The organism is Pandoraea eparura (assembly GCF_902459725.1).
GTDB lineage: Bacteria > Pseudomonadota > Gammaproteobacteria > Burkholderiales > Burkholderiaceae > Pandoraea > Pandoraea eparura.
In genome coordinates this window covers 1-230686 of record NZ_CABPSH010000006.1, presented here as the reverse complement: position 1 = coordinate 230686, position 230686 = coordinate 1, and the positions used below count along the sequence as shown (strand labels likewise).

Sequence of the window (230686 nt, the reverse complement as noted above, 5' to 3'; positions counted from 1 at the left end):
ACAGCCCCGTATTGCCGCCACGCGGCACGACCGGCGTACCCGTGCTCTGACATAGCGCGAGAATCTTCGCGACGTCTTCCGTCGTGCGCGGACGCACGACCGCCTGGGCATTGCCGCGATACATGCCGCGCCAGTCGGCGAGCCATGGCGCGACGTCGTCGGCGGACGTGAAAACGCAATCGGCACCGACAGCGTCGACAAGGCGTTGGGCGAAAGCAGTGAGGGTCATAGGGTCGCGCGTCGGGGGTTAAGTTGCGGAAGGTGGCATCTGACGACGGGTCAGGCGCGGGTCGGCGCGATCGCGCCGGTAATGATGTCGCGCTCGGGCAACGTCAGCCCGAGGCGCGCGGAGGCGCGCAACAGATGCGAGAGCGACGCCGCGCGTGCCAGCAGCGGGTCACGCGCCTTGATGGCGTTGAACACCGCCACGTGTTCCTGATGCACCTGCGCGGCGAGTCCCTCATGGCGTAGCGTGTTCGAGCGCGCCGCTTGCACGACCTGTCGCATTTGCAGGTTCAGATATTGCAGAAGGTCGGCGTAATAACGGTTGTGCGTGGCACGCGCAATCGCCGCGTGAAACGCGGTGTCGTACTCCACGCCGTTGTCGGCGTGATACAGATTCGTCTCAAGCTTCTCCAGGATGTCGGCAAGCCGGCGAATGTCGTCGTCGGTATGACGAACGGCGGCGAGCGCGGCGGCCGTGCTCTCCAGATCGAGACGCAGCTCGTAGACGCTCGCGAGATCGGCGGCGTCCTCCCCGGCCGGCACCTGAAAGCCGCTCGACGGCGTGCGCGCCTTCACCGTCACGCCTGCGCCTTGCCGGCTGTCGATCAACCCTTGCGAACGCAGACGCTCCGTCACTTCGCGAATCACGGCCGGGCTCACGCCATACGTCTCGGCCAGTTGCTTGCCGGTCGGCAGCTTGGTGCCGATCGGATAGGCCCCCTGCCGGATCGCGTCCTGCAACTGCTGCGCAACCTGCTCGGTCAGGGTTCTGGGCTTCGTCGTCATCCTGTCTTGTCATCCGATAATTTTCTGGTTTGCATGTTATCTGAAAACTTTGAGCATTCCCCACCGAGTTAACCCTAGGTTCGACCGACCTCTCACCACCCCGTGAAAGACAAAAGCGGCGAGGGAAACACGCTCCCTCACCGCCTGTGTTGCCTGTGTTGCCTGTGTTGCCTGTGTTGCCTGTGTTGCCTGTGTTGCCTGTGTTGCCTGTGTTGCCTGTGTTGCCGTGTTGCTGCCCGCCGCCCTTAGAAGCCGATCAACACTTCCGTGACGTGGCCCACGTTCGGCGGCGCCGCGAAACAGTCGCTCACCAGCGCACGCCATTGCTGGAACGCTTCCGAGTTGCGGAAGTGGACCGTATGGTCTTCGAGGGTTTCCCACGTCACGACGAGGCTGTAATGCGTCGGCTGCTCAATGGACTTGAGCAGACGCATGCCGTGGCAGCCTTTCGAGCCCTTGAACAACGGCGCAGCCTTGGCGACACCTTGCTCGAACGCGGCTTCGGTGCCGGGCTTCACTTCGATCTGGGCAATTTCAAAGATCATCGGATTTCCTCAGTGATTTGCGCGTGATGGCGCTGATGTCGGTCTGGTTGTCGTCGCATGGTGGCGTGGCCTGCGGCCCGGCATCACCGACACCGGGCAGGCGCATGGCCGCGCGAGACCGTCAGATTCTATACCGCGCGTTCACGTGACGCACCGCCTGAAAGGTCGCGCGCCCTTTCCAAGTTTTTCGGTACCCCCAAGCTCGCATCGATGCACGGACTTCGCACATGGGTTTGCCTCTCGGCACCATGAACGTGCAACTCGGCACGGCAAACACCATATCGCCAGACAAAACATCAATAAAAATCAATGAATTGAAAACACCTGGCATCACTCTTGCGTATCATCACTCTTCTTCATGTTTGCACCAAAAGAGCACATTCATGCCCAATTCCAATACACCCGGGGACGTGCTGTTCCTTTTGCTCGGCGCGATCCTGGTGCTTGCCATGCACGCTGGCTTTGCATTTCTCGAACTCGGCACGGTTCGAAAGAAGAATCAGGTCAATGCCCTCGTCAAGATCCTGACCGACTTCGCGGTCTCGGGTCTCGCCTATTTCTTCATCGGCTATCCGCTCGCGTACGGCGTCGATTTCTGGTCGAGTGCCACGGTGCTCTCCGAGCACAACGGCTACGCGCTGGTTCGCTTTTTCTTCCTGCTGACGTTCGCGGCGGCGATTCCCGCCATCGTGTCGGGCGGCATTGCCGAGCGGGCCAAGTTTCATCCGCAGTCGGTGGCGACGTTCTTCCTCGTCGGCGTGATTTATCCGTTCTTCGAGGGCATCGCCTGGAACGGCCATCTGGGGGTTCAGGACTGGTTCACGCATGCGCTGGGCGCACCGTTCCACGATTTCGCGGGTTCGGTGGTGGTGCATGCCGTGGGCGGCTGGATCGGGCTGGCCGCGGTGCTGCACCTCGGCGCGCGCCGGGGGCGCTATAACGGCCAGGGACAAGTGGCCGCGCATCCGCCGTCGTCGATTCCGTTCCTGGCGCTTGGCGCGTGGATTCTGATCGTCGGCTGGTTCGGCTTCAACGTCATGAGTGCGCAGCGCGTGGGCGGCATTTCGGGGCTGGTCGCCGTGAATTCGCTCATGGCCATGGTGGGCGGCACGCTCGTCGCGATGTGGGTCGGCAAGGACGATCCCGGCTTCATCCACAACGGTCCGCTCGCGGGACTCGTGGCCGTGTGTGCGGGCTCGGACGTGATGCATCCGCTGGGCGCACTGGTCGTCGGCGCGGTGGCGGGCGGTTTGTTCGTGTGGCTGTTCACGGTGACGCAGAACCGTCTGCGCATCGACGACGTGCTCGGCGTGTGGCCGTTGCACGGCGTGTGCGGCGTGTGGGGCGGCGTGGCCGCCGGCATTTTCGGACAGACGGCGCTCGGGGGCGTGGGCGGTGTGAGCTTCCTCGCGCAGCTCGCCGGGACCGCGATGGGCGTGGCGATCGCTTTCGCCGGCGGCTATGTCGTGTACGGCGTGATCAAACGCTTCGTAGGCCTGCGGCTCGACGACGAACAGGAATATTACGGCGCCGATCTCTCCATCCACAAGATCACCGCGACGCCGGAGCGCGAGACGAATTGGTGAGTGATGAGTTCATGGGTTGCGTTCAACGCTGAACCGAAATGCGATGCTGCGAGGCGCGGTAGTTGGATGCGGATGATTGCTCAAGGTCCTCTCGCGCGCCGGGGGCTCACGCCGGCCCCCTACCCCGGCGCCAACCGCTCCAACAACATCGCCACAAACGTTTGCGTGATGGGAGGTAACGTTCTCCCGCGCTTTTTGATCAACGCGATGGGTCGCAGGAACGCGTCGTGATCGATCGGGCGAACCCGCAATTCCGGCTCCGCTCTGACTTCCCGAGCCGACGCCGGCAGGATGGTCACCCCGAGTCCCGCGCGGACCATGGCGACGGCCGTCATCATATACGTCGGCTCGCAGGCAATTTCCGGTGCGCACCCGCCGCTCGTGAACGCGCCGTCCACCACCGCTCTCACACTGGTGCCTTGCGCCGTCAGCACCAGGGGCACGCTGGCGAGATCCGTCAGCGATACGCGTTTGCGTCGCGCAAACGCATGTCCCGCCGGCAGCACCGCCACCAGTTGATCGGCGCCCGCGTACAGCACGTCGATCTCCGCGTCGCTCAACTCGCCGCCCGTCAGGCCGATATCGACCTCTTCGTGACGCACCAGCGTCTCGACCACGCCCGCCACCGCATCTCTCACGTGAAAACCGGCGCGCGGTACCGCTGCCTTCACCTGCTGGATCAACTCCGGCAGCACACTCGCCGCAAACGTCGGCAAACAGGCAATCCGCACCGTGCCGCTCGACCCGTCGCCGAGCGCACGGGCATCGATCAGCACGTGCTCCATGTCATGCAGCGACTTCTGCAACAACGGCAGTAGCTCGCGGCCCGTCGGCGTCAGCGCAACATTGCGGCTGTTGCGATCGAACAGCCGCACGCCGACCGTCTCCTCCAGCCGCCGGATCTGCACAGTCAATGCCGGCTGCGACAAATGCAGTCGCGACGCCGCGCGCGTGAAGCTGCCCGTCTGCGCCACCGCGATAAACGCCCGAATGTCTCGTAGATTCAAATCCATTATGTTTATTGATTGCTGCGATCAAATCATTTCAATTGATTTATCAACGCCTCGAACTTACGCTCGATCGCATCAAAAAACAACATGGGAGACAAGCACATGCTGCCATTACTGGGGCTGGCTACCATCGTCGTGCTGCTCGGCGCGATTCTTTCAAAACGCATGTCGCCACTCGTGGCGCTCATCATCGTGCCGATCGTGGCGTCGTTGATCGGCGGGTTCGGCTTTCATACCAGCAAGTTCGTCATCGACGGCCTCAAGAGCCTCGCGCCGGTCGTCGGCATGTTCGTCTTTGCGATTCTGTACTTCGGCACCATCACCGACGCGGGCACGCTCGACCCGATCATCGATCGCATCCTGAAAGCCGTCGGCACCCGGCCCACGCGCATCGTCATGGGCACGACGCTGCTCGCCCTGCTGATCCACCTCGACGGTTCCGGCGCCGTGTGCTTCCTCGTGACGATTCCGGCCATGCTCCCGCTCTACGACCGTCTGGGCATGGACCGCCGCGTGCTCGCGGCCGCGGTGTCGATGGCCGCGGGCATCAACTTCCTGCCCTGGACCGGGCCCATGATCCGGGCATCGGCGTCGCTCCACCTGCCGGTGTCGAGCCTGTTCAATCCGTTGATTCCGGTGCAGGCCATCGGGTTGGTCTTCGTGTTCGGCATGGCCTACTGGCTCGGCCGCCGGGAAGAGAAGCGGCTCGGGCTTTCCTCCGCAAGCGGTTCGATCCCGATGCCCAAGCGTGAACTCTCGCCGGAGCAGCAGGCACTGCGCCGTCCGAAGCTGTTCTGGTTCAACATCATCCTCACGCTGATCGTGCTCGGCACGATGGTCGTGATGGGCGAGAAGCTGCCGCCGGCGATCATGTTCATGGTCGGCCTGTGCGTGGCACTGATGGTCAATTACCCGGACGTCGACATGCAACGCAAGCGCATCGACGCGCACGCTCGCGCGGCGTTGATGATGGCCGGCATTCTGCTCGCCGCCGGGGTCTTCACCGGCGTGATGCAGGGCAGCGGCATGCTCAAGGCGATGGCGCAAGCCGCCGTCGGCTTCGTGCCTCCTGACATGGCCAGCCACATTCCGGTCGCGCTCGGCCTGTTGTCGATGCCGCTGAGCATGCTGTTCGATCCCGACTCGTTTTACTTCGGCGTACTGCCTGTCATCGCCGAGGTGGCCGGACAACTGGGCGTGCCGGCCGTGCACGTGGGTCAGGCGGCTCTGCTTGGCCAGATGACGACAGGCTTCCCCGTGAGCCCGCTCACGCCGGCCACGTTCCTGGTGGTCGGCCTGTGCGGCATCGATTTGGCCGACCATCAGAAATTCACGTTTCCGCTGCTGTTCGGCGCATCCGTCGTCATGACGATCGCGTGTGTCGCCCTCGGCATCTTCACGCTTTAAGCCTTACTGAACGGACCCGACCCGCATGAACGGCACGCCACCCACCCCGTCTTCGAAACGCATCCGGATCGGCGCAGGCGCCGGATACTCCGGCGACCGCATCGAGCCTGCCGTTGAACTCGCTCAGCAAGGCGCGCTCGACTATCTGGTCTTCGAATGCCTGGCCGAGCGCACCATCGCCATCGCGCAACAGGCGCGTCGCCAAGACCCGCAATCCGGCTACGACCCGCTGCTCGAAGCGCGCATGACGGCGGTACTGCCGTCAGCGCTGCGTAACGGGGTGCGGATCATCTCGAACATGGGCGCGGCCAACCCGCTCGCGGCCGCACGCAAGACGGCAGAGATCGCGCGCGCGCTGGGGCTGGGCGACGTCAAGATCGCTGCCGTCACCGGCGACGACGTGCTCGACGTCGTGCTGCAAGGCGATGCCCATTTCGAAGAAACGGGCGAGCGCGTGGCGTCGTACGGGAATCGTATCGTGTCGGCCAATGCCTATCTGGGCGCGGCTGGCATCGTCGAGGCGTTGGCGGCAGGCGCGCAGATTGTCTTGACGGGCCGCGTGGCCGACCCGTCGCTGTTCGCCGCGCCGCTGATCCACGAATTCGGATGGCGCATGGACGATTGGGAAACGCTGGGCCAGGCCACCGTCGTGGGACACCTGCTGGAGTGCGCCGGACAAATCACGGGCGGCTACTTCGCCGATCCCGGCTACAAGGACGTGCCCAATCTCGCCACGCTCGGCTTCCCAATTGGCGAGGTAGCGCCCGACGGATCGGTTGTCATCACCAAGGTCCCCACCGCCGGCGGACGCGTGACGCAAGCCACATGCAAGGAGCAGTTGTTGTATGAGATTCATGATCCCCAGCGATATCTCCAGCCCGACGTCGTCGCCGACTTCTCGCAAGTCGGCGTGGCTGAGGAAGGCCCTGACCGGATCAAGATAACAGGCGGGCGCGGCACCCCCCGCCCGGACACGCTGAAGGTTTCCGTCGGCTATGTCGACGGATTCATTGGCGAAGGACAGATCTCGTACGGTGGCCCGGGCGCCGTGGCGCGGGCAAGGCTCGCGCTCGATATCGTCCGCAAACGACTGGCACTGACGGGCGTACCGACGAGCGAATTGCGCTGCGATCTGATCGGGGTGAATTCACTACACGGCGACACGGCGGGCGCACGTCACGCCGAACCCTGCGAAGTCCGCATCCGCGTGGCGGGACGCACGGCATCGGCCGATCAGGCACTACGCATCGGCAACGAAGTCGAGACGTTGTACACCAACGGTCCGGCGGGCGGTGGCGGCGTGACCAAGTCCGTACGCGAGGTGCTCGCGGTCCAGTCGGTGCTGTTGCCACGCGAACACGTCAAGCCAACGTTTACCTTCGTGGAGATTTGAGATGAAACTGCGTGAACTCGCGCATTCTCGCACCGGCGACAAGGGCAATACGCTCAACATCTCGCTTATCTGCTACGACGCACGACACTACGAGCACCTGCGCGCCGAGGTCACGGCCGAGCGGGTGAAGGCGTTTCTGGAGGACGTCGTCCTTGGCGACGTCGTGCGATATGAACTGCCGCGTCTAGCCGCGTTCAACTTCGTTCTGGGCAAGGCGCTCGGGGGCGGTGTGACGCGCTCCCTCGCGCTGGACGCCCATGGCAAATCGATGAGTTCGGCCTTGCTGGATCTCGAGGTCGCGACGCCGGATTGACACGCAACGCGCTCGACGCGCCTACACGCCCACACCCCAGCCCGGACGGCTGCGGGACATATAACGTCGCCTCCCCTCGGGCTCCCGACGACCAACGCCCTACCATTTCGCACCGGCCGGCGACGGTCCGTCGGCATGCTGGCCGAGATAGCTGCGCAGATGGTCGACGAAGCAAGCGACCTTGGCCGACAGGTTCAGGCGCTCCGGATACACCGCGTAGATGTCGGCCGGCGGCGTCTCGTACTCGGGGAGTATGTGCGCCAGTCGACCGGTGCGCAGATATTTCGCCACATCCCACTGGGCGCGCATCAGAATGCCGCGCCCGTCCAGCGCCCAGTTCAAGGCGACCTCCCCATCGTTGGTGCTCAGCTTGCCGTGCACCTTGACCGTCTCGGTGTTCCCGCCACGGCTAAGCCGCCAATTGCCGTAAGCCGCGTCGTTCTGACGCAGCACGATGCACTCGTGCTGCGTGAGGTCATGCGGATAGGCCGGCTCACCCGCCGCGCGCAAATAGCCCGGCGAGGCCACGAGCATGCGCCGGTTCGCCGCAATCCTGCGCGCCGTGAGTCGGGAGTCCGGCATTTCCCCGAACCGGATTGCGATATCGATGCCATCGTCGGGGAGCCCGACAGGCCGGTCCGTGAGGTGCAGTTGCACTTCCACATCGGGATACGCCTGCGTGAATGACGAGATGGCCGGGCCGACATACGAGCGCCCGAACCCCAACGGCGCATTGACCCGGAGCATTCCCTTCGGCGCCGCGCGGCTGCTCGACACCAAACGCTCCATATCGTCGATATCGCTCAGGATGCGCTGCGCGTGGGCAAAGTACACCTCCCCCTCGCTGGTCAGGCTGATGCGGCGCGTCGTCCGGTTGAGCAGCCGCACGCCAAGACGATCCTCCAGATTCGAAAGCCGCCGCGACACGGCCGGCGGCGTGAGATTCAGCTCGCGTGCCGTCGCCGCAAGACTACCCTGCCGGACCAGCGTACAAAAGAATTGGAGTTCCGTATCCGCGTTCATTCGTAAATTTTTTGCAACAATGAATTAACTATACATCGATTCAAATATTTTTTACAGGCATTAATCTCCATTCCCAGCCAACCTCATGTCGCGAACGCCTGATTCGGACACATGCATCGAGGACGGCCGGCATGCCACATCAGATGGCAGACAACACCCATGCAGCCGCGCCCGGTTGCGTGTCGGAACAACAGGAGACATCCCCATGGATAACGAGTTGGAAAAACGCACGCTGCGCCGCATCACCTGGCGCATCGTTCCCTTCATCGTGCTGCTCTACTTCATCGCGTACATCGACCGGGTCAATATCGGCTTTGCGGCGCTGACCATGAAGCACGATCTGGGTTTCAGCGCCTCGGCACTCGGCTTCGGCGCCGGCATTTTCTTCTGGGGCTACTTCATGTTCGAAGTGCCCTCCAACATCGTCCTGCACAAGGTCGGTGCCCGCCTCTGGATTGCGCGCGTCATGGTGACGTGGGGCATCATCTCCGCGGCCATGGCCTTCGTGCAGGGCACGACCAGCTTCTATATCGTGCGCTTTCTGCTCGGCGCGGCGGAAGCCGGATTCTTCCCCGGCATCATCCTTTACCTGAGCTACTGGTTTCCCGCGCGACATCGTGCCGGTGTGACGGCGCTGTTCATGGCCGCCGCCCCGCTGTCGACTGCGATTGGCTCGCCCATCTCCGCCGCGCTTCTGCAAATGCACGGTCTGGCGGGTCTGGCCGGCTGGCAATGGATGTTCATTCTCGAAGCCGTTCCGGCGCTGGTGCTGGGCGTGGTCGTCTTCTTCTTCATGACCGACAAGCCCGAGCAGGCCAAGTGGCTCAAGGATGACGAGCGCACCTGGCTGGTCGACACGATGCGCGCGGAAGCCGCCACCAAGGCGGGACATGCGGCGCACGGCCTCCTGAGCGGCCTGGCCAATCCGCGTGTGCTGGCGCTCTCGCTGATCTACTTCGGCACGTCCGCCGGGCTCTACACGCTGGGCATCTGGGCGCCGCAGATCATCAAGCAGCTCGGCGTCTCGTCGATGACGGTCGGCTTGCTCAACGCCATTCCCCCGCTTCTCTCGGTCGTCGCGATGATCGTCTGGTCGCGTCATTCGGACCGCACCGGTGAGCGCGCCTGGCACGTCGTGATCGCCTGCCTCGCGGCCGCCGTGGGACTGGTCGTGGCCACGGGCGCCACCAGCATCGTCGGGTTGATCGCCGCCCTCGCGCTCGTGAACATCGGCATCAGTTGCGCCAAGCCCCCGCTGTGGAGCATGCCGACGACGTTCCTGTCGGGCACGGCCGCCGCGACGGGCATCGCCACCATCAACTCCATCGGCAACCTCGGCGGCTTCGTCGGCCCGGCCATGATCGGCTGGATCAAGGACAAGACCGGCAGTTTCGAGGGCGGACTGTACTTCGTCGCCGGCCTGCTTGTCCTCTCCGCCACCCTGACCCTCGTGCTGGCCCGCACCCGCAAGCCGGCATCCACCGCAAACGGTGCCGTCGCTCACTGAGTGCACTGAGTGCCCCGAGCGCGCCACCGACCCATTTTTCAAGGAGCACCCCATGGACAAGGAAGCATCCATTCAGTCCCTGACGGACACCATGGCCAAATTCACGGCCTACATTGGCAAGCGCTTGCCCAAGGACGTCAAGGCAAAGCTGGCCGATTTGCGAACACTGGAAACCAACCCGCTCGCCAAGTCGGTGTACGACTCGATGGCGGGTAACCAGGAAGCCGCGGACAAGCTCGATCGTCCGAGCTGCCAGGACACCGGCGTGATCCAGTATTTCATCGAGGCGGGCGCCAATTTCCCGCTGCTGGGCGAGTTGGAGGACATCCTGCGCGAGGCGACCGAGACCGCGACGCGCATCGGACCGCTGCGCCACAACGCGGTCGAAACCTTCGACGAACGCAACACCGGCACCAACACCGGCACGCAGATTCCCTGGCTCGACTGGCGCATCGTGCCGCAGCAGGACACCTGCACGATCGACGTGTACATGGCCGGTGGCGGCTGCACCCTGCCCGGTGCCGCCAAGGTGCTGATGCCGGGTCAAGGTTACGAGGGTGTGGCGGAGTTCGTCATGGACGTCATCACTGAGCGTGGCGTGAACGCCTGCCCGCCGCTGCTCGTTGGCGTGGGCGTGTCGACCTCGGTCGAGACGGCCGCGCGGCTCTCCAAGCTGGCGATTCTGCGGCCGGTCGACTCGAAGAGCGACAACCCGCGCGCCGCGCTGATGGAACAACTGCTCGAACAGGGCCTGAACGAGGTCGGCATCGGCCCGCAGGGATTGACCGGCAACAACAGCGTGATGGGCGTGAACATCGAATCGTCGGCGCGCCATCCGTCCACCATCGGCGTTGCGATCAACACCGGTTGCTGGGCTCACCGTCGCGGCAAGATTCGCTTTAACGCCGACCTGTCCTACGAAGTGCTTTCCCACGAAGGAGTGGTGCTGTGAAGAAGATCCTGACGACCCCGATCAAGGATGAAGACCTGGAAGACCTCAACGTCGGCGACGTTGTGTATCTGACCGGCCGACTCGTCACGTGCCGTGACGTGGCGCACCGTCGCTTGATCGAACAGGGACGCGAGTTGCCCGTCAACCTCGAAGGCGGCGCGATTTTCCACGCGGGACCCATCGTGCGCAAGAAGGACGATGGCGGCTTCGAGATGGTGTCCATCGGACCGACGACGAGTATGCGCATGGAAAAGTTCGAGCGCGAATTCATCCGCAAGACCGGCGTGAAGCTCATCGTCGGCAAGGGCGGCATGGGACCGGAGACGGCCGCAGGCTGCCAGGAACACAAAGCCATTCACGCCATTTTCCCGGGCGGCTGCGCGGTGCTGGCAGCGACCTTGGTTGAAGAGATCGAAGGGGCTGAATGGCAGGACCTGGGCATGCCGGAGACGTTGTGGATCAACCGCGTGAAGGTGTTCGGCCCGCTCATCGTGTCGATCGACACGAAGGGCAACAACCTGATCCAGCAAAACAAGGTGACGTTCAACGAGAAGAAAGCGCCGATTCTCGCGAAAATCAGTGAACAACTGAGTTTCATCAAGTAAGCGCGGGAACCTCGGCACATCGCAACGTCTGCCGCCGCCAGTGGCGAGTCCCGTTCGGGACGCCACTGGCTGGCGGCCGATTCATTTCCGCAGCCGCGCGCTCCCGGTCGGTGAACGCCAAGCCGCCGTCATGACGGCCCAACGCGCGTCGTCGCGCCATCGCCTCACACCCACGTCGACTCGATATCGACATGCGCCACGCCCGAGCGCGTGCGCGCAACGCCTGGCGGGTCAGCGGGTCGGTCATCCGGCGACACCTCCGGCGCTTGCGCCACCGGCGTGCCGCACGACGACACCACGCGTTCCAGTAACGCCGCACTCCAGTGCTGATACAGTAACAACAACCGATACGACGTTCGGACTGGCGTCGCGCCCCCACATTGCCACGCCTCCCCCTTCCATCGATATCCCCACGGACTCTCGGCCGGATGCAGGCTCAGATAGCGGTGGCCGTCAACACATGACGCGTGGCACGGCACGTCGAACGCGTCACAAGCGGCGGCCATGTCGTTCGCCGTCAACGACTCGCCGCACCCCAGTAACCGCTCACGTAAAGCCTCGCTCGACGCGATGGCCGCCAGCAGCGAGGTGTCGCAATGCGTGGCGAGCTGCGTCACGCGCTCGACGCGATCGAGCACCGCCGCCTGATCGTCGGCCGATACCGTCGCGAGCCGCTCGCAAAGCGACGCCCATCGACGCGTCAAGTCCCTCGCATCGAGGGTGAACACCGCATTGCGCGCCCAAGTGCCCAGCAAACTCGTCACCGCGCGACAGGAATCGAGCATGAGCCCGGCCACGCGCAAGACGCCTCGATAACCGTCGGCCCCGCTCGACTGGCTCGGCTCGCTCGCGAACCACGACGGTATCCAGAGCCCCAGCCGCGCGGGCGGCACGGCGGTGTTGGCGAAGGTGAATAGTGTGGCGACGTCGCGCGCGCGCGTGAGCGTGGCCAGCGTGCCGCGCCACGACGACGGCGCTTCAGGGGGCGGCGCTGACGGCAACACGCAGGCCTCCAGCAGCCGGCATCCCGCGTCCATGCGCTTGAGCACTTCGTCGACGGCATGATGGCGAATCAGCGTCGGCGAACCGAGCGACTGTGTCATGACGCCCTTCGCGCCCTCGAACGCCAGCAGCGTCCAGTCGGCCCACGGCACCCCGAAAGGCGTGTTGGCGATTGAGGCACCGCGACCGGCGACCGGCGCCCCGTCATCCCCGGTCGCGCCCTCCTGGTAAAAGCAAGCGGCAATGATCGCGAGCAGTGACAGATTGCCCGCGAGCGACAGGGCATCGCGCGCCGCACGAAAGTGCCAACCGCGGTCGCCAGTCGCCGCCACCGCGTCAATCCATCGCGCAATGTCACGGCACGTCGGGTCGACATCGACATCGATAGCAGTGGCGGAAGAAAACGCGTTGGCGTTTGCATCGGTATCGGCGTGGACGTTGGCGTTCGCGCGGGCGGCACGGCTCGCGGTAGCGGTGCCGACACAATTACCGGTAGTGGTGCCGTAAGGCGGGCCCTCGTCGTGAGTGGGCGCCAACATCGCTTCCACCTGTGCGGCGTTGCGCGCCAGACGCGCGTCGCGCGCGTGCGCCAGATCAAACTCCTTGCGATAGAAGTGCTGGCACGGCCCCGTCGTCACCCACAAGCCCGCCCACGCCTTGGCAAACGCCCGCGCAAGCGCAGGATCGACGTGTCGCGACACCGCGGCCTCATCGCGCCGTACATGGCCCGCCGCATTGGCCGCCTGTGCGAGACCGGCGCCAAGTTCGGCTCGCGCGTCGCGCCGCGGCGTCGTCGCCTCTCTCCGGCCCGCCCGCTCGGCAGCCTGTGCCGTGCTCCAAGCCCCGCCCCAACCACTTGCGCCTGCACACTGCTGGTACCACATCGCTGCCCTCCTGCGGGTCGTCGCCGGGCGCGCCGGCAAACCGTCGACTATAGGCAGACAGGATCGCGCCCGCCGTTCCCCGTATCGCGGGCACTGCGGCATGTCCCGCCGCAAAGCGTCGAACCCAGTCGACGTCGCACCGCGAACTGCCCCCAGCGAGTGCCCACTTACGCAGATTGCACACGACAGGGTGCACATCCCCTCTCGCCAAGTGCCGATGCGTCGCGGTAGACTTTCGGACACCTGACGTCGGCGGTCGCTCGCAGACGCTGGCGAGTCCCCACTTCGCGACGTTTGCCGCGAAGCCGGTGGGCTCGTGCCACGCCGGCCAGCGAACGATCCACGACATTTCAACGCAAGAACGCGAGCGCGCCTGCCGCGCACCCCCTGCCCCCATGGTCAATATTCCATCTCAGACGTCTGCCACGCCTCCTCCCGCGACCCTCGCCGCGCTGCCGCTAGTTCCGCTCGCGCCGGACGATATCCCCCTGGGAGAAGCCCTGCCCTGGGCCATCGTCGATCGCAATGGGGAGCCGCTGCTCGCTGAGGGCGATATCGTCCCCACGCCGGCCGGCCGCGACTGGCTGTTCACGTCGTTCGCCCCGCATCGCATCGCCAATCTCGGTGAAGACGACACCACGCCGTCGGACGTTGCGCCGCCTTTGGCACCGTCCCCCGACCCTGCGGCACCTGCCGCGCTCGGCGCGACGCAACCGCAGTACGCACTCACCGACCTGAATCTGCACCCCGGCGACTGGCTGCAGATTCAGTTGCCGCCGGGCGCCGGGTCGCAGCGACTGCGCACGCGTGTGATCGGTTACGCACCGAATCAGATGCTGTTCGTCACCGCCCCGACGGGCCGCGCCGCGCCCCATGCGCTGCAAGCGAGCGAGCGGCTCGAACTCTGGACGTTCTCAGGCGAAGACATCTACCACTTCGTCTGCACGGTGGAGCGCGTCAAGCGGCTGCCGTTCGATTACGTCGTGCTGTCCGCGCCGGCGCAGATTCGCCGCAAGGTGCTGCGCCGGTCGCAGCGCGTGTCCGCCAGGCTGGTCGTCTCGGTGAGCGCCGGCGAGGCCCGCCATCTTGCCCTGCTGCAAGATGTCAGTGCCGAAGGTGTCTCGCTGCTGGCCGATACCCCGCTCGGTGCGCCCGGCGACAGCCTGCATCTGGCGTTTCGCGTGCGCGTCGGCGATATCGACATGCCCATCGACACCGCCGGCACGATCCGCAGCGTGCAACAGGGCGACGATGGCAGCCATCTGCACGGCATCGAATTGTCCGCGCTCGACCCGTCGCATTACGTCGCGCTCAAGTGCTACGTCTACGAGCGCCTGCTGGCGCTCGGGGGGGCCTGATGGCAAAGCCGACGCCTCCCGAGGACGAGCGTCCGCGCACGCTCGCCAGCCAGACGCTCTTCCGTGGTCTCGATATCGTGGAAGCCGTCGCCGCCGGCATCGACACGGTGCCCGCGCTCTCGGCACACACGGGCATTACGCCGTCGACCACGCACCGAATTGCGTCGGCGCTCGTGCATGCGGGGTATCTGCGTTTCGAGCCGCGGCGCGGCTACCGCCTGGGTAACAAGCTCATCGAACTGGGATTTCTTGCCTATCGACAAATCGACTTGCCGCGGGTCGCTCGGCCAACGCTCGAAGCACTTGCGAGCGAAACGCAGGACACCGTGCATCTGGCCGTCGCGGACGGCTGGGAAGTGATGTATCTCGACAAGCTGCCCGGACAACGCGCCGTGGAAATCAGCTCGCGCATCGGCGGACGCAAACCGATCTGCGTCACGGGGGTGGGCAAAGCGCTGTTGCTTGATCAGGACGAAGCCGCATGGCAGGCGCAGCTTGCACACTATCAGTCGCAAGCGTCGTCAGCGCCAATCGATAAGGCGACGTGGCTCGCACGCATGCACGACTACGCACGTCTTGGCTATGCCTTCGATCTGGAGGACGACACGCCGCAGATTCGCTGCGTGGCCGCGCCGGTGTATGACGCGAGCCAACGCATCGTGGCCGCCATCAGCGTATCGAGCACGACCAAGTATATGAGCCGCGAGCGCATGCAGGAACTCGTGCCGCGCGTGAAGCACGCCGCCGCGCAAATCAGCCACCAGCTCGGCTGGTCCGGTCACGGGGGCTGAGGCGCGTCGACTGGGACTCTCGTCGACAAAAAAGCGCGGCCCTCGCATGCAAGGGCCGTTGACGGTTCCGCTTGGGAGACGCCGCTACCTGGGAGATGCCTCGTGTGATGCGCGTCCTGGTGCTACGCCGCGCGACGCTTGAGCAGATCGAGTGCGACGTCGACGATCATGTCCTCCTGACCGCCCACCATGCGACGCTGCCCCAGCTCGACAAGGATGTCGACAGTCTTCAGGTCGTAGCGCGCAGCGGCGGCTTCCGCGTGACGCAGGAAGCTCGAATACACGCCGGCGTAGCCGAGCGCCAGCGTCTCGCGATCCACGCGCACGGCGCGATCCTGCAGCGGGCGCACGATGTCGTCGGCGGCGTCCATCAGCGTGTACAGATCGCAGCCGTGGTGCCACCCCAGGCGCGACGCCGCCGCGATGAACACTTCCAGCGGCGCGTTGCCCGCGCCCGCGCCCATGCCCGCCAGACTCGCGTCGATGCGATCGCACCCCTCCTCCGCCGCCACGATGGAATTTGCCACGCCCAGGCTCAGGTTGTGGTGCGCGTGCATGCCGGTGAGCGTCTCGGGCTTGAGCACATCCTTGAACGCACGGAATCGCTCGCGCACATCGTTCATGCCCAGCGCGCCGCCCGAATCCACCACATAGATACACGTTGCGCCGTATGACTCCATTAACTTCGCCTGCTCGGCAAGACGCTGCGGCGTGGTCATGTGGCTCATCATCAGAAAGCCCACCGTGTCCATACCCAGCTCGCGCGCGTAGGCGATGTGCTGACGGGAGACGTCCGCTTCCGTGCAGTGCGTTGCGATACGCACCACGCGCGCGCCGGCGTCATAGGCTTCGCGCAGGTCGTGCACGGTGCCCACGCCGGGCAGCAGCAAGGTAGCAACCTTGGCGTGTGTGACGGTCTCGGCCACGGCGGCAATCCACTCGAGATCGGTATGGGCGCCGAAGCCGTAGTTGAAGCTCGAGCCCGCCAGGCCATCGCCGTGCGCGACTTCGATGGAATCGACATGCGCGGCGTCGAGCGCGGCGGCAATCGCCTTCACATTGGCAATGCTGTACTGATGACGAATCGCATGGCTGCCGTCGCGCAGCGTCACGTCGGAGATGTAAAGTTTTTTCTGCGTCATGATGAGGTGTGTCTCCTGAGAGCGCGTGCGACCGTCAGGCCGCGAGCGCCAGGCGGGTGGCGGCGATACGGTCCGCGCAGGCCAGCGCGGCGCTGGTCATGATGTCGAGGTTGCCCGCGTAGGCCGGCAGATAGTGCGCAGCGCCTTCCACTTCGAGGAAGACCGAAGTCTTCAGGCCGGTGAGCTTGCCCAGCCCCGGCACGTTGAGCGCACGAGTTGCGTCGAACAACTCGAACTGCACCCGTTGTTTGAGCCGATAGCCCGGCACATAGGCATGCACCTTGTCGACCATCGCCTGAATGCTGGCTTCGATGGCGGCCTGATCGCCCGGCTCGGACAGCACGAACACCGTGTCGCGCATGATGAGCGGCGGCTCCGCCGGGTTGAGCACGATGATCGCCTTGCCGCGCGACGCGCCCCCCAGCACCTCGATCGCCTTGGACGTCGTTTCCGTGAACTCGTCGATATTGGCGCGCGTGCCCGGGCCGGCCGACTTGCTCGAGATCGAGGCGACGATCTCCGCGTAATGCACCTTTGCCACCTGGGAGATGGCCGCGACCATGGGAATCGTGGCCTGACCGCCGCACGTCACCATGTTGATGTTTCGCGCGTCCAGATGGGCGTCGAGGTTGATCGACGGGATCACGTACGGGCCAATGGCGGCCGGCGTCAGATCGATCACCTGCACGCCGCGCGCTTGCAGCAGCGCGTTGTGATGCGCGTGTGCCTTGGCCGAGGTCGCGTCGAATGCGATACGGATGTCTTCGAAGCCCGGCATCGCCAGCAGGCCGTCGATACCTTGCGCGGTAACCGGCACGCCGAGACGCTGCGCACGCGCCAGGCCATCGGAAGCCGGATCGATACCGACCATCGCGCCCATTTCCAGATGCTCGCTGTTGCGCATCACCTTGATCATCAGGTCGGTGCCAATGTTGCCCGAGCCAATGATCGCCACTTTCTGCTTGCGTCGTTCCGTCACTGTCGTCTCCTGAACGTGTCCGTCCACTGGTATGAGGCGCATCGTAACGGCGCGACATTCAAAATGTCAATATGTAAACATTAATCTCATATATTGAGATAAACGAAACCCGCAGTTTATCCACACTTTTTGTTCACAAGCCCGTTGATAACTTGCGGAAAAGCACAGCAAGCGACTGATTCTTCAGGGAAGAATGGCCGCGCGCGAAAGTTGTGCCACGCGCTGAAAAACCAGGCGTGGCGCGGGTTTTGCAGAAGTTCGTTATCCACAGAATCTGTTTGCAAGCCAGTGGACAACTTGCGGATAGCTTCCTCAAGTCCTTGATCGGATGGAGGAAAAAGGCGGCGCGCATTTGCTGCGCCGTGTCGGGACGCTTGAGAAGCCCCGGCGCTGTGCGTCATGCACTCGTGCGTGGCGCGTCAGGTTATCCACAGAAAATGTTCACAACCCGGTGAATAACGCGTCGATATCCGCGCTACGTCATTGAAGCGAAACGACTTCTTCGCCGAGCAGCAGGTTAGGTCAGCGCGTGATTCGAGCGCAGGCAGTCGCGCGACGTGACGGCCTGTCGAACTTTTGCAGCGTTGACGCGGTCTAGAAGGACTGGAATGCCGGTCACGCGGCGCGTCAGGGCAACGGCCCAAGTTTGCGGCGCGCACATCGCCAGCACGATACCGGCGATCGTGATCGACACATCTCTTGCCACTCGACACGCTCAACCATGAATACGAACCCCCAATGCATCGGGCGGCTCGCGCCATCGATTCGACTCGCACCGCTTGCCCCGCCCTCACGAATTTCGCCGTGCTCCGGCTGCCATGCGTTAGTCGCGCTGGGTGCGGCGTTGACGTTGTTGTCGCCGCTGGCGGCCCGCGCCGACGATGCCCCGAGCGGTATCTCGACCTGGGCCGGCGCCATCGTGGATGAAGTTCGCGAGGTCGCAACGCAAGGCGCAAGCGATCTTTACGTACCGCTGCATACGCGTCACCTTCGCTTTGCCTACACGAGCGAAAAGATCGCCCAATACAACGAAAACCCGTGGGGCCTGGGCTACGGACGTGTGCTGTCCGATGGCAAGAACGGTTCGCGCATGCTGTATGCCATGGCGTTCAAGGATTCACATAACGACTGGTCGCCGATGGCCGGCTACGGTCGTATCTGGAACGTCGCCAACGCCGGCCCCGTACGCTTCGGTCTCGGCTACACGGTCTTTCTGATGTCGCGCTCGGACACCCTCGGCGGCGTGCCCTTCCCCGGCGCGCTGCCCCTCGCCGAAATCGGCGTGGGGCGCGCCTCGGTCTCCACCGCCTATGTGCCCGGCGGCAAGGGCAACGGCAACGTGCTGTTCTTCTTCGGCCGTTACACGTTCGGCAAGCCTGGTTGATCACCGGACGTTGACAGGCCGCGCGCGTTGGCCGGCCCGAGCGCGGCCTCGTCGTGATCGTCGTGATCGTCGGCAGCGGCTTCGGGCGCGGTGCGTGCGCACCATGCCCCGAACCCCGCGATGTAGCCGTACGCCAGCGCAGGCACGAGGAACGACAGCGCGATTCCCACACCATCGGCCAGCGCCCCCTGCAGATAGGGCAACACGGCGCCACCGACGATGGCCATGCAGATCAGCCCGCCGCCCTCGCTCACACGCGCCCCCAGTCCGCCCACCGACAGCGAGAAGATCGTCGGAAACATAATGGCGTTGCCGAGGCCGCACGCCAGCAGCGCCGCCATCGCCAACGACGCAGGCAGTGCGAGCGACGCGAGAATCAGCCCCACGTTGTAGAGCGCGCACAGACTCAGCAACTGCCCGGGCGACACCTTGCGCAACAGCCACGCGCCCACGAATCGCCCCACCATCGCGCCCCCCCAATACAGTGCCAGATACCGGCTTGCCTGCGCATGATCGACGATGCCCGTGCCGGCTTGCGTCAAATAGGCGATCAGGAAACTGCCGATACTGACTTCCGCGCCAACATAAAGAAACAGCGCCACGATGCCGTAACGCAAGGGACGGTGCGCCAGCAGAAGGCGAACGTTGCCGAGCACGCTCGGAGGCGCCGCCCGATTCGCGCGCGGTTCGGGCAGCGTCAACCGCCAGAGCGCCACGCCACCGAGGACCAGCACCGCCGCCAACAGCCCGTAGGGGCCGCGCACGCTGTTCACGGCATGGCCGGTTGCGGTCTGCGCCTGCGGCGCGAGGATCCAGAGCGCGCCGAGCGGCGGCCCGACGGTCGTGCCCAGCGAATTGAACGCTTGCACCAACGTAAGGCGGCTTGCCGCGGCCCCGCGCGTGCCCAACGTCTCGACGTAGGCGTTCACCGCGACTTGCAGCAACGTAATGCCGCTCGCCAGCACGAAAAGCGCGGCGAGACAGCAAGGATAGGACATGAGGGCCGCGGCGGGGAAAAACAGCGCGCAGCCCACGCCGGCCAGCCAGAGCGAACTGGCCAGCGCGCGGCGGTAGCCGACGCGTGCGGTGTATTGCCCCGCCGGGTAGGAGACCACGAAATATGCAGCGAAGAAACTCGATTGAATCAGGGCCGCATCGCGAAAGGTCAGGTCGAACGCGACCTTGAAGTGAGGCACCAGAATGTCGTTCAGCGACGTAATGAGCCCCATCGCGAAGAAGAGCGTCGCGAGCATGGTCAGCACGCGATTCGCGTTAGGCATGGGGGCGGTGGGGAAATGGTTGGGCGAGGGAATATCAGGCAGGCCAGGGGCATTCGTGCGATCGACAACCATGCATGTCTCCAGTGGACAACGAGCGGACTTCTCGTTGAGAGCGGGGGCCGGGCATTAGCAGTCTAGAACGCGTTTTCGATGTCGGGATACGGGCGAAATCTCATAATTGCGTGAGACCGATCTGGCAGGCATTGCGGGTGCGCGTCTGCGTTGCCCTAACCATTTCACGACTGTCGGCGCTTGTCGGCCGACGACTTTTGATCGACTATCCGCGGCATCGGCGATGCCGCCACATTCGGAGAAACATCATGCGGGGTTGGGTTTCCATGAGCGTTGCGACGGGATCGCTCGTCGCGGGCCTATTCGGCCTCGTCGGCCAGGGGTACGCGCAGTCCGGCGGCGCGGCGCGTGCGACGGCCGCCGCGTGTGACTGTGCTCAAGTGGTCGCCGACTGTTCAGCCTCAGTGTCGGTGATTCCGATACGCGCGCTCAACGGCGCCTTCTCTGCCGACGTCACGCTGCAAACCGACGCTCCGTCGTGTGCCAAGGTCGAATACCAGGTCGACGACACGCCTTACGTCACGGTTCTGCGCGACGGCCCCGCAGGCAGCCAGCGTCTGTACGCCACGCGTGCGCTCACGCGCAACAGCGTGTCGCACCTGTCGTGTCATGTATGCGCGGCGGCATCGGCACCGGTACCGAACGACGGCCTGTCCCCCAACATGGCGCGTGTCGACGGCGCCCCCGGCACCTACAGCGCGACGCCTGCTGCTACCGCTGCTACCGCTGCTACCGTTGGTACTGCTGCTACCGCTGGCCCCGCTACCACGGCTGGCACTGCTGCCGCCGCTACGACCGCCGCCACCACTTCCACTACGCCTACCATTGCCACTACCGCAACTACCGCCACGACTGATACGACTGATGTGACTGCCGCCACGCCATCCGCAACCGTCTACACGCCGCCGATGGCGTCGGGCACCGCGACGCAAACGAGCGCCGCGTCCTCCACACTCGTGGTGAATCCGTCCGGGCACTGGCGTGGTCTGTGCACGAATGCGCCGCCATGGTGGGGTTTTTCGGGCTCGCCGATGACGCGTCTGATGGCGCTCGCGCTCAATGGCGCGCAGGTCACGGGCAGCGTCGACGACGTCGAGCCGAACGTTCACACCACGGTGCAGGGCACATTGTCGGGCGACCGTCTGCAACTCGCCGGCAGCTACGGCGCTAAGCACGACATCACGTTCGGCGCGAATGGCACCACGCTCACCGACGCGTGGTGCAACGGGGACGGCCGCTGCGAAACCTGCGAAATGCAGCGTTTTTAAGGGTTTCCGGGCCATCGACGTCAACGGCAGCGCACGGCACGCGCGCGAATTGTGGCCGCAAAACTGCTGTCGAATGCCGGACAAAAATCGCGAACCTCGGTCGCGATCGCGATGACGAATCGCCACCTCGTCAATGAAACGCGTTGAAATGCGGCGAAATCGCCGCTCAGCCTTGTGCGGCAGGCACGCAACATTATTCGCGCACGGCTCGCATAACGCGATTTCTTAGGTAGAATCGTCGGCGCAGCAACACGTATCATTCGGGTGGCCGTTCTACGACGGCACTTTCTTATTCTCATCGATTGGATCGATATGGCAACGGCAAAGAAAGCAGCAGCAAAGAAGGCCCCTGTGGCAAAAAAAGCTCCGGCAGCAAAGAAGGCACCGGTAGCGAAAAAGGCAGCCCCGAAGGCCGCTCCCAAGGCAGCCCCGAAGGCAGCCGTGAAGGCCGCGCCGAAGGCAGCCGCCAACGGCAAGGTTTCGCCGATCAAGGACGCACTCAACAAGACGCAACTCGCAGCGCACCTCGCCGAGCAATCGGCCGTCGCCGTGAAGGAAGTCAAGGCAGTGCTGGCCGCGCTCGAGAACACCATCATCAGCTCGCTGCACAAGAAGGGTGCGGGCGAATTCACGCTGCATGGTCTGTTCAAGGTCACGTCGCAACAAATCGCCGCCAAGGCGAAGCGTTTCGGCAAGGATCCGTTCACGGGTCAAGAGCGCTGGTTCCCGGCCAAGCCGGCGTCGGTGCGCGTGAAGGTTCGCCCGCTGAAGAAGGTCAAGGACGCTGCCCAGTAAGTCTGGCCGTCGCGCCGTCGTGGCATCCACGACAGCGTGATTTGCCGGAACCCGGCAGGCAGTGCCCGCAGACGGTGCCGAAGTTCGGCACCGTTTTTTTTCGTCCCGATTTCCCGCCCTCCTCGTGCCGAGCGACTGATTTCGTCGTCCTCATCACTTTCCCGACGTGGCGCCGTGCGTCGGAAACTCAGGGTTTTCGCTGGGGTTTGTGCGGAGTGGACGCATTGGGTACGGCCCGCTACCATCGCTGCGGTTAACCGTCAGCCAGCGGCGAGCCGTGCGCCTCGCACCCGACGTCGGCATTCTGACAACGCCTTCGCAGCCTCAGGAGACCCAGCATGACTCGCAAGTTGTCGCGTCACCCTGTGCAAGTTCGGCCTTCGTTGTCGCATCCGGCCAGCCGGCAAAGCGTGTCGGGCGCCCCCGACATCCGCTCGCGTCGTGGCTTTCTTACCGCGCTCGGCGTGGCCGCCATGCCGGCCGGTTTCGTCGGATCGCTCGGCGGCACACTCGGCGGTCTGCTCACGAGCACGCTGACGCTGTTTTCCACGCCTGCCCACGCGCAGACCGTGGCCGACATCAAGAAAAAGGGCATGCTCAACGTCGGCATGCTCATCGACTTTCCGCCGTATGGCACGACAAACGCGCAGATGCAGCCGGACGGCTACGACGCCGACGTGGCAAAACTGCTGGCGAAAGATTTGGGCGTGAAGGTCAACATCATGCCGGTGACCGGACCGAACCGAATTCCGTATCTGCTCAGCGGCAAGGTGGATGTGCTGGTCGCCTCGCTCGCCATCACGCCGGAGCGCGCCAAGCAGGTGCAGTTCTCCAAGCCCTACGCCGCCGCGACCATCGTGCTGCTCGGCAAGACCGGCACGCCCATCAAGTCCGCCGCCGATCTGAAGGGCCTGCGGGTGAGCGTCGCTCGCGCGAGCACCCAGGACATGGCCGTCACGAAGACGGCCCCCGAAGGCACCGAGATCCGTCGCTTCGACGACGACGCGTCCGCCATGCAGGCGCTGCTCACCGGCCAGGTCGATGCCATCGGTTGCTCGGTGACCGTCGCCAACGCGATACGTCAGCGCGCACCGGGTCAGTTCGAGCCGAAGTTCAATCTGCTGCAACAGGCCATGGGCATCGCCTTGCGTCCCAACCAGCCGGAACTGCTCGCAGCGATCAACGACTTCGTCACACGCAATACGGCCAACGGCGAACTGAATCAGCGCTATCGCAAGTGGCTCGGCACCGATCTGCCGCACATGCCATAAGCACCGCCGCGCCCCGGCGCTGAGCGCGCTGGGGCGCGTGCTTCCGCAGCGATTGTCCGACCGCGTCCGTGCCGACGCCGGCACGGCGCCAACCTATCGAAATGCGCATTTCGATCCAATCTCCGCACCTCGCGAAACCCTCCCGTAATACTCCGCAATTCTCCGCAATACCCTGCTGTCCGCCCCGCCACACGGTCATTCCCCGCCCTTCCGACGTGATCTTCACAAAAATAGCTTTGCTTTCGACGCAATTTCGATATATCGTAAACACGTCTTAACTACATCGATAAGGAGTCGCATCATGCGTGGATCACGTGGCGATTTCATGGGCCGAGGCCCGCTGGATCTGGACAGCATGGAGGTTGGCGACGAACGGCGCGGCGAACGCGGCGGCAGGGGCGGACGTGGTGGCGGCCGCCTCTTCGGTCATGGGGGCTTGCGGCTCGTGCTGCTGCATCTGATCGCGCAGCAACCCCGCCATGGTTACGAACTCATCAAAGCCATCGAGGAGAGTGTGAACGGCACATATAGCCCGAGCGCGGGTGTTGTCTACCCAACGCTCACGCTGCTCGAAGAAATGGGCTACCTCCGAGTGCAGCAAACCACCGGCGACAGCCAACGAAAGTCCTACGAAATCACCGACACCGGCCGTGAATATCTGGCCGAGAACGAAGCGGCGGTGACGGAGTTGCTCGCACGACTCGCGACGCGCCGCGAGCGTTCGGAAGACATGCCGCCGCAGGTCATGCGCGCGCTGCACAACTTCAAATATGCCGTGCATTTGCGTCTGGGCGGCGAGCCGCTCTCCCCCGAACAGGCCAACGCCTTCGCGGCCATTCTCGACGCGGCTGCGCAACAACTGGAGCGACTCTGATGCAAGACAACGCGGCACCGACTGTCATCCCCGATCGCACGCCACAGCGCGTGCGTCATGAACTCCGCCTGCGCGTGCTCGAAGTCCGTCATGTCGAGCGGCTCACGCCGCACATGTTGCGCGTGACGCTCGGCGGCGACGATCTCGAAGGCTTCTCCAGCCCCGGCTTCGACGATCACGTCAAATTGTTCTTCCCCGACCCCGTGACCGGCGAACTGGCGCTGCCGCAAATCGGCTCGCCGGGGATCGCCAAGCCGGAGGCCGGCGAAGCCCCACGACTGATGCGCGATTACACGCCGCGCCGGTACGATGCGGCGTCGCAAACCCTGGTGATCGATTTTGCGATGCACGACTCCGGCCCCGCCACGCAGTGGGCGCGCTCGGCCCAACCGGGCGGGCGCATCGGCGTAGGCGGCCCGCGCGGCTCGTTCCTCATTCCCATGACGTTCGACGGCTATGTTCTGATCGGCGACGACACGGCACTGCCCGCGATTTCGCGGCGCCTGGCCGAACTACCGGCGGGTGCGCTGGCGTTCGTCTTCGCGGAAATCGACAGTCCGGCCGACCGCCTGCGCTTCGCAAGCGACGCCGACGTCGTGGTGGAATGGGTCTATCGCGAAGGCACGCCCGCCGGCCAAAGCACCGCGCTGATCGACGCACTGGCCCAGGCCACGCTGCCGACTGGCGACGTGCATGCCTGGGTCGCGGCCGAGGCTGGCGTGGCGAAGGCCCTACGCCGCCATCTCGTCGACGCTCGCGGGCTCAACCCGAAATGGGTGAAGGCTGCCGCCTACTGGCGACGCGGTGATGCCGCCGTGCACGAGACGCTGGACGACTGAGCGGGAGCGGCGCGTGTATGCTTTCTATCCCCCACTGACGCAAGAACGCTCGATACGTATGGACACGCCGCCGCTGCCCGACACAAACCTGTTTGCCGGACTCCCTTCGTCTCGCGACCCGAACGCTACCGAGCAGTTCACTACGCTGCTTGCGCGCCCGGGGATGCGGCTTGAGCGCATTGTCTCGACCGGACAGGCGTCCCCGCCCGGCTTCTGGTACGACCAGGCGCAGCACGAGTGGGTGGCGCTGCTGACCGGCGGCGCGGGATTGGCCTTTGCCGACACCCCCGGCCAGACACTCGTGCTGAAGCCCGGCGACGCAGTCACGATCGCCGCGCACCGACAGCATCGTGTCGAATGGACGACACCGGGCGAAACCACCGTCTGGCTTGCGATTCACTACGATTAACACCGTCTATCGCGTTCCCCTTTGGAGAAATTCCCTGCCGTCTTTCGGAATTGCCTGATAGAAATGCCAGGAACAAATTCCGACTATGAAAACGCGTCCCGGGGATGTCGAATTTCGACACCCGAAGGGCGGTTCACCCAAAAGGGGGTACGACGACATGGAGCAACGCAAACGACACGACGGCTTCGAGCGTTGGGCAGCGGGCGCGACTTCGCGTCAGGCGGCGCGGGACGACGCTCGCTGGCGCGTGTTTCGCGCACCGGAGCAGGCCGACTTTCACGGGTTCGTCGTCTGGTGTTACACGCAGGGTGTCTTTCTCGGTCAGGAATTTGACCGACGCACCGATACCATCACGCACTGCTACGTGCGCAACGGCGCCTGGGCCGTGCAGTTCGATTCGTATGGAGAAGCGTGTGAACGTGCTTTTGACATTCACGCGCCCACGCTGATCCTGTACGCACCGGAACGTAACGGCAGCGTCTTCATCACCAGTACCGAGCAGTAGGCCCCCGGCGCGACGGCGTCGGCGGCAAAGGCATGGCACCGGCCGGCGAAACGCCGACCGGTGCTTTTTTTGCTTGCGCGCTGGAGGGCGACAGCCGACGTGTGCGGGCTGCCCGCGCGGTTCAAGTCCCGTTCAGGCGTAGTGGCGGATGTCGTCAATCTCGGTCTGACCGAAATCGTCGCGCTCGGTCAGCGCCAGGATGCGCTGCGCCACGGCATCAGGCGACGAGAGCTTGCCGCTTGCCTTGAGATCCTGGAAGCGGGCCAATGCCGGAAAACTCTCCAGGCTGCTGCTGCGAATCGTCTCCTGCATGCCGGTATCGACCACACCGGGCGCGAGCGACACCGCCTGCACGCCATGCTCGCGATATTCCGTGTTGACAACCCGCGTGTACATGTCGAGCGCGGCCTTGGTCGCGCAGTACACCGCCCAGCCGGCGGTCGGATTGCGGCCGGCGCCCGACGAAATGTTGACGATCTGCCGCTTGGCCGTGAGCCCCTGCGTCGCGGCGAGAAAACGCGCCGTGAGCAGCATGACGGCGGTGACGTTCAAGTTGAACGCCGCGCCGATGGCTGCGGGATCGTTGAGCGCCGCGGCATTGGCGACCGGATTGACGGTGCCCGCATTGTTGATCAGCAGATATCGCGTGGCGTTGCGCGGCAGCGTCGCGAAGACGCGCTCGGCGACCCGCGCGGCGGCCTGGGCATCGGCCAGATCGACGGCCACTTGTTCGAGCTTGACGTCGTGAGCGCTGGCCAGCGCGGTGAGGTCGTCGTCTGTGTGACGGGCCAGCGTCACGAGATGGGTGCCGGGAGAGAGCAGACCGCGCGCAAGCGCCGCGCCGAGACCACGGGATGCGCCGGTCAGAATGGCAATCGTTTGGGACATGGAGAAATGTGCGCTCGGATAGCGCCGCAAAATGAGCCGAACAGGACGGCCATTATCCGCGCATCACGCCGACGCCGCTATCCCGACGGCAGGTCGATTTTCCATCAAGGGCGCCGGTCATTCGTCAAGCGAAATGGGGTATTGCAGAATATCATCGCAATCAAAATTCGCTGACAATTCAAGGGAGAAAAGCGCATTTGGCAAGATTGGCCCGACGGCTCGGCGCGCAAGCGCAGCGCGAGAATTGCGCGCGTGCCGATGTCCGGCGTGCCCAAGCTTGTTGCGCTCAGCGCAGTGCTTTGGCTGCGCTGCACGATACCGCCTGATAGGTATATATTCCTTCCTCATGGAAACGATACCAAGAACCATTCCGGCGCCGGGTGTTGCGTCAGCCACGAGCAAAACCGCAGACCCCGCGCCACCGCGTCCGCGCCAATACGACGCACGGCTTGCGCGTTGGATGGTCACACCGCTGGCCGACACACGCATCACGCCGAACCACCTCACGACCCTGCGCCTGATCGTCGGTATCGCCTGCGCCTGGGCGTTCGCGCAAGGCGGCTATGCCATGGCCAACGTGGGGGCCGTGCTGCTGGTCCTGTCGAACTTCATCGACCATACGGACGGCGAACTGGCGCGGATCAGCGGCAAGACGAGCCGTCTGGGTCACTTCTACGACCTCGCCTCGGACGCGCTCGTCACCGTGCTGCTGTTTGGCGGCATCGGCTTGGGCGTCGCGGCCGTTACGCCGATTCAATATGCGGTGCCCCTGCCACTGAGTGCCTCGGCGCTCGGCTGGATTGCCGGTGTTACGGTGGCGCTGATCTTCTTCCTGCGCATGCGCATCGAAGCGCGCGTCGGCAAGGCCGGCACGACGCAGGCTCGCCTCGGCGGGTTCGAGACGGAAGACGTGCTTTACCTGATGCCCCTCGTCACGCTGTTCGACGGCACACGCGGGTTCCTGATTGCCGCGGCCATCGGCGCGCCGCTTTTCGCGCTGCTGGTGATCGTCGACTACGTACGGGCGATGCGCCGCCCGTTGCCGGACGAGATTCGGGCACCCAGCGAGTCCCTCTCGTCCGTCGCGCCTCCAGCGTCCTCAGCAATGCCGCACGCCCCCTCGGCGCCTGCGGCGTTCGCGGCAGACGCCGAAATCGAACGCGCCCTTGATGCCATCGACGTCGCGGCTGCCACGCGCGAATTCAAATCGCAGGACGCGTTCGTCTATTTGGAAACGTTCCTGCCGCCGAGCGTCACGCAAGCGTTGATCGCCGCCGCCCGCGCGGTGACGCCGAACGTGAACCGCAACTACCTGCCCGGTCACAAACAGGGAGGCAGCGTGAGCCGCCACACGCTCGACGAGCACGCCCCGTTCGTGGCTGAGTTGTACCGCTCGCCCGCCCTGCTGCGCTTCCTGGAACGTCTGGCTGGTGAAAAGCTGCTGCCATCGCCGCAGGACGACCCGCACGCCTATGCGCTCTACTACTACACGCGTCCCGGTGATCACATCGGATGGCACTACGACACCTCGTACTACAAGGGCCGCCGCTACACGCTGCTGCTGGGTGTCGTGGATCAATCGAGCTGCCGGCTCGAATACCGCCTTCACACGCGCAACCCCGGCGTGCCGCCGGTCGACGGCGCCGTTGCGTACCCGCCCGGGGCGCTGGTGTTCTTCGACGGGGACAAACTGCATCACCGCATCACGCCGCTCGGCGAGAACGAGGAGCGCATCTCGCTCACGTTCGAGTATGTGACCGACCCGCGCATGGGCGCGTGGCAGCGCTTCATCTCGAACATGAAGGACGCCATCGCCTATTTCGGCTTCCGGCAAGTGTTTCGTCAGCTCCTGGGACGGACGAAACGCTAAATGAAGCGGACCGCCATCGTCTCCCTCACCCTCGGTTTCGCCCTTTTCGTCGCCCTGCTGATCTGGCAGGGAACGGGATCGGTGATGTCCACGCTGGCGGTGGCCGGCTGGGGACTCCTGCCCATTGCGGCCTTCCACCTTGTGCCGCTGGTGCTGGACGCCGCCGCCATTCAGGTGCTGGTGGCGAAATCTTGCTCGCTGCGCCGCGCCACGCTCACTCGCTGGGTGGGAGAGTCGGTCAACAGCCTGCTGCCGGCCGGGCAGATCGGCGGACCGATCGCGATGGTGCGCCAGATGAAGCAGCGCGGAATGGCCGGGCGCGAAGCCGCCGCGGCCATCACGGTGAGTACGACGCTGCAAGCCGTGGCGCAGATCGTCTTTGCCCTGTTGGGACTGGCCGTGTTCGGCATCAGCGCCACGCACCGCCCCCATGACGGCCTGTGGCTACCGATGCTGCTTGCCACCGCGCTCATCGCCGCCCTGCTCTATGCGTTCTACGTGGCGCAGCAACGCGGCCTCTTCGGTTGGGCGTTTCGCTTGCTCTCGAAGCTGTCGTCCAAGCGTGACTGGTCGGCGCTGCTCGACCGGGCCGATGCCGTCGACGACATCGTGCAACGCATGTACGGACAACGCCGTCAGGTGCTCGCCAGTTTCCTGCTCAGTCTCGTGGGCTGGATCGTCGGCACCGCGGAAGTCTGGCTGATTCTGCAATGCATCGGCTACCCGGTGAGCTGGGTCGACGCGCTGCTGCTCGAGAGCCTCGGACAAGCCATTCGTGGCGCGGCGTTCTTCGTGCCGGGCTCGCTCGGCGTGCAGGAAGGCGGGTACCTGCTGCTCGCCCCGCTCGTGGGGCTGCCGGCGGACGCCGGTCTGGCCCTCTCGCTGGCCAAGCGCACTCGCGAGCTGCTGCTCGGTGTGCCGGGCCTCGTTTATCTTCACGTCTCCGAACGTGGCTGGCGCCGCCAGCGGGCCGCGCAAGACAGCGCGCCGCTGCCTGCCGCCACAGATTCTGCATCGCTCTAAAGAAGGATATCGACCATGCGCGCCATCATTCTCGCAGCAGGCATGGGCCTGCGTTTGCTCCAACCTGAAGACAAGCAGTCGCCCAAGTGCCTGCTTGAGTTCGACGGCATGTCGCTGCTGGAGCGCCACTTGCGCATGCTGGCCGCGGCCGGCATCACCGATGTGGTGCTTGCGCTCGGCTTCCATCACGAGCAGGTGAGCGAAGCCCTCGAGCGGCTGAACTGGACGCCGCGTCCGCAAATCCGTCTCAATCCCGAATTCCATCTGGGCAGCGTGCTGACACTGCACACCGCCGCCGATGCAATGACCGCGGGCGGCGACGTGCTCGTCATGGATGCCGACGTGCTCTACGACCAGCGCATCTTCAACGCCCTGGTGGCGGGCCAGACGGCGAACCGCCTGCTTATCGACCGCGACTTCGAGGTCGGCGACGAGCCGGTCAAGCTGTGCCTGCGCAACGGGGTGCCGGTCGAGTTGCGCAAGCAGGTCATGGTCGGCCTTGACTACGACACCGTCGGCGAATCGGTCGGCTTCTTCCGTTTCAACGAAGCGACGGCCACGCGCCTGGCGGAAATCACGCGTGATTACGTCGAATCGGGCCGCGCCAAGCTGCCGCACGAGGAAGCCGTGCGCGATCTGCTGCTCGAGCGCGGCGCGCAATTCGAAACGGCTGACGTCACAGGCTTCCCCTGGATCGAAATCGACTACCCTGAAGATGTGAAGCGCGCCGCTGACCTGGTGCTGCCACAACTCGAACCCCTCACCATGGTGTCCGAATGAACGCTCCCGACGCATTCTCCCCTGCGCCGGCTGCGACGCGCGCGTCGCAGCTGCGCACCCTGCTGCGCAGCGCGCAGCTCGAATTCCTGATGGAAGCCCACAACGGCCTGTCTGCGCGCATCGTGCGCGAGGCCGGTTTCAAGGGTATCTGGGCGTCCGGGCTCGCCATTTCGGCGCAGTTCGGTGTGCGCGACAACAACGAGGCGAGCTGGACGCAGGTGGTCGAGAACCTCGAATTCATGGCCGACGCCAGCCAGTTGCCAATCCTGCTCGATGGCGATACCGGCTACGGCAACTTCAACAACATGCGCCGCCTGGTGCGCAAGCTCGAGCAACGCGGCGTGGCCGGCGTGTGCATCGAAGACAAGGTCTTCCCGAAGACCAACAGCTTCATCGGCGGCGAACGCCAGCCGCTCGCCGATATCGACGAGTTCTGCGGCAAGATCAAGGCGGGCAAGGACTCGCAGGCCGACGACGACTTCTCCATCGTGGCGCGCGTCGAAGCGCTGATCGCCGGCTGGGGCATGGAAGAGGCGCTGCGCCGTGCCGAGGCCTATCGGCAGGCCGGGGCCGATGCCATCCTGATTCACAGCAAGCTGAGCCGTGCCGATGAGATCGTGCAGTTCGCCCGGGAGTGGGACCGCCGCTGCCCGCTGGTGATCGTGCCGACCAAGTACTACAGCACGCCGACCGAGGTGTTCCGCGAGGCGGGCATCAGCGTCGCGATCTGGGCCAATCACCTGATTCGCTCGGCCACGTCGGCCATGCAGGCCGTGGCTGCCGAGATCCACCGCAGCGAGACGCTCGTCAACGTCGAAGACCGCATCGCGACCGTCGACGAAATCTTTCGCCTGCAGGACACGGCCGAATACAGCGAAGCCGAGGACCGCTACCTGTCGGCCGCGAGCGCGCCGCGCGCGGCCATCGTGCTGGCCGCCAGCCGCGGCAAGAACCTCGAGAGCGTGACGACCGACCGTCCGAAGGTGATGCTTCCCGTGGCGGGCAAGCCACTGCTGCGCTGGCTGGTCGACGGCTTCAAGAAGCAGAACGTGAATGACATCACCGTCGTGGGCGGCTATCGCGCGGACGCGATCGACACGGCGGGCATCACCCTCGCGATCAACGAGCGTCACGCCGAGACCGGCGAACTCGCCTCGCTCGCGCGCGTGACCAACGCGTTCGCGCACGACACGATCGTCTCTTACGGCGACCTGCTGTTCCGCAGCTACATCGTGCGCGACCTGGTTGAGAGCGATGCCGACTTCACGGTCGTGGTCGACTCGACCGCCACCACGACTGCCGATGCCACCAACGCCAGCGTGCGCGACTTCGCGTACTGCTCGGCCGGCGACGATCGCGGCCTGTTCGGCCAGCGGGTGCTGCTGGAGCGAATCAGCGCCGACGCCACGCACGCCGGACGCGCGCCCAACGGCCGCTGGATAGGCTTGCTGGGCGTGCGCGGCGAGGACGGTCGCGCGCGGTTGCTGCGCGTCTTCGCGGCCTTGCAGGCCCGCGCGGACTTCGACCGGCTTGGCATGCCCGACCTGATCAATGCCCTCACCGCCGACGGCGCCAGCATCGAAGTGCAGTACGTGCACGGCCACTGGCGTGGGGTGAACGATATGGACGAATTCCGCCACGCGGCCGACTTCGCGCATGGCCAGACGCCGTTTAGCGGCGCCGCGACGGAGACCCGCCATGATTGAAGCCGGCCAGTTCGTCGACGCCGCGCGCCAGCACGGCTTCACGTGGTACACCGGTGTGCCGTGCTCGTTCCTCACGCCGTTCATCAACTACGTGCTGCAGGATCCGACGCTGCATTACCTGTCGGCCGCCAACGAAGGCGACGCGGTCGCCATCGCGGCCGGGGCGACGCTCGGTGAAGGCCGCGGCGCTCGCGCGGTCACGATGATGCAGAACTCGGGCCTCGGCAACGCCGTGAGCCCGCTGACCTCGCTCACGTGGACCTTCCGGCTTCCGCAGTTGCTGATCGTGACGTGGCGCGGTCAGCCCGGCATCGCCGATGAGCCGCAACACGCGCTCATGGGCCCCATCACGCCCGCAATGCTCGACCTGATGGAAGTGCCCTGGGAGTTGTTCCCGACCGAGCCCGAGGCGATTGTCCCGGCGCTGGCACGTGCCGTACGCCATATGGACGAGACCGGCCGCCCCTATGCCCTCGTCATGCAAAAGGGCAGCGTGGCGCCCTTTCCGCTGCCACCGGCCGAGCGTCCCACGCGTCCGGCGCAGCCCGCCCCGGTATCGCTCATGCGCGACGTCGCACCGTCCGAGTTGCCCACACGCCGCGACACCCTGGCGCGCATCATCGCGCACACACCGCTCGAACGCACCGTCGTGCTGGCCTCGACCGGCTTCTGCGGACGCGAACTCTACGCGCTCGACGATCGCGCCAACCAGCTTTACATGGTCGGCTCGATGGGATGCGTGACGACGCTGGCGCTGGGTCTGGCGCTGTCGCGTCCCGACCTGCAAGTGGTCGCGCTCGACGGCGACGGCGCCGCACTGATGCGCATGGGCGCATTCGCGACGCTGGGCGCATACGGCCCGTCGAATCTCGTGCATCTGCTGCTCGACAATGCGTCGCACGACTCGACCGGCACACAGGCCACCGTCTCGCCCACGGTGTCGTTTGCGGGCGTTGCGGCGGCCAGCGGCTACTCCGCGGCGCTCGAAGGCGATACGCTGGACGTCATCGACACCGTGTTCGGTGCCGCCGCCGTCCGCCAGAACGACGGCCCTCGCTTCGCATGCCTGCGCACGCGTCCGGGGACGCCCGACGATCTGCCGCGTCCGAAGATTACGCCGGAAGCGGTCAAGTCGCGCCTGATGGACCACATTGCACAGCGCGCGCAGGCTTCGGCCTGAGCGTCCCCCTTTCAAGACCCAAGACATCTGCCGAGGAACCTTTGCCATGCTGCTGCTGAATCCGGGTCCCGTGACCCTTACCGAGCGCGTCCGCAAGAGCTTGCTGCAACCCGATCTGTGCCACCGCGAGCCCGAATTCTTCGATCTCCAGGATGAAGCGCGTGCGCGTCTGAACGGCGTGTATGGCCTCGACCCGGCCGTGTGGACGCCGGTGCTGATGACCGGCTCGGGCACCGCCGCCGTCGAGAGCATGACGGCGGGCCTCGTGCCGGAAGGCGGCCGCCTGCTGATCGTCGAGAACGGCGTGTACGGCGAGCGCATCTCGCAGATCGCGAAGCAATACCGCATCGACCACGACGTCATCCACTTCGAATGGATGCAAGCGCCCGACCTGGCACAGATCGTCGGTAAGCTCGACACGGCAGGCGATCGCCCGTATACCCACGTGGCGATCATTCACCATGAGACAACAACGGGCCGTTTGAACGACCTGTCGGGTCTCGCCCGCGCGTGCCGCGAGCGCGGCATCGGCCTGCTGGTCGACGGCGTGAGCAGCTTCGCCGCCGAAGCCATCGATTTCAACGACTCGGGCATCGTGGCCGTGGCCGCCACCGCGAACAAATGCGTGCACGGCGTGCCGGGCGTGTCGTTCGTGATGGTGCGAAAAGACGCCCTCGCCAAGGCCGCAAGCCGCACGTACTACCTCGACATCGCGCGCCTGGCCAAGCTCCAGGCCGAGCGCAACACGCCGTTCACGCCGTCCGTGCATGCCTACTACGCGCTGGTCGAAGCGCTGCGCGAACTCGACGATGCCGGGGGCTGGCAAGCGCGTCACGCGCATTACGGCGCGCTCGCCGAGCAGGCCCGTGCCGGCCTGGCCGCGCTGGGTATCGACGGCGCGCTGCCGCCGGGCGAGTCGTCCGTGGTGCTGCGCGCGTACAAGCTGCCCGCCGGGGTCGACTATCCGCGCCTGCACGACTGGCTCAAGGCCGACGGCTTCGTGATCTACGCCGGTCAAGGCGGATTGTCCAAGGAGTTGTTCCGCATCTCGACGATGGGCAACCTCACGGCGGCCGACATTGACCGCCTGCTGGCGTCCTTCGCCAGGCTGGTGAAGTGAGCGCGGGAACGAACGTTCACTCATGACCGAATGGCTGTGCCCGACCTTCCGCGCTTGATTCACCTCACCTGATCTATCCTCCGATTTATCGAGACTCGAACGCCGAACGGCACCTTCCGGTGCCGTTCTGCTTGAGTTGCTGTCGCCTGATGTCGCCGACGTCAGGCTTTATGCGACGGCGGCGCCTTCTTGCGCGGCTTGCCCATGAGCACCGGCTGGAAGAACACGGCGCCGATCAGCGTGCAGACGAGCGATAGCGCCAGCAGCTTGCCCATGCTCGACGTGCCCGGGTGATGCGACAGCCACAGACTGCCGAAGGCAATGCCCGTGGTCGCGGCCGAGAGCACGATCGCCTGTGTCAGCCCCGACGCCAGCAGTCGCGTCTGCCCGTGACGCCACGCGATCACGTAGTAGATCTTGAATGCCACGCCCACCCCGAGCAGCAGCGGCAACGCAATGATGTTCGCAAAGTTCAGCGGAAGACCGATCAGCACGCTGAGTTCGAGCGTGACGCCTGCCGAGACCAGCAACGGCACCAGCGTGCGCAGCACGTCGCCAAAGTTGCGCAGTGCCAGCCACAACAGCACGGTGATCGAGAGCAAGGCCAGCGCACCCGCCTCGACGAACGCGCGAATGATCGTGTCGGCTGAGCGCAGGATCGAGATCGGGCCGCCGACGGCGTCCGGCGTTGTCGCCAGCACGGCGGTAGTGAACTTGCGCAGCATGACGTCGTCGCTCGGATCCGCCCCCTTCGCCACGTGCGGCGAGATGTTCACGAGCGCGCGCCCGTCGGCCGCCACCCATTGCGAGGCGATATCCTTGGGCAGCGACTCACGCGTCAAGGCATGCGGCTGCAGGGCGTCGCGCAACTGGCCGAGCGCGAGCTTCAACGGCTCGGTGATCGCCCGCTCCGCACGGTCGCGCGTCGCCGGGTCCGCCGCGGCAAGCTTGCGTAACGCGACCGCCAGACGTTGCGCCGGCTTCGCGCCGTCGCCTGGATGATCGAGGGCCGCATCCTCCAATTGACCGGCGGCCGTCTTGAGCGCCGACACGCGCGCCGCGTCGGTCACCGGTGTCAGCGGCGTCTGTGACAGCACAGGCAGCAACGACTCGGCGGCCGCGCCGATCAGTGCAAGCTTGGCGGACTGGTCCGCCGGCAGGAATGTGGTGAGCGTGACCACGCGACCGATCTCCGGCACGGCACGCAGTTTCGCCGCGTCCGCATCGGCGGCGGCGAGCGTCGGGGCGAGCAACTGCACGTCGTTGACTCCGGCTTCCGGCGAATTGGCCAGATCGGTCAGCGTCGCCATCGACTCTGTCTTCGGATCCTTCAGATGCAACGGGTTGAAGTCGAAATGAAGATGGGCGAGCAGCGGCAGGCCCGCGACCACGAGGGCGAGCGTGCCGTAAAGCAACGGCTTGCGGTGCTTCTCGGTGAACGCGTCGACCGGGCCGAGGCTGCGAAAACCCGGCGGGCTAGGTTCTCCCTTCGGCTTGAACACACTGATGAGCGCCGGCAACAACGTGATGGCCGACGGGAAGGCCACGCACAGAATGCCCACCCCCGCGATCAGCCCCAGTTCGGACACACCGCGATAATCGGTCGGCAGGAACGAGAAGAAGCTCGCGGCCGTGGCGGCGGCCGCCAGCGACAGCGGCATGGCAATCGCCCTGCCCGCGCTGATGAGCGCCCCGTGGAGCGCGTCGTCACCCTTCACGCCGGCGTCCCGGTCCAGACGATGGCGCTCCTCGCGATAGCGCACGCCGAACTGAATGCCGAAGTCCACCCCGATGCCGACGAAGAGCACCGCGAATGCGACCGAAATCATGTTGAGCGCGCCGACCATCATCAGACCGAGCGCGAACGTGACGGCCAGCCCTGCCAGCAGCGTGATGAACACCGCGAGAATCATCTTGCCCGAGCGCACCGCCAGCCACAGCACGACCAGCACGGCCAGCAACGTGACGATGGCGTTGGGCCCGGCATCCTGACGCACGGAGGCGAACTCTTCATCGGACAGCGGACGTGGGCCCGTCAGGCGAACCGTCGCGCCATAGCGCTCACCGAGCTTCAGGTCGGCCACGGCCTCGCGAATGCGCGTCGCGGCGTTCGCGCCGGCTTCGAGCGCCGCGTAGTCCAGCACGGGCTGCACCTGAACATAGCTGCGCGCCACGGTGTCCGGGGCGACGAGCGCCCGCCACGACATCGCCGCCGGCCGCCCGGCGAGCACCGCCTCGGTCGTGTCGGCCGCCGCCCCGAGCAGGCTGGCCATGTCCGGCAGCTTGACCTGCCCCGTGAGCAGCGGCGTTTGCAGCGTGACGGACAGCAGGTTCGACAAGCCGGTCAGGCTGGGGTCCTGCGCCAGGCGGTTGAGCAGGGGTTTCGCGTCGTCCAGCTTGCCCGTGAGCGACTTCACGTCGCCAAGCGGTGCGAAGAGCAGCGCGTTGTGGGCGAAGAACTCTCCCGAGCCCGGCCGACTCACCGCCCTGAACACGTCGGTCTCGGTGGCGAGCTTCGCAGCCAGCTCGGCGGCGGCCCGGTCGGCGAACTCTGCCGCCGGGGCCTGCACCACGGCCAGGGTGAGGTCGGACTTCTGGGGGAAAGCGCGATTGATGGCACGGCCGCGCTCGGCGGCAGGCGTGTTCAAATCGATCAGGCCGGAGATATCGGTGTTGATCGCGAAGTGCCTGGCGACATACACGCAACTCGCCATCACGAGCAGGAGCGAAGCGACGATGACCGGGTACGCGTGCTTCGCCGAAAAACGGACGATGCGCACGACGAGCGAAGTCAGCATGTAGCGGTTCCGGAAGAAAGTGGAGTGTCCTCGTCCCGGCCGCCGCGCGTCAAACGGTCACGAAACGTGATGTATCGAGCGATACCGGGGAACCAATCGCGGACGATGCCCGTCGATCTGCTCATGGAAGACAAGGAAACGGTGAATTTACGAAATCGCAGCAGTATACAAGGCCGCGTGCTCTACACTACGGCCACCCGAACGAAACCCACGAAGACGGTATGAACAAATTTCTGGTGACGGCGGTCTCAGCCGTCGCATTGAGCGGCATCGGCGCCGCCTCCGGCGCCTGGGCTCAGGCGAGCAGCAACAATCCAAACGACATGGTGAAGACCGCGGTCGAGACGGTCGTCAAGGCAGCCAAGGCAGACGCGGCCGCCCGTGACGGCGATGTCGCGGCCACCGCCCGTGTCGTGGGCCGCGACTTCCTGCCCTATACCGATTTCCATCGGACCACGCGCTACGCCGTCGGCTCGAAGGCCTTCGACGCGGCCACGCCGGCCCAGCAGCAACAGGTCTTCGAGCAGTTCCAGCAGTTGCTCGTGAACACCTTCGCGCTGCAACTCTCGCAGGTGCGAGGCACCCAGATCGCGTTCAAGTTCACGCCGGCGAAACTCACGGCGAACAGCAGCGATGTGGTGGTCGGCGCCTCGGTCAACAGCAATGGCGACAACCTGTCGGTGGCCTATCGTCTGGCCAAGACCGACAAGGGCTGGAAGATCTACGACATCAACATGATGGGCGAGAACGTGGCCAACGCGTGGCTCATCCAGTTGTACCAACCGCAATTCAAGGCGCGTATCGCCCAGGGCGGCATTGACGGACTGATTGCCTATCTGCGTGAGAAGAACGCGCGTTTCGGCAAGTAAAATCAACGACTTGACGACGCCCGTCGCGCCCGGCGACGGCGGGCCGAGGCGTCGGTCGCCACTTGGCGGCACCTTCGGCGCAAATCCGATCCAGATAAGCGCCGATTCGTCAACATTCAAGCAACATGCGCTGGTCTCTGCCTACCGCGGGTGGCCAGCACCATTTGGCGGCGGCGGTTACAATCGTCGCTTGTCAAACGACCGGACGGCGGTCCCCCAAAGGGTGCGCGCGAATTGCCATCGATACTGGTACCGCGTGTTCCTCGAGGCCATGGCGATCAGGACATGGGCACTCGATCGGAATCGCCATCCCGGCCGACCTGAGCCGGAGAGCTGAATGCAAGTCTTCCTTGCCCAACCCCGCGGTTTTTGTGCGGGTGTCATACGTGCCATCGAGATCGTGGAACGCGCCCTGGAAAAATACGGCGCCCCGGTCTACGTGCGCCATGAGATCGTCCACAACAAGCACGTGGTCGATTCGCTCAAGGCCAAGGGCGCGCGCTTCATCGACGAGTTGTCCGAAGCCCCGGCGGGTGCGGTCACCATTTTCAGTGCGCACGGTGTCGCACGCGTCGTCGAACAGGAAGCGCAGACGCGCGGCCTGCGGGTGCTCAATGCCACCTGCCCGCTCGTCACCAAGGTGCACCTGCAGGGAAAGAATTACGTGTCTGCCGGACGTGAGGTCATCCTGATCGGACACGCCGGCCACCCGGAAGTCGAGGGCACGATGGGCCAGATCGATGGCCCCGTGCATCTCGTCCAGACCGAGCAGGATGTCGGCACGCTGCCGCTGGCCGTCGACACCCCGGTCTCGTATGTGACGCAGACCACGCTGTCGGTCGACGAGACTCGCGGTATCATTGCTGCGCTGCAAGGTCGCTTTACCGATATTGTCGGCCCGGACACCAAGGACATCTGCTACGCCACGCAAAACCGCCAGACCGCCGTGCGCGAGCTGTGCGAGCGCGTGGACGTGCTGCTCGTGGTGGGTGCAACGAACAGCTCGAACTCGAACCGCCTGCGCGAAATCGGCGCCGAAATGGGACTGCCGAGCTATCTCGTGGCCGACGGCAGCGAGGTCGATCCCGCATGGGTGCGCGGCCAGGCCCGCATCGGCATCACCGCCGGGGCGTCCGCGCCCGAGCGCATGGTCGAAGACGTGATCGACGCGCTGCGTCGCCTCGACACCGTCGAAGTGACGCTCATGGACGGCATCGAGGAAACGATCCAGTTTCGCCTGCCGTCGGAACTGACCAAAGACGAGCCGGTCGCCGCGCAACAAGCGCTCGCCGGCTAACGCATTTCGAATACGAACAGGAGCCGAACGTGGCCATCCCCTTCCTGCAACAGGCGTATGTTGGCGCCTACCTGATGAAACAACGCTTCAAGGGCAACAAGCGCTACCCGCTGGTGCTGATGCTCGAACCGTTGTTCCGCTGCAATCTCGCCTGCTCGGGCTGCGGCAAGATCGACTATCCGGATCCCATCCTGAACCAGCGCGTCTCGCTCAAGGACTCGCTCGACGCCGTGGATGAATGCGGTGCGCCGGTGGTCTCGATTGCCGGTGGCGAGCCGCTGCTGCACAAGGAGATGCCGGAGATCGTCAAGGGCATCATCGCGCGCAAGAAGTTTGTCTATCTGTGCACGAACGCGCTGCTGCTCGAGAAAAAGATCGACGACTACGCGCCGAGCCCGTTCTTTGTGTGGTCGATTCACCTCGACGGCGACCGTGAAATGCACGACGCCGCCGTGTCGCAGGATGGGGTGTACGAGCGTGCCGTGGCCGCCATCAAGCTGGCCAAGTCGCGCGGCTTCCGTGTGAACATCAACTGCACGCTGTTCAACAACGCCGATCCGGAAAAGGTCGCCAAGTTCTTCGATTCGACGAAGGACATGGGCCTCGACGGCATTACCGTGTCGCCGGGCTATGCCTACGAGCGCGCCCCGGACCAGCAGCACTTTCTGAACCGCTCGAAGACCAAGCAACTGTTCCGCGACATTCTCAAGCGCGGCAACGGCGGCAAGAACTGGACCTTCAGCCAGTCGAGCCTGTTCCTCGACTTTCTCGCCGGCAACCGTTCGTACCACTGCACGCCGTGGGGCAACCCGACGCGCACCGTGTTCGGCTGGCAGCGTCCGTGCTACCTGCTTGGCGAAGGCTATGCCAAGACGTACACGGAACTGATGAACACCACCGACTGGGACAAGTACGGCGTGGGCAACTACGAGAAGTGCGCCGACTGCATGGTGCACAGCGGTTTCGAAGCCACGGCCGTGAACGAAACCATGTCGCATCCGCTGCGCGCGCTAGGCGTGGCCCTCAAGGGCGTGCGCACCGACGGCGCGATGGCCGAAGACGTCTCGTTCGCCAAGCAACGCCCGGCGGAATACGTGTTCTCGAAGCACGTCGAGATCAAGCTCGACGAGCTGCGCCGGGCCAAGGCGTAAATGCCGTCGCGGGTCCTGGTCACCGGCGCCTCAGGGTTTGTCGGTTCCGCCGTCGCACGCACGGCGCTCGCGCGGGGTCATGAGGTTCGGCTGCTGGTGCGCGGCACCAGCCCGCGCGCGAACCTCGCCGACCTGCCCGTCGAGGTCGTGGAAGGCGACATGCGCGACGCGGCGTCGATGCAGCGCGCGCTCGCCGGCGTGGATGCCCTGCTCCACGTGGCCGCCGACTACCGGCTCTGGGCCAAGGACCCCAACGACATCATGCGGGCCAATATCGACGGCACGCGCACGGTGATGCAGGCCGCGCTGCGCGCGGGCGTCGGGCGCGTGGTCTACACCAGCAGCGTTGCCACGCTGCGGGTGCACGACGCCGTCGGCCCGGTCGACGAAACTTCCCCCAACGACGAAGCCACGACCATCGGCGTGTACAAGCGCAGCAAGGTCGCGGCCGAGCGTCTGGTCGAGCGGATGATCGCCAACGACGGCCTGCCCGCCGTGATCGTCAATCCGTCCACGCCCATCGGGCCGCGCGACATCAAGCCCACGCCGACCGGACGCATCATCGTCGAGGCGGCACAGGGCAAGATCCCCGCGTTCGTCGACACGGGCCTGAACCTCGTGCACGTCGACGACTGCGCCGAAGGCCATCTGCTCGCCCTCGAGCACGGCCGCATCGGTGAGCGCTACATCCTTGGCGGCGACGACGTGCCGCTGCGCGACATGCTCGCGAGCATTGCGGACATGGTGGGACGCCGTGCCCCGAAGATCGCCCTGCCGCGCTGGCCGCTCTATCCGCTCGCCATGGCGGCGCAAGGGGTTGCGCGCTTCACCGGCAAGGAGCCGTTCGTCACGGTCGATGGCTTGAAGATGTCGCGATACCAGATGTATTTCTCGTCGGAGAAGGCGAAGCGCGACCTCGGCTACACCGCCCGCCCCTACGCCGCAGGTCTGCAAGACGCGCTCGCCTGGTTCGGCGCCGCCGGATATCTGACATGACTGCACTGGCCTGGATCGCGGCGCTGTCGCTGGGTATCTGGATCTATCTGCTGAGTTCGCAAGGCGGCTTCTGGCGCGCGCGTGAGCGCGACGACCACGAGGAAGACCGTCTGCCCGTGCCCGACGTCTGGCCTGCGGTGGCCGTCGTCATTCCCGCGCGCAACGAGGCGGAATCGATCGGACAGGTCGTGGCATCGCTGTGTCGCCAGGACTATGCCGGTCAGTTGCGCATTGTGGTCGTCGACGACCAGAGCAGCGACGGCACGGCCGATCTCGCGCGCGAAGCGGCCGCGCAGGCCACCGCCGACGGCTTCACGCGCCGCGTGGACGTGCTCAGCGGCCAGCCCCTGCCCGGCGGCTGGACCGGCAAGCTGTGGGCGGTGCGCCAGGGGGTCGCGTTCGCGAGCGATCCCGCCACGAACGACGATGGCAAAGCGCCCGATTACCTGCTGCATACCGACGCCGACATCGCGCACTCACCCGAGAACGTACGCCGCCTGGTCACACGCGCGGTGGGCGATGGCCGCGTGCTCGTCTCGCTCATGGCGAAGCTGCGCTGCACCGCGTGGTTCGAGCGCACGCTGATTCCCGCGTTCGTGCTGTTCTTCCAGATGCTCTATCCGTTCGCGTGGGTCAACGATCCGAAGAAGCGCATGGCGGCAGCCGCGGGGGGGTGCATGCTGATCCATCGCGCGTCGCTCGAAGCGGGTGGTGGCATCGAAGCCATTCGCGACGAGATCATCGACGACTGCGCCATGGGACGCCTGCTCAAGCAGCAAGGCGCGATCTGGCTGGGGCTGACCGAACGCGCCATGAGCGTGCGTCCGTACGACAACCTCGGCGAGATTCGCAAGATGGTGTCGCGCACGGCCTATGCGCAGTTGCAGTACTCGCCGGTGCTGCTCGCGGGCACCCTCGTCTCGCTGCTGCTCACGTTCATCGTGCCGCCGGTCATGACCCTTTTTGCAACGGGCATTGCGCAATGGCTCGGCCTCTTCGCATGGATGGCGATGACGCTGGCCTACCTGCCGATGTTGCGCTTCTATCGGCAGCCATCGGGCTTCGGACCGTTGCTGCCGCTCGTCGCCGCGCTCTACACCGCCTTCACGTTCGACTCGGCGCTGCAGCACTGGCGTGGACGTGGCGGCATGTGGAAGGGACGCGCCCAGGCGCGCGGGCAGCAATCGTCGGACGCTTGAGCCGGTACATCCACCGGCGTCTGCCCGAAAACTAAAATGCCATGTCGCTTCGATAGCGTCTTGAGTCCTGCCTCGCCGCGTCGGTACGGCTCCCCCACTGAAGCTTGAACACCTCGTCGTACTTCGCCATGAAAAACAACCCAATGGTCGGATTCGTATCCAACGTTTGGGGTGCCGCTCAACGCGCTGGCATTTTTGTGGATTGTCGTCTCGGTGAGGATGGCGCGGAACGACGCCGCGATCAGATGCCCGCGGACACCGCGCCGAATCCGGCGCCCAGTTCGCGCGCGACGATCTCGCGGCCATGGCGCATCGCCTGTCTGGCGCGGCTGGCGTCTTTTCCTACGCGCAACAGCGCAGGCAATTGAAGGGGATTGGCGGCGAGCGAGCGCAGCACGCCGAGGATATCGGTGGAGCCGTCGCTGCGAAGCCCGGCCAGCGCCGCCGGGGGGAGCGAGCGCTCCGCCGGGTCAATCACCACGCGGGCGGCCACGAACGGCAGTCCGTGCGCCTGCGCCACGCGTGCCACGATGTGCGACTCCATGTCGGCTACCGCCGCCCCGCGCTCGCGCCACAGCGCGGCCTTGTCCTCGGCCGTGACGACGGGGGCCGTGACACCGGCCAGATCGACGCGCAAGGCGTCGGGCATGACGCGACACAGCACATCGGCCCAGCCCACACACGACGCATACGCGTGCGCCTGCCGCGGCATATCGAGCACCGTCTGCGCAATCACCCATTGCCCCGGCGTCACACCGGGCCTCAATCCGCCCGCCGTGCCGAAACTCACCAGCCCACGAGCACCGTTGCGCGCCATCGCGGCCTCCAGGTCTGACGCGAGCGTATTGTTCTGCGCGCAGACCACGACCACCCCGTCGCCGCGTGCAATGTGGGCTTCGAAGGGCATGCCGGTCACCACGATGATGGGCGGAGTCATGAGGGTCGAGATCACATGCCGCACGGTACCGGGCAGTCGTTGCGCACCGTCAGGTTGCGGTAGCGCGCGAGTGCCCACAGGGGGAAGAACTTGCGATAGCCGTGATAGCGCAGATAGAACACGCGCGGGAAGCCCGTCGCGGTGTAAAGGGCTTCGTCCCACAGCCCTTCGTCATTCTGCGTGCTCAGCAGATAGTCGATGCCGCGCTTGACCGCCGGGTCGTCGGCCTTGCCCGCCGCCATCAGGCCAAGCAGCGCCCATGCCGTTTGCGACGACGTGCTCGGTGCCGGCTCGTAGCCCCGATAGTCGAGCTTGTAGCTCTCGCCATCCTCGCCCCAGCCGCCGTCGGCGTTCTGGATCGAGAGGAGCCACTGCGCCGCGCGCGCCATGGCCGGATGCGCCGGCGACAACCCCGCCGCCTGCAAGCCGCACATCGCCGACCACGTGCCGTACACGAAATTCATGCCCCAGCGGCCATACCAACTGCCGTCGGCTTCCTGATCGTCGAGGATGTACGTCAACGCCAGATCGGCCGACGCCTTGCGCTCCGGCGACGGCGGTAATTGCGCGAGCATCGACAGGCATCGCGCGGAGACGTCCACCGTCGGCGGATCGAGCAAGGCCCCGTGGTCCGAGAACGGAATGCTGTTCAAGTACAAATGCGTGTTCTCGGGCTCGAACGCGCCCCAGCCGCCGTTGCTGCTCTGCATGCCGATGACCCACTCCGTGCCACGATCGATCGCGTGACGCATCGGCCGCGCGCTCGCGTCGACCGTGTCGTTCTCGAAGGTGCCGGCCAGCTTCTCGTAGCGATCCATCGCCATGGCGACCACGGCCGTGTCGTCCACATCCGGGTAGTGCGGGTTTGCGAACTGAAAGGCCCAGCCGCCCGGGCGCACGTTCGGGCGGCGCGAGATCCAGTCGCCGCGCACGTCCAGAATCTGCAGCGGAATGAGCCACTTGAGCCCCTTGCCCGCCATCTCGATGGCGCGTTGGTCACCGGTTTCCAGCAGCGCGTGCGCGGTCAGCGCGGTGTCCCACACCGGCGACAGACACGGCTGCACATACGTCTCGTGATCGGCAGGCGTCACCAACTTCTCGACCGACCGGCGCGCAATCGCGCGGCTCGGATGATCTTCGGGATAGCCGAGCGCGTCGTACATCATGACCGCGTTGGCCATGGCCGGATAAATCGCGCCGAGACCGTCTTCCCCGTTCAGGCGTTCCTCGACGAACGCGACGGCACACTGGATCGACTTCTCTCTCAGCTTTTTCGGAAAGTACGGATCCAGTGCCCGCAGCACATGATCGACGCCCGAGAAGCAGGTGAACCAGAAGCGACTCTGGTGCGGTGCCCGCTTGGGCGGGCCGACGTCCTTGGGACTGCCGATGAACAGCTCGTCGATGCCGACCCCTTTGGGGTTGCGCGCGCGCGGACGCTTGGCCTGCAGCACGAGCAGCGGCACGATCACGGTGCGCGCCCAATACGACACCTTCGACAGATGGAAGGGAAACCACTGCGGCAGCAGCATGATCTCGACGGGCATCATCGGCACGGCCTTCCATTCCAGCACGCCATAGAGCGCCAGCAATATCCGCGTGAAGACGTTCGAATGCTGCGCGCCACCGCGCGAGACGATGGCCTCGCGGGCACGCACCATATGGGGGGCGTCGACGGGATCGCCGATCATCTTGAGCGCGAAGTACGCCTTCACGCTCGCGCTCATGTCGAACTTGCCCTCGTGGAACAGCGGCCAGCCGCCGTGCTCGCCCTGGATGCGGCGCAGGTAGACGGCAATCTTCGCTTCGAGTTCGGCGTCGACCGGCTCGGCCAGGTGGTGACGCAGCAGCACGTATTCGGCCGGAATCGTCGCATCGGCTTCCAGTTCGAAGAGCCAGTGACCGTCGTCCTGTTGCAGGTCGAGCAACGCCGTGATCGAGCGGTCGATCCCCGTCTCGAGCGTCTGCGTCGCCATTGCCGTGCTCACCTTCTGGGCAAGCTCGGTATGCAGTTTGATATCCACGGCCGTGGCAGTGGCCGTGCGTCGCGCTTCCTTTTCAGAAGCATCGCGTGTCGTGTCCATGGCATTCTTGCCTATTCAAAGGCGTGTGATCGGCGCGCCGTACGCACCGGTTAAACAGTGTCATTGACGATAGGTGCCGGGTTCTGTCGCCCGGCTCACGCGCGAGACGATTCGACAGGCCTTAGGCGGGGTGCAGCACGTCGGCCGCCCGGTTGCCGCTGCGCAGCGCGCCTTCAATGGTTGCGGGCAGGCCGGTGGCCGTCCAGTCTCCGGCGAGCACGAGATTGCGCCAGCGCGTGCGCGTGCCGGGGCGACGCTTGTCCTGCGCCGGCGTTGCCGCAAACGTGGCGCGCTTCTCCCGCACCAATTGCCACACCGGCATCGGCGCAGCGGGCACCTGACAGGCGCGCGCGACCTCTTCCCAGATGCGCAGCGCGAGCGATTCCCGCGATTCGTCGAGCAGGTGGTCCGCGCCGCTGATCGTCACCGACAACCGGCCGTCGAAGGCGAAGATCCAGTCGCTCACGCCGTTCACCACGCCGATCATCGGCGGGCAGCCCGGCGGCGGCGGCACCTGAAAATGGGCGTTGACGATGGCCCGGTATTCGTCGGGCGTCGTCAGGTCCGGCACCAGCGCCGCCGCCACATTCGGTGGCACCGCCAGCACGACGGCATCGTCCGCCGCCAACGCTTGCGGTCCGTCACCGAAATCGATCGATTCGACGCGGCTGCCGTCCGGCGCAAAGCCCAACGTCCGCACGCGGTGCTGCATCATCACGCGCGCGCCCTTCGCTTCCAGGAATGCCAGCGCGGGCGTGACGAACGACACGTCCAGGCCCTCGCTCGCAATCAGCGGATGACAGGCCTTGCCGCCCGCCGCGAGCGTCTCGCGAATGACGGCGGCCGCCATTTGCGCCGAGCCTTCGGCCGGGTCGGCGTTGAGCACGGCGAGGAACAGCGGGTGAATCAACTTCTGGTACAGCGCGGGCGGGCAACGCATCGCGTCGGTCATGGTCGCGTCGGGACCCGCTCGCAGCAGCGGCGCGAGCGACAGGTAGTCCGACCACTTCGTGCCCGGCACGCGCGCGTTGCTGTCGAAGATCCACCACGGCAACCGCCCTTCCGACAGACGCACCGTCCAGCGCTCGTCGCTCTCGAGATCGACGAACGCGAATTGCGCGCGATCGGGGCCGGTGAGCGTGTGCTCGGCGCCGATGGTGCGCGTAAATTCGCGCATCGTCGTGTTGCCCGAGAGCACCAGATGATTGCCGTTGTCGATCACGGCATTCAACTGCGGGTCGAAGTAGGAGCGGCAACGCCCACCTGCCTGCGGTGCCGCCTCATGCAGCACGACCGGCACGCCACGCGTCGCAAGCCTGACCGACGCGGCCAGGCCTGCCAGGCCGGCGCCAATGACATGAACCGTCCCTGCCATCAGAAGACCATCTGCCGCAGCAACATCAGAATCAGACGCCAGCGCGGTACGCGCACGCGCTCGCGGGGCACGGCAAAGCCGCGCGCAATGAGCTTGTCGAGAATCGCACCGTAGGCCTTGGCCATCACGGCGGGCGCAATAACCACGCGACGCGGATACGACGCCATGATCGCGCGCGCCTTCGCGTAGTGTTCACGGGCTTGCGCCACGAGCGGGGCGCAGGCCCGATCGAGCTGGGCGGCCACGACGCTTTGCGGCGTGGCGTCCACGATGCCGGCCTCGGCCAGCGTTTCACGCGGCAGATAGACGCGGCCGATGCCGGCGTCCTCGTCGATGTCGCGCAGGATGTTCGTGAGTTGCAGTGCGCGGCCGAGATGATGGGACAGCGCGATGCCGTCCGCGTCGGGCATGCCGAACACCTTGACCGACAGACGGCCCACCGCGCTCGCTACTCGATCGCAATACAAATCGAGCGTGGGCAGATCGGGCGCGACGATGGGGCCGCAGGCATCCATTTCCATGCCGTCGATCACGGCGAGAAAGTCGTCGTGCTTCAGGCCGAACTGTTTGACCACGCGGGCAAGGTTCGCGAGCGACGGCGCCGGGCGTCCGTCGTACAGATCGGCCAGATCGCGCCGCCAGGCGGCCAGACGCGCCATGCGGCTCGCCGAGGTGTCGTCGCCGTCATCGGCAATGTCGTCCACGGCGCGGCAAAAGGCGTAGATCTCGAACATACCTTCGCGCTGCGCGGGCGGCAGAATGCGCATGGCAGCATAAAAGCTGCTACCCGACGCCACGCGTGCGCTGCTTGGCTCAGGCGACATTTCGATCGGTTCGGCGACGCTCACGAGGCTCCTCGTCGTGCAGGGGAACGGGGTGACACCACGGAAAAAACTCAGGGGATTCTTGCAAGGAGGGAAGTATACCGGGGATTGGCGCGACTTTCCCGCCAGGATTTGGAACGATAGCATAGAATCTCGGGGCTCTCAGCGCAGCCGCGTTGCCCCATTTGCCCACCCGCCCGATGACTTCCGACGCCAAGATCGAGCATTACGAGAACTTTCCGGTCGCCAGTATCCTGCTGCCGCGCGAGATGCGCGCGCCGGTGGGTGTGATCTACAACTTCGCGCGCACGGCCGACGACATCGCCGACGAAGGCGATGCCTCCAACACCGAGCGCCACGCCAGCCTCGCGGCTTACCAGGCGGAACTCGACAACATCGCCGCCGGGCAGCCCACGTCGCCCGACAGACCGCTGTTCGCGGCCCTTGCACGTGTCATTGCCGAGCATCGGCTTGCTGTCCAGCCGTTCTCCGACCTGCTGAGCGCGTTCGATCAGGACATCGAGGTCAAGCGTTACGCGACGTTCGCCGATCTGCGCGACTACACGCGCCGCTCGGCCGACCCGGTCGGGCGCATCATGCTCGGCCTTTTCAAGCTCGACACGCCCGAGAACATCGCCTGCTCGGACGACATCTGCTCGGCCCTGCAACTCATCAACTTCTGGCAGGACGTGGAAGTCGACTGGCGCAAGGCGCGTGTGTATCTGCCGCAGGACGACATGGCCCGTTTCGGGGTGACCGATGCCGACATCGGCGCGCAGACGTTCGACGAGCGCTGGCGCGCGCTCATGCGCTACGAAGTCGACTTCGCCCGGCGGATGATGCTGCGCGGCGCGCCGCTCGCCAACCGTGTGCCGGGCCGCTTCGGCCTGGAACTGTGTTGCGTGGTGCATGGCGGGCTGCGCATCCTCGAGCGGATCGAAGCCGTGAACTACGACGTCTTCCGTCACCGTCCGCAACTTGGGAAGGCCGACGGACTGCGCGTGTTCCTGCGCGGCCTCGGCATGAAGCTTGGCGGCGTGCCGCCCAAAGCCCGCGCGGGCTGACGTCGGCCCGCAGGCCGCTCGGGTGCTGCGGCGGCTGCGGCGTCACGCCGCAGGCGCCGCGGCGCCCGAGCGCATCCGCGCTTGACCCATCGCAAGACCCGTTCGCGGGGCAGATGCCAGACTGCCCTTTTCGCGTGCGCGCGCCGACACACGGCGTTCTCGCCCGCGTGAGCCAACCAAGACGAACGGAACTGACATGAACGAGCAATGGTTGACGCTGGCCGGCCGCCGGCTGGTGCCGGTGGTGCAAGGCGGAATGGGCATCGGCATCTCCGCCCACCGGCTGGCCGGGACGGTGGCGCGGCACAATGGCATGGGGACGATTGCGAGCATTGACCTGCGCCACCATCACCCCGACCTGCTTGCCAAAGTCGACGGGCTTCACACCTCAGAGGGCAAGAAGGCGGCCATCGAGACGGTCAACCTGATCGCACTCGACCGCGAAATCCGCGCCGCCAAGGCAATTGCCGACGGCAACGGGCTGGTGGCGGTCAATGTCATGAAGGCGGTGAGCGCGCATACGTCGCTGGTGCGGCAGGCTTGCGAGAGCGGTGCCGATGCCATCGTCATGGGCGCCGGGTTGCCGCTCGATCTGCCGGAACTCACCGCGTCGCATCCGGGCGTCGCGCTCATTCCGATTCTGTCGGACTCGCGCGGGGTGAGCCTGGTGTTGCGCAAGTGGATGAAGAAGGGCCGCCTGCCGGACGCCATCGTCATCGAACATCCGGCCCATGCGGGCGGGCATCTCGGCGCATCGCGCATCGAGGAACTGGGCGACGCGCGCTTCTCGTTCGATCGCGTGCTCGCGGAGTGCCGCGAGATCTATGCGACGCTCGGCATCGAATGGTCCCGTGTCCCGCTGATCGTGGCCGGCGGCATTTACCGTCACGAGCAGGTCCGGCATTGGCTGGGCCAAGGCGCGGCGGGCGTGCAGTTGGGCACGGCGTTTGCCGTGACCGAGGAATCGGACGCGCACCCGGCGTTCAAGGCGGTGCTGGCAAGCGCACGGCCGGAAGACATTGCCGAGTTCACCAGCGTGGCGGGATTACCTGCGCGCGCGGTGCTGACGCCTTGGCTGAGGAAGTACCTCTCGCGTGAGACCGCCCTGCAGGCGAAGGCGAAGGTGCGGCAGTGTCTGGAGGGATTCGATTGTTTGCAGGCCTGCGGGCTGCGCGATGGCGCGGCGCGCATCGGGCAGTTCTGCATCGATCTGAAACTCGCCCAGGCCGTGCGTGGCGATGTGGCGCGCGGACTCTTCTTCCGCGGCCGCGACCCGTTGCCCTTCGGCCAGCGCATTCGCCCCGTGGCCGATCTCATGCGTTATCTGCTGACGGGCGAGCGGCCGGAGGACGGCGACACGCCTGTGGCAGCGTAGCCGCGCTTACTTGGCCGGCACTGTGGGGACCGCCGGTGCGGATGGCGCACTGGCGCCGTCATCGTGCGCCGCGCTCGCAGGGCTATCACCACCCGCATCGCCTCCGCTCGCGCCGGCGGCGCGTGCCGCAATACGCCGGTCAAAAAACGCGGCGAGGGCCGGGTCGTTCACCTTGAGATCGAACTGACGGTCGTCGACTGCCGAGAAATAGCCGTCGCACAGATCCGCTTTTGCGCTCTCGGTCGGCTGATCGTCGATGCTGCGGGAATAGACGACAAATTGGCGCTCGACAAGCATCGGCAATTGGTTGCGCAGCAAGTCGTCGAAGCGCGCGCGGGCCTCGGGATCGGTATAGGTCGATTGCAGTTCGGCACGCACGCGCCGGCCCTCGGCCAAATAATCGCGATGCCGCGTCTGCCACGCGCGCAACGCCGCATTCCCGTGCGTTCGGGTGGCCGCACCATAGAGTCCGCACTTCTGTACGAGCCGCTCCAGCACCTCACCGACACCTTCGGGGGACGCTATCGCCGCCCCCATCAATTCGGCATCGTTCTTGTATTGCGGCGGCTGCGCCAGCGCTGCTGCCATATACACGCCTGCCGCCCCCACGATCGCGCCCGCGAACAGGCGTCGCCAACCGCTGCAAAATGACTTCATTGCCTAATGATCGGGATGGCGGGCTCGAACGGCCCCGCTCTCGGAGATATCGCATCGGCCACGACGTCGATGCTTGCATCTTAGCCGAAGTGACGTCCCGAGGTGCCCGCCCGCGACATCTGTCGCTTGGCTGTCCACTCGACTGGCCGACGCGGCAGCCTCAAACCGGTGCCGGACATCACCATGACGCGCACGAACTCCTCCGTCGACACATCGGCAATCGTCTCCCGGTCGTCGTTGATTGCCGCGATCACGCAGATGGCCCCGTGCATCGCTGGCTGCGCCAACGGATGCTGTCGGTATGCCGCCCCGCCGATTCAACGTTGCGGTGATCGCAAGCGGCAGGACGGCGCTTATCGCGATGTCGTCGCCCCGCATTGCACCTGCCCCGACACCGGGTCTTGCTTGCAAGCGGTGGGCCCTTGCTCGTTGAAGTAGATCGCACCCTGCGCGTTGGTGGACGCGCCCGGATATCGACCCTGAGGCACGCGCTGCGGATCCGTCAGCGCCTTCATCTGCATATCGCTCATCGCCGCCGACTCACGCTGGCGCTGCGCCTGCCGCTCGCCGTCCGCCATGCCCTCCCTGAACTGCGCACCGACGCCGCCTGCACCGTCCCGCCGAGGTGCGGGCGGCGCAAACCCCATGCTGGCCGGACCACCCGGCACAGCCTGATTCGATTGGCGGATGCTGTTCAGGTCGCCACTCTGCAAGTAGGACTGCGCGGTCGCGCCACCCGCCACCGATAGCCCTACGGTGGCCAGGCACGCGATCAGCAAGGTTCTGGCTGACATGTTTCAAATCCCCCGTGAATTGCGTAATGACGCTTTTTTTCCCGGGGCACAGTGTAGCGCCATTCACAATCTGCTTCGTCGTCCGACGTTCACGCAACGGCCTGCGCCTCACGGCATGACCGGCGGGTGATACGTCAATGTCTGCGCGAGCAGCCACAGCATGACGATGACCACGGGGAAGTGCACCAGCAATTGTGTGAACGTGTACCCGACGATGTCGCGCGCTCGCAGACCGAGCACCCCCAGAAGCGGAAGCATCCAGAACGGATTGATCAGGTTCGGCAGCGCTTCGGCCGCGTTGTACACCGTGACCGCCCATCCCAGATGTACATGCAGGTCGTTGGCCGCCTGCATCACGTAAGGCGCCTCGATGATCCACTTGCCGCCGCCCGACGGCACGAAGAAGCCCAGCACCGCCGAATACACGCCCATCACGCCCGGGAAAGACGTCTGTGACGAGATCGCCACGAAGAAGCTCGACAGGTGGTGCGAGAGCGTCGCCCCATCGATGCCCGGTGCCTTGGTCAGCAGGTAGGCAATGCCGCCGTAGAGCGGGAACTGGATCAGCACGCCAGCCACGGACGGCACCGACTTCGCGATCGCATCGAGAAACCGGCGCGGACGCCAGTTCAGCAACATGCCCAACATCAGGAACACGAAGTTGTACGTGTTCAGATTCGAGATCGCCTGCAACGGATCCTTCGTCGTGAACTCATGACCGATCCAGAGCACGCCCAGCGCCACGATCAGCACCGTCACGAGCGGACTGTATTCGAGCCAATCCCCCGGACGTTGCGCACGCACGTAGGGCTTTGCCGTATCGTCGAGCGACACGCCAAGGTCGGCAGCGACCGTGGCGCGATCGTCGCGCGGCGCCGAGTAGTACGCCAGGACCACCGACACCAACGTCAGCACGGCGGCAATTGCCATCGATTGCGGCAGGAAGATCGTGTCGGAAAACGGAATGACGCCCGTGATCTCGACCAGCGCCTTCGGCAAGCTCGCCGGGTTGGCCTGCAACTGCGCGGCCGATGAACTCAACCCCAGTGCCCAAGTCGCCCCCATGCCCAGATAGGCCGCCGCGCCCCCGGCCCGATAGTCCATGCGAATGTCGTCGCGGCGCGCAATCGCCCGCACCAGCAAGCCCGCGAACACCAGGCTGATGGCCCAGTTGAACAACGAGAGCACGATGCTCACGAACGCCACATAGGCCACCGCGCTACGACCGCTGCGCGGCAGGGCCGCCATCCTGCGGATAAGCATGGCGGCGGGCGGCGAGACCGCCACCACGTAGCCCGAAATGGCCACGATGGCCATCTGCATCGTGAACGGAATCAGGCTCCAGAAGCCGTCGCCGAACGCCACGCCCACTTTGACGGCCGGCACCCCGATGGCCAGCGCGCCCCCCGCGCACACGATGACGGCGAGCGCCGCGAACAGATAGGCGTCCGGAAACCAGCGTTCGGACCAACGCGTGACCGCCGCCGCCAGACGTTCCAGACGACCGCCGTCTTGCGGCGTCCCCGACATGCTCGTGAGTGAAGTTCCCGGTTTCATTTCGTGCGTTCCCATAGATGTGTAGTGATCGGCACCGCCGCGCCCCGCGATGCTCGCCCCGTGTCGTGCCTGCCCCTGCCCCTGCGATGGCGACGCCGCGCCACCGCCGTTTTCCATCGCCGGTTGCCCCGGTGTCGCGTCAGCCGGACTGCGTCGCCTGCCAGACCAGCATGGCCGCCGCCAGATCCTCCAGCGCCGTGCCCACGGCCTTGAACACCGTGCGCTCGTCATCGCCGCGGCGAGCGCCGCGTTCTGCGCGACACAGGCCGGCCAGCGTGCCGCGCACGTCCTGCGCAGTGAACACGCCTCGCGACATCGGACCCAGCAGCTCTCCCGATTTCGCCAGCGCTTCTTCGGTGTCGACGTACAACGACGCGCCCACAAAGCACGCATCGTCGGCCTCGCGCATCTGCGGCGTGAAACTGCCGATCAGATCCAGATGTACGCCCGGCGCCAGCCAGTCGCCCTGCACCACAGGCTCGGTCGCCAGCGTTGCGCACGTGACGACATCCGCGCCTTCGACGGCCGCCTTGGCGGTGTCGCACACGAGCGCGTCGAAACCCTGCGCATGCAGTCGGTCCGCCAGGCGCGCGGCCGCCTGTGCATCGCGATCCCACACACTCACGCGCGCGATCGGGCGCACCGCGCGATACGCCAGCGGCACCAGCGCCCCCACGCGGCCCGCGCCGAGCAGCGCGAGGTGCGACGCGTCCTCACGCGCCAGATACGACGCTGCGAGCGCCGAGGCTGCCGCCGTGCGTCGCGACGTGATCTCGTTGCCGTCCATCTGCGCAAGCGGCACCCCCGTCGTGGCGTCGTAGAGCAGATAGGTCGAATGCAGCCCCGGCACGCCGCGCCGGGCATTGCCCGGCGCAATGTTGACGGTCTTGATGCCGAGATAACCACCCGGCTGCCACGCCGGCATGACGAGCACGGTCATGGCGTCGTCCGTGTCCGGCTCAGGGATGACGTGCGTGTGGCGCAGCGGCACTTCGCATCCAGTCACGAACAGGCGGCGCAGCGCGTCGAGCAACGGGCCAAAAGCCAATGCCTCGCGCGTGGCGTCAGCGTCGATGAATTTCATGGGTACAGTTCCTCGTCGATGGGGAAAGGAAACGTCAGGCGTCGATCACGATGGCTTCGCGCGGCACCGCCTGACAGGCCAGGCACATGCCGGGCTCGTCGAGCGCCACGTCGCCCAGGTGCTCGACCTCGCCGGCCAGCACGCGCATCGCACAGCTCTCGCATTGCCCGACACGGCATCCGCTCGGCAGTGTCAGCCCCAGCGACTCGGCGAACGACAACAGGCTGCCGTGCGAGGGCGTCCATACGGCCTCGCGGCCCGAGCGGGCAAACGTGACGGGCCACGCAGCCTCGGCGTCGGCACGCGGGGCGCTCGGTGAGCGGAACGCCTCCTTGAACATGTCGAACGCGGGCACGCCACGCGCCGTCAGCCCCGCCATCACGGCCGCCATCATGGGTGCCGGGCCGCACAGGTAGAAGCGCGCGCGGCGCTCGATCAGGTCGTCGGACACCACGTCGGCAGACAGCCGCTCCGCCGACACATAGTCGCGACCGAGGACATCCGCCTCGCGCGGCGCGTCGTAGTAGTTGACGACCCGCACGTTGGGCAGTCGCTGCGCAAGCGCCGCCAGCCGATCCCGAAAGGCGTGCGTGGCGCCATTGCGGTTGGCGTAATGCAGCCAGACGTCGGGCAACGGCGCGCCCGCACCTTCCGCCTGCGCCGCCAGCGATTCCAGGTAGCAGAGAAACGGCGTGATACCAATGCCGCCGGCGAAGCACACGACAGGCTGGCGACTGTACAGCGGCATGACGAAGCGCCCCGACGGCGCGCCCAGTTCGATCACGTCGCCGACACGCGCCCCGGTGTTCAGCCAGCTCGAGACCACGCCGTCACACGGCGCGCCCTCCCGGGTGCGCCCCTGTTGATGGCGCACCGCGATGCGATACCCGCGACGCGCGCGCTCGCTGGACGGCCCGGTGAGCGAGTAAGCGCGTGTCACGGGCTGGGCGTGTCCGGGAATCGATACGCGAACGGTGACGTGCTGTCCGGGCAAATAGTCTGGGAGCCCCACCTCGTCGAGCGGTTCGAGCGCAATGGCACGCACCCCGTCGGCCGCGGCCTCGAGTGCGGCAATGCGAAAGCGCGCCATGCCGGCCCACGGGCGGCGGGCCGGATCGCTTGCCGGGTCGCGCGCAATGTCGCATCGAAACGAGCGCAGCGGCGACGACCCGCTGATCGGATCGATGTCCTGCGTCGTCACCAGCGCGTTGAAGTTGCTCGACGCCTCGCCCGCCATCGCGAAACCGTGACGGCCCACGCTGTCGCACGCCTGCCACCAACCGTATTCGGCAAGCAGCACGTCGGCGCTCATCCCCGCATCGAACGCCGCGCGAAAACGCGCGACACCGGCCGGCGTCGTCACTCGCACCCAATCGCCTTCGGCGATGTGCTTTCGCGCCGCCAGCGTCGGATGCAGATGCACCACGGGATCGGGTGCGCGCATGCGCAAGCTCGCCAAGCCGCGGTGCTGACTGTGGCAGTAATAGCCGTTCTTGGTCGACCCGAGCAGCAGCGGGAAGTGCTGCGCCTCGTCGTCGCTCAAGGCGCGCGACGCCACGTGCACCGGCACCGGCGGATAACCGTGACGCAGCAGACGCTCGGAATACAGCTCGACGCGCCGGGTTTCGGTGGCGAATCCGCTGACGCCGCCTGCCTCGGCGCGGGCATATTTGCGCTCAAATTGCGGCTGCGGACGCGAAATTCCCTCGGGATGCGCACGCAGCGTCTGCACATCGAGCCCGAGCGGAGCGAGTTGATGGTTCCACCCGGCGTCGAGACTGCCGTTGAAGAAGGCGCCGCCCATCCCCAGGCGCATCGCCAGATCGAACACGATGTCGTTGTCGCTGCGCGACTCGCCGCGTGGCGACACCATGCGCTGACGCAGTTGAACCAGCGCTTCGGCGCGATCGTCGATCTCGAAACCGGCACGCAGGCCTTCACGCTCCCAGGGCGTGTTCACCGGCAGCACGATATCGGCGAAGCGCGCCGACGGCGTCTCGAACAGATCGCAATGGACGTGAAACTCGAGCGCTTCGAGCGCCTCGCGCGCCATCGCGTAATCCGCTTGCGACGCGAGCACGTTGGTGCCGAAGCAGAACAGTGCGCGCACGCGGTAGGGCGTGCCGTCGAGAATCGCGCGGTAGGTATCGCGCGCCGTCACCCAGCCACGCGCAGGGGGCCCCAGCGGGCGCTCATCGATCCCCAGCGCCCTGGCCTGCTGCTCGGGACTCAACAGGTCATGCTGACCGACGGCATTCACCGGTTGACGTGTCATCACGCGATTGCCCCCGCGTCGGTCGAAGCTGCCCGTCAGGGCATAGAGGACGGCGATGGCGCGCTCGATCTGCGTCGCGTTCGCGTGCTGCGCCACCCCCGACCACGCGTGATAGGCAACGCGCTGCGCCCCGGTGAAGAGGCTGGCGGCAGCGTCGAGCTGTGCCGGGGAAACGCCGCAGAGTGTGCTCACGGTGGCCGCATCGTAAGCGGCCAGCCCCGCGCAAAGATGATCGAACGCCGGCCGGCAGACGATGCGCGATCCGTCGCGGGCGATCACGGCAAACTCGCCGCGCAGGGCAGCATCGTTCGCCGCGTCGCGGCTCAGCGCGTGAGTTGTATCGTAGGGTTGCGGTGCCGCGCTCGCGTCGTTCCAGATAACGAAGGCCTCGGGCGGCACGTCGGCGCCTGTCACCGCCAGATCGCCCGCGCGCAAAAAGTGGCCGTTGTCGTTGCGCACGAGCAGCGGTGCGTTGGTCCACCGGCGCACGAACGTCTCGTCATAGCGTCCGGTGTCGATCAGACGACGAGCGAGGCCGAGCGCCAGCGCCGCGTCGGTGCCGGGGCGCACCGGCAGCCAGGCATCGGCAGCGGCGGCGAGCGGCGTCTTGCGCGGGTCGATCACGAGCAACCTGGCCCCTTGTGCCCGTCCCCGGCCAATGGCGTTGGCCTGACTCAACCACGTACTCGTCGGGTTGTGCCCCCAGAGCATGATGACATCTGCCTGCGCATAATCGGCGGTCGGCATGCCGCACCCGAACGTGAATGCGTGCGCAAAGTCCTTGTGCCAATTGCAGATTTCCGTCGCGTAGACCGTGTTCGGGCTGCCGAACACCCGGATGAAGCGCTCGATCCAGTCGATGCTGTCGGAAAGCGGCGTACCGCTCGGCGTGGTCACGCCAAACGCCACCGCATGCGCGCCGCTCTCGCGCCGGATCTCGCCCAGGCGTGCCGCGATCTCGGTGAGCGCGTCGTCCCACGAGATGCGCTCCCAGCCCGGGTCGTCCGCCCCCTTCGGGGCCGTGCGGCGCAGCGGCGTAGTCACCCGGTCGGGGTGATGCACCAGCTCCGGTGCCGCCTTGCCTTTGCGGCACATCGCGGCGCCATTCGGATGCGACGGATCGGGTTCGACCGCGATCAGCGCATCGTTTTCCACGCGAGCCAGCGTGCCGCAGCGGGAACGGCACAACGTGCAGAACCCGGGCTTGACCTCCTGAACCATGTCTCGTACGTCTCTATAGGAATCGATGTTCCGATGCTATACAGCCGCCACATTTATTACTAATATAAAAAATATAGTTTGCAATATTGATTTTTTAAATGAAACCAACCCTGCGTCAGATCGAGTACTTCGTGGCCGTGGCCGAGACGGGACAGGTGATGCGCGCGGCCGAGCGGTGCAGCGCGTCGCAGTCGTCGCTGACGATCGCCTTGCAGAATCTGGAGGTGATCGTCGGTACGCCGCTGTTCGTCAGGCATGCAAAGGGGCTGCGACCGACCGATGCCGGCGAGCGATTTCTGCGTCATGCGTATCGCATCCTGAACGCGACCGACGACGCCCTGCAGGAAGCCCGCACGCTGCCGGACGATGCCGGCGGCCACCTGCGGCTGGCCGTCACCGAGACGATTTCGGCCTATCTGCTGCCCTCGGTGGCCAGCACCTTGTCCAAGCGCTTCCCTAACGTCGAACTCACGTTGATCGAGGGCGACCGCCGCGAACTGGAAACGGCCGTCCTGGCGGGCGAGGTCGACCTGGCGTTGTTGCTGGTATCGAACGTCGTGGCTGACGGACTCGTCTCGCACACGCTGCTGCGCTCGACGCGCCGGCTATGGACCAGCCCGGGGCATCCGCTGCTCGACAAACCGAGCGTCACGCTCGACGATGTTCGCGGGCAACGCTTCCTGCTGCTCGATATGGATGAGCACGTGCAGACGGTCGAGCGCTACTGGCACGCTGCGCAGGTCGAACCGGTCGTGCATTTCCGCACGCGCTCGATCGAGGCGATTCGCAGCCTCGTCGCCCAGGGCTATGGCGTGTCGATTCTCTCGGATCTCGTCTATCGCCCGTGGTCGATCGACGGCGGGCGAATTCTGCGGCGGGATCTGAGCACGGGCGTGCCGTCGATGGATGTGGGACTGGTGTGGGCGCAGCGGCGTGCGCCGCAAGGGTTGACCGAGCGCATCGTGAGCGCGTTGCGCTCGCTCATCCGCGAGATCAATGATCGCGGGCACATGGGGGTCGAGTGATCGACCGACGACGGCGCAAGGCACATCGCGAACACCGGCCACCTGTGCATTGCTGAAGGTCTTCATGCTGTCGGCTCCAGCATGGCAAACTCCACCGCGCCACTGATCCAGCAGCCCGCCTCGATATGATCGCTATCACGTAATGCCACGCGGATACACGACGGGCGCCCCATCGCGAAGCCCTGATAGACCCGCATCGACGATTCGCCTTCGCTCAGCAAACCATAGTGAATCGCGCCGTACAGCGTCGCCGCGGCAGCAATACCGGTGGCCGCGTCTTCCGGATAACCCGACAACCGCGGAAACTGGCGCGCGTGCAACGTCAGTGGCCGTGCTCGTTCGAGCGCGAACGGATACAGCCCCGTCGAGTCCAGTGCGTCGCACATCGTGCGCACGTCGTCCAGGGCAGGCGACAACGCATTGAGCACCTGCACAGACCGGACCGGGATCAGCGTTTTCGTGCGACTCGTTCGAGCATTGACGATGCCCAGGGACGCAAGATCGTCCGCGTCGATTCCGAGCACCCGACATACGGCGTCCACGAGTGCCCGATCGCCAATGGGCTCGACAATGCCACGCGGCTGGCCGACATCGATACGCCGCGACGTCTCGTCGTAACGTACGTCAACGAGGCCGCTTAGCGTCTCGACGGTGGCATGGGGGGTCGTCCACCGACCGGCTTGGCGCAATAACCACATCGCGCCGAGCGTCGCATGACCGCACATCTCCATTTCGTGCGCCGGCACAAAAAAGCGGAGCCGAGCGGTGTGGCGCGGGTCGCGGCTTTTGCAGACAAAGGCGCTCTCGTGGCCATAGCGCGAGGCGATGGCCCTCATTTCATCGGATGACAAGTCGTCCGCGTCGAACACGACAGGCGCAGGATTACCGCCGCCCGCACCTGCGGAAAACACGATGACGAAACGCAAATCCGGCGCATCGTGGCGGCGCACGGGCAAATCGGTTGGGGGGCAAGTGTCTTCCAAGTTCATCGGGGCATTCCGGGAGTCAAGTGATGCAAGCATGCCGAAGCCCTGAAAAACCGTCGCGCCCGATCGGGCCACTCGGCACGCCCTATCCGGCCAAAAGCGGGCGGCGCCCGTATTTTCGCCCCCCAGGATTCGACTGTCGCCCTGCAGGGATCCGGCAGCCGTTGCCGTTTTCCGTCACCCGGCAGCCTGATGCCGCCGCGCCTCTCTCGCGCCTCTCATCGCGTTTCGCCAAGCGTTATACTGAGCTTCGACTGCCAACACGCCATCCACCGCGTTGCGTTCACGGCCGTCTGCGCGGGCTGCAAGTGTCCCGTCACGCAAAGGAAGCGCCTGGTGAAATCCTATCCGACTGCCCCTCGTCATCTCGATGGCGACCGCGTCGCCGATGTGCGGCATGTCTCGGTCGGCGAATACCGCACGCGGCCGCATCGGCACGACGACGAATTCATGTTCCTGCTCCCCAGGACGGGACAACTCGTACTCAACGTCGAATCGAATGTCGCGCCGGTACGCGTTGCGCCGAAATCATTCGTCGTCGTGCCGCCCCAACGCCTGCACGACACGCGAGGCTACCGCCCCGATCAGGCGCATGTGGCGGTGTACGTCGCTAGCGATTTCGTGGTCTTTTGCGAACGCAAGGCGCGACGCAAGCTATCGTGCGCGCGCATCTCGATATGGTCGGCGCCATTGCTGTTGCTGGATGCGGTGCGTGTTGCCACGGGGACCACCGCGCGCTCGGGCGAGGCGCCGCCAAGCGAGCTATGGGCATTGCGTGCAGACCTTGCGGCCCGTACGTTGGCGGCGAGTTGCGTGGAGGCCGGTTTGACGGCAGCGGCGTTGACGCCGAATCGGACCGATGCACATGCGGAGGTCGTACGGGACATTTGTGCATTCCTCGACGAAACGCTCGATCAGCCGATACCGCTTGAGCGCGTCGCGTACGAGTTCGGGCTGTCGCAACGATCGTTGACGCGCGTCTTTCGCGAGGCCACCGGTGAGTCTATCGTCGATTATCAGTCCCGGCGGCGCGTGGAGATCGCCGCAACGCTACTGACCTCGCCCGGCATGACCGTGCTCGCGGCAGCGGCCGCCGTCGGCCTCGAGTCTCCATCGTATCTCGCACGGCTGTTCAGGAAATATGGCTATGGGCCGCCAAAGGGTTACAAGGGGGATGCCGCGACGACGTCGTGACGAAGCGCTCACCGTACCGCAACTGGCCCAGATGTACGCGCTGTCGGTTTCACGTTTCGCCCCGGCGTTTCGACAGTGATTCGGCGAGGCGCCCCACCGGTATTTGTGTATCGGCGTCGGCATCAGCATCATGATGCGACACCGCCCACACGTCAGGTGGGCGGGCGCGCCCTTGCCTTTACGGTAATGCCAGCGTCATTGTCGGCATGGTTACCGGCGCCAACGCAGCGGACGGCGCAGCGGATGTCGTTGCGGCCCGACGGCGGCCCAGACCGGCGTGGCATCTCCCCCTGAGAGGCTTGCTGCACGCAGCGCCGCCGCCTCCTCGTCCTTCTCGACGGTCTTGCTCGTGTCGATGAACAGCGCGGCGATCACCCCCACGCCGAGCAACGCCGCCGAGATCGCGAACGGCACGTTGTAGCTGCCCGTCGTCTCGATGAGATACCCGAACGCCACCGGTGAAATCATGCCGGCAAGGCCAAAGCCCGTGTTCATCATCCCGCCCGCGGTGCCAGCGTACTTGCCCGCAATGTCGAGCGGCAACGTCCAGAGCACCGGGTTGGTAATTTCGAGGAAGAAGAACGACGCCGAGAGCAACAGCACCGCCACCATCGGATCGGTCACCATCGTCATCGGCAACAGGAACGCCAGCGAGCCGCCCAGGCCGACCACCATCACCGACACCCGCGCAAAGCGCAGCCGGCCGGTCATCTTGTAGAGCTTGTCCGAAACGACGCCCCCCAGCGTGTCACCGATGACGCCCGCGAGCAGCGGCAGCGACGTGAACAACGCCAGTTGCTTGAGATCGAAGCCCTGCGATTCGCGCAGATACGACGGCATCCACGTCAGATACACCCACAGCAGCCAGCCGTAGCAGAAGTCCACGAACGTCACCAGCCACATGCGGCGAACGAGCTTGCGCCACGGCGTTGCCGCACGTTTCGCCCGCTCACAATCGCCCGAGCGATAACCAATCTCGGCCGTCTCCTCGGGCGTGACACGACGATGCTGCTCCGGTGTGTTGGTAAACACCTTCATGTAGAGCATCGTCCAGGCGAGACTCACCACCCCGAGCACGATGAACGCCTCGCGCCAGCCAAACGCCACGACAATCGCCAACACCACCGGTGGGGTAATGGCGCCCCCAAGGCGCGCAAAGCTGTGCGTGATGCCCTGCGCGAAACCGCGCTCACTGACCGGCATCCAGTACGTGAAGGCACGCGTGGCCGTCGGAAACGCTCCGCCCTCGCCCACGCCCAGGATGAAACGCAGCGCCACCAGCGTAGCGATGCTGCCGGCAAATCCGGTGGCCAGCGTGGCCGCGCCCCAGATGAGCGAGAGCACGGTCAGCACCAACTTCGGTCCGAAGCGATCGGCCAGCCACCCGCCGAAGATCTGCATGGCGGCATACGGATACGCGAACGCGGAAAACACAAGTCCGAGTTGCACCGTCGTCAGTCCCATCTCCTGTCGGATGAATGGGCCGGCGACGGCGATGTTGACACGATCGATGTACGAGATGAAATACATCAGGCACATGACCGCCAGGATGATGTGGCGCGTCTTCACGCGACCGGTGCGCTTGTCCATGTTGTCTCCTATGTATTTACGTCACACGCGTCTTGCGCATGCGATCGTGTGCTGCACAGTGAAGCGGGTTGCCCTCGCGGGCCTTGGGCCGTGGCGTTTGGTCCTTTTTGCTGCGGATCGCTAACCTTTGAGCAGCTTGAGTCGCTGTACCTTGCCCGACGGGCCACGCGGCAGATCCTTCACGAAGCGAAATTCCTTCGGGGTCTTGTAGCGCCCCAACGTCTGCAAGCAGTGTTCACGCAGCGCCGCGGCATCGGGCGGCGCGCCATCGCCGCCGCCGGCGTCGCTGCCTCGGTTACGGACCACGACGAACGCCACGATGTCTTGACCATAGGCGGGATCGGGCACGCCCACCGCCGCGGCTTCCAGCACGCCCGGATGGCGCATCAGGGCCTCGTCGATCTCGCGCGGCGCGATGTTCTCGCCGCCCTTGATGATCAGTTCCTTGGCGCGTCCGGTGATGTAGAAGTACCCGTCGCTGTCGCAGTAGCCGAGATCGCCGGTGCGCAGCCAACCGTCGGCCGTGAACGTAGCCGAGGTCTCGTCCGGGCGCTTGTAATAGCCGCACATGACCTGGGCGCCGCGCAACACCAGTTCACCGGTCTCGCCGGGTGCCGTCTGCGCGCCGTCGCGCCGCACCACCTTCGCCTCGCCACCCGACGGCAGGCCGATGCTGCCCACACGTCGCCGGCTTGCGTCGAGCGGGTTGCTGAACACCGGCGCCGCCGTCTCCGTCATGCCCATCGTCTCGATGATGCCGACGCCGAAGCGCGCCTCGAAGGCACGATGGTGATCCGCCGGTAGTGCCGCTGACGCACTCCGGCAAAAGCGCAGCGCCGCCAGGGTGGACCGGTCCGGCGCCTCGCCGTCGAGCAGATACGCCACGATGGTCGGCACCACGTTGATCCACGTGCATTGCGCGGCCATCACGTCGCGCCAGAACGTGCGCGCCGAAAAGCGTGGTGCCATCGCGACCGAGCCGCCATGAAACAGCGGCGCGAGCAGCGTGACCACGAGTCCGTTGATGTGATAGAGCGGCAGCGACGCCAGCACACGATCGTCCGGCGTCAGACGATGCTCCGCGCTGATGAAGCCCGCGTTGGCCAGCAGATTCCGGTGCGTAAGCATCACGCCTTTGGGCACACCGGTCGTGCCCGAGGTGTACATGAGCAGCGCGACGTCGCGCATTTCTGGCGTTACCGGCGTTGCGGACGTGACTGATGTGACCGACGTGACCGACGTGACCGGCCCCGACGATCCGCCCAGCGGCGCAATCTCGGGCAACGTCGTCGCCTCCGCAGACGTGCAGACGAGCGCCACTGCCCGCGTCAGGCCTTGCGCGCGCAATGCGTCGACGGCTTGCGCGATCGCAGGCTGCATCGCCTCGGACACGAAGATCAGCCGCGTATCCGAGTGCTCCACGATGTACGCCATCTGCGCAGGCTGGCACAGCAAATTGATCGGGTTGACGACCAGTCCGCTGTACATCGCCGCGAGAATCAGGCGCGCCGTCTGCAAGCCGTTGCCCATGCAGACGGAAACAATGTCTCCGGGGCGCAGTCCGGCATCGGCGAATCGACGGGCGAGCTCGCGGCAATCGTCGCGCAAGCCGGTAAAGGTCAGCGTGGCGGTGTCGGAAACCGTCTCGCCGGTCGTCAGCAGGTAGGGCTTATCGCCAAATGCCACCGCTTGCGTATCGATCAGGTCGCGCAGCGTGCGCGGCGGTGTCATCAGGCCTTCGCGTGCCGTGACGTCGGCGACCGACGCGGGATTCATGGGCGCGTTCATCGACCGGCCCTCCCGAAATAGTCCCCCAGCAATTCGTCGACCTCTGGCACCGCCACCGCGATGGGGAAGGCCACACGCGTCACGTTCAGATACTGGCGAAAGCCGAGGTTGTCGGTGAAGTTGTTCTTGCCCCAGGTTCCGCAGCCCATCGACAGCGAGAACGGCAGGCCGTTGTCGAAATTCCCGCCGGTGGCGAAGCAATGCGCCTGGTTGACGATCACGCGCGCGACCGGCAACGTCTCGGCCAATGTCACGGCCTGCGCCGGGTCCGTGCCATGCAATCCGACGGAATGCCCCGCGCCCATGTACGCATAGATCCGGTCGACGAGCGACGCCGCATCGGCAAAGTCCCTGGCGCGATAGACGGTAAGCACCGGCGAGAGCTTTTCGCCCGAGAACGGATGATCGGCGCCGATGCCCGACTCCTCGACCATCAGGAACGCCGGCTGCTGCCCCGCCACGTCTTCAAGCCCGGCCAATTGCGCGATCGTCGGTGCGGCTTTCGCCGTGCAACGGCCCGCCAGCTTGCCGTCCACCCACATGACGTCCTGAAGTGCCCGCTTCTGGCTCGCATCCAGCAGCACGCCGCCAACGGCACGCAGTGCGTCGAGCATGGCGTCGTAGACGGCGCTTTCGATGACAACGCTGTTCTCCGACGAACAACTCGTTGCGTTGTCGAAGGTCTTGGAGCGCGCGATCTTGGTCGCGGCATCGCGCAGATCGGCGCTCGCCGTGACGATGGACGCCACGTTGCCGGCCCCCACGCCGAACGCCGGCGTGCCGCTCGTGTAGGCCATGCGCACGTTCGACTGCGACCCGGTGGCAACCACCAGGTCCGCCTGACGCATCAGCGCCGCCGTCGCCGCCTTGGTGATCGGTGCCGGCAGCATCTGCACCAGGTCTGGCGACAGCCCGGCCTTGACGAGTTCCGCATGAATGAAATCGAGCAGCAGCGCGCAGGCGGAATGCCCTTTGGGCGACGGCGCGACGATCACGGCATTGCCGCACTTAAGCGCGTTGATGATCTTGTTCGCGGGGGTGGCCGCGGGATTGGTGGACGGCGTGATGGCCGCAACCACGCCCACCGGACGTGCGATTTCGACGATGCCCTTGCGCGTGTCCTGCGCGATGACGCCATGCGTCTTGCGACCGTGCAGGTCGCGCAGCAGGCCGAGCGTCTTGCGGAAGTTCTTCTGGAACTTGTCGTCGACGTTCCCGAGTCCGGTATCGCGCACCGCGAGTTCGGCCAGTTGCCGGTTACGCGACGGCTCCATGATCGCCCAGGCCGCCGCACTGGCCGCCATGTCGAGCGTCTGTTGCCCCGCGCTTGCGAAGTCGCGCTGCGCGGCCTGAGCGCGGGCGACCAGCGCTGCGACCTGGGCGTCGACGTCCTGCGCGAGCGCGTCGGCGCGCTTGTCGGCGTGCATATCGGTGTGCGTGCCGGACGGGGGGGCGATGGGTCCGAAAGCCCGTGAATTCATGTGATGTCTCCTGAGGCGCAAGGCGCGGGTTGTCGCTTGGGTTCGCGACTCCAATCTAGCCAACCGGGTGGCGTCACAGGTCTCAAATTTCCGGACAAACCGGACACCTGATGCGTGTGTACCGGTCGTCTCGATATTCGGGACCGATACGGTCCGCAAAAGTAATGAAAACGATGCAGAATCGGAGGTAACCGCGCAGGACAGACGAAGAGATCGTGGGTACGACGTGTCGAATCCGTCATATGGACAGACAAGGACGGCGCGGGACGGCGCATCAGGAGAAGGAGACGACATGACGGCATCGAATCAATCGAACGCAGCCGCAGTGCGCGCTTTTCGCGTGCTCGAGACACTGGCCACCGCAGGCGGGCCGCTCTCGATGATGGATCTGGTCAACGCGCTGGGTCTGCCAAAGCAGACGGTGCATCGCATCCTCACCCAGCTCAAGGACGCCTGGCTCATCACGCGCAGCGCGAACGACCGCCGCTACGAATGCTCGCCGCGCGTTCGTGCGCTGGCCATCAACGTGCTGATGCAAACGGGCGCCGCCGCCGCGCGGCACGGCTTGCTGGAACAACTGGTCGCGCGCATCGGCGAGACGTGCAACCTCACGATGCTCTCGGGCAACGACGTGATTTATGTGGATCGTGTCGAGACGGAATGGCCGCTGCGCATGCACCTGCAGCCGGGCTCGCATGTGCCGATGCATTGCTCGGCGAGCGGCAAGTTGCTACTGAGCTTTCTGCCGAAGGAACGACGCGAACGGTTGATCGACACCCTGCCGCTGCGCAAATTCGCGGAGCACACGTTTACCGATCGCGACGAATTTCGCGCCGAACTCGAACGCACCCGACGGCGCAAGATGGGGATCAACAATCAGGAGCACTTGCAGGGCTTGATTGCAATTGCGGTGCCGGTCATGCTCAACCGCAATCGCGCCTGCGCGGCCATCGCGGTGCAGGCACCCATCGGTCGGCTGACGCTCGACGATCTGCTCGCCTTCGAGCCCGCGCTGCGGTTCGCCGCCGAGGAAACGGCGAAAACCTTCAAGCACTGAGCGGCGCGGTAGGTGACGCCGTGCCGTGCACCAGGCGCTCGAACAAGTCGACCCCGCCCATCTGCCCGCCCTTGAGCACAATCTCCATGCCGTCGAGCGCGGGCGCATCGCTGCGCAGCCGGCACAACGGCGCGCCCGGCGAGACCATACCCGCATACGCCAGGCCCCAGGCATCAAGCGCGCGCACCCCGTGGCTCGACGTGTCGCCGCCCGCAATCGCCATGCGGGAGACCGGCACCTCGTCCAGCACTTGCCTGAGCAGGCGCCCGCCCGCCTGTGCCAACGCGAGCGCAGAGACCGCCCGATCCTGCGTCGATGCTTCGGTTGACGAATCGGTCGACGAATTGGCCGACGGCTCAGCCGCACGCGCACCCGATGGCACGGTGCAGGCGAGCGCATGGCGTCCGGCGCGAAGGTGTCCGGCCAGTTGCGCGGCGGCCTCGCGGCAGTAGCGCCCGTCCGGCTCGATCAGTCGCGCGGCGTCCAGGCGCACGACCTCGAACGACACGGCGGCCGTCACCTGAGCCGCCGTCACCGGCGACAAACTCCCCGCCAGCACCAGCACCGGCCCCTGCGCCGCCGGAATCTCGTCGCTTGACGTCTGGCCACCGCGCGCCATCGCGCTCGCCAGCGCCTGTGTCACGCTGCTCGGTCCCACGGCCAACAACGGTGCGCGCCGCGCCGCGCTCCAGAGTTGCGCGCCGATCTGCGGCAGGTCGCCCTGTCTGGCCACATCCCAGAGGATATTGACCACGCCCTCGGCGCGAAGGGCGTCGACACGCGCCGACACGGCGCTCGTCGTCGCGACCTCGCCAACCCCGCCCCCCGGCGACGTCTCGTAGCAGGTCCATGGCACGAGACCGACATCGGTCAGGCCCTGCTGCGCCAGATGCCGACGCAGATCGGCTTCGTGCATCGGCGTCACTGGATGACGGCTCATCGTCGGATGCCGGTCGATGCGCGCGACCTCGCCGCCGGCGCCAGCCGCGGCAAAGAGATTGCCGAAGAGGCAGTAGCGGCCGAGATTGGGCTGCCCCCCGACGATCGCAACCCACGGACTTGGCATGGACGGCGACAACATGCGAACCGCCTCGCCGATGCTCCCCACCTCCGGCGCGCTGTCGAACGTCGAGCACGTCTTGTAATGCAGCACCGTTGGCCGTAATGCCCGCGCCAGCTCCGCGATCGGCGCCAGCTCCTCTCGCATATGAGTCGGTGCGAGCGAACGCGACAGCCCGGCAATCCCCAGGCAATCGATCGCCCCGAGCATGGCGAGACGGGCCGCATCCGGCGGCGCGAACAGCAGGATGCTGCGCAATCCCGCGCGTGCCGCACTCGCCAGCGTATCCGTCGCACCGGTGAAGTCGTCGCCGTAATACAGCAGTTGGGGGCGATGCATCATCGCCGACTGAGCTTCGATAGACATAACGGCACCGCTCAATGGCCGAAGAATCGCAACGCGGCCGCCAGCGCGGGCGCGTCGCGGGACGCGTCGTCAAGCGACTGGCCGGCACGCACCGCGCCCCACGCGTCGCGCAGACTCTGCACCCCCGCGGCCGGGCCGTCGGGATGCGCCAGAATGCCGCCGCCCGCCATGAAGAGCAGATCGTCGCGGCCAACGGCACGCCAGGTCGCCGGCACCGTGCCGGCCCATTGCCCCGAGGAGAACGCCGGCATCACCTGGTCCCGTTCGATGTCGTGCCCCGTGGCGTCGACGGCCAGCGGCGTATAGCAGTCGTGCGCCGACTCGATCACCTCCTCGTCGGTCTGTGCGAACTTGCCTTGCAAGCCATGCACATGCATGTGATCGACGCCAGCCAGGCGCCAGAGCGTTTGATAGGCCTGAAAACCGATGCCCAGCATCGGATCACGCGACATCGCACCGTAGCCGTTTCGATGGGCGTGGATCGCCAGATCGGTGTGCCGACGTAGCGTCTGCACGGCGGAGAAACCGCACCAGTTCAGGCTCACCATGACACAATTGCCGCCTTCGCGCGCCACGAGATCGGCATGTCGTCGCATGGCGTCCGTTTCGTCAGTGATGTTGAACGCCACCATCACCTGCTTGCCGGTATGCGCGCGATGCTCGCGCACGACGGCCATCACAGCGGGCACACGCTGCGCGAGCGGCGCATGCACGGGGTTCGCGCACACCTCATCGTCCTTGATGAAGTCGACGCCCGCCGCGCACAACCGCGCCACCAGCGCCGCCGTCTCCCCGGCGCTCATGCCCACGTTCGGCTTGAGGATCGTGCCGACCAGCGCGCCTTCGCGCACACCGGTCGCCTGGCGGGTTCCCGCGATGCCGTAGTGCGGAAAGTCGAACTGCTGGCGGTAGCTCGTCGGCAACGCGACGCGCTCCAGCCGCATGCCCGTCACCTCGCCCAGGTCGTACAGATTACCGGCAAGGGTTGCCGCGAGCGTCGGCAGGTTCACGCCGACGTTCTCATACGGAAAGGCGATCCGGACCCGGGCGCGATGCCACGGGCCACCGATGCCCTTGCGCTCGAGAAACGCGTTCGGCAACGACGGCTGCGCCACGTGGCCCACGGGATCGACCGCTTCGACCATGGCACGCGCGCGCTCACGCAGCGCATCGGTCTCCCCCGCCACGCGGGTAAACGTGCCGCAGGACTGCTCGCCGGCCATGACCTCGGCGACCTTGCGCGGATCGAGCGGCGTCTCGATCAGATAAGTGGCAGACAGGGTTGCACTCATAGCGTCGTGAGATCCGGAAATTCGCGAACGGGGTCGGTGCCGTCCCAGACGGCGGCGGCCTCGCGAATCATAGTGAAGAGCTTGCCCTTCGGGCCGGCGACTTCGGACAGCTCGATGGTCGTACCGGGATGACAGCCGGGGTCGGCACTGCGGTCTTCGAAGTAGACGAAGCGGCCGTTCTCGCCCACCTCGCCGCTCATGCAGACTTCGAAGCCGGCGTCACGCGCGCGCGCCAGATCGGCGTCAAAGTGCTCGGTCCAGTAGGCAACATGCTGTGCCCCGCTGCGCCCGGCGTTGAGGAAGTCCCGATACATCGACGGTACGTCGTTGCGGATCTGCAGCAACTCGATCTGCAGGCCGCCCGCGTTCGCCAGCGCCACGGCGTTGTGCGGCTCGAAGTGCTCGCCGCGATACGTGTAGTTGCGGATCGGTACCTTGGGGTTGTAGTACCACGGCCCGACACCGAGCACGTTCGACCAGTAGGTCATTGCCGCCTCGATATCCGGCACGAGGTATGCCACCTGGCGAATCTCGCCGAAGAATCTGCTCATGGGTCTTCCCTGTTGTCTTGTCTGTCGCGTGCGGTCTGGATGTGCGGCGCCACGCGAGGCGGGTTCGCCCCGCTCGCCGCCATCGTCGAAGGTGTTGTTGGACGCCCGCGTATCGGGGCGCTCGCCGCGTCGTTGGTTTCGAGTGCCAGGTGTGCGTCGTCAGTGAAGGAATCCGATGGAAATCCAGGGAATTGCCGCCACACAGATCAACCCGACAATGAGCGCCGCGAGATAGCCCCAGATCGCGCGCATGCCTTTCGCGGGATCGACCTTGCCGATGGCACACGCGGCGTAGTACCCGACGCCAAAGGGCGGCGCGAACAGGCCCAGTCCCATCGAGAGCACCACTATCATCGCGTAATGCACCTCGTGCACACCGACCGCACGGGCGATCGGAAACATCAGCGGCCCGAACAGCACGATGGCGGGAATGCCCTCCAGCACGCTGCCCAGCACGATGAACGCGACGATGGACACCACGATGAAACCCGCACTGCCGCCGGGCACCCGCTCCATCGCGGCCGCGAAGTCCTGCGCAAAGCCCGATTGCGTGAGCCCCCACGCCATGCCGGTCGCCGCACCGATGATGAAGATGATCGCGCCCGACAAGGCCGCTGTCTCGATCAGCATCGGCAGCAGGCGCCGCGTATCGAACTTGCGATAGAGCAACAAGCCCGCCACGACCGAATAGGCGATGCCGATGGTCGACACCTCGGTGGCCGTCGCAATGCCCTCGACCACCGCCGCTCGAATCACGAACGGCAGCGCCACTGCCGGCAACGCGTAGACGAAGGCGCGCCACACCTCGCCTTTCTTCGCCTTCTCGACGCCGGACAGATCCTCGCGGCGATAGCGCCACCACACCACGCTGCACAGCGCGATGCCGAGCACCACGCCGGGCAGCAAGCCCCCGGTGAACAACGCCGAGATCGACACGCCCGTCACCGACCCGATGGTGATCAGCACGATCGAGGGCGGAATGGTCTCGGTCTGCGCGCCCGTCGTCGAGAGCAACGCCACGAGATCACCGGGATCGGCCCCGCGCTTCTTCATCTCAGGGAACAGCACCGGGGCGATGGCCGCCATGTCGGCCGCCTTGGAACCGGAAATGCCCGAGACCAGGTACATCCCGCCAATGAGCACATAGCTCAGGCCGCCGCGCACGTGGCCGAGCAGGCTCGCGAGAAACTGCACCATTGCCCGCGCCATGCCCGTCATCTCGATCAACAGCCCGAGGAAAACGAACAGCGGCACGGCCAGCAGGATCAGGTGCGACATGCCCTCGTCCATCCGGCCGACGAGCACGACCATCGGGGTGCGGGTCGTCAACGCGAGAAAGCCGAAGGTCGCCAGGGCGAACGAGAAGGCGATCGGCACACCCGCGAACACACACGCACCGACCACACCGGCGAAGAAGATGACCAGATTCCAGCGCCCGAGCGGCGCCAACAACGGCCCGAGCAGCCAGAAGCCCACGCACACCACGCACACCAGCGCCACCGCCTGGATCACCCGCGATGCCGGCGCCGTGCGCAGCAGCCGCAGCACGCTCACCACGAGCATCAGCGCCACGCCGACCGGCAATGCCGCCGCCCGCCAGGCGTTGCTGATCTCCATCGCAGGCGTGATCACGAACGCCTCCTCCGACGCATACTCGTACGCCGGATGCACAATGAGCATCAGGAACGCGAGCGCGGCGGCAATCGCCAGCACGTCGAGGAAGGCCCGCGTGGACGGCGACGCCTTGCCGACGAACGCCGTCATGCGCATATGCTCGCCGCGTCGCAGCGCGACCACGGCCCCGAGCATCGACATCCAGAGAAACAGAATGCCGGCGAGTTCGTCGCCCCAGACCAGCGGGGCATGGAACACGTAGCGGGCGATCACGCCGGCGAGCATGACGAGGATGTCCGCAAGCACGAGCATCGCCGCGGGAATCTCCGTGAGCCAGCCGATGGCGCGATCGAGGCCGCCGACGAACGCCCGCCAGCCATGCGCCGGCAGGTCGGCGGCACCGCTCGCCGGCAACGAGTCCCCGGCGGACGCGCCGTGCGGGGAAGGCGCAGGACGGGGCGTCATCTCAGGCCACCTTGCCGGCCGTCGCTTCGAGCAGCGCCCAGGCCTCCGGGCCGAACTTCTTCTTCCACTCGGCGTAGTAGCCCGATTTCTGCAACTGGGCGCGGAAGGTCTCCGGCGCGGCGGCATTGAACGCGAGTCCCTTGCTCGAGAGCGCGTTCTGCAACCCCGTGTTGAGCTTGTAGACGTCCTCACGCTGCTGGATCGCCGCCTCGTTGAAGGCCCGCGCGACGATGACCTTCAGGTCGTCCGGCAGCGCGCGCCACGAACGGCCGTTCACGACGAGGTGATAGCCGTCCCAGCTATGGTTCGTGACCGAGCAGAACTTCTGCACTTCGTAGAGCTTCGCCGTCTCCACGATGGCGAGCGGATTCTCTTGCGCGTCGACCACATGCGTCTGCAGTGCGGAGTAGACCTCGCTGAACTGAAGGCTCGTCGGCGACGCCTGCAGCGACTTGAACAGCGAAATGCCCATCGGGCTCACCGGCACGCGAATCTTCATGCCGGCGAGATCGGTCGCCTTCGTGATGGGCTTGTTGCCGCTGGTGATCTGGCGAAAGCCGTTGTCCCACATCTTCTCGAAGGTGTAGAGCCCCGTCTTCGCAAAGGCATCGCGAATACTGTTGCCTAGCTTGCCGTCGACCGCGTGCCACACCTGGTCGTAGTTGGAGAACGCAAAGCCGACGGCCGTGATGGCGCTGATCGGCGCGAGCGTCGCGATCACCATCGTGCCGGCGTTGAAGATGTCGATGCCGCCATTGCGCACCTGCGCGAGCATGTCGGTGTCGCCGCCGAGCTGATTGTTCGGGAAAATCCGCAACTCCATGCGCCCCTTGCTTTCCGAAGCAATGCGCGCCGCGACCTCCTGTGCCCGTGTGTTCAGCGGGTGGCTGACCGGCAGATTGTTGCCATACTTGAACACGTATTCCGGCGCTGCGGCACGCGCCATGCGCGGCAGCGAAGCCGTAACGCCGGCAACACCTGCGACACCCAGTGCGGGCAAGGCTGAAAGCGCGCGCAGTAGGTTGCGTCGACCTTGAGAAGTTGAGTGGCTCATCCGCATGTCTCCTGATTTATGGTTTTTGCACAAGCGTCGGCGCGGCGGGAAACGCGACGGCGCGAAATGTCGACACCCCGGCCACCGGACGTTTCGCCCGGCGGCACGGCGTCAATTGCAGCGTGCGTGCATGCCGCCGTCGACGAGCAGCTCCACACCGTTGATGTAGCGCGCCTCGTCCGACGCAAGAAATACGGCCGCATTCGCCACGTCCCAACCATCCCCCATGCGACCGGTCGGGGACAGCCGGTTGCGCGCTTGCACCATCTCCTGCGCGCTCTGATAGAAGCCGGAAATCTGTTGATAGATGTGCGGCGTGTCCATCACGCCAGGCAGAATGCAGTTCGCCCGGATACCCTTGGACGCATACTGCAACGCCACGCTCTGCGTAAGCGAGTTCACGGCGCCTTTCGATGCAGCATAAGCGCAATAGGCATAGCCGGTCCAACGCACGCCGCCGAGCGCACCGATGTTCACGATCGCGCCGCTGCCCTGGGCTTCCATGATCGGCAGCACGGCCTTGCACGTGAGGAACATGCTCTTGACGTTGACCGTCATCACGCGATCCCAGACCTCCTCGGTGGTTTCCACCGGACCGCCCTGGGACGTAATGCCGACATTGTTGTGCAGGATGTCGACGCGACCGTAGGTGTCGATGGCGGCCGCCACGGCCCGCTGCACGTCGGCCCAGCGGGTAACGTCGGCGGCCAGGGCGATGGCGTCGTTGCCTTCGTCGGCGATGACACGGCATGTGACGTCGGCCGCATCCTGCGCGCGGTCCACGGCCACCACCTTGGCGCCGCTGCGGGCATAGGCCACGGCGGCCGCCTTGCCATTGCCCCACCCGTCGCCGACCGATCCCGCGCCGAACACCAACGCCACTCGACCGGCCAACCGACGCGGTGCCAACTCACCGACTGCTGCCATCACGATGTCTCCTGTGCATTCGCGTACCGGCCTGGCGGTACGTTCATGGATGTCTTGAAGACGTACGATAGGTTGCAACACCACGATTGACCAACCCGAAATCATGATGCGATTTGATGTGTTTTGATGAAGTATGCTGTGATCATCGACGCGACGGCACCGCAGGCGGTGCCGCTGGCGCACAACACATCGAGGGGAAGCGAATGAGACGAAACATGCCCAATCTGGCCGACATCGCGCGCCTGGCGGGCGTTTCCACGGCCACGGTCGATCGTGTTCTGCATCGTCGCGAAGGGGTGCGGCAAACCACCGTACAGCGGGTGCTGCATGCGGCCGGCGAGCTGCAATATCTGCCCGAGCCGGCCCTGGAAGCCGTGCGGGCGGCGCCCCCGACACAGGTGCTGTTCGTGCTGCCCGGTCGCAGCAGCAAATTCCTTCGCATGCTGGGCGAATGGGTGCAGTGCTCGCAAAACCAGTGGGCGCCGTATCGCGTGAACTGTCGCGTCCAGTTTATCCAGGGGTTCGATCCGGATGCGTTGTCAGCCGCGCTGTTGCGGCGCGGGCGCGGGTGCAACGGCGTGGCCTTCATGCCGCTGGAGCACCCCAAGGTGCGCGAGGCCGTCGACACGCTGGCCGACGAGGGCGTGGCGGCCGTGACGTTGGTGTCCGACCTGTCGCACTCGCGGCGCATTGCCTACGTGGGGCTGGACAACGGATCGGCCGGGCGAACGGCGGCGTATCTGATCGCACGCTTCGTCGGGGCGAAGCGGCACGCGAAAGTCGCGCTCATCGCGGGATCGCTCAGCTACAAGGCCCACGTCGAACGCGAGGCGGGGTTTCTGCAGCTCTTTTCCGAGCAGTATCCGCAGATGCAGGTCGTGGGGCTTCGCGAAGGCTATGACGACGAAGCGGTCAACTACCGACAGACGCGCGCGTTGCTCGAACAGCATCCAGATCTCGCGGCGATCTACAACATCGGCGGCGGATCGGAAGGCGTCGGCCAGGCGCTCAAGGAAGCGGGCATGCAACACAAGGTGGTCTTCATCGGGCACGGACTGACGCCCGATACCCGCGCGCTGCTCATCGACGGCTCGATGGATGCCGTCATTACCCAAAGCCCGCAAAGCGCCATCATGAACTGCGTGCGCATCTTCGCGAATCTGCGCGAGAAACGCGATCTGTCCGCCGGCATCGAGGCGAACCGCAGTCAGGTGATTTTTCGGGAGAACCTGCCGTAGTCGATCTCACGGCTGCAACACGTGGTTCGTCGCGTTGGCACATTGGCACATTGGCACGTTGGCGCGAAGCGTACTGGCGTGTCGCGCATGCCATACCTGCTGCGTGCTCGACACGCCAATCGTTCCAGACAAAACGCCGAGATCAGCGATAGCCGTTCGGGTTCTGCATCTGCCAGCGCCAGTGATCGGCGCACATGCGCTCGATGCCGTATTCGGCTTCCCAACCGATGAGCTCGCGCGCCAGGGCCGTCCCCGCATAGCAGCTCCCGATATCCCCGGTGCGCCGCTCGACGATCTCGTACGGCACCGGCTGGCCGCTCGCCGCTTCAAATGCCTTCACGACCTGCAGCACCGTGTAACCGCGTCCGGTGCCCAGGTTGACCGTGAAGCCTCCATCGCGTTGCTTGAGCGCATCGAGTGCGGCCAGGTGTCCGCGAGCGAGATCGACCACGTGGATGTAGTCGCGCATACCCGTGCCGTCCGGTGTCGGCCAGTCATTGCCGAACACCCGCAGGCGCGCAAGCTTGCCAACCGCCACTTGCGCAACGAACGGCATCAGGTTGTTCGGCACGCCGGCGGGGTCCTCCCCGATGCGCCCGCTCTCGTGCGCACCGACCGGGTTGAAGTAGCGCAACAGCGCGATGCGCCAACTCGGGTCCGCCTTGGCCACGTCGTTCAGGATCGTCTCGGCCATGAGCTTGGTCTGGCCGTAGGGATTCGTCGCCGACAGCGGGAACGACTCGTCGATGGGTACCGTTGCCGGATTGCCATACACGGTGGCCGAGGAGCTGAACACGAGGTCCTTGACGCCATGCGACTGCATGGTTTCGACCAGCGCCAGCAGACTGTCGATGTTGTTGCGATAGTAAGCAAGCGGCATTTCGACCGACTCGCCCACCGCCTTGAGCGCGGCGAAGTGTATCGCGCCGGTGATGCCGAAGCGCGTGAACAGGTCGTCGAGCACCGGCTTCGAGCATGCATCGCCCTCGATGAAGACCGGGGGGCGTCCGGCAATTTCACCGACGCGCCGCACCGCCTCACGATGACTGTTGACCAGGTTATCGAGAATGACGACGTCATACCCGTGGGCGAGCAGCTCGACGCAGGTATGCGAGCCGATATAGCCGGCGCCGCCGGTGACGAGAATGGTTCCGAGTGTATTCATGCTTTGCCCTTGCGGCCTGGGATCCGTTGGCTATTCGACCGTGACCGATTTCGCCAGATTGCGGGGCTTGTCGACGTCCGCGCCCCGGATACAGGCCGTATGATATGCCAACAATTGCAGCGGCACGACGTGCAGGACGGGCGACAGTTCACCGTAATGCTCCGGCATGCGGATGACACGAATGCCGTCGGCGCTGGCAATGCGCATGTCGCCGTCGGCCAGCACGTAGAGTTCGCCGCCACGCGCACGCACTTCCTGCATGTTCGACTTCAACTTCTCCACCAGCACGTCGTTCGGGGCGACCGTCACCACCGGCATCTGCTCGCTGACCAGCGCGAGCGGGCCATGCTTGAGTTCGCCGGCGGGGTATGCCTCGGCGTGGATATACGAGATCTCTTTGAGCTTCAACGCCCCTTCGAGGGCGATGGGGTAGTGCAGCCCGCGCCCAAGGAACAGCGCGCTCGGCACATCGGCAAATTGCGACGCCCAGGCCATGAGCTGAGGCTCGAGTGCGAGTACGCTCGTGAGCGCCGCCGGCAAATGACGCAACTGCGCCAGATGGCGCGCCGCTTCAGTGGCATCGATGCGCTTGCGCTCGATACCGAGCGTGACGGCCAGCATGAACAGCGACACGAGCTGCGTGGTGAACGCCTTGGTCGATGCCACCCCGATTTCGGTGCCAGCGCGCGTGATGAACGACATCGCCGTCTGCCGCACGAGCGCACTGGTCGCCACGTTGCAGATCGCCAGCGTGCGATCGTGTCCGAGACTCTGCGCATGCTTGAGCGCCGCGAGCGTGTCGGCGGTCTCCCCCGACTGCGAGATCGTCACGACAAGTGCTTGCGGATTGGGCACCGACTCGCGATAGCGGTACTCGCTCGCGATCTCGACTTGCGTGGGAATGCCGGCGAGCGCTTCAAGCCAGTATTTGGCCGTAAGCCCCGCGTAGTAGCTGGTCCCGCAAGCGAGGATCAGCACACCGTTGACCTGTGGCAGGACATCGGCGGCCCCTTCACCGAACAAGGCCGGCGAAAACTCGGTGACATCGGCAATCGTGTCCGCAATCGCTCGCGGCTGCTCGAAGATCTCTTTCTGCATGTAATGCTGATACGGCCCGAGCGAGACTTCGGACTGATACGCGGCCATCGCGCGCACCGAACGCTCGACTTCGGCGCCCTGTGCGTCGAAGACCGTCACGCGTCCCGGCGTCAGCAGCGCCACGTCCCCTTCCTCCAGGTACATGAACCGGTCGCAGTGACCCGCCAGCGCCAGCGCGTCGGAGGCGAGGAAGTGCCCATCCGCCGCAAACCCGATCACGAGCGGCGAGCCCTGACGCGCGCACACCATGCGCTCCGGTTCGTCCCTGCTGATGACGGCGATGGCATAGGCTCCGCGCAATTGTGCGATGGCCGAGCGCACGGCATGCACCAGCGTGCCGCCCTCGTTCGCCGTGTAATGCGCGTCCACCAGATGGGCGATGACTTCCGTGTCGGTTTGACTCGTGAATTCGTAGCCCTTGGCCCGCAGCGCGTCACGCAGCGCCTCGTGGTTCTCGATAATGCCGTTGTGTACCAGAGCGATCCGCTCACGCGAGAAGATCGGATGCGCATTCTCGGTTGCCGGCGCGCCGTGGGTGGCCCACCGCGTGTGGGCGATGCCCAGTCCCGCGCCCATGGCCGCCTCGGCCAGCTGCGCCTGCAACTGCGCCACGCGCGACACGCTGCGCACACGTGCGAGTTGGTGCGCGGCGTCGAGTATGGCGACGCCGCATGAATCATAGCCACGATATTCGAGACGGCGCAGCCCTTCGACCAGCACCGGTACCACGTCACGGCGTGCCACGCCGCCCACGATTCCACACATGACTTTCCCTCAACGATCGATTGGATGAGCGCAGCACGAGGCCGTCGCCCGAATGGCCGGCGATGCTCCACTGCATGTTGCCCTGTCTGATTGCCGGCGTTGTTCTGACTGCGCGCCGGGATTGTCTTCTGCCTTGTTCGTTGTCTCGCCCGAGGCGAGGCGTCAATCCTGCGCGGCGGCGGGATTGACCTGCATGAGGTGAGCGTCGCCCACGTAGGGAATGAGACCTTGCGCACGAATCTGCGCGACGGCTTGCGCGGCACACGCGGTATCGGCCGGCGCGCAGTAATCGATGGCGATCACCGGCAGGTCGTAACCCTCGCGCACCTCTCTCGCGCGCGCGAGCAGCCAGGCGCGATCGGCGTCCGGCACCGCCACGTAGCGCTGGTTCGCCTCGTCCCATCCGCGATAGAGCGATTCGAACGCCACGGCCGCCACATCGCGGTGCACCTCGGGCATCAGCACGAAGCCACGATTCAGAATCAGTTCGGCGCGCGGGAAGCGGCGGTGAATGCGCTTGATGACCGCGACCAGTCCCGCTTGCTGACGCGCGCGCTCGGCATCGGTCTTGGCGACCAGTTCGTACGAATCGAGTGTGTCGAGGAAAAAGCCGCGATAGCCCTTGGCCCATAGCGGCGCGATCACCTTCTCCACGAAGAACTGAGGCCATCCCGGCGCAGCCTGATCGATGACTTCCGATTTCCAGTCGCCATTGCGGCCGATACGCCAGGCTTTCGGGATCGCGGCGTAGTAGTCGCGCGTGGGCAGCACTTCGCCCACGCTGACATAAGCGATCCAGCGACGTCCCTTGGGTTCGGCGGCTGGATCGGCTGCCTTGGGTACAAAGCCGTTGTCGGGCTCGATCACCACCTGATCGTAACCGGCGAGCGCCGTCGGATCGAGCGTCGCGCCGTAGAAGAAAGCAATGCGCCCGAAGGGGGTCGGTTGCGCGGAGGCGGTATTGAGGAAGACGCCGGCAAAGAGCCCCACCACACCGCCCATGAAGCGGACCAGTGGGCGGCGCCACCAGGCGGGGTGAGGTTGCGTCGAGCGGTCAGGCATAGCGATCGGCAGCGGTGTCGTCAGCGCTGCTGTTGCAGCATATAGGTTTCATATTCCAGCACGTCGAGCCGGCGATCGAGCAACTGCATCGCCACCATCACGACAAGCAGCAGCGCCAGCGCGAACCCGTAGCCGTAGGTATTCGGCCCGAGCATCAGCGTGCCCCACGTGAACAGGCCGTTGGCGACGACGATTGCCGCCGTGAGCGCCAGCACCGTGCCACGCCGGTCCAGGTAAAAGAAAATGTTCAGAATGCCGAGGAACAGCACCTGCAGGCTCGCGGAAATCACGTCGATATGCAGCAATGGCAGGTACAGCACCGAGATGCCGATCAGGCGCAACAGCTTGTCGCCGAACGCGAAGATCAGCAGCGTGACGACCGCCTGGATCTTCAGGATTTCGTACAGCCCGGTGCGAACCGAGCGCACCATCATGTCGCGCGATTCCTCGATGTACTTGAGCGTGCCGCCGGTACGCACGGCATTGTAGAACTGGTCGTAGTACTCGACGAAGTCCGTCTCGATGCGCAGCAAAAACACCGCCATGCCCGGGATCACGCACAGGTATGAGAGGAACACCGGCAGATCGTAGATCACCGAGGCGCGCAGCGGGCCGATCACGTCCTGCCCGGTCACCGGGTAGAACCAGAACATCAACTTGTCGAGCCAGATGCCCAGGTTGAACAAGAGGCCCACAAACATCAGCGACGGATACGAGAAGCGGCGCGCGAAGACCTGCCAAAGCAGGTAGTCGTCCGTGCGGTAGTTTCGGTGAATCAGGCAGACCATACCGAGCAGCAGGATCAGGTGACCGATGACGAATCCGCCGAGCAACCCTTCGAGCCCGTAGCGGTTGAGCAGCACTGCACTCACCACCGTCACGCTGTAACCCACGAAGAAGATCGCCAGCACGGCACGATACTGCTTCACGCTCGTGAGAAACAATACGCCGATCCAGATGTTGCTCACGATGACGAAGCCCGTGAGCATCAACAGGCGATAACCGGTCGACAAGCCGCGAAACACAGTCAACGCGAGGATCAGACCGAGGATGCCCGTGCCGACCGTCGTGACCAGCGCCACCGCGTTGTAGTTCGGCAGCACCAGGTCGGGACGCCGCTCGAACAACCGGTCGCTCAGAAAGCGCGTGAACGAGAGCTGCAACACCCCCGTCACGATCAGGCTGAACGCGATCAGGTACGTCACCGACACCTGAAACTGCACGATGAGGCCCGGCGGCTGCACCACCGCGAGACTCATCAGGCCGATCAGCAGAATGCCGAGAATCGAGAGGATCAGCGGACCCGCGCTGATGACCCCGGCGTAGCCGTAGGCCGCCAGCGTGCTGGTCAGGGTGTCGCGCCGGAGAATCTTGCGCAGTTCGAAGCCAATGCCAGCCATCAGTGGTCTCCCGCCGCCACCCCGGGCGCGGGACGCGCCAGCAGTGTCTCGTACAGACTGCGATAGGCGTCCTGCATCTGGGTGATCGTGTAATAGCGCTCGACACGCGCAATCGCCGCGCGCTGGGCCGCGTGCCAAGTGGCGGGCTCCAGCACGTCGAGCAGTGCCTGGGCGAGTTGCTCGGGGTTGGCGATCTGCACCACCTTGCCGGCCGGCCCGAGGGCGCGATCCTCGTCGCCCAGACCTTCGACCAGTTGACGGCACGAGCCGACATCGGTCGTCACCACGGGCACCCCGGCGGCATACGCCTCCAGCACCACCAGCGGCAACGCTTCAGAAATCGACGACAGCGCCATGAGCCCGATCTGCGGCAGGATATCCGACACCTTCTGGAAGCCCATGAACCGCAGACTGTCCTCCATCCCCAGACTCGCGGCGATGTCGCGGCATTCCTGCGCGTAGGCCGGATCTTCTTCCTCGGGGCCGACGACCCATCCTTGCAGCCCCGGCATCTGGCGGCTGGCGATGAAGATCGCACGAATGAACGTCTTGATGTCCTTGATGGGCACCACCCGGCCGATCAGCGCCACCACCGGCGGGATACCGGCCGGACGCCGGTCGCGCAGCGGTGCGAACACGTCGACCGGGATGCCATTGGGCGTGTTGCGCGTCTTGTGCTCAGGCGCGCCGTCGGCGATCTGGCGCAGACGATTGCCTTCGAAGAGCGCGGTGATTTCGTCGGCCGCCTCGTAGCACACGCGTCCCATCGCTTCGAAGAAGCGCACCCACAGGTTCTGGAAATAGCCGACCTGCGAGATGTCACGCTCGAACAGCCCGCGGTTGTCGCGAATCCACTGGCTCTGCAGCAGGTCGATCTTGCGCTCCTTGGTGTAGATGCCGTGCTCCGAGACCAGCAGCGGACGCTGGTGCCTGAAGCGCAGCAATGCCCCCAGAAAGCCCGCGTAGCCTGTGGAAACGGTGTGGTACACCTTGGCCGGAATCAACTGGTCGCAGATGCGCGCGAGTTGCCACAGCGGCTTGTGCATGATCCGGATCGTCCAGAAATAGTCCGTGAACGAGGGGTCCAGGCAATACTTCTTGTAGCGATCGGTAATCATGTCCCACGAGCGCCGGCTGTGCAGAAAGTTGGCCTCGCTGATCTCGCCGTCTTCTGCGAGCATGGGAATCACATCGTGAATCAGCTTGCCGATGCCTTGCAGGTCGTCGCGCCGGCGCAGCATGTCATGCATCTTTTCCATGTTCGCGAACGCCTGCGCATCGCCCTCGGCGCCCCGCACCGGTGCCGGCGCCTCGAACTCATACAGATAATGCGCCTCGAAATGCACGATATTGTCGTACATCGGATAGACCATATCGCCGTAGTCTTCGCGACGGCTGCCGATGAACACGACGGCGAACGTCAGGTCCGGGAACGCGCGGATCATTTGATCCACCCACGACGACACCCCACCCCGCACATAGGGAAAGGTGCCTTCGAGCAGCAAAGCGATGTCGGCCGAGGCAGCGCGACGTTCGTTGGTACGCATTAGCGGGTCCAGAAACGCATGACGGGCTGCAGCATTGGGGTGGTCGTGCCATTCCCCAGGCCGGCGAGCATCTGCCCCACGCGTGCATATTGATGTTTGAGAAACGCGACTTCGGCAAGCCACGGCAGGAGCCGATCCGCGGGAAATTGATGGAATTCGGCACGCTGCAGACACTGTTCCGCCTGCTCCGGATCGTGACGCAGCAACGCGCAACGGCCCAGCAGATACCACATCACCGCGTCGTTCTCCCGATGCGCGAGCGCCTCGCGGGCAAATCGCTCCACGCGCTCCATCGTGAAGCGGTACACCTCGCCGCGCACGAGGTTCTGGTAAATCAGTTCCCAGTACAACTCGGCGAGGCGGTGGCTCGCGTCGGCACGCTCATCGTCGTTGGCGGCACGCTCGTGTTGGGTGCGGGCCTCGAAAATACGATGCATGATCTGCTTCTCAATGCCGTCGACAATGCCGTACGCGAGCAGCCGGATCTCTTCCACCGGATCGGCCAGCAAGTCTCGCATGATCTCGCCGGTGGCGCGCGACGGCAGCGCCTGCACCGACACCAGCGCGGCCACGCGATCTTCGCTGGTGCCCTGTGTGTTGCGCAAGCGCGCCCGCAGACGCGCCCCGGCGCCGTGCGTGACGCGCGACACGAGGTAGGTCACGAACTCCGGCAGGTCGACCGCCCCGGCGCGCGCCATTTCCTTGGGTGCCGGGAACAGGACACCGATCGCCATCACGCCGAGGAACAACAGCAAGCCCCCCACCGGCATGAACAAGCTGATCGCCAGGCTGTGCCAGAACGCCCCGGTGCGGCCGTGGTAATGCTCGGGCAGCACCGAACGCACAAACGTCGCCGTGAGCACTGCCGTGAGCAGTTGCCATCCGAAGAAGACCACCAGCGGGTCGATCGGCCCGGCCGGCTCGAAAAGCGTGCGCACGGCCTGGGCCTGCGCGAGCAGGGCCAGGATACCGAGCGCGAGCGCCAGCAGTTTCTTAAGCATGATCGCCGCAACGCTCCAGCAGTTTGCTCAGCCCATCGCCCGGGGCGCGTTCGTCCACACTCGCCGAGTGCACCGCCACGTGACCGGTCTGGAAGTCCAGGCCGTATTGCTGGCGCAGCGCATTCTCGATGCGGATCAGATACCCGTCGATGCCGTTCTCGTCGGTGATCGGCATCAGCGCGATGGCGATCTGCTGACGGGGCGTCGATTGAATCCACAGGGCGTCGAGCGCCCGGCGCGAACGCACCGTCTGCTCGAACAGCGAGTCGCCGCTTGCACCGCGCGGGAAGACGAGCGCCACGAGCGAGGACTGAATGCCGCTCTGACGCTTCATACGGGCAAGACGCCCCAGCTCCAGCGCGAAGTCGTAAGGCACGCTCGGCACTTCGTCGCGCACGCTGGCGACCACGCCGCGCTGTGCCACGCCGTCGGCGTAATAGGCCAGCAGCACCAGCAGCAGTTGCAGGTTGTCGTGATTGAGCGCGAGGAACGACATACGGCGCACGATCAGCATGCCGTTGAGGTTGCCTTGCGTGTCGGTCAGCGGCGCACACACGATATACGCACTGCCCTCCCCGACGGTCACGTCGTCACGCACATGCGCGAGCGTGCCTTCGCGCAGACAGGTCTGCACGAGCGGGTCGCTCTCCACCGGAGTGAAGGCTTCGCCCACGCACGCCACCGCCGTTGGCACCAGCCGCCCGAGGCGCACCGGGAAGACCGACGCCACTTCGATCTGGCACGTCAGCGCGGCGAATTCGAGCATCGGCTGGGCGTTGGGCAAGGGTTCGCCCGCTGCGCTCGCCTCGTCCGAGGCCGTCAGTTCGCGCAGTCGCGTGATGGCGTCGCGCATCGTGCTCGGCTTGGTGAGCAAATCGCGCTCGAGCCGTTCGTGAGAGACACGCAGCAGGTAGTGATTGTTCGTGATGGCGACGAGGCGATCGTTCAGATAAGTGTTGATGCCCCGCGCCCGCGTGGCACGGTTGCTCCAGATGTCGCAGAAGTGCCCGCCGACGACGATCATCGTAAAGCCGCCGACAAAGAACATCGCCGGGAACGGCTCGCCGTGCAGACCGTACAGGCCGTACCAGACGGCGGCGAGCACGAGACCTGCCACCACGCCGAGCAGCGCGCCGTAGCGCAGCGCCATGACCAGGGCGACGAGCCACATCCACGGAAAGCCCAGCCCGATGAGCAACGGATCGCCGGGGCGCAGCAGCCAGGCGATCGCCACGGCCAGTGCCATGCCAGTGATGACCTCGAAGACCGCTACCGGGCGCGCCACCGCTGGCGCGATCAGCCGGCCATAGGTGCTCACGTTGCCGAACGGCTCCGAGCGTCGCACCTGTTCCGGGCCACCGGGCTTCGCGTCGAGTGCGGCGTCCTGTTGAGTCGCGGTATTCACGATGCGCCCGTTACCGTTGCGCCAGCGGTGCCAGCAGATTGCGGATCAACGTCTGCCCGACGCCGGCCAGGCTCGATCGGCTCCAGCCGCTGCGGCTGCCGGTCGCGCTCCAGACGATGCTGCCGTTCGAGACGTCGATGACGTCGAAAGTGACCCCGGCCACCGGTTCGCCATCGACGCCGACCTTGTAGCGCCACTCGGTCACGGCGCCCGAGAGCGCGTACTTCGCGCCGGTCTTGCGTGCCCATTCCAGCGCGCGCATGCGCGCTTGGGCGTTGTTGCCGCCGACGAGCGAGTCGCCGCCGTCAGGATCACCGACATAGCGATGCAGATCGGTGAAGCCGTTCTGGACCAGGATGCTTTGCGCAATGCTCTCGGCACGCTGGCCGGCATCCGGCGTTTCCGTCGTGTTGGCAATCGGCAGAATCGCCCACGCGGCCGTCTTCGGCAGATTCGGGGCGTCGCCGACATTCATCGTCGAACAGCCCGCCACCAGCGCGCTCAGGACGGCAGCGCCGGCCAAACGACGCCACAGCTTACTCACGATTGTCTTCATGGTCTTGCTCTCCCTTGCGGATGCGAAATTTCAGTAGAACAGCCGGTACGCGATGCCGACCTGCGTTGTGGCAACACCGGTGCCGTTGGTGATGTCGTGCGAGTAATACACGCGCGCGTGATCGTTGCCGAGCACCGACCCCGCCATGCCCAGGTTGACCTGCGGCCCCCAGCCTTGCTGACTGTCGTGGACGTAGCCCACGTCGAGATACGGCCGCCAGGCACGCCGGTAAGCATTCTGGTAATCCTGTCCGAAGCCGGCCATGACACCGTATTGGGTGGTCGTGATCGGCATGAACTCCGAGGCCACCGGCGCCGTGCCGGTCGGCAGCAGCACGGCGAGCGACGGGATAGTGGCCGTGCCCGGCGTATAAATGCCCCGCTCGGCCACGAGCCTGACGTTCAGATCCGGGTAGTCGATGCGCAGCTTGTACCCCACTTCGCCGCCGAAGCGCCAGCCACGCCCCAGGTATGTGCGGTCCTGCGCATGGAAGCGATCGTACTCGGCGGTTGCCTGACCATACCAGCGGCCGTCGCCCGCCCACAGCATCTGCATGCTGCCGAAGTCGCGCGTTCCGGCGACCTGCGTATTCGGCGCGATGTCGGTGAACTGGTTGTAGCCCGCCTGGAAGGTGGTGGTCAGCGGCGTGTTGCGGTTGAATGCGGCCGACGCGAGCCCCGTGAAGAAGCTGTTCAATTCGCTGCGATGTCCCACCGTCAATGCGAGATCCCGCGCGACGGTGCGATCGCGCACCGTGAAGTTGAAGATCCGGTCATGCGACGGCACCCAGGCAAGCTGCGACGTGTCGATGGTTCGCTGATTGCGCTGAATCGCTTCGACCGTCACGCCGATGCGGCTGGTGAGGTTCAGGCTGCCGATCAGCGAACTCTCCAGGTAGCTCAACGGCGCCTGGCGCGAATAGAAGAGATCGAAGCCCGCATTCGAGCGATCGCGCAGAATCGTGTCGGTAAACGTCGTATGCACGGCGTCGTTGTTCGGCGCGCCGTCGGCCGCGCGCCACGCGAGCGTCTCGGCCTGGGTCGAGCGTCCCAGTCGCTCGTTCGCGTCGACCTCGCTTTCGATCGGCATGCGACCTTGGCGACGGTCGAGCAGTCGGGCCATCTTGTCGCGGTCATTGGCCTCGAGCGCGAGGGCAATCTCGGCATCGGCCGGGCGCAGCAGGCGATTCGCATACTCGCGCGCCAGCCAGGCGCGGGCCAGATCGAAGTGCTCGCCCGACAGTGCCCACGCCAGCCCGACGTCGCGCGTGGTCGCGCTGAGCACCGCCTGGCGCGAGTGCAACGCGGGATCGCGCGTCGCGGGCGAGTCGGGCGAATCGCCCGCGGGTTTTAGCGGCGCCAGCTCGGCCGACTCGCCCAGCAACGAGTCACCCACCTTGGCGCTATCGGCCGAACGACGATCTTCGCGCAGCAAATTCGCCAGCAACCCGCGCGACGTGTCGCCGTTCGAAAACACCTGTGCGAGCGTGACGCGCGCGGCCTGTGCTTCGAGCACGCCGTCGTTATCCGCGGTCTGCGCGGCCAGTCGTTGCACCACCGCGCCCTGACGCCGGCGTGGGGCAATGCGCAATTGCCCAGTCTTCGCGCGTGCCTGCAGATCACGCCAGGCATCGCGGCGAATGCGCCATGCCGTATGGGCATCGCCTGCGGCTTCTTCCGCGTCGGCGAGCGAGAGCATCCACAGCGGGTCGTCGTCCGAGAGCGCGGCCTGTTGGTGCAAATACGTCAACGCCTCGCGCGCGTTGCCCAGGCGAAGCAGACCGGCACCGTACGCGCCCCAGTATTCGGCGTTCTCGGCGACGATCGGACGATAGTCATGCAGCGCCATGCCGAGCGCGTCGTCGCTGCCGTAATCGACCAGCGCCCAAAGGTAGGCGACACGCACTTCGTCACCGGCATTGCTCAGCTGTGATGCTGCACGCAGGTCGGCCAGTGCAGCGTCCCAACGCTGAATCTGCTGATAATAGGTGGCACGCGTGGAGAGCAGTTCGCTCGACTTGGCGAAGCGATCGCGCTGCTCGGCGTCGAGACCGTCGAGCAGGGCCTGCACCCGGTCGTAGGCGCGGGCCGTCGTGTAGAAGTAGATCGCCGACTGGAGCGCGACGTCCGAATCGTTCTGCCTGAATTCCGCTTCGGCCGTGCGGCCGGCATCGAGCGGATATCCCTGGTAGAAGTACGTCATCGCGTTCAGATCGAGCGCCTCGGCCTTGCCGGTGCGCAACAGGCGCGGATACGCAAAGTTGGCGTCTTCGTCGCTTTGCGCCAGACGCGCCACTTCGGCGTATGTGCGCCAGTAGCGGGCGTCGGCCGGCAGCGTCCCGGCGATGTCGCGCACCTTGCGCAACTCGGCCAGCGCCGGCTTCACCTGGCCCTTCTGATACATCAGGCTGGCAATGCGCAGCGCATAGTCCGATGACGGACCGAATTCCTTTTGCAGCGTCTCGAACGTCGCCAGCGCCTCGGCGTCCTGCCCAACGCGCTGGGCGACGTCGCCCTCGCGCTCGAGCAGCGCGCGGCGCTGACTGCCCACCGCATGACGCTTGAGATACGACAGCGCGTCGTCGGGGCGACCTAAACGTTCGTACGTGTTGACGATGTCGTCTTTTAACTTGAGATCGTTAGGCTGGCGCTCGGCTTCGAAGATCTGGGCTGCCAGATAGGCCTGATCGTCATTGAGCTGCGGCGCAAGCTGATAGACGTTCTGCCACGCTTCGGCGTTGCCGGTGGCTTCGGCGTACTTGCGCCAGTAGGTGAGCGCGACCGACGGATGCCCATTCCATTGCGCGACCTGCGCAAGACGGCGCGTCCAGACGAGCGGATCGAGCTTGCGTTGCAGCGCTTGCTGCGCGAGCCTTTCGGCGTCGTCGAGCTGGCGCGCTTCGACGAAGGCCTTGAAGGCCACGTCGTAGTCGTCGGCCGTCACGCTGTTGGCGTTGGCACCGCCCGCCGCCGGCTTCGCGGCGCCCGCACCGGCTTCCCAATCGAATTTGCCCGGCGCTTCCGGCCTGGACGACTTGTCCGCGCTCGTCGCGTTCGCCGCTTTCGTCGTTTTGTTCAATGCCTCCGACGCGGCATCCGCCGCGCTCGCGCCACGGGCCAGCCCCACGTCGGCGACGCGAACGATGCGATACGCCCCCATCCCCTGGCGTGCGCGCACGCCGTCCGGGCCATCGAGATAGCGCAGGTGCACACGACCGGCGCCGTCCAGCCCTCGGCCGTCGGCGCTCACACCCGGCAACCAGCCGGCAAGCTGCACACGCGCGGCCCGAGGTGGCGACACCAGGCTCGACAGCTGCGTGAGCGCCCGCGCGTATTTCGTCATCAGGTCCGGGCGACCGGCCTGGCGGGCGACATCGAGCAGGTATCGCAGGGTTGCCGGATCGTTGGCCAGCTCGCCCACGCGCTTCTCGCCTTCCGCGCAGGCGCGTGAAATCTGGTTCGCGGAGACGAGTACGCGGATGCCCGCGAGGAACAGGCGACGGCGATCGTCGCGCGTGGTTGCCGCGTCTTGCGCGGCGAAATAGGCGTTGGCGGCATCGTCGTACGCGGCGTGAGCGAAGGCGGCGTCGGCCAGCTTCTCCTGCCATTGCGCGGCGTTCTTGCTATCGGCGGCCGCCAGCAGGCGGTAGTCGCGCAGCATCAGATTCTGGGCGCCCGCGAGTCGGGCCTTTTCCGCCAGCATGCGCAGCGTCGGCACATCCCACTGGTACTGCGACGTCGCGTCGAGCAGTTCCACGTACTGCGCCATGCGCTCGGCGCGACGCGGATCGTCGGCGGGCACTTCGTACGCGCGCTGCTCCGTGGCCGCGAGCGCAAGCAGAATGCCGCGCCGGCGATCTTGCTCGTCGGTCATGCCGCGCAGCGTCTTCGCGACACCCATCGCCTCGTCCCAGCGACCCAACCCCAAATATTGCTGCCCGAGCAGATCGAGATAACGCGGCGCGCCCGGTTCGATGCGCAGCCACGCTTCCAGATAGGCCACCGACAGTTCGCTCGGCGGTTGTGCGGCGAGCGCGCGCGTCTGGTCGTCATCGTTCGGGTGCGCCGCGACCAGCGCGAGCACGATGCCGGCGCCGATCGCGACCGTCAGCCACGGCGGGCTCAGGCGTTCGCGCTTCTCGAACGGCTTTCCGGTGACTGCATCGGCAATCTTGTCGGGATCGGGACGAGCCGCGCCATCAGTCACAGTCGACCCCCACGGTATGCATGACGACCGGCTTCGCGGCGACGCCGGAGACATCGGCACGCAAACGGCCCGCGCCATCGGCACGCCCCTTGGCCACACCGTCGACACTGATGCGACAACCAGCGGCATTGACCAGGCTCACGAACGGCTTGTAGTAGCCGCCGAAGCGGAACGACAGGTTGCGCCCGTTGCGTTGGAAGTCGCGGATGAACCCCGCGGCTTCGTCGACGTGCGGCGTGCGCTCGGCGCCCTTCGGGGCGATCGAGAACTCTGCGGCGTCGCCCCCCATGTGGATATACAGCCCGCCCGGCCCCGGCAGGTAGCCCGCGACGTCACCGGACGTGCCCATGACCGGCACACCCGCGCCCGGCCAGCGCATTTCGCGCAAATCGGCACCGCTGCGCACGCGCCAGCGCGTGGCGCCGTCGGCGGCCACTTCGCGCGCCACGGCCACGCGACGCCAGTCCAGCACGCGGCGGATGTATTCGGTGGTGAAGATCGGGAACACAGGCTGCTTGAGCACCGCGTTATAGACCTCCTTGAGGGCATTGAGCGATGCGACCTTCGTGCCCGAGTACATGTGGTAGTACAGGTTCACCGCCTTGAAGCGGATGGGCTTGTCGGTCATGGCGAAGGTCTCGAGCACGCGCGTGTAGCCGTAGTAGGGCCCAAGCCAGTCGTTGGTGTAGACGTTTTCGTCCATCACGGCGGCATACACCTGGAACTCGGTCGGCAGTCGGCCCTTCTCCACGCCGTAGGGTGCGATATTGGTCCAGCTGTTGTTCGTCTTCGTGATGATCGTATCGCCGCCATTGATCGCCAGCACGCCCGCGGCCCATGCCTTGCGAAGCGCAATCGCCGGGGCCTGAGCGTCGCCGGGCCATTGCAGCACCACGACCTTCTTGCCCGGAGGCGCAAGATGCGCGTTGATATAGTCGATCGATCCCTGGATCTCGCGGTCGAGGTTGAACTTGTAGTTGGGGATGTCGAGCGAGAAGGCATCGTCCCCGCCCCACTCCTTGTTCGCCTTGCCGGTGATGCGCTCGCCCGTGGTCTGGTTGATCTGCTCCAGGTTGAACGGGTGCGAGAAGGTATGCGTACCGATCTCGACGTTCGGCAATGCGAACATCTTGCGTGCGATCTCTTCGAGACGCGGCGAAATCTTCGGATAGAGCCCCTTCGCGCCGACTTCGCCCTCGATCACCGACAGTGTCGTGGGCACCGGGTACTTCGTGTAGATCTGGTCGTACAGTGCCATCGAGCCGTAGTCGACGCCCGGGAATTCCGCGCGCGAGGCGAAGCCATCCCCGTCCACGTGCACGAACATCAGGCGCCGGCCATTTTCGGTGGTCACATCCGGCACCGGCATCTGCGGCAGCGCCAATGCCTGGCGCAGGAAGTCGATCGGCTGGATCGCCCAGCGCTCCTGCTCGATGCCTGCCAGCGACGTCACGCCATAGGGATTGAGTGTATAGCCGCCCCACGGCAGCATGCCGGCCATGTCGTAGGTGTAGGTGCCTGCCTGCAGGCGCAGCAGCGGCTGGCCGGTCGGGCCCACGCGCACACCGAGGGCGTCGCGCACGTCGGGCGTCGGCATGATCTCGAAGCCCATCATCGGCGCCTTGCTCACCACGCTCGGCACCACTGAGCCGGGCACCGTGCCCGCCACACGCTCGAGACCAAGCGCCTGTGCCGTCTGCTGATCGATCGGGAAGCCGAACTGCCCGATCACCGCCACGCGCATGCCGTCATGAATTCGGGCCAGGAGCCAGCGGCGCCACGCGCCCGCGTTGTTCACATTGCGATCGATGGACACGACGATGCCCGCGTAGCGGTCGGTGCGTACATTGGCCGGCATCGGGCCCTTGTTCACATCGACATACTGCACGTCGTAACCGAGGTAGTTCAGCGGCATCGAAATATCGCGCGCGCCCGTCGTCAGGTCGATGGGTTCGCCATCGCCCGGTGCCTGCACCATCAGCACTTTGCGCGGCATCACTTCGATGCGCCCGACGCCGACCGTCTCAACGCCCGGATCGGTGACGAACGCACGCACGCCTGATTGATTGAGCGCGCGCGCCGAGTCGCGACGGCAGGCCACATCCGCGCTCGCACAGTAGTCCATCGCAAACGTCGGTAGATGGAATTGTTCGCGTAACGCCTTCAGTTGATCGAGCGCGGATTGCCGTGCGTCGGCCGGCGTGTCAAGGAAAATCATCGCGCGCGCGTCGTATCGATGCAACAGTCCGTCGGCGAGTACACCGGCAAGTTCCGGCGCCAGCGACGACGCCACGCTCAAGTGGTTTCGCAGTACGAGACGCGCGTCAGCATAACGGGCGCGCACGGCTTTCACGCGCGCGGCGATGCGCGCGTCGCTATCGGCGTCGGCCACGAGCGGCGCGCCATCGTCGATCAGAAAGTTGCGATAGCCTTTCGCCCAGAGCGGCGCCACGCGCGCATCGACGAACGCCTCCGGCGTTTGCGCGGTGACGCTCGCGTCCAGGCGGGCGAACCAGGTGGTGTGCGGGGTCAGCGATGCGTCGGGCAACGAAGCTTGTGTCGGATCGATGACCACCCAGTCGAAGGACTGCAACGCATCGACCGGTAGGTCGCGTCCGTAGTACAGCGCGATGTCGGGAACGGCGGGCACGGCGGGCGTCATCGGTGCCGCGGCCGTCACCAGGGCCGCCGGGGCCAGCGACGCGGGCATGGTCGGCGTCACCGATGTCCCTGCGGCCAGGGCCATGCCGGCCGGGATCATCGTCGTCAGCATGACGAACGACCGCAGCGAACCGGTGACCATGCCGCGCGTACGACGCAACCAACCGCCGAACACATCGCGACTTCCCCGTTTCCCCAAAACGCCGCGGAAATTCCATGTCTCCGCCGCGAATGCTTGTCCCTTCGATGCCATTGGCATATGTGCAGTCAATGATTTGCGCTCGACCGTATCACGCGTCTCACGCACTGATCAATCTTCGGAGTCTCCCCGCCGGACGGCGAAGCCGTCGGACAGGAAAGTTCGTGGTGGTACGTTGGCCGCAGTTCCCCCCCGGGGCGATGACCGATGTCGGGCGTACGCGTCAATAGCGCAACCTACGACGGGATGATGTCTGATACCTGCGCTCAAGCACGATGCCTGGGAATTGCATCTGGGCGATCGTGCGGCTTGAACGAAGCGAAGCGTTTCGAGATGACCCGATGGGTTCCGCCCGCGAGGGCCTGAGCGCATGCCGATTGTGGCATTTTGGCTGCCCAGCGGGGCAAATTCCTGTGTCACATCACCGCAGCCACAAACTCTAAAGGGCAACCGTCCCATCAGCGTCCCCCAGACATTTATGGGAGGGTTGACGAAATCGAGCGGATGGGCATCCCCATTTGTCCGCGACGGCTGCCGTCGTCGATCTGCCGGAGGGAGATCCCGGCTTGTCATTCGGTTTGGGCGATGACGTGTCGAGCGCTCGCTGGCCCGCCGACACCGCGCTCGACCTCATCGGCCGGGTCCACCATGCTCAATATCCGGCGCGTGGGGCCGTCGGACGAATCAGCCAACGCCCTGGCCACACGCCAGAACGTCTCCAGAAACGCCAGGGCCGCGCCTTGCAGCGGTTCATAGCGGCGTGTGATCAGACAGGTGGTACTTTCGTCGGTAATGGCATCGAAATCCAGTGCGACGAACCGGTCGCGCATGTCCGGCGTCTCGATCAACGGCCAGGGAACGGCGGTCAGCATATCGGTCGAGCGCACGATGGCCAGCGCCGCATTCACGGATCGCGCAAAGTGACAGCGCTGCACGGCGCTGTCGCGCTGGTTTTCCACGAGTGCCCGGATGGCCTGCGCGGTGCGCTCCATCGAGCGGCTGAGCAGCCAGTCGTAGCCGGCGAGGTCGTCGAGCGACCGCGCGTTTGCCCCCGGATGCCCCGGGCGGCAGACCACGGCGAAAGAATACTTATAGATCGGCCGGACGTCGAGGGCGCGCTCCTGGCCGGCGTCCGGCGTCGGGCCGAACGCGAAATCCAAATGGCCGTTGCGCACGGCCGGATAGTCTCCGCCAAGATGCTCGGCGATGTCGAGCTGGACGTCTGGACGCTGCTGCCGGAAGGCGCGCACGACCGCCGGCACGACGCCATGCATCAACCAGGGGGTAACGGCCATGCGGATCGTTCCCCCGAGTTTGGCGCCCGCCAGCGCCACGTCTTCGCTCGCCCGGCGCAACTGGCCAAGGATCAGACGGGCGTGAGACAGCAGCGCCGTGCCGGACGGGGTGAGGACCACGCCATCGGCGCGCCGCTCCATCAACACACTATCCATCGACTGCTCCATTTCCCGCAACGCCTTGCTGACAGCGGTAGGCGAGCGGCCTAACCGGCTCGCTGCCGCGCGCACGCTGCCGTGATCGGCCACGGCCACGAGACATTCAAGTTGATGCAGCTTCAAATCTGACGACATGGTTCAGCAGCCGGTGAGACCGGCGTCCCCCGGGAGGGCGGAGCCAGCGATGGCGACGACACCGCATCATCGGCTGGCTTGGCATGGGCGTCAACCCTGGGTTGACATGAAAATTTGGCGTTGCCTACCGGGCGCCCGACGATCTGGCTACGATGCGTCGACATTTCACGTGCCGTACACGTGCGATTCACAAACACGGCCGCCCCGACGGCCCGCCCTGGAGACACCATGCCCCGAGACACCACTGCGTACGCCTTTCCGGCGACGATCGAGGCCGACATTCCGGCCGACATTCTTGAGCACGACGCCGACATGCGCGCGCTGCGTCATCAGATTCATGCGCATCCGGAACTGGCCTACGAGGAGTTCCGGACAAGCGATCTGGTGGCGGACAAGTTGACCGAGTGGGGCTATACCGTCACGCGCGGCATTGGCGGCACGGGACTGGTCGGCACGCTCAAGGTAGGCGACAGCCCGCGCACCGTGGGTGTGCGCGCGGACATGGACGCGCTGCCGATCCAGGAAGCCACGGGCAAGTCGTACGCCAGCCGGCAGGCGGGCAAAATGCACGCCTGCGGCCACGACGGCCATACCGCGACGTTGCTGGCGGCGGCGCGCCATCTGGCCAGGACGCGCGATTTCGACGGCACGCTGCACCTGATCTTCCAGCCGGCCGAAGAGGGCCTGGCCGGCGCGCGCAAGATGATCGAAGACGGCCTGTTCGAGCGTTTCCCGTGCGACGCCGTGTTCGCTTATCACAATATGCCGGGATTTCCGGTCGGCAAGATCGGCTTCCGCGCGGGGCCTGCGATGGCCTCGTCGGATACGGTGGTCATCACGGTGCACGGGCGCGGCGGCCATGGATCGATGCCGCACGAGAGCGTCGATCCGGTGCTGGTGGCTTCGCACATCGTGGTGGCGCTGCAATCGATCGTGTCGCGCAACGTCGATCCGCGCCGCATGGCCGTGGTGACCGTCGGAGCGATTCAGGGCGGCGACGCGCCCAATGTGATTCCGGACAGCGTCGAGCTGCGTCTGTCGGTGCGCGCACACACGCCGCAGGTGCGCGAGCAGTTGCGCGATCGCATCATCGAACTGGTCAATGCGCAGGCCGGCGTGTTCGGTGCGCATGTCGACATCGACTACCGCTGGCGCTACCCGGCGCTCATCAACGATATCGACATGACCGAGTTCGCGCGCGAGGTGGCACTGGCGTGGGTGGGTCAGCAGGGTGTGATGGACGACTTCGAGCCGCTCACGGGCAGCGAGGACTTCTCGTTCATGCTGGAGCAGTGCGCGGGCAGCTACCTGATCATCGGGAATGGCGAGGGCGCCGGGGGATGCATGGTGCACAACCCGCATTACGATTTCAACGATGCGCTGCTGCCCATCGGTGCGACGTACTGGACGCGTCTGGTCGAGCGTTTCCTGAGCACGGAGAAGCCGGCATGACGACGCGTCTCGACACCAGCGCAGCGCAGGCTGCGCCAAGCGCTGCAAACGTGCGGCCAGCGTCGCTCGCGAAGAAAATTGCGGCGATCACGATCGGCAACGGTCTGGAGTTCTTCGACTTCGCGATCTACACGTACTTCGCGACGATATTGGGCAAGTTGTTCTTCCCATCGGCGTCACCGTTCACGCAGTTGCTTCTATCGCTGGCGACGTTCGGCGTGGGGTTCGTCGTGCGTCCGTTGGGCGGCATCGTGATCGGCAGCTACGCCGACCGACGCGGCCGCAAGGCGGCCATGACGCTGACGCTGTGGCTGATGGCCGCGGGTTCGGCTGTGTTCGTGGTGGCGCCGACGTATGCACAGATCGGCATGGCAGCGCCGGTGCTGCTGATTCTGGGACGGCTGGTGCAGGGCTTCGCGGTGGGCGGTGAAGTGGGTGCGTCGACGTCGATGCTGCTCGAATACGCCAACGCCAACAATCGCGGGCTGTTCGCCAGTTGGCAATTGTTCAGCCAGGCGTTCTCGACGCTGCTCGGATCGCTGGTCGGTCTGGCGCTGACGACGTCGCTGTCGCACGACCAATTGCTGGCATGGGGCTGGCGGGTGCCGTTCCTGATCGGCATGGCGCTGATTCCGCTGGGCACCTACATTCGCAAACATCTGGACGAGACGCATGGCGCCGAGCCCGCCAGGCCCGGCGTGCGCAGCCCGTTGGCTGAAGTGCTGGGCACACATCGCCGAGCGTTGGTGCTGGGCATCCTGATGACGGCGGGTGCGACCTCGTCGAACTACATTTCGCTGCACTACCTGACCAACTACGGCGTGGGTGTGCTCAAGTTGTCGCTGTCGAGCGGGCTGTGGGCGTCGTTCGTCGCGGGCGGTCTGCAAATGGCCCTGGCCGCCGTCGCGGGCGTAGCCTGCGACCGCTGGGGACGCAAGCGCGTCGTTACGATCGCCCGGGTCGTGCAACTGGTTTCGATCGTGCCGGTGTTTGCCTGGCTGACGGCGGCGCCGGACACTGGGCGACTGCTCGTCGTGGCGGCGGTGCTGACGATTCCGACGGTCTTCATTTCGGTAACGACGGTCACGATGATCACCGAAGTGTTTCCTCGCAGGATTCGCGCGACGGGACTGGCCATCGTCTACGGCCTGGGCGTGTCCGTGTTCGGGGGATTCGCACAGTTCATTGCGACATGGCTCATTGGTGTCACCGGCTCCAAGCTCGCGCCGGCCGGCTACGTCATCGCGGTCAGCCTGGTCTCGATGGTCGCGGTGTTCATGAGCCGCGAAATGAAGGGGGTGGCGCTGGAGTGAGGCGCCACCCTGAACCTGACAGACACCTTCAATTCTTCATCAACTGCCCGTTGCGCACTCGCCACAGTGCGAGCGGGTTATCGTCCTGCACCGACGCAGGCAGCAACTCGGCGGGCAGGTCCTGATAACACACCGGGCGCAGGAAACGCTCCATCGCGCTCGCGCCCACCGACGTGCTCCTTGGATCCGAAGTCGCCGGATACGGCCCGCCATGCACCATCGCATGGGAGACTTCGACGCCAGTCGGAAACCCGTTCGCAAGAATACGGCCCGCTTTGCGCTCCAGAATTGGCATGAGCCTGCCGGCAAGCGCGTAGTCGTCCGGCTCCATCTGCAACGTGCACGTCAGTTGTCCCTCGACGTGATGCGCCACTTCCACCAACTGAGCTTCGTTCGTACAAAGAACGACCAGCGACGTTGGGCCGAAAATCTCCTCTCCCAATTCATTTTTCGTCAGAAAGTCCGACGCCGACGTCACAAACAAGGCGGGTAGCGCGCCGGCCTGCCCATCCGGCCCGCTACCCGCTGCAGCAAGCCGCACCCCCTCCGTGCCCGCGCGCTTGTCCACCGAGCGGTCATACGCACCGGCAATACCCGACGTGAGCATCGTCTGGCCTCCCTTCCTCGCCATTGCCTCCCCCACGATGTCGATGAACTGGCGCGCCTTCGCGCTGTCGATCATCACAATCAACCCGGGATTCGTGCAGAACTGCCCTACGCCCAACGTCACGGAATCTGCCAGTCCGGACGCCAGCGCATTCAATCGGTGCTCGAGAGCACCTGGCAAGACGAAGAACGGGTTGATGCTGCTCATCTCCGCATAGACCGGAATGGGCTCCCAACGCTTGGCAGCCATGTCGGCCAGCGCAAGCCCCCCGCTGCGCGATCCGGTGAAACCCACCGCCCGGATGGCTGGATGCGACACAAGCGCCGCGCCAGTCTCATTGCTCGCGCCAATCAAGAGCGAAAATACACCCTCGGGCAGTCCGCACGCTTGAACGGCGTGCTGGATGGCGCGCGCCACCAACTCGGACGTGCCGAGATGCGCAGGGTGCGCTTTCACGACGACGGGACATCCCGCCGCCAGCGCGGATGCCGTGTCCCCTCCCGCCACCGAAAATGCGAGCGGGAAATTGCTTGCCCCAAAGACCGCAACCGGCCCCAGCGGCACCTTCTGAAGCCGAAGGTCGGGGCGCGGTAGCGGTGTCCGCTCAGGCATCGCGCTGTCGAGCGTCGCGCTCAGCCAACGGCCCTCACGCACAAGTGACGCAAAAAAACGCAACTGCCCGACAGTTCGCCCTCGCTCTCCCTCCAGCCGCGCCTTAGGCAACGCCGACTCCAGATGCGCTCGCTCGATGAGCACGTCGTCGAGCGCTAAAATGTTCTCCGCGATCTGTTCCAGAAACGCCGCGCGCGCCTCGAGTGGCACGATTCGGTAGGCATCGAAAGCGCTCTCCGCCAATGTGCAGGCGCGATTGACCAGCCCAACGTCAGCTGCGCCGAACACCGGCTCAAGGTCGACGCCGCGTACCGGATCGAAGGCACGCAACCGAGCAGCAGTACCAAATATCGCCCGCCCACCTATCAGCATTTCTCCCGTCAATTTCACCATCGCATGCTCCCATGTCAGAGGTCATAGACCCTGGCTGTGTTGTCATAAAAAAGCCTTAGCCGATCTTCGACGGAATACGCTCGCGCGATCGCCTTGAAGCCATCGAAGATGTCGGTCATATCGTCCACTACCGTATCGACCGGATAATTACTTGCGAATGAACAGCGATGCGTACCGAACACGTCGATCGCCGTGCGGACGACTGGTCCGTTGCCCTCGACGCTCCATCGCTGACCTGGCACACAAATGCCTGAAATCTTAAGATGCACATTCCCCTCGCGGGCGACCGTCTCCAATGCCAGTCGCCACGCGCGTAGCCCGTCGTCCGAACGATCGGCTGGCAGACCGGTGTGATTGATGACGATCTGCGTCTGCGGGAAATCGCGCGCAAGCTCGGCTGCCTCGCCGAAATGCCACCAGTTCACCTGAAGCTCGAAGAGCAACGCTCGCGGCCCGAGTCCGGCATAGCCGTCACGCCATGCTGGATCGCGCATCGATCCCGGTGCGGTGAAGCCGGACGAGTACTCATGGCGCGCAACGGCCGTCGGCTTGTGACGGACTCCCTTGACGAGCGGATGGCGGGCGTACGTGTCGAGCACCTGATTCACATCATCCCTGTCAAGCCACACCTGTGCGGACATGGCGTGCGGGAAACCTTGGTCGTGCGCGAGCGCTTCCACCCACTGTAATTCGCCCAGGGGATCTGCCGGGTTCCACTCCGCTTCGATAAGTACTGTTTTCACCACCCGATGACGCCCCGTCGCGCGAAAGTAATCGTCTGGCAGGAAGGTTCGCCGTATCTTGTCGTAGTTGCCATAACGAAAATTGTCGACCGGCTTGTCCGAGAGCCACGGGTAGTGGTTCCGGTCGACGTCAAAGAAATGCTGATGGGCATCTGCGATGGGCAAATCATCGTCAGCGCCTGTTTCGAGGAAGCGACGTCGTAGTGCTGACGCACCCAGCACCGCGTCCGAATCGTGAAGGTCGTCTGACATGGGCGTCGCTATCCTCGAAGGTCTTATATGTAAATTCCGGCGTGACGTGTTGCCGGATCATGGGAAACGTCAAATCGAAGCGGATTACGCAAGATCAGCGCAGATCGATCCGATAGAATCGCAACGCGTTCCGAAAGAAGATCTTCTCCTGGGCGTCTCGCCCCAGCGGTTCGAGCATGGCGCGCATGCTCGCGACGAGCACGTCGTAACGCACGCGCAGGCCAGCTACTGGAAAATTGCTCGCGAACATACATCGATCGGCACCAAATATCGACACGGCATCGAGCACGATTTGCCGGTTGTCCTCGTAGCGCCAAGGTGCATCCGGGAGACCAAACTCCGAGAGTTTCACGAAAACGTTCGGTTGCTTCGCAAGTTGCTCCATCCAGCCGCGCCAATGCGCCAGTCCCTCTGGACTCCGATCCCAGGGAAACCCCGTATGATTCAGCGCGATCATGGTCTTCGGGAACTGACGCGCGACTTCCGCTGCATCGGGAAGATGCCAAGGCGGCACACGCAAATCCCATGACAGGCCAAATCTCTCCAGCAGGGAAAAGCCACGCAGCCAGGCCGGATCCTGCATCGTGCCGGACACCCCCTTGACCGAATCGCTTGGCCGGTGTGACGTTACCGGCTTGGAGCGAATGCCGCGAACCAGCGAAAACGCGGCGTGGCGCGCGAGAATCTCTTCCGTATCTGGCCGGTCGAACCACGCATGTGCGACGACTGCGTTCGGGAACATATGCTTGGCATGCACTTCGTGCAACCACCGTGTCTCGGCGACCTGTTCGTCGCGCGCACGTTCGGCTTCGACATGGACGGTCGCGATAACCGGCTGTGTGCCAACATTTTCCAAGAAGTGCTGCGGTAGAAAGTCACGACAGATAGCGCGATAGTCACCCAGGAAAAAGTCGTCGTTATACGCGTCCTGCAACCAGGGATAGCGCCCCGAGGATAAATTCCACAGATGGTGATGCGCATCGACGATGGGTATCACGTTATCGTCAATTGGCGTCGTCTTGTCGATATGATTCATTGCCGTATGCGCTCCAGGCGTGCGACTGTCCGTCTGCTGCCCTTCATAAACCGACCGTTCCCGCATGGCTTGCCTTGTCCGCTACCCGCGACTTGAGCTTTTCGACGTTCACCACGAAGCGCGAATGGCTTCCGGCACACACCTGTTCAATGTCGTCGAATACCGAGATATCGAACGTGACGTTGCGCCCTTCGATTTTGGTAACCGTCACGCCAATGCGCACGCGCATGCCGAGCAGCGTCGCCCCCGTGTGAACGATATCGACGGCCGTGCCAACGGAGTTCTCGCCGATGTCAATATGACCAAGCAATCCGTCAAGACAGACCTGCTCAATGTCGTTGACCAACTGCGGTGTCGCGTAGACGCGCAGCGCCTCGCCGAGAAATGAAATGGTGCGAGCGCGGTCAACTTCAAGCGTGCGCGAGAACACCGTGCCAACACGCAGGGAATCTTTGATCATCGGCGAAATTATCCAATCAGGCAGTCAATGAGAATGCATCGAACTTCACGTTGCGGGCAGGAAGCCAGTCGACACCCAAGGCACGGCAACAAGCACCAGCAACGCCACTGCGAGCGCACCGAGGTAGGGCCAAACGCGCTTCATCGCACCATCCGGATCGACTTTCGCGATCGCACACGCAGCGTAGAATCCGACGCCGAACGGAGGCGCGAACAACCCCAGTCCCATGGCGAAAATTGCGACCATGGCGTACTGCACCTCGTTGATGCCCAGTGCTCGTGCGACAGGGAACAACAAGGGCCCAAAGAGCACAATGGCCGGAATTCCCTCCAGAAAACTGCCCAGCACAACGAATGCGATCGCCGAGATCAGAAGGAACCCGGTGGCGCCACCTGGCGCATGGGCCATGAGATCGGTCAGTTGGCGAGAAAAGCCCGACTGGGTCAACGCCCACGCCATCGCCGTCGCACATCCGATAATGATGAGGATCGCCCCCGAGAGCGACGCCGTGCTGACGATGATCGGATAGAGCCGCTTCCAATCGAACGACCGATAAAACGTCAGGCCAACGACGAACGTGTAAGCCACACCGACGGAGGCGACCTCCGTAGCCGTCGCAATTCCTTCGACAACCGCCGCGCGAATTACGAATGGCAGCGCAAGTGCGGGCAAAGCAATGAGGAACGCCTTGCCAATGTCGCGCGGCCTGGAGCGCTCCACTTCCTGGAGATCGCGCTTTCGATTCTTCAACCAGATGACGACAATCATGGCTATCGCGCCCACGACGGCAGGCATGAACCCGCCTGTGAACAGCGCGGATATCGATACCCCCGTGACCGAGCCGATCGTGATCAGCACGAGGCTGGGTGGGATGGTTTCCGACATGGCACCGGACGCGCTCAGCATCGCGACCAACTCGTTCTCGTCCTCTCCCCGCGCCTTCATCTCGGGGAACAACGCGGGAGCAACGGCCGCCATATCCGCCGCTTTCGACCCGGAAATTCCGCTCACCAGATAGATCGCGCCGATCAGCACGTAGGACAGCCCGCCCTTGAAGTGCCCGATCAGCGACGCGAGGAAGCGGATCATCGCCTGGGCCATGCCCATTGCCTCGATCAGTGCGCCAAGAAACACGAAAAGCGGAATGGCGAGAAGGATAAGGCTCGACATACCCTCGTCGATTCGACCCATCACGATGAGCATGGGCGTCGACGTCACGGTGCAAAGATATGCCACTGTGGACAGACCGAATGCGGCCATGATCGGCACACCGATCACGATCATGAAAACGACGGCCACCACAAAGAAAATAACAAGGTTCCAGTTGCCAAGCGCGATCATCTCCGTCCTCAGGGTCAGGAGCGCGAGCGTGATGCCGGCCGCGATCCCCGCCGACACGAAGAAGTGCAGCGCACGAGCCTGCTCCATGAGGCGCGCCACGGAGATGGCGAGCATCAGCGTCAGCCCAATTGCCAGCGCCGCGACGCGATATCCATTGGAGATTTCCAGCGCCGCACTTGTGATCGCCCACTCCTCTGAAACATACGCCCACGCGGGCGAGAGCAGCGCGAGCATGAAAGCAATTACGATGACGGAGCCAAAGGTATCGACAAACGCGCGTCGGGAAGGCGGCAAATGCGCAATGAACGTCGTCAATCGCATGTGTTCGTTGCGGCGCAATGCAATGACCGCCCCCAGCATGGCAAGCCAGATAAACAGCAGCGTCGCCAGTTCGTCACCCCAGATGAGCGGATCATGCAGCACGTACCGGTAGAACACGTTTGCGAACAGCAGGACAACCTCGCTCACGACCAGCGCTGCCGCACAAAGCTCGGTTGACCAGCGGATGCACACATCGAGGACATGCCCAACCCTTCCCACTGGCCCCAGCGGCTTGCTCGCCCCCGTCAACGGAAGGTTTCCCATAGAAATCTCAGTGCTCATGATCCGTCCTTCCTCAGGAAAGCTGCCCGGAGTACTTCTCCAGCAGGGCCCATGCCGCGTCGCCATACTTCTTCTTCCATTCCGCGTAGAAACCTTTTCTCTGCAATTCGGAACGGAATAGCTGTTGGTCGACCGTGTTGAAAATGATGCCCTTGGCGCTCAGCGTGGGTTCCAGGCTTTGATTGAGTGCAATGACTTCCTCGCGTTGCTTCATGGCCGCGGCATTGATATGCCTCGCGATGATCTCCTGCAGGTCCTTCGGAACCTTTGGCCAGGTTTTCCCACTCGCCAGCAGCCAGAAGCCATTCCAGATGTGTCCGGTTAAAGAGCAGTATTTCTGGACCTCATAAAGGCGCGTGGACTGCACTACCACCAGCGGATTCTCCTGCCCTTCGACCACCTTGGTCTGAAGGGCTGAATAGGTCTCATTGATGCTGATACCGGTCGGGGCCGCACCGAACGCCTTGAACATGGATGTCCATAGCGGACTCACAAGCACGCGAATCTTGAAGCCCTTGAGGTCGGCCGGCGTCTTGATGGGACGCGTGGAACTGGTAATTTCCCGAAAGCCGTTGTTCCATACCTTGTCCATCGCGATGAGGCCCGCTTTCGCTGCCTCTGCCCTCACGTGCTTGCCGAGATCGCCGTCCATCGCGGCCCACACTTCATCGTAGTTCTTGAATGCGAACGGCACGCTTTCGATCGAGGCGACGGGAATGAGCGTCGAGAGAATGGCCCCGGGCAACGGAATGAAATCCACCCCGCCTGCACGAACCTGCGAAAGCATGTCGGTATCACCGCCCATCTGCGCATTCGCATAGATCTGCAGGTCGACCCGACCGTTCGTTTCTTTCTTGATCGCCGCCGACGCGTTACGCATGTGGGCGTTGAGCGGATGACTATCTGGCAGGCTGCTCGCGTACTTGAGTACGATAGGCGCCCCCTGTCCAAACGCGAGCTTTGACTGCACCAAGGCGGTCGCCGTTGCGGCCACGGCCACGCCTGCCGTCGTCAGGAAATTCCGACGGGATATCGTTCCACTCATATTCGTCTCCTAATCTTTTCGTCATGCGCGATGTGTCGCGTCTTTGACCACGTAAGGACCCGCTTTCACACGCCCTGTTCACCGTTACTTTGCCAATGCAATCACTGCCTTTTCTTCGATCAGTCGGTCGACCTCGTCGGCCGTGTAGCCTGCTTCCCTGAGCACCTCCCTCGTGTGTTGACCGAGCAGCGGCGCCGGGCGGCTGCCCGTGCGCTCCCCCTCGGAGAAATGGATGGGCAACCCGAGGCCCCGAACCTTCCCGGCCACCGGGTGCTCAGTCTCGACGATCATGTCACGGGCAATGGTCTGCGGGTGCGCCAGTGCGGCGGCGATATCGAGCACGGGTCCGGCAGGCAATCCAATCTCATCGAAGCGCGTCATCCAGTCCGCAGTGGTGCGCCGAACGAGGATTTCGTTGAGGATGGCGACGAGTTCGTCTCGATGCGCGAGCCGAAGCGCATTGGTCTCGAAGCGGGAATCCGTTGCGAGCTGCGGTGCGTTCAACACTTCGAGCAAACGCTCGTAATTGCTTTGGTTGGCAGCACCAATGTTGATCCAGCCGTCACTGGTTTTAAACACCTGGTAAGGCGCGCTCGTGGAGTTTGCGGAGCCCATCTTTGGCAGCAATGTGCCGTCGGCGAGATAGCTCGCTGCTGGCCAGTACATCTGCTGCAAGCCCGCCTCGAACAGGGACGTGTCGACCATCTGGCCTCGTCCCGTTCGCAGCTTCTGCGCATACGCCGCCGCAATACCGAGTGCGGCGAGAATGCCTGAGTTGATATCGGCGACGGGGGAGCCCGCCTTGACGGGTTCACGCCCTTCCTCGCCCGTCATGCTCATCATGCCGCTCATGCCCTGCGCGATCAAATCGAAGCCGCCCTTTTCGCTGAACGGGCCGGTACGCCCGAAGCCGGATATCGCGCAATAAATGAGACCGGGATTGATCACTTTCAACGTGTCGTAGCCGAGGCCAAACTTCTCCATCGTCCCCGCTCGATAGTTTTCGGTGACCACATCGGCATCAGCGAGCAAACGTTTAAGCACGCCTCGCCCACTCTCACTTTTGAGATTGAGGCCGATTCCCCGCTTGTTGCGATTGACGATCATGAACGATGCGGACTCGCCGCCCGGCAGGATGGGCGAGAAGCGCCGCGAGTCGTCCCCGTCTGGCACCTTCTCGACTTTGACGACGTCCGCCCCCATGTCGGCCAGCATCATGCCGCACACCGGGCCGGACATGATGTGTGCCAGCTCGACAACTTTCATTCCATTCAGCGGACCCATTTCACTTTCCCTTGAAGATTGGTTTCTGTTTGGCGCTGAATGCCTCAGCGCCGATGCGAAAGTCCTCGGTATCGAAGCAGTCGAGCGCGGATTCGATCTCGACACGCGACAACTCGGGCGAACGCGTGAGCCGATTGGCCGCATGCTTGTGCCAACGGGCAACGAGCGGTGCACCATGCGCGATACGGCGAGCGGTCGATATGGCTTCACGTTCCACCTCGCTGTCGGGCACCACGCGCGAGACGATGCCGTTGGCAAGCGACGCGGGCGCGTCGAAAATGCGCCCTTCGAGCACAATTTCCATCGCCACCGAGCGACCAACCAGTCTGATCAGTGCAGCGAGTTCGCCATAGGACATCGTCAGGCCAAGCCGCCCGACCGGCGCGCCGAACCGGCTTGACTCGCCACAAATGCGAATGTCGCAAAGCGACGCAATTTCGAGCCCGCCCCCTACGCATACGCCATAAACCATCGCCACGACCGGGTGCCGACATTGCTCGATCGCCGTCATCGCCGAGGTTGTGACCTCGGCGTAGGCTTGCGCCTGTTCCCGATTCGCGCGACAGGTCGAAAATTCGTTGATGTCGGCACCCGCGGCGAATGCCTGAGTTCCCGCGCCACGCAAAACCACACAGCGAACGCTGACTTCGTCCGAGAGCGCGTTCATGGCCGCGCCCAGTTCGCGCCACATCGACAACGTGAGCGCATTGAGTCGCCCCGGATTGTCGAGCGAGACGATCGCGATATCACCGTCTCGCTCGACGCTTACTTTGTCACCCATGCTTTCCTCTACGAGTTACAAACGTATTGCGGTACAGGTGCGACGACGACGTGCAATTCGCCGTTTCACACCCCGCGGCCCGAAATTCCCGCGTATGTGCTAGAACGAAGCTTCCAGGAGATGCTCATAATCGCGCTCCGACGCGACGCGCGGATTCGTCTTGTGGCTGTGGTCTTTCAAGGCGCCCTGCACGATCGCGGCGAACATGTCGCGCGTGACGCCAATATCGGAGAGCGTCGTTGGCAAACCGAGCCGGCGCGTCATCTCACGGATCGATGTACCGACACTTGACGTGTCGCCCAGCCCCATCGCCTGCGCGAGCCGATCCAGCTTTCCCTCTTGCTCAACGGTTGGCGCACTGCGATTGAAGTCGATCACAGCCGGCAGGAAAATCGCGTTCAACGTGCCATGGTGCAATCGCGGGTTGATGCCACCCAGCGAATGGCTCAGACTGTGCACGCACCCCAGCCCCTTCTGAAAGGCAAGCGCGCCCTCCATCGAGGCGCTCATCATGTTCATACGTGCGATTTTGTCGTCCGGGTGTGATGTGGCGCGCTCGATATGCCGCCATGCACGCCACAGTCCGTCGAGCGCGATGCCATCGGCGGCCGGATTGAATGCTGGCGACATGAACGTTTCCACGCAATGAGCGATGGCGTCCATACCGGTGGCTGCGGTCAACGCGGCAGGAAGTCCCATCGTCAAATTCGGGTCACAGATGGCAGCGCGCGGCACAACGAAAGGCGAGATGACGCCGACCTTTCTGCCGTCGTCGAGAATGAGGATCGCGCCCCGGCCAACTTCACTACCGGTACCGGCGGTGGTCGGAATCGCGATGACGGGAGCAGTCGCCGACGTGATCCGCGTCGCCCCTCCCTCGATCACGGCAAAACTTTGCAACGGACCGTCATGTGTGGCACAGACGGCTACCCCTTTCGCCAAATCGATCGACGATCCCCCTCCTACGGCAATGACACCGTCGCAATCGTTCTCGACAAACACTGCCACCGCCTCTCGCACGGCACGTTCGTTCGGATTGGGGGGGGTGCCATCGTACATAGGCACTTCGTCATCGCTTGCCAGGGCCCCAAGTACCTGATCGATGATGCCAGCAACGCGAATGCCCTTGTCGGTCACGATCATCGGCCGGCGCACGCCGACCCGCTCGCACTCACTCCGCAGCAAACGAATGGCACCGAAGTCGAACTGAATCTGGGTGACGTAGTTAATGAGCGACATTGACTTGCCCTGAAGTTATATTAGACATGTTTCACAATCACCTGACCCAGGAATCTGCTCGGGTTTACGTTACGGCAAATCCTTTGCTAACCGGGTTTTCATGAGGCAGTATAGGCATCACTCCTTTCCTCCGAAACTGAGAGGATTTGATACTGATATAACTTTTCCTCATTCAAGAATGGCTCCACCGCTCAACTCGATCATCTCTCGGCTGCACCTGAAACAGCTGCGTCTGCTCATTGCGCTGGCGGACCATGGCTCGTTACAGAGCGCCGCCAAGCAGGTCTCGCTTACACAGCCCGGGGCAAGCAAGGCACTGCAGGAAATCGAAACGACGTTTGGCACGGCGCTCTTCAATCGCACCAATCGAGGGCTCGAGCCCAATGAAATCGGGCATTGCGTGATTCGTTACGCGCGATTGATCCATACCGACCTTGCCCATCTGCGCGAGGAAATCGTCGGCATCATGCGCGGGCACGGTGGACGGGTATCGGTCGGCGTCATCATGGGAGCGGTTCCACGGGTTACGGACGCGGTATCGGCATTGATTGCGCAGCACTCGGAGATGTCGGTCGAGATCGTGGAGGACACGAGCGCAGCGCTGCTGAACCTGATCGATACAGGGCGACTTGATCTCGCTGTATGTAGAACGACGATCAGTCAGACCCCATCGCTATATGACAGCGTCAAGCTGCAAGAGGAAACGTTGGCCGTCATCGCCAATGTGAATCATCCGCTTCACACGCCAGAGCGAATCACGCTCAGGGAGCTCGCTGATTACCGATGGGTCGTGTACCGCGCCAATATGCCAATGCGAATGCTGCTTGAGCGCGAGTTCCGGGAATCTGAAATCCGATTCCCGTCGAATCTTCTGGAGACCACGTCAGCGTTCGCCACACTTTCACTGCTACAAGGCAACCCATCTTTCGTCGCACTCGTCTCCATTGACGTTGCACAATTCTTCTCTCGACACGGCATCACCCGCATTCTTCCCCTGACCTTGTCGTCACGAAGCGAACCCTATGAATTGGTGACGCGCAAGGGCGCACCTGCCTCACCAGGCGCAAAGCTGCTGATCGAGAAGCTCCTGAACCCGACATCAGACGTGGCCGCAGCCGCACTGACATAATCGGGGGCGGCGTGCCTGAAACATGAGCGTCGGTTATAACGCCAGTCTCAACTCTCAGTATTCAGGCCGACATGCGTTGACTACACTCCGAGCCAGCCGATTTGCCAGTCGGCCACAACATCAAACGGAGACACACCATGGACGAGACCCATCTGCGCCGGCACTTCTTCAAGAACGTGGCCTTCCTCTCAGTTGGCGCCATCGCCACGTCGATCATGCCGACGGGGGCGCTAGCACAAGCCAAATCGCCTGCCGAATGCGAGGCGGAGGTCATCACGGCCGGCGGTCCCGACGTGCAGCGCAGGTACATCAAGACCCCGACCGGCTATTTCATGGTTCTGCGCATGGGCGACAATGTGTTCGAGCAGTTGACGAAGTTCGCCATCGCGGAGAACATTCCGGCGGCCAGCGTCGCAGCCATCGGCTTCGGACACGCCACGTTCGGGTCCTGGAACGCTGCCAAGAAGGACTTCGATTCCAAGACGTTTCGCAACGTGGAGATGGCAAGCATCGTCGGGTCGGTCGCGTGGAAGGAAGGTAAGCCATCGATCCACATTCACGGCATTGCAGGCGATAGCACTTTCAGTGCCTACGGCGGGCATTTGCTGGATCTCGAGGTTGGAACCGGCTCGATGGAAATCACACTGAACGTGCATCAGAAGCGCCTCGAACGCGCCATCGATCCCTGCATTGGCGCCAACGTCCTCGGGATCTAGGCTCGAACCGCTTGCCGATAGCGTGCCGCGCCCGCCTCGCTTTTCGCGACCGGGCGTTCGACGCCCTCCCCCGCTCCCGATCTCTACTTGGCGTAACCCGCCTGCGCAAAATCCAACGCACTTCATGTTGGATACCCACGCCGCTTAGCGAATGCGACGCATTCGTGATACGATCCGGGCAAATTCCAGATTCGGCCATCCCGGCGGACCGAAAATCGGCCTTTCACAACGATGCTCACTCGCTCACGCAAACGTTTCAGCGCATGGCTTGGCTTGACCGCCATGTGCCTGGCGCTTTGCGTGCCGATCGTGAGCCAGTGGCTGGCCGCGCACCGCGCGAGCGTTTCGCCGATCGACGCGACCTTCTGTACCGCAGACGGATTGACGCAGTCGGTCGTGCCAACCATCGCGCACGACGATTCGCACGCGGACATGCGTCACGCACCGGCCGCCGATCATGGCGGGCACGGTGACGCGTGCGGCTATTGCTCGTTGCTCGCGAACCATCCGCCACTGGTCATGCCGCCGTACGCCAGTGCGGTGTCGTTTGTCTGGATCGCCCGGGCCGGTCCGACGTCGACCGTCTCGCCGCAACGTCGTCCGCCTGCCTACATTCCGCCCGCCCGGGCCCCGCCGCACCTTTCCTGATTGACGCTTTTTCGTGCCCGGCAAGCCGTTGCAATGCAATGGCCTGCCGGTAGTCATTCGCTCATCGCAGTCAGGAAAATCTCATGTTCTCCCCCTTTGCGCGCAAGACGCCGCTGGCGCTCGCGCTGGCCGCCGTGTTGCCGGTCATCGCCCACGCCGCCGATAACAACGATCAAACCCCGACCGCTTCTGCGGTCGAACTCGCACCGACGTCCGTGACGGCGTCCTCAGAGCGCTTGCCCAAGCGCGTACTCGATCCCAATCTGCCGTCGTCAAGCGCGACGGTAACCGCAGACCAACTGCAATATCAGAATGTCGAGACGACCGAAGATGCGCTGCGTTACGTCCCCGGTATGGCCGTGCGCCGCCGCTTCATCGGCGATCTGAATTCGACGATCGCCGTGCGTGGCACGAGCAATTCGCAGACCGCGCGCGGCCTCGTCTATGCGGATGGTTTGCTGCTCAGCAACTTCCTGGGCAATACATGGACGTTCGCGCCGCGCTGGTCGATGGTGTTCCCCGAGGAAATCGATCAGGTCGATGTGATCTACGGCCCGTTTTCGGCGTTGTATCCCGGCAACTCGATCGGCGCGACAGTTCTCGTCAGCACCCGCATGCCCGACAAATTCGTCACAGACGCAAAGATCCAAGGGTTCACGCAGCACTTCAACCTGTTCGGTGTGAACCGAAGCTTCAACGGCAGCAACGTGAGTGCGAGCGTTGGCGACAAGTTCGGCAATCTGTCGCTGCTGGTGGGCGTCGACCACATGGAGAACACGGGACAACCGCTCCAGTTTTACACGGCGTCGCAATCGACCACGCCTGCCACGGCAAGCGCCAAGGTCGTGAGCGGCGCGTACGCCTATCGCGACCAAAATGGCGCGCCGGGTGTTGTGATGGGGGTAAACGGAGAAGGCATCGAACGCGTGACGCAAGACCAGCTCAAGCTCAAGGCCACCTACGATTTCACACCGAGGCTGCAAGGCGGTTTTAGCTTCGGTTACTGGCACCAGAACTACAACAGCCAGACAAGCACCTTCCTGCGCGATGCGAACGGCAACCCCGTGTACTCGGGTACGGTCAACATCAACGGCTACCAATACGTCATTCCCGCATCGGCGTTTGCGCCAAGTCAGGGCGTGAGCGAGAACCTGCTTTACGGCCTGTCTCTCAAGACGCGCAACAAGACCGGATGGAATTGGGAAGCCATCGCGTCGTACTTCGACATCTCTCAAAGCGAGGCACGTACCGCGAGCTCTGGGGTTCCCGGGAACGGGCCCGGTACGGTAACGTATGGCGACGGTACCGGATGGAAGTCCGTCGATCTGCGCAGTACCTACACACCCGCGCAAACGGGCGCCGGCGCGCACTGGCTGGCATTCGGTTACCACTTCGACACGTACTTCCTCGATAACCAGACGTTCAACACCGCCGCATGGGTGAATGGCAACGGCACGTCGTTAGCCAACGCGTTCGGCGGCAACACGCTCACGCAGGCGCTTTACGCGCAGGACACGTGGCAATTCCTGCCGCGTTGGAAACTCACGACCGGCCTGCGTTATGAAGATTGGCGTGCCTATTCGGGCGCTCGTACGCTGGGTGGCGTGACCGTGCCGTATGCAGGATCGTCCGACGCTCACTTCTCGCCCAAGCTTTCGCTGGCGTTCGCTGCCACGCAGGATCTGACGCTGCGGGCTTCGATCGCACGCGCCTATCGCTTCCCGACAGTCTCGGAACTTTTCCAGGGCTCAATCACCGGCACGAACATCGTCAACAACAACCCGGGACTGCGCCCCGAAGACGACCTCGCGAAGGAGTTGAGCGCCGAGTGGCAACTGGACGCGGGCAAGGTGCGCGTTTCGCTGTTCCAGGACGACGTGAAGAATACGATCTTCAGTCAGACAAACACGACCGTGTTCCCCAACGTCACGAACTTCCAGAACATCGACAAGGTTCGCTCGCGCGGTATCGATACGGCTTTCGACGGTCAGGACGTGGTCTTCCAGGGACTCGATATCGCGGCAGGCGTGACGTACACGCAGTCGAAGATCATGGCGAATACGACTAATCCGGCTTCTGTCGGCAAGTATTTCTACCGTATTCCGCTGTGGCGCGCGAACCTGGTGGCGACCTACCGTTTCGACGCGAAGACGGCAGTGACCGGCGCAATTCGATACTCGGGCCGTCAGTACAACACACTGACCAACACCGACAACAATCCGAACACATACGGCGGCACGAGCACCTATACCGTCTTCGATGCGAAGTTCACGTACAAGCCGACCGCACGCACGCAGATCGGCATCGGCGTGGACAACCTGTTCGACACGCGCTACTTCGTCTATCACCCCTACGCTGGCCGCACCTTCTTCATCGAAGGCAAGTTCGCCATCTGACGCCGCTGGCCAAGGAGATCACGAATCATGGAAATTCCTTTCACGTCGACGCGCGACGTGCAGCCGAACCCGGCCGCCGGCCGCTATCGCACACTTTGGCGATGGCATTTCTACGCGGGTCTGTTCGTCATGCCGTGGCTCATGGTGCTGGCCGTTACGGGAACGATCTACGTATTTCAACCGCAGATTGAACCGTGGCTGTATCACGACCGGATGGTCGTTGCCGCGTCGCAGGCGCCCCGCCTGACCGAGCAAACGCTCATGGAACGTGCTGCGGCATCGCTGCCGCGGGGCGCCACGATCAGTTCGGTCGAGGTGAATCGCGATCCGGCGCGAAGCGCGGAATTCGTTTTCCGACTGCCAGGCGGTGAGCGAGAGAGTGTGTACGTCAACCCGTATTCTGGCGAGGTGCTGGGCACGCTAAGCGTGGAGCATCGGCTGATGAAGCAGGTTCGCCTGTTGCATCGCGCGATGATGCTCGGCAAACCGGGGGAGCTGCTCATGGAGCTGGCCGGGTGCTGGACACTGGTCATGCTTGTGACCGGCGTAGCGCTGTGGTGGCCGCGCGGCAGCGCGACATGGGCGGGTGCGCTCAAACCGCGACTTCAGTTGCGTGGCCGGCCTTTGCTGCGCAATCTGCATGGCGTCGCGGGCCTTTGGCTCGCGGCGGGCGGACTGGCCTTCGTGCTCACCGGATTGCCTTGGTCGGGCTCGTGGGGCAAGCAGTTCAAGGCCATCGCGACGCAAGCGGGCATGGGCTATCCTGCCGGCGCATGGGGCGAAGCGCCGGTACGCTCGCGCATGCCGACAAAGATGGATGATTTGCCGATCGCACAGGTGCCCTGGGCTGTGGGCGACACGACGGTGCCCAATTCGAAGGTGCCAGCGCACGAGATGAGCGCCATGCATGGCAATCAGGGCAATCACGGCGATCCGGAGATGATCGGAATGCAAGGCATGGGCGCCTCGTCGCAAGCAGACGACGCAAGCGCGGCCAACGAGCATGCCGCGCACGGTGGCGGTGGCGGCAAGCAGGGGCTGACGATCGCGCAACTCGACGCTCAGGGTGCGCTGCCCATCGACCGCGTGATGCAAATCGCGGAGAGAAAGGGCGTGAGCACAGGATACAGCCTGGTCGTTCCGTCGCGCGCCGATGGCGTCTACACCGTTTCTTACTTCCCACCTGATCCGCGCGACGAACGCACCCTGCACATCGACCAGTACAGCGGCAAGGTACTGCGCGACATCGATTACGACGCCTACGGCGGCGTGGCGCAGGCGATCTCGTATGGCACATCGCTGCACATGGGCCGATACTTCGGTGCTGCCAATCAATGGCTATGCGCGTTGATTTCGATGGGGCTCTTCGCCATGGCGGCTACAGGCGCCGCGATGTGGTGGATACGCCGCCCGTCTCGTTCGCTGGGCGTACCCGCGCGAATGCCGATGCGCGTTCCCATGCGCGGTTGGATTGTGTCCCTGGTCGCGTTGGGCGTCGTGTTTCCGCTGATGGGCGCCACGATGCTCGCGGTCTGGGGGCTTGACCGGATTTGGGTCAGACGGACAACGAAACCGCTGCGGCAGGCGGCACAATGAATGCCGTTGATGGGGCGCGCTGGGTGGGGCTCTCAGGCGCGCGTGTGTCTGCACCCGCGCATTGGGATACGCCGCTAGCCTTGGGCGAGCAGCAGAAAGTCGGCGGCATTGGGGGAGCGCATGCCGGGATTGCCATACCTACCTCCCCCGACGAGACGCCTCACGTCAAATGAGACGAGCGAGAGCGTGTCATCACGATCCTCGGCAAACGTTTGCGCTCAGGTCATACCAAGCGACGGCGACGAATCCCCCCACCAGTCCGAGATGCTCGAAAAAGCCGTTGGCAAGCATCACCCGCGCCTCGGGAGGCGCGGCCCAGAACCGGTTCGCGAGACACGACGCAGCCAGCGTAAAACCGGCCAACGCCAACGCCCCCAACCACCGCCACCGGCCCGTCAGGATCAACAGTGACGCGCCGATTTCAAGCACGATAACGGCCAGTGCCATCGGCGCGGCCGGCGACAACCCGAAGTGCCGCATCTCGGCGATGGCGCCAGGGAAATCCATCGCCTTGTCGATGCCGCCCTGCAGGTAAGCGCTACACAATAGCAATAGCGCGAGCCGGTAAATCCAGCTTGGTGGCGAGCACGCCTTGCGAACTACCGCAGATGAAACATCCGGCGACGACGGGAGGGGAGCCATAAAACACCTCGGTTAACACACGCTGCTCAAAACGCCCAGCAAGCTCACTGGTTGATGAAGGCCAGCAGGTCGGCGTTGACCTTATCGGCGTTGATCACGCACATGCCGTGGGAAGCCCCCTTGTACACCTTGAGCCTGGCGTTGGGGGCGATCTTGACCGACAGCTCGGCGGCATTGCCGATCGGGACGATCTGGTCGTCGTCGCCGTGCAGAATCAGCGTCGGGATCGTCATTTTCTTCAGATCTTCCGTGTAGTCGACTTCCGAGAATTCCTTGACGCACAGATACTGGCCCAGAATGCCGCCGGTCATGCCCTGCGCCCAGAACGCGTCGACGGTGCCTTGCGAAACCTTGGCATCCGGACGGTTAAACCCGAAGAACGGTACGGCCAGGTCCTTGTAGAACTGCGAGCGATTGTCTGCCACGCTCTTGCGGATGTTGTCGAACACCTCAAGCGGCAAGCCGTTCGGATAGGCTGCGGATTTGGCCATGATCGGCGGCACCGCGCCGATCAATACCGCGCGCGCGACGCGCCGGGTGCCGTGGCGACCGATGTAGTGCGCGACCTCGCCACCGCCGGTCGAGTGACCAACCAGCGTGGCGCCCTGAATGTCGAGCGAGTCAAGCAGCGATGCCAAGTCGTCTGCATAGGTATCCATATTGTTGCCATGCGCCGACTGCGTGGAACGCCCATGTCCCCGACGGTCGTGCGCGATGACACGACAGCCGTGCTGCACCAGGAAAAGCATCTGCGCGTCCCAGGCGTCGGCATTGAGCGGCCAGCCGTGCGAGAAGACCACGGGTTTGCCGCTACCCCAGTCTTTGTAGAAGATTTGCGTGCCGTCTTGGGTTGTGATCGTATTCATCGTCTGCGCTCCGAGGAAGGAATGGCGGAATAGCAAGGTCGACTTCGCGTTGAAACCAGCGTGGACTGCATTTGCACCGAGGGCCACCACAGCGGCGGCCGCACCAAGTGTGTCGGTGCCGCTCGCCGGCCATATGCGCCGCATGGGCGTCGACGGTGCTGGAGGGCGTCTGGTGTTGCGCTGCAACGCCTGACGGCCGATCACAAAGAAGACTAATGGCACTGCGCCGGCGCCGCCATCGTCACTTGGTATTAACCGCCCGGGCTGCGCGCCTCGGACGATTCCCTAGAATGCGCCTTCCCCCGATTGAGCGTCAATCAGCCATTCACGGCCCACGATGCGCACGTCTATCGCACACGCGCCACCTCATGCAGGAGCCGCTGTCGGTGTTTGCGCTACCTGACGAAGCCCAGTGGTCGATCGTCGACCCAATTGGCGCGGCGCTCGGTAACGCGAACGCGCGGCACACCTTTGTGCTATTGGTGAGCGCGCCGGAATGTGATCTGATGATCGCGTTCTCCACATCACGCCCTGCGCGTTGCCCATCATGCCCCGCGAACCCAACGACGTCGTCACGAGCATCATTACCCACGAAATCATTCCCGAAGCGACGCATCGCTACGAGCAATGGCTAGCCGACATCCGAAAGGTTTGCGAGCGATTCGAGGGCTATCTTTCCACCGATGTGATCCGGCCGCTCGGCAAGCAGCACACCTATGTGGTGATCATTCGTTTCGACGGTTTCGAAAACCTCACGCGCTGGATGGAGTCTGCCGAGCGCCGCGATTTCCTGAAGCGTATGCAGCCCTTTTTGCCGAAGGGCGACCGCTACCAGATCCGTACGGGACTTGAATTCTGGTTCGAGCCGCCTGCGCACAAGCCTGCCACGCCCTGGAAGCAGTGGCTGGTGACGTGGACTGCGATCTTTCCCTTGTCGGTCCTGGTGCCTTGGATACTCGGGCCGGTATTCGCCTTGTGGCCGTTCCCCGGCGAGTCGATCGTCGCCCGGATGGCCGGTACCGCGGTGATCGTGTTGCTGATGGTCTACGTGGTCATGCCGCGCTACACCAAGGCTGTCGCCGGCTGGCTGTTTCGCTGAGGTATTCGCATTAGCCATTTGACCTGTGCAGGTTTTCACTGGGTCATTACAGCGTTTCGACGCGGTGACGATGTACGGATTGCTCCTTGGGCGTGCGATTTACGCGCCGGCCTAAGCCGCGAAGGCCGGCGTCAGGCGGCCGCGCCGAGTCGCGGCAGTCGAAACTGGAATTCGCTGCCGCCCTCAGGACACGCCCGCACGTCCGGCGCGTCGTCGTAGCAAGCCAGCCGAAATATCGACTATCACCGCTACTGCAAACGTTGGACCAGTTCCGGCACGATCTCAAAAAGATCGCCCACGAGACCGTAATCCGCAACGCTGAAGATCGCGGCTTCGGGGTCCTTGTTGATCGCCACGATCACTTTTGAATCCTTCATGCCCGCCAGATGCTGGATCGCCCCCGAGATGCCGATGGCAAAGTACAACTGCGGCGCCACGATCTTGCCCGTCTGCCCCACTTGGTAGTCATTCGGCACGTAACCCGCATCAACCGCTGCGCGCGAGGCGCCCAACGCTGCCCCCAGCCTGTCGGCCAAGGGCTCCAGCAGGCGTTTGTAGTTCTCCGCGCTACCCAGTCCGCGACCGCCCGACACGATGGTACCCGCGCTGGTCAGTTCAGGGCGGTCCAGCTTAGTCACATCACGGCTCACGAATTTCGATAACCCCGCGTCGGGCGCCGCATCGATGCTTTCGATCGGTGCGCTGCTGCCCTCAGATGCGTCCGCGTCGAAGCTCGTCGCTCTTACCGTGATGACCTTGATCGAATCGCGCGATTGCACCGTTGCAATCGCATTACCTGCGTAAATCGGTCGCTCGAACGTGTCTGCGCTGCACACTGCCGTGATATCGCTAATCTGTGCCACGTCGAGTTTTGCAGCAATGCGAGGCGCGATATTCTTGCCCGATGCAGTAGCCGGCACCAGTATGTGCGAGTAATTCCTCGCGATGCTCAACACCGTCGCCTCGATATTCTCGGCCAGGCCCGCTTCCAGCTGCGGCGCATCGGCCAGCAGCACCTTACTCACCCCTGCGAACTTCGCCGCAGCCTGCGCGGCGTTATGCGCATGATGGCCCGCAACCAGAACGTGCACGCTCTGCTGCGCGAATGACTTGATCGCCTTCGCCGCTGCCACTGTCCCCAGCGTCGCGGCTTTGACGGTCGCATTGTCGTGCTCTGCAATTACCAGAATCGTCATGTCTTTCCTCTCTTGCCCGTTTGTCAGAGTACGTTCGCCTCAGCCTTCAGCCGCTCCAGCAACGACGCCACATCCGGCATCCTGACACCGGCGCCGCGCCTCGCAGGCTCCACGACCTTGAGCGTTGCCAGCCGTGGCGTGACGTCAACACCGAGATCCTCGGGCTTGATCGTCTCGATCGGCTTCTTCTTGGCTTTCATGATGCTCGGCAGCGTCGCATAGCGCGGCTCGTTCAAGCGCAGGTCGGTAGTGATCACAGCGGGAAGCTTGACCGACAATGTCTGCGCACCGCCGTCCACTTCACGCGTCACAACCGCGCTGCCGTCAGCGATGACGACCTTCGACGCAAACGTCGCCTGCGGCATATCTCCAAGGGCTGCGAGCATTTGGCCGGTCTGATTCGAGTCGTCATCGATGGCCTGCTTGCCCAGAATGATGAGTTGCGGCTGCTCCCGGTCTAAGATGGCCTTCAACAGCTTTGCCACGGCCAGTGGCTGCAACGCCTCATTCGACTCGATCAGGATGCCGCGATCCGCTCCGATCGCCAGGGCCGTGCGCAACGTCTCCTGCGCCTGCGCCACACCCGCGGAAACTGCGATCACCTCCGTGGCCACGCCCGCCTCCTTGAGCCGAACCGCTTCCTCCACTGCGATCTCGTCGAAGGGATTCATCGACATCTTTACGTTCGCGGTGTCGACACCCGAACCGTCCGACTTCACCCGGACATTTACGGTGTGATCTACCACGCGCTTCACAGTCACGATAATCTTCATTTCCTGATTTCCATATCACTAGGCAATTCAATCGTTTAATCTATGGCGAGCACCGTCTGCAGCGCCCACGATCTGCGCTTCATACACGTAGGGAAGCACGCCGCCCGATCGCAGATACCGAAGCTCGGCGGACGTATCGACGCGCAGCGTCGCCGCCGATTGCGCCACCGTCGTTTCCCCACGGGTCACGACAACGCGCACGGGCTGCCGGCAGGTCAACGCATCGCTGTCGAAATGAATGTCGACCGACTCGTCGCCGTGCCATTCCATCTCGTCGAAATCCGTCGATTCCGGCAACTCGATCGGCATGACGCCCATCAGAACGAGATTGCTGCGATGGATACGTTCAAAGCTACGGGCCAGGACTGCGGACACGCCAAGCAACGACGTTCCGCGCGCCGCCCAATCTCTCGCGCTACCCGCGCCATACGATTTTCCCGCGACGATGACGCTGGGCACGCCATCGTGCGCATTCTCCCGAGCGACTTCGAATACCGTGCGTACGTGCCCATCACGCGCCGAACGCGCAAGCGGGCCGACAAGCGGGTGCACCAACGCGTTGACCAGGCGCGGGCTCGCGAAGGTTCCGCGCACCATGACGTGGTGATTGCACCTGCGCGCGCCGTAGGTGTTGAAGTCTTCTGGCGCAACGCCTTGCTGTCGCAAATAGCGACCAGCATCGCCCTCTTCCGCGATGCGCCCCACGGGGCTGATGTGATCTGTCGTGATGGCGTCGCCGAGCACGGCAAGCACGCGCGCGCCGGTAATGGACGCCGCGCCGATCGCTTGCTTTGTCCTGTCGAAGAACGGTGGCTCAACGAAATACGTGGAGCCGTCCTGCCATTGATACACCGTGCCGCTCTCCGATGCGATTGCATTCCATGTCTGTCGCGCTGCGCCACTTGCGTCGGTGATCGACGCGTAATCGCGTTGATCGAGAACGTACAGAAGCAGCGCCTCCACCGTGGCGTCATCCGGCCACAGATCGCGCAGAAATACCGGATGCCCGTCACGATCCGTGGCCACCGGCTGCGCTTCGAGATCCGTCAGAACAGTGCCGGCGAGGGCGTAAGCAACGACGAGTGCAGGGCTAGCCAGATAGTTCGCCTTGACAAGCGGATGAATTCGCGCCTCGAAATTCCGGTTTCCGGAAAGCACGGCCGCCACGGTCACATTCCTCGCAACGATGTCATCCTCCACGCCGTCTTGCAGAGCCCCGGTATTTCCGACGCAAGCCGAGCACCCGTAGGCCGCCACGTAGAATCCCAAGGCCTCCAGCGGTGAGAGCAGGCCAGCGCGCTCCAGATACTTCGTGACCGCAAGGGACCCAGGCGCAAGCACGGTCTTCACGTATTGCGGCACGGTCACGCCACGCTCGACGGCGGCCTTTGCCACGAGCCCTGCCGTCAACATCGCGGCGGGGTTGGCGGTGTTGGTGCACGAGGTGATCGCCGCGAGCACGACTGCGCCGTCAGCGAGCGACGCCATGTCGCCTCGCGACGAATCAGCCCGCGAAGGGTCGACTGGAAGACTTGCCGCAACGTCCGGCAACGACAATGTCTGATGCGGACGGCGAGGGCCGGATACCAACCGGCCCACGCGCGACAGGTCGATTTCGAGTGTCGCGGAATAATCCAGATCGGTGGCTTCCGGTATACCCAGCAAACGCTGCCGAAGGCAGTAGGCGCCGAAGCGATCGACCCGTTGCTTCGAGCGGCCGGTGTCTAGAAAGTACGCCAGCGTACTTTCGTCGGTCGCGAAGTAGCCGACCGTCGCACCATACTCCGGTGCCATGTTCGCGATCGTGGCGCGATCGGGAACGCTCAATCGGCGCGCCCCTCGCCCGACAAATTCGAGAAACTTGCCAACCACACCGTATTCGCGCAGCACACCTGTCAGGTAAAGCGCCAGATCGGTGGCATTCGTCCCCGTCTGCCGCGACCCCGAGAGCGCAACGGCGATCACGTCCGGTGTCGGCACGTAAAGCGGCAGACCGAGTACGGCCAATTCAGCCTCCAGCCCTCCCACACCCCAGCCGAGAATGCCAAGTCCGTTCACCATCGTCGTGTGCGAGTCGGTTCCGACCAGGGTATCGGGGAAGGCGAATCCGTCGCGCTGCGCGAGCCCTGTTGAGAGATATTCCAGATTGACTTGATGCACGATGCCGTGACCGGGCGGAACGACGCGCAAGCCATGGAACGCTTGCTCCGCCCATTTCACGAACCGATAACGCTCGTCGTTGTTCTCAAACTCGCGTGCAAGGTTTTGGGCCTGCGACAGAGGGGTTCCCGAGAAATCCGCGACGACCGAATGATCGATGACAAGGTCTACCGGAATACGCGGCTGAACACACTCCGGCGCAATGCCGTCGCGCCACGCGGCTGCACGCATTGCCGCAAGATCGCTGAGCAGCGGAATGCCCGAAGCGTCCTGTAGCAACACCCGCGAGAACCAGGCCGGAATTTCATCGCGCACCCCGCTCTGCCACGCGAGAAGATTGCTGAGATGCGCACCCGTTGTGTGTTCGCCGTCGAAGCGCCGCACCACGCCTTCGAGCAGGATTCGGATCGACATCGGAAGGCGTGCAACGGCCGGGAACGCCCGCTCGATCTCGCGCAGCGACACGATGCGGCTGCGCCCGCCGTCGCCCCAGTCGATCGGCTGGATGAACGCGCCGGCGTCCATCATGGCTTCAATACTGGTCATTCTCATACCGAACTGTTGACGAAGGAACATTACGTCGCGCCGGTCCCGTGTAGGTATAGGGAACGCTTGGCGGCATCGGACCCTTGATGCGCTCCTGCGCTTGCGACTGCTCGTACGCGTGCGCGAGAATGCCAACCGAGCGAGAAAGAATGAAGAGCCCGCGTCCCAGCGTCGCCGAAAAGCCCAGCTCGCTATAGATCACTGCAGTCGCCCCGTCGATATTGATGGGGATCGCCTTGTTCGCACGCCGGGCAAGCGTAGCCTCGATCGCTCTTGCCGCTGCAAGGTACTGTCCAGTGAGCAGGCCTTCGCACCGCGCTTGCTCGACAAGCGCGAGCAGGCGCGTGGCGCGCGGGTCGACGGGGTGAAAGCGATGACCATACCCAGGAATCATCTTCGACACATTGCGCTGGTGATCACCCACCACGATATCGCTCGCGTGCGCGACGCCACACTGCTCGGCGCTTGCGCATTCAAGCACACTGCGGAACAGATCCATGCATTGCTGCCCCGCCCCGCCGTGGACGTCGCCCAGCACATTGATCGCCGATGCCATTGCGTTATTGATGTCGACGCCACACGTCATGCTCATGCGCGCAATCGCAATCGACGGTGCCTGAGGCCCATGATCGACAGCCGCGACAAGCGCGGCCTCGAGCAGCGTCGCCAGCGGCTTCGACGGGACTTCGCCGCGCAGCATCAGCCAAACCATTTGCGCGTAGCTCAGATTGCCGATGAGGGTTTCGATCGGGTATCCGCGAATACCAATTTCGCCGGGCTGAACGTCGATGATCGACGTCTTCCACCATTGTTCGGGTGGCGTCGATGGTTTGCCTGTTGTGGGTTTCATACCGCCCCCTGATGCTTGAGCTGTTCAATTTCGAGACTCGTGTACCCGAGCTCGCCTAACACCTGAGCGGTGTGCTCGCCCAGCGTGGGCGGCGCGCAAGCGACGTCCGGCTCCGCTTCTCGCATTTTGAATCCGGAAAGCACCACCGATACGTCTCGCTCGTTTTTTACGGCGCGTCGAAACGATTTCACTAATCGTCGTTGCGTCACCTGCGGCTCGGCAAGCGCACTCGCCACATCCAGCACCCGCCCTGCGGGGATACCTGCCCGGGTCAGCGCCGGCTCCCATTCGGTAGCGGACTTTGTCTTCAAAGCAGCCTCGATGAGCGTTTTCAGTTCCGCCCGGTTCCGTTTGCGCGCCTCGCGCTGCGCAAATCGCGCATCGCTGGCGAGTTCGGGAATGCCGAGAAGCGCTACGAGCGCAACGAACTGCTCCTGCTTGTTCGCAGCGATGTTGAGGAGGCCGTCTGCCGTTTCGAAAGTGCCGGAAGGGGCGGCCGTGAAGTTCTCGTTCCCCATCGGTTGAGGCCGCTGCCCCGCGATCAGATAATTGGAGATGACCCAACCCATCGATGCCAGCATGCAATCGAGCATCGAAACATCGATGGACGTACCCACCCCCGTTGCCGCCCGACGAACCAACGCCGCACTGATCGCAAAAGCCGCGGTTACACCACCCAACGTGTCCGCGACGGGGTAGCCGACGCGCATCGGCACGCTCCGTTCGTCGCCAGTCACACTCATTACGCCAGACATGCCTTGAACGATCTGATCATAGGCGGGGGCATCTTTGAGCGGCCCCGTCTGGCCAAAGCCGGAAATCGCGCAATATACGAGTCGCGGATTGATCTCGCGCAGGTCGTCGTAGCCGACGCCGAGGCGATCCATTACGCCGGGCCGGAAGTTTTCGATGACAACATCGGCAGACGCAGCCAGTTTATGGAAAATGGCTTTGCCGGCCTCACTCTTCAGATTGAGCGTGACCGACCGCTTTCCCGCGTTCTGTGCGAGAAACGATGCCCCCATCAACTCGGCGTTCAGCGCCGGATCGGCGCCAAGTTGCCGCGCCAGGTCTCCCGTACCGGGGGTTTCGACCTTGATAACGTCGGCCCCCATTAGCGCCAATTGATAGCCGCAGAACGGCCCGGCCAGGACGTTCGTCACATCGAGAATCCTGATTCCTTCCAATGCCTGAGTCATTTTTACCTCGATTTCAGAATTATTTTCTGAAACATTGACCAAAAATTATCAATGTAGGTCTATCTGATAGAACATCGTTCTATAACTTGCTTAAAAAACAGGCGGCCTTCTTGCAGTACCGCCTAATGGGTTCGGTTAACGCTGCTGTGCAGCCTTTAGCAAACGTGTCTCGTCGCCTCCGCATTGTTTCGTCAACTCTGCAGCGAACTTCAATAGCGTCGGTACATACGATTCCAGCGTCTCAGCTTCGAGCCGATAGCGCGGCCCCGATATCGTAATCACGCCAACCAATTGGTTGCGCACGCCGAGCACGGGGCATGCCAGTGCGGCCGTCTCGGGATCCCGCTCCCCCACCGAGGCGGCGTACATGCGGTCGCGGATGCGTTCGTACTTATCGCCGGACAAGCCGCTGAACGCAAGGATGACATGGCCGCCCGCCCCAACGTTGAGCGGAAGCCGGTGACCGACATGTACCGAATCACGTATGGCACGATCGGCGTCCTGCCGATGCAGGCAGACACGCGTATCGCCGTCGCGAACATAAAACGAAGCGCTCTCGTTGATCTCATCGACGAGTCGGCGCAAGGCCTGAGGGACGAGATCAGACGTATTGAAATTTCGCTGATACATAAAGCCGAGCGACAGCGTCTTGGGCCCGAGCCGGTAAAGGCCGTCGGAGGTACGCTGAACGTAGCCGTACTTTTCCAGCGAATCGATCAAGCGGAGAATCGTGCTCTTGTAGAAACCCGTGCGGCTTGCGATTTCGGCAAGCGTCAGCGCGCCATCACGCTCGTTGAACGCCTCAAGGATATCGAGTGCGCGTTCAACCGCTGCTACACCGTCTGAACTCATAAGTCTCCCTCTCTGGATCGCCCGTATATTAAACGAATCCGTTCGGTATTGATCGCTCCCCGCGCTGCGCTCACCCGACCTCCACGGCAAGATATCGACTCCGGACGTCTTCGGCGCCTGCGAACTCGTCTCGAGTACCGTGATAAGCGATATGCCCCTCTTCCAGGATGTAATGGCGATCCCCCAACGCCATGCAGACATCCACGCTTTGCTCGACGAGCAGGATGGGAATGCCTTCGGCGCGGATCGTGCGACAAATCGCCATGATTTCGTCGACGATGACTGGCGCCAGCCCTTCGCTCGGCTCATCGAGCATCAAGAGTTTGGGGCCGTTCACCAGCGCACGTGCGATGGCGAGCATCTGTTGCTCGCCGCCCGAGAGGGCCGACCCGCCATTTTTTCTGCGCTCGCGCAAACGGGGAAACAGCGCATACACCGCGTCAAGTGACCAGATCGAGTCTCGCCGCGCCGCTATGCGCAGGTTCTCCTCCACAGTCAGCATTGCGAAGATGCCTCGGTGCTCCGGAACCAACTTCAGACCATGCCGCGAAACAACATCGGCTCGTCCGGGCACGATCGCCTTGCCGCCTAGGCGAACTTCCCCGGCGAACAAAGGGATCGCTCCCGCAATCGCGCTCAGCGTCGTTGTCTTCCCCGCGCCGTTGCGGCCGAGCAGGCAAACTATCTCGCCCGCCGCCACTTCGAGCGAAACGTTGTGCACGATGCGTGCGCTCCCGTATCCGGCGCACAAGCCTTCAACCCGCAACATGATGTCGCTCCCCCAGGTATACGCGCCGAACGCGCTCGTCACGTCTGATTTCGTCTGGCGTGCCTTCGGTGAGCACCTGTCCCTCGAAGAGGACAGTGATCCGATCCGAAAGCGTCATGACCAGATGCATGTTGTGCTCCACATACACCACCGTGTGGTCACGGCTCAAATCTTTGAGCAGCGCGCGCATTACAGGCAGATCGTCGACACCCATGCCGGACGTCGGCTCGTCGAGAAGCAGCAATTTCGGCCGGCCGGCCATGCTCATCGCGACTTCAATGATGCGCTGCCGCCCATGCGACAGCTCGCCAACGCGGCGCTCGGCCTCTGCTCGCAGCGCCAATCGTTCGATGAGGTATTCCGCCATCTCGGAGGCCTGCGTATCGCGCTCGCGTTTCGAAAAGAAGTCGAGCGCACGCACCGAACGCAGGCCTTGCGCGGCAAGCCGCAGATTTTCTCGCGTCGTCAGCCCGGGAAACAGATTCGTTATCTGAAAACAGCGCGCCATGCCTGAATGCAATCTGCGATGTACGGGCACGCGGGTCACGTCGCAGCCGTCGAACATGACCCGGCCTGACGATGTCTCGATGCGGCCCGACAGGGCATTGAAGAACGTGGTCTTGCCCGCCCCGTTCGGGCCGATCAGCGCGTGGATCGAGTTGCGCTTCACACGCAGATCGACGTTCTTGTTGGCGACGAAGTTCCCAAATCGCACCCCAACGGATTGCGCTTCTAGAATGTAGTCCATTGCTTGTCCTTTCGATCATAAGTTTGGCGCCGCACGCGCGAAACAAGGCGCCGCCAGAGCCCCGACAAGCCATCCGGCGCGAAAATGACGAGTAAGACCAGAAGTACGCCGAGCACCATCTGCCACCGCGGCCAGAGGTCCGAAAGAAAGTCACTCGCTACCACGAGCGCGGCTGCGCCGAACACCGAGCCGCTCAGCGAGCCCGCTCCGCCGAGAATGGCAGCGATCAGAATGTTCTGACTCGTGCCGATGTCGATATTTGAGAGCGGCACCATGCCGAGCAACAGGCCATCGATGGCGCCGGCGAGCCCCGTCAGGGCACCTGACAGAACAAATGCGAGCGTCTTGTAGTGCCGAACGTTATAGCCAAGCGGCCCGACGCGATGTTCATTCTCGCGAATCGCGATCAGGACGGAACCGAACGGCGAGCCAATCACGCGAAGCAGCAGGCCATACGCCGCGATGAATGCGATAGCGATCAGGATGTAAAGCGCGACGCCGTCGGCCACTGGCAGGCCTTTCAGGAACGGCAGCAACGTTGGCAATCGAGGCAGACCCTCCATCCCGTTGTCGCCGCCCGTCAACGCGGGCAGCGAATACGCGATGAAATAGAAAAGCTGTGCGAAAGCCAGCGTCAGCATCACGAAATACAGCCCTTTGCGCCGGATGGCTACAGCGCCAATTAGTCCGGCGATAAGGCCGCACCCCACGATTGCGACGACGAGCGCGGTGAGAATCCCACAATGCCCCCGCAGCAGCGCGAGTCCAAACAGATATCCGCCCAATCCGAAGAACGTGCCCTGACAAAAGGACAACAGTCCGCCATAGCCGAGAAGCAGGTTGCAGGCCATCGCCGCCACCGCATACACCAGCACGGAGCCCGCCAGCGTCGGAGACGACACGACGAACGGCAAGACAATCGCGATCGCGAGAGGAAACAGCACGGGCGACGCGAAATTCATGATCCGGCTCATCACGCTCTCCCCAGAATGCCGCGCGGCGCGGCGATCAATACCAGTGTCATGACGACGTACACCATCAGTTGGGCCCCCTCCGACCAGAGGGTGCTCATCACACTTTGAACGACCCCCACCAAAATGCCGGCAACAATCGACCCCGTAAAACTCCCCATGCCGCCAATGATGACAACCACGAAGGCAATCCCCAGGGCCTCGCCGCTCATGCTTGGGTCGGCGCCGCGTATCGGGGCAATCAGTACGCCCGCGACCGCGGCGATCATGCCGCCGAGCGCAAACGTCAAGCTGGTCAGTGTTCGGACATCGACGCCAAGCAGCTTCACCATTTCTGAAGATTCACTGCCGGCGCGAACTAGGGCGCCGAACGTCGTTCGCTCGAGCAGCAACCAAAGCGCAATCGCGAGCACCGCAGCAACGGCCACGACGAACACGCGGTAGAGCGGATATTGAAAGTTGCCAAGCGAGACGACGCCGCCCAGCGAATCCGGCACGGACACGCCGTTGCCGAGGGGTCCCCACAGCATCACGACTGCCTCTTGCGCAATCAATACGATGCCGAGTGTCGCGACGATCTGGTACTTGTGCGGCAACTTGTACGTTCGGACGAGAATCGCACGTTCAAGCGTGAATGCGAGCACGGCGACCACCAGCGGAGCAGCCACCGCCGCCGCCCAAAAGCTGCCGCCCCACGAAACGATCTGAAACGTCAGATATGCGCCCAGCAGATAGAACATGCCGTGTGCGAAGTTGACGAATCCAAGCAACCCGAGGGTGATGCTCAGTCCGACTGCAACGAGAAAGTAGATCATCCCCAGACCGATGCCGTTGATGATCTGAAACAGATAGATGCCCATGACTTGCACCTGAATCGGGTTTGCCGGCGGCGCCCATGGCAGTTGACCAATGGCGCCGTCGTCAGATTATGAAAATGTCTTCAGGCAAGCTTGCACTGCGACTGTCCCTGGCTTGGGAACGACTTTCCGAACGACACGACTTCGGCGAAATCGTCGGCATCGCGCATCTTCGCCTTGGCCTTGCCTCGCATCAGAAAATAGTTCTTCGACACTTGATGATCGAACGCGCGCATTTCTTCATCGCCGGTGATGCCCGCCCATTTCATCGATTCAAGCGTCTGCGCCACGCGCTTCGGATCGGTCGTGTTCGCGCGGCGCACCGCGTCGAGCATCATGCTCGTGACAGCGAAGTCCGCAGCAGTGAAATAGGTGGGAGTCGCACGATTGACTTCACGATTGAGCGCGACGAAGGCCCGGTTGGCTGGCGCATCGTGGCCGTGCCAGTACTGCACGCCGAAGAAAACGTCTTCACAGATATCGGGACCGAGCGTGGCAAACTGGTCGAGGCCAGCCGACCATGCAACGACGATTTTCATCTTCTTCTTGAGGCCGAAGCTGACCGCCTGCCTGAGGGTATCGATGCTTTGCTGACTGAAGTTCAGGATCAACAGGACGTCCGCATTGGAAGCCGCCGCGTTGGTCAGATAGCCTGAAAACTCTTTGTCTTGCAACGAGTGATAGCTGTTGCCCACGTGTTCGATACCCTTTTCCCGGAACACGTCCTTGGCGTTGTTGAGTAACCCTTCGCCAAACACGTATTGCGGGGTTATGGTGTACCAGCGCTTTGCCTTGGGGAGCATGTCGGCCACCGGCGCGACGGTCTGGCGAATGGCGCCGTAGGTTGGCACGGCCCAGCGGAACGTCGCGCGGTTGCACGCCGATCCGGTGATTTCGTCGGCGCCGACATAGGTGATATAGACACCGCCGGCGTGCTCGATTTCACGGCTGACGGCGAGCGCCTCGCTCGACAGCGCCCCCCCCAGGAACAGGCGTCCCTGCTTCTGGTTGATCGCCTCTTGAATCTTGCGCACTGCCGTACCGGTATTCCCCTGCGTGTCGATGGTGTGATAAGCAACGCTGCGGCCCATCGATGGCGACAGGCTCTTGACCGCGAGGCGGCCTCCCATTTCACCAAACTTGCCGTTTGCGGCAAATGGGCCGGAGAACGCGCTGAGCATGTAAAGATCCAAGCCGTCGGCGGCAAGCGCCCGTTGGATGTCGGCCACACCGAACCCGCCTGCCAATCCGGCGGCGGCGCTCAATCGAAGAAAATCGCGACGTTTCATGAGTTGTCTCCTCGCTTCACTCGTTTAACACGGTTGTCGTTTCAGGCGCGCTCTAGCGCTGCCGTCTTCCCCGCACGGCGGCCGAACACGATGCCGCGCAGCACGGAAGTCGATCCCGTGTACACCTGGTGGTAGATACCGACCGTCTCGCCCGCAGCGAGCAGCCCCGGAATGGCACGCCCGTCGGTATCGAGCACACGCGCCTGCGTATCCACCTTCAACCCACCGAAGGTGAAACAGTTCGCCGAAATGATGGGATAGGCAGAAAATGGCCCGGCTTCGATGGTGCGCGCGTGATTCGACTTGGCCGGCCAGACGCCCTTGGTGCTGAGCCCGTCCAGCGTCATGCCGCCATCGAACGCGTCCGGTGCGGGACAGGCCGCGTTGTAGGCGTCGATGGTCGAGATGAAGGCGTCAACCGGAAGTCCCAGCTTCCGCGCGAGTTCCGGCAGCGAATCGGCCTGAATGGCGGGCTGGTCGCTGCGAATGCTGGTTTGCCAGCGCGGAATGTCATTGACCTTGCTGTCGAAGATCACGTACGCCACGCCACCGGGCTGCTCGCCGATCGCACGGGTGATATTGTCGTAGTGGGCGTCGACCGTACCCGGTGCTTCGTCGACAAACCGGCTGCCATTGCGATTGATCAGCACGCCGTAGGGATAGATAAAGACGACGGCTTCGGCCATCGCTGAGCGCGGGTCGACCGGTTCCGCGTGGTACGAACCGAATTCCCCTGCGGGGGCGGCACCGAGATCGAGCGCCATGCGAATGCACTCGCCCTTGTTGTAATACCCACCGCGCGCGACTGGACGAATGTTGCTCGCTTTCGGACCGAGATACTGCGTCAGCATTTCCGGATTGCCTTGGTATCCGCCAGAGGCAAGCACGACGTTTCGCGCGTGGAACGTCAACGCGCCAGCCTCGGTGGACACCGCACGCACGCCGGTCACGCAGCCGTCGCCGTCTTGCAGCAATGCCTTGGCAGTGGTGTTGTAATGGAATTCGACGCCCAACGCCCGGGCTTGCTTGAGCAGCGCCTCGAGAATCGCGAGACCGCCTCCCACCGATGCGATGCGCGTCGTGTTCTGGGTGAGCAGGTAAATGGGCATGGGTTCGAATCGGCAGCCGAACTGCTTGAGCCATGCAAGCGCGGAGGGGGCCTCGGCGGCGAAGAACGAGATCAATTCGGGGTCGGGGAAGCCATGTGCCTTGACGATCGATGGCCAGTGCGAATACTCGGATACCGCCTCGGAGAGAATCATCGGATCCGGATTCGCCCCTGCGTTCTCAGCGAAGTGACTCTCGAAATCATCGCTGACCTCGCTGTCATTCTTCATACGCATGTACGCTTCGGTCCAGCGACTGTTTCCGCCGAAGTCCTCGAAAGGTGCACGCTCCAGCACCGCCACCGCAGCACCGGCCTGCGCGGCGGACACCGCTGCCGACAACCCTGCGACGCCGTGGCCAACCACGAGAACGTCGACATTGCTTACCTTCGCCATCATCTCCTCCAGAACATTGAGACCTTCACGAACCGGCCGCAGTCTCAGGCTGTGATCTCTCCTTGCAACCCGGCGGCTTTTGACAAATAATAGAACTGCGTTCTGTTTAACGCAACGAATTATTCCATAGGGTTTCACCCTACAGAATTTATATCTGATTTTCGCAAGTCCGATTGGAGACATCACCATGGATCAACAGCTCCGCGAAACCGATCTCCCGCGCTATGGCAACTTCATTGGCGGGCAGGAGATCGCGCCATCGACCGGGAAGTATTTCCCTACGGAGAACCCTTACGACGGAAAAGTCTGGGCCGAGATCGCCCGCAGCGATGCACACGACGTAGACGCCGCCGTGACTGCGGCACATGCGGCGCTAAACGGCGCGGCTTGGGCATCGCTCACCGCGACCCAGAGAGGCGCATTGCTGCGGCGTCTCGCAGATCTCATCATCGAAAATGCGCCGCATCTCGCCGCGATCGAGATGCGAGACAACGGCAAGCTGGCGGCCGAAGTGACGGGCCAGGTGCGCTATCTGGGCGACTATTACCATTACTACGCAGGACTCGCCGATAAGGTTCAGGGCGCTGTCATCCCAACCGACAAGAAAGGCGTATTTGCGTATACGAAGTACGAGGCGAAGGGGGTGGTTGGGATCATCACGCCGTGGAATTCGCCACTTGCTCTGACGAGTTGGAAGCTCGCACCGGCGCTGGCGGCGGGATGCACTGCGGTCATCAAGCCATCCGAATTCACTTCCGCATCCATGATCGAGTTTGCGCGCCTTATCAAGCAGGCGGGCTTTCCTGACGGCGTAGTCAATGTCGTGACGGGCTTCGGTCAGGAGGTTGGCGAACCGCTCGTCACGCATCCGCTGGTGGCACACGTTGGTTTCACCGGCGGCGGGGGGGCTGGTCGGAAGATTTACGAACTTGCGGCGCGCGGGCTGAAGACGGTGACGCTCGAACTCGGCGGTAAGTCGCCGAACGTTGTTTTCGACGATGCAGATCTCGATCAGGCGGTGAAGGGAGTGGTTTCCGGCGTGTTCGCTGCGTCCGGCCAGACGTGCATGGCGGGGTCGCGGCTGCTGGTGCAGCGCAGTATCCAGGAGGCCTTCGTACAGCGACTCATCGACTTTGTGGGGCAGGCGAAGATCGGTGATCCGTCGAAGATGGATACACAAATCGGACCGATTGCCACGCGCCCCCAGTTCGAACGCATCATGGCATGCATCGAAAGCGCCAAGCTGGAAGGTGCGACCTGTGTGCTGGGTGGGCGCGCACGCTCGGACTTGGGCGCAGGCCAGTTTGTGGAGCCGACCATCTTCACCGATGTGACCAACGACATGCGCATCGCACAGGAGGAGGTGTTTGGACCGGTGCTCGCAGTGATTCCGTTCGATGACGAAGAGGATGCCATCCGGATCGGCAACGACGTTGCCTATGGTCTTGCTGCTGGCGTGTGGACACGCAGCCTGCACCGCGCGATGGTCATGACCGACCGGTTGAAGGCCGGCACGGTTTGGGTGAACAACTACCGCGCTACGAGCTTCACGTCACCATTTGGCGGCTACAAGCAGTCAGGCATCGGCCGCGAATCCGGCGTTGAAACGATCAAGGAATATCTTGAGACGAAATGCGTCATGATCTCCACGGACCTCGACGTCCCCAACCCCTTCATTCGACGATAGCTCGACAGTGTTTAACAGGCGAATTCGCCGGGAGAGGCTCTCGCAATCGTGTTGCGGTCTCCTGGCGAATGCCAGTTCTCACGACCGGTTGCGGGAGCATTTACGCTTGCAACGTACTTCGTCCCGCTTCTTGGCTCACTCAGCCTTGAACGGCGCGCCCATAGCCGCTCGTGATTAGTCACAACGCGTGGAGCAACTGCTGCAGTCGGACGGATGCCTTTGCCGGTGTCCCATATGCTGAATCGCCCTCGCCTACGAATCCTCGACTGTGTTCGCGTCGCGGCGCTGACCACGTTGAATGGCGCAATCAGGTCCGTAAGGTGGTGGCACCTTTGGCACGCTCGTCAGGGTAATGACGGGCGTGACCATGACGCCATCAGGTGCCGACTCGGGCGCAACGGTGGGGGTGATCGCCGGCCCCATAGGCTCCGTGTCCGATGCCTCGCAGGCACGATGTTTCCCGGACTCGCCGCGAGCGCTGCCGGCTATACGGCAGACGCCGCCATGGGCGAAGTCATCGACGAAAACGTTCTCGACAATCATTGCCGAGTGGCCAGCGACGATCACCAGCGCGACGCCGCCTACTTCGGCGCTGGCGCTGCACTCAAGCAGAACGCCGAGGACGAGGCAATGACGCTACTCGATTGAATCCTCCTTCGAGATGGCTTGCGGCCCCGCCAGGATCCATCTTCGCTGAGCTCAAGGAGATGCCCGCACCCTACACACGGTTATCGCGGCAGGGTGCTTTCATTCTGGAGGCAATCAAGCAAAAGGTGCCGTCGGTAGAAATTAACTTAGGTAAGCGCTCGTTCCACCGTCATGGCATAGGGGATGAGGCAAAGCGACATTTCTCAAGACGGTGAAGTGTGCAGCACATTCCATTCGCTTCACCACTTCAGCATGCCGTTTCACGCCTGACCTTCAAAGTGTTTGCCCGTTCTCGGCCCTGATGATCTGGCCGGTCAATGAGCGGGACGTGAGCAGCAGGGAGATGGTCTCTGCAATATCCTCCGGTGTCGAGATGCGCTGAAGCGGAAGGTTGCCCGAGAGTTGGCGCATCTTGGCTTCATTGCCGGACCACCAACGGGTTTCGACAGCGCCGGGTGCAATGCAATTGACACGGATTTCCGGCGCCAGTGCCCGTGCCAGGGATTTGGTCATGCCGTGCAGGGCTGCCTTGGAAACGGCATAGGGAAGCGACGAGCCATAACCGGTTTCTCCGGCTATGCTGCCTACATTGACAATGGCACTACCTGGCACTGCGCGCAGGTGCGGTGCTGCCGCCCGGCTACAGTTGAATGCGCCTTTCACGTTGACCGCGAAGAGATCGTCCCAAACGTCATCGGCAACTGCCTCCAGGTCAGCGAATGGCAACTGTCGGGTGATGCCGGCATTGTTGATGAGATAGGTGATGTTACCGAAAGAGTCGACGACTTCGGCCATCGTGCGCCGTACCTGGCCGTCGTCCGCAACATCGGTTTGGATGGCGATGGCGTCCTGGCCTCTCGCGCGAATGGCGTTCACGGTGTCGTTGGCTTCTGCGTCGCTGCGCGAATAGATGATCACCACCGCGCATCCCGCTGCTGCCAGTTTCTCGCTTGTGGCCCGACCGATACCCGTACCGCCGCCGGTGATAACCGCAACTGGTTTCTGAGTGCTGTTCATTTCAATTTCCTCTTATCCAACTAATCTACTTGTCTAGTTCCCGTTCCTTCGAGCGAATTTCCACCACCCGTCGAGCAGGATCCCCGCACCCCATCCTCGAGATAACGCACTTCGTCGCCGGCAGACCGATCGGCGAGATTTTTTGTGGTTCCGCGCGCTCAGGGTTGAAACGTGCCTCAATAATTGCCTTTCCATCGCACGAGAAATCTCTCGATTGTCTGTTGCCATCATCCCCCGATGACTGACCGTCGCCGCCAATGGCTTGACCGGCGACGACAGTGCCTTTGGCGCTCGGCAAAGCTACGCTCAGAAGTCGGGCATGCCCGGAGCGGCCATCGTCGGTTCCCAGGCAATGATTTGGTAGCTGGCGACCCCGGCCTGATGGAAGGGGTCTTCGGAAATCCATTGCGAGACTTCGTCAAGCGCGTTGGCTCTGGCGAGAATCACGCCACCGGTTCGCGGCGCCTTCCTGCCCGAGAGCAAGAAGTGCCCCGCCGCGTAATGGCGATTCAGAAAGGCGCGATGGTCGTCCATGTGAACGTCCACTTCGGACAGGGGGCGCAGATAGTCGAGAAGGATGAGAAAGAGCATGATGATCCTCGTTGATTTTGCTCAGGGATGCAGGAGAATGGCACCGGCGGTTTGCCCGGCTTCGAGCCGGCGATGTGCCTCCGCCGCTTCGCGCAATGGAAGGATGTCGCCGATCGTCGGCCGCAGCCCGGCCTGCAGTTGCCGGATGGTGGCCAGTGCCCCTTCGCGATAACGTTCCAGATCCGTCATAAAGCGAATGACGCCGGGCCGCGAGAGCGCCACCGAACGCGCCGGGCCGAGCAGCGACAGATCGAGCGGTGCGACGTCGCCCGACACTTGGCCGACATTGGCAACCATACCGTAAGGACGTACACAGCCGAGGGTATCGAGCAGAGTCTTTCCGCCGATGCCGTCGATAGCGTAATCGACGCCCTCGCCATCCGTCAGCCGCATGACCTCTGCCACGAAGTCCTTATCGCGGTAATTGATCGCGTGGTCCAATCCGTGTGAGATGGCCAGCTCCGCCTTGGCCAGCGAACTGACGGTGCCGATGACGCGTGCGCCCATCGACTTCGCCCACTGCACGAGCACCAGCCCGAGACCTCCGGCCGCAGCGTGCACGAGCACGGTATCGCCAGCCTTCAGCGAATAGACGTAGGTCAGCAGCATGTGAGTGGTGATGCCGCGCAGCAGCAGGCTGGCCACTGCGTCGTCGGGTACGTCGTCGGGCAAAGCGATGGCCCGGTCGGCCGGTAGGTTGCGGGCGCTGGCATAACCACCGGTGGGAAGGCCGGCGTAGGCAATACGCTGGCCCAGACGCACTGTGTCGACATTCGGCCCGAGCGCCTCGACGATGCCAGCGGCCTCGACGCCAAGCACTGCGGGAAGCGAGGGCAGCCGGTAGAGGCCGGTGCGGTGATAGATATCGACATAGTTAACACCGATCGCCGTGTGCCGGACTCGGATCTCGCCGGCCGCCGGCGGAGGCAGCGTTTCCTCTACGGTGGTCAATGCCGACGCGTCGCCATATTGGCTGATAACAATCTGGGACGCTGCTGATGAGTCTTGAAATGATTCGCGCTGGGTCATGGTGTTCCCCTGATGGATGAGCTTGCAAGCGCAGCTTACGTCGAGCAAAATTAGCCATCAATTCGGAAAAACTTGACATTTACTGTGCAAAAAAACACAGCTATCACTGGCGTTGAAAAGCGCGCTCTGCAGTGGGATGACGTCCGCTATTTTCTGGAACTGGCGCGCACGGGCAGCTTGTCGGGTACGGCTCGGCGGCTCGGCGTCGAGCACTCGACCGTGGCAAGGCGCGTCGAGGCACTGGAGCAGTCGCTGGGGATCAGGCTTTTCGACCGCTTGCCCAAAGCGTGGTCATTGACGGCGGAAGGCGAGACGCTGGTCGCGCAGGCTGGCCGACTGGACGACGAAGCCCAGGCATTTTCGCGGGTAGCCCTCGGCGTTTCATCGTTGCAGGGAACAGTCCGGCTGTCGGCCCCCCCTGTTTTGGCGGGTCAATTCCTGGTGCCTCGCCTGGCCGCCATGCGCTCCAGATGGCAGAACATCGATCTCGAGGTGATCGGCGAGGCGCGGGATGCCAATCTGGCGCGGGGCGAGGCCGACCTGGCCATCCGAATGTCGCGACCGACTGCGGCGGGCCTGGCGGCGCGTGCCATTGGGGACATGGGTTATGGACTTTACGCAGCCCATGGTTATACTCGCCGGCCGGCTGATGCCTGGGAGTTTCTCGGTTACGACGACAGTCTTGATCAGGTACCGCAGCAGCGCTGGCTGACTCAGGTTGCCGGCAATCGGCGTTTTGTCCTCAAGAGCAACGATCTCACCGCGTTGCTCAACGCTACCCGTGTGGGTCTCGGCATCGCGGTACTCCCCCATTTCCTGGCTGCCAACGACGACGCATTGTCGTTGGTCCCCGATCCCGTCTGCACCACCGTAAGAAAGCTATGGCTGGTGATGCATCCCGATGTCAAACGCTCACCACGTGTGCGGCTGCTTGCCGATCTACTGGTGGAGGTGGTCGTCGAGGCGCAAGCGCTGCTGTTGGGAAATGCCCCCGAGTGATTCACCAAGGGCGTTTCCATCTTGCTGTCGCTGCAAACGATCAATTTTCCAAAAAGCTCGCATCGCGGCTGGTCCGGATTTAGCCGATCAGATCACGACAGCCGGCCCCGCCTCAAATCGAAACTTGGTGGACTGAGTCCCGTGGAATATCGAATGCGATCGGGAAAAAGCTAACGCGGGCCTGGCGTGAATTGATCGACGTCCAGACCCAAGCGGTCATGGCGAGCGGTGGCGCTTAATCGTCAGCGGACGCCGCATGCACGGGGGCGGCGGGTGCCACGGCGGCGGCCATCTGCGCCGCCGCCTCCTGCAGCGGCGGCACGAACCGCCGCACGGCCTCGGCCGGGCTCACGGCCTGATCGAGATAGATCACGTTAAGACTCGCCAGCACACGTCCCTCCGACACAATGGCGACCGCGACCGCGCCGATCTTGCGCTGGTCGAGCCAGTCGCCATGATTCGAGCCGAAGCCATTCTCGCGTGTCTGGCGCACGAGATTGCGGATGAATGCATCATCGCCAGCAAACCGCTGCTGCAACTCCCCGCCCGCGCCCGTTCGCAGCAAATCGAGAATGTCCTCGCGCTCCGCCTCCGGGCACATACCGAAGTACGCCCGTCCAGCCGCCGTGAACAGCATCGGCAAGCGCCGCCCGACCATGGCCCGGTGAAACGACAACGGGCTGAAACGATGCGTCGTCTCGCGGATGATCATGGCGTCGCCGTCGGGAGTGGTCAGATCGGAGGGCCACACCACACGTTGCATCAACTTCCCCATGATCGGCGGTGCGATGGTCGCTATGCGTTCGTCGTCCGTGAAGCCCTCGCTGAGCGAGCGCACCGCGAGCGCCAGACGGAAGGTGTCGTCGGAGGTACTGCGTCGCACGAATCCGTCTTCCAGCAATGTCTCCAGCAGTCTGCGCACGGTGGTGCGGTGAAGTCCCGTCGCTTCGCTCAACTGCTGCGGCGTCGCGCGTCCCCGCTCCATCGCGTTGAGCGCCCGCAATACCAGCAGGCCGCGCGACAGCCCGCGCACGTTCGGATATTTGCTCATGAAATCACATTTAAAATCAATGATGTGCATTCTATGCACATTTCGGTGAAATTGTTGAGCGCTTTTCGCGACCTGCCTAGACTCATCGAAAAATCAGAGCGCTAGCGGAGACACCTTCTTTTCGGTGTGAGCGAGTGTCGTCGAAGACACCTCGCTCAACGACCGCCCCCGGCCTAACGATTAGCGGACGACACGAGCCGCGACGGAATCAACGAACGCAGCACGCCATTCGAACGCGCCAGACCGGCGTGCAGGGCGCGCTCGCGCTCAAAACAAGGAGCGAGACACATGAGTACATTCGTCAACGCCACCAATGCCGTGGCCGACACCACTGCCGACATCACGACGGCCGTGGCCATCGTCGGCGCGGGCCCGGTTGGGCTGATGATCGCGAATATCCTCGGCTTGCAAGGCGTGCGCGTCACGATCCTGGAAAAGCTGGATCAACTCATCGATTACCCGCGCGCCATCGGTCTGGACGACGAGGCCTTGCGCGTATTCCAGGCCGTCGGCCTTGCCGACGCCCTGCTTCCACACACGACCCCCGATCACTGGATGCGGTTTGTCACGAGCGACGGTCACTGCTTCGCGTCGATCGAGCCGCGTACCGACGAATTCGGCTGGTCGCGCCGCAACGCGTTCATTCAACCCCTCGCCGATCGGGTGCTGTTCGAGGGGCTCGACCGATTCGCGCACGTGGACGTGCGCTTCGGGCACAGCGTCGAGGCGCTCGCGCAGGACCCTCGGGGGGTGACGCTGAGCACGCGAACGAACGATGGCGAAGTCCGTACGATTCGCGCGGGTTACGTTGTTGGCGCCGACGGCGGCAACAGCGTGATTCGTCGCCTGCTTCAGGTGCCGTTCGAAGGGCGCACGAAGCCCAACCAGTGGATCGTGGTCGACGTGCGTAACGACCCGGTGGGCTCGCCTCACGTTTATCTGCACTGCGATCACGAGCGCCCGTACGTTTCGGCGGCCCTGCCCCACGGCATTCGCCGCTTCGAATTCATGGTCATGCCAGGCGAGACGGAGGAAGCACTCTCCAGGCCCGAGAACATGGCCGCCCTGATTCGCAAGGTGGTCGCGCATCCGGACCGGGTCGACTACATCCGCAAGCGGGTCTACACGCACAACGCGCGGCTGGCGGAGACGTTCCGTGTGGATCGCGTGTTGCTGGCAGGCGACGCGGCGCACATCATGCCCGTATGGCAGGGGCAGGGCTACAACAGCGGCATTCGCGACGCCAACAACCTTGGCTGGAAGCTTGCGATGGTGATCAAGGGGCAGAGTCTCCCGAGCCTGCTCGACACGTACACCGCCGAGCGCCGGCCACATGCGCGCTCGATGATCCACCTCTCCGAAGTCGCGGGCGACATCTTTGCACCGACCACACGCTTCGGCGTGCGCTTCCGTGACGCCTTCGTGCGCAGCTTCAACCTGTTTCCGTCGGTCAGGCGCTACTTCGTGGAAATGCGTTTCAAGCCGATGCCGCGCTACGAAGCGGGAGTGGTGTTGCTTCCCCCCTCGACATCCACCGGCGGCTGGCTGGCGCGCCTGTTGAAGCGCTCGGGCAATTCGGCGCCGGGCCGCCTGCTGGGCCTGATGAGCGAGAAGCGGGACTCGTGGCTCGGGCGCCGGGTGTATGGCCGCGACCCGTTTGCCAGTTCGCCGGTCGGGCGTCTATTCATTCAGCCGAGTGTCCGCACGGAGACCGGCGAGCTTCAACGTCTCGACGACGTCATCGGCAATCACTTTGCCGTGCTCGGATGGGGGGCCGACCCGACGTTCGGCCTGACAGCGCGTGCGCGCGCCGTTGCCGAGACACTGGGCGTGCGCTTCGTGCTGGCCAAGCCCGACGTGCAGATGGCGCACACCGACGACGTGCCGGCGGGCGTGATCGCGATCGGCGATCCGCTCAATCGGCTGAAGGACTGGTTCGGCGCGCGTTCGCAGTCCGTGGTCTTGCTGCGCCCCGATCGATTCGTCGCGGGTGTCTGCGCCCCGCAGGAAGTGTCGGACGCGCTGATCGAGCTAGCCGGCAAGGTAGCGCTCTCCGATGATCCGGTGCGGCAGGCGACGCCGCTGCGCGCGCCAACGAACCAAGCCCCCACCGTCGTCATGCAGCAAGTTGCCGGAGCCTGAGTCATGCCGATTCATCTCGAATGCATTTCGCATACGCCGTTGCACGGCTATTTCGATCCGCCCGACCACATCGTGTCCGACGTGAAGCGGGTGCAGGCGCGGGCACGCGAGCGCGTGCGCGCGTTCGATCCCGAACTGGTTGTCGTATTCGCGCCGGATCACTTCAATGGCTTCTTCTATGACGTCATGCCGCCGTTCTGCATTGGCGCGGCGGCCACGGCCATCGGCGACTTCAACAGCCTGGCCGGCAAGCTGCCGGTCCCTTCAGATATCGCGCATGCACTCGCCGAGCACGTGCTGGCGTCGGAGGTCGACGTCGCACTGTCTTACCGCATGCAGGTCGATCATGGCTGCGCCTATGCGTTGGAAGTGCTCACAGGCGGGCTCGATGCCTACCCAGTTGTGCCCGTATTCATCAACTCGGTCGCGCCGCCGATGGCGACGCTGCGCCGGTCTCGCCTGCTGGGAGACGCCATCGGCCGGCACCTGGCGCGCACGGACAAGCGCGTGCTGGTGGTGGGATCGGGTGGCATCTCGCACGAACCGCCCGTGCCCGAGCTGATCGGTGCGACCGAGGAGGTCGCCGAGCGTCTGATCGCCGGCCGTAACCCATCCGCCGAATCGCGCGCGGCGCGTCAGGCACGCACGGTGGCCGCCGCCGAAGCATTCACGTTGGGAACGAGCCATCTGCATCCGCTCAATCCGCAGTGGGACCACGCGTTTCTCTCGTTGCTCTGCGACGGGCATCTGAGCGCCGTCGATGAAATCAGCAACGACGCGATCACGCGCGACGGCGGCAAATCGGCCCACGAAATCCGTACGTGGGTCGCAGCTTTCGCGGCACTCGCCGCTTATGGCGAGTACGGCGCGTCCCTCGATTACTACCGTGCGATTCCCGAGTGGATCGCCGGCTTTGCCGCAATGCACGCCAAGCCGCAAACGGCGCTGGCCGCGGCCGCCTGATCGAAGGAGTCTCCCATGTCGAATTCCTCATTGATTCAGACCCTCGCCGAGCGTCTTCGCCGAGCCGAGGCCACACGCCAGCCCATTGCACCGGTTCGCGGCGAGATCGCACCCCACGACACGGCGAGCGCCTATGCCGTGCAGCAGTGCAACGTCGCCGCGCGTGCCGCCACGGGCGAGCGCATCGTCGGCCGGAAGATCGGCCTGACATCGCTCGCGGTGCAGCGGCAGCTCGGCGTGGATCAGCCAGACTTCGGCACACTGTTTGCCGGCATGGCTTACGGCGACGCGCAGCCGATGCCGCTTGCGAGCCTCATCCAGCCCAAGGTGGAAGCCGAGATCGCGCTTGTGATCGAGCGTGACCTCACGTGCGAGAAACATACGTTTGCCGACATTCTGCGCGCCACCGCCTATGCGGTCGCGGCCGTGGAAGTCGTCGACAGCCGCATCGAGCAGTGGAATATCCGCTTCGTCGACACCGTGGCCGACAACGCGTCGAGCGCGCTGTTCGTGCTGGGCAGCCGGCCGGTCGCGCTCGCCGACATTGAGCTGACCGCCTGCGCGATGACCCTTTCGCACAACGGCGAAGTGCTCTCGCGCGGCAACGGCGCGGCCTGTCTGGGCAACCCGTTGAATGCCGCGGTCTGGCTTGCCGACCGCATGGCGCAACTCGGCACGCCGCTGCGCGCGGGGGACGTGGTGCTCACCGGCGCGCTCGGCCCGATGGTCCCCGTTACCGAGGCAGGCACGTTCGTCACGGAAATCGAAGGTCTGGGCAGCGTACGCGCGACGTTCGCGTAAGGAAGCCCACGCACGCGTCAGCGCACGCAAGGACAAGCACGGACACATCACGACGCGTCGGACAGCAGCGCAAGACGACTTGTGGCGGCGCTATGCGAATCAAGGCGATGCAATGCGGCAACGTCATAGGGCGAGCTGATGCGACGAACTAATGCGACTTGGGTCGCTTATGAACCGGACTTTTCGCCGTCGAACATCGAGAGGTAAAGCGCGCAACGCCCAAGATTCAACACGACCGCCGAGAAGAGCGGATTTTCCTGGAACTGGAGACAAAGCAATGCAAGCATCATCACCGCAAGGCGCGGCGCCCTCGAAGGGCAGCCTCGCAACCATCGCACTGTGTTTGGCCATCGCCCTGCTCGAAGGCCTCGATCTGCAGTCGGCAGGCGTGGCGGCCCCACGCATCGCCAAGGAGTTCGCACTTTCCGTGGCGCAGATGGGATGGGCGTTCAGCGCCGGTGCCATCGGCTTGTTGCCTGGCGCCGCACTTGGCGGGCGTCTGGCCGACCGTTGGGGACGCAAACGGGTGCTGATGTTGTCCGTCGCCCTGTTCGGCATTTTCTCGCTCGCCACGGCACACACCTGGAATTTCGAATCGCTGCTGACGGCGCGCTTTCTGACCGGTCTCGGTCTCGGCGCTGCCATGCCCAATCTGATCGCACTATGCGCCGAAGCCGCGCCGGAGGGCCAGCGAAACACGGCCGTTGGTGCCATGTATTGCGGCATGCCGTTCGGCGCAGCATTCGCTGCCGTGGTCGGCATCATGAGTCCTGGCGACGACGGCTGGCGTCACGTGTTTTACGTCGGCGGTTTCGGTCCGTTGTTCATGGTGCCGCTGCTGGGGCTTTGTCTGCGTGAGTCGGCACAGTTCGTCGCCACGCGCGTAACGCGTAACTCGCGCGGCGCCGGCACCACGGCGCCGCACGACGTGCCCGGCGCGACACCGAGCATCGCGCACGCGCTGTGGAAAGAGGGCCGCACGCGCACGACGATCGCACTGTGGACGAGCTACCTCGGCACGCTCATCGTCCTGTACTTCCTGATGAACTGGCTGCCGTCGATGGTGGTGGCCAACGGGCTGTCGCGCGCACAAGCAGGCATGGCCATCATGATGTTCAACATCGGTGGCGGCATCGGGGCGATCGGCATAGCGAACGTGATGGATCGCTGTTCGCCGCGCTTGACCGTGATCGGCATGTACCTCGGCATTGCGTTGTCACTGGCCGGGTTGTCGGGGGCCAACGGTGCGGTGACGATGGCCTGCGGCGCCTTCTTCTGCGGATTGTTCCTGGTCGGGGGGCAGTCGGTGCTGTATTCGATGGCCGGTCAAGCGTATGCCACAGAAGTGCGGGGCACGGGCGTGGGGGCGGCGGTGGCCGTCGGGCGTCTCGGCTCGATCCTGGGGCCGTTGATCGCCGGTCAGTTGTTCGCGCTGGGGAAGAGTGCGTCGATGCTGGTGTCGTCGAGCATTCCGTTGATCGTGATTGCAGCCATTGCCGCGCTGAGCGTGGTGAGCACATTCGCACCGCGCGTTGTCGCCGGCGTCGCTCAGCCGGGGCAATGACCGGGCGGCGCCGAGCATCGTCGAGTGCTTGAGAAAGTCTTTGGGAGGGAGGCGTGTTTCATGACGAAGCGCGCCGTCCTCAACGATTCACTATTCGTAGAGGGAGTCATCATGACGACAACGACATCGACCGACATGGCGCTCACGGAAGCGTCCACGAGCCGTTTCGTGACGATCCGCGACGCGGACACGGAATTTCGCATTCACTACAACGATGCCGGCAGTGGGGCCGAAACGGTGGTGATGCTGCATGGCTCGGGACCAGGCGCGACCGGCTGGGCCAATTTCAACCGCAACGTCGAGCCGATGGTCGACGCCGGCTACCGCGTGCTGCTGGTCGATTGCCCCGGCTGGGGAAAAAGCGATCCGGTCGTCAACACCGGGTCGCGCTCCGAATTGAACGCACGCGTGCTCAAGGCCGTGCTCGATGCGCTCGACATCGAGCGTGTGCACATCATCGGCAATTCGATGGGGGGACACAGTACCGTGGCATTCGCCCTGTCGAATCCCGCGCGTGTCGGCAAGCTGATCCTGATGGGAGGCGGCACCGGCGGGCCGAGCCAATTCGTGGCCATGCCGACGGAAGGCATCAAACTGCTCAATGGTCTGTACAAAGATCCGACCATCGAGAACCTGAAGCGCATGATGAACGTGTTCGTATTCGATGCGAGTTCGATCACCGAGGATCTGATGCAGGCTCGGCTCGACAACATGCTCGCGAATCGCGACCACCTCGAGAATTTCGTGAAGAGCCTTGCCGCGAATCCAAAACAGTTCACGGACTATGGCGCACGATTGGGCGAGGTCGCGGCGCCGACACTAATCGTCTGGGGGCGTGACGACCGCTTCGTGCCGATGGACGTCGGCCTGCGACTGCTGGCCGGATTGCCGAATGGGCAGTTGCATGTGTTCAACCGCTGCGGACACTGGGTGCAGTGGGAGCACGCGGACGCATTCAATCGCATGGTCATCGACTTTCTGACGCACTAGGACGCTGTTCTTGGGAAAGGCCCGTAATCTGACTGGCTTTTTCGTACTGGATTGATTACGGCTTCTCCGTCGCCGGGCCGACGGAGATTAGCGGTGCAGCCCCCATAGACCCGTTGAACTGACCAATTCTTTCGCCGTATCTGCGTCGCAAACAATTCAGTTCTTTTCCACACGAGCGGCGAGACGCCAGCCAAGCCAGTTGTGATTGCCTGAGTGAGTGAGGATCTTGGGTCGATGCTTGGGCATCGCGATAGAGCTGTCCAAGCTCCACGTCCATTGCCGCCAGTCCAGGGTCGGAACAGATCGTCACCTCATCATCTGAGGGGGCGCGCTTGCAATCGAAGCTCGTGGTAAGCGTCTGCGTCGACGTGACGACGCGTCGCCGATCCAAAGGCGCTTGCGGCGGCCCGCCTGGTGAGGCAACTGACGAGGTGACGACTCGCTCGTCAGAAAGCGGTTCGGTCCTGGTTGACTGGAATCGCGCTGTGTCGGCCACCTGTGTAGCAGCCTCGACAATCGTTGATGCCGCGACACTGCTGTCCGCCTGTTCAGACACATTGGTCATTGGCGCGGCCCCCTCTTTTGGCGCGGCGTCACGAGCTCCGGTCAAGCTGTTCACAGCCAAACCAACAATTACGATCCCGACACCCCAGAGCATCCTCCGCCTGGCCTGAGGGAAATTTCTGGTGTCCGGCTCGTTGTTCTTGTATCCAGTTCTGTATCGACGATCGACCTTTCGCGTGTCGGCAAATCCAGATACGCCAACGAATAGGGTGAGCACACCGACCACGATCAAGATAATGCCCAACGAGTTCATTTCGATTCCCCGAATAGCGCGTTTTCTTCGCCGCGCCTGATGTTGTTTTCATTATTTGTGTAGAACCGCCCTCGTAAGGTCGTTTCGGCCGCCCGATGGCAGACAATGCAAACCAGTCATCTAAGAACGAGTAGAGCTACGGATCCCACCTCAGTTGGCGTCTACCCAGGCGCCCTCATAACCACAGGCATATCCCGCAAGAGCCTCATTCGGCCCGCCATGCTTCGACGAGACGCTCTCGACTTGCCGCACGCAAACGCAAGAGACCAAGCTCGCGACTCATTGCGTTCAACGCCGAATCCTCGTCATGGCCTTCGGCGCGAAAACGAGCTGCTAACACCCTCAGCTCGGCAAGCGAGACTTCATCCACTTGGCGTGCTGCTCCTGGGCCGGGAACTCTGAATTTCAGCGTCGACCTATCCGCTAACGCCTTCGGCCAGACAAACAACCCGCCACTCTCCAGCTCGGTCTCAAAGTGCTTCGAAGCCAGATCCACCACACGACCGAGAATTCTCCCCCCAGTCTTCGCCCATCCATGCGCTCTGGCGATCCGCCGCCCCAACACCTCGACTCGCACCGGCCCTTCCCCGTCAACTACCGAGGTGATCATGCCAAGCAGCCGCTCGTCGTAACTACTCGCGAAGAACAGTTCCGGATCCGGAGCATGTTCAGTCATTGCCAAATCCACTTCGACGAATATGCCGCCTGACGGGCTCTGAGCCGTAGCGCCGGAATTGGCATACATGACAATCGGTTCCACAACGACCGAATCATCTGTAAAAGCCGCGGGCCGCGTCTGTGCATCGTTCTGCTGCTGGGAAACCGATGGTGGGACGTCGCCCGCTTTTGCTACTGCAATCGCGGCGTCAGCGATCGCAGCCACACTTTCCAACGCCGCATTTCCCTCAACACGCTTTGCCTCAAGCAAGCGGTGCAGCCGCGCATCCACCTTATCTAGTGTTCCGTGTCTGTCGACCCACCAATCTGTCGACCAGATTCTCACGATGTCCCAACCCAACCCATTGAGGACCTGCTCGCGTAACTTGTCACGATCACGCGCAGTCGCTGACCGGTGATACGTTGCGCCATCACACTCAACCCCGGCCAGGTAACGCCCCGGGGAATCCGGGTCGACCACACCGAGATCGATGCGGAAAGCGGAGACGCCAACCTGCGGATGGACTTGCCATCCTCGTTCGGCAAGTGCTGCGCACACAGCCTTCTCGAAAGGACTGTCAAAGTCGCCGACGCTGCCTGCGACGACTTCGCCCAGCGCTCGTGCGCCTCGCTCCGCAAACTCAAGGAAATGTTTCAGATCCCGTACCCCCAACGCCTGCGTACGCGAAAGATCCATCTTCTCGGGTTTGAAGCTACCGAAAACGCGCAGTTCATGCCTCGCACGTGTAATCGCAACGTTCAAGCGACGCTCGCCACCTTGCTGGTTCATCGGGCCGAAATTCATCGGCATCACACCATCGAGGCCCGGTCCGTAGGTGATTGAGAAGTACATGACGTCCCGCTCGTCACCCTGAACGCTCTCAAGGTTCTTAACGAACACGGGCTCTAACGCGGTATCAGCGAAATGACATTCTATGGATGGGTCCTGCCGACGTGCTTCGTCCAACAAATCCTCGATCAGGCGCTGTTGTTCGGAGTTGAAGGTCACCACACCCGCGGTTAAGCCGTCCTCTCGGAATTCCTTCGACTTGAGACGTGCGACGAGGTCGGCAACCAAGGCCTTCGCCTCCGGCTTGTTAGTGCGCGAGCCCCCTCTCTCGTATTGACCCAGTGCGACATGCGTAAAGCTGACCGCACGATCGTTCGTCACAGGGCTTGGGAACGTTACAAGATCGCCGTCGTAGTAACGATAGTTCGAGAAGGCGATCAGGCTTTCATGGCGACTGCGGTAGTGCCAAGACAGTTTCATTGTGGGCAGATTGGCGCCGATGCATTCCTCCAGAATGCTCTCCAGCTCTACTTCAACGTCCGTGTCATCGATGTCGGATTCGGCTCGCTCAAAGAAGCTGGTCGGTGGCAACTGTTTCGGGTCCCCGACCATGATCACCTGCCGTGCTCGTGCCATCGCCCCAATCGCATCCCAGACAGGAATCTGTGAAGCTTCGTCGAACACCACGACGTCGAAGTCTGCCGTGTCTGCCGGGAGATACTGCGCAATGGAGAGCGGGCTCATGAGCAAACACGGCGTGAGGCGCAGAATCGCATCCGACGCTTTTGACACGAGTTCACGCAATGGTAGGTGGCGGGTCTTCTTCTGCATTTCATAACGAAGAAGCCCCCATTCAGAGCCATGCGTCACCTTTGCTGGTGACGGAAGTCCCGCAGACAACTGAGCGCGGACCCATTGCTGAGTCAGCGAGGTAAACTTTCGGTCCAATTCCCGGAAGTCATGAATCCGCTTTTCATGCTCGGCGGACGCAAACGTTCGCAGCACCTCATCTGCATCGACCACAGCATTCAACCACCATCGGCAGTAGTCAGTCTCGAAGGCCTCTTTGACCGAACCCAAGGCGACAGTACCGTCTTCAATTCCGGAGACCAACGGCGCGAGACCGAGGGAAAGCGCGTGCTGACGAACTTTGCGCCAAGCACACCAATCCCGAAGACGATTCGACTCGTTAGCCACCAGACGCGCGCGCTCTGCGATTTCGCCGGGCAGTGCGTTTAAAAGCAATGAATACTCCGCTGCGGGAATGCCGCTCGCGCTCGCGAATTTCTCCACTGTCTGGTTGAACGTGCGAAGTGCTGCTGCATAGGCACGTCCCGCTCCCGCAATGGAGCCTGCGGGCTCAAGGAGAACGTTGCTATCACCTAACAGGAGGGAGATCGGAGCTTTGACCTGAGCCAGCGCCTCTGGAGTCGTGGCCAGAGTTGCCAGAGCGTTAGTGAGCGCGTCGAGGAACTGAAGCGCAGGCTCAATGCCTTCGAGCTTCGTTTGAAGGCCGTTCCACAGACCGTCCGTCTTGCCCGAGAGATCGCCAAACTCCTGAATGCGCACGCCAAGCGACACGAGCTCACGCATTTTCTTGAGGTCGTCGGCAGCGGCAGCACCCGCGCGCCCTACTTCGATGGCCGCGAAGCCGTCGTCTTGCCAACGGCTTTCGCCTCGTGCGGCGGCGAGTGCCGCCTGGAACGCCAGATATGCTTTTGCAGTTGCAACATCCGATTGATAGCCATTCCAAACGCCGGCGGTTTCGCCACCAAGACGTTCCATCCGAGCCACCACCTGATCGATCTGGCGTAGCTCTCTCATTCGACTCAGATCATTTCGCGCAGACTCGCCACACTGGCCACGACCGACCGGGTCAAGTCTGACATCCTCCCACGCCATGCGCTCGCCAGCGAGTTCTAGTGCGTCCTGAAATGACTGCAACGATCTAGCGACGTCGATCTCAGTCTTCAAGCCAGCCCACACATTCGCCGTGGGGAGGGACAGATCGTCGAAATCCTTGAGCTGCAGAGTGAGCCGGTCAATGCAAGCTAAATGCTCGATGTCATCCTTGAGATCAGGCTCTCCTGCCCCCGTCGCCAACTCTTTCAGTTTCTTCGCGAGGTTGCGTTTGCGCAGGACACTTAGCGGCCATGGTGACCCCAGAAGCTCCTTCAGATCAGCCTGCAACTCGCCAACCGTTTTCGACGAGATGCCTTCTTTATAGGTCAGTGAGAGCTGATTGACTTCGTCCTGTCGCGTGCGCAATAGTGCGATCGCAGCATTCAGACGTTCGCGAAGTGCCGCATTCCATGGTTTAGACAGATTGGCGCGGATTTCAGTGTCCCGTTGGAGCTGGGTCACGCCAAGACGCAAATCGTCGAGTGCCTGATTGCCCACGGGAGATGACAGCCCCCGGAGCAGTGTCCGGTATCGCTCAACCAAAGGCGCTGCCGACCGAAGGTTGTCGGCGATTGCCTTGGCATCAGGACGCAGAACAAAACGCCAGTCGTACCCGGACGCCCTAGGCAGCACTGCCGCCAACTGTTCCAGTCCCGCGCGCACGCGGACTTCCATCGTCAGAGGGTGCAGTCCGATGGCGGCCTGAAGTGCCGATGCGGCGGCCTCAAATCCCGCTACCGCATGAGTAACCTCGACCGCAGTATTCACGAGGCGTTCGGCCCACAGCGGAGACCATTCGGTCTGTACAACGTGGGACAACGGGCCTTGCGTGAGGCTTGCTTCGCCGACGGCCTTGGCATTCACATCCAGCAACTCCGCGGTTTGCCGTAGATCGCGCAAGGCTTCAACGTCGTGCCAATGCGGTGCGGGCCAGGCGAGATGGAGTAGTGGGAAGCCGTGTCCACCGACTACACGACCGATAGCGTCATACACGTTCAGACCGTTCGTGTGGCGCGCGTGAAGACGTTCGACGTAACCGTTTAGCTGGGCACGCAACGTTTCCAGACGTGCAGCCTCCGCATCCCAGTCGTCGGGGTCCAGCGCTGCGGTCGCGTCCCATGACGTGCGGAGTTGCTCAAGAACCTCTGTCTTGCGAGCCTTGTTCGAGTGCAGTTCTAGGCAGAAATTTCCCAGTCCTACCTCTGCCAGTCTGCGATACACGACATCTAGCGCGGCCATCTTCTCGGACACGAACAGGACGCGCTTGCGCTCCGCCAAAAACTGGGCAATGAGATTCGAAATAGTCTGACTTTTCCCCGTGCCAGGCGGCCCGATAAGCACGTAGTCTTTGCCCTTGCTTCCGGCAACGATGGCGGAAAGTTGTGACGAATCCGCGGGAAGTGGGCAAAAAGTGTCTTTGACCGGGAGCTCTGCATCCAAACGCCGAGCGTCGGGAAATTCCACTGCGCTCTGGTAGGCGTCGCGCGGTGTATCGATCAGATGGCGAACGACCGGATTTTGCTTCAGTTGCTCTGTGCGCTCGGTTAGATCGCGCCACATGAGGTACTTGGCAAACGAAAACGACGCAAGCACAACGTCCTCAACGACTTCCCATCCTGCAATGTCTTTTACGGCGTGGGAGACCGTCTTCCAGATACCGGCCACGTCCAAGCCTGCCTCGTCCTGAGGCAACTCCGCGTCCCGAATGCCGAGTTCCAGCTCGAAATCCTGACGGAGCATTTGAATCAGCGTGGGATTGAAACGTGCCTCGTCGTCGTGCAGCTTGATACTGAACCCCGAGCGAGCGCTGCGGCGATCAAGCGAAACAGGTAACAGTATTAATGGCGCGCGATACTTTTTGGCTTCTTTCGCGTCACGTGTCCAGGACAGGAAACCAAGCGCGAGGAAAAGGGTGTTCGATCCACTTTCCTGCAAGGTTGTCCGCGAGTTTCGATAGAGTTCGACCAGCCGCGCGTCAAGTTCCTCGGGGGTAAGGCCAACGAAGACTTCCTTGCGTGTCAAAGCATCCAGTGCGTGTTCGCGGCGAACATGCTCCCGTTCCCGGGCTTCGTGTATTGCCTGGTTCCTAGGATCGTCACCATCCATCAGATCCGGACGGCTCAGTACCTTGAGCGCATGGCCTTCGGCCAATACATCTTCCAAGGCGCCGGGCTCGGGCGCGTCGAATTTGACGGATTTCTTGCCGGATTTGAAGCTCAGCAGATTGTTGCGCAGCGAGAGATCCAACAACTTGCGCTGCCATCGCGAGAGTCTGTCTTCCGGGCACTCATCAGCGACCTCGATCTTCGATTCACGCGTCCAGACCAGTTCGGGCGGGTCTTCCCACTCGGCTTCGATAGAACTCGTCGTTTCGAGCGCACTGTCGCCACGCGCAATAGCCCTTTCACTCGCAAGTGGCTTAACGCGTTGCATTCGCGCGCGGCGAATGTCGACGGCGAGCTCGAACTTCCCCTCATCCTCCTCCGAAATGTGTTCATCGCCTTTTGCCGCGGTAAAGCTAAACGCGGGGAGCGGGCGTTGGACGAGCAATGTCGACTCAAAGAGCACCATCTCCTTGAGCTTCGCCCGCTTGCGGAGCGCCGTGATGTCGTCGATAACGGTTGAGGAAAACTCTTCAGCGTTCAACCAGACGCCCGGGAACGCATGTCCTTTTTGAAACACAACAAGGGGATTCAGTCCCGCTTGCTCAAGCGCGGCACATACGAAAAGCGTTAGGTCGAGACACGTGCCTAAACCAGACTCGGCGACTTGGCCTGGCCCTCGGACCTTTTGTCCATCGCGCTCAAAGCTGGCCGGCGGCAACGCATAGTCCAACCCCATCGCGCCGATGGCATTCCATATGGCCGCTGCGATTTCCCAGGCACGTTTAGGCCCCTCTTCGTATCCATTGATCGCACCGGATTTTCCTGCTCTACGCAGGATTTCAGCCGCCGCTTTGAGAACGCGGTCGACGGCTGGCTCATTGGGTTGCACAAACGCCGCAACCATATCAGGAAGAGACGAAAGACCACCCCATTGGTTTCGCGGAAGGAGTTCAACGACGTGTTCGCTGCTGGACACAGTCCTCAACGCTTCATCCGTTGTCGTGAGCTCAAACTTCAGGACTGCCTTTTCCGCTTCGGTAAGACGTCCGAGCAATGGCCCATCCAGCGCGATATCTAAGTCCGACACGCGAACGGTCTGCCCCGCGGCCAGATGATCAAGGTGCCAGATCTTCGGCTTGAGAAACGGAGGCTCAGATAGCGCGGTCAGTTGAAGGTTGCGAAACGTGTCGTCTGTTTCATTGAGCACGGCAAGTTCGTGAACCGCGGGTACCGCGTTCTGATAATCGGCCAGATTGACTCGAATCGAAACGGTTGTTTGAATTCTTACTTCGCGTGCCGGCGCAACCGGCGAAGGCGTCGGTTCGATGTCCCCGTTACTCATTGTGAATTCCCCGCTTGTTCTTTAACCAATTCAATGCCCGCGGTTGACAGCGCGGTTCGCCGGGGAAGTTTAGTGTGCCGAATAATCACCGCAAACGGCAGCGGGACTTCCCCTGATTAGCAGTAGGCTACCTCATTTACGATTTTATTTCGCGGCGGCGATTCGCGTGGGGAGGGGCGTTCCTGCCACATGTGATATCTCCTCACGACTACGTTAAGCGCTTGAACGTTAGAAGCCAGAGAAATTCATTGACAGTGGCGACTCGAGATTCCTTTGAGGGCCAGGATCTGAAACGCTTTTGGTTCCAGCAAGTGATGGCGCCTCACGATCTTGAAATCAGGTAGCCGCAACGCCCTTCGACGTTGAGCCGCAAACGCCGAATTGCCATTAACGATGACTGAACGCCGACTAAAATAGCTGAATTCGATGCAATTTTGTGGCTTGGTGATCTGCATTGAAAAATCCGGACCTCCTGGAATGTTAGTTTTTCGGCAAACTTTACCCTTTAAAAAAGGAAGGCTTTGCCTTGAAACGCAAGCGCTTTTCAGTCGAACGGAGTGTCGCGGTACTGAAGCAAGCAGAGTCGAGCATGTCGGTCGAAGATCTCATCCGGCACGTCGGTGTTTCTGAACAGACGTTCTACCGATGCAAAAATCGGCATGCCGGCATGAAGTTAGATCAAATGCGCGAACTCAAACAGTTGCAGGAAGCGAACGCGCGGCTCAAGAAGTTGGTTGCTGAGCTGAGCCTGGACAAGGCCATTCTGCAGGACGTCGCCTCAAAAAAGTGGCCCGACCCGCGCTGAGGCAAGACGTGGTGGATTACGTGATCATCCACTATGGATTTACCCTGAGGCGGGCCTCCAGGCTGGTCAAGCAACCACGTAGCGTGCAGTATTACCAAAGCGAGAAAGGCCGCGGGTCTGACGCAGGAAAAGCTGGGAGTACTTGCAGGCGTTGACGAGATGTCCGCTAGCGCTCGCATGAACCAATACGAACTCGGCAAGCACGCGCTCGACAATTTGATCGTCGAACGTATCGCTGGAATCCTAAATCTCCCAACGTCTTACTTCTTCTTTTCAGATATCTCAGAAGCCAAGCTGCTGGTCGCGTATCATCGCCTCAGTAGCGAGGACAAAGTCCGACTTTTGTCCCAAGCTCTGGAAATGATCGGAGAGGAAAACGGATCGCGCGGCACACGAATTCTGCGGTGTGAAGCAGTCAGCGCGTTGATAGTCATTTTGTTGGTCGATGACACAGAAAACAAAAAAGCCCTTGAATTTCAAGGGCTTCATTGCGTGCTTGGCGGAGAGGGTGGGATTCGAACCCACGGTACGGTATAACCGTACACCGGATTTCGAGTCCGGCGCATTCGACCACTCTGCCACCTCTCCAAGCGTTCTTTCTGCTTTGGTTCGCTGCCTAAGTGGCCTTAAGCAGCGAGAAAGAGATTATAGCCGAATTTCTTCAGCCGCCAACCCCTTTTTTGAAATTTTTTACACTGCCGGCTCGAGACGCTCGATGCCGCCCATGTAGGGACGCAGCACATCTGGCACCGTCACCGAACCGTCCGCGTTCTGGTAGTTCTCCAGCACCGCGACCAGTGCGCGCCCCACCGCCAACCCAGAACCGTTGAGCGTGTGCACCAGCTCCGGCTTGCCCTGCGCATTGCGAAAACGTGCTTGCATCCGCCGTGCCTGGAAGCTCTCCATGTTCGAACACGACGAGATCTCGCGGTACGTGTTCTGCGCCGGAATCCACACCTCCATGTCGTACGTCTTCGCACTGCCAAAGCCCATGTCGCCCGTGCACAGCACAATCGTGCGGAACGGCAGTTCGAGCTTCTTCAAAATCGCTTCCGCATGCCCGACCAGCATCTCGAGCGTGTCGTACGACTCCTCCGGACGCACCACATGCACCAACTCGACCTTGTCGAATTGATGCTGACGAATCATGCCGCGCGTGTCCTTGCCATAGCTGCCGGCCTCCGAACGGAAGCACGGCGTGTGCGCCACCATGCGCAGCGGCAACGCATCGCCCGCCAGCAATTCGTCGCGCACGAGATTCGTGAGCGACACTTCCGCCGTCGGAATCAGGTAGAAGTTCTCAATGCGCTCGCCCTCCTCGCCCCCCACCTTGCGCGGCACCTTGAACAAATCATCCTCAAACTTCGGAAGCTGCCCCGTGCCACGCATCGACGCCGCATTCACGATGTACGGCACGTACGTTTCCGTATAGCCATGCTCGCTAGTGTGCGTATCGAGCATGAACTGCGCCAACGCACGATGCAGCCGGGCAATACCGCCCTTCATCACCGAAAAGCGCGCGCCGGCGAGCTTCGCCGCCGCGTCGAAGTCCAGACCCAGCGCAGCGCCCAGGTCGACATGGTCACGCGGCGTGAAGTCAAACGCGCGCGGCGTGCCCCAGCGGCGCACTTCCACGTTCTGCGTCTCGTCCGACCCGAGCGGCACGCTCTCGTGCGGCAAGTTCGGCACGCCCAGCAACACGTCCGACAATCGTGTCTGAATCTCCTCCAGACGCACCGACGACGCCTTGAGCGTGTCTGCAATACCGCCAACTTCCGCGATTTCGGCCGAGGCGTCCTCACCCTTGCCCTTCTTCATGCCGACCTGCTTCGAGAGCGCATTGCGGCGGGCCTGCAGCTCCTCGGTTTGCGTCTGAATCTGCTTGCGCTCCGCCTCGAGCGCAGCAAACGTCGCCACGTCCAGCGTGTAGCCGCGCGCCTTGAGTCGCGCCGCAACGCCGTCGAGATCCTTGCGAAGAAGTTGAATGTCGAGCATGGTGGGGTGTCTGTCGTTAGCGGCCCAACGTCGTGGGCCAGGAAATTCGTTCTGGCTGTCCCGGCACCCATCATGGCACCGCAGGCAGCATCAAGCCGGGGATTTTACCAAACGCACACGGCGATTTCGCCATTTGGCGTGTTTGCCACGGCAACCGCGTCCGCGTCAGGCCGATTCATCGTCGGATGGCTCGGCCGGCGCAGGCTTGCCGGAAGGCGCCGCTGCAGCACCCGACGACTTCGCTACGGCATCGGCACCACGCCCCTTGGCGTTCGTCCGCCGCCACTCGGCATCGAGCGACTTCAGCCAATTGAGCTTCTCCCCAATCTTGCCCTCCAGCCCGCGCGGCACCGGACGGTACCAATTCTGGGCGCGCAGATCGTCGGGGAAATACGTCTCGCCCGCCGCGTAGGCATCGGGCTCGTCATGCGCATAGCGGTACTCGTGGCCGTAGCCGAGTTCCTTCATCAACTTCGTCGGCGCATTGCGCAGATGAATCGGCACCGCCCGCGACTTGTCCTTGCCGACGAATGCCCGCGCCTGGTTGTATGCGTTGTACCCCGCGTTCGACTTCGGCGCCGCCGCAAGATACAAGATGGCCTGCGCGAGGGCGAGTTCGCCTTCGGGCGTGCCGAGTCGCTCGTATGTCTCCGCCGCATCGAGCGCGATGCGCGCCGCGCGCGGGTCCGCCAGACCAATGTCCTCCCACGCCATGCGCACAATCCGGCGCGCAAGATAGCGCGGATCGGCGCCACCGTCGAGCATGCGGCAGAACCAGTAAAGCGCACCGTCAGGCGAACTGCCGCGCACCGACTTGTGCAGCGCACTGATCTGGTCGTAGAACGCGTCGCCGCCCTTGTCGAAGCGTCGAAGATTCTCGGCCAGCACGCTGGCGAGCAACGCTTCGTCAATCGTCGTGAGGTTCTGCGTCATCGCGGCCTGCGCGACGATCTCCACGTTATTGAGCAACTTGCGCCCGTCGCCGTCCGCCGAATCGATCAGGCCCTGGCGCGCTTCGTCGGTGAACCCGATGTCGCCCAGTTCATGTGCCGCGCGCGCGATCATCTCGCCGAGTTCGTCGTCGTTCAGGCTCTTGAGCACATAGACGGCCGCGCGCGAGAGCAATGCACCGTTCACCTCGAACGACGGATTCTCCGTCGTCGCGCCCACGAAAATGAAGAGCCCCGATTCAACGTGCGGCAGGAACGCATCCTGCTGCGCCTTGTTGAAGCGATGCACCTCGTCGACGAACACCACCGTCTGCTTGCCCTGCGCACGCTGGATCTGCGCGGCCTCGACGGCGTCGCGAATGTCCTTCACGCCCGAGAGCACCGCCGACAGCGCAATGAAGTACGCCTTGAACGCGTCTGCCATCAGGCGCGCCAGCGTGGTCTTGCCCACGCCCGGCGGGCCCCACAGGATCATCGAATGCGGACGTCCCGCCTCGAATGCCACGCGCAACGGCTTGCCCTTGCCCAGCAAGTGGCGCTGGCCAATCACGTCGTCGATGGTGTGGGGGCGAAGGCGCTCGGCCAAAGGGACCGAAGCCGACAGAGGGGCGTCGTTTGACATGTTCTCAAGCAGCGCGGCCGGGGAGTCCCCGGCCGCTTTCGGATCGTCAGATGTGCCCATTATGCCAGCCCGGACACCGCCCCGCCGGCAAGGAACGCCAGCGGCGACGAGGACTAGGGGAACGACGGGGGACGAAGGGGGCTCACCCCTTGATGAGGTCTGCCCCCTTGGGCATCGTGAACTTGAAGTTGTCCGCCGGCATGGGCGGATTCTTCTGGATCTTGTCGAACGTCAGCAACGTGACGTTGCCGAACGCGTCGTAGAGTTCCATCGCTGCCAGATTGCCGTCGCGAAACCCGATACCCACGCGCTGGAACTGCGTGTCCTTCGCCTTCGGCTTCAACTCCACCCAGTCGATGCCGTTCTTCACGCCGGCATCCTTGAGCGAAAAATTCTTCTCGATGTCGTTGCTGCCGAACAGGATCGCGGCCGGGCTCGCGCCCAACGAGGTGCCCAGCTTGCGCTCGGTCACCTGGTTCAGATCCTTGTCATAGATGTAGAGCGTTTCGCCATCCGCCTGCAGCAGTTGATCGTAGGGCTTGACGTAGCGCCAGATGAAGCGGCCCGGGCGCGAAAACTCGAAGGTGCCGGAGGCCGCGTTCGTCACTTTCACGGCGCCGTCCTGCTGGCCCTTGACCTGCTTCTGCTCGAACTCGCCACGCGCCGATTTCACTTGCGCGGCAAACGCCTTGAGCTGCGCCGTGCCACTGGCATAGGCCGGGGCGACCAGCGCCGCCAGCGTCACACCGACAGCCCCCGCGATAAGCGGCAAGCCGCGCTTGAATCCCAACATGTTCCTTACTCTCCTTCGCGATTCGGCACCAGAATATCCCGGTTGCCGTTACTCGCCATCGCCGACACCACGCCGGACTGTTCCATCTGTTCGAGCAGTCGCGCCGCCCGGTTGTAGCCGATGCGCAAGTGCCGCTGTACCAACGAGATCGACGCACGGCGCTGCTTGAGCACCACGGCCACCGCCTGATCGTACAGAGGGTCGGACTCGCCGCCGCCCTCGCCAGTTCCGCCGCCTGCGCCGCCCACACCGTCAATGCCACCGTCTTCTCCGTCGACCACGCCGTCCAGAATGCCCTCGACGTAGTTCGCCTCGCCCTGCTCCTTGAGGCGCTCGACCACGCGATGCACCTCATCGTCGGCCACGAACGCCCCGTGCACGCGCAACGGCAACCCGGTACCCGGCGGCATGTAGAGCATGTCGCCCATGCCCAGCAACGTCTCGGCGCCCTGCTGGTCGAGAATGGTGCGCGAATCGATCTTCGACGACACCTGGAACGCCACACGCGTCGGCACGTTCGCCTTGATCAGCCCCGTAATGACATCGACCGACGGACGCTGCGTCGCCAGAATCAGGTGAATCCCCGCCGCGCGCGCCTTCTGCGCGATGCGCGCGATCAGCTCTTCGACCTTCTTGCCGACGACCATCATCAGGTCGGCCAACTCGTCGATCACCACAACGATGTAAGGCAGGCGCTGCAGCGGCTCCGGCGCGTCGGGCGTGAGCGAGAACGGGTTCGGGATGTGCTCTTCGCGTTTCGCGGCGTCGTCGATCTTGTTGTTGTATCCGGCGAGGTTACGCACGCCGAGTTTGCTCATGAGCTTGTAGCGGCGCTCCATCTCGGCCACAACCCAATTCAGCGCATGTCCCGCCTGACGCATGTCCGTCACCACCGGGCACAGCAGATGCTGGATGCCCTCGTACATGCTCATCTCGAGCATCTTCGGATCGATCAGGATCAACCGCACCTGCTCGGCAGTCGCCTTGTAGAGCAACGACAGGATCATCGCGTTGATCCCCACCGACTTGCCCGAGCCGGTCGTGCCGGCCACCAGCAGGTGAGGCATCTTCGCGAGGTCGGCCACGACCGGCTTGCCGCTGATGTCCTTGCCAAGGGCGAGCGTCAGCAGCGATGCGGAGTCGTTGTAGATCTCGGAGCCGAGAATCTCCGTCAACCGCACCGTCTGACGACGCGGATTCGGCAGCTCCAGCCCCATGAAGTTCTTGCCGGGGATGGTCTCGACCACGCGGATCGAGACGAGCGAGAGCGAACGCGCCAGGTCCTTCGCCAGGTTGACGATCTGGCTGCCCTTCACGCCCGTGGCCGGTTCGATTTCGTAGCGCGTGATGACCGGCCCCGGATACGCGGCAACGACGCTCACATCGACACCGAAATCCTTGAGCTTCTTCTCGATGAGGCGCGACGTGAATTCCAGCGTCTCCGCGGAGACGGTCTCCTGCGCGGCCGGGGCTGCGTCGAGCAACGCCAGCGGTGGGAGGATGGAATCGGGCAGATCGGCAAACAGCGGCGCCTGCTTCTCCTTCTCGACACGCTCGCTTTTCGCGACGACCTTGACCGGCGGCACGATCTGCACCGGTTCATGCACTTCGGCGCGCACGCGGTTCTGCACGATGGCCCCTTCGCGCGCGATCGCGGCCTCCTCGCCCAGCCGACGATCCTGACGCGCCTCGCGGCGACGCCGGATCACCGTGCCGGTATCGAGAATCAGAGCGCCGAACTGTTCGGCAACCGAAAGCCACGAGAAATGGAACAGTAGCGAAAGACCGAAGGCAAAGATGAGCAGCAATGCCATCGTGCCGCCAGTAAACCCGAGTGCGTGCTGGAAGAAGCCCCCGACCGTCTCGCCGATCACGCCGCCCGACGCCCGCGGCAATTGGACTTTGAGACGGTACAGACGCAGCGATTCGATGCCGGCGCTCGATAGCAGCAACATCAGGAACGAGACGATCTCGACCCATCCGCCGCTGGCAAGACGCTCGCGCAGCGGGGGCGCTTCGCGCTTGGCCGAGATCCGGCGATACCCGGAAATCACGCGCCGGGCAATGAAGACCACCAGCCAGTACGCCGACAGGCCCAGCATGAGCAGCAACATGTCGGCCACCCAGGCCCCCACGCGCCCCGCCCAATTGGCGATGCGTTCCACGTGTGCCGCATGTGTCCAGCTGGGGTCCAGACGGCTGTAGGAGATCAACGCCATCAACAGAAACACCATCAGCGCGACCTGCGCCATCCAGCGAATTTCGTGGAAGAGGTGCGTCACCCGATTGGGTAACGACGATCCGGCACCAGCAGAGTAGGAAGATTTCGTCGTCATCAAGCCATGCGGTTGGGCGGGCAGACGGGCGGCCTGCCGCGCGGCAAGGCTCCATTGTAAACAGGTATTCCCCAGCTTAATGCAGGAAAACGTGACAACCCGTAACGTCGGGCCTCCCGGCGCCATTCGACACACGGCCACGGCCGGCCGGGCGTGCGCCCGTCACCCCTTGGCAGCCCGACGGCTATCGCGTCGATTGCAAGGCTCGATGAACGAAACGACGCCGGCCCTTTATAATGGCGGTTTGCGCCAATCCCCGCGCCGCGTCCTCGCGGCGCAGGATCGGATCGGGCGCCAGCCCCCATCCCTTTCCGGTGAGTCCTCGTTCATGTCCGTTGCCAAGCACGCCAAAGTCCTGATCCTCGGTTCCGGCCCCGCCGGCTACAGCGCCGCCGTCTATGCCGCGCGCGCCAACCTCAAGCCCGTGCTGATCACGGGTATCGCCCAGGGCGGTCAGTTGATGACCACCACGGACGTCGAGAACTGGCCCGGCGACCCGACCGGCGTGCAAGGCCCCGAGCTGATGGCCCGCATGCAGGCCCACGCCGAGCACTTCAACACCGAGATGATCTTCGATCACATCCATACGGTGCACCTGAACGAGCGTCCGCTGCGCCTGATCGGCGACTCCGGCGAATACACCGCCGACGCCCTGATCATCGCCACCGGCGCCTCGGCCCAATACCTCGGCCTGCCGTCGGAAGACGCCTTCTCGGGCCGCGGCGTGTCGGCTTGCGCCACATGCGACGGCTTCTTCTACAAGGGCAAGGAAGTCTGCGTGGTCGGCGGCGGCAACACGGCTGTCGAAGAAGCGCTGTACCTGTCCAACATCGCCAGCAAGGTCACGGTGATCCATCGTCGCGACAAGTTCCGCGCCGAGCCGATTCTGATCGACCGTCTGCTGGAGAAGGCCAAGCAAGGCGCGGTCGAACTCAAGTACGACACGGTGCTCGACGAAGTCACCGGCGACGACTCCGGTGTCACCGGCATTCGTATCAAGAACGTGAAGACCGGCGCCACCGAAGCCATTTCGCTGCACGGCGTGTTCATCGCCATCGGCCACAAGCCGAATACCGACATCTTCGCCGGTCAGCTCGAGATGAAGAATGGCTACATCGTCACGCACAGCGGCCTGAACGGCAACGCCACGGCCACCAGCGTGCCGGGCGTGTTCGCGGCGGGCGACGTGCAGGATCACGTCTATCGTCAGGCCATTACCAGCGCCGGCACGGGCTGCATGGCCGCGCTCGACGCCCAGCGCTACCTCGAGAACCTCGACCAGTAACCGCTGAATGCCCTGTGACGGCGCCCTCGCTGCGTGAAATTCGATACGCACGGGGCGCCGTTGTCGTTTGATCTCCCACCGTCCTTGTTCGCACGACCATGAGCAAGAAGCCTCCCAAACTCGGCCTCGGCGATCTCGCGACCTTTCGCGACGCGATCGCCAAGGACGCGGCCGCCCGCGAAGCCGAGCGTCTGGCCGCCGAGAAACGCGCCGCGCAAGCCAAGCGCGATGCCAACGTGTTCCGCGACAGCGTGGGCGACATCGCCCCGATCACGCGCAAGGGCGCGACCGATCGCGTCGAGCATCCGCGCCAGCCGCCCGAGCCGGTGGCGCGTCTAACGCAGGAAGACGAAGCAGCCGTCCTGCACGAATCGCTGTCGGACGAGTTCGATCCCGAAGCCCTGCTCGACACCGACGATCGCCTGTCCTATCGCCGCCCCGGCGTCAGCCACGACGCCCTGCTCAAGCTGCAACGCGGCGAATGGGTGGTACAGGCGCAGATCGACCTGCATGGCATGCGTCGCGATGAAGCCCGCGAGGCGCTGTCCGCCTTCCTGCACGACGCCGTGAAGCGCGGCCTGCGTTGCGTGCGCGTGATCCACGGCAAGGGACTCGGTTCCGTGAACCGCGAACCCGTGCTCAAGGACAAGGTGCGGGGCTGGCTGGCGCAGAAGGACCAAGTGCTGGCCTGGGCGCAAGCGCAAGGTCGCGACGGCGGCAGTGGCGCGTTGGTCGTCCTGCTTCAGGGCGCACAGTCGCGAGCGCCGCGCGGGTAGTCCACGTCCGAGCCGGCGTCAGACGGCTTGTTCGCCCTCTTCGCCCGTACGAATGCGGATCACGCGCTCGACATCGGTCACGAAAATCTTGCCGTCACCGATCTTGCCGGTGCGCGCCGCGCCCAGCACCGCGTCGATGACCTGATCGGCCTGCGCCGAGCCGACGACCACTTCGATCTTGATCTTCGGCAGGAAGTCGACCACATATTCAGCGCCGCGATACAGTTCCGTGTGGCCTTTTTGACGGCCGAAGCCCTTCACTTCCGTGACGGTCAGGCCAGTCACGCCGACTTCCGCCAGCGCTTCGCGGACTTCGTCGAGCTTGAAGGGTTTGATAATGGCAGTTACGCGTTTCATTGTCGCCTCGATATCTTGGTTGGTTTGTTCTGAGAATTCGCCGGGCTATTGTACCGGTCCGGGCACGGCGCGCCGATGGCAGCACGCCGCGTCCGCCACAACGGGCTCACGCGTGCGGGTCGTCGGGCACGGAATCCAGGTCGGCGAGCCACACCACCGATTCCGAATCGCTTGGCGCCCGCCAGTCCCCGCGCGGCGAGAGCGAGCCGCCCGTGCCCACCTTCGGCGCATTCGGAATGCACGACCGCTTGAACTGACTGGTCCGGAAGAACCGGTCCAGGAAAATGCGCAGGTTCCGCTTGATCGCGACCAGATCGTACGCGTGACGCGCGACGTGGCCCTCGTCAGGCCAGCGCCCCGTCGAGGCATCGTGCCAGGCGCTCCACGAGAGAAACGCCACCTTGCGTGGGGCGTAGCCGAAACGCAGCGTGTAGTAGAGGTTGAAGTCCTGCAGCGCGTACGGCCCGATGAAATGCTCGGTACGCTGCTCCGGCGCGCCGTTCGCCTTGCCCGGCACGAGCTCCGGGCTGATTTCCGTCTCGAGAATGTCGATGAGGACGTTGCGCCTCGGTTCGGTATCCTTGCCGGCCTTCTCGGCCTTCTCGACCTTGCCGGGCTTGGCCGCCGCCGCGCCGCCCAACTGCCCCGTCTCGGCCACCCACCGCACGAGGTGCATGATGAGCGTCTTGGGCACGCTGGCGTTCACGTTGTAGTGCGACATATGATCGCCCACGCCGTACGTGCACCAGCCCAACGCCAGCTCGCTCAGATCGCCCGTGCCGATCACGATCGCGCCCAGGTGATTCGCGAGCCGGAACAGATGATTGGTGCGCTCACCGGCCTGCACGTTCTCGAACGTGACGTCGTAGACTTCCTCCCCTCGCGAGAACGGATGGTCGAGGTCGGCCAACATCTGCATGCAGCTCGGGCGGATGTCGATTTCACGCGCCGTGCAGCCCACCGCCGCCATCAGCTCGCGCGCCTGACGCAGCGTTCGCTCGCTCGTGGCGAAGCCGGGCATGGTGTACGCGAGGATGTTCGTGCGAGGCAGACCGAGCCGGTCCATGACCTTCGCGCACACGAGCAGCGCATGCGTCGAATCCAGACCGCCGGACACGCCGATCACGACCTTCTGAATCTTCGACGAGGCCAGCCGCTGCATCAGCGCCTGCACCTGGATGTTGTAGACCTCGTGGCAACGCTCGTCGCGACGACGCGGATCGGACGGCACGTACGGGAAGCGTTCAATGGCGCGCGCGAGCGGCAGCTCGGCGTTGCGCGGCATCGTGACGTCGACCTTGATGGTGCGAAAGCGTGCCACCTCGTCGGCATGGCGGCGCACCGACACGCCGAACGTCGTCTGATGCATGCGCTCGCGTGCGAGCCGCTCCAGATCGACGTCCGCATAAATCAAATGCGAGTCGCTGGCGAAGCGTGCCGACTCGGCCAGCAGGTCGCCGTTTTCATAGATGAGCGCCTGTCCGTCCCACGCGAGATCGGTCGTCGATTCGCCCTGCCCGGCGGATGTATACAGATAGGCGGCGAGGCATCGCGCCGACTGTTGCCCGACCAGTTGGTGACGATAGGCCGACTTGCCGACGACCACGTTCGATGCCGACAGGTTCACGAGTACCGTCGCGCCCGCCAGCGCCGCGAACGACGACGGCGGCACGGGCACCCAGACGTCCTCGCAAATCTCGCAGTGAAAGCGCAGTAACGGCTGGTCGGCCGCCTCGAAGACGAGCGCGCCGAACGGCACCTCGTCGCCTAGCAGCATCACCGTGTCGACGCCCGCGTCATCGGCCGCGTTGAACTGACGCGCTTCGTAGAACTCACTGTAGTTCGGCAGGTAGGTCTTGGGGACCACGCCATGCACGCGTCCGCGGGCGACGACCACTGCGCAGTTGAACAGGCGTTGCTGCACGCGCACCGGCATGCCGACGATCAGCGCGGCGCCCAGTTCGCGGCTCGCCGCCACGATGTCGGCCAGCGCCACGTTGCAGGCGTCGAGCAATGCGCGCTGCTGGAACAGGTCTTCGCAGCTATAGGCGGGAATGCCAAGTTCGGGGAAGGCGACGAGCACGGCGCCCGCCGCATCGGCCTGCCTGGCGAGGGCAATCGTCTGGGCAGCGTTGTAGGCGGGATCGGCGACACGGCATTGCGGCACGCCGACGGCCACACGCGCGAAATCGTGATTGTAGAGATTGAGAAATCGGTTGGTCATGTGGGCGGCTACCAGGCATCGTCCCTGTGCCGATACGACGGCAGACGAAGGCACCATGGGCCGCCGCCCGCCCGGCGCGAGCGGCGGACGTGAGAATCGCCAGTATATTACGCGAGGCGCCCCCATGCCGGGCGTCGCCGCATGGCTCGACGGCGTCAGGACGCCGGGCGTTTGAACGGCGTGTGGGCCTCCAGCTCGCCGATATGCTCGTCCATCGCCGAGGTCTCCGCATCGAGAAACTCGGCAATGGCGTCGGCGAAGCGCGCATCGGCAATCCAGTGAGCCGACCAGGTGGGCGTGGGCAGCAGACCACGCGACATCTTGTGCACCCCCTGGGCCCCGCCCTCGAAGCTGCGCAGTCCATGCGCGATGCAATACTCGATGCCCTGCGCGTAGCACGTCTCGAAGTGCATGCCGGAGACAAATTCGGTCGTCCCCCAGTACCGTCCGTACATGGTGTCGCCACTCACCACATTGAGCGCGCATGCCAACGGCTCGCCCTCGCGCTCGGCCATGACGAGCAGCAGTGTGTCGGGCATCGCCGCATGCCACTGGCCGAAAAAGGTACGGGTCAGATACGGCGCATTCCAGTGCTCGCGATACGTGTTGTCATAGCACTGATAGAAGAAATCGAGCGCGGCCTCGTTGAGGTCGGCACCGCGCAGCCATCGGTATGTCACTCCGGCGTCGCGTACACGCCGGCGATCCTGTTTGAGCTTCTTGCGCTTTTCCTGATTCATCTGCGCGAGGAACGCGTCGAACGAGGCAACGCCCGGGTTCTCCCAGTGGAACTGCACGCCCTCGCGCAGCGCATAGCCCGCCTCGGTGAGCGCCGCCAGATCGTCGTCGTGCGCGAAGAGCACGTGAATGGACGACAACTCGAGCTGCTTCGCGAACGCGATCGCGCCGCGGGCGAGCGCGACGCGGTCGGCATGGGTGCGCGCCAGCAGACGCGGCCCCGTCACGGGCGAGAACGGCACCGCGCACAGCAGCTTCGGGTAGTAATTCAGGCCATGGCGCGCAAACGCCTCGGCCCACGCGTGATCGAACACGTACTCGCCACGCGAATGCGATTTGACGTAGAGCGGCATGGCGCCCACGAGGCTGTCGCCGGCATGCATGAGCAGATAAGCCGGCTGCCAGCCGGTGCGCTTCGACGCGCATCCGCTCGAATGCATCGCATGCAGGAACGCGTGCTGCACGAACGGATTGCCACGCGCGAGCGCATTCCACGCGTCGGCCGGCACGTCTTCAATCGACTGCACTACACGGATGACTACGTCGCTGCTCACCCTTCACCTCGTCTGCAAACCGGCTAACCGACCGTGCCGCCGCCGGCATGGAACCCTCGAACTGGCTGCCATTGTCGCCGAACTTGGCGAGGCTTTCAGAGCGAGCCATGAAAAATGTCCGCCTCAAGCACTGCTTGACGGCGGACATCGTGATGAACGTCGATAGACAGCAGGTCGTCGTTGTTACACGCATCCCCTTACCCCAAGGGCCCGCAGCCAAGCATCGACCTGCCCGAAGGCGTCTTGTTGCCATTGCTCCGGACTACGGTCTCCAAGCACGTTCGTTTCCTCGACGAAACGGCGCACACATGTCGGCCCGAAACCGTCAGCGTTATCGAACTTGCCGGCGATGAAATCGTAGCCCGCGGCACCGCTAGCGTGATCGAGCAGTGGCCGACATTCCTCGGCCAGCGTCTCTGGACCGCCGGGATAGTTCCGGATGCAGTAGTAGATGTCGTAGGCGTCCTTCTGTTTATAGCGCCCCGCAATCGCATGCCCCTTCATCGCCAAAAGGGCCGGTATCGAACAAACCGCAATTTCGACGCGGTTCATACCGCCAGCGGGCATCGGTCCGCTGATCGCCACCAGCTGATAGAAGCGAAGGGCCAGATCGGCACCGTCGGCTTGTTGCACGGCAAAGTCACTGATCAACGGCGGTACGTTCTTGACGATCTCGGCGTCCCGGGGCATCAGGAAATCAACGGTGATGTCAATCGGCGCGCCGCCATCTTCGGTGGGGACTTGGCGAACGAGCTGAAAGCGGCGAAGCTCTCGACGCTGGTGATAGCCATGCCCCTGTAGCGCTTCGATCAGCGTAGCGTATTCGCCGTCCCCCAAGGCCTCTGCATCCAGGCCAAGGTCCACGTCGAGCGTGCCGACGTGTGGCATTTCCTCGTTACTCAGCAGCAGCCAGGGTACGGCGCCGCCAACGATAGCGAACTTGCCCTTGAAGCTCCCAAGAATCTGGCCGATTTCGACCAGCACCTTTTTCACGGCAGTGGTCGTACGGTCGTCGTAATCGGCGGCCGACTGTGGCTCGCTTGGCATCATTTCGGCCATCTCAGCCTTTCTCGTCGTAGATGATCTGCCGCTTCTCGTCCGCGTTCGCCAGCGTTGGCAAGATCAAGATAGGTTTGGACTGCGCTTGTGCAGATTGCCCCAGGTGCAGGTGCCTCCGTGTCGCGCAACACGCCGGAATCCTTAAGGACGGTTGCCACAACGTTTTCGCCTTTGGAAACTGCGGACAGCTTCAAGGCCGATTGCAATCGCTCAAGACCCGCCGTGTCTGCATAAAAATACTGTGTTCCTGTCCGACCGTACGGTGCAAGCCAATGCGACGCGGAGAAGGATGAAAATGCTATCTGGCCGGCCTCGCCTTGCGAGCGCAGGGCGCGCCGCGCAGCTTCCTCGAACGCGCTACCGTGCAGGGTTGTATAGAAAGTCAGACGCGTCCCAACCGGCGGCTCATAGGCGTCGCGCCATGCGTCCAGCAATGCGTCAGGTTCGGACAAAAACAGACCGGCTTCAGACACTTGCGCCCACTCCCGATCAAGCAAGGCAACACGAACGTTGCTGACATGGCCAAGGCTGACGGCTGCGGCCAGCGCAAGATCCGTGACGCGCCACGCCTGACGGGGATTGCGAAGCATCACACGCAGCACCTGCGCGGATTTCGGCTTGAACAACGACCTGAGTTCACGCCGATCGGCGACGGGTTTGCTCGCAACCTGGCGTTCGATGAAGACGCCGTCAAAGATCAGGCGTGCATTGCCTTCGAGGTCGAGAAAGCCCACATCCTGCTCACGACACAGCGATTGAGCATCCGGGGACAGATAAGGGGCAATGAGGACAGGCGTGGCGTCTTGCGCATGATGCGCCATGTAGTTGCGCAGTTGAAGCAATGCGATTCGGACGTGGCGCGGCTGACCAGAGGCGTTCACTTCGCAGACCAGTGCGTGGCGCCTGCCTGACAGGTCAATATGTGCCACGATGTCCACGCCCGGGTCAGGGCCGGACATTTTGTGCTCAACATCCAAAAGCTTGATCGCAGGCACTTGCCCCAACAGCAAACGAAGCGCCTGCGCTGCTTGGCTCTCTACGTCTTTCATCGCATGGCCTGTTTTCAGAGTTTGTTGAAAATAGCATTTTTAGTGAAATTGTCAACATTTTCACTAAAATCATCAATTTCAGCAATTGCTGAAATAGGCTATTTTGATGAAAATTGGCGTCACCCAATTGTCGTATGCATCGCGTAGTTCGACGGGCTGCATCGTGTCTATCGCAGACGCGGTGAGTTTGATTTTTACCGCGCCGACTCGTAGGAAGAATGAGCCGGTTTCCAGGTGTCGGCTGGGAGCCAGGCGGATAGAAACGGGATCGGGTTGTGGAAAGCACCCAGGTAGGGTGAAGCCTCTTGATCCCCAGGAAAACTCGCTGCGGCGGGTCTCAGCGTAGATCAGCCAAATTCGGTGCCGATCAAAGCATCAAATAAAAAGCCCGGCACACGGCCGGGCTTCTCTGGCGTCGACGGGCGACGCCGCAGGCGAAAGTCGCTTACTTCTTGGCGTTGGCCACGCCGTCGACGATTTCCTTGTGGGCGGCTTCAACGCCTTCCCAGCCTTCGATCTTGACCCACTTGCCCTTCTCGAGCGCCTTGTAGTTCTCGAAGAAGTGCTTGATCTGGTCCTTCAGGTAACCCGGCACGTCGTCGATCGACTTCATGTGCGCCGTCATCGGGCAGATCTTGTCGACCGGCACGACCACCAGCTTGGCGTCCACACCCGACTCGTCGGTCATGTTGAGCAGACCTAGCGCGCGGCAGCGCACGATCGAGCCCGCCAGCAGCGGGAACGGGGTAACGACCAGCGCATCGACGGGGTCGCCGTCACCGGACAGCGTTTGCGGAATGAAACCGTAGTTGGCCGGGTAGCGCATGCCCGTGCCGATGAAGCGGTCAACGACCAGCAGGCCCAGCTCCTTGTCCGCCTCGTACTTCACCGGGTCGCTTTGCGCCGGGATCTCGATGATGACGTTGAAATCGTTGGGGATGTCCTTGCCGGCAGGCACGTGGTTGAAGCTCATGATGGCATTCCTGTGTATGAAAAGGGGCACGCCGTCGCTCGGCATGCGCGCCCGCCAACCTGCCGGATGCCACGCCGCCCGACGGCAATCGGGCGCCGAACATTATAGCGGGTTTGCCTGATTCGCCTGGATTGCCGGCAGCCGGGCCAGCCGCTGCGACGTCAGTTCGCCCACGTTCGCGCACCCCAGCAACTGCATCGTCGTGTGCAACTCGCCCAGCAACAGCGCGAGCACCCCGGCCACGCCCTCGCCGCCACGTGCCGCCACGCCATACAGCGGCGCACGGCAGAGCAACACGCCCTTGGCCCCCAACGCAACAGCCTTGGCCACGTCGGCGCCGCGCCGCACGCCACCATCGAGAAACACGGCCATCGCAGGTCCGCGAGCGCTCACCGCCTCGACGATCGGCGGCAGCGCCTCGAGCGGCGCAAGCGTGCTGCCCAATTGCCGCCCGCCGTGATTGGACACGACGATGCCATCCGCGCCGTGCGCTTGCGCCAGCCGGGCATCCTCCACGGTCTGAATGCCCTTGACGAGCACCTCGCCCGGCCAGTGCCGTCGCACCCAGGTCAGGTCGTCCCAACCGAGCGACAGATCCATCTGACGGCTCAGCACCGCCGCATGACGCGCAAGATCGGCACGCTCGCCCACACTCTTCGCGATGTTGCACAGTTGCGGCGCGCCATAGGCCAGCATCTGCCAGCTCCAGTGCGGGTGCCGCATGCAGTCGGCAATGAGTCGCGGCGTCATGCGCAGCGGCAGCTTGAAGCCATTGCGCGTGTCGTGATCGCGCTTGCCGTGCACCGGCGTGTCGACGGTCAGCAACAGCGTGCGGAAGCCCGCCTCCCGCGCACGGCGCATCATGCTCTCGGCGATGCGCCGGTCCTGCTGCACGTAAAGCTGGAGCCACATCTCACCGTCGGGTACCGCCGCGCGAACGTCTTCGAGCAACGACGTCGACGCCGTCGAAAGCACGAACGGCAGCCCGGCATCGGCGGCCGCACGGGCGAGCCGCTCATCCGCCTTCGGCCAGAACAACCCATTGAGTCCGGTCGGCCCCACGGCCATCGGAGCGGCAGCGTCACGGCCCCAGAACGTCGTCGCGCTCGAACATTGCGACGTATCGGTCATCACGCGCGGCGCGAAGCCCCACTGCGCGAACGCATCGCGGTTGCGGCGCAGCGCGTCGCCATCTTCCGCCCCCCCCTCCAGGTAATCGAATGCCAGCTTCGTCAGACGCCGCCGAGCGGCCCGTCGGTAATCCTCCACGCACGAAAACGCGTGCATTGCTCCCCCTATCCTCAGATACGCCCCGTGGCGCCCGCCACGCGGTCTCAATCCGTGCCCCGCAACAGGACGTGCCGGCAATTCCTAACTTGCACACAAACAATTGCATTACAATCACAATCGTTACAATCCGAACATACTGGTACCTTCCATGCCGCGCTTGCCCGCCCGGTCATCCGGCCGTACTGAAGACGCGCCGGCCACCACGCCAGCCAAATCCTCCAGCGCGCCGTCTGCGTCACGCTCGTCGCTGTTCGTCGGATCCACCGAAAAGACGTTTCAAGTCCTGCACGCCTTCGACGGCCCCGCGCGCTATATGACGCTTGGCGACATCGCCAAGGCCGCAGGCCTCGATCGCAGCGCGACACAGCGGCTCGTGCACACCCTCGAAGTGCTCGGCTACCTGTTTCGCGTGCCCGAGACCCGCACCTACGGCCTGACCACCAAGGTGCTTCAGTTCTCATACAACTACATCCGCGCGAACGATCTCGTCGAGAAAGCCGCACCGTACCTGCTCGACATTTTCCGCCGCGTCGGCGAGACGACCAACCTGCAAGAGCTGGACGGCCACGAGATCGTCTACATCGCGCGCTTTCCCGGTCAGCATCTCGTGAATATCGGCATCGTTGTCGGCGCACGTCTGCCGGCCATGTACACCGCCTCCGGCATCGCGATGCTCTCGCGTCTGCCCGAGTCGCGCGTGCGGGAAATCCTCGCGAATACGTCGCTCGAACCCATGACGCCGTACACCACGACGGACGAGAAGAAGCTCCTCGAACGTATTCAGACGGCCGCGCGACGCGGCTATGCCATCGTCGAGAGCGAAACCGTGATGGGGGACATTTCGGTCGCCGCCCCCATCACCGATCACGACGGCTACGCCGTCGCCGCCATCAATATCTCGGTGCCGACCTCGCGCTGGACGCGTGAGCGTGTCGAAGCCGAACTCGCGCCGCACGTGCAAGTCGCCGCCACCTCGATCTCGAAGTCGCGAATCTCGACCTTCCGCCGCTAAATCGCGCCAGCGGCGGCAGGTCCAGACCGCGACTGGCCTCAGCGCCCCTCGAAGATCGCCAGTTGCCGGGCCAGTTCCACGCGCAACTGGGCCGAGAGCGCCGGCGCGGGCGGCACCAGCGGGGCGAGCATCGCCGGCGCCTCCACGCCGATCAGGTCCATCACCGACTTCATCGGCCCCGGGTTGGTCTCGGCAAACGCCAGATTCATCAGCGGAATCAGCGAGCGGTGCAATTCGAGCGCGTCGGCCGTCTTGCCTTCGGACGCGAGCTTGAAGATGCGCTGCCATGCGCTCGGCAACAGCGACGCCGTCACCACGATGCCGCCTCGCGCCCCCGCCGCCACATGCAGCGGGAACAGCGTGTCTTCGCCGCTCAGCACGGCGAACGACGCATCGACGCCCGCGACCGTGCGCAGGAAATGCCACATGTCGGTGTTGCAGGCCTTCATGCCGATGATGTTCTCGTGGCGCGACAGTTCGTGCAGCACTTCCGGGGCAATCGCAATGCGCGTGCGATACGGAATCTCGTAGATGAGGATCGGCACTGACGACTCGTCGGCATAGCGCAGGAAGTAGTCGCGGATACCGGCTTGCGTCGGGTTGGTGTAGTACGGCGTGAGCACGAGCAGGCCGTCGGCACCGGCTGCCGCGAAGTCGCGACCGGCTTCGATGGCGTCGTGATATCCCGGGTCGAGCACGCCGGCGATCACCGGCACGTCGCGGCCATGGGCCTTCACTTCCTGCGCCGTGAGTTCGGCCATGCGCACGCGCTCGGCGCGCGAGAGCGCCCCGTACTCGCCGGTGCCGCCCAGCGGCACCACGCCGTCGATGCCCTGCCCCAGCAAGTAGCGCATCAGCGCGCGCGCCGCGTCGGTGTGAATCGTGTCGTCGGCGTTCACCGGCGTGGGAATCGCCGGCAGAATGCCCTTCAGTTGTGCAGAGCGAAGCATGAGTTAAACGTCCGTGAATCGTGAGTTCGGTGAAATCGGATACCGCTTCAGGTCGCGAGGCTGCGCCGGCGCAAGCGCTCGGCCACCCAGATGAGTGCGGCGATGAAAAGGAACAGGCACGTGGAGACTGCGGCGATCACCGGCGAGATCTGCATCGTGATCTCGTCCCAGAACTGCTTGGGCAGCGTGGTCGACAGACCGCCGGACGTGAACAGCGCAATCGTGAGTTCGTCGAACGACGTGGCAAACGCGAACAGAAACGACGACAACAGGCCCGCGCCGAGAATCGGAAACGTCACGCGGCGTAGCGTCGCCCACGGACGCGCCCCCAGGCTGTAGGCCGCCAGGTCGAGTCGCGTGTCGTAGTTGCGCAGCACCGCCATCATCGTGATGACGACGTACGGCACGGCCACGACCGTATGCGCGAGGGTCAGCCCCACGCTGGAGCCCACCAAACCGATCTTGGCGAAGAAATAGAACACGCCGACCGCCAGGATCATGCGCGGCACCACGATGGGCGCGAGCACGAAGGCGAGCATCGCCGACTTGCCGCGCATGCCGCCACGCACCAGCAAGAACGCCGCCGGCGTGCCGATCAGCATCGACAACAGCCCCGCACCGATGCCGACGAGCATCGAGCGCGTGACCGCCTGCATCCACAACGGCGACTCCCATATCTGCTGATACCACTGCAGCGAGAAGCCCTTCGGTGGCCAGGCCAGGCCCGAGGCCGAGTCGAACGACATCGGAATCATCAGCAACGCCGGCGCCGCGAGAAACACCACCAGCAGGATCACGATCGCGCGCAGCACGCGCCCGTCGCCCTGCTCGCCCTTGTGACGGGGCATCGCGCGCAACAGCAGATCGGTGGCATTGCCCAGCGCCGTGAGCACGGCCTCGCCAAGTGCCCGGTTCCACCCGCCGCGCCGCTTGCCGGTCTTGGCATCGCCCGCGCCGCCGGCCATCGTCGAGAGCCCGACCATGCGGTCGTAGACGAAGAACACCACCAGCACCACGGCGAGCAGCAGCACCGAGATCGCGCCCGCGACGCCCCAGTTCAACGCCTGCATCACCTGATCGATGATGAGCTGCGTAATCATCGTGTCATGGCGACCGCCGAGCAGCGTCGGCGTGATGAAGAAGCCGATCGACGTGACGAACACCATCAGCGCGCCGGCCGCCACGCCCGGCAGCGACAACGGGAAATACACGCGCCAGAACACCGTGCCGGGACGGGCGCCGAGCGTCGACGCCGCGCTCGGCAGACGACGGTCGATGTTTTCCATGACGGAGAGCATCGTGAGCACCGCCAGCGGCATGAGCGCATGCACCATGCCAAGCAACACGGCCGGAAAGCTGTAGAGCAGCGAGAGGGGCGCGTCGATCAGCCCCAGATCGAGCAAGGTTCGATTGATCACGCCATTGCGACCGAGCAGCACCACCCAGGCAAACGTGCGTACGAGGAAACTTGTCCAGAACGAGAGCAGGAGCCAGAACAACAGCCGCTGCTTGCGCGCGCCGCTCAGCGTCGAGAGCCGGTAGGCAATCGGATAGCCCGTGAGTACGGCAAAGAAGGTCGTATAGAGCGAGACCTTGAGCGTGATGAGCAACACCTCGACGTACACCGACGAGGCAAACAGTCGCTGATATTCGGCGAGCGTGAAGCCGCTCTCGCCGCGAATGCTCAGCAACAACAGTTGACCGACCGGATAGATCAGCATCACCGCCAGCAGAATGACGATGGGCGCGGCCATGAGCAGCGGGCGCAGGCGCGCACGCCAACGGGCCCGGCGCGGCGCCGGCTGAGCGGGACGGGACGACGAAGGACGAACCACGGCGGATGCACTCATCGCTTACCCCGCGATCGCCACAGCGTCGTCGGCACGCCATGCGAGACCGAGCGTCTGCCCGATCTCGAAGCGGTTGCCGCGACGATGTGTCGGAAACGACGCCACGAGCGATTTGCCCACATCCCCCGGCTTACCGGCCTGACCCGCCTGGCCCCCCATCACCGGCGATTGCAGATAGAGCTTCGTCATGCCGCCCGTGACCATGATGTCGGTGAGCGTCGCCGAGATCGTCGCCACACCGTCGCCGACACTGCCACCGTCATGGATATGCAGGTTCTGCGGGCGCAGCATCAGCTTGACCGCACGGCCGCGCTCGACCTGCGGGTCGTAGACCATCGCCCCGGCCCCCTGCGCGCCTTCCACGCCCGGCATCGCCACGCGCACCTGATCGCCCGCGCGCTCGAGCACGGTGGCGTCGAGCAGGTTGGACTCGCCAAGGAAATCGGCCACAAACACGCTCGACGGCCGGAAATACAGGTCGTCCGGCGTGCCCAATTGCGCGATTTCCCCGGCGTTCATCAGGCAAATACGATCGGACATCGTCATCGCTTCTTCCTGATCGTGCGTCACGTACACGATGGTGGTGCCGAGTTCGCGGTGAATACGCTTGATCTCGAGCTGCATGTGATCGCGCAGCTTCTTGTCGAGCGCGCCCAGCGGCTCGTCCATCAGAATGATCGACGGCCGGTAGACCATGCAACGTGCGAGGGCGATGCGCTGCTGCTGCCCCCCCGAGAGTTCGCGCGGATAGCGCTCCGCCACGTGCGGCAGATGCACCATCTCCAGCGCGTTCATGACCATCTTGCGAGCGGCCTGTGCGTCGGTGCGACGCATCTGCAACGGGAAGGCGATGTTCTCCGCGACGGTCATGTGCGGGAACAGCGCGTAGTTCTGAAACACCATACCGATGTCGCGCTCGTACGGCGCGCCGTACGTGACATCGGTCCCGTTGATGCGGATGGCGCCCGCATCGGGCTGCGACAGACCCGCGATGAGCGAGAGCAACGTGGTCTTGCCCGAGCCGCTGGGGCCGAGCAAGGTCAGGAATTCGCCCTGGGCGACATCGAGGTCGGTCGGTGCCAGCGCGACGAAATCGCCATAGCGCTTGGACAGGCCCGAGACTTGAAGATTGGCAACGGTCATGAGATCAGCACCCAAAAAAACTTGAAACGGAACGGCAGGTGAGGATCAGGTCAGGATCCAACGGTTGAAACGCTCGAGCGCCACGCTCTGGTTCTGCTGCCAGAACTTCGCGTTGATCTGCACGCCGCTCTTCATGTTCTCGGGGAACGTCGGACAGTGCTTCGCCACGTCAGGCTTGACGTAGTTGAACGCTTCGGGCTGCGTCATGCCGGCCGGGAAGAACTTGGTCAGCTCGGCCTGACGCTTCGGATCGCTCACGAACTTGATGAACTCGCGGCAAGCACCGGCGTTCGGCGTGCCCTTGAGGATCGACCAGTTGTCGCAACCCCAGATGTTCTGGTTCCACACGATCTCCACGGGCGCGCCGTTGGCCTGCGCCGACTGCGCGCGCGAGGCCCACGTGGCCACCATGTCGACCTCGCCCGAGCCGAGCATCTGTTCGAGCTGTGCGCCGGTGGTCCACCACACGTCCACATGCTTGGCGATCTTGTCCAGGCTCTTGAATGCGCGATCGAAGTCGCACGGATACACCGAGCCGGGCGCCACGCCATCGGCCAGCAGCGCTTCTTCAATGGTGTCGAACGGATACTTGCGGATGGCGCGACGGCCCGGGAAGTCCTTCACGTTCCACAGATCGGCCCACGACGCCGGCGCCTTGCGGCCCTTGAACGCATCGGTACGATAGGCAAGCACCGTCGAGTAAATGTTGGTTCCCACGCCAAACGGCGACATGTATTGCGAGGGAATCTTCGAGATCACGGGATCCGACTCGAGACCGTGGCGCTCCAGATACTCCTTGCCGCCCCCCGTCAGCAGCAGGATCGCGGGCTGGCTGATCTTGGCCATGTCCCACGTGTAGCTGCCCGCTTCGACCATGCTTTTGATCTGCGCGGTCGGCTCAGCGTTGGCCTGCACGCCCACGACCTCGATGCCCGTCGCCTTGGCGAACGGCTTGTAGAACACGGCGTCGTACGCCTTGTTGTAAATCCCGCCATCGTCGCGCACGACAATGCGCTTGGTGGCGGCGCGCGAGGACGTCCACACGAACGGGAACGCCACGGCGGCCGCGCCGACGAGTGCCGTCTTCATGGCCGTGCGACGGCCCGGTTGTGCGAGCGACGCGGCGTCGTTGCCGGCGTCGCTGCCGGCGTGGATGTCAGCGGTATCGAGCGGGCTTGCGAAGGGCTTGCGTTTCATCATGGTCTCCGGTCTTGACGGGGAGGGTTGGCGCGGCGACGGTGTGCGGCTTCGGCACCCCCACCGCGCGCGGCTATGGCAAAACAAACAGCAATACGTGAAATCACTCAGGGAACGAGACGCCCCGGATTGAACAACTGATGAGGATCGAGGGCCGCCTTCACGGTGCGCATGAGGGCAAGTTCGGACGGCGCCTTATAGCGCTGCATGAGCGGCAAGCCGGTCTGCCCGACGCCATGCTCGGCGCTGAACGTACCGGAGAGCCGTGCGGCCACATCGTTCACGCAGGCGCGCATGGTGTCGCCCATCGACGCACTGTCGGGCAGCGCCGCCCACGCGGCAAACGAGAACATCGGAATGAAGTGCACGTTGCCGTCGCCCATGTGGCCGACGATGGCGATGTCGAGTCCCGGCACGACGGCGTGCACGGCGCGCGTGGCGGCGTCGATGAATTCGGACACGCTCGAGACCGGCACCGCGCAGTCGGTCGTGAGCCCGACGGCGGCCTTCTTGTTGGCTTCGCTCACGCTGTGGCGCACTTCCCACAGATCGGCGCGCTGCGTGTCGTTCGCCGCAATGACGGCGTCTTCGACCAGCCCTTGTTCGATGGCCTCGCCCAGCGTTTGCGTCAGCACGGCTTCGAGCCCTTCGGCGTCGCGCGTGTCGCTCAGCTCGACGAGTACATGCCAGGCATGCGCCCCCGCGAGCGGATTGCGACGATTCGGCACATTGGCCAGCACCAGATCGAACTGCAGACGATTCATGATCTCGAAGGCCGACAGGCGCGAGCCGCAGGCGTTCTGGAACATGCCGAGAATCTGCTGCGCGGCGGCCGGATCGCGCGGCGCAAACCACGCGAGCGCATGCTGCGTGGGCAGCGGATGCAACTTGAGCGCGGCGGCGGTGATGATGCCCAGCGTGCCCTCCGCGCCGATAAACAGATGTTTGAGATCGATCCCGGTGTTGTCCTTGCGAAGCGCGCGCAGGCCGTCCCAGATCGTGCCGTCGGCCAGCACGACTTCCAGCCCCAGCACGTTCTCGCGCGTGTTGCCATAGCGCAGCACGCTCGTGCCGCCCGCATTGGTCGAGAGCGTGCCACCGATCTGACACGACCCTTCCGCGCCGAGACTTACCGGATACAGGCGTCCGACGCCGGCCGCCGTCTCCTGCACGGTTTTCAGGATGCATCCGGCCTCGACGATCATCGACCCGTTGGCCGCATCGACCTGCCGGATGCGACGCATGCGCGCCAGGTTCAGGATCACGGGCGCCGGGCCGTCGGTCGGCGGCACCGCCCCGCCACACAGGCTCGTGTTGCCGCCCTGCGGCAGAATCGACACGCCCGCGGCGGCGCACAGCTTGACGACATCGCTCACCTGCGCGGTGGTCGAGGGCAACACGACACACAGCGCCTCGCCCCGGTATCGTCCGCGCCAGTCTTCCGTGTAACCGGCGGTATCGGTCGCGTCGCTGAGCACGGCCTGGACGCCCAGCGCGGCTTGCAACCGGGAAATCAGTGTTTCGCGCGTCACTGCGTCGTTCATTGCCTGCGGACTCCTGAAGACTTCATTTCGACGTTGTCGCCACGGTGCGGGGCGCGGCACGGCATGGCATGGCACGCGGCAAGCGGTGGGGCTACGCCAGACGCACGTCTGGCGATTCATTACGATCAAGGATAGGCGAGAAAAAATTGCAATAAAATCTCTTTAATTGCATTGCGCTCATTTTAGGTGTTTATGCGGAGGTGACGCATGGGACGGTCAACGCCCTCGCGAGTTAAGTGATAATGAGGGCCACCCCCACACGAGGTGACGTCGCCATGCCCGAAGCTACACACTTCATCGGCAACCAATGGGTCGCTCCCGCAAAGAGCCCCACGATTCCCGTCGTGGATCCGTCCGACGGCCAGGTCTTCACCCAGATCGCCCGCGGCGACGCCGAGGACATCGACCGTGCCGTGAAGGCGGCGCGCACAGCCTTCGATGGCGACTGGGGACGCGCCAGCGCCGCCGAGCGCGGCCGCGTACTCTACGCAATGGCGAACGTGCTCGCCAAACATCACGAGGCGCTCGCGCAGCTCGAAGCGCGCGACACCGGCAAGCCGCTCAAGCAGGCACGTGCCGATGCCGCCGCCATCGTGCGCTATTTCGAGTTCTACGCCGGGGCCGCGGACAAGCTGCACGGCGAGACGATCCCCTACCAGCCCGGCTTCACCGTGTTCACCGTGCGCGAGCCGCACGGCGTGACGGGTCACATCATTCCGTGGAATTACCCGCTGCAGGTCTTCGGACGCAGCGTGGCCGCAGCCCTCGCGACCGGCAACGCGTGCGTCGTCAAGCCGGCCGAAGACGCCTGCCTGTCGCTGCTGCGCGTGGCCGAGCTGTCGATCGAAGCGGGGCTGCCGCCGGGCGCGCTCAATATCGTGACCGGCTACGGTGCCGAGGCCGGCGCGTCACTCGCGCGGCATCCGGGCATCGATCACATCTCATTTACCGGCTCGCCCGCGACCGGCACGCTGATCTCGCAGATGGCCGCGGAAAACCACACCCCGGTCACGCTCGAACTCGGCGGCAAATCGCCGCAGATCGTTTTCGCCGACGCCGACATGGACGCCGTGCTGCCCGTCGTGGTCAACGCCATCGTGCAGAACGCCGGACAAACCTGCTCCGCCGGCAGCCGTCTTCTCGTCGAGCGCGACGCCTACGAGACCCTGCTTGCGCGTCTGGCGGAGGCGTTCGCGCACCTGCGCGTGGGGCCGTCGCAAGACGATCTCGATCTGGGTCCGCTGATCAATGCGCGCCAGCAGCAACGCGTGTGGGACTTCCTGTCCGAAGCACAACACGACGGCATTGCGGTGATGTCGCAGGGCGAGGTCATCGCCAGTGCGCCGGAGACCGGCTTCTATCAGGCGCCCACGCTGCTGCGCGACGTGCCCGCCACCCATCGCCTCGCCCGCGAGGAAGTGTTCGGCCCGGTGCTCGCCGCCATGCCGTTTGCCGACGAGGCCGACGCGGCGCGCCTGGCCAACGGCACGCCCTACGGCCTGGCCGCCGGGGTGTGGACGCGCGACGGCGCCCGTCAGATGCGCCTGGCACGCGACATTCGCGCGGGACAGGTCTTCATCAACAACTACGGTGCGGGCGGCGGCGTGGAGCTGCCGTTCGGCGGGCGCAAGCACTCCGGCCACGGGCGAGAAAAGGGCTTCGAAGCCCTCTACGGATTCACGACCCTCAAGACCGTTGCCATCCGGCATGGTTGATCGGCAGCCCCCGTAGCACGCACCCTGAAGTCATTCGCGGCGAAGCATCGAGCGCACGCCCTGTGTCCGACGCTTCGCCATCCCCAGGCCATTCAGGAGACAAGGCATGCGTTTGCAAGAGAAAGTGGCGATCGTCACGGGCGCCGGTTCCGGCTTCGGTGAGGGCATCGCCAAAACGTTCGCGCACGAAGGCGCCGCCGTCATCGTCAACGATCTGAACCGCGAGGCGGGCGAGCGCGTGGCCGAGGACATCGTCAAGGCCGGCGGGCGCGCGGCGTTCGTGTACGGCGACGTGTCCCGCGAGGACGATCACGTCACCCTGCTCCACGAGGCCGTCACGCGCTTCGGCCATCTCGACATCGTGGTCAACAACGCGGGTACCACGCATCGCAACAAGCCGCTGCTCGAAGTCACCGAAGCCGAGTTCGATCGCGTCTACGCCGTGAACGTCAAGAGCATTTTCTGGAGCGCACGCGCGGTCATCCCCTACTTCCTGCAACGCGGCGCCGGCGTGATGATCAACATCGCATCGACGGCCGGCGTGCGACCGCGCCCGGGCCTCGTTTGGTACAACGGCAGCAAAGGGGCCGTGATTACCGCGAGCAAGGCCATGGCCGCCGAGTTCGGCCCGAAGAACATCCGCGTGAACTGCGTCAACCCGGTCATCGGCGATACGGGACTGACGGCGGAGTTCATGGGCGTGCCCAACACCCCCGAGAACCGCGCCAAATTCCTGGCCGGGATTCCGCTCGGTCGCTTCTCCACGCCACAAGACATTGCCAACGCCTGCCTCTATCTTGCCAGCGACGACGCCGCGTTCATCACCGGCGTGTGCCTGGAGGTCGACGGCGGACGCTGCATCTGATCGACCCATCGTTTTTGCAGTCGGTAGTCCCTGTAGTTGTCGCACTCACACCATAACGACAGACAACACCCCGTCAATCCGGAGGAGCTTCCGTATGAACAGCGTTCCCACGCCCCCCTCGCCCATGACCGATGCGTCATCGTCGGACTTTGAAGCGGCCACCTACCGCAAGGTCGGCTGGCGGCTGATTCCGTTTCTGCTGCTGTGCTACGTGGTCGCGTATCTCGACCGCGTCAACGTCGGCTTCGCCAAGTTGCAGATGGTCGGCGACCTGCACTTCTCCGAGACCGTGTTCGGTCTCGGCGCGGGCATCTTCTTCCTTGGCTACTTCCTCTTTGAGGTGCCGAGCAACGTCATCCTGCACCGCGTGGGCGCACGCGTGTGGATCGCACGCATCATGATCTCGTGGGGCATCATTTCGGGCGCGACGATGTACGTCACCTCGCCGGCGATGTTCTACGTCATGCGCTTCCTGCTCGGCGTGGCCGAGGCGGGCTTCTTCCCCGGCATCATCCTGTACATCACGTACTGGTATCCGGCCTCGCGACGCGGGCGCATGACCGCGTGGTTCATGACCGCGGTAGCATTGTCCGGCCTGATCGGCGGGCCGCTCTCCGGCTGGATTCTCAAGGACATGAGCGGCGTGAACGGCCTCACCGGCTGGCAATGGATGTTCCTGATCGAAGCAATCCCGTCGGTGGTGATCGGGCTGGTCGTGCTGTTCGTGCTGGACGACCGCATTCGCGACGCCAAATGGCTCAACGATGCCGAGAAGTCGATGCTCGAACGCAACATCGCCAGCGATGTGCTCAGCAAGGAAGACCTGCCGCTGCGTCAGGTGTTCTCCAGCCCGCGTGTGTGGATGATGAGCCTGATCTACTTCTCGTTCGTGATCGGCCTGTACGGCGTCGGCTTCTGGCTGCCAACGATCATCAAGAGCACGGGCGTGACCGATCCGCTGCAGATCGGTCTGCTCACGGCGATTCCGTATTTCTTCTCGGTGATCGCGATGGTCGTGGTCGGGCGTCGCTCCGACCTGCGCGGCGAGCGGCGCTGGCACATTGCGATTCCCGCCTTCGTCGGCGCGATCGGCCTGTTCCTGTCGACGACCTGGAGCCACAACACCCAGCTCGCCATGGTCGCCCTGACGCTGGCCACGATGGGCATCATGACCGTGCTGCCGCTGTTCTGGAGCCTGCCTACAGCGTTTCTGGGCGGCACCGCCGCGGCGGCCGGCATTGCCATGATCAACTCGTTGGGCAATCTGGCCGGTTTCGTGGGCCCGTACCTGATCGGGTTCCTCAAGGACACCACGCACAGCACCAACAGCGGCATGTTTCTGCTCACGATCTTCATGGTGCTGGGCGGATTGCTCACGCTGGCCGTGCCCGCACGGCTCGTCAACAAGTGACCCGATGATGGCGAGGCGGATCGGCTGACGAAACCGTATCTCGGCGACCGAGATCGCCGTGCCACGGGGCCGCTGACCGGGCCGCCACCTTGAGCATTCGTTGGGAGTATTATGTTTCGCATGCATGAGGCCGTCCTTGCCGGGACGGCCTGTTTTTTGCCCCCAAAGATCCGCATGCCCGCCAACGACTCACAGACGACGCCGGCCGGCGTCTCGCTTACCCCCGCCGAGGTCAAGTCGATCCTCTCCGGCCTGCTGCTCATCATGTTTCTCGGCTCGCTCGACCAGACCATCGTCGCGCCCGCCCTGCCGACCATCGCCCGGGATCTCGGCAGCTTCGACGCTGTCTCGTGGGTCGTCACCGCCTACCTGCTCTCGTCCACGGCCATCACGCCCATCGTCGGCAAGCTCTCCGATCTGTTCGGGCGTCGCGTCGTCATCGCCGTGAGCGTCGCCGTCTTTCTCGTCGGGTCGGTGCTCTGTGCCCTGGCGCCGAACATGCTCGCGCTGATCGTGGCGCGTGGCGTGCAGGGGCTGGGCGGCGGGGGCCTCATCGCGCTGTCCAATACGGTGATCGCAGATATCGTCTCGCCGCGCGAGCGCGGTCGCTACCAGGGGTATATCTCCGGCATGTTCGCGGTGTCCGGGGTGGCCGGTCCGATCACTGGCGGGGTGTTCGCCCAGTACTTGAACTGGACGCTGATCTTCTGGATCAATCTTCCGCTCGGTCTGCTCGCCATCTACCTGAGCGACCGCGCGCTGCGCCGCCTGCCGCGTCGCGACGGCACGCCGAGCATCGACTATCTCGGATCGGCGCTGCTTATCGCCGCGACCGTCTGCCTGTTGCTGGCACTCACCTGGGGCGGACATCGCTACGCCTGGCTGTCCTTGCCCATCGTTGGCCTGCTCGCCGCCAGCGTGATCGTCGGGGCGATCTTCCTGCGCCATCAGCGTGCCGTGCGCGAGCCGTTGCTGCCGCTGGCGTTGCTTGCCAACCCGGTGTTCCGGATGACGTCGACGATGGCCGTGCTGGTAATGATGGTCAACATCAGCATCGGCATCTACGTGCCGCTGTATCTTCAGTTGCAGCGTGGTGAATCGGCAAGCCGGTCGGGGCTGATGCTGATCCTGCCGCTGTTGGGCATCGTGGTGGGCGCGCTAAGCGCGGGGCACTACATGCGCAAGACGGGGCATTACAAGCGTCCGCCGCAGATCGGTTTGCCGGTGGCGTTGCTCGGATTGGCGACGATTGCGCTCGGCGTGCAATCGCTGCCGCTCGTGGTCGTCGGGCTGTGTCTCGGACTCGTGGGAATTGGCTTCGGCTCGGCCATGCCGGTGATGACCGTGGCGACGCAAAATGCCGTCGCGCCGCGCGACATCGGCATCGCGACGGCGGCACACGCGTTCTTCCGGGCGCTCGGCGGGATGATCGGCGTCGCCATGTTCGGCGCGCTCATCGTCGGGTTGCTGGTCTCGGGAGCCGATGGCGGCGCGTCACGCGAACTGACCGACTTCCTGCGCCCGGGCGGCGCGCCGGCCGGCATGGAAGATCATCTGCGACTCGCCTTCGGCGCCTTCTTTGCCGGTAGCGCCCTCATCGCCGCGCTGGCCATCGTCGCGCTCGGTCGTCTGCCCGAACTGCCGTTGCGCCAGAGCTCGGGCAACGAGGCAACGGCCATCGAATGACAACGCGGGCATGGCGGCTCGCTCGTCGGCCCATCGCCCAGAGGAAATTCAAGCGCCCACAATGACGAACGGCACCCGCGGAGCGCGGGTGCCATGCTTGCCGCAAGCCACTTATGCAGTCGCGCAGGCCCGATAGTGGCGATTGGCCAGTTCCATCTGCTCGAGCCCCTCGAAGAGTTGCGCAAGCGCCAGATGCACGCGTTGCTGCAGATGCCGGTCGTCCGTATGACGCAGCGCGCCTTCGAGGAAGGTCTGCGCCTTGCCCCACAACCGCTGGTGCTGGCACAGCTTGCCCAGCGCAAAGAGCAGATCGGGGTCGTTCGGGTGACGCTGCTGCCACGCCTCGGCCTTCTGGATGAGCGGCAGGGCGTCGCCGCCGGCGCACTCGGCATAGCGGCGCAGCAACCGCGGATCCCAGTGCTCGGCCAGCGCGGCCTCGACGATATCGCGCGCCTCGCGCAGACGGTCGAGCGAGATCAACAGCTCGGCCGCGACATCGGCCGTGCGCGCCGACGTGCGCGCATCGGCGGGCAATTCGTGCCAGCACTTGAGCAGCGCGTCGGCATCGTGGCGATGATCGCGCAGAATGCCCTCGCTGGCCGTCTGCTTGAGCTTGGCCGCCAGCGCCGGATGCAGCGCTTCGCGCTTTTCCAGCACCTTGAGCAGCGCCAGCACCTCAGGCCAATGCTTCAGGTGTTGATGCGCCCGCAGCGCGACCAACTGCGCCTGCATGCGGCGCGCGCCCTGCGCGCGCATCTCGGTGAGCGCTTCGAGCGCTCCTTCCGCATCGCGGGCGTCGACGCGCAACTCCGCCGTCTGCAACAGACGCGCCTCTTCCAGGTTCGCCCCTTGTGCCTCGGCCAGCCACGTGTCGCGACGCGCAAACTCGCGCATGCGATGCGCCGCGCGTGCGCCGATGATCGCGGCCACGCCGCGATTGTCATCCTGCTCGGCGGCTTCGCGCGCGGCCTTCTCGGCCCGCGTGTAGCGACCGGCGAAGAGGTTCGCCACGGCGTCGCGCAACGCAATGTTCGCGCGACGGCTGCGTTGGCGATTGCGGTAGGCGGCCACGCGTTCCGGCATCTTGTAGATGTTGCGCAGGATACGAATGATGACGTACAGCGCAACGAACAAGGCCAGCAACGCCAGCGCAAACAGGTTCAGCGACACGTCCACACGATAGGGCGGCACCAGCATCACCACCTGCCCGTGATTGAACGTGGCCAGCACGGCAAAGCCGGCCGCCACCGCGAACAGGAGCGTCAACCAGATCAGTCCTCGCATGCCCGGCTCCTTACGGCTTGTCCTTGACGTCCTTGACCTGACCGATGGCGGTCAGGCTGGCGTCAAGGGTCGGCAGTTCGATCGTGCGCGAACCCGCGTCGACCTGGTCGAGCAACGTCTTCACCGCGGCAATGCGGCGCGACTTGGCGTCGAAATATTTGTCGAGTGCGGCCTGCGCCACCACCACGTCGCTATGCACGGCAGACGCGTTGCGCGCAAGCAGCGCCAGACGCGCATTGAGCAGGCGCAGCTTCAGATTCGCCCGCAGGAACGCGCCTTGCTCCGGTGCCACGAGCATGACGTCAGGATCGTCCAGCCGGCGGACCTGCACCAGTTGCTTGAGGCTGCCGAGCATCTCGGCGGACAAACGGTGCCACGTCGCGATCCAGCCCGCTTCGCTCGCCCCGCTCGCGCCGCCTGCGCTACCCGCTGCGCCCACGGCCGACTCGGCACGCTGCTCCTCGGCCTGCAGCGGCAACGTGTCGACCATGGCGATCGCCTGATCGAGCTTGCCGGTCAGTTGCGGCAGATCGGCCGCCGGCACGGCCTTGAGCCGGTCGATGTCCTTCTTCAGCGCATCCCGCACCCCCGCGAGCTGCGGTGCGCCGGAGCGCGCCAAGCGTGCATCCGCGCCTTCCAGCGCAATCAGCGCGCCACGTACGTTGCCGGTGAGCTGCAATTGTTGATTGGCACTCATGACGATCTGCTCCGTCTCGGCGAGCACCCATTCGTCGCGGTTGTGCGCGAGATCCTGATAGAGCTGTTCGAGCGCGGCCTGCTGGCTGCGCGAATCGGACACACGCCCTTCCAGCGCCGTGAGCCGGTTTTGCAGATCGTGCTGGTTGTCGAGTGCCTGCGCGGTTCGCACCTGCGCCTGCATGACCTGCGCATCGCCCGCCTGCTGACGACGCGCCAATTCCTGCTGCACGCGGTCGAGCTTCTGGTTAAGCGACCAGCCGCCGATGCCGGCGCCGGCCGACACGAGCACGAAGAGTAGCCAGGGCAGCGCAGCCCCCGACCCTCGACGCCGCTGTGGTGGCTCGGGCGGTTGCCAGGCCGGCGGACTGCCCGCCGTGCCGTAGGCGGCGCCGCCAGCCGTGGTGGAATTCGACACCGCCGGGCCGCTCGACGCCGACGGGTTCTGGGAAGACTCGGGAACGCGATTATCTGTCGTCATGCTTGACTTGAATGGGATCCGCCCATGTTTTGAGTGCCGCCAACAAGTTCTCGTCGCCGGGCGCGCATTGCGTAATCCTATCAAACCCCGCTGCCCGCGCGGCATCTGCGATGCGCGCATGCGACGTAAAGCACGGGGCGGCAAGGATTTTTGCCAGCACTTGCGGGGTGCCGGGCGTGTGAATGCCATCGCGCGTGCCGTAGCGCGCAGCGAGCAGCGTGGCCAGATGACGCACGGCCTCGGAGCTGGTCAGCACCCACGCGCAGCGCTCGGGCGAGGCCAGCCGGGCCTCCAGCGCGGCCCATGCGGCGGCGTCCGGTGCGGGGGCGCGGCGCGTGTACGCGCTCACGAGGTCCACCTGCGCGCCACTGGCGCGCAGGGTGTCGGCCAGCAATTCGCGGCCGCCGTCGCCTCGCACGAGCAGCACGCGACGTCCCGCCAGCGAGGTGAGGTCGAGTTGCGCGAGCAGCGCTTCCGAGTCGAACCGCGCCGCCGGACCGCCCGGCGGCACGATCACCCGGTGCCGAGGCGCGGCAATGCCCGCATCGGCCAGCGCCTGCGCACTGCCCGGGCCGACCACGGCCACCGTCAACGCCTCGGGCCATAAATCGCCAGCGCGATCACCGGTATGTCCACCGGCACCGGCGGCAGCGTCACGAGCGGCGGCGGCAGCGCGGCCGGAAGTCGTTCGAGGATCGAGCGATTGCAGATGCACCAGTCGCGCCAATCCATGCGTCACGGCATTGGGCGAGACGAATACCGCGAGCGCATAGGACGCCAGCGAGCGCAATGCGCGATCCAGCGCCGTCAACGTGTCGGCGTCGGTCTGTGCGGCAATGTGCAGCAACGGGAACGCGAGCGTGTCGATGCCTTCGGCGTGCAACGCGCCGGCAAGCCCATGCGCTTGCCCGTCAGGGCGCGTCAGGATGGCGCACGGCGACACCGCCCCGGCGGCAAGACGACCGCCAGCGTGCGCCGGTGCGACACCGGCGGCGGGCGGCCAGTCCGGCGCGCGCGGGCTCAAACGGAGGGGTCCTTGGGCTCGGGCGGCGGCACCAGCGCCAAGCCCCCTGCATCGATCAGATCCTGCGCCACGCGCTGCCCCAATGCCTCGGCGCCGGCCACATCGCCTTGGGCGACACCGGCCGCGCCCTGCGCGCGGAGCACGGTGGCGCCGTCCGTCGACGCGATGAAAGCGCGCAGCGTCAGCTCACCCTGCGGTGTGAATTCGGCAAACGCGCCCAGCGGTACCTGGCACGAGCCGCCCAGTGCGCGCGATACGGCGCGCTCGGCGCTGACGGCCAGCGTGGTGCGAGCATCGTGCAATCCGGCGAGCCATTGCAGGATTTCGGGACGTCCGGCGCGCACTTCGATGCCCAGCGCACCCTGTCCGGCGGCCGGCAGACTCACCTCCGGCACGAGCGTGGCACGAATGCGAGCGCCCAGCCCCAGACGTTTGAGACCGGCCGCCGCGAGAATGATCGCGGCGAAATCGCCTCGGTCGAGCTTGCCAAGACGCGTATCGAGATTGCCCCGCAGCGGCGCCACTTTCAGATGCGGATACCGGGCGCGAAGACTCACTTCACGGCGCAGGCTCGACGTGCCGACCACCGCCCCGGCGGGCAGCGCATCGAGACTGGCGTAGTCGTTGCTCACGAAGGCGTCGCACGGATCTTCGCGCTCGAGCACGGCGGCCAGCGTGAAACCGTCCGGCAGTTGCATCGGCACATCCTTGAGCGAATGGACCGCGAGATCGGCGCGTCCGTCGGCCAGAGCAAGTTCGAGTTCCTTGACGAAAAGCCCCTTGCCGCCGACCTTTGCGAGCGAGCGATCGAGAATTTGGTCACCGCGAGTGGTCATTCCGAGAATACTCACGCGACACTGCGGATATAATTTGTGCAGCGCGTCACGCACGTGTTCGGCTTGCCACATGGCGAGCCGGCTCTCGCGCGACGCGATCACCAGGGTTTCAGGAGCAGCGAAGTTCATTCAGCAACCGCGTGAAGACCAAAAGAAAAAATGGTAACACGCTTGACCGGCCCGAACGGCGGGTCGTGAGAGGAGCGACATGAAGAGCAGCGCAAAGGTAAAAGCCCCGCAAGAGGGCCTCGCCAAGTCGGTCGGCAAGACTTCCCCCGCAAAGGCAGCAACCGCGGTCCCATCCACTTCCGGCCCGGCGTCGGATGGGCCGGCCAAGGCCAAGGCCCGCCGCTCGCGTGAAGACAAGGACGCCCCGCTGCGCGAGGACATCCGCTTCCTTGGCCGCCTGTTGGGCGACGTGCTGCGCGAGCAGCAAGGCAGCGATGCCTTTGATCTGGTCGAGACGATCCGCCAGAATGCCGTGCGCTTTCACCGCGAAGGCGACCGCAGCGCCGCAAAGGCGCTCAACAGCCTGCTCAACGGCCTGACCAACGAGCAAGCCATCCAGGTCGTGCGCGCGTTCAGCTACTTCTCGCACCTGGCCAATATCGCCGAGGACCGCCACCACAACCGGCGCCGCCGCGTGCACGCGCTCGCGGGCAGTCGCGCCCAGCCGGGCAGCCTGCGCGCGGCGCTGCAAAGCCTGAAAGACGCCGGCCTCGCCGATCCCGCCACGCTCCAGGCGTTCTTCGCAAGCGCGCTCATCGTGCCGGTGCTCACCGCCCACCCGACCGAAGTCCAGCGCAAGAGCATTCTCGACGCCGAGCGCGAAATCGCCCGTCTGCTCGCCCATCGCGACGACGCCCTCACCGAGCGTGAGGCGTCGCGTAACACCGAATCGATGCGCGCCTACGTCACCACGCTCTGGCAGACGCGCATGCTGCGCAGCTCGCGCCTGACGGTGGCCGACGAAATCGAGAACGCGCTGTCGTATTACCGCAGTACGTTCCTCTCCGAGATTCCCGCGCTTTACGACGACGTGAGCGCCGAGCTGCACGACGCCGTGCCCGCCGTGCGCGCCGAAGGCCTCGGCCGCTTCCTGCAGATGGGCAGTTGGATCGGCGGCGATCGCGACGGCAACCCGAACGTCACGGCGCAGACGCTGCAGCTGGCGATCACGCGCCAGGCTACCGAGATCTTCGCGCACTACCTCGAAGAGGTGCACTTGCTGGGCGCGGAGTTGTCCGTCTCGCAACTGCTCGCCGGCTCCAGCGACGCGCTGCTCACCCTCGCGCGCCGCTCGCCCGACGATTCGCCGCACCGCACCGACGAGCCCTATCGACGTGCCCTCATCGGCGTGTACGCGCGTCTGGCCGCCACGGCGCGCGAGTGGGTCGGCCACGTGCCGCATCGCGGTGCGGTCGGCCAGGCCAACCCGTATCTCGATGCGAGCGAGTTCATCTCCGATCTGAATACGGTCGTGGCCTCGCTCATGGCGCATCATGGCGGCGCTCTGGTCGCGCAGCGCCTCGGACCGCTTGTGCGCGCCGCAGAAGTGTTCGGCTTCCATCTGGCCAGCATCGACCTGCGCCAGAGTTCGGACATTCACGAAGCCGTCATCGCCGAGCTGTTCGCCAAAGCGGGCATCGAAGCGAACTACGCGAAGCTCGACGAAGACCAGAAGCTCGCTCTGCTGCTGCGCGAACTGCGCGAGCCGCGCCCGCTGTTCTCGCCCTATCTCGACTACTCGCAGCGCACGCGCGACGAGTTGGCGGTGTTTGCCGCGGCGCGCGACATCCGCGCCCGCTTCGGGCCGCGCGCGGTGCGCAACTACATCATTTCGCATACGGAAACCGTGAGCGATCTGGTGGAAGTGATGCTGCTGCAAAAGGAGACGGGGCTCTTCCAGGGCGCGCTTGGCGGCCCCGGCACGAAGGGCCTCGAGCCCAAGGTCGGCGCGATGGTCATCCCGCTGTTCGAGACGATTGCCGACTTGCGCAACGCGCCGGTCATCATGCGCGCGTTCTTCGATATCCCAGGCATGTCCGAGGTAGTAACGGCGCAAGGCGGCGAGCAGGAAGTCATGCTCGGCTACTCCGACAGCAACAAGGATGGCGGCTTCCTCACGTCGAACTGGGAGCTGTACAAGGCCGAACTCGCGCTGGTGCATCTGTTCGAGGAGAAAGGCATTCGCCTGCGCCTGTTCCACGGCCGCGGCGGTACCGTGGGGCGTGGCGGCGGCCCGACCTACCGGGCCATCCTGTCGCAGCCGCCGGGCACGGTGAACGGGCAGATTCGCCTGACCGAGCAAGGCGAGATCATCGCGAGCAAGTTCGCCAACCCGGAGATCGGGCGGCGCAACCTGGAGACCATCGTGGCGGCCACGCTCGAAGCCACGCTGCTGCCGAGCCGCAACCAGCCGCCGCGTCTGGCCGCCTACGAGCAGGTCATGCAGATGCTCTCGGACACGGCGTTCGCCGCGTATCGCGATCTCGTCTACGAGACGCCGGGCTTCACCGACTACTTCTTCTCGGCCACCCCGATCTCGGAAATTGCAGAGCTGAACATCGGCTCGCGCCCCGCCTCGCGCAAGTTCTCGGATCCGAAGCACCGTCGCATCGAAGATCTGCGCGCGATTCCATGGGGCTTCTCGTGGGGGCAATGCCGTCTGCTGATCACGGGCTGGTACGGCTTCGGCAGCGCCGTGCAGGCGTTCCTCGACGGCGGGGCAGGCAATACCGGGAAGGCAGCGAAGGCCGACGTGGAGGGCCGGGAAAAGCGTCTCGATACGTTGCGTCAGATGGTCAAGCGCTGGCCGTTCTTCGCGACGCTGCTGTCGAACATGGACATGGTGCTCGCCAAGACCGATCTGGCCGTGGCATCGCGCTATGCCGAACTGGTGCCGGATGAGAAGCTGCGCAAGCGCGTGTTCAATCGCATCGTCGCCGAATGGCAGAGCACGTCGCAGGCGCTCGCGCTCATCACGGGTCACGAGGAACGGCTGGCGGACAACCCGCTGCTCGCCCGCTCGATCAAGAACCGCTTCCCGTACCTCGATCCGCTCAACCACTTGCAGGTCGAGTTGTTGCGGCGGCATCGTGCAGGGGAATCGGACGAGCGCGCCCGACGTGGCATCCACCTGTCCATCAACGGTATTGCCGCCGGTCTGCGCAACACGGGCTGACGCTCGCAACGCCTGACCCCGCGCCGGCTCCGCAGTGCGCGGGGTCGGCGCGCAGTGCCGGCTGGGCCAGCAACGTCGCGGTGGCCGAGCGGTGCTTCGCTTGAGAATCTCCCCAACGACAGAGGACCGATAGAACGGTATATTTCGGGGGTTCGATTCGATGGCTGCCGGGGGGCCTATCCATCATGCAATTCCATTCCAACGCACTGTCCACGCGCGTCACGCGTGCGCGACGGCTCGCCACGCGCCTCGCAGCCACGGCGCTGGGCCTGATCTGCGCAGGCGCGCAAGCGGGCCCCGCTGCAGGGATGTCGGCGTACGACGCGAACACCGCGCTTTCCTCATCCTCTTCGACCTCGTCCTCTTCGACCTTGTCCTCTTCGCCCCTGCCTGTTACGCATGCGCTCGCCGCCGCGCCGCACGGGGTGCGCGGCCTGGCTGTGCGCCTCGTCTCGCAAACGCTGGCGACGTCGCCCGCAGACGCCCCCAAGTCGCCCGCACCGCCGCCGATCGTGGATCCGGTGCTCGACCCATTGATGCGGGGCATTTTGGAGCGGTTGGCGATCAGCGAAGCGGTTGCGCGGACCAAATACGCATCGGGCAAGCCGGTGCAGGACACGCCGCGCGAACAGGCGTTGCTGGACAGCATGGGGGATCGGGCAGCGCAATACGGCCTGACGCCCGCGCAGGCGCGCACGTTCTTCCGTCTGCAGATCGAGGCAGGCAAGCTGGTGCAGACGGCCTTGCTGGCCCGCTGGAAGCGCGAAGGCAGCGCGCCCGGAGAGCCGGTCGATCTGGCCACGCGTTTGCGCCCGGCGCTCGATCGGCTTGGCGCCTCGCTGATGCACGATCTCGGACGCCTGTGCGCGTTGCCCGACGATCCGTCGCGCATGGCGCGCATTCATCAGGCGCGTGAGCGCATCGCCAAGGCGGCGAAGCTCGAAGCCCTGCAGCGCGCGGCGTTCGACGAGGCGACCTCGGGCCTATGCCTGTCCGCGCCGCCCCGCATCTGGACGCTGTCGATGGTGCACTGACCGACACGCCCTGCCCCGGCCGTGCTCGACGCCATACTGACCGACACACGCTGGCCCGGCCGCTCTCGATGCTGTGCTGACCGAGGCCCCTGCCCTGAGCGGTGTCGATGCTGCGCTGGCTCAGGCGCCTTGGCTCAGCCGGCGGACGAGTCGATGGGCGCGCGGCGGGGTTGTATAATCGCGGTTTGCCGTGCTCCGCCACGGTCCGCATCCCTCCGCCCCCGATGGGCCTCGATTAGCCAAGCTACGACAATGACCTCCCAACTCCACAAGAAAGGCGAAGCCTGGTCGGCCCGCTTTTCCGAACCCGTTTCCGAACTCGTCAAGCGCTATACGGCGTCGGTCTTCTTCGACAAGCGCCTTGCCCTGTTCGACATCGAAGGGTCGCTCGCGCACGCCGACATGCTGGCGGCGCAAGGCATCATCAGCGCCCAGGATCTGGCCGACATCCAGCGCGGCATGACGCAGATTCGCGGCGAAATCGAGCGCGGCGAGTTCGAGTGGCAACTGGATCTCGAAGACGTTCACCTGAACATCGAAGCGCGCCTGACCGCCCTCATCGGCGACGCCGGCAAGCGTCTGCACACCGGCCGCTCGCGCAACGATCAGGTCGCGACCGACATCCGCCTTTGGCTGCGCAGCGAAATCGACCGCATCGGCAATCACCTCGGCGACCTGCGCCGCGCACTGCTCGATCTGGCCGATCAGCACAGCGCCACGATCCTGCCCGGCTTCACGCACTTGCAGGTCGCGCAGCCGGTCACGTTCGGTCATCACCTGCTGGCGTACTTCGAGATGTTCAGCCGCGACGCGGAGCGCATGCTCGACCTGCGCCGCCGCGTAAACCGCCTGCCGTTGGGCGCCGCGGCGCTCGCCGGCACGAGCTATCCGATCGACCGTGAACGTGTCGCGGCAACGCTCGGCTTCGAAGATGTCTGCGCGAACTCGCTCGACGCCGTGTCGGACCGCGACTTCGCCATTGAATTCACGGCGGCCGCCGCGCTCGTGATGACGCACGTCTCGCGCTTCTCGGAAGAACTGGTGCTGTGGATGAGCCCGCGCGTCGGCTTCATCGATCTGGCCGACCGCTTCTGCACCGGCAGCTCGATCATGCCGCAGAAGAAGAACCCGGACGTGCCCGAACTCGCGCGCGGCAAGACCGGTCGCGTCAACGGCCACCTGATCGCGCTGCTCACGCTGATGAAGGGCCAGCCGCTCGCCTACAACAAGGACAACCAGGAAGACAAGGAACCGCTGTTCGACACGGTCGACACCGTGATCGACACGCTGCGCATCTTCGCGGACATGGTGCCGGGCATCAAGGTGCGCGAAGCCAATATGCGCAACGCCGCGCTTCAAGGCTTCTCGACGGCCACCGATCTGGCCGACTACCTCGTCAAGAAGGGCCTGCCGTTCCGCGACGCCCATGAAATCGTCGCGCATGCCGTGAAGATCTGCTCGGATCGCGACATCGATCTGGCCGACCTGTCGCTCGCCGAGCTGCAGAAGTTCTCGCCGCTGGTCGGCGAGGATGTCTTCGACTGCCTGACGCTCGAAGGCTCGGTCGCCAGCCGCAACCACATCGGCGGCACTGCCCCCGCTCAAGTGCAGCGCGCCATCGCGGCCGCGCGCGCCAAGCTCGCCAAGTAAGCTCGTCTGGCCGGTGCATTGGCCAGGTCGCTCGGCGTTGCCGGCATCAACGAAAATGCCACCCGTCGGGTGGCATTTTTCATGGGCGCGTGATTCCCCCATGTGGGAATCGCGCGCGGGGATCACATGCCTTACCTCAGAACAACGGTAACGACATGAACCCCTTGATGATGATCGCGTTGAGGATGTCGATGAAGAACGCCCCCACCATCGGTACGATCAGGAACGCGATGTGCGACGGGCCGAAACGCTCGGTGACTGCCTGCATGTTGGCGATGGCCGTCGGCGTCGCGCCCAGCCCGAAACCGCAGTGGCCCGCGGCAAGCACGGCGGCATCATAGTTGCGGCCCATGACGCGGAACGTGACGAAGATCGCATAGGCCGCCATCGACACCGCCTGCACGACGAGAATCACAATCATCGGCAACGCCAGCGTCGAGAGATCCCACAGGCGCAGCGTCATGAGCGCCATCGCCAGGAAGAGCGACAGACTCACGTTGCCCAACACCGACAGCGAACGCTCGAACACCTCGTAGCCCACGAGCGACAGCAGGTTGCGCACAACGACGCCGGTAAACAACACACAGACGAACGTCGGCAATTCAAACACCGTGCCCGCCAGCGAGCGCGCAATGACCTCGCCGCCCAGCAAACAGATGGCAACCATCGCCACGGTTTCGATCAGCGCCTGCGCGGTGATCAACCGCACCGTGTGAGGCTGCTCGAAGCCCTCCGGCGTGGTCTGTTGTGCCGCGGCGGCGCCCGGCACTTTGGCGCCCAGACGCCCCACCAGATAACGGGCGACCGGCCCGCCCAGCAGCCCGCCAAACACCAGCCCGAAGGTAGCGCAAGCCATCGCGATTTCCAGCGCCGACTGCACGCCGTAGCGCGAAGTCAGCGTGTCGCCCCACGCCGCGCCTGTGCCGTGTCCACCCGCCAGCGTAATCGACCCGCCCAGCAGGCCGATGCCTGGCGCCAGCCCCATCATGGACGCAAGCCCCACGCCGATCGCGTTCTGTACGATCAGCATGCCCGCCACCACGCCAAGGAACAACACCAGCCGACGCCCACCCGCCTTCAGGCTGGCCAGATTGGCCGACAATCCGATCGTCGCGAAAAAGGCGAGCATCAGCGGCGTTTGGAACGACGTGTCGAACTTCAGCTCAACCTGCCCAAACTGGCGCAGCGCCAACGCGCCCACCGCCACCAGCAGGCCCGCCGCCACGGGTTCAGGAATGCTGTACGTGCGCAGCGGCCCGACCCATTCGACCAGCTTGCGCCCAAGCAACAACACCAACGTGGCGCAGACAAGTGTGCCGTAGGTGCTGAACACCAGTTGTCCGGTTTCCATGAACCCTCTCGCTCTAAAAAAGTGCGTCGAGTGTAGCAACCGAATCGACCCAAATTAACGGGAAATCGCCCAAACTGGCCCAGTTCGAGCCAAACCACAAATTGGCTACCGTCGGGCCCATCCTGCCGATCATCCGACATCCGCCGCCATCTCACGGCCAATTCCACAAATTCGCCTACGCATTTGCGCGAGACGACACCTAGCAACGCGCGCTACGTGAAATGCGGCCAGCAAAAACGCGCGTATAAGGCCGCCGCCACGCGTTGGGCATGGGCCAAGCCAAATAAGCCAAATGTGCCGAGTACGCCGAGGCAAAAAAAACCGGCCCCGTGCTTTCACACGGGGCCGGATGTCGCGTCAGGCGCGATCGCTTATTGGCGCACGCAATCCACGAAGTACTCGGGACGTCCATCCACTTCCTCGACCACCAGGCCGTGAATATCCGTGTGAAAGCCCGGGAAGCGCTCGTTGAAGTCGCGCGCGAATCGCAGATATTCGATGATCGCGGCGTTAAAGCGCTCACCAGGAATCAGCAGCGGGATGCCCGGCGGGTACGGCGTGAGCAACACGCTCGTCACGCGGCCTTCGAGTTCGTCGATCGGCACCCGGTCGATCTGGCGGTGCGCCAGTTTCGAGAACGCGTCGGTCGGCTTCATGGCGGGCTGCATGTCCGAGAGGTACATCTCTGTCGTCACGCGCGCCACGTCGTTCGCCTTGTACACGCTGTGGATCTGATCGCACAGATCGCGCAGGCCGATGCGCTCGTAGCGCGGGAACTGCGCCACGAACTCGGGCAGCACACGCCACAGCGGGCGGTTGTGATCGTAATCGTCCTTGAACTGCTGCAACTCGGTCACCATCGAGTTCCAGCGGCCCTTGGTGATGCCGATGGTAAACATGATGAAGAACGAATACAGTCCCGTCTTCTCGACGATGATGCCGTGCTCGGCGAGGTACTTGGTGACGATGGCCGCGGGAATGCCGCTCTCGCCAAACTCGCCGTCCACGTCGAGCCCCGGCGTGATGATGGTCGCCTTGATCGGATCGAGCATGTTGAAGCCGTCGGCCAGATCGCCGAAGCCGTGCCAGCGCTCGTTCGCACGCAGCACCCAGTCCTCGCGCTGAATCGTGCCCTCGTCGCCCAGATGCTCCGGCCCCCAGACCGAGAACCACCACGAATCGCCATACTCGCCGGCCACCTTGCGCATGGCGCGGCGGAAGTCGAGCGCCTCGACGATCGACTCCTCCACCAACGCCGTGCCGCCCGGCGGCTCCATCATCGCGGCCGCCACGTCGCACGAGGCGATGATCGCGTACTGCGGCGAGGTCGACGTGTGCATGAGGTACGCTTCGTTGAAGCGATAGGTATCGAACGTGCGCGCGTCCGAATCCTGCACCACGATCTGCGAGGCCTGCGAAATGCCGGCGAGCAGCTTGTGCGTGGAGTGCGTGGCGTAGACCGTCGCCTCCGACGAGCGCGGACGCCCTTCGCCGATGGCATGCATGTCGCGGTAGAAGTCGTGGAATGCCGCGTGCGGCAGCCAGGCTTCATCGAAGTGCAGCGTGTCGATGTTGTTGCCCAACAGTGCCTTGATCATCTCGACGTTGTAGATCACGCCGTCGTAGGTGCTCTGCGTGATCGTCAGAATGCGCGGCTTGGCGTTCGGATCGCGTTCGAGCACTTCGCGCGCGAATGGGTTCGCCTCGATCTTGGCACGAATGACTTCCGGCTCGAATTCCGACTTCGGAATCGGGCCGATGATGCCGAGGTGGTTGCGCGTCGGCGTAAGAAACACCGGCACGGCGCCCGTCATCGTGATCGCGTGCAGGATCGACTTGTGGCAGTTGCGGTCGACCACGACGATGTCGCCCGGCGCCACGGTGGCATGCCACACGATCTTGTTCGAGGTCGACGTGCCGTTCGTCACGAAGAACAGGTGATCGGCATTGAAGATGCGTGCGGCATTGCGCTCCGACGCGCCCACCGGGCCGTTGTGATCGAGCAGTTGCCCCAGTTCTTCCACAGCATTGCATACGTCCGCGCGCAGCATGTTCTCACCGAAGAACTGGTGGAACATCTGGCCCACCGGGCTCTTGAGGAACGCCACACCGCCCGAGTGCCCAGGGCAATGCCACGAGTACGAACCGTCGGCGGCGTAGTGCGTGAGCGAGCGGAAGAACGGCGGCGGCAGCGAGTCGAGGTACGACTTGGCTTCACGAATGATGTGACGCGCCACGAACTCCGGCGTGTCTTCAAACATGTGAATGAAGCCGTGCAGCTCGCGCAGGATGTCGTTCGGGATGTGACGCGATGTGCGCGTCTCACCGTACAGGAAGATGGGAATATCCGGGTTGCGACGGCGCACTTCCTGCACGAACGCGCGCAGGTTGATGATGGCCAGCGCCAGTTCGCCCTCGCCTTCGCCGCCCGCTTCGCTCGAGAACGTGCCGAACTCGTCGTCGTCGATGGACAGGATGAAACTCGAGGCGCGGCTTGCCTGTTGCGCGAACGAGGTCAGGTCACCATAGCTCGTGAGACCGTTGACTTCCATGCCCTCGGCTTCAATGGCCTCCGCCAAGGAGCGAATCCCGGATCCGGAGATGTTTTCGGAGCGGAAGTCCTCGTCGATGATGACGATCGGAAAACGGAATTTCATTGGCGTTCCTTCGACAAAAGAACGAGCCACGGTCCGACATGGCCGTGGCTCTTGGGCAGTGCAATCTTGCGGGGGCTCACCGGTGGCGAGTCGAGCCTGCGCAGGCTAGGTTTTCGGCAGCGTGACGCCACGCTGTCCCTGGTACTTCCCGCCGCGATCCTTGTACGAGGTCTCGCAGACTTCGTCGGATTCGAAGAACAGCACCTGAGCCACGCCCTCGTTGGCGTAGATCTTGGCCGGCAGCGGCGTGGTGTTCGAGAATTCCAGTGTCACGTAGCCCTCCCATTCGGGTTCGAACGGTGTCACGTTCACGATGATGCCGCAGCGCGCATACGTCGATTTGCCCAGGCACACGGTTAGCACGTTGCGCGGAATGCGGAAGTACTCGACGGTGCGCGCGAGCGCGAACGAATTCGGCGGAATGATGCAGACATCGCCGGAGAAGTCGACGAACGACTTTTCGTCGAAGTTCTTCGGGTCGACGATCGTCGAGTTGATGTTCGTGAAGATCTTGAATTCAGCCGCACAGCGAATATCGTAGCCGTAACTCGACGTGCCATAGCTGACGATCTTCTGCCCGTCCTGGGATTGCCGGACCTGCGACGGCTCGAAGGGCTCGATCATGCCGTGCGCCTCGGCCATGCGCCGGATCCATTTGTCGGACTTGATACTCATGTGTGGGCCTGAAAGGGCGTGGTACGTGAAAAATTGGGCGTATTTTACGCGATTGTTGCGGTGCGGTGAGGTTTTCACGCGCACCGCGCCGCGCGGGGCTCCCCGCCCCTTGCGCACCGTCCTTACGTGTTCTGAACGACGATCGACGGGAACTTGCTCGTCATGTCCTTCTGACGCGCCGCGATCTTCACCGCCATCTTGCGGGCAATGGCCTTGTAGAGCGCCGCCACCCGGCCATCCGGGTCGCCCACCACGCTCGGCATGCCGGCATCGGCGTGCACGCGGATGCTCATCTCCAGCGGCAGCTTGCCCAGCAGTTCGACGTCGAAATCGTGGCTCATGCGCTCGCCGCCGCCCACGCCAAAGATCGGCTCTTCATGGCCGCACTTCGAGCAGATATGCAGACTCATGTTCTCGATCAGGCCGAGGATCGGCACGCCGACCTTCTCGAACATCTTGAGGCCCTTGCGGGCGTCAAGCAACGCCAGGTCCTGCGGCGTGGTGACGATGACCGCGCCCGTGACCGGCACCTTCTGCGCGAGCGTGAGCTGGATGTCGCCCGTGCCCGGCGGCATGTCGACGATCAGGTAATCGAGGTCGTGCCAATTCGTCTGGTTGAGCAGTTGTTCGAGCGCCTGCGTGACCATCGGGCCGCGCCACACCATCGGATTGTCCGGCTCAATCAGGAAGCCGATCGAGCTGGCTTGCAGGCCGTGTGCCGTCATCGGCTCGAGCGTCTTGCCGTCTTTCGACTCGGGCTTGCCGTGAATACCCAGCAGCGTGGGCAGCGACGGGCCGTAGATGTCGGCGTCGAGAATGCCGACGGTGGCCCCCTCGGCCACCAGCGCCAGTGCCAGATTCACGGCCGTAGTGCTCTTGCCCACGCCGCCCTTGCCCGAGGCCACCGCCACGATGTTCTTCACGCTCGGCAGGAGCTTGACCCCGCGCTGCACCGCATGCGCCACGATTTTCTGGCTGATGTCGACGGCCACGCGCTCGACGCCGGGCAGCTTGCCGACGGCGTCGGTGATGCGCGTGCGCATCGCCTCGAACTGGCTCTTCGCCGGATAGCCGAACTCGATCTGGATGCCGACATGACCGTGCTCGGCCACGACCTGCTTCACATACTTTCCGGTGATCAGGTCGAGCCCCGTGTCGGGATCGACAATGCCACGCAGCACTTCATTGATTTGGGCGACTTCCATGTGGGTCTCTCGCTCTGTCGAGGCGCGCCGGGAAAGCCCCCGGCAAACGCTAACAACTTGTAACATTCGTGGCGCACGCTCTCGATTAGCATGCGAGGCGCGCGTGTTATGGGGAACCCGCCGGCACGGCAATCTGTCCTTGCCTGCGGTTGACACTCAGCGCTATTGTAAAAGACCGCGCGCCGGCAGGTTCAAAACCCCTGCGACGCGCGCGTGCTTCGGCGAAGTGCTCACGCGTTGTTTCACGACTGCTAGCTAATCGATAAGGAGCCTCACATGAATAAGAACTCTCTGCGCGCTTGCGCGCTCGTCCTGACCGCGGCTGCCATGCTGGCCGGATGCCAGACGCAGCAGGGCACCAACACGGCGGTCGGCACCGGCGTCGGTGCGGCCGTCGGGGCAGGACTGGGCAACCTCATCGGAGGCAACACGACGGGCACGCTGATCGGTGCTGCCGTCGGTGCAGCCGCTGGCGGCGCGACGGGATATAACTGGAGCGCCATCAAGAACACCCTGGGCGGCCATACGGCCGGCACGGGCACCACGATCTCCGAGCAGCCGGACGGCTCGCTCAAGGTCGCCGTGCCGAGCGACGTGACGTTCGACACCGGCCGCGCCGACATCAAGCCGAACTTCCGCGCCGTGCTCGACGACGTGGCCGCGTCGCTCAACCAGAATCCGGGAATTACGGCCAACATCGTGGGCCATACCGACAGCACGGGCGGCGACCGCATCAACATCCCCCTCTCGCAGAACCGCGCGTCCAACGTCATCCAGTATCTGAACAGCCGCGGTGTCGCGATGAACCGCATGAGCGGCACGGGCGTCGGCTCGAGCCAGCCGGTCGCCTCGGACGCCACCGCCGCCGGTCGCGCCCAGAACCGTCGCGTCGAAATCCTGTTGCACGCACCGCGCGGCTGATCGTCCCTCGACGGGCTGTCTTGCCCGTTCCGCGCTTTGGGATTTGACCACCAGAACGCATGCCCGGCCCGCCGGCCATGCGTTTGACCGAAGCCCATGCGCAGCATGCTGCGACGCAACATCGAAAGTCGCCCCGTCGGTTGAACTAAACCCACATCGCATCGCTCAGACCCTTCGGAAGTGCCTACCGTGTGGGCGCTTCCATCTCCTCTTTGTTATTGACGTTACGTGTGCCTAGTTAAGCCGGAACCTGGTTCCGGCTTTTTTTTCGTTCATCGTGGATGGCCGCGCCACAGACGTCACCGGCGCCATCGGCAGCGGCCCGCCATTGCCCCTATCGCGCTCCTCCGCCGCCCTGTCGGATTTGTCGGCCGAGTCGGGCGGTTGGGCGTCAAGGCGCCCCGCCTGCTAGAATCGACCTTTCCCGGTTCCCTCAACGCACAGTCGATCCTCATGTCCCGCCGCATTCTTGTCACCTCCGCCCTGCCGTACGCCAATGGCCAGATTCACATCGGCCACCTGGTCGAATACATCCAGACCGACATCTGGGTGCGGTTCATGCGGATGCAGGGCCATGAGGTCTACTACGTCGGCGCGGACGACACGCACGGCACGCCCGTCATGCTGCGCGCCGAGAAGGAAGGCCTGACCCCCAAACAATTGATCGAGCGCGTCTGGAAGGAACACAAGCGCGACTTCGACAGCTTCGGCATTTCGTTCGATAACTACTACTCGACGGATTCCGAGGAGAACCGCGAACTGTCCGAGGGGGTCTATCTCGCCCTCAAGGCGCAGGGCCTGATCGAAGCCCGCGATATCGAACAGGCGTATGACCCGGTCAAGGAAATGTTCCTGCCGGATCGCTTCATCAAGGGCGAGTGCCCGAAGTGCGGCGCCAAGGACCAGTACGGCGATTCGTGCGAGGTCTGCGGCTCGACCTATGCGCCGACCGACCTGCTCAACCCGTACTCGGTGGTCTCGGGCGCGACGCCGGTGCGCAAGACGTCCACGCATTACTTCTTCAAGCTCTCGGACAAGCGCTGCGAGCAGTTCCTGCGCCAGTGGGTGGCCGGCCTCGCGCAACCCGAAGCCGCCAACAAGATGAAGGAATGGCTCGGCGAAGACGGCGAGTCCACGCTGGCCGACTGGGATATCTCGCGCGACGCCCCTTACTTCGGCTTCGAGATTCCGGGTGCTCCGGGCAAGTATTTCTATGTGTGGCTCGACGCGCCGGTCGGCTACTACGCGAGTTTCAAGAACCTGTGCGCGCAGCGCGGGCTGAATTTCGACGAATGGGTCAAGCCGGGTTCGACGACCGAGCAGTACCACTTCATCGGCAAGGACATCCTGTACTTCCACACGCTGTTCTGGCCCGCGATGCTCGAGTTCTCGGGCCATCGCACGCCGACCAATGTGTTCGCCCACGGCTTCCTGACCGTGGACGGCCAGAAGATGTCGAAGTCGCGCGGCACGTTCATCACCGCCCAGAGCTTCATTGACACCGGACTCAATCCGGAATGGCTGCGTTACTACATCGGCGCCAAGCTGGGCAATACGATGGAAGACCTCGACCTGAACCTCGACGACTTCATCGCACGCGTGAACAGCGATCTGGTGGGCAAGTACGTGAACATCGCCAGCCGCGCCGCGGGCTTCCTCATCAAGCGCTTTGACGGCCGCGTGTCGCCGGACGCCATGCAGGCGCCGCTGCTGGCGCAGTTGCGCGCCGCCGCCCCGCAGATCGCCGCGCACTACGAAGCACGCGAGTTCGGCAAGGCTCTGCGTCTGGTGATGGAACAGGCCGACGCCGTGAACGGTTACGTCGACATGGTCAAGCCGTGGGATCTGGCGAAGGATCCGGCGCAGACCCCGGCACTGCACGAGGCCTGCTCGGTGTGCCTGGAGGCGTTCCGCCTGCTCACGCTGTACCTCAAGCCGGTGCTGCCCGTGACGGCCGAGGCCGTGGAGCGCTTCCTGAACATTGCGCCGCAAGCGTGGCAGGATGTGAGCCGCCCGCTCACCGCCGACACCGCCATCGCGGCGTACAAGCATTTGATGACGCGCGTCGAAGGCAAGCAGGTCGAAGCCTTGCTCGCCGCCAATCGCGACTCGCTGCAAGCGAGCGCACCAGTGGCCGAGGCAACCGCGGCGAAGGGCAAGACAAAAGCCGGCAAGACGTCGGAGACGGCTGAACCGTCCGGGAAAAGCGCGGACGACGGTCTCATCAACATCGACGACTTCGCGAAGATCGATCTGCGCATCGCGCGCATCGTCGATTGCAAGGCGGTCGACGGATCGGACAAGCTGCTGCAGCTCACGCTCGACGTGGGCGAAGCGCAAACGCGCAACGTCTTCTCGGGGATCAAGTCCGCCTATCCGCAACCCGAAGCGCTGGTGGGCAAGCTCACGGTGATGGTTGCCAACCTGGCGCCGCGCAAGATGAAGTTCGGGCTGTCCGAAGGCATGGTGCTCGCCGCCTCCGCCGCCGACGAGAAGGCCGAACCGGGCATCTACATCCTCGAGCCGCACGATGGCGCGAAACCGGGCATGCGCGTCAAGTAAGCCCCTGACGCCCTCCTCGGGAACACCGGCAGCGTCTGACGACAACGCCTGCGCTTCCTACGGAAAACACCCCGAATGCCGGACGCCCCGTCCGGCGCCGGGGTGTTTTTTATTTCAGGCACCCCGCAAGTCGGCGGTCGAGGGTAGCGACCAGACACCGGTGCGTTATCGCAAATGATCCACCGGCAACGCGGTGGTGAATTTCACCGTTTCCATCGAAAAGCTCGCGCTGATGTCCTGCAGATCGGCCACGCGAATGAGCTTTTTGTAGAAACGGTCGTAGGCAGCGATGTCGGGCAGGTACACCTTGAGCAGATAGTCGATGTCGCCCGCCATGCGATGGATCTCCACAATTTCAGGCAATTCCCGTGCACCCGCCACGAAGCGGACCATCCAGTCCTCGCTGTGGGTTGCCGCCTTGATGAACACGAAGGCCGTGACGCGCAGATCGAGCTGCTGGGGATCGCACAGCGTCACCTGCCCCGTGATGACGCCGCTTTCGCGCAGACGCTGGACGCGCCGCCAGCACGGCGTCGGGGACAGATGCACAGCCTCGGCCAATTCTCCCAACGAGCGCGAGGCATCGGCTTGCAGATTTTCGAGAATTGCGAGATCGGTTTTGTCCACGACAGCCACCTGGGAGGAAAATTTTTCCAAATCCTACCCGATTCGACAGGAAGTTTGAAAGCCTTTACCTTTCATCGGCAAGTAAACTTCAGAAACATTCCGAAAAAAGGAGGCATCATGAAAATCTTCACTCAGCATCCGGCCTCTGTCGGTGAAAACTACCTCCAGCACATGGGGTCGGCGCTGTCCTTCGCGCTGCCGCTGCTGGGCGCCTGTCTGGCGTGTCTCGCGCACGCCTTCCTGCCGTTCCTGTTCGAGAAGACGGGCAGCCGGATCATCGTTCGCCTGCACGAGCGCATGGTGACGCACCGCGATCGCCGCGCCAAGTCGGACGTTCAGTCCGCGACCGCGGAGGGCCGTCCCTCGCGGGCGACGCCGTAAGCGCAAGGCGGCAAGGCCACGGCATCGGCCCTCGCCACACGCCGGGTCAGGGACGCTCCGACGCCGGATCCGGCGAGCGCGAGGTGACCGTTACCCGGCCGTCGGGACCGAAGTGGGCGTTGAACATGCCCGGCGTGTTGACGCCGTCCTCCAGCCAGCGCCAGCTCCACACTGTTTCCTTCTTCAGCCGGTACTCCGCCACACTCGTCGGCTTGCCGAGCAGACGCCGCACGTCGTCCTGCGACATGCCCGGGCGCACCTGCGCGAAATTCTCCGCCGAGAGCGCCTGGATGACGCCGCGCAGCTTCCCATCCGGCGCGATATCGACCATGTAGGTCCGCAGGCCGCCCGGCGCACGCGGATACTCCAGCCGCCGCGAACCGTCGTCGTTCTCCCAGACGATTTCCGGCTTGCCCATCTGCTCGCGCACTTGCGCCTCGGTCGTCACACCGGGTGTAAGGTTGCGCAGCAACGCGTCGTCCGGCTTGATGGCGTTGAACGTGTCGCGCGCCTTCTCGCGCACCTTGTCGATCTGCTGCTGATCGCAGCCGAACAGCCCCAACAGACTCGCGAACAATCCCATGGCCACTCCCCAACGAAGACCTCGGCGCAATCCCTGCGCCGGATAAACGGAACGACGCGACGTTAGCATCGGTAACACCTCCTCTTTACAGTTGCCTGACCCCCCATCCGCTGCGCCACGCGTGCGTCAATCGAAGCGACGATTGAACAGCACGTCGAAGCCGGACAACGATCCCGTGCGCAGCACCAGTTGCCAGCGACGCGACACCTGCCAGGTAACCTTCACGATACTCGCCGCGCTGGTGAGACTCTGCTCGTATCCCAACGCGAAGTTGTCCGAGATCGCCTTGCCCACTTTCACCACCTGCTCGTCGTCCGAGAGCCCCGAATCGCTGGTGCCGATGCTGAACTCGTCGATCCCCAGATCCTTGATGATGCGTCGGCCGCCGGTGGCCCCGAGCAGCGCCGTGGCCGCCCCCGCCATCGCCTGACGCTGGCCGAGCCCGGCGCCATCCGGACCGTGGCCGAACATCAGCCACGAGAGTTTCTCCTCGTCCGACACGTTCGGCTCGGAGACGAGCGACACGCGCGGCTGACGCACCGTGCCCGTGACCAGCACTCCCGCGGCGACTTCCTGATTGCGGCGCATCGCCTGGATGTAGATGTCGGGATTGTCCAGCGGACCGACGAAGTTGATCTGGCCGCGCTCGATCGCGAGCTTCCGGTCGAATGCTTCATAGGTGCCCTCTGCCACCGTGATCGTGCCGGTCGCACGCATCGTCGTGAGCGGATCGCTCTGCAGGCGCACACTGCCGCGCAACAGCAGGTCGGCCCCGGCACCAACGAAACGGAAGTCTCGTCCCAGATCCACTTCCACGTTGATGTGCGGCGAGAAGCGGCTGGTCGGCTTCGCGCTGAGGCGGGCGGCCTCCTCCTTCGCGTCGGGCGGCCGGGTGCGAGTCTGCGCGCCACCGCGCACCACCACGACATCGTCGCCGAGTTTCGGCGCACTGGTCGGCGGCAGCGCAAAACGCGCACGGTCGACGGTGAACTTGCCGGTTAAGGCCATGGCCTCGCCGCTGCCCGTCGCCTTCGCTTCGCCGCTGAGCGCGAGCTGCCGGTCAGGCGCGGCGAACAATTGCAGTTTGTCGGCCACGAGCGTCATGCCGAGCGTGGGCTCGGGCGTGTCGAGCCGGATGTTGCCCGTCGCCCGCGCCGTGCCACCGCCACCGCCTGTCACGACCACGTCGCGCAGCACAATCTCGGTCGGCGTAAGCGCAATGCGCACCCGCCCGTTCTTGACACTCACGCCCGTGTCGAACATCTGCGCCGACAGATCGTCGGCCGTCAGCTCGCCCGTGGGGCGCGGCTTGCCCACCGTGCCCGCCAGCGTCACCTGCAGATTTGCACGGCCCTTGAAGGCAAATTGCGCCCCAGCCAGACGCTCGAACTTCGAGAGATCGGGAATGGCAATGGCCACGCGTCCGGTGAGCGGCGCATTGTCCGGCAGCTCGGGAATGCCCCCCTGCACGCGCAGGCCCGCCTGGACGTCGGCATCGAGCGTGCCGACCAGCGACGACACGGCCTTGAGCGTGACGTGCGCCGTCTGTCCCGCCAGGTCGATGCGCGTACGCAGCGCCGAGATCCCAAGCGGCACGCGTGCGCCCACGCCGCCCTTCTCCGCCGTCAGGCCAGGAACGCCCGTCACCGTGACGTTCACACTCTCGTTCACCCCGCCGCGACGCAGCGTGACATCACCACTGCGGCGCACGACTTCGACGAAGCCGTCGGCGCGCTGGCCGCTGCGCACATCCCATTTGCCGTCGAGCACGAGGTCGCTTGCAACCGGTGGCGACTCGCCCGTGAACGAGTGCATCACACGCAGCACCTGCGCAACGTCGAGCGTATCGATGGTGCCGGCGGTCTTCAGTTGCCCGTCGCCGTAGTCGAGGTTCGCCAGCGATACGGCCCCCGCCCCCGTCACGAGTTTTGCCGCGCCAAGATGCACGCGACCCGCACTCACCTGGACCTGCCACGGGGCCGCGAGGGTGAGCTTCGGCACGCCCCGGTTCTCGAGCGTCTGGATCGTGCCGCGCCAGCCTGGCTTGCCGCGTGTGTCGGTCACGGCGCCAGCGGCATCGAGATTCATGTCGAGCGGCGCTTCGCGCAGCTTCCCCGCCGCCTTCAGATGCAAGGTATGCGCGCCGCGTGTGCCCGCCAGGGCGAGCGAGAGCCGGTCGAGCCGCACGATGGCGCTGGTCAAGCCTTCGCCGTCGAGCGTCACGTTCAGCCGGTCGCTCGCCGCGCCCGGCAAGCCGCCGCTGACATCCACCTTGCCGCGCAGATGCTGGAGCTTTTGCGCGCCGAAGACGAGCTTCTCGGCCGCGAGCGTCGCGACCACGACCGGACGCTCGATCGTGCCCGACACCTGCCCGTCGAGTTGCAGCCGGCCGGCAAGGCCGAACCCGAGCTTGTCGAGCGACGGCGCATCGACCTTCACCGCCATCTTGTCGCCCGGGGTGCCGAAGCTGCCGCGCAGTTGCACCTGGTTGCCCGCCACGAGCAGGTTGGCGTCGCTGGGCAGCAGACGCGTGCCCGCCAGCCTCACGTTGCCTGATCCGCTCATCGGCAAGTCGGCGTAGACGCTGTCTTGCAAGGCGAATTTGAGCGCGAGGCCGAACGCCGGCCGCAACGCCCCCTGCGCGTCGAACTGCCCGGTGACGCTCGCCGCAGGTGACTTGGTACCGCGTCTTTGCGTGCCGTAAAGGTCGTACCAGGCGGCGGGATCGAAGCGCGTGAGCCTGACCTGCGCCCGATAAGCGCCCGTATCGCCGTTGTCGAGAACACCGGTGGCCGCGACCTTGCTGTTGCCAGCCTCCAGCGAGAGCGCGTGCACCGTGGTGCCCCTGGCGTCAAGACCGACATCGGCCAGCACCCGCCGGGCGGCGTCGCGCCAATCGAGCGTGATGCGCTGCCCGGTGGCATCGAGTTTGACGTCAAGCGGCCCGCCGAGCTTCGTTGCCGGCAACTTGCCGTACAACGCTCGCAGATCAAGATCTCGCATCGTCAGGGCGAAGCCGCCGACGCTCACCTCGCCATCTGCCGTCGCAGGCGGCGGCGCACTTGCTGAACTTGCTGAACTAGCTACATTCGCCGCCATTGCACCGCTCGCGGCCGACGCGACAGGCACCGTCGCTGCTGCTACCGCCGACGACGACAACGATGCGACAACCTTCGCCCGACGCAACTCGCCGCTGCCGGTGAGCCGGGCGCCGCCCGCGAGCTTCAGCTCGATACCGGTCAGCGCCTGATGCGTCGCATCCAGCAGCACCTGCGTCTGCAGACTTTCGATGGGCAGCCCCCCGGCATCGATGGTGTCCGGCCGGGCATTCGTCACGGCGACCGGCCCCAGCACGCTGAATGCCTTGGCCCCCGGCGACGGTCGCAAATCGGCCTGCACCGAAAGATCCGCCTGCGGTGCCGTGGGATCGAAATCGCGCGGGTTGAGGTGATCGATCGCCACCTGCGCACGCGAGAGCGGCACCACACTGAACGGCGACGCCGCGATGTGCGCCGTACCGTTCAGCGTCTTGCCGCTCGCGGTCAAATCGACGACAAGCGAATCGAGCGAGCCGGACAACTTGGCCTGCAGGGTCACCGGAATCTCGCCGGCCTTCGCCTGCAAGCCGACATTGCCCCCCAGCGCGAATGGCCGCCGGCCGTTCAACTGCACATTCGCTTGCACCTCGCCGTAGGGCGTACCGAGATGCTCGACCTGAATCGTGTGCTGCGTGCCGTCGCTGCGTGCGGCGACGCGAACGTCCTCCAGCACCAGCGAAGGCGAATGCAGCGTGAGCTTTGCCACGCGCACATCGTTCAGCGTGAGACCGAGCGGCAGGCGCAGGCTCGACGGCATCGTCGTGGGCGTGGTCGACGGTGGCGACGGCGCAAACGCCATCTCCACCTCCCCCGCGTGCAGCTTGTCGACGGTGAAATGCAGCGGGCGCCAGCGCAAGTCCCAACGGCTTTCGAATCGGCTCACGGTGATGCGCGTCGCGCCGTCGAGATAGCGCACGTCGTTCACGGTGAAGCCGTGCGCGAAGCTGCCGCCGCGCCAGTCCCCCGAGAGCTTGCCACCGAACGTCGACACGGCCGTCTGCCACAGCCAGCGGCTGCCGCGCTCGCTCGACATCGCCCAGAGGAGCGCCCCGATCGCCAACACGGCGATGAGCAGAACGGCGAGCACGACGCTCGCCAGCGGACGCCCCCAGCGCCGGCGACGCGGCGGCGGGGGGGAAGGCGGTGCCGCCTCGGGGGGCGACGGTGGCGAGGGCGAGGTATCGAGCGGCATCGTCATCAGAACGCCACCCCCAGCGAGATGGCCGGACGGAATTGCCTGCCGCGCACGCCGTAGCCCAGGTCGAGGTTCACCGGTCCGACCGGGCTGCGCCAGCGCACACCGACGCCCACGCCGTGATACAGGGGCGTGGGATGGCGATAGTCGTCGGTGGCCGTGCCGACGTCCCAGAACACCGCCCCGCCCCAGTCGCGCGTGACCCAGCGCTGGTATTCGAGGCTTGCCGTGCCGAGGTACTTCGTCGGGAACGTGGTGCCATTCTGCTGACGGCCAATGCTCTGATAGGTGTATCCGCGAATCGACGACGTGCCGCCCGCGAAGAACAGCAACGACGATGGAATGCGATCGCTGTTGCCGTTCGTGAGCACCGCGCCAAGCTCCAGGCGCGCGATCACGATGTCGCGCTGTCCGACGGGAAAGTACTGACGGATACGACCATAGAGACGCGCGAAACTCTGATCGGTGAGCACCGGCTTTGCCGCGAAGCCAATCTGCGTGTTGACGATGTTGCCCTTGCGCGGAAAGATCAGGTCGTCGACGTCACGACGGTTCCACGACAGCGCCGGCACGAGCGCCTTGTTCAGGAAGGGCTGGCCGCCGTCGGGACGCTCGTCGACACGGTACAAGTCAAGGGTATAGGCCCAGTCGTAGCGATCGCGCGAGCGGGCGCGCTTGATGCCGATCTGGGTCGAGCGCTGATCGAGGCCGTTCAGATAGGTGCGCTCGAACGAGCCGCGCAGGCTGTTGGTGTAGGCGCTGGTGTCGGGCGGCATGGCGATCTCGGCATAACCGCCCTGCCGGTACTGCTCCAGACGTGCCTGCGTGTCGAACGTCCACGCCCGGCCAAACAGGTTGTAGTACGAATAACGTCCGTTGACGCTCGCCCCGGTATCCGTCGTATAGCCGACGCCGCTGCGCACGCGCTGCGTGGGGAACTCGCGCACCTTGACTTCGACCGGTGCGTTCTCGGCGCGCGCCGGGTCTTCTGTTACCGAGATGATGACGTTCGAGAAATACGGCGTGGCCTGAATCTGGCGCTGCAACTCTCGCAGGCGCTCGGCGTCGAACGGCTCGCCCACGGACAGCGGATTGACGTTGCGGATGATCTGCGCCGGATAGCGGCGCGTGCCCGAGATGATGAGCGGACCGAGGGTGAACGGCGGCCCGCTCTCGTACGTCGCGGTGAGCGCGGCCGTGTCGTGGTCGGCGTCGACCACCGCCCGCGCGAAGGTCATCTTCGCCGCGTGGTAGCGCCGCTGTCCCAGTTGAAACAGCGTGTCGTCCTTCGCCTTGTCCCAGTCGGCCTGCCGGAACGGCGCATCCACCGGCAGTTCCCAGGCATTGCGCAACTGCTCGACACGCTGCGGGTCCTGCGCGAGCACCGGGCCGGTGAACGTGAGATCGACGGTCTTGATATACGTGCGCGGGCCGGACGCCACCGCGACGCGAACGTCGCGCTTGCCGTTGATGGTGGCGACATCCACATGCGTGACGGGCGAGAAATAGCCCTGCGTCGACGTGAGTTCCTGCACCTGCTCGCCCACCGTCGCTATCAGGTGCTCGAACTGAGCGTCGCCGATGTCGTCGCGTGCGGCGTAGCGCACGAGATCCAGATTGTCGTTGAGCAGCTTGGCCAGACCGTTGGGCGCGTCGACACGCACACGATAGTCCGCTTGCGCCATGCCTGGCAGTCCGGCGCCACCGGTCAAGGCGGCCAGCGTGGTCAGCACGGCCGGCAGCGTGCGCCAAGCGGGCACGCCGAGGCGACGGCAAACGTCGGAACCGGGTGAAATCTGCGAGACGGTCAAAACCTTCCTTAAAGTCTTCTATGTGGCCGCCGGTCGTCCGGCATGCGGTCAATGGCGCCCAATCGCACCTTGTGTGCAAGCATGGCACAGCATTTGCGCGTGCGATGCGTAGGTATGGCGCATATGCGGCATCGATGAGGCGTATTTGACCATATCCCTCCCCGCCGTTCACCGGCTTGACCCAAAACAGCCAAAACGGTGGATCGAGACGGGTTTGCGGTAGAATCTGCGTCGATTGGCGCCACCTCAATGGCGCCGCTGCCGCCTATTTTTTGAGCAATCGACCATGTACGAGTCCGACATCACCCAATTCATCAAGCAACTGAAGGCCGAGAAGCCGACGCTGGAAGCGGAGCAACGCCAGGGCCGTGCCCTGCTGTGGGACAAGCAGCCCATCGATATGGACGAGCGCCGTCAGGCTCAGCAGTCGCGCGTGGCCCAACAGCCGTACGTTTATCAAGGCGAGTAAGTCGTCGCCGCCCGGCCGAGTTCCGTCTTGAATCCGAGTTCGCCCGACGATCCGTCGCACACGTCCGAGCCGATCACCGACGTCGCGCCGGTGACGGCGCACGTCGATGCGACGCCGTTAGCGGCATCGGACGCCTCAGCGACATCGGCGGGATCGGGTGCCCCGGGACTCACTGAGGCACCGGCGCCCCAGCCGCGCGCGGCCAGCCCCTCGACAACGGAGCTGCCCGCGCCGCAGAACGGGCAGGACTCCACGCCCGACACGGTCGATGGCGTGGCGCGTGCGCGCCTGTACGGCGAGCCGCTCTTCGCGCTGCCGAACGACCTGTACATTCCGCCGGACGCGCTCGAGATCTTTCTCGAAGCCTTCGAAGGCCCGCTCGACTTGTTGCTGTATCTGATCCGCAAGCAGAACTTCAACGTGCTCGACATTCCGATGGCGCAGGTCACGAAGCAGTACCTGCTCTATGTCGACCAGATCCGCAGGACCAACCTCGAACTCGCGTCCGAGTACCTGCTCATGGCCGCGATGCTCATCGAGATCAAGTCGCGCATGCTGCTGCCGGTGAAGAAAGCCGACACCGGCGAGGACGCCGAGGACCCGCGCGCGGAACTCGTGCGCCGCCTGCTCGAGTACGAGCAGATGAAGCTCGCCGCGCAGAAGCTCGATACGCTCCCAGTGCTCGGCCGCGATTTCCTGCGCTCGCAGGTGTATATCGAACAAAGCCTGCAGCCGCGCTTTCCCGAAGTCGATGCCGAGGACCTGCGCGCCGCGTGGGCCGAAGTGTTGCGCCGGGCCAAGCTCGTGCAGCATCACAAGATCTCGCGCGAAGAGTTGTCCGTGCGCGAGCACATGAGCCAGATTCTGCGACGCTTGCAAGGCGCACGCTTCATGGAGTTCACCGAACTGTTCGACGTCACGCGCGGCGTGCCGGTCGTCGTGGTCAACTTCATCGCCATGCTCGAACTCTCGCGCGAGTCGTTGCTGGAGATCACCCAGGCCGAGCCGTTTGCGCCGATCTATGTCCGCCTGACCTACTCGCCCAATTGAGCGCCACCGCGCGCGCCCAGAGCGCGCAGGGAAACCTCGGGGCGGCGTGAGTCCGCCATGCCAGCGCGGTTTTGCGCACGCCCGCCGAGATTTCCTCTACAATCGCCCGGACGTTTTGGCGGCCGCGCCCTTGCCAGACAAGGCGCGCGCCACGCCTGGACGTAATACACACGTACGCCACGCACGGAACCTCAATGAAAGTCATCCCCTCGATTCACGAACTGCGCGACCAACTGCGCGGACAGAATCGCATTGCCTTCGTGCCCACGATGGGCAACCTGCATGAAGGGCATCTGTCGCTCATGCGACTGGCGCGCCAGCACGGCGACCCGGTCGTGGCCAGCATCTTCGTGAACCGCCTGCAATTCGGGCCGAACGAAGACTTCGACAAGTATCCGCGCACGATGGCCGACGACGTCGAGAAACTCACGCGCGAGAACGTCTACGTGTTGTTCTCTCCCGACGAAAAGGAGATGTATCCGGAGCCGCAGGAATACCGCGTCGAGCCGCCGCACGATCTGGGCGACATTCTCGAAGGCGAGTTCCGCCCCGGGTTCTTCAAGGGCGTGTGCACGGTCGTCACCAAGCTGTTCTCGTGCGTGCAGCCGCGCGTGGCCGTGTTCGGCAAGAAGGATTACCAGCAACTGATGATCGTGCGCAGCATGTGCCGTCAGTTCGCGCTACCCATCGAAATCATCGCCGCCGAGACGGTGCGCGCCGACGACGGCCTGGCGCTGTCCTCGCGCAATCGCTACCTGTCGGACGCCGAGCGCGCCGAAGCACCGCAGCTCTATCGTCTGCTGGGCCAGATTCGCGACGACGTCAACGGTGGCAAAACCGACTACGCGGCGCTCGAAGCGTCGGCCATGCAGACGTTGACGGAGCGTGGCTGGAAGCCGGATTACGTCGCGATTCGTCAGCGCGCCAACCTGCGCCCGTCGGCCGCCGGCGCCGCGCCGGCCGAGAGTCTGGTCGTGCTGGCAGCCGCCAAGCTTGGCGCGACGCGTCTGATCGACAATCTCGAAATCTGAGCGCCGGGCACGCCGCACACGGTCGGACGACCGGTGCCGTGTGCTCCCGACGCAAGCCGCGCGTGCCGGTTGCACGCGCATCTTTTCGTCGCGCCGCTTGCGCGACACCGCAACACTAGAGGCAAGCCATGTACCGCACCATGCTCAAGTCGAAGATCCACCGCGCCACCGTGACGCATTGCGAATTGCATTACGAAGGCTCGTGCGCGATCGACGAGAACCTGCTCGAAGCCTCGGGCCTTGTCGAAAATGAGCAAATCGACATCTTCAACGTCAACAACGGCGAACGTTTCACGACCTATGCCATTCGCGGCGAGCGCGGCAGCGGCATGATCTCGCTCAATGGCGCCGCGGCCCGCCGCGCGCAACTGGGCGACGTCGTCATCATCGTGTCGTACGCACAGGTCGAGGAAAAGGAAGTGCTGGCCGGCTTCAAGCCCAAGCTGGTGTTCGTCGACGACAAGAACGTGCAGAAGGGCGAGCGCGATCACGTGCCGCTGCAAGCCTGGGAAGAGACCCGCGCCTTCGAGGCCGCGCAAGCCGCCAAGTAAGACGGCCAAATCTGGCGACCAATTCGAGCGACGAAATCGCCCGGCAGCGTCAGTCGGCCAGATCAAGCTTCGCGCCGGTGCGATACGACGCGATTCGACGCGCGAATGACAAACAGCCGAGCAGCCAGTGAGCCCCTCGGTCGTTGTCGTATGTCCTCGCGCCGCCGGTCCGCCGACGGCGCCGATCACTTCGCCACGAACGCCGTAATCCCCTCCCATTGCGGCAGATCGCGTTCGACGCGTCCCGGCGCCACATCCCACAGCGTGAGGCCGTGCGCGGCGAGCTGCACGTAGTTCTGCGTGTTGCGCAACATGCCGAGCACCGGCAGGCCCGCCTCCTCGCAGTAGCGCGAGAGCTGGTCGGCCGCGCGGGTGCGGGCATCGACCCGCATGCCGACGACGCCGATACGCACCTCCCCCTCGCGCACCACCCGCTCCTCGCCCAGTTTCTGCAGGAAGTCGCGCGTGGCGAGAATATCGAAGATCGACGGTTGCAACGGCACCAGCACGTGATCGGCCAGCTTCAGGATCGAATCGAGCCGCTTGCCGTGCAGACCTGCGGGCGTATCGAGCACCGCGTGGGTCGTCCCCTTGGGCGGGCGGGCAATCTCATTGTGATCGACGTCCCAGGTGGCAATCGGACGCAATCCGGGCGGACGCAAGCCCAGCCAGGCCCGCGACGACTGCTGCCGGTCGGTGTCGCCCAACATCACGGCGTGCCCCTGCGCGGCCAGATAGCCCGCCAGATTCGTTGCCAGCGTGCTCTTGCCCACTCCCCCCTTCGGATTCGCCACGACAATCACCGGCATTGCAGACTCCCCTAGGTCGATTTGCCGTTCATCTTACAACGGCTGGATGGCGGCCTTGCGTCAGTCCGTGGGCGTTGCGCACTAGCGCAGGCACGCCCACACGCGCGGCAGATCCAAATGCGCCGCGAACGAATCGGCCAGCCGGTCGAGCGACGCCTCGCGCAGCGCATTGTAGTCCTGCGCCTCGACATCGCCGGCACCGGCCCAGGTCAGCAGCGCATGCAGGCCCCGCGGCGTATCGAACAAACCGTGCAGATACGTGCCCATCACCTGATCGTCGGCCGAGCGGGCGCCGTCGGCGCGCTCTGCCCCGTCAGCCCCCTCGCCCGTCAGCCAGACGGCCGGCCGTTCGAGCGCCACCCCGTGTGTCACGCCCATGTGAATCTCGTAGCCGCTCACCGGGGCATCGTCAACGCACAGGCGTCCTGCCACGACGCGGAGCTGCTTTTGCGGCTGCATCGTGGTCTCGATCTCGAGCCAGCCGAGGCCAGCCGTCGTCCCGGCCTCGCCTTCCAGCCCGAGCGGGTCGTGAATCGCCGTCCCGAGCATTTGCAGACCGCCGCAGATGCCAAGCACCTTGCCGCCGTAGCGCAGATGCCGCGCTATCCCCCTCTCCCAGCCCTGCGCCCGCAGCCAAACCAGATCGGCGCGCACATGCTTGCTGCCGGGCAGGATCACGAGATCGCTGTCGGGCCACGGCTCGCCCGCGCCGACATAGCGAAAATCGACTTGCGGATGCGCCCGCAAGGCGTCGAAATCGGTGTGATTGCTGATGCGCGGCAAGGCCGGCACCGCGACGCGCAACCGCGTCTCGCCGCGCGCGGCCGAATGGCGCTCGCCGGGCAACATGTCTTCGCCGTCCAGATGCAGGCCGTGAAGATAGGGCAGCACGCCCAGCACCGGGATGCCGGTGCGCGCCTCCAGCCAGTCGAGTCCGCTGCCCAGCAGCGACGGGTCGCCGCGAAACCGGTTGATGATGAAGCCCTTGATGCGTGCGCGCTCGCTGTCCGACAGGCATGCGAGCGTGCCGAGCAGTTGCGCGAACACGCCCCCTCGGTCGATGTTGGCGACGAGCAGCACCGGCGCATCGACAGCCTCGGCAAAGCCCATGTTGGCGATGTCGCGCGCGCGCAGGTTCACCTCGGCCGGACTGCCTGCCCCTTCGACGAGCACCGCGTCGTAGCCGGTGCGCAAGCGCTCGTACGCCCCCAGCACCGCGGCCATCGCGCGCGGCTTGTACTCGTGATAGGCGCGCGCATCGAGATCGGCCATGACCTTGCCGTCGATGATCACCTGCGCGCCGCGGTCGCTGCTTGGCTTGAGCAGCACGGGATTGAAGTCGGTGTGCGGCGCGATGCCCGCCGCCTGCGCCTGCAGGGCCTGAGCTCGCCCGATCTCGCCGCCGTCGGCCGTCACGGCACTGTTGAGCGCCATGTTCTGCGGCTTGAAGGGGGCCACGCGTACGCCTTCGCGACAGAGCAGACGGCACAGCCCGGCGACCAGTGTGCTCTTGCCCGCGTCCGAGGACGTGCCCTGGATCATCAGGGTGCCCCGGTAGGCGCGGGCGGATGCGCCGAAATTGACAGGGATTTCACTCATGACAAGGATTATCGCATCGGGCACTCGTACAATATTGCCCATGAGTGCCCTCGACCTGACTTTCGTGCTGGGTGGTGCGCGCTCCGGCAAGAGTGCGTTCGCCGAACGTCTTGCCGGACAGAGCGGCCTGCCGGTCACTTACGTCGCCACCGCCGCGGTGAGCGACGAGCCCGAGATGCGCGCGCGCATTGCGCATCATCGCGCGAGCCGTCCGGCGCACTGGCATACCGTGGAGGTCGGCCGAGACCTCGCGGGAACGTTGCGCGACGTCGCCCGCGACGGCCATTACGTGCTCATCGACTGTCTTCCCCTCTGGCTGGCCGGTTGGCTGTGCCCGCCCGACGCCCATCCCGAGGGGCCCGCCAGCGATGCGCAATGGCATGGCGTCGTCGACGCGCTCGACCGGACGCTCGCGTCGCTGCCCGGCAAGATCGTCGTCGTCAGCAATGAAATCGGGCTCGGCGTCATCCCGATGGGGGCGCTCACGCGACGTTATGTCGATGAGCTGGGCCGTCTGAACCAGCGTGTCGCCGCGCGCGCCCCGAAAGTGCGCTTTGTCGTCGCCGGCCTGGCGATGGCCGTCAAAGGGTAATTGCCGATGCTCACCGACATCGCCCCCGAATCGCTCTGGCTCGCCGCACTGATCGGCGTACTGCTCGACGCCTGGCTCGGCGAGCCGCGCCGATGGCATCCGCTGGTCGGGTTCGGCTACGTCGCCAACGGCGTCGAGGCATGGCTCAACGCCCCCGCCATCCAGGATAAGCCGTTCAGCGCCATGACGCGCGGCGTGTGGGCTTGGGCGATCATGTTGGTGCTACCCGTGCTGATCGCCTGGGCGCTGACGTTCCTGCCCGGCTGGGGCGGCATCGTGTGGCAGGCGCTCGCGTTGTACGCGGCCTTGGGGGCGCGCAGCCTGCGCGAGCACGTGATGCCCATAGCCCAGGCGCTGCGCGACGGCGATCTGGCGCAAGCGCGCGCGCTCACCGCACGCATCGTCTCGCGCGACACCGAGGACGCGAGTGCCGCCGATCTCGCCCGCGCGGCGGTGGAGTCGACGCTGGAGAACGGCAACGACGCCATCTTCGGCGCACTGTTCTGGTTCGCCATCGCGGGGGCGCCTGGCGTCGTGCTGTTCCGGCTGGCGAATACGCTCGACGCCATGTGGGGCTATCGCACCGACCAGTTCCTGTACTTCGGCCGGCCGGCCGCACGCATCGACGATATCCTCAACTGGATTCCCGCAAGGCTGACGGCCGCGAGCTACGCGATCTTCGGCGACGTTGCCCGGGCCATCGACTGCTGGCGCACGCAGGCCAGCGCATGGTCCAGCCCGAACGCCGGGCCGGTGATGGCCGCCGGCGCGGGCAGTCTCGGTGTCCAGTTGGGCGGCCCCGCGCGCTATCACGGCGAGTGGGAAGCGCGCCCGGCACTGGGCTGCGGCATGACGCCGTCGGCGCAGCATATCAGGGCCGCGTGGCGGCTCCTCTCGCGCTCGATGTGGATGTGGCTCGTCGTCAGCGGCGCGCTGGCGCTCTTCGCGGCCTCGCAGGCCGATGCCGTGCCGGCCGGAATGTTGTGAGCGTGAGGGCGATCCCCGCGTTGCCCACGCCGCCACTGCCGTACGTCGTCGGCAAGTGCTTTGCGCGCGCGAGTATTCGCGCGGGCTCTGCCGCGGTGTCCTGCGAGGTGGGCAACGCACCTTGCCGAGCATCTCGGGCCTCGGACCCTCAGTGGCCCGGCAAGGTTCGCCTTGTGTGATACGGCGTGCCAAGCGGCCTTGAACGGCTCACGCACCGAATGACGTTTTCGGGAACTGCGGAAGTCAGGGGCCGTCCAAAATCCTTGTAACGTTCCCGAAGGGCCATCTCAAACGTGCTTACCTCGTATCAGACGACGTGAGACGCCTGCCCTTTTCGTTACAAATTGAAGCATTTCTGCAACAAATGCACACAGTCATCGCCGAAGGGCGCCGTTAGACTGAAGGTTCTTTCGCAAGGGCTTTCCCCGATAAAAGGACGACCAAATGAAAAAACTGCCTCTGTTGCTCGCTACCCTCCTGACCGCCGCTGTCGTGACCGTCGGTTGCACGAAGAAGGAAGACCAAACGGCCGCGCCGGCCGCCGACACCTCGGCATCGGCTCCGGCGGCAGACAATGCCGCACCGGCCAGCGACGCAGGTGCTGCCATGAGCGCTCCGGCATCGGATGCCGGTGCTGCCGCCCCGGCCCCGGCCTCCAACTAAGGCTGCCAACCGGTTGGCCCGGCACTGCCGCGGATGTCATGCCGTTGCACGATGCCCTGTCCAACCGAATAACGCAGTAAAACGCCAGTAACGCCCTGACAACGCGTTAACGACCGCGCCCCCTGAACGCTCCGGCGTCAGGGGGCGCGGTCGTTTGAGCTTGCGGCGAGATTTGCCGCAAGACGTCCGGCGAGGCTTCGCGTCCGGTGCTCGCGTGAAGTGCTCGCGCGAGGTATTCGTCCAGGTATTCGTCGTGGTGTCCTTCGAGGTGCCCCGTGGATTCCCTCCGTCACTTGACCACCGTCACACCGCCATCGATCACGCCGTACGCTTGAACCTTGCTCGTGCCGATCGTGCCACTCGCCGCGCTCGAACCGCCGTTCCCGTCCGGTGCAGCACAGGCACCGAGCATCAGCGACAGGGCGAGCGCCAGCGCGCCCATCGTTCCGATATTTCGCTTCACGACTTTCACTCCTCGAATCCCGCGCGCACGATGCGCGCCCATTGTCTGTCGATGTCCCGACGCGTTCTGACCCATCGCGTCGCGCATCGTTCGACCTCTCCGGGGTAACGTCGGTTCGACGGGGCCAACCCACCAAGCCCTTGTCGCGACGACGCAACCCGCAGAGAATGTCGAGTCGGCGCGCCGGCCACCGCGTCTTCCCGACGTCGCACCATCGCCGCCGCGTGCCCTCCACCTCCTAAGCCGCCCGCCCAGATGCCGCTCAATCTTCCGGCCATGCGCCGCCTTCGTCGTCTTCGTCTTGTTGCCCGAATGCCTCGAATGCCCCACATTCGCCGCCACGGGCTCGCCCTGGCCGTCGCGTGTTTCGCCACGCTCAGCGCTCACGCCGCGATCTCCGTCAAGGATGACTCCGGTGCCACGGTCACCCTTGCTGCCCCGGCCCAGCGCGTGGTGAGCCTCGCCCCGCACGCGACCGAGCTGCTGTTTGCGGCCGGCGCGGGCGACAAGGTCGTGGGGGTAGTCGCCTACTCCGATTACCCCGAGGCCGCACGCCGCCTGCCGCGCGTCGGCGACAACAGCGCGCTCGATCTCGAACGCATTCTCGCACTCAAACCCGACCTGCTCGTCGTGTGGATGCATGGCAACTCGCAGCGTCAGATCGAAGCATTGCGACAGTTGAAGCTACCGATCTTCTATTCCGAGCCGAAGCATCTGACGGATCTGCCCGCGGCGATCGAGACGCTGGGCACGTTGACGGGAACGCCCGCCAAGGCGGAAGCGTCGGCGCAAGCCTTTCGTGCGCGTTACGAAGCGCTGCGCAAGCAATACGCGTCACGCGCGCCGGTCGCGGTCTTTTATCAGGTATGGACGCAACCGCTCATGACACTGAACGGCACCCATATGGTGAGCGACGTGATTCGACTGTGCGGCGGCGTGAACGTCTTCGCCGACGAGGCGCCGCTCGTGCCGCGCGTGTCCGTCGAAGCGGTGCTGGCGAAGCGGCCCGAAGCAATGTTCACGGCGACGCTCGGCGCGACAAGCTCGGCCAAGCCGCTCGCCACGCTCGATGCCTGGCGCAAGTGGCCGCAGTTGCCCGCCGTCGCGCACAACAACCTGTTCGGCATCGACGGCGACCTCATCAGCCGCCCCGGCCCACGTATTCTCGACGGCGCACGCACGATGTGCGAAGACCTCGACATCGCTCGCGCGCGTCGTCAATCGGCCGCGCAGTGATGGGCGAGCGAGGGAGTGGCGCCGTTAGAGAGTTAGAGAGTTAGAGAGTTAGAGAGTTAGAGAGTTAGAGCGGTTGAGCGGTTTAGCGGTTGAGCGGTTTAGCGGTTTAGCGGTTTAGCGGTTTAGCGGTTTAGCCGTTTAGCCGTTTAGCCGTTTAGCCGTTTAGCCGTCTAGCCGAATAGTTCGGAAAACAGACGACTTACACGTTCCAGCGCATCAATCGCGCGTGACCATCGTCGGCGATGTGAAGGTGGCACAGGGCGCCGAAGTCGAGCGCCCACGTCAGGCATGCCGTGGTCGGCATGCGCAGCGCCGTCGCCGTGTGTAGCCGGATCGGCCCGGCGTGCGCGACGGCCACATGCACGTCCTGCGCGGCGCTCCCCACGCCGCGCAATCCCCTCGCCCACGCGGCCATGCGCAACACGATGTCGCGCGCGGGCTCCCCCCCGGGAGGCGCGAACCCGTTGATGTCGCGTGCCCACGCATCGAGATCGTTCCGGTCGAGCGTGTCCCACGGCCGCATTTCCCACACACCGAAGTCCATCTCGGCAAGACGGGCGTCTTCCTTCACCGGCACACCTAACGACGCCGCCAACGCATCGGCGGCGCATCGCGCGCGCCGCAACGGGCTGCTGTGAATCGCCACGGGCTCGCGGCCATCGAGCCTCGCCGCGAGACTGGCCCGCATTGCCGCGACACACGCATCGAAGCGCACCGCGTCGACCGGCAGATCGGTCCGGCCGTAACAAACAGTCGACGCAACGTCGGGCGGCGGATGCCGCATCAGGATCAGATCCATGCGCACACCGTGAGATACAACGCGAGTTCGCCGAGTTGCTGCGCGAAACCGAGCGTGTCGCCGGTATAGCCCCCCAGGCGGCGGCGCAGATATCGGATGAAGCCCGCGCGCAACGCGATCAGCACCACCGCGCCCGTCATGCCGGCGCGCCAGTCGGGCCACACCCACCACGGCACGCTGCACGCCACGCCGAACAGCAGATCGCGCATGCGCAAACGCTGTGCGACCGGTTTGGCCTTGCCCTCCGGGCGAACGTAATCGAGCGTGCGCAGCAGACTGATCGCCATGCTGCGGCTCGCGGCGTGCGCACCGATCAGCACGAGCGCAAAACCGCCCCACCCTGCCGCGGCCTGAATGTCGACGAGGGCCTGCCACTTGACAGCAAGCGCCAGCCACAGCGCCACTGCGCCATAGGTGCCGATGCGCGAGTCGTGCATGATGTCCAGCGTGCGCTCGCGCGTGAACGCGCCGCCGAACGCGTCGACCGAATCGGCCAGGCCGTCCTCGTGAAACGCGCCGGTGAGCATCACGCTCACGCCCAACCCCAAGGCAATTGCGAGATGCGGCGACCACAACCGGCCCATCGCCACCGTCAACAACGCGACGAGCGCGCCGACGAACACGCCAACGAGCGGGAAGTAACGCGTCGCGGCATTCAGTTGCTCGGGCGAGTACCCGACCCACTGCGGAATCGGCACCCGTGTGAAGAAACCGAGCGCGGTCAGGAAAAGCCGCACCTGCCGCCGGATGCCCCCGAACGCTCCTGCGCAAGCCCCGTCGGACGACGGAAGATCCTGCGTCGCCAACGCGCGCGACGGCGCGTCGGCATCGCGAGCGCGGCGCGAAGGATCGGAGGATGAGGGGGACGAAGGGGGCAAGGGCGTCATTGACCGGTCGCCTCGCGCTCGCTCACGCCGGCGCCTTCGAACGTTGCCATCTCGCGCAGGAACGCGGCCGCCGCCTGAATGAGCGGCATCGCGAGCGCGGCGCCGGTGCCCTCACCAAGGCGCAGGCCAAGTTGCAGCAGCGGCGTCGCCCCGAGAATGTCGAACATGGCGCGATGGCCGGTTTCGTCCGAGGCGTGCGCGAAGACGCAATAGTCGAGCACGGCCGGCGACACGCGCGCGGCCACCAGCAGCGCCGACGTGCTGATGAAGCCGTCCACCACGATGACGAGCCCCGATTTCGCCGCCGCGAGATACGCGCCGGTCATCATCGCGATCTCGAAGCCGCCGAAGGTGGCGAGCGTTTCCAGCGGGTCCGGCATCGCATTCGACGCGTGCGGATGCGCCGCCAGCGCGCGCTCGAGCGTGACGGTCTTGCGCGCGAGACCGGCGTCGTCGACACCGGTGCCGCGCCCGACGCATGCCGCCAACGGCAGACCGGTCAGACGCTGCATCAGGCACGCCGCCGACGACGTGTTGCCGATGCCCATCTCGCCGAAGCCGATCATGCGTGTGCCACGCGAGGCGTGCGCCACGACGCGCGCCGCCCCGGCGGCCAGCGCCGTTTCGAGCTGCTCGCGGGTCATGGCGGGGGCGTCGAGGAAGTTCTGCGTGCCGCGGGCCACGGGAATGTCGACGAGCGACGCATGCGGCGCCTGCGATGAAAAATCGGCCGCAACGCCCGCGTTCACGACTTCAAGCTCGATGCCGTGCGCGCGGCAGAACACGTTGATGGCGGCGCCGCCACGCAGGAAGTTGTGCACCATCTGCGCGGTGACGGCCTGCGGATACGGGCTCACGCCGGCGGCGACGATGCCGTGATCGCCCGCGAACACGATCATGGCCGGGCGCGCGAGATCGGGCGTGGCGCTTTGCTGAATCCGGCCCACCTGGTGGGCCACGCGCTCGAGTGCGCCAAGGCTGCCGGGCGGCTTCGTCTTGATATCGATGGCATGCGTGAGCGACGCGTCCATCGCCGTGGCGGGCGCGGCAATGTCGAACAGTTCGACAAGCAAGGGGCTGAGAGCATTCATACAGGAACGTTCTAAAACAATGCGGCGGTGGTTACATTTCAACGCCGGCCTGCGCGCGGATGCCTTGAGCAAACGCGTGCTTGACCGGCGTCATATCGGTCACGGTGTCGGCGGCGTCGACAAGCGCTTGCGGGGCGCCACGTCCGGTGATCACCACATGTTGCATCTCGGGCCGCGCCTGCAAATCGGCGATCACAGTGTTGACGTCGAGATAGCCGAGCTTGAGGGCAATGTTCAGCTCGTCGAACAACACCAGGCCGAACGACGGATCGCTCAGCATCCGGCGCGCTTGCTCCCAGGCCGCTTCGGCCTTCGCGATGTCGCGCGTGCGGTCCTGCGTCTCCCACGTGTAGCCCTCGCCCATCACGTAAAACTCGCACTCCGAAGGGAAGCGGCGCAGGAAGGTCTCCTCGCCGGTCGGGATCGCGCCCTTGATGAACTGCACAACGCCCGTCTTCATGCCATGTCCCATCGCACGCACGACCATGCCGAAACCGGAGCTCGATTTGCCCTTGCCGTTGCCGGTCGTGATGACGATCACGCCGCAGTCACGCTGGGACTGTGCGATTTTGTCGTCGATCAACGCCTTCTTGCGCGCCATACGCGCGCGGTGGCGCTCGTTGCGAGCGTCGTCGGTGGCCGATGGCGATTCGGATGGCGTTGGCGATTGCGGTATTTCTTGCGTCATGAACAGCACCTGTCAAAAGCGGGCATGCGGCGCAGGACGGCCGCACGCGGGTGAAAAGGTATGCCGGCGCATCGTGGCGTCATGCGCGCATTCATCGGCGGTGCATGGGCACGAGAGCCTCGTCGTCGCCGTCGCGGATGAGGCGCAGCGGATAACCGAAGGCATCGCTACAATGCTCGGCGCTGAGCACGTCGCGCACCGGGCCAGCGCGCCATCCGCCGCGGCCGTCGAGCAGCAGCGCATGCGTGGCGAAGCGACGCGCCAGATTCAAATCGTGGCAGGAGAAGATGACGGCCGCACCGTCGCGTTCGGCGTGGCGTGCGAGTCGTTCCAGCGCGTCGATCTGGTGATGCAGATCGAGATGCGAGACCGGTTCGTCGAGCAGCAGCAACGGCGTGGCCTGCGCCAGCACAGCGGCCAGCGATACGCGCTGGCGCTCGCCGCCCGAGAGCGTGGTGACGTCGCGCGCGGCGAAGCCTTCCAGGCCGACCTGCGCGAGGGCGCTCATGGCGGCGGCGATGTCGTCGTCCGACTCCCACGCGCCCCAACGGCCCTGCGCCAGATAGGGATGACGCCCCGCCAGCACGACTTCGAGTGCGGTGGCGCCGAATGCGTCGCGTGTCTGTTGCGGCATCAGCGCGCGCACCTTCGCCAGCGACGCCGGACGCCACTGTGCCAGCGCCTTGCCACCGATCGTCACACGACCGCTGGCGGTGAGCGCGGCACGGCGCGGTGACGTGTCGTCGACGGGGCGCAGCCCCGAGAGCGTGCCGAGCAAGGTCGTCTTGCCCGCGCCGTTGGGTCCGGCCAAGCACCAGCATTCGCCAGGCGCGACCGCGAGATCGAGCCCGTCGACCAGCACCCGCTCAGCGGCGCGCAGTTTCAGCGCATGGGCTTGCAGCAGGAAGGCGCTCATCGGATGGCCCGCCGCGAAAGCAGCCACAGGAAGACCGGCACGCCGAGCATCGCCGTGATGACGCCAACGGGCAGTTGCGTCGGCGCAATCACGGTGCGCGCCACCAGATCGGCCAGCATCAACAGTGCCCCGCCGCCCAGCGCCGCCGCCGGGAGCAGCATGCGCTGATCGTTGCCGAAGCGCAGGCGCAGGATGTGCGGCACGACGAGCCCGACGAACCCGATGCTGCCTGCGGTGGTCACCGCCACGGCCGTCGCCAGCGACGCCGCCAGGTAGATGCGCGCACGCAGCGGGCCGACGGCCACACCCACGCCTTGCGCTACCGTTTCACCGCGCAGCAATACATTCAGGCGATGCGCGACCGGACACACGATGAGCAACGTCACGGCCAGCGCGATCAGCGGCAGCCAGGCGCCGTCGACCCCGTTCAGATCGCCCGTGAGCCAGAACAACATGCCGCGCAGGCTGGCGTCGGGCGCGAGCGTCAGAATGAGGGTGGCAAGCGCACCAAAGCCGGCGGCCATCATCACCCCGGTCAACAGCAGTTGGGTACTGCTGTCCCGATCGCCGGGACGCAGAAAGCTGCGATGCGAGAGCGCCATGACGAGGGCGATGGCGGCAAGCGCACCGACGAAGGCGCTTGTCTGCACCCAGAAAAAGGGCAGCATGAGCGCCAGCGACGCCAGCGCGGCTACGCCTGCACCACCGGAAATGCCCAGCACATAAGGGTCGGCGAGCGGGTTGCGCAGCAGGGTCTGCATCAGCGTGCCCGCGACCGCGAGCAGGCCGCCACAGGCGAACGCCGCGAGGGCGCGCGGCAGGCGCAGACGCCAGACGACGTCGCCCGCCAGACCCGCGTCATGGCCAAGCAGCAGCGAGCCGATTTCGCGCAACGAGACCGGCACACTGCCCAGCATGAGCGACGCGACGAGAATGACCAGTGCCACACCGGCCAGCCCCGTCCAGATAGCGAGGGCGCGACGCAGCGTCATGCGTCGTCTCGCCCTGCGGGGGCGTCGTCAGAACTGCTTCCAGCCGAGCGAGACGTAGATTGCACGTCCGAGGGTGTTGTAGCCATAGACGTTCTGGTAGTGCTTGTTGAAGACGTTGTCCAGGTGCGCCGAGACGTACCAGGATTCGTCGATATCGTAGCGTGCCTGCAGATTCAGGAGCGTGTAGGCGCCGAGATGCTGGCCGCCCGTATCGTAACGCTCGCCGCTGTAAAACACGTCGCCGCCGACGGTGACCTTGTCGAAGGTCTTCGATAGGCCGACCGACCCGAACTGTCTGGCGCGACGCGCGAGTTGCTTGTCGGCATCCAGATCGGTCGGGTTCTGGCGCGTGAACGACGCGCGCAGATCCACGCCGAGGAACGGACGGCCGGCATAGGTCAATTCAAGCCCTTCGACACGCGCCCTGGCGACATTCGCGGCCGTGTATGGGAACACGGTTAGCGACTGGATCAGGTTTGTGTAGTTGGTCTGGAACCCCGTCAGCTTGACCAGCCCAAGCCGCTCGCCACCGTTGAACTGCACGGCGACTTCCTTCGAGATCGAGCGCTCCGGCAGCAGGTTCGGATTGCCGTAGCCCGGGTAGAACAACTCGTTGAAGGTCGGCGCGCGGAAGCCGTCGGACGCATTGGCCATGACCTTCCACTGGTTTGTCACGTGGTAACCGTAGCCCAGCCAGTAGCTGTTCGCGCCACCGAAATCGGAATACACGTCGCGTCGCACGTTCGCCTGAATCTGATGCTTGCCGAACCGGCCTTCATATCCTGCGTAGCCCGAATCGAGATGGCGGTTGTTGCGGTCGTAGTTCGTGTTGCTCTCGACCGTCTGCTCCAGACGCGTGTAGCCTGCGATCAGCTTCTGATCCGGCATGAAGGCATATTCGTTGGCCCAGTCGATCTGATTGCTCGACGTATGGAAGTTGCCGTTACCGTTGCCGTTCAGGTAGTTATAACTGTAGTCGTCGCCCTGCGTGACGGTGATGCGGGTCTTCCACTTGTCCGTGAGGTTGCCTTTCGCATAGCCGGAGATCTGGCGCACGCGGGTGTCGGTGTCGTTCAGATCGGAGGGCTTGCCGTAAGCGTTGTCGTAGCTGCTGCTGCCATCGCTCTGGAACAGGCGCGCGCCGACCTCCCACGTATCGCCGAGCTTGCGCGAGAGCGTTGCACTCACGCTGGTGTTGTCGTCGCCGTTGCGGTTGGGGTTGACCTGCGGGGCGAAGCGCGGATCCTGCGCCGAGATGCCGTTGGTATGGAAGCGCGAGACATCGAGCGAGAAGCGGGTCTTGCCGTCGTCGAACGAACCGGCGATACCGGCGTTGGCCTGCGTGGTGTTGTTCGTGCCGTAGCCCACCTCGGCGTAGGCGCGCGGCGGGCCGCCGTTGCCCTTGCGCGTGAAGATCTGGATCACGCCACCGACGGCCTGCGAACCGTACAGGGCAGAGACGTTGCCGCGCACGATCTCGATGTGGTCGATTTGCGACACCGGGATCTGGGCGATGTTGGTCGTGCCGGTCGTGGCCGCGTTGACCGGCACGCCGTCGATGAGCACGAGCGAAGCGTTCGACGCCGCACCGCGCATGAAGACGCTGGCCGACGTACCGAAGCTGCCGTTCTGAACGATCTCCACACCGGCCTGGCCGCGCAGCAGCGTCGGCAGATCCTGCACTTGGCTGCGTTCGATGTCTTCGCGCGTGATGACCGATGTGGCAGCCAGCGTGTCCGTGAGCGTCTGTTCGGTGCGCGAGGCCGTGACGACGGTCGCCTTGAGCTGGACGGCAGTCGCGCTGTCGGTCGCGGAGGTCTCCGACGTATTGGCGGCCAGGACGACCGGCGCGGGCGATGCCGTCGATGCGGCATTGACGGACTGCGCCGACTGGGCATGGGCGCCGAGGCTCGCGGCCATCAGGGCCGCCGCGATGGCGAGACAATGCGGGGCAGCCACAGCGCCGGCGTGTGCCGAAATAGCGCGGGTGGTACGGGTAGTGCCGGTGGTGCCGATGGCACGAGGAGCGCCGGTAGTGCGGGTAGTGCGGGTAGTGCGGGTGGTGCCGGTAGTGCGAGGGATGCCGGGCAAGGCTGGCGCGTGCAGCGCCATCGCGCGAACGTGGGTGCGCATGGTCGGGTGTGACTTCCGTAGTTTTTTTATTGCCTAGGCCCGTTCCCCCGCAGGCCGCTGGCGCACGGGGAGCGCCGCAGACACGTCACGGATGCGAAGCATCGACACATGAAAACGACGACCGCCCGCCACCGGCTGTGCCGGATGGCATGGCGTTTCCCCACTCACTCAGGCCGGTATCCGGGCTGGTCATCGTGGCGCCTGACCGGCCTTCCCGTGAGCGGATAGCGCACAGTGGCGATGGAGGTGAAGCGCGTTTTCGGAAACCTTTCGGGCCGAAAGAATGACTTACCGTTGCGGGGGCAGCACAGGTTGGCCAGCCCGTGTGGGGACGCGGCTCCCTGTTTCCCGTTTAACTGCGCATGCCGGGGAGGCGTGCGCGAGCACCGAAGTGCCGCAAGTGTAGGGGCCATTCGGACGAGCGTCAATGCTCGTTCGTCGGGCATTGGCCGCCGATTCCGTTAGAATGTAGGGCAATCAAGAGGACGCAGCCCGATGCTCACCGATCTCGACAATCTCACCGACAAAATTGAACAGTTGGTTGTGATCAGCCAACGTTTTCATCAACACAACCAAGCGCTGCTCGCCGAACTCGATCGCGCGCGTGCAGAATGCGACGACACCCGCACCGCCGCCGAGCAGTTGCGCGTGGAGCGCGACGCCCTGCGTCTGCAGCGCGATCAGCTCGCCGCCAAGATCGACGAGGCGCAGGTTCGCCTGAACGCCATTCTGGAAAAGCTCCCGACGCAGAACCCCGCTGAAGGTCAAATGGATCTGCTCGGCACCCCCGGTGGAGAAAACGCATGACGATCAAGCAGCTCGAAGTCAATATTCTAGAGCAGTCGTACCGTCTCGCCTGCCCGCCGGAACACGAGGCCGACTTGCTGTCCGCCGTGTCGCGCGTTGATGCCGAGATGAGCAAGGTGCGTGCACAAAGCAACGTGCGCGGCACCGACCGGATTGCCGTCATGGCAGCCTTGAGTCTGGCATCCGAATTGCTTGCGCTGGAAAAAAGTATTGCGGCTGGACAAGCATTCCCCGCAGAAGAAATTCAGAGTAGAATGAATCGCATGAACGAACGACTGAGCGCTGTGATCGATCAGTATCAAAGCTGAAAATTCACTGGCTGCCGTTCGAATCAAAAAGTTAGTTTTCCCTGCCTGGTTCGCGAAAGTCATAGATTCCTTGAACCAATGATCTGTTGCAGGTTGCGGAAGTTTGTAGTGCTGGTGTGATCGTCACTCCGTCTGATGAACCCGAAGCGTTACTAACCGCGACCACCTTGAACCTCACGGTTCAGGATGCCGGCTTAGCGGCTGAGGCGGGGACCCAATACACGGCACTGCACATGCAGTGCCGTTTTTTTTTGCCTGTCGCTTTCGAGAGATGGCTCTCGTGCGATGGCTCTCGTGAGGTTGCGTTCGTGAGTGGCTTTCGTTTCGAGATCGCTTTCGCGTCGGCACACCGCGCTCGTGCAAAAAAGAAAGCGGCCCGCAGGCCGCTTTCCGTCTCCATCGCGTCACGCCAGCGTGACAGGACGATCAGAACTGCGCTTCATTCAACGACAGCGCCGACGCCGCCCCCTCGGTAATGGCCTGCGCAAGTCCCGGGGCGCGCGTGAGAAAGTGATCGGCAAAGAAGCGCGCGGTACCCATCTTGGCGTCGTAGAACGACGGATCCTGATCACGTAGTTTCTGTGCGGCCAGCAGCGCACGGCCCATCTGCCAGCCCCCCAGCACAATACCGGCAAGCGTCAGATAGGGCACGCTGCCCGCAAACACCGCGTTCGGGTTGTCTTGCGTGTTCGCGACCACATAGTCGACCACGATCGACAGCGCCTCACGTCCCTTCGCCAAACGCTGTGCCACGCCCTGCCCCACGCCGCCCAGCGCACGCAGTTCGTTCTCGGTCACCATGATCTGCTCGCACAGCGCGCGCGCCACCGCACCGCCGTCGCGCAACGTCTTGCGCCCGATCAGATCGTTCGCCTGGATCGCCGTTGTGCCTTCGTAGATCGGCAGGATGCGTGCATCGCGGTAGTACTGCGCCGCGCCCGTTTCCTCGATGAAGCCCATGCCGCCGTGTACCTGCACACCGAGGCTCGTCACCTCGAGCGACATCTCCGTGCTCCAGCCCTTCACGATCGGCACGAGGAATTCATACACGGCCTGTGCGCGTTTGCGCTCGGCGGCATCCGCCGCGTGGTGACCGATATCGGCTTGCGCTGCCGCCACGTAGGCCAAGGCACGTGCGCCTTCGGTCAGCGCGCGCATCGTCATGAGCATGCGCTTGACGTCCGGGTGATGAATGATGGCCACGGCGTCGCGCGACGAGCCATCCACCGGCCGGCTTTGCAGACGATCACGCGCGTACGCCACGGCATGCTGGTACGCACGTTCGGCAATGGCCACGCCTTGCATGCCGACCGCGAAACGCGCCGCGTTCATCATGATGAACATGTATTCGAGACCGCGATTCTCCTCGCCGACGAGGTAGCCGATCGCGCCGCCGTGATCGCCGAATTGCAGCACCGCCGTCGGGCTCGCCTTGATGCCGAGCTTGTGTTCGATGGACACACAGTGCACGTCGTTGCGCGCCCCGAGATTGCCCTCGGCGTCAACGTTGAACTTCGGCACAATGAACAGCGAAATGCCCTTCACGCCCGGCGGCGCATCGGGGGTGCGCGCGAGCACGAGATGCACGATGTTCTCGGCCATGTCGTGTTCGCCGTACGTGATGAAAATCTTCGTGCCGAAGATGCGATACGTACCGTCGGCCTCGCGCTCGGCTCGCGTGCGCACCATCGCGAGATCGGAACCCGCTTGCGGCTCGGTCAGGTTCATCGTGCCGGTCCACTCGCCCGAGAGCAGTTTCGGGACGTAGAGCGCGCGTTGCGCGTCGGTGCCCGCGGTGAGCAATGCTTCGACCGCGCCGTCGGTCAACAGCGGGCACAACGCGAACGACAGGTTCGCGGCATTGAGCATTTCCGTACACGGCGTCGCGACGAGTTTCGGCAATCCCTGTCCGCCGAACGCCTGCGGATGCAGCACCCCCTGCCAGCCTGCTTCGGAGAACTGACGAAACGCCTCCTTGAAGCCCGGCGTCGTCGTGACAACACCGTCCTTCCACGTGCTCGGCTGCTGGTCGCCGATGACGTTCAACGGGGCGAGCACTTCCTGATTGAAACGGGCCGCCTCCTCGAGCACCGCCTGCGCGAGTTCGGGCGAGGCGTCCTCATAGCCCGGCAGCGTCGAGATGCTCGTCAGGTCCGCCAGTTCGTTCATCACGAACTGCATGTCCTTGATCGGGGCCTGATAACTCATGTCGTTCCTCCAACGAATTCCGATAGCCTGCGGATGACGGCGAATGCCGGCGTGCTTGGGAAGTGCTTATGCTTTTGTTTGATCGATTCGCATGAAGACGCCGCACCGTCGCCGGCCAGCCTCCTCATGCGGATCGGCTGCGGGAGTCGATCCCGCAGCGTCACCTCAGGACTCGCTTACAGCGCGCCCGTCAGCTCCGGCACCACCGTGAACAGATCGCCCACCAGACCGTAATCCGCCAC

The 230686-nt window shown here is 64.3% G+C and carries 186 protein-coding genes, 1 tRNA gene, 1 other RNA gene, 2 pseudogenes and 1 riboswitch (1 of these 191 cut by a window edge); of the genes and pseudogenes, 77 read left to right on the top strand and 113 right to left on the bottom strand.

The features are described from left to right. The 3 genes from PEP31012_RS14760 to PEP31012_RS14750 form a co-directional block, all read right to left on the bottom strand. Positions 1-229, bottom strand: partial view of an FAD-binding oxidoreductase gene (locus PEP31012_RS14760; protein ID WP_150590074.1) — the 5' end (the start) only. Its footprint begins 1184 nt before the window's first position; 229 of the gene's 1413 nt are visible here — the first part of the coding sequence; it begins with the start codon at positions 227-229; the stop codon falls past the left edge of the window. A gap of 50 nt (positions 230-279) precedes the next feature. Further along, the gene (locus PEP31012_RS14755) at positions 280-1011 is read right to left on the bottom strand and encodes a FadR/GntR family transcriptional regulator (protein WP_150590073.1); all 732 of its coding nucleotides are present in this window, start codon (positions 1009-1011) and stop codon (positions 280-282) included. 245 nt (positions 1012-1256) lie between these two features. After that, positions 1257-1556 (bottom strand): antibiotic biosynthesis monooxygenase family protein, encoded by a 300-nt coding sequence (locus tag PEP31012_RS14750; protein WP_150590072.1) that lies wholly within the window; start codon positions 1554-1556, stop codon positions 1257-1259. A 383-nt stretch (positions 1557-1939) separates the two neighbouring features. Between PEP31012_RS14750 and PEP31012_RS14745 the strand changes: the two genes are divergently transcribed. Beyond that, a complete protein-coding gene (locus PEP31012_RS14745; RefSeq protein ID WP_150590071.1) occupies positions 1940-3142 on the top strand; it encodes an ammonium transporter in 1203 nt (400 codons plus the stop codon). Between the two features lie 119 nt (positions 3143-3261). Here PEP31012_RS14745 and PEP31012_RS14740 read toward each other — a convergent pair whose 3' ends face one another. Next, positions 3262-4155, bottom strand: coding sequence for a LysR family transcriptional regulator (locus PEP31012_RS14740; protein ID WP_150590070.1), 894 nt, complete (start codon positions 4153-4155; stop codon positions 3262-3264). Between the two features lie 99 nt (positions 4156-4254). Here PEP31012_RS14740 and PEP31012_RS14735 point away from each other — a divergent pair, with 99 nt between their 5' ends. From PEP31012_RS14735 to PEP31012_RS14725, 3 genes are read left to right on the top strand one after another with little or no spacing between them, the layout of a single operon-like run. Next, a complete protein-coding gene (locus PEP31012_RS14735; RefSeq protein WP_150590069.1) occupies positions 4255-5559 on the top strand; it encodes a CitMHS family transporter in 1305 nt (434 codons plus the stop codon). Between the two features lie 25 nt (positions 5560-5584). Further along, on the top strand, positions 5585-6952 hold the full coding sequence (locus tag PEP31012_RS14730) for an acyclic terpene utilization AtuA family protein (RefSeq protein ID WP_150590068.1): 1368 nt from the start codon (positions 5585-5587) through the stop codon (positions 6950-6952). Position 6953: 1 nt separating this feature from the next. Then, entirely contained in the window at positions 6954-7265 is a 312-nt protein-coding gene (locus tag PEP31012_RS14725) for an AtuA-related protein (RefSeq protein WP_150590067.1), read from the top strand. 99 nt (positions 7266-7364) lie between these two features. On the opposite strand, the gene PEP31012_RS14720 is transcribed toward PEP31012_RS14725, so the two are convergent. After that, a complete protein-coding gene (locus PEP31012_RS14720) occupies positions 7365-8288 on the bottom strand; it encodes a LysR family transcriptional regulator (RefSeq protein ID WP_150590066.1) in 924 nt (307 codons plus the stop codon). A gap of 205 nt (positions 8289-8493) precedes the next feature. Here PEP31012_RS14720 and PEP31012_RS14715 point away from each other — a divergent pair, with 205 nt between their 5' ends. From PEP31012_RS14715 to ttdB, 3 genes are read left to right on the top strand one after another with little or no spacing between them, the layout of a single operon-like run. Further along, complete coding sequence (locus PEP31012_RS14715; protein WP_150590065.1) at positions 8494-9795, top strand: MFS transporter; 1302 nt, start codon at positions 8494-8496, stop codon at positions 9793-9795. A gap of 52 nt (positions 9796-9847) precedes the next feature. Further along, positions 9848-10747: a L(+)-tartrate dehydratase subunit alpha gene (gene ttdA / locus PEP31012_RS14710; protein WP_150590064.1), complete on the top strand. Its 900-nt coding sequence runs from the start codon at positions 9848-9850 to the stop codon at positions 10745-10747. Further along, positions 10744-11352 (top strand): L(+)-tartrate dehydratase subunit beta, encoded by a 609-nt coding sequence (gene ttdB / locus PEP31012_RS14705; protein ID WP_150590063.1) that lies wholly within the window; start codon positions 10744-10746, stop codon positions 11350-11352. Before ttdA ends, ttdB begins: the two co-directional genes overlap by 4 nt. Positions 11353-11516: 164 nt before the next feature. Here the strand turns inward: ttdB and PEP31012_RS14700 are convergent, their stop codons facing one another. Further along, complete coding sequence (locus PEP31012_RS14700; protein ID WP_150590062.1) at positions 11517-13238, bottom strand: hypothetical protein; 1722 nt, start codon at positions 13236-13238, stop codon at positions 11517-11519. A gap of 395 nt (positions 13239-13633) precedes the next feature. Between PEP31012_RS14700 and PEP31012_RS14695 the strand changes: the two genes are divergently transcribed. Both PEP31012_RS14695 and PEP31012_RS14690 read left to right on the top strand, forming a co-directional pair. Beyond that, positions 13634-14596 carry a flagellar brake protein gene (locus PEP31012_RS14695; protein ID WP_150590061.1) on the top strand — a complete coding sequence of 321 codons (963 nt, stop codon included), beginning with the start codon at positions 13634-13636 and terminating at the stop codon, positions 14594-14596. After that, complete coding sequence (locus tag PEP31012_RS14690) at positions 14596-15387, top strand: IclR family transcriptional regulator (RefSeq protein WP_150590060.1); 792 nt, start codon at positions 14596-14598, stop codon at positions 15385-15387. The genes PEP31012_RS14695 and PEP31012_RS14690 overlap by 1 nt, the downstream gene beginning before the upstream one ends. A 122-nt stretch (positions 15388-15509) precedes the next feature. Here the strand turns inward: PEP31012_RS14690 and dmpG are convergent, their stop codons facing one another. The 3 genes from dmpG to PEP31012_RS23690 form a co-directional block, all read right to left on the bottom strand. Beyond that, positions 15510-16529 carry a 4-hydroxy-2-oxovalerate aldolase gene (gene dmpG, locus PEP31012_RS14685; RefSeq protein ID WP_150590059.1) on the bottom strand — a complete coding sequence of 340 codons (1020 nt, stop codon included), beginning with the start codon at positions 16527-16529 and terminating at the stop codon, positions 15510-15512. A gap of 34 nt (positions 16530-16563) precedes the next feature. Beyond that, entirely contained in the window at positions 16564-17550 is a 987-nt protein-coding gene (locus PEP31012_RS14680) for an acetaldehyde dehydrogenase (acetylating) (protein WP_174978249.1), read from the bottom strand. A 475-nt stretch (positions 17551-18025) separates the two neighbouring features. Further along, positions 18026-18202, bottom strand: a complete 177-nt coding sequence (locus PEP31012_RS23690) for a hypothetical protein (RefSeq protein WP_174978248.1) — start codon at positions 18200-18202, stop codon at positions 18026-18028. A gap of 27 nt (positions 18203-18229) precedes the next feature. Between PEP31012_RS23690 and pagP the strand changes: the two genes are divergently transcribed. After that, on the top strand, positions 18230-18892 hold the full coding sequence (gene pagP / locus PEP31012_RS14675) for a lipid IV(A) palmitoyltransferase PagP (RefSeq protein WP_150590057.1): 663 nt from the start codon (positions 18230-18232) through the stop codon (positions 18890-18892). Here pagP and PEP31012_RS14670 read toward each other — a convergent pair. Next, positions 18868-20244 carry a sugar MFS transporter gene (locus tag PEP31012_RS14670; protein WP_246171304.1) on the bottom strand — a complete coding sequence of 459 codons (1377 nt, stop codon included), beginning with the start codon at positions 20242-20244 and terminating at the stop codon, positions 18868-18870. The two genes, pagP and PEP31012_RS14670, sit on opposite strands and share 25 nt — an antisense overlap. A gap of 248 nt (positions 20245-20492) precedes the next feature. On the opposite strand from PEP31012_RS14670, the gene PEP31012_RS14665 reads away from it, so the two are divergent. The 7 genes from PEP31012_RS14665 (at position 20493) to PEP31012_RS14635 (ending at position 26205) form a co-directional block, all read left to right on the top strand. Then, complete coding sequence (locus PEP31012_RS14665) at positions 20493-21512, top strand: hypothetical protein (protein ID WP_150590056.1); 1020 nt, start codon at positions 20493-20495, stop codon at positions 21510-21512. Between the two features lie 312 nt (positions 21513-21824). Beyond that, on the top strand, positions 21825-22307 hold the full coding sequence (locus PEP31012_RS14660; RefSeq protein ID WP_150590055.1) for an HU family DNA-binding protein: 483 nt from the start codon (positions 21825-21827) through the stop codon (positions 22305-22307). A gap of 473 nt (positions 22308-22780) precedes the next feature. Further along, complete coding sequence (locus tag PEP31012_RS14655) at positions 22781-23578, top strand: transporter substrate-binding domain-containing protein (protein ID WP_150590100.1); 798 nt, start codon at positions 22781-22783, stop codon at positions 23576-23578. A 301-nt stretch (positions 23579-23879) separates the two neighbouring features. Further along, positions 23880-24452, top strand: coding sequence for a PadR family transcriptional regulator (locus tag PEP31012_RS14650; protein WP_150590054.1), 573 nt, complete (start codon positions 23880-23882; stop codon positions 24450-24452). Then, positions 24452-25291, top strand: a complete 840-nt coding sequence (locus tag PEP31012_RS14645; RefSeq protein ID WP_150590053.1) for a siderophore-interacting protein — start codon at positions 24452-24454, stop codon at positions 25289-25291. The genes PEP31012_RS14650 and PEP31012_RS14645 overlap by 1 nt, the downstream gene beginning before the upstream one ends. Before the next feature lie 58 nt (positions 25292-25349). Then, positions 25350-25700, top strand: coding sequence for a cupin domain-containing protein (locus PEP31012_RS14640; protein WP_150590052.1), 351 nt, complete (start codon positions 25350-25352; stop codon positions 25698-25700). A 157-nt stretch (positions 25701-25857) separates the two neighbouring features. Then, on the top strand, positions 25858-26205 hold the full coding sequence (locus tag PEP31012_RS14635; RefSeq protein WP_150590051.1) for a hypothetical protein: 348 nt from the start codon (positions 25858-25860) through the stop codon (positions 26203-26205). A gap of 132 nt (positions 26206-26337) precedes the next feature. Here the strand turns inward: PEP31012_RS14635 and PEP31012_RS14630 are convergent, their stop codons facing one another. Beyond that, on the bottom strand, positions 26338-27093 hold the full coding sequence (locus PEP31012_RS14630) for an SDR family oxidoreductase (RefSeq protein WP_150590050.1): 756 nt from the start codon (positions 27091-27093) through the stop codon (positions 26338-26340). A gap of 346 nt (positions 27094-27439) precedes the next feature. Here PEP31012_RS14630 and PEP31012_RS24255 point away from each other — a divergent pair. The 7 genes and pseudogenes from PEP31012_RS24255 to PEP31012_RS14600 all read left to right on the top strand — a co-directional run. After that, a pseudogene (locus PEP31012_RS24255) lies at positions 27440-28138 on the top strand (CDP-alcohol phosphatidyltransferase family protein); the annotation flags it as partial. A 60-nt stretch (positions 28139-28198) separates the two neighbouring features. Then, on the top strand, positions 28199-28963 hold the full coding sequence (locus PEP31012_RS14625) for an alpha-ketoglutarate-dependent dioxygenase AlkB (protein ID WP_246171308.1): 765 nt from the start codon (positions 28199-28201) through the stop codon (positions 28961-28963). Further along, positions 28964-29986 (top strand): flippase-like domain-containing protein, encoded by a 1023-nt coding sequence (locus tag PEP31012_RS14620; protein WP_150590049.1) that lies wholly within the window; start codon positions 28964-28966, stop codon positions 29984-29986. 15 nt (positions 29987-30001) lie between these two features. After that, complete coding sequence (locus PEP31012_RS14615; RefSeq protein WP_150590048.1) at positions 30002-30766, top strand: phosphocholine cytidylyltransferase family protein; 765 nt, start codon at positions 30002-30004, stop codon at positions 30764-30766. Then, positions 30763-32472 carry a phosphoenolpyruvate mutase gene (gene aepX, locus PEP31012_RS14610; protein ID WP_150590047.1) on the top strand — a complete coding sequence of 570 codons (1710 nt, stop codon included), beginning with the start codon at positions 30763-30765 and terminating at the stop codon, positions 32470-32472. The genes PEP31012_RS14615 and aepX overlap by 4 nt, the downstream gene beginning before the upstream one ends. Next, positions 32465-33652: a phosphonopyruvate decarboxylase gene (gene aepY / locus PEP31012_RS14605; protein WP_150590046.1), complete on the top strand. Its 1188-nt coding sequence runs from the start codon at positions 32465-32467 to the stop codon at positions 33650-33652. Before aepX ends, aepY begins: the two co-directional genes overlap by 8 nt. Positions 33653-33698: 46 nt before the next feature. After that, a complete protein-coding gene (locus PEP31012_RS14600) occupies positions 33699-34772 on the top strand; it encodes a 2-aminoethylphosphonate aminotransferase (protein WP_150590045.1) in 1074 nt (357 codons plus the stop codon). A 161-nt stretch (positions 34773-34933) separates the two neighbouring features. On the opposite strand, the gene hpnN is transcribed toward PEP31012_RS14600, so the two are convergent. Then, the gene (gene hpnN, locus PEP31012_RS14595; protein ID WP_150590044.1) at positions 34934-37570 is read right to left on the bottom strand and encodes a hopanoid transporter HpnN; all 2637 of its coding nucleotides are present in this window, start codon (positions 37568-37570) and stop codon (positions 34934-34936) included. A gap of 221 nt (positions 37571-37791) precedes the next feature. Between hpnN and PEP31012_RS14590 the strand changes: the two genes are divergently transcribed. The 5 genes from PEP31012_RS14590 (at position 37792) to PEP31012_RS14570 (ending at position 43082) form a co-directional block, all read left to right on the top strand. Then, entirely contained in the window at positions 37792-38439 is a 648-nt protein-coding gene (locus PEP31012_RS14590) for an MlaC/ttg2D family ABC transporter substrate-binding protein (RefSeq protein ID WP_150590043.1), read from the top strand. A 337-nt stretch (positions 38440-38776) separates the two neighbouring features. Next, on the top strand, positions 38777-39736 hold the full coding sequence (gene ispH / locus PEP31012_RS14585; protein WP_150590042.1) for a 4-hydroxy-3-methylbut-2-enyl diphosphate reductase: 960 nt from the start codon (positions 38777-38779) through the stop codon (positions 39734-39736). Positions 39737-39765: 29 nt separating this feature from the next. Then, positions 39766-40887: an adenosyl-hopene transferase HpnH gene (gene hpnH, locus PEP31012_RS14580; RefSeq protein WP_150590041.1), complete on the top strand. Its 1122-nt coding sequence runs from the start codon at positions 39766-39768 to the stop codon at positions 40885-40887. Then, positions 40888-41883, top strand: a complete 996-nt coding sequence (gene hpnA / locus PEP31012_RS14575) for a hopanoid-associated sugar epimerase (protein WP_150590040.1) — start codon at positions 40888-40890, stop codon at positions 41881-41883. Continuing rightward, entirely contained in the window at positions 41880-43082 is a 1203-nt protein-coding gene (locus PEP31012_RS14570; protein ID WP_150590039.1) for a glycosyltransferase, read from the top strand. The genes hpnA and PEP31012_RS14570 overlap by 4 nt, the downstream gene beginning before the upstream one ends. A 241-nt stretch (positions 43083-43323) precedes the next feature. On the opposite strand, the gene PEP31012_RS14565 is transcribed toward PEP31012_RS14570, so the two are convergent. The 4 genes from PEP31012_RS14565 to hpnD form a co-directional block, all read right to left on the bottom strand. Then, positions 43324-44019: a phosphorylase gene (locus PEP31012_RS14565; protein ID WP_150590038.1), complete on the bottom strand. Its 696-nt coding sequence runs from the start codon at positions 44017-44019 to the stop codon at positions 43324-43326. 11 nt (positions 44020-44030) lie between these two features. After that, a complete protein-coding gene (gene shc, locus PEP31012_RS14560; protein ID WP_150590098.1) occupies positions 44031-45995 on the bottom strand; it encodes a squalene--hopene cyclase in 1965 nt (654 codons plus the stop codon). Between the two features lie 229 nt (positions 45996-46224). Then, a complete protein-coding gene (gene hpnE, locus PEP31012_RS14555; RefSeq protein ID WP_150590037.1) occupies positions 46225-47478 on the bottom strand; it encodes a hydroxysqualene dehydroxylase HpnE in 1254 nt (417 codons plus the stop codon). Then, complete coding sequence (hpnD, locus tag PEP31012_RS14550; protein WP_150590036.1) at positions 47478-48326, bottom strand: presqualene diphosphate synthase HpnD; 849 nt, start codon at positions 48324-48326, stop codon at positions 47478-47480. The genes hpnE and hpnD overlap by 1 nt, the downstream gene beginning before the upstream one ends. A gap of 176 nt (positions 48327-48502) precedes the next feature. Here hpnD and hpnC point away from each other — a divergent pair, with 176 nt between their 5' ends. Together hpnC and PEP31012_RS14540 are read left to right on the top strand one after the other, a co-directional pair. Next, positions 48503-49366, top strand: coding sequence for a squalene synthase HpnC (gene hpnC / locus PEP31012_RS14545; protein WP_150590035.1), 864 nt, complete (start codon positions 48503-48505; stop codon positions 49364-49366). A gap of 196 nt (positions 49367-49562) precedes the next feature. Continuing rightward, a complete protein-coding gene (locus tag PEP31012_RS14540; protein ID WP_150590034.1) occupies positions 49563-50741 on the top strand; it encodes an NAD(P)H-dependent flavin oxidoreductase in 1179 nt (392 codons plus the stop codon). A 6-nt stretch (positions 50742-50747) separates the two neighbouring features. On the opposite strand, the gene PEP31012_RS14535 is transcribed toward PEP31012_RS14540, so the two are convergent. From PEP31012_RS14535 to PEP31012_RS14510, 6 genes are all read right to left on the bottom strand, one after another. Next, positions 50748-51398: a hypothetical protein gene (locus tag PEP31012_RS14535; RefSeq protein WP_150590033.1), complete on the bottom strand. Its 651-nt coding sequence runs from the start codon at positions 51396-51398 to the stop codon at positions 50748-50750. Positions 51399-51478: 80 nt separating this feature from the next. Further along, the gene (locus tag PEP31012_RS14530; RefSeq protein WP_150590032.1) at positions 51479-51670 is read right to left on the bottom strand and encodes a hypothetical protein; all 192 of its coding nucleotides are present in this window, start codon (positions 51668-51670) and stop codon (positions 51479-51481) included. 81 nt (positions 51671-51751) lie between these two features. Next, positions 51752-52192: a hypothetical protein gene (locus PEP31012_RS14525; protein WP_150590031.1), complete on the bottom strand. Its 441-nt coding sequence runs from the start codon at positions 52190-52192 to the stop codon at positions 51752-51754. Between the two features lie 108 nt (positions 52193-52300). Further along, positions 52301-53749, bottom strand: coding sequence for a short-chain fatty acid transporter (locus PEP31012_RS14520; protein WP_174978247.1), 1449 nt, complete (start codon positions 53747-53749; stop codon positions 52301-52303). Positions 53750-53888: 139 nt separating this feature from the next. Next, entirely contained in the window at positions 53889-54833 is a 945-nt protein-coding gene (lhpI, locus tag PEP31012_RS14515) for a bifunctional Delta(1)-pyrroline-2-carboxylate/Delta(1)-piperideine-2-carboxylate reductase (RefSeq protein WP_150590030.1), read from the bottom strand. A 34-nt stretch (positions 54834-54867) separates the two neighbouring features. Next, positions 54868-58329, bottom strand: coding sequence for a molybdopterin-dependent oxidoreductase (locus tag PEP31012_RS14510; protein WP_150590029.1), 3462 nt, complete (start codon positions 58327-58329; stop codon positions 54868-54870). 98 nt (positions 58330-58427) lie between these two features. On the opposite strand from PEP31012_RS14510, the gene PEP31012_RS14505 reads away from it, so the two are divergent. Beyond that, positions 58428-59354 carry a LysR family transcriptional regulator gene (locus tag PEP31012_RS14505; protein WP_150590028.1) on the top strand — a complete coding sequence of 309 codons (927 nt, stop codon included), beginning with the start codon at positions 58428-58430 and terminating at the stop codon, positions 59352-59354. A 62-nt stretch (positions 59355-59416) separates the two neighbouring features. Here the strand turns inward: PEP31012_RS14505 and PEP31012_RS14500 are convergent, their stop codons facing one another. Beyond that, entirely contained in the window at positions 59417-60343 is a 927-nt protein-coding gene (locus PEP31012_RS14500; protein ID WP_150590027.1) for a PhzF family phenazine biosynthesis protein, read from the bottom strand. Positions 60344-60676: 333 nt separating this feature from the next. Between PEP31012_RS14500 and PEP31012_RS14495 the strand changes: the two genes are divergently transcribed. Further along, positions 60677-61534 (top strand): AraC family transcriptional regulator, encoded by an 858-nt coding sequence (locus PEP31012_RS14495; RefSeq protein ID WP_150590026.1) that lies wholly within the window; start codon positions 60677-60679, stop codon positions 61532-61534. A 210-nt stretch (positions 61535-61744) separates the two neighbouring features. Here PEP31012_RS14495 and PEP31012_RS14490 read toward each other — a convergent pair whose 3' ends face one another. The 3 genes from PEP31012_RS14490 to sauS form a co-directional block, all read right to left on the bottom strand. Further along, entirely contained in the window at positions 61745-63124 is a 1380-nt protein-coding gene (locus tag PEP31012_RS14490; RefSeq protein ID WP_150590025.1) for an MFS transporter, read from the bottom strand. A 120-nt stretch (positions 63125-63244) separates the two neighbouring features. Then, positions 63245-64855 (bottom strand): AMP-binding protein, encoded by a 1611-nt coding sequence (locus tag PEP31012_RS14485; RefSeq protein WP_150590096.1) that lies wholly within the window; start codon positions 64853-64855, stop codon positions 63245-63247. Positions 64856-64908: 53 nt separating this feature from the next. Beyond that, a complete protein-coding gene (gene sauS, locus PEP31012_RS14480; RefSeq protein ID WP_150590095.1) occupies positions 64909-66339 on the bottom strand; it encodes an acylating sulfoacetaldehyde dehydrogenase in 1431 nt (476 codons plus the stop codon). A gap of 346 nt (positions 66340-66685) precedes the next feature. On the opposite strand from sauS, the gene PEP31012_RS14475 reads away from it, so the two are divergent. Further along, positions 66686-67450, top strand: a complete 765-nt coding sequence (locus tag PEP31012_RS14475; RefSeq protein WP_150590024.1) for an IclR family transcriptional regulator — start codon at positions 66686-66688, stop codon at positions 67448-67450. Here PEP31012_RS14475 and PEP31012_RS14470 read toward each other — a convergent pair. The 6 genes from PEP31012_RS14470 to PEP31012_RS14445 all read right to left on the bottom strand — a co-directional run bounded on the left by PEP31012_RS14470 (position 67440) and on the right by PEP31012_RS14445 (position 74779). After that, positions 67440-68876: a four-carbon acid sugar kinase family protein gene (locus PEP31012_RS14470; protein ID WP_246171303.1), complete on the bottom strand. Its 1437-nt coding sequence runs from the start codon at positions 68874-68876 to the stop codon at positions 67440-67442. The genes PEP31012_RS14475 and PEP31012_RS14470 overlap by 11 nt on opposite strands. Positions 68877-68887: 11 nt before the next feature. Then, positions 68888-70168, bottom strand: a complete 1281-nt coding sequence (locus tag PEP31012_RS14465; protein WP_150590023.1) for a ribulose-bisphosphate carboxylase large subunit family protein — start codon at positions 70166-70168, stop codon at positions 68888-68890. After that, positions 70165-70719, bottom strand: a complete 555-nt coding sequence (locus tag PEP31012_RS14460) for a VOC family protein (RefSeq protein ID WP_150590022.1) — start codon at positions 70717-70719, stop codon at positions 70165-70167. The genes PEP31012_RS14465 and PEP31012_RS14460 overlap by 4 nt, the downstream gene beginning before the upstream one ends. A gap of 159 nt (positions 70720-70878) precedes the next feature. Next, a complete protein-coding gene (locus tag PEP31012_RS14455; RefSeq protein WP_150590021.1) occupies positions 70879-72798 on the bottom strand; it encodes a TRAP transporter large permease in 1920 nt (639 codons plus the stop codon). A gap of 1 nt (position 72799) precedes the next feature. After that, on the bottom strand, positions 72800-73852 hold the full coding sequence (locus PEP31012_RS14450) for a TRAP transporter substrate-binding protein (protein WP_150590020.1): 1053 nt from the start codon (positions 73850-73852) through the stop codon (positions 72800-72802). A 111-nt stretch (positions 73853-73963) separates the two neighbouring features. Beyond that, positions 73964-74779: an SDR family NAD(P)-dependent oxidoreductase gene (locus tag PEP31012_RS14445; RefSeq protein ID WP_150590019.1), complete on the bottom strand. Its 816-nt coding sequence runs from the start codon at positions 74777-74779 to the stop codon at positions 73964-73966. Positions 74780-74994: 215 nt separating this feature from the next. Between PEP31012_RS14445 and PEP31012_RS14440 the strand changes: the two genes are divergently transcribed. After that, a complete protein-coding gene (locus PEP31012_RS14440) occupies positions 74995-76017 on the top strand; it encodes a LacI family DNA-binding transcriptional regulator (protein WP_150590018.1) in 1023 nt (340 codons plus the stop codon). A gap of 142 nt (positions 76018-76159) precedes the next feature. Here the strand turns inward: PEP31012_RS14440 and galE are convergent, their stop codons facing one another. The 11 genes from galE to PEP31012_RS14390 all read right to left on the bottom strand — a co-directional run bounded on the left by galE (position 76160) and on the right by PEP31012_RS14390 (position 94671). Beyond that, positions 76160-77182 (bottom strand): UDP-glucose 4-epimerase GalE, encoded by a 1023-nt coding sequence (gene galE / locus PEP31012_RS14435; RefSeq protein WP_150590017.1) that lies wholly within the window; start codon positions 77180-77182, stop codon positions 76160-76162. Between the two features lie 30 nt (positions 77183-77212). Next, the gene (gene glmS / locus PEP31012_RS14430; protein WP_150590016.1) at positions 77213-79045 is read right to left on the bottom strand and encodes a glutamine--fructose-6-phosphate transaminase (isomerizing); all 1833 of its coding nucleotides are present in this window, start codon (positions 79043-79045) and stop codon (positions 77213-77215) included. A gap of 162 nt (positions 79046-79207) precedes the next feature. Continuing rightward, entirely contained in the window at positions 79208-80107 is a 900-nt protein-coding gene (locus tag PEP31012_RS14425; protein WP_246171302.1) for an endo alpha-1,4 polygalactosaminidase, read from the bottom strand. 20 nt (positions 80108-80127) lie between these two features. Then, positions 80128-81507, bottom strand: a complete 1380-nt coding sequence (gene pelG / locus PEP31012_RS14420) for an exopolysaccharide Pel transporter PelG (RefSeq protein WP_150590015.1) — start codon at positions 81505-81507, stop codon at positions 80128-80130. Then, entirely contained in the window at positions 81507-83054 is a 1548-nt protein-coding gene (pelF, locus tag PEP31012_RS14415) for a GT4 family glycosyltransferase PelF (protein WP_150590014.1), read from the bottom strand. Before pelF ends, pelG begins: the two co-directional genes overlap by 1 nt. Next, entirely contained in the window at positions 83054-84055 is a 1002-nt protein-coding gene (locus PEP31012_RS14410) for a tetratricopeptide repeat protein (protein ID WP_150590013.1), read from the bottom strand. The genes pelF and PEP31012_RS14410 overlap by 1 nt, the downstream gene beginning before the upstream one ends. Further along, a complete protein-coding gene (locus tag PEP31012_RS14405; protein WP_150590012.1) occupies positions 84048-85460 on the bottom strand; it encodes a PelD GGDEF domain-containing protein in 1413 nt (470 codons plus the stop codon). The genes PEP31012_RS14410 and PEP31012_RS14405 overlap by 8 nt, the downstream gene beginning before the upstream one ends. 10 nt (positions 85461-85470) lie before the next feature. After that, positions 85471-86016: a penicillin-binding protein activator LpoB gene (locus PEP31012_RS14400; RefSeq protein WP_150590011.1), complete on the bottom strand. Its 546-nt coding sequence runs from the start codon at positions 86014-86016 to the stop codon at positions 85471-85473. A 30-nt stretch (positions 86017-86046) separates the two neighbouring features. Continuing rightward, the gene (locus PEP31012_RS14395) at positions 86047-90222 is read right to left on the bottom strand and encodes a tetratricopeptide repeat protein (RefSeq protein ID WP_174978246.1); all 4176 of its coding nucleotides are present in this window, start codon (positions 90220-90222) and stop codon (positions 86047-86049) included. Further along, a complete protein-coding gene (locus PEP31012_RS23680) occupies positions 90215-93058 on the bottom strand; it encodes a bifunctional glycoside hydrolase/polysaccharide deacetylase family protein (RefSeq protein WP_174978245.1) in 2844 nt (947 codons plus the stop codon). Before PEP31012_RS23680 ends, PEP31012_RS14395 begins: the two co-directional genes overlap by 8 nt. Positions 93059-93651: 593 nt before the next feature. After that, positions 93652-94671, bottom strand: a complete 1020-nt coding sequence (locus tag PEP31012_RS14390) for a LysR substrate-binding domain-containing protein (RefSeq protein WP_150590009.1) — start codon at positions 94669-94671, stop codon at positions 93652-93654. 228 nt (positions 94672-94899) lie between these two features. Between PEP31012_RS14390 and PEP31012_RS14385 the strand changes: the two genes are divergently transcribed. After that, positions 94900-96123, top strand: a complete 1224-nt coding sequence (locus tag PEP31012_RS14385) for a M20 aminoacylase family protein (RefSeq protein ID WP_150590008.1) — start codon at positions 94900-94902, stop codon at positions 96121-96123. After that, positions 96120-97436 carry an MFS transporter gene (locus PEP31012_RS14380; protein ID WP_150590007.1) on the top strand — a complete coding sequence of 439 codons (1317 nt, stop codon included), beginning with the start codon at positions 96120-96122 and terminating at the stop codon, positions 97434-97436. Before PEP31012_RS14385 ends, PEP31012_RS14380 begins: the two co-directional genes overlap by 4 nt. A gap of 28 nt (positions 97437-97464) precedes the next feature. On the opposite strand, the gene PEP31012_RS14375 is transcribed toward PEP31012_RS14380, so the two are convergent. The 9 genes from PEP31012_RS14375 to PEP31012_RS14335 form a co-directional block, all read right to left on the bottom strand. Next, positions 97465-99045, bottom strand: a complete 1581-nt coding sequence (locus PEP31012_RS14375; protein WP_150590092.1) for an aldehyde dehydrogenase (NADP(+)) — start codon at positions 99043-99045, stop codon at positions 97465-97467. 17 nt (positions 99046-99062) lie between these two features. Beyond that, entirely contained in the window at positions 99063-100043 is a 981-nt protein-coding gene (locus PEP31012_RS14370) for an amidohydrolase family protein (RefSeq protein ID WP_150590006.1), read from the bottom strand. A gap of 94 nt (positions 100044-100137) precedes the next feature. Next, on the bottom strand, positions 100138-101079 hold the full coding sequence (locus PEP31012_RS14365) for an amidohydrolase family protein (protein ID WP_150590005.1): 942 nt from the start codon (positions 101077-101079) through the stop codon (positions 100138-100140). A 43-nt stretch (positions 101080-101122) separates the two neighbouring features. Further along, a complete protein-coding gene (locus tag PEP31012_RS14360) occupies positions 101123-101539 on the bottom strand; it encodes a thioesterase family protein (RefSeq protein ID WP_150590004.1) in 417 nt (138 codons plus the stop codon). Positions 101540-101584: 45 nt separating this feature from the next. Next, entirely contained in the window at positions 101585-103465 is a 1881-nt protein-coding gene (locus PEP31012_RS14355; protein ID WP_246171306.1) for a TRAP transporter large permease, read from the bottom strand. 31 nt (positions 103466-103496) lie between these two features. Beyond that, positions 103497-104528, bottom strand: a complete 1032-nt coding sequence (locus PEP31012_RS14350) for a TRAP transporter substrate-binding protein (RefSeq protein WP_150590003.1) — start codon at positions 104526-104528, stop codon at positions 103497-103499. Between the two features lie 84 nt (positions 104529-104612). Then, a complete protein-coding gene (locus PEP31012_RS14345) occupies positions 104613-105794 on the bottom strand; it encodes a CaiB/BaiF CoA transferase family protein (protein ID WP_217427138.1) in 1182 nt (393 codons plus the stop codon). A gap of 19 nt (positions 105795-105813) precedes the next feature. Continuing rightward, positions 105814-106593, bottom strand: coding sequence for an enoyl-CoA hydratase/isomerase family protein (locus PEP31012_RS14340; RefSeq protein ID WP_150590002.1), 780 nt, complete (start codon positions 106591-106593; stop codon positions 105814-105816). A 99-nt stretch (positions 106594-106692) separates the two neighbouring features. After that, a complete protein-coding gene (locus PEP31012_RS14335) occupies positions 106693-107832 on the bottom strand; it encodes an iron-containing alcohol dehydrogenase (RefSeq protein ID WP_150590001.1) in 1140 nt (379 codons plus the stop codon). Between the two features lie 178 nt (positions 107833-108010). Here PEP31012_RS14335 and PEP31012_RS14330 point away from each other — a divergent pair, with 178 nt between their 5' ends. The 5 genes from PEP31012_RS14330 (at position 108011) to PEP31012_RS14310 (ending at position 114317) form a co-directional block, all read left to right on the top strand. Further along, positions 108011-108961, top strand: coding sequence for a LysR family transcriptional regulator (locus tag PEP31012_RS14330; protein ID WP_150590000.1), 951 nt, complete (start codon positions 108011-108013; stop codon positions 108959-108961). A 137-nt stretch (positions 108962-109098) separates the two neighbouring features. Continuing rightward, entirely contained in the window at positions 109099-109677 is a 579-nt protein-coding gene (locus tag PEP31012_RS14325) for a PPC domain-containing DNA-binding protein (protein ID WP_017235417.1), read from the top strand. Positions 109678-109908: 231 nt separating this feature from the next. Next, positions 109909-110325: a DUF2946 domain-containing protein gene (locus PEP31012_RS14320; RefSeq protein WP_150589999.1), complete on the top strand. Its 417-nt coding sequence runs from the start codon at positions 109909-109911 to the stop codon at positions 110323-110325. 83 nt (positions 110326-110408) lie between these two features. Continuing rightward, positions 110409-112721 (top strand): TonB-dependent receptor, encoded by a 2313-nt coding sequence (locus PEP31012_RS14315; protein ID WP_150589998.1) that lies wholly within the window; start codon positions 110409-110411, stop codon positions 112719-112721. A gap of 27 nt (positions 112722-112748) precedes the next feature. Beyond that, positions 112749-114317, top strand: coding sequence for a PepSY-associated TM helix domain-containing protein (locus tag PEP31012_RS14310; protein ID WP_150589997.1), 1569 nt, complete (start codon positions 112749-112751; stop codon positions 114315-114317). 192 nt (positions 114318-114509) lie between these two features. On the opposite strand, the gene PEP31012_RS14305 is transcribed toward PEP31012_RS14310, so the two are convergent. Further along, the gene (locus PEP31012_RS14305; RefSeq protein WP_174978244.1) at positions 114510-114959 is read right to left on the bottom strand and encodes a DoxX family protein; all 450 of its coding nucleotides are present in this window, start codon (positions 114957-114959) and stop codon (positions 114510-114512) included. Positions 114960-115003: 44 nt separating this feature from the next. Beyond that, the gene (locus tag PEP31012_RS14300; protein ID WP_150589996.1) at positions 115004-115825 is read right to left on the bottom strand and encodes an alpha/beta fold hydrolase; all 822 of its coding nucleotides are present in this window, start codon (positions 115823-115825) and stop codon (positions 115004-115006) included. Positions 115826-116372: 547 nt separating this feature from the next. Here PEP31012_RS14300 and PEP31012_RS14295 point away from each other — a divergent pair. After that, positions 116373-116924 (top strand): antibiotic biosynthesis monooxygenase, encoded by a 552-nt coding sequence (locus PEP31012_RS14295; RefSeq protein ID WP_150589995.1) that lies wholly within the window; start codon positions 116373-116375, stop codon positions 116922-116924. 248 nt (positions 116925-117172) lie between these two features. On the opposite strand, the gene PEP31012_RS14290 is transcribed toward PEP31012_RS14295, so the two are convergent. The 12 genes from PEP31012_RS14290 to tcuA form a co-directional block, all read right to left on the bottom strand. After that, complete coding sequence (locus PEP31012_RS14290; protein ID WP_150589994.1) at positions 117173-118120, bottom strand: electron transfer flavoprotein subunit alpha/FixB family protein; 948 nt, start codon at positions 118118-118120, stop codon at positions 117173-117175. Between the two features lie 23 nt (positions 118121-118143). Further along, positions 118144-118893 carry an electron transfer flavoprotein subunit beta/FixA family protein gene (locus tag PEP31012_RS14285; protein ID WP_150589993.1) on the bottom strand — a complete coding sequence of 250 codons (750 nt, stop codon included), beginning with the start codon at positions 118891-118893 and terminating at the stop codon, positions 118144-118146. Between the two features lie 27 nt (positions 118894-118920). Then, complete coding sequence (gene acnA, locus PEP31012_RS14280) at positions 118921-121599, bottom strand: aconitate hydratase AcnA (RefSeq protein ID WP_246171301.1); 2679 nt, start codon at positions 121597-121599, stop codon at positions 118921-118923. Continuing rightward, positions 121586-122449 carry a citryl-CoA lyase gene (locus tag PEP31012_RS14275; protein ID WP_150589992.1) on the bottom strand — a complete coding sequence of 288 codons (864 nt, stop codon included), beginning with the start codon at positions 122447-122449 and terminating at the stop codon, positions 121586-121588. The genes acnA and PEP31012_RS14275 overlap by 14 nt, the downstream gene beginning before the upstream one ends. Then, positions 122446-123648 carry a CaiB/BaiF CoA transferase family protein gene (locus PEP31012_RS14270; protein WP_150590087.1) on the bottom strand — a complete coding sequence of 401 codons (1203 nt, stop codon included), beginning with the start codon at positions 123646-123648 and terminating at the stop codon, positions 122446-122448. The genes PEP31012_RS14275 and PEP31012_RS14270 overlap by 4 nt, the downstream gene beginning before the upstream one ends. A 135-nt stretch (positions 123649-123783) precedes the next feature. After that, positions 123784-124500 carry an IclR family transcriptional regulator gene (locus PEP31012_RS14265; RefSeq protein WP_150589991.1) on the bottom strand — a complete coding sequence of 239 codons (717 nt, stop codon included), beginning with the start codon at positions 124498-124500 and terminating at the stop codon, positions 123784-123786. A 70-nt stretch (positions 124501-124570) separates the two neighbouring features. Further along, positions 124571-125272 carry an ABC transporter ATP-binding protein gene (locus tag PEP31012_RS14260; RefSeq protein ID WP_150590086.1) on the bottom strand — a complete coding sequence of 234 codons (702 nt, stop codon included), beginning with the start codon at positions 125270-125272 and terminating at the stop codon, positions 124571-124573. Next, positions 125256-126017 (bottom strand): ABC transporter ATP-binding protein, encoded by a 762-nt coding sequence (locus tag PEP31012_RS14255; RefSeq protein WP_150589990.1) that lies wholly within the window; start codon positions 126015-126017, stop codon positions 125256-125258. Before PEP31012_RS14255 ends, PEP31012_RS14260 begins: the two co-directional genes overlap by 17 nt. Beyond that, positions 126002-126991, bottom strand: coding sequence for a branched-chain amino acid ABC transporter permease (locus PEP31012_RS14250; RefSeq protein ID WP_150589989.1), 990 nt, complete (start codon positions 126989-126991; stop codon positions 126002-126004). The genes PEP31012_RS14255 and PEP31012_RS14250 overlap by 16 nt, the downstream gene beginning before the upstream one ends. Continuing rightward, the gene (locus PEP31012_RS14245) at positions 126991-127848 is read right to left on the bottom strand and encodes a branched-chain amino acid ABC transporter permease (protein ID WP_150589988.1); all 858 of its coding nucleotides are present in this window, start codon (positions 127846-127848) and stop codon (positions 126991-126993) included. Before PEP31012_RS14245 ends, PEP31012_RS14250 begins: the two co-directional genes overlap by 1 nt. An 80-nt stretch (positions 127849-127928) precedes the next feature. Further along, complete coding sequence (locus PEP31012_RS14240; protein WP_150589987.1) at positions 127929-129134, bottom strand: ABC transporter substrate-binding protein; 1206 nt, start codon at positions 129132-129134, stop codon at positions 127929-127931. Between the two features lie 41 nt (positions 129135-129175). Next, entirely contained in the window at positions 129176-130639 is a 1464-nt protein-coding gene (tcuA, locus tag PEP31012_RS14235) for an FAD-dependent tricarballylate dehydrogenase TcuA (RefSeq protein ID WP_343039901.1), read from the bottom strand. A 184-nt stretch (positions 130640-130823) separates the two neighbouring features. Here tcuA and PEP31012_RS14230 point away from each other — a divergent pair, with 184 nt between their 5' ends. Then, entirely contained in the window at positions 130824-132323 is a 1500-nt protein-coding gene (locus PEP31012_RS14230; protein WP_150589986.1) for an aldehyde dehydrogenase, read from the top strand. A gap of 453 nt (positions 132324-132776) precedes the next feature. Next, positions 132777-132971 (top strand): hypothetical protein, encoded by a 195-nt coding sequence (locus PEP31012_RS14225; RefSeq protein ID WP_150589985.1) that lies wholly within the window; start codon positions 132777-132779, stop codon positions 132969-132971. 273 nt (positions 132972-133244) lie between these two features. Here the strand turns inward: PEP31012_RS14225 and PEP31012_RS14220 are convergent, their stop codons facing one another. The 3 genes from PEP31012_RS14220 to PEP31012_RS14210 form a co-directional block, all read right to left on the bottom strand. Next, entirely contained in the window at positions 133245-133988 is a 744-nt protein-coding gene (locus PEP31012_RS14220) for an SDR family NAD(P)-dependent oxidoreductase (protein WP_150589984.1), read from the bottom strand. Between the two features lie 306 nt (positions 133989-134294). Beyond that, positions 134295-134579: a YciI family protein gene (locus PEP31012_RS14215; RefSeq protein ID WP_150589983.1), complete on the bottom strand. Its 285-nt coding sequence runs from the start codon at positions 134577-134579 to the stop codon at positions 134295-134297. Positions 134580-134600: 21 nt separating this feature from the next. Next, entirely contained in the window at positions 134601-135608 is a 1008-nt protein-coding gene (locus tag PEP31012_RS14210) for a quinone oxidoreductase family protein (RefSeq protein ID WP_150589982.1), read from the bottom strand. A gap of 126 nt (positions 135609-135734) precedes the next feature. Between PEP31012_RS14210 and PEP31012_RS14205 the strand changes: the two genes are divergently transcribed. Beyond that, entirely contained in the window at positions 135735-136607 is an 873-nt protein-coding gene (locus PEP31012_RS14205; RefSeq protein WP_174978251.1) for a LysR family transcriptional regulator, read from the top strand. A 235-nt stretch (positions 136608-136842) separates the two neighbouring features. On the opposite strand, the gene PEP31012_RS14200 is transcribed toward PEP31012_RS14205, so the two are convergent. After that, positions 136843-137658 (bottom strand): DNA-binding transcriptional regulator, encoded by an 816-nt coding sequence (locus PEP31012_RS14200; protein WP_150589981.1) that lies wholly within the window; start codon positions 137656-137658, stop codon positions 136843-136845. A gap of 288 nt (positions 137659-137946) precedes the next feature. Here PEP31012_RS14200 and PEP31012_RS14195 point away from each other — a divergent pair, with 288 nt between their 5' ends. From PEP31012_RS14195 to PEP31012_RS14175, 5 genes are all read left to right on the top strand, one after another. Continuing rightward, on the top strand, positions 137947-139800 hold the full coding sequence (locus PEP31012_RS14195; RefSeq protein WP_246171300.1) for a bifunctional 3-(3-hydroxy-phenyl)propionate/3-hydroxycinnamic acid hydroxylase: 1854 nt from the start codon (positions 137947-137949) through the stop codon (positions 139798-139800). A 3-nt stretch (positions 139801-139803) separates the two neighbouring features. Next, a complete protein-coding gene (locus PEP31012_RS14190; RefSeq protein ID WP_150589980.1) occupies positions 139804-140763 on the top strand; it encodes a 3-carboxyethylcatechol 2,3-dioxygenase in 960 nt (319 codons plus the stop codon). Positions 140764-140778: 15 nt separating this feature from the next. Next, positions 140779-141564: a 2-keto-4-pentenoate hydratase gene (mhpD, locus tag PEP31012_RS14185; RefSeq protein ID WP_150589979.1), complete on the top strand. Its 786-nt coding sequence runs from the start codon at positions 140779-140781 to the stop codon at positions 141562-141564. 277 nt (positions 141565-141841) lie between these two features. Next, on the top strand, positions 141842-143128 hold the full coding sequence (gene mhpT, locus PEP31012_RS14180) for a 3-(3-hydroxy-phenyl)propionate transporter MhpT (RefSeq protein WP_150589978.1): 1287 nt from the start codon (positions 141842-141844) through the stop codon (positions 143126-143128). 111 nt (positions 143129-143239) lie between these two features. Continuing rightward, a complete protein-coding gene (locus tag PEP31012_RS14175; RefSeq protein WP_150589977.1) occupies positions 143240-144118 on the top strand; it encodes an alpha/beta fold hydrolase in 879 nt (292 codons plus the stop codon). Between the two features lie 55 nt (positions 144119-144173). On the opposite strand, the gene PEP31012_RS14170 is transcribed toward PEP31012_RS14175, so the two are convergent. The 3 genes from PEP31012_RS14170 to PEP31012_RS14160 form a co-directional block, all read right to left on the bottom strand. Then, positions 144174-144935 carry a lysozyme inhibitor LprI family protein gene (locus PEP31012_RS14170; RefSeq protein ID WP_246171299.1) on the bottom strand — a complete coding sequence of 254 codons (762 nt, stop codon included), beginning with the start codon at positions 144933-144935 and terminating at the stop codon, positions 144174-144176. A gap of 205 nt (positions 144936-145140) precedes the next feature. Next, positions 145141-151731, bottom strand: coding sequence for a DUF3320 domain-containing protein (locus PEP31012_RS14165; protein WP_150589976.1), 6591 nt, complete (start codon positions 151729-151731; stop codon positions 145141-145143). Between the two features lie 245 nt (positions 151732-151976). Further along, positions 151977-152186: a hypothetical protein gene (locus PEP31012_RS14160; protein WP_150589975.1), complete on the bottom strand. Its 210-nt coding sequence runs from the start codon at positions 152184-152186 to the stop codon at positions 151977-151979. Between the two features lie 71 nt (positions 152187-152257). Here PEP31012_RS14160 and PEP31012_RS14155 point away from each other — a divergent pair. Together PEP31012_RS14155 and PEP31012_RS23840 are read left to right on the top strand one after the other, a co-directional pair. Next, positions 152258-152643 (top strand): annotated as a pseudogene (locus PEP31012_RS14155) (transposase); the annotation flags it as partial. 70 nt (positions 152644-152713) lie between these two features. Beyond that, a complete protein-coding gene (locus PEP31012_RS23840; protein ID WP_217427137.1) occupies positions 152714-153073 on the top strand; it encodes a hypothetical protein in 360 nt (119 codons plus the stop codon). On the opposite strand, the gene PEP31012_RS14145 is transcribed toward PEP31012_RS23840, so the two are convergent. The 5 genes from PEP31012_RS14145 to PEP31012_RS14125 all read right to left on the bottom strand — a co-directional run bounded on the left by PEP31012_RS14145 (position 153034) and on the right by PEP31012_RS14125 (position 159232). Then, positions 153034-153124, bottom strand: a tRNA-Ser gene (locus PEP31012_RS14145). The two genes, PEP31012_RS23840 and PEP31012_RS14145, sit on opposite strands and share 40 nt — an antisense overlap. 102 nt (positions 153125-153226) lie before the next feature. Continuing rightward, complete coding sequence (gene serS, locus PEP31012_RS14140; RefSeq protein ID WP_150589973.1) at positions 153227-154531, bottom strand: serine--tRNA ligase; 1305 nt, start codon at positions 154529-154531, stop codon at positions 153227-153229. Between the two features lie 165 nt (positions 154532-154696). After that, positions 154697-156103: a replication-associated recombination protein A gene (locus PEP31012_RS14135; protein ID WP_150589972.1), complete on the bottom strand. Its 1407-nt coding sequence runs from the start codon at positions 156101-156103 to the stop codon at positions 154697-154699. A 142-nt stretch (positions 156104-156245) separates the two neighbouring features. Beyond that, positions 156246-156896, bottom strand: coding sequence for an outer membrane lipoprotein chaperone LolA (lolA, locus tag PEP31012_RS14130; protein WP_150589971.1), 651 nt, complete (start codon positions 156894-156896; stop codon positions 156246-156248). A gap of 5 nt (positions 156897-156901) precedes the next feature. After that, positions 156902-159232 carry a DNA translocase FtsK gene (locus tag PEP31012_RS14125; RefSeq protein ID WP_150589970.1) on the bottom strand — a complete coding sequence of 777 codons (2331 nt, stop codon included), beginning with the start codon at positions 159230-159232 and terminating at the stop codon, positions 156902-156904. 328 nt (positions 159233-159560) lie between these two features. Here PEP31012_RS14125 and trxB point away from each other — a divergent pair, with 328 nt between their 5' ends. Together trxB and PEP31012_RS14115 are read left to right on the top strand one after the other, a co-directional pair. Further along, entirely contained in the window at positions 159561-160517 is a 957-nt protein-coding gene (gene trxB, locus PEP31012_RS14120; RefSeq protein ID WP_150589969.1) for a thioredoxin-disulfide reductase, read from the top strand. Between the two features lie 98 nt (positions 160518-160615). Then, complete coding sequence (locus PEP31012_RS14115; protein ID WP_150589968.1) at positions 160616-161293, top strand: Smr/MutS family protein; 678 nt, start codon at positions 160616-160618, stop codon at positions 161291-161293. 18 nt (positions 161294-161311) lie between these two features. Here the strand turns inward: PEP31012_RS14115 and PEP31012_RS14110 are convergent, their stop codons facing one another. The 7 genes from PEP31012_RS14110 to PEP31012_RS14080 all read right to left on the bottom strand — a co-directional run bounded on the left by PEP31012_RS14110 (position 161312) and on the right by PEP31012_RS14080 (position 169534). Beyond that, positions 161312-161650 carry a P-II family nitrogen regulator gene (locus PEP31012_RS14110; protein WP_017235376.1) on the bottom strand — a complete coding sequence of 113 codons (339 nt, stop codon included), beginning with the start codon at positions 161648-161650 and terminating at the stop codon, positions 161312-161314. 106 nt (positions 161651-161756) lie between these two features. Continuing rightward, the gene (locus PEP31012_RS14105) at positions 161757-163874 is read right to left on the bottom strand and encodes an NAD(+) synthase (RefSeq protein WP_150589967.1); all 2118 of its coding nucleotides are present in this window, start codon (positions 163872-163874) and stop codon (positions 161757-161759) included. Positions 163875-164029: 155 nt separating this feature from the next. After that, positions 164030-165166 carry a GNAT family N-acetyltransferase gene (locus PEP31012_RS14100; RefSeq protein WP_150589966.1) on the bottom strand — a complete coding sequence of 379 codons (1137 nt, stop codon included), beginning with the start codon at positions 165164-165166 and terminating at the stop codon, positions 164030-164032. A 183-nt stretch (positions 165167-165349) separates the two neighbouring features. After that, positions 165350-166225 (bottom strand): nucleotidyl transferase AbiEii/AbiGii toxin family protein, encoded by an 876-nt coding sequence (locus PEP31012_RS14095; protein ID WP_150589965.1) that lies wholly within the window; start codon positions 166223-166225, stop codon positions 165350-165352. Then, entirely contained in the window at positions 166213-167274 is a 1062-nt protein-coding gene (locus PEP31012_RS14090) for a type IV toxin-antitoxin system AbiEi family antitoxin (RefSeq protein WP_150589964.1), read from the bottom strand. Before PEP31012_RS14090 ends, PEP31012_RS14095 begins: the two co-directional genes overlap by 13 nt. Before the next feature lie 445 nt (positions 167275-167719). Next, positions 167720-168247, bottom strand: coding sequence for an inorganic diphosphatase (gene ppa, locus PEP31012_RS14085; RefSeq protein ID WP_150564321.1), 528 nt, complete (start codon positions 168245-168247; stop codon positions 167720-167722). 102 nt (positions 168248-168349) lie between these two features. Continuing rightward, positions 168350-169534, bottom strand: a complete 1185-nt coding sequence (locus tag PEP31012_RS14080) for an alpha-hydroxy acid oxidase (RefSeq protein ID WP_150589963.1) — start codon at positions 169532-169534, stop codon at positions 168350-168352. 151 nt (positions 169535-169685) lie between these two features. Here PEP31012_RS14080 and PEP31012_RS14075 point away from each other — a divergent pair, with 151 nt between their 5' ends. Continuing rightward, complete coding sequence (locus PEP31012_RS14075; RefSeq protein ID WP_150589962.1) at positions 169686-170549, top strand: IclR family transcriptional regulator; 864 nt, start codon at positions 169686-169688, stop codon at positions 170547-170549. A gap of 38 nt (positions 170550-170587) precedes the next feature. On the opposite strand, the gene PEP31012_RS14070 is transcribed toward PEP31012_RS14075, so the two are convergent. The 5 genes from PEP31012_RS14070 to PEP31012_RS14050 all read right to left on the bottom strand — a co-directional run bounded on the left by PEP31012_RS14070 (position 170588) and on the right by PEP31012_RS14050 (position 177233). Beyond that, complete coding sequence (locus PEP31012_RS14070; protein ID WP_150589961.1) at positions 170588-171499, bottom strand: dihydrodipicolinate synthase family protein; 912 nt, start codon at positions 171497-171499, stop codon at positions 170588-170590. Between the two features lie 47 nt (positions 171500-171546). Continuing rightward, entirely contained in the window at positions 171547-173253 is a 1707-nt protein-coding gene (locus PEP31012_RS14065) for an ABC transporter permease subunit (RefSeq protein ID WP_150590081.1), read from the bottom strand. Between the two features lie 99 nt (positions 173254-173352). Next, entirely contained in the window at positions 173353-174492 is a 1140-nt protein-coding gene (locus tag PEP31012_RS14060) for an ABC transporter ATP-binding protein (protein WP_150589960.1), read from the bottom strand. A 45-nt stretch (positions 174493-174537) separates the two neighbouring features. Then, positions 174538-175581, bottom strand: coding sequence for an ABC transporter substrate-binding protein (locus PEP31012_RS14055; RefSeq protein ID WP_174978250.1), 1044 nt, complete (start codon positions 175579-175581; stop codon positions 174538-174540). 215 nt (positions 175582-175796) lie between these two features. Then, positions 175797-177233, bottom strand: coding sequence for an FAD-binding oxidoreductase (locus tag PEP31012_RS14050; RefSeq protein WP_150589958.1), 1437 nt, complete (start codon positions 177231-177233; stop codon positions 175797-175799). Positions 177234-177508: 275 nt separating this feature from the next. Here PEP31012_RS14050 and PEP31012_RS14045 point away from each other — a divergent pair, with 275 nt between their 5' ends. From PEP31012_RS14045 to PEP31012_RS14030, 4 genes are all read left to right on the top strand, one after another. Next, positions 177509-178948, top strand: coding sequence for an aldehyde dehydrogenase family protein (locus PEP31012_RS14045; protein WP_150589957.1), 1440 nt, complete (start codon positions 177509-177511; stop codon positions 178946-178948). 106 nt (positions 178949-179054) lie between these two features. After that, the gene (locus PEP31012_RS14040; protein ID WP_150589956.1) at positions 179055-179813 is read left to right on the top strand and encodes an SDR family oxidoreductase; all 759 of its coding nucleotides are present in this window, start codon (positions 179055-179057) and stop codon (positions 179811-179813) included. 94 nt (positions 179814-179907) lie between these two features. Next, positions 179908-181224, top strand: a complete 1317-nt coding sequence (locus tag PEP31012_RS14035) for an MFS transporter (protein WP_246171298.1) — start codon at positions 179908-179910, stop codon at positions 181222-181224. A 174-nt stretch (positions 181225-181398) separates the two neighbouring features. Next, positions 181399-182910: an MDR family MFS transporter gene (locus PEP31012_RS14030; protein WP_174978243.1), complete on the top strand. Its 1512-nt coding sequence runs from the start codon at positions 181399-181401 to the stop codon at positions 182908-182910. A gap of 111 nt (positions 182911-183021) precedes the next feature. Here the strand turns inward: PEP31012_RS14030 and PEP31012_RS14025 are convergent, their stop codons facing one another. Genes PEP31012_RS14025 through hemC form a run of 4 tightly spaced genes read right to left on the bottom strand, consistent with a single transcriptional unit; the run spans position 183022 to position 187360 of the window. After that, complete coding sequence (locus PEP31012_RS14025; RefSeq protein ID WP_150589954.1) at positions 183022-184194, bottom strand: heme biosynthesis HemY N-terminal domain-containing protein; 1173 nt, start codon at positions 184192-184194, stop codon at positions 183022-183024. Between the two features lie 10 nt (positions 184195-184204). Further along, a complete protein-coding gene (locus PEP31012_RS24015) occupies positions 184205-185371 on the bottom strand; it encodes a uroporphyrinogen-III C-methyltransferase (protein WP_246171297.1) in 1167 nt (388 codons plus the stop codon). Further along, entirely contained in the window at positions 185358-186395 is a 1038-nt protein-coding gene (locus PEP31012_RS24010; RefSeq protein WP_246171296.1) for a uroporphyrinogen-III synthase, read from the bottom strand. Before PEP31012_RS24010 ends, PEP31012_RS24015 begins: the two co-directional genes overlap by 14 nt. Continuing rightward, positions 186392-187360, bottom strand: coding sequence for a hydroxymethylbilane synthase (gene hemC / locus PEP31012_RS14015; protein WP_150589953.1), 969 nt, complete (start codon positions 187358-187360; stop codon positions 186392-186394). The genes PEP31012_RS24010 and hemC overlap by 4 nt, the downstream gene beginning before the upstream one ends. 79 nt (positions 187361-187439) lie before the next feature. Here hemC and ppc point away from each other — a divergent pair, with 79 nt between their 5' ends. The 3 genes from ppc (at position 187440) to argH (ending at position 193099) form a co-directional block, all read left to right on the top strand. Further along, the gene (gene ppc / locus PEP31012_RS14010) at positions 187440-190415 is read left to right on the top strand and encodes a phosphoenolpyruvate carboxylase (RefSeq protein WP_246171295.1); all 2976 of its coding nucleotides are present in this window, start codon (positions 187440-187442) and stop codon (positions 190413-190415) included. Positions 190416-190600: 185 nt separating this feature from the next. Continuing rightward, positions 190601-191449 carry a gamma subclass chorismate mutase AroQ gene (gene aroQ / locus PEP31012_RS14005; protein WP_150589952.1) on the top strand — a complete coding sequence of 283 codons (849 nt, stop codon included), beginning with the start codon at positions 190601-190603 and terminating at the stop codon, positions 191447-191449. A 252-nt stretch (positions 191450-191701) separates the two neighbouring features. After that, on the top strand, positions 191702-193099 hold the full coding sequence (argH, locus tag PEP31012_RS14000; RefSeq protein WP_150589951.1) for an argininosuccinate lyase: 1398 nt from the start codon (positions 191702-191704) through the stop codon (positions 193097-193099). Positions 193100-193235: 136 nt separating this feature from the next. Here the strand turns inward: argH and gltS are convergent, their stop codons facing one another. The 4 genes from gltS to apbC form a co-directional block, all read right to left on the bottom strand. Further along, positions 193236-194450 (bottom strand): sodium/glutamate symporter, encoded by a 1215-nt coding sequence (gene gltS, locus PEP31012_RS13995; protein WP_150589950.1) that lies wholly within the window; start codon positions 194448-194450, stop codon positions 193236-193238. 371 nt (positions 194451-194821) lie between these two features. Then, entirely contained in the window at positions 194822-197107 is a 2286-nt protein-coding gene (locus PEP31012_RS13990) for an arginine/lysine/ornithine decarboxylase (RefSeq protein ID WP_150589949.1), read from the bottom strand. Between the two features lie 105 nt (positions 197108-197212). Beyond that, complete coding sequence (dcd, locus tag PEP31012_RS13985) at positions 197213-197782, bottom strand: dCTP deaminase (RefSeq protein WP_026132167.1); 570 nt, start codon at positions 197780-197782, stop codon at positions 197213-197215. A gap of 122 nt (positions 197783-197904) precedes the next feature. After that, positions 197905-199053: an iron-sulfur cluster carrier protein ApbC gene (gene apbC, locus PEP31012_RS13980; protein WP_281355476.1), complete on the bottom strand. Its 1149-nt coding sequence runs from the start codon at positions 199051-199053 to the stop codon at positions 197905-197907. A 210-nt stretch (positions 199054-199263) separates the two neighbouring features. On the opposite strand from apbC, the gene PEP31012_RS13975 reads away from it, so the two are divergent. Both PEP31012_RS13975 and metG read left to right on the top strand, forming a co-directional pair. Continuing rightward, positions 199264-199908: a YiaD family glycine zipper/OmpA-like lipoprotein gene (locus tag PEP31012_RS13975; protein ID WP_150589947.1), complete on the top strand. Its 645-nt coding sequence runs from the start codon at positions 199264-199266 to the stop codon at positions 199906-199908. A gap of 453 nt (positions 199909-200361) precedes the next feature. Further along, a complete protein-coding gene (gene metG, locus PEP31012_RS13970) occupies positions 200362-202470 on the top strand; it encodes a methionine--tRNA ligase (RefSeq protein WP_150589946.1) in 2109 nt (702 codons plus the stop codon). 165 nt (positions 202471-202635) lie between these two features. Here the strand turns inward: metG and PEP31012_RS13965 are convergent, their stop codons facing one another. Further along, complete coding sequence (locus PEP31012_RS13965; RefSeq protein ID WP_174978242.1) at positions 202636-203097, bottom strand: Lrp/AsnC family transcriptional regulator; 462 nt, start codon at positions 203095-203097, stop codon at positions 202636-202638. Between the two features lie 117 nt (positions 203098-203214). Here PEP31012_RS13965 and PEP31012_RS13960 point away from each other — a divergent pair, with 117 nt between their 5' ends. Continuing rightward, on the top strand, positions 203215-203478 hold the full coding sequence (locus tag PEP31012_RS13960) for a DUF6356 family protein (protein WP_150589944.1): 264 nt from the start codon (positions 203215-203217) through the stop codon (positions 203476-203478). A gap of 46 nt (positions 203479-203524) precedes the next feature. Here the strand turns inward: PEP31012_RS13960 and bamE are convergent, their stop codons facing one another. From bamE to PEP31012_RS13945, 3 genes are all read right to left on the bottom strand, one after another. Next, positions 203525-204061: an outer membrane protein assembly factor BamE domain-containing protein gene (gene bamE / locus PEP31012_RS13955; RefSeq protein WP_150589943.1), complete on the bottom strand. Its 537-nt coding sequence runs from the start codon at positions 204059-204061 to the stop codon at positions 203525-203527. A gap of 126 nt (positions 204062-204187) precedes the next feature. Then, the gene (locus PEP31012_RS13950; protein WP_150589942.1) at positions 204188-208357 is read right to left on the bottom strand and encodes a translocation/assembly module TamB domain-containing protein; all 4170 of its coding nucleotides are present in this window, start codon (positions 208355-208357) and stop codon (positions 204188-204190) included. After that, positions 208357-210039: an autotransporter assembly complex protein TamA gene (locus PEP31012_RS13945; protein ID WP_150590078.1), complete on the bottom strand. Its 1683-nt coding sequence runs from the start codon at positions 210037-210039 to the stop codon at positions 208357-208359. The genes PEP31012_RS13950 and PEP31012_RS13945 overlap by 1 nt, the downstream gene beginning before the upstream one ends. A gap of 412 nt (positions 210040-210451) precedes the next feature. Between PEP31012_RS13945 and PEP31012_RS13940 the strand changes: the two genes are divergently transcribed. The 4 genes from PEP31012_RS13940 (at position 210452) to panD (ending at position 213266) form a co-directional block, all read left to right on the top strand. Further along, the gene (locus PEP31012_RS13940; RefSeq protein ID WP_150589941.1) at positions 210452-210634 is read left to right on the top strand and encodes a DUF3460 family protein; all 183 of its coding nucleotides are present in this window, start codon (positions 210452-210454) and stop codon (positions 210632-210634) included. Positions 210635-210856: 222 nt separating this feature from the next. Beyond that, positions 210857-211684 carry a segregation and condensation protein A gene (locus PEP31012_RS13935; RefSeq protein WP_246171305.1) on the top strand — a complete coding sequence of 276 codons (828 nt, stop codon included), beginning with the start codon at positions 210857-210859 and terminating at the stop codon, positions 211682-211684. 194 nt (positions 211685-211878) lie between these two features. Further along, complete coding sequence (gene panC / locus PEP31012_RS13930) at positions 211879-212715, top strand: pantoate--beta-alanine ligase (protein ID WP_150589939.1); 837 nt, start codon at positions 211879-211881, stop codon at positions 212713-212715. A 128-nt stretch (positions 212716-212843) separates the two neighbouring features. Next, positions 212844-213266: an aspartate 1-decarboxylase gene (panD, locus tag PEP31012_RS13925; protein ID WP_150589938.1), complete on the top strand. Its 423-nt coding sequence runs from the start codon at positions 212844-212846 to the stop codon at positions 213264-213266. A gap of 185 nt (positions 213267-213451) precedes the next feature. On the opposite strand, the gene PEP31012_RS13920 is transcribed toward panD, so the two are convergent. Next, positions 213452-214075 (bottom strand): ParA family protein, encoded by a 624-nt coding sequence (locus PEP31012_RS13920; RefSeq protein ID WP_150589937.1) that lies wholly within the window; start codon positions 214073-214075, stop codon positions 213452-213454. Between the two features lie 81 nt (positions 214076-214156). Continuing rightward, positions 214157-215674 (bottom strand): cobyric acid synthase, encoded by a 1518-nt coding sequence (locus PEP31012_RS13915; protein WP_150589936.1) that lies wholly within the window; start codon positions 215672-215674, stop codon positions 214157-214159. A 40-nt stretch (positions 215675-215714) separates the two neighbouring features. Between PEP31012_RS13915 and cobU the strand changes: the two genes are divergently transcribed. The 3 genes from cobU (at position 215715) to PEP31012_RS13900 (ending at position 217916) form a co-directional block, all read left to right on the top strand. Then, entirely contained in the window at positions 215715-216266 is a 552-nt protein-coding gene (cobU, locus tag PEP31012_RS13910; RefSeq protein ID WP_150589935.1) for a bifunctional adenosylcobinamide kinase/adenosylcobinamide-phosphate guanylyltransferase, read from the top strand. Between the two features lie 6 nt (positions 216267-216272). Beyond that, positions 216273-217253: an adenosylcobinamide-phosphate synthase CbiB gene (gene cbiB / locus PEP31012_RS13905; RefSeq protein ID WP_150589934.1), complete on the top strand. Its 981-nt coding sequence runs from the start codon at positions 216273-216275 to the stop codon at positions 217251-217253. A gap of 444 nt (positions 217254-217697) precedes the next feature. Next, on the top strand, positions 217698-217916 hold the full coding sequence (locus PEP31012_RS13900; protein WP_150589933.1) for a hypothetical protein: 219 nt from the start codon (positions 217698-217700) through the stop codon (positions 217914-217916). Between the two features lie 289 nt (positions 217917-218205). On the opposite strand, the gene PEP31012_RS23675 is transcribed toward PEP31012_RS13900, so the two are convergent. Further along, a complete protein-coding gene (locus tag PEP31012_RS23675) occupies positions 218206-218379 on the bottom strand; it encodes a hypothetical protein (protein WP_174978241.1) in 174 nt (57 codons plus the stop codon). A gap of 312 nt (positions 218380-218691) precedes the next feature. On the opposite strand from PEP31012_RS23675, the gene PEP31012_RS13895 reads away from it, so the two are divergent. After that, positions 218692-219615, top strand: a complete 924-nt coding sequence (locus tag PEP31012_RS13895; protein ID WP_425494963.1) for a cobalamin-binding protein — start codon at positions 218692-218694, stop codon at positions 219613-219615. A 199-nt stretch (positions 219616-219814) separates the two neighbouring features. On the opposite strand, the gene PEP31012_RS13890 is transcribed toward PEP31012_RS13895, so the two are convergent. From PEP31012_RS13890 to PEP31012_RS13860, 7 genes are all read right to left on the bottom strand, one after another. Then, complete coding sequence (locus PEP31012_RS13890) at positions 219815-220414, bottom strand: histidine phosphatase family protein (protein WP_150589931.1); 600 nt, start codon at positions 220412-220414, stop codon at positions 219815-219817. Further along, positions 220405-221301: an adenosylcobinamide-GDP ribazoletransferase gene (locus PEP31012_RS13885; protein WP_246171292.1), complete on the bottom strand. Its 897-nt coding sequence runs from the start codon at positions 221299-221301 to the stop codon at positions 220405-220407. The genes PEP31012_RS13890 and PEP31012_RS13885 overlap by 10 nt, the downstream gene beginning before the upstream one ends. Then, complete coding sequence (gene cobT, locus PEP31012_RS13880) at positions 221298-222392, bottom strand: nicotinate-nucleotide--dimethylbenzimidazole phosphoribosyltransferase (RefSeq protein ID WP_150589930.1); 1095 nt, start codon at positions 222390-222392, stop codon at positions 221298-221300. The genes PEP31012_RS13885 and cobT overlap by 4 nt, the downstream gene beginning before the upstream one ends. A gap of 31 nt (positions 222393-222423) precedes the next feature. Then, complete coding sequence (gene cobO, locus PEP31012_RS13875; RefSeq protein ID WP_150589929.1) at positions 222424-223080, bottom strand: cob(I)yrinic acid a,c-diamide adenosyltransferase; 657 nt, start codon at positions 223078-223080, stop codon at positions 222424-222426. A 91-nt stretch (positions 223081-223171) separates the two neighbouring features. Further along, positions 223172-223996, bottom strand: a complete 825-nt coding sequence (locus tag PEP31012_RS13870; RefSeq protein ID WP_150589928.1) for an ABC transporter ATP-binding protein — start codon at positions 223994-223996, stop codon at positions 223172-223174. Then, a complete protein-coding gene (locus PEP31012_RS13865) occupies positions 223993-224988 on the bottom strand; it encodes a FecCD family ABC transporter permease (RefSeq protein ID WP_150589927.1) in 996 nt (331 codons plus the stop codon). The genes PEP31012_RS13870 and PEP31012_RS13865 overlap by 4 nt, the downstream gene beginning before the upstream one ends. Before the next feature lie 27 nt (positions 224989-225015). Then, positions 225016-227121: a TonB-dependent receptor plug domain-containing protein gene (locus PEP31012_RS13860; protein ID WP_150589926.1), complete on the bottom strand. Its 2106-nt coding sequence runs from the start codon at positions 227119-227121 to the stop codon at positions 225016-225018. Between the two features lie 154 nt (positions 227122-227275). Then, a riboswitch (cobalamin riboswitch) is annotated at positions 227276-227527 on the bottom strand. An 89-nt stretch (positions 227528-227616) separates the two neighbouring features. Between PEP31012_RS13860 and PEP31012_RS13855 the strand changes: the two genes are divergently transcribed. From PEP31012_RS13855 to ssrS, 3 genes are all read left to right on the top strand, one after another. Then, positions 227617-227928, top strand: a complete 312-nt coding sequence (locus tag PEP31012_RS13855; protein WP_150589925.1) for an ATPase — start codon at positions 227617-227619, stop codon at positions 227926-227928. After that, complete coding sequence (locus PEP31012_RS13850) at positions 227925-228236, top strand: cell division protein ZapA (protein ID WP_017235030.1); 312 nt, start codon at positions 227925-227927, stop codon at positions 228234-228236. Before PEP31012_RS13855 ends, PEP31012_RS13850 begins: the two co-directional genes overlap by 4 nt. 35 nt (positions 228237-228271) lie before the next feature. After that, positions 228272-228453: non-coding RNA, 6S RNA (ssrS, locus tag PEP31012_RS13845), on the top strand. Positions 228454-228662: 209 nt separating this feature from the next. Here ssrS and PEP31012_RS13840 read toward each other — a convergent pair. Then, complete coding sequence (locus PEP31012_RS13840; RefSeq protein WP_150589924.1) at positions 228663-230444, bottom strand: acyl-CoA dehydrogenase; 1782 nt, start codon at positions 230442-230444, stop codon at positions 228663-228665. Between the last annotated feature and the right edge of the window lie 242 nt (positions 230445-230686).

Coding starts and splice junctions, on each gene's coding strand:
- PEP31012_RS14445 (WP_150590019.1), bottom strand. CDS start 74,779: ATGGCAGCAGTCGGTGAGTTGGCACCGCGTCGGTTGGCCGGTCGAGTG.
- PEP31012_RS14275 (WP_150589992.1), bottom strand. CDS start 122,449: ATGAAACCCACAACAGGCAAACCATCGACGCCACCCGAACAATGGTGG.
- PEP31012_RS14285 (WP_150589993.1), bottom strand. CDS start 118,893: ATGAAGATTATCGTGACTGTGAAGCGCGTGGTAGATCACACCGTAAAT.
- PEP31012_RS13860 (WP_150589926.1), bottom strand. CDS start 227,121: ATGCGCACCCACGTTCGCGCGATGGCGCTGCACGCGCCAGCCTTGCCC.
- PEP31012_RS14055 (WP_174978250.1), bottom strand. CDS start 175,581: ATGAAGACGGCACTCGTCGGCGCGGCCGCCGTGGCGTTCCCGTTCGTG.
- PEP31012_RS14220 (WP_150589984.1), bottom strand. CDS start 133,988: ATGAACAGCACTCAGAAACCAGTTGCGGTTATCACCGGCGGCGGTACG.
- PEP31012_RS14265 (WP_150589991.1), bottom strand. CDS start 124,500: ATGAGTTCAGACGGTGTAGCAGCGGTTGAACGCGCACTCGATATCCTT.
- PEP31012_RS14025 (WP_150589954.1), bottom strand. CDS start 184,194: ATGCGAGGACTGATCTGGTTGACGCTCCTGTTCGCGGTGGCGGCCGGC.
- PEP31012_RS14040 (WP_150589956.1), top strand. CDS start 179,055: ATGCGTTTGCAAGAGAAAGTGGCGATCGTCACGGGCGCCGGTTCCGGC.
- PEP31012_RS14725 (WP_150590067.1), top strand. CDS start 6,954: ATGAAACTGCGTGAACTCGCGCATTCTCGCACCGGCGACAAGGGCAAT.
- PEP31012_RS14125 (WP_150589970.1), bottom strand. CDS start 159,232: ATGACGACGAAATCTTCCTACTCTGCTGGTGCCGGATCGTCGTTACCC.
- PEP31012_RS14485 (WP_150590096.1), bottom strand. CDS start 64,855: ATGACACCGCCGCGCACGCTGCGCGACCTGATCGATACGCAAGCGGTG.
- dmpG (WP_150590059.1), bottom strand. CDS start 16,529: ATGACGCAGAAAAAACTTTACATCTCCGACGTGACGCTGCGCGACGGC.
- PEP31012_RS14650 (WP_150590054.1), top strand. CDS start 23,880: ATGCGTGGATCACGTGGCGATTTCATGGGCCGAGGCCCGCTGGATCTG.
- PEP31012_RS14680 (WP_174978249.1), bottom strand. CDS start 17,550: ATGCGCCTCATACCAGTGGACGGACACGTTCAGGAGACGACAGTGACG.
- PEP31012_RS14635 (WP_150590051.1), top strand. CDS start 25,858: ATGGAGCAACGCAAACGACACGACGGCTTCGAGCGTTGGGCAGCGGGC.
- PEP31012_RS14325 (WP_017235417.1), top strand. CDS start 109,099: ATGGACGAGACCCATCTGCGCCGGCACTTCTTCAAGAACGTGGCCTTC.
- PEP31012_RS14190 (WP_150589980.1), top strand. CDS start 139,804: ATGCCGATTCATCTCGAATGCATTTCGCATACGCCGTTGCACGGCTAT.
- PEP31012_RS13920 (WP_150589937.1), bottom strand. CDS start 214,075: ATGCCGGTGATTGTCGTGGCGAATCCGAAGGGGGGAGTGGGCAAGAGC.
- PEP31012_RS13945 (WP_150590078.1), bottom strand. CDS start 210,039: ATGGCGCAAGCGGACTATCGTGTGCGTGTCGACGCGCCCAACGGTCTG.
- PEP31012_RS13940 (WP_150589941.1), top strand. CDS start 210,452: ATGTACGAGTCCGACATCACCCAATTCATCAAGCAACTGAAGGCCGAG.
- PEP31012_RS14065 (WP_150590081.1), bottom strand. CDS start 173,253: ATGGCCGCGCCCATCGTCATTCTGCTGGCGGTGATGCTGATCTATCCG.
- PEP31012_RS14030 (WP_174978243.1), top strand. CDS start 181,399: ATGCCCGCCAACGACTCACAGACGACGCCGGCCGGCGTCTCGCTTACC.
- mhpD (WP_150589979.1), top strand. CDS start 140,779: ATGTCGAATTCCTCATTGATTCAGACCCTCGCCGAGCGTCTTCGCCGA.
- gltS (WP_150589950.1), bottom strand. CDS start 194,450: ATGGAAACCGGACAACTGGTGTTCAGCACCTACGGCACACTTGTCTGC.
- PEP31012_RS14425 (WP_246171302.1), bottom strand. CDS start 80,107: ATGCCTGACCGCTCGACGCAACCTCACCCCGCCTGGTGGCGCCGCCCA.
- PEP31012_RS13950 (WP_150589942.1), bottom strand. CDS start 208,357: ATGACGATGCCGCTCGATACCTCGCCCTCGCCACCGTCGCCCCCCGAG.
- PEP31012_RS14355 (WP_246171306.1), bottom strand. CDS start 103,465: ATGGGAAACCTTCCGTTGACGGGGGCGAGCAAGCCGCTGGGGCCAGTG.
- PEP31012_RS14715 (WP_150590065.1), top strand. CDS start 8,494: ATGGATAACGAGTTGGAAAAACGCACGCTGCGCCGCATCACCTGGCGC.
- PEP31012_RS14200 (WP_150589981.1), bottom strand. CDS start 137,658: ATGAGCAAATATCCGAACGTGCGCGGGCTGTCGCGCGGCCTGCTGGTA.
- PEP31012_RS14290 (WP_150589994.1), bottom strand. CDS start 118,120: ATGACGATTCTGGTAATTGCAGAGCACGACAATGCGACCGTCAAAGCC.
- PEP31012_RS14075 (WP_150589962.1), top strand. CDS start 169,686: ATGCCGCGCTTGCCCGCCCGGTCATCCGGCCGTACTGAAGACGCGCCG.
- PEP31012_RS14655 (WP_150590100.1), top strand. CDS start 22,781: ATGCCGGCCGGTTTCGTCGGATCGCTCGGCGGCACACTCGGCGGTCTG.
- cbiB (WP_150589934.1), top strand. CDS start 216,273: ATGCTCACCGACATCGCCCCCGAATCGCTCTGGCTCGCCGCACTGATC.
- tcuA (WP_343039901.1), bottom strand. CDS start 130,639: ATGATGGCGAAGGTAAGCAATGTCGACGTTCTCGTGGTTGGCCACGGC.
- PEP31012_RS14345 (WP_217427138.1), bottom strand. CDS start 105,794: ATGAAAGTTGTCGAGCTGGCACACATCATGTCCGGCCCGGTGTGCGGC.
- PEP31012_RS14540 (WP_150590034.1), top strand. CDS start 49,563: ATGAACGAGCAATGGTTGACGCTGGCCGGCCGCCGGCTGGTGCCGGTG.
- PEP31012_RS14160 (WP_150589975.1), bottom strand. CDS start 152,186: ATGCAGATCACCAAGCCACAAAATTGCATCGAATTCAGCTATTTTAGT.
- PEP31012_RS14410 (WP_150590013.1), bottom strand. CDS start 84,055: ATGCTTAAGAAACTGCTGGCGCTCGCGCTCGGTATCCTGGCCCTGCTC.
- PEP31012_RS14740 (WP_150590070.1), bottom strand. CDS start 4,155: ATGGATTTGAATCTACGAGACATTCGGGCGTTTATCGCGGTGGCGCAG.
- ppc (WP_246171295.1), top strand. CDS start 187,440: ATGAAGAGCAGCGCAAAGGTAAAAGCCCCGCAAGAGGGCCTCGCCAAG.
- aepX (WP_150590047.1), top strand. CDS start 30,763: ATGAACGCTCCCGACGCATTCTCCCCTGCGCCGGCTGCGACGCGCGCG.
- hpnN (WP_150590044.1), bottom strand. CDS start 37,570: ATGCTGACTTCGCTCGTCGTGCGCATCGTCCGTTTTTCGGCGAAGCAC.
- ppa (WP_150564321.1), bottom strand. CDS start 168,247: ATGAGCTTCAACCACGTGCCTGCCGGCAAGGACATCCCCAACGATTTC.
- PEP31012_RS14165 (WP_150589976.1), bottom strand. CDS start 151,731: ATGAGTAACGGGGACATCGAACCGACGCCTTCGCCGGTTGCGCCGGCA.
- cobO (WP_150589929.1), bottom strand. CDS start 223,080: ATGACGCAAGAAATACCGCAATCGCCAACGCCATCCGAATCGCCATCG.
- PEP31012_RS14360 (WP_150590004.1), bottom strand. CDS start 101,539: ATGATCAAAGATTCCCTGCGTGTTGGCACGGTGTTCTCGCGCACGCTT.
- PEP31012_RS14460 (WP_150590022.1), bottom strand. CDS start 70,719: ATGAGCAGATTCTTCGGCGAGATTCGCCAGGTGGCATACCTCGTGCCG.
- metG (WP_150589946.1), top strand. CDS start 200,362: ATGTCCCGCCGCATTCTTGTCACCTCCGCCCTGCCGTACGCCAATGGC.
- PEP31012_RS14270 (WP_150590087.1), bottom strand. CDS start 123,648: ATGACTCAGGCATTGGAAGGAATCAGGATTCTCGATGTGACGAACGTC.
- PEP31012_RS14175 (WP_150589977.1), top strand. CDS start 143,240: ATGACGACAACGACATCGACCGACATGGCGCTCACGGAAGCGTCCACG.
- PEP31012_RS14330 (WP_150590000.1), top strand. CDS start 108,011: ATGGCTCCACCGCTCAACTCGATCATCTCTCGGCTGCACCTGAAACAG.
- pelF (WP_150590014.1), bottom strand. CDS start 83,054: ATGCGTACCAACGAACGTCGCGCTGCCTCGGCCGACATCGCTTTGCTG.
- PEP31012_RS13975 (WP_150589947.1), top strand. CDS start 199,264: ATGAATAAGAACTCTCTGCGCGCTTGCGCGCTCGTCCTGACCGCGGCT.
- bamE (WP_150589943.1), bottom strand. CDS start 204,061: ATGGGATTGTTCGCGAGTCTGTTGGGGCTGTTCGGCTGCGATCAGCAG.
- hpnA (WP_150590040.1), top strand. CDS start 40,888: ATGCCGTCGCGGGTCCTGGTCACCGGCGCCTCAGGGTTTGTCGGTTCC.
- PEP31012_RS14300 (WP_150589996.1), bottom strand. CDS start 115,825: ATGAATACGATCACAACCCAAGACGGCACGCAAATCTTCTACAAAGAC.
- PEP31012_RS13990 (WP_150589949.1), bottom strand. CDS start 197,107: ATGAAATTCCGTTTTCCGATCGTCATCATCGACGAGGACTTCCGCTCC.
- PEP31012_RS14255 (WP_150589990.1), bottom strand. CDS start 126,017: ATGGACTACATTCTAGAAGCGCAATCCGTTGGGGTGCGATTTGGGAAC.
- PEP31012_RS14380 (WP_150590007.1), top strand. CDS start 96,120: ATGACGACGCGTCTCGACACCAGCGCAGCGCAGGCTGCGCCAAGCGCT.
- PEP31012_RS14245 (WP_150589988.1), bottom strand. CDS start 127,848: ATGGGCATCTATCTGTTTCAGATCATCAACGGCATCGGTCTGGGGATG.
- PEP31012_RS14060 (WP_150589960.1), bottom strand. CDS start 174,492: ATGACCGTTGCCAATCTTCAAGTCTCGGGCCTGTCCAAGCGCTATGGC.
- cobT (WP_150589930.1), bottom strand. CDS start 222,392: ATGAATGCTCTCAGCCCCTTGCTTGTCGAACTGTTCGACATTGCCGCG.
- PEP31012_RS14240 (WP_150589987.1), bottom strand. CDS start 129,134: ATGAAACGTCGCGATTTTCTTCGATTGAGCGCCGCCGCCGGATTGGCA.
- PEP31012_RS14350 (WP_150590003.1), bottom strand. CDS start 104,528: ATGAGTGGAACGATATCCCGTCGGAATTTCCTGACGACGGCAGGCGTG.
- PEP31012_RS14370 (WP_150590006.1), bottom strand. CDS start 100,043: ATGTCAGACGACCTTCACGATTCGGACGCGGTGCTGGGTGCGTCAGCA.
- PEP31012_RS13855 (WP_150589925.1), top strand. CDS start 227,617: ATGCTCACCGATCTCGACAATCTCACCGACAAAATTGAACAGTTGGTT.
- cobU (WP_150589935.1), top strand. CDS start 215,715: ATGAGTGCCCTCGACCTGACTTTCGTGCTGGGTGGTGCGCGCTCCGGC.
- PEP31012_RS14660 (WP_150590055.1), top strand. CDS start 21,825: ATGGCAACGGCAAAGAAAGCAGCAGCAAAGAAGGCCCCTGTGGCAAAA.
- PEP31012_RS14700 (WP_150590062.1), bottom strand. CDS start 13,238: ATGTGGTACCAGCAGTGTGCAGGCGCAAGTGGTTGGGGCGGGGCTTGG.
- PEP31012_RS14365 (WP_150590005.1), bottom strand. CDS start 101,079: ATGAATCATATCGACAAGACGACGCCAATTGACGATAACGTGATACCC.
- PEP31012_RS14090 (WP_150589964.1), bottom strand. CDS start 167,274: ATGAAAGACGTAGAGAGCCAAGCAGCGCAGGCGCTTCGTTTGCTGTTG.
- PEP31012_RS14050 (WP_150589958.1), bottom strand. CDS start 177,233: ATGAACGACGCAGTGACGCGCGAAACACTGATTTCCCGGTTGCAAGCC.
- PEP31012_RS14250 (WP_150589989.1), bottom strand. CDS start 126,991: ATGAGCCGGATCATGAATTTCGCGTCGCCCGTGCTGTTTCCTCTCGCG.
- hpnE (WP_150590037.1), bottom strand. CDS start 47,478: ATGGCAGGGACGGTTCATGTCATTGGCGCCGGCCTGGCAGGCCTGGCC.
- PEP31012_RS14320 (WP_150589999.1), top strand. CDS start 109,909: ATGCTCACTCGCTCACGCAAACGTTTCAGCGCATGGCTTGGCTTGACC.
- PEP31012_RS14640 (WP_150590052.1), top strand. CDS start 25,350: ATGGACACGCCGCCGCTGCCCGACACAAACCTGTTTGCCGGACTCCCT.
- PEP31012_RS14210 (WP_150589982.1), bottom strand. CDS start 135,608: ATGACCCAGCGCGAATCATTTCAAGACTCATCAGCAGCGTCCCAGATT.
- PEP31012_RS14690 (WP_150590060.1), top strand. CDS start 14,596: ATGGCAAAGCCGACGCCTCCCGAGGACGAGCGTCCGCGCACGCTCGCC.
- PEP31012_RS14305 (WP_174978244.1), bottom strand. CDS start 114,959: ATGGCTCCCCTCCCGTCGTCGCCGGATGTTTCATCTGCGGTAGTTCGC.
- dcd (WP_026132167.1), bottom strand. CDS start 197,782: ATGAGTATCAAGTCCGACAAATGGATCCGGCGCATGGCCGAGGCGCAC.
- PEP31012_RS14505 (WP_150590028.1), top strand. CDS start 58,428: ATGAAACCAACCCTGCGTCAGATCGAGTACTTCGTGGCCGTGGCCGAG.
- PEP31012_RS23840 (WP_217427137.1), top strand. CDS start 152,714: ATGAACCAATACGAACTCGGCAAGCACGCGCTCGACAATTTGATCGTC.
- PEP31012_RS14530 (WP_150590032.1), bottom strand. CDS start 51,670: ATGCACGGGGCCATCTGCGTGATCGCGGCAATCAACGACGACCGGGAG.
- apbC (WP_281355476.1), bottom strand. CDS start 199,053: ATGTTACAAGTTGTTAGCGTTTGCCGGGGGCTTTCCCGGCGCGCCTCG.
- PEP31012_RS14215 (WP_150589983.1), bottom strand. CDS start 134,579: ATGCTCTTTCTCATCCTTCTCGACTATCTGCGCCCCCTGTCCGAAGTG.
- PEP31012_RS14730 (WP_150590068.1), top strand. CDS start 5,585: ATGAACGGCACGCCACCCACCCCGTCTTCGAAACGCATCCGGATCGGC.
- PEP31012_RS24015 (WP_246171297.1), bottom strand. CDS start 185,371: ATGACGACAGATAATCGCGTTCCCGAGTCTTCCCAGAACCCGTCGGCG.
- PEP31012_RS13885 (WP_246171292.1), bottom strand. CDS start 221,301: ATGACGCCCTTGCCCCCTTCGTCCCCCTCATCCTCCGATCCTTCGCGC.
- PEP31012_RS14620 (WP_150590049.1), top strand. CDS start 28,964: ATGAAGCGGACCGCCATCGTCTCCCTCACCCTCGGTTTCGCCCTTTTC.
- ttdA (WP_150590064.1), top strand. CDS start 9,848: ATGGACAAGGAAGCATCCATTCAGTCCCTGACGGACACCATGGCCAAA.
- galE (WP_150590017.1), bottom strand. CDS start 77,182: ATGAATACACTCGGAACCATTCTCGTCACCGGCGGCGCCGGCTATATC.
- PEP31012_RS14115 (WP_150589968.1), top strand. CDS start 160,616: ATGAGCAAGAAGCCTCCCAAACTCGGCCTCGGCGATCTCGCGACCTTT.
- PEP31012_RS14670 (WP_246171304.1), bottom strand. CDS start 20,244: ATGGTTGTCGATCGCACGAATGCCCCTGGCCTGCCTGATATTCCCTCG.
- pelG (WP_150590015.1), bottom strand. CDS start 81,507: ATGGCTGGCATTGGCTTCGAACTGCGCAAGATTCTCCGGCGCGACACC.
- PEP31012_RS14735 (WP_150590069.1), top strand. CDS start 4,255: ATGCTGCCATTACTGGGGCTGGCTACCATCGTCGTGCTGCTCGGCGCG.
- PEP31012_RS13850 (WP_017235030.1), top strand. CDS start 227,925: ATGACGATCAAGCAGCTCGAAGTCAATATTCTAGAGCAGTCGTACCGT.
- hpnC (WP_150590035.1), top strand. CDS start 48,503: ATGACTTCCGACGCCAAGATCGAGCATTACGAGAACTTTCCGGTCGCC.
- sauS (WP_150590095.1), bottom strand. CDS start 66,339: ATGCACGCCGACAAGCGCGCCGACGCGCTCGCGCAGGACGTCGACGCC.
- PEP31012_RS14170 (WP_246171299.1), bottom strand. CDS start 144,935: ATGAACTCGTTGGGCATTATCTTGATCGTGGTCGGTGTGCTCACCCTA.
- PEP31012_RS14315 (WP_150589998.1), top strand. CDS start 110,409: ATGTTCTCCCCCTTTGCGCGCAAGACGCCGCTGGCGCTCGCGCTGGCC.
- PEP31012_RS14470 (WP_246171303.1), bottom strand. CDS start 68,876: ATGTCTATCGAAGCTCAGTCGGCGATGATGCATCGCCCCCAACTGCTG.
- pagP (WP_150590057.1), top strand. CDS start 18,230: ATGAATACGAACCCCCAATGCATCGGGCGGCTCGCGCCATCGATTCGA.
- PEP31012_RS14750 (WP_150590072.1), bottom strand. CDS start 1,556: ATGATCTTTGAAATTGCCCAGATCGAAGTGAAGCCCGGCACCGAAGCC.
- PEP31012_RS14340 (WP_150590002.1), bottom strand. CDS start 106,593: ATGGGTGACAAAGTAAGCGTCGAGCGAGACGGTGATATCGCGATCGTC.
- PEP31012_RS14520 (WP_174978247.1), bottom strand. CDS start 53,749: ATGAAACCGGGAACTTCACTCACGAGCATGTCGGGGACGCCGCAAGAC.
- aroQ (WP_150589952.1), top strand. CDS start 190,601: ATGCAATTCCATTCCAACGCACTGTCCACGCGCGTCACGCGTGCGCGA.
- PEP31012_RS13890 (WP_150589931.1), bottom strand. CDS start 220,414: ATGGATCTGATCCTGATGCGGCATCCGCCGCCCGACGTTGCGTCGACT.
- PEP31012_RS14465 (WP_150590023.1), bottom strand. CDS start 70,168: ATGAGTGCAACCCTGTCTGCCACTTATCTGATCGAGACGCCGCTCGAT.
- PEP31012_RS14045 (WP_150589957.1), top strand. CDS start 177,509: ATGCCCGAAGCTACACACTTCATCGGCAACCAATGGGTCGCTCCCGCA.
- PEP31012_RS14225 (WP_150589985.1), top strand. CDS start 132,777: ATGTTTCCCGGACTCGCCGCGAGCGCTGCCGGCTATACGGCAGACGCC.
- PEP31012_RS14440 (WP_150590018.1), top strand. CDS start 74,995: ATGCCCAATCTGGCCGACATCGCGCGCCTGGCGGGCGTTTCCACGGCC.
- PEP31012_RS14385 (WP_150590008.1), top strand. CDS start 94,900: ATGCCCCGAGACACCACTGCGTACGCCTTTCCGGCGACGATCGAGGCC.
- PEP31012_RS14455 (WP_150590021.1), bottom strand. CDS start 72,798: ATGACGCCCCGTCCTGCGCCTTCCCCGCACGGCGCGTCCGCCGGGGAC.
- PEP31012_RS14310 (WP_150589997.1), top strand. CDS start 112,749: ATGGAAATTCCTTTCACGTCGACGCGCGACGTGCAGCCGAACCCGGCC.
- PEP31012_RS14665 (WP_150590056.1), top strand. CDS start 20,493: ATGCGGGGTTGGGTTTCCATGAGCGTTGCGACGGGATCGCTCGTCGCG.
- PEP31012_RS14135 (WP_150589972.1), bottom strand. CDS start 156,103: ATGTCAAACGACGCCCCTCTGTCGGCTTCGGTCCCTTTGGCCGAGCGC.
- PEP31012_RS14525 (WP_150590031.1), bottom strand. CDS start 52,192: ATGTCAGCCAGAACCTTGCTGATCGCGTGCCTGGCCACCGTAGGGCTA.
- PEP31012_RS14195 (WP_246171300.1), top strand. CDS start 137,947: ATGAGTACATTCGTCAACGCCACCAATGCCGTGGCCGACACCACTGCC.
- PEP31012_RS14390 (WP_150590009.1), bottom strand. CDS start 94,671: ATGTCGTCAGATTTGAAGCTGCATCAACTTGAATGTCTCGTGGCCGTG.
- PEP31012_RS13870 (WP_150589928.1), bottom strand. CDS start 223,996: ATGAGCGCCTTCCTGCTGCAAGCCCATGCGCTGAAACTGCGCGCCGCT.
- PEP31012_RS14095 (WP_150589965.1), bottom strand. CDS start 166,225: ATGGCCGAAATGATGCCAAGCGAGCCACAGTCGGCCGCCGATTACGAC.
- lolA (WP_150589971.1), bottom strand. CDS start 156,896: ATGTTGGGATTCAAGCGCGGCTTGCCGCTTATCGCGGGGGCTGTCGGT.
- PEP31012_RS14230 (WP_150589986.1), top strand. CDS start 130,824: ATGGATCAACAGCTCCGCGAAACCGATCTCCCGCGCTATGGCAACTTC.
- PEP31012_RS14600 (WP_150590045.1), top strand. CDS start 33,699: ATGCTGCTGCTGAATCCGGGTCCCGTGACCCTTACCGAGCGCGTCCGC.
- panD (WP_150589938.1), top strand. CDS start 212,844: ATGTACCGCACCATGCTCAAGTCGAAGATCCACCGCGCCACCGTGACG.
- PEP31012_RS13865 (WP_150589927.1), bottom strand. CDS start 224,988: ATGACGCTGCGTCGCGCCCTCGCTATCTGGACGGGGCTGGCCGGTGTG.
- PEP31012_RS14070 (WP_150589961.1), bottom strand. CDS start 171,499: ATGCTTCGCTCTGCACAACTGAAGGGCATTCTGCCGGCGATTCCCACG.
- PEP31012_RS14630 (WP_150590050.1), bottom strand. CDS start 27,093: ATGTCCCAAACGATTGCCATTCTGACCGGCGCATCCCGTGGTCTCGGC.
- lhpI (WP_150590030.1), bottom strand. CDS start 54,833: ATGAAATTCATCGACGCTGACGCCACGCGCGAGGCATTGGCTTTTGGC.
- PEP31012_RS13900 (WP_150589933.1), top strand. CDS start 217,698: ATGAAAAAACTGCCTCTGTTGCTCGCTACCCTCCTGACCGCCGCTGTC.
- PEP31012_RS14110 (WP_017235376.1), bottom strand. CDS start 161,650: ATGAAACGCGTAACTGCCATTATCAAACCCTTCAAGCTCGACGAAGTC.
- PEP31012_RS14590 (WP_150590043.1), top strand. CDS start 37,792: ATGAACAAATTTCTGGTGACGGCGGTCTCAGCCGTCGCATTGAGCGGC.
- acnA (WP_246171301.1), bottom strand. CDS start 121,599: ATGACCAGTATTGAAGCCATGATGGACGCCGGCGCGTTCATCCAGCCG.
- glmS (WP_150590016.1), bottom strand. CDS start 79,045: ATGTGTGGAATCGTGGGCGGCGTGGCACGCCGTGACGTGGTACCGGTG.
- PEP31012_RS13960 (WP_150589944.1), top strand. CDS start 203,215: ATGAAAATCTTCACTCAGCATCCGGCCTCTGTCGGTGAAAACTACCTC.
- trxB (WP_150589969.1), top strand. CDS start 159,561: ATGTCCGTTGCCAAGCACGCCAAAGTCCTGATCCTCGGTTCCGGCCCC.
- PEP31012_RS14565 (WP_150590038.1), bottom strand. CDS start 44,019: ATGACTCCGCCCATCATCGTGGTGACCGGCATGCCCTTCGAAGCCCAC.
- mhpT (WP_150589978.1), top strand. CDS start 141,842: ATGCAAGCATCATCACCGCAAGGCGCGGCGCCCTCGAAGGGCAGCCTC.
- PEP31012_RS14745 (WP_150590071.1), top strand. CDS start 1,940: ATGCCCAATTCCAATACACCCGGGGACGTGCTGTTCCTTTTGCTCGGC.
- hemC (WP_150589953.1), bottom strand. CDS start 187,360: ATGAACTTCGCTGCTCCTGAAACCCTGGTGATCGCGTCGCGCGAGAGC.
- PEP31012_RS14035 (WP_246171298.1), top strand. CDS start 179,908: ATGAACAGCGTTCCCACGCCCCCCTCGCCCATGACCGATGCGTCATCG.
- PEP31012_RS13840 (WP_150589924.1), bottom strand. CDS start 230,444: ATGAGTTATCAGGCCCCGATCAAGGACATGCAGTTCGTGATGAACGAA.
- argH (WP_150589951.1), top strand. CDS start 191,702: ATGACCTCCCAACTCCACAAGAAAGGCGAAGCCTGGTCGGCCCGCTTT.
- aepY (WP_150590046.1), top strand. CDS start 32,465: ATGATTGAAGCCGGCCAGTTCGTCGACGCCGCGCGCCAGCACGGCTTC.
- PEP31012_RS14450 (WP_150590020.1), bottom strand. CDS start 73,852: ATGAGCCACTCAACTTCTCAAGGTCGACGCAACCTACTGCGCGCGCTT.
- shc (WP_150590098.1), bottom strand. CDS start 45,995: ATGGCGACGCAGACGCTCGAGACGGGGATCGACCGCTCGATCACGGCG.
- PEP31012_RS14475 (WP_150590024.1), top strand. CDS start 66,686: ATGACGGCATCGAATCAATCGAACGCAGCCGCAGTGCGCGCTTTTCGC.
- PEP31012_RS14695 (WP_150590061.1), top strand. CDS start 13,634: ATGGTCAATATTCCATCTCAGACGTCTGCCACGCCTCCTCCCGCGACC.
- PEP31012_RS14510 (WP_150590029.1), bottom strand. CDS start 58,329: ATGGTTCAGGAGGTCAAGCCCGGGTTCTGCACGTTGTGCCGTTCCCGC.
- serS (WP_150589973.1), bottom strand. CDS start 154,531: ATGCTCGACATTCAACTTCTTCGCAAGGATCTCGACGGCGTTGCGGCG.
- PEP31012_RS14720 (WP_150590066.1), bottom strand. CDS start 8,288: ATGAACGCGGATACGGAACTCCAATTCTTTTGTACGCTGGTCCGGCAG.
- PEP31012_RS14400 (WP_150590011.1), bottom strand. CDS start 86,016: ATGAAGACAATCGTGAGTAAGCTGTGGCGTCGTTTGGCCGGCGCTGCC.
- PEP31012_RS14335 (WP_150590001.1), bottom strand. CDS start 107,832: ATGTCGCTCATTAACTACGTCACCCAGATTCAGTTCGACTTCGGTGCC.
- PEP31012_RS14625 (WP_246171308.1), top strand. CDS start 28,199: ATGCCGCACGCCCCCTCGGCGCCTGCGGCGTTCGCGGCAGACGCCGAA.
- PEP31012_RS14500 (WP_150590027.1), bottom strand. CDS start 60,343: ATGAACTTGGAAGACACTTGCCCCCCAACCGATTTGCCCGTGCGCCGC.
- PEP31012_RS14570 (WP_150590039.1), top strand. CDS start 41,880: ATGACTGCACTGGCCTGGATCGCGGCGCTGTCGCTGGGTATCTGGATC.
- PEP31012_RS14295 (WP_150589995.1), top strand. CDS start 116,373: ATGCCCCGCGAACCCAACGACGTCGTCACGAGCATCATTACCCACGAA.
- panC (WP_150589939.1), top strand. CDS start 211,879: ATGAAAGTCATCCCCTCGATTCACGAACTGCGCGACCAACTGCGCGGA.
- PEP31012_RS14490 (WP_150590025.1), bottom strand. CDS start 63,124: ATGGACAAGCGCACCGGTCGCGTGAAGACGCGCCACATCATCCTGGCG.
- PEP31012_RS13915 (WP_150589936.1), bottom strand. CDS start 215,674: ATGAGTGAAATCCCTGTCAATTTCGGCGCATCCGCCCGCGCCTACCGG.
- ispH (WP_150590042.1), top strand. CDS start 38,777: ATGCAAGTCTTCCTTGCCCAACCCCGCGGTTTTTGTGCGGGTGTCATA.
- PEP31012_RS14105 (WP_150589967.1), bottom strand. CDS start 163,874: ATGACCAACCGATTTCTCAATCTCTACAATCACGATTTCGCGCGTGTG.
- PEP31012_RS14080 (WP_150589963.1), bottom strand. CDS start 169,534: ATGCACGCGTTTTCGTGCGTGGAGGATTACCGACGGGCCGCTCGGCGG.
- PEP31012_RS13895 (WP_425494963.1), top strand. CDS start 218,692: ATGCCTCGAATGCCCCACATTCGCCGCCACGGGCTCGCCCTGGCCGTC.
- PEP31012_RS14535 (WP_150590033.1), bottom strand. CDS start 51,398: ATGAAGTCATTTTGCAGCGGTTGGCGACGCCTGTTCGCGGGCGCGATC.
- PEP31012_RS14755 (WP_150590073.1), bottom strand. CDS start 1,011: ATGACGACGAAGCCCAGAACCCTGACCGAGCAGGTTGCGCAGCAGTTG.
- PEP31012_RS14615 (WP_150590048.1), top strand. CDS start 30,002: ATGCGCGCCATCATTCTCGCAGCAGGCATGGGCCTGCGTTTGCTCCAA.
- PEP31012_RS14645 (WP_150590053.1), top strand. CDS start 24,452: ATGCAAGACAACGCGGCACCGACTGTCATCCCCGATCGCACGCCACAG.